The organism is Herbiconiux solani NBRC 106740, assembly GCF_001571005.1.
Lineage (GTDB): Bacteria > Actinomycetota > Actinomycetes > Actinomycetales > Microbacteriaceae > Herbiconiux > Herbiconiux solani.
In genome coordinates, this window is record NZ_BCST01000004.1 from 225,026 (window position 1) to 415,719 (window position 190,694).

Sequence of the window (190,694 nt, forward strand, 5' to 3'; positions counted from 1 at the left end):
GCGGGAGCCCTGCTCGGCATCGGCTTCCGGGTGTTCTGGATCCACGCGCCCCGCTGGCTCTACGTGCTCCTGTACCTCGCGCTCGGCTGGGCCGCGGTGATGTATCTGGTCGACATCTTCAACGCCAACCCGGCTTCGATGGTGCTCGTCGCTGTGGGCGGGCTCGCTTACACGCTCGGGGCGGTCGCGTACGGGCTGAAGCGGCCGAACCCGTTCCCGGGGAAGTTCGGGTTCCACGAGATCTTCCACACGCTGACGGTCGTGGCGTTCGTCTGCCACTGGACCGCGATCCTGCTGCTGGCGATCAACCCGCCGTTCAACGGCTGAGGGTGCCGGGAGGCGCCTGACGACGCCCGGCGCTACTCGGGCTTCTTCTCTGTGGTCCCGTTCGGACGCTCGGCATCCGAACCCGTCGCATCCTGAGCCGCCTGCGCCGCCAGCTCGGCCTCGAGCTCCTCGCGCACCTGCGCCCGGTAGTTCACCCGGCGCACGCGGCGCACCATGTCGATGATCAGGAACAGCGTGATCAGCGCGATGCCGAAGGTCGCCACGAAGCCGATGATGCCGGGAGTGACGGTGTCGGGATCAGGCGTGGTCACGTCGGCGAGCACGGTGACGACCGAGGTCGCCACGAGAGTGGGCAGAGCGATCATCGCTGGTCACCCGCGTCGTCGGAGACTCCGTCGAACAGATCGGTCTCCGGCGACAGCACCTCGATGCGCGCACGGGCGAGCTCGAAGTCCTCGTACGGCCAGGCGCGCTTCTGCAGATCGTTCGGCCAGAAGAAGAACGGGTGGTCGGGTGCGACCTGGCTCGCGTGCGCCCGGAGCGCCGCATCCCGCACGTCGAAGAAGTCGACCGCCGGGATGCTGACCAGCACCGGTACCGGAGCGGGGACGTCGGACGACGAACCGGCGGCCTCGGCGGCGCTCGCCTCGGCGGCAGCCCGCTCGTTCATCCGCTCACGGATCTCGCCGAGCTGCTTGAGCACCGGGCTCTCAGGCTCCTCGGCGGTGAGCAGTTCGAAGACGGCCTCGAACTTGGCAGGGTTCATGATGCGGTCGTAGTAGAGCTTCGACACCGCCCAGGCAGGCCCCGTCTCCGGGTAGGCCTCGGGGTCGGCGGCGGCCTCGTAGGCGAAGGCGGAGATCTCGTGGCAGCGGATGTGATCCGGATGCGGGTAGCCGCCCTGCTCGTCATAGGTCACCAGCACCTGCGGCTTGAACTCGCGGATGAGCTTGACCAGCGGAGCCGCTGAGGTCTCGACGGGGATGGCCCCGAAGGAGTTGACCGGCAGCGGGTCGCCCGAGCCGGGCTCGATCCAACCCGAGTCGGCGTAACCGAGCCACCGGTGCTCGAAGCCGACCGCGGCCTGCGCGGCCGCCATCTCGACCCGGCGGAGGCCTGCCATGTCACGCTCGGCCCAGATCTTCGGCTCGAGGGCCTCGTTGAGGATCGAACCGCGCTCGCCCCCGGTGCAGCTGACCACCATCACCTCGACGCCGCGGTCGAGGTAGTAGGCGTAGGTGGCCGCGCCCTTGCTGGACTCGTCGTCGGGATGGGCGTGCACGGCCATGAGGCGCAGGGTCAGCGGTCTCAACTCCTCGAGATTGCAATTAGCCTGGTAAGAGAACCAACCCCAAGACTAATCGTTCGAGCCCGGGAGGATGCCGCGTGACCAGCAGCGGAACGCTCGCCGCCCGGTACGGCCGAACACCGGGCCGTCGTGCCCGCGGACGGCTGATCGCCTGGGTCGCCGGTGCCGCCGTGGCCGTCGTGATCACGGCCTGGGTGGTCTGGGCGGGGCTCGACGGGGCCTCGGCCACGGTCAAGGCGCAGGACACCGCGCACACGGTCGTCGACGACCGCAGCGTCGAGGTCGAGTTCGACCTGACCGTGCCCCGCGGATCGGCGTCGAGCTGCATCGTGCAGGCCCTCAGCGAGAAGTTCGCGGTGGTGGGGTGGAAGGTGATCGACGTGCCCCCGTCTGACCAGGCGACCCGCTCGTTCTCGGAGGTCGTACGCACCAGCGAACTGGCCTCCACGGGTTTGGTGTACAACTGCTGGCTCACATAGACTTTTCCGATGGCTGAAGACACTCAGATCACCTGGCTCACCCAGGAGGCGTACGACCGTCTGTCGAACGAGCTCGAGGAGCTGAGCGGCCCGGCCCGGACCGAGATCGCCAAGCGCATCGAAGCCGCTCGCGAAGAGGGCGACCTCAAGGAGAACGGCGGCTACCACGCCGCGAAGGACGAGCAGGGCAAGATCGAGGCCCGCATCCGCCAGCTGACCCAGCTGCTGCGCACCGCCCAGGTCGGCGAGACGCCCGAGAGCCACGGTGTCGTGGAGCCCGGGGTCGTCGTAACCGCGCTGGTCGCCGGTGGCGAGGAGCGCTTCCTGCTCGGCAGCCGCGAGATCGCCGGCAACGCCGACCTCGACGTCTACAGCGAGCAGAGCCCGCTGGGGGCCGCGATCATCGGCCTCAAGATCGGCGAGAAGACGACGTACGCGGCCCCCAACGGCCGCGACATCACCGTCGAGGTCACGAACGTCGAGACCTTCCAGGGCTGACCCGCCGGCTGCCGGCGCCTACTGCTCGACGCGGACGGTGTAGCCGGCGTCGCGGAGCTTCGCGATGACGAGCTCGCGGTGCTCGGGGCCGCGCGTCTCGATGTGCAGCTCGAGCTCGACCTCGCTGATCTGCAGGCCCTTGCCGTGCCGGGTGTGCTGCACCTCGACCACGTTCGCGTTCGCCTCGGCGACGAGCTCGGCCGTGCGGGCGAGCTGGCCGGGACGGTCGGGCAGCATGATCCGGAGCTTGAGGTACCGGTCCGAGGCCGCGAGGCCGTGGCTGATCACGCGCTGCATGAGCAGCGGGTCGATGTTGCCGCCCGAGAGCACCACGACGGTGGTGCCGGTGTCGCGGATCTGGCCCGAGAGCATCGCCGCGACCCCCACCGCGCCGGCGGGCTCGACGACCTGCTTGGCCCGTTCGAGCAGCATCAGGATGGCGCGGGCCGTGTCGGCCTCGGAGACCGTGACGACCTCGTCGACCAACCGGGAGATGATCTCGAAGTTGAGCGCACCGGGTCGCGCGACCAGGATGCCGTCGGCGATCGTCGGCGAGGTCACGATGGTGGTCGGCTCCCCCGCCGCCAGGGAGGGCGGGTAGGCGGCAGCATTGGCGGCCTGCACGCCGATCACCGTGATCGGTCGGCCGAGGATGGCGGCACGCTGCTTGACGGCGCTCGCGATGCCCGAGATGAGCCCGCCGCCACCGATGGGCACGACGATGGTGTCGACATCCGGGACCTGGTCGAGGATCTCGAGGCCGAGCGTCGCCTGGCCCATCACGACGTCGACGTGGTCGAACGGCGGGATGACCACGGCGCCGGTCGACTGAGCGAACTCGGCGGCGGCCCGCAGGGCCTCCTCGACCGAGTGGCCGCGCAGGATGACGTCGGCGCCGTACCCGCGGGTGGCCTGGAGCTTCGGCAGGGGCACGCCGATGGGCATGAAGATCGTCGCCGGGATGCCGAGCTCGCGCGCGGCGAACGCCACGCCCTGGGCGTGGTTGCCGGCCGAGGCGGCGACCACGCCGGCCACCTTCTCCTCGTCCGACAGGCTCGAGATGCGGTTGTAGGCGCCGCGGATCTTGTACGAGCCCGTGCGCTGCAGGTTCTCGAGCTTCATCAGCACCGGCGACCCGACGAAGTCGGCGAGGAACCGGGAGGTCTCCATCGGGGTGACCTGCGCCACCTTCAAGACCCGGGTGCGCGCACTCTCGATGTCGGCGAGCGAGGGGCCGGGGAAGACGGTCGTGGCGGGGGCGGTGCCGCCCGAGGAGGGTGCGTGATCAGTCATCGGTCGAGGTGTCCTTCGCGGGCGAGGGGGTCGTGGCCGGAGGTTCGGGTGAGCCGGCCGGAGAAGAAGAGGGGGCGGGAGAAGCAGATGCGGGGGAAGCGGATGCAGCGGATGCGGCCGGCTCGGGGGTGTCCGGCGGCGGTGCATGTGCCGCCAGTGCCGCCAGTGCCGGCACCGGCGTATCGGCCCGCCACGCCCCTCCGGCGACGTAATTGACCATCACGTTCAGCGTCGCGACGAGGGGCACGGCGAAGAAGGCGCCCGGGATCCCGGCCACCATCGACCCTCCGGCCACGGCGAGCACGACGGCGAGCGGGTGGATGCGCACGGCCGAGCCCATCACGAGCGGCTGCAGCACGTGGCCCTCGACCTGCTGCACGAGCAGCACCACGCCGAGCATGATCAGGGCAATGACCCAGCCGTTGTAGACCAGGGCGATGAACACGGCCACGGCGCCCGTCAGCACCGCACCGATGATCGGGATGAAGGAACCCAGGAAGACCAGGACGCCGATCGGGATGGCGAGCGGCACCCCGAGGATGGCCGCTCCGATCGCGATGCCGAGCGCGTCGATCGACGCCACCAGGATCTGGACCTTCACGAAGTTCTGCAGCGTCTTCCAGCCCACGCGACCGGCGCCGTCCGTGGCGGCACGGGCCCGGCGCGGGAACAGGCGCACGATCCAGCCCCAGATCCGCTCGCCGTCGATCAGGATGAACAGGGTCGAGAACAGGGTGAGCAGCACGCCCGCGAGCACGTGCCCGATGCTGGACCCGACCGCTGCGGCGCCGGAGATGAGCGCCTGGCTGTCCTCCTGCACCGCATCCCAGATCTGCGAGACGTACCCGTTGAAGTCGCTCTCAGAGATCTGCAACGGCGACTGCGCCAGGAACGCCTTCAGGTCGTTGTACGAGGTGAGGGTGCGGTCGCGGAGGTCGCCGAAGCCCGACGAGACCTGGGTGGCGACGAGGAAGACCAGCGCCGCCACGACCACGATCGTGCCGAGCTCGGCGACGGCGACCGCGATCCCCTTGGGCCAGCGGTGCCGCACCAGGAAGTTCTTGAACGGCACCAGCAGGGCCGAGAGTACGACCGCGACGAGCACCGGGACGATCAGCAGCCGCAGTTGGATGATCAGGAAGACGAGCACCGCGAGCACGGCCAGCACCGCGAGGATGCGCCAGGCCCACGCGCCCGCGATCCGCATGCCGGGGGGCACCGTGTCATCACGCTCGCTCTGCGACATGCGCTCAGTCTAAGAGCGGACGTATGCGTCCGCTCGTATGCATTCGGGACTGGTGCGCTACTCCCAGCCCTCTACCCCGCTCGCTACTCCCAGGCCTTCACCGCGACCGGCGCTCCGTCAAAGCGGAGGCCGAGCCGTGCATCCACCTCGGGCACGAAACCGGGGGCGTGCTGGACGACCAGCACGGTGCCGTCGTCTAGCGCGACGGTGGTGCGCCGGAACGAGCCGAGGAAGCTGGTCGAGACGACCTCGACCGGGATGCCGTCGTCGGCGAACCGGAGGTCCTCCGGCCGCACGAACACGATCACCTCGCCATCGGGCGTGGTCTCGTCGATGAGCGGCAGCCGCACCTCGCACACCTCGGCCACTCCGCTGGAGACGCGGCCGCGCAACCGGTTGCTCGAGCCCACGAACTCGGCCACGAACGGGGTCGCCGCGCGGGAGTAGAGGGTCTCGGGCGCGCCGATCTGCTCGATGCCGCCGGCCCGCATCACCGCGACCCGGTCGGCGGCCGCGAGGGCCTCCTCCTGGTCGTGGGTGACGAAGACCGTCGTGATGCCGAAGTCCTGCTGGATGCGGCGGATCTCGTCGCGCAGCTGCACCCGGACCCGCGCATCCAGAGCCGACAGGGGCTCGTCGAGCAGCAGCACGCGCGGCTCGGTCACGAGCGCCCGAGCGAGGGCCACCCGCTGCTGCTGGCCGCCGGAGAGCTCGTGGGCGTAGCGGCCGCCGAAGGAGCCGAGGCCGACCATCTCGAGGGCCTCGCCCGCTCGGAGGCGCCGCTCGTCCTGCCCGACTCGGCGCATCCGGAGCCCGAACTCGACGTTCGCGAGCGCGGTCAGGTGCGGGAAGAGCGAGTACGACTGGAAGACCATGCCGATGTCGCGGCGGCGGGCCGGGAGACCCGAGACGTCGGTGTCGTCGATCAGAACGGTGCCGCTGGTGGCGAGCTCGAGGCCGGCGAGCACACGGAGGGCCGTCGTCTTTCCGCAGCCGGAGGGGCCGAGGAGCGCCACGAACTCGCCGGGCTCGATCACGAGGTCGACGCCGTCGAGGGCGCGGTGGCCACCGCCGAACTCCTTGACGATGCCGCGGAGCTCGACGCGGGAGCCGGGCTGGCGCGCCTCCGTCGCCGGTGCGGCGGCGGGGCGGCGGGTGAGGGAGAGGGACATCAGCGTGCTTTCTGGTCGGATGCCGCCGGCGCGAGCGGGCTTGCGGGAGCGAGCGGTCGTGAGAGTGTCGTCGACGACGCCCGCTTCGACGACCTCGACGACGTCGACGACTTCGGGGCCGATCCGATCCGCCCGATCGCGACGAGCAGGAGGAAGGCGAACAGCAGCGCCAGCAGCGCGAAGATCACCGCGACGAAGGGATCGGCCTTGCTGACCACGACGAGCGCGGTCTGCAGGTTCACCCGGTTGAGCAGTGCCGCGATCGTGTACTCGCCGAGCACCACGGCCACCGAGATGAACGAGGCGGCGAGGAGCCCGCGGCGGATGTTGGGCACCACCACCCGCACGAGGATCGTGAACCAGCCGGCGCCGAGCGACCGGGCCGCCTCGCTCAGGGTCACGACGTCGACTGCGGCGAGGTTCGCTTGGATCGCACGGTACGTGTACGGCAGCACGATGACGCCGTACGCGAAGGCGAGGGTCCAGACCCCGCTGCCGAACATCCGCGCGACCACCGAGTAGACCGGGGCGAGCCCGACCACGAGCACGATCGCCGGGATGGTGATCGGCAGCAGGCAGACGAACTCGAGCACGCGCTGCAGGCCGGGGAACCGGATGCGCACGAGCACCATCGTGGGTACGAGCAGCACGAGCATGACCGCGACCGTGACGACGGCCAGCAGCAGCGAGTTGCCCGCCCCCGTGAAGACGGCCTTGTACTCCCCCGTGGCCCCTGAGGTGAAGACGGCGGCCCAGCGGCTGAAGTCGTAACCGCCGCCGAGGCCCTTGCGCAGGGTGAACTCGATCATGGAGGCGATGGGCACGAGGAAGAGGATGCCGATCACCGAGACGATCACGATCCGGGTCGTGCGGGAGGGCCCGGGATGCACGCCGCGGCTCATCGCACCCACCTCGCCGTGCGTCGCATGAGCAGCGAGTAGAGCGTCATCACGACGACCATGACCACGATCATCCCGAGAGCGAGCGCGCCGGCGAGGTTCTCCTGGCCGAGCACCGTCTCGCTCGTGAGGGCGCCGCGGATCTGCAGCGGCACGATCTGCTGGCCCTGGCTGGTGAGAGCCGCGGCGGTGGCGAACGACGAGAACGCGTTGGCGAACAGCAGCAGCAGGCAGCCGAGGAACGACGGCAGCAGCACCGGGAGGCCGATGTGGCGCCAGTAGCCCAGCACTCCCCCGCCGAGCATCGCGTTCGCCTCGGCCCACTGCGGCTTGAGGCTCTCGAGCGCGGGCGAGAAGGTGATGATCATGAGCGGCACCTGGAAGTAGATGTACGGCAGGATCAGCCCCGGGGTGTCGTAGAGCCAGACGCCGTTCGCGAAGATGTCGATGCCGAGATTGTTCTTGAGGAACACCGTGACCATGCCCTGGATGCCGATGGTCGCCACGAACGCGAACGCGAGCATCACGCCGCCGAACTGCGCGAGCACCCCACTGGCCGCGTCGACCACGAAGCGCAGCGCGCCGGTCGGCTTCGCGCCGAGCAGGGCGTAGCAGAACAGCGCACCGATCAACGCACCGATCACCGCGGTCAGGGCCGAGAGCCAGAGCGAGTTGCCGAAGGTCGAGAGCACGACCGGATTGCCGAGCGCGGTCAGGTTCGACAGGGTGAAGTGTCCCTGCCCGTCGACCAGGCCGGTCGCCAGGGCGATAACCGTCGGTAGGGCGAGGAACAGGATGATGTAGGCCGTGAAGGGCACGAGCCCGAGCACGCTCCCCGAGAGGAGAGCGCGCATCGGGCTCGTGCCCCGCGGCCGGGCGATCGAGGTCACTGGACCGCCGCAGCCCACTTCTGGCCGAGCAGGGCCGAGGCGGCCGCGGCCTGGTCGGCATCCGGCACCACGGTCTCGCCGGGGACGGCGGGGAGGTCGGCGAACAGGTCCTTGTCGATGGTGCCGGCCGCATCCATCGCCTCGGCGCGCACGGGGCGGGCGCCGCCGCCGAGCCAGAGGTTCTGGGCCTCGTCGCTGTAGAGGAACTCCTGCCAGAGGCGCGCGGCCGCCGGGTGCGGGGCGTCGACGTTCACGGCCTGGTTGTAGTAGCCCGCGTAGCCGGTGCCCGGGAGGATCGTGACCTTCCAGTTGCGCTGACCCTCGAGGTCCTTGCCGTAGCCGACGTTGAGGTAGTCCCAGTCGAAGACGACGGGGGTCTCGCCCGACGCGATGGTCGCGGGGGTCGGGTCGATCTTGACGAAGTTTCCGGCTTTGTTCAGCTCGGCGAAGAAGTCGACGCCGGGCTGGAAGTCGTCGACCGATCCGCCGTTCTGCACCGAGGCGAGACCCACGGCGGCGAAGGCGGCGCCGGCCTGGGTCGGGTCGCCGTTGATGGCGACCTTGCCCTTGTAGGCGGGGCTGAGGAGGTCGTCGAGACTCTTCGGCTCGGCGACGGCGTCGGGGTCGTAGCCGACCGCCATGTATCCGCCGTAGTCGCCGACCCAGAGGCCGCTGGCCTCCTTGAGCGCATCCGGGATGTCGGACTAGGTGGCGACCTTGTAGGGCGCGAACTGGTCGGTGTTCGCGAGGGCGACTGCGGCGCCGACGTCGAAGACGTCCGGAGCCGTGTCCTGGCCGGAGAGGTTCTTCGCGGCCTGGATCTCCTCGGCGCTCGAGGCGTCGGGGGTGGCCTCGTTGATCGTGATCTCGGGGTACTTGGCGGTGAACGCGTCGAGCACGGCGCCGTAGTTCGCCCAGTCGCGGGGCAGCGCGATCACGTTGAGGGCGCCTTCGGCCTTCGCCGCGTCCTCGAGGCCCGAGAGACCGCCGAAGGCGTCGAGGCCGGTGGCGGTCGCGGCGTCGACTCCCGAGTTGCTGCCGGAGCCGGACGACGCCGAGGCGTCGGCCGAGCAGCCGGCGAGGCCGAGGGCGAGAGCGGCGGCGACGGCGGTGCCGGCGATCGCGATGCGCTTGGTGAACACTGATCCTCCTGGTGTCGGTGCCCGGCCGCCCGCGCTAGGTCGCGGGCCGTTGCTCCGCCGGGTGGGCCGACTCCTGCACGGTAGGGTCCGGGCAAGGCGGGGTGAGGTCGCCGCCGTGAATCGGGGATGAACGGGCGGTGACGGATGCACCGGGTCGCGCCGGGCGATGTCGGCGGGGGTCGCTAGGGTCGTTCTCGATGGTCGATTCGGTATCTCCCGCACTGGCGCGGCGCGTCGCGCTGGCCGCTCAGGGCTTCGGGGCGCGTGCCTCCGGAGTCGTGCCCGGCACCCGGCAGTTCAAACTGCTGCTGCGCCGGCTGGCCCTGCTGCAGATCGACTCGGTCAACGTCTACGAGCGCAGCCACTATCAGCCCGTGTTCGCGCGGCTCGGGGCCTTCGACAAGACGCTCCTCGACTCACTCACCTACGGGCGCACGGTCACCGAGTACTGGGCACACGAGGCCTCCTTCCTCCCACTGGAGACGCTGCCGCTGATGGGCTGGCGGAAAAACGACTACCGCGAGTGGTACCGCACGCATCCCGACTCCTGGGGCGCATCCAATCAGGGCACGATGGACTGGCTTCGCGCCGAGCTGGCCGCGAAGGGGCCGATGCGGGCGAGCGAGATCGAGCACGAGTCGAACCGTCGGCAGGGGCCGTGGTGGGGCTGGTCGGACGTCAAGCGGGGGCTCGAGACGATGTTCCGGCAGGGTGACGTCGTGTCGGCCGGGCGGGTGCGCTTCGAGCGGGTCTACGGCCTGCCCGACCAGGTGCTGCCGAGCGGGCTGCTCGATCAGGCGGTGCCGCGCGAGGAGGCGGTGCGGCAGCTGGTCTCGCAGTCGGCGCGGGCGCTCGGCATCGGCACCCTCGGCGAGCTGGCCGATTACTTCCGGTTGAAGACGGTGGATGCGAAGCCCGCGGTCGAGCAGCTGGTCGCGTCGGGCGAGCTCGTGCCGGTGACGGTGCCGGGTTGGCCCTCCTCCGGGCTCAGCCGCGACGTCTACCTGCACCGCGACGCGCGGCTGCCGAGGCGGATCGAGGCGGCGGCGCTGCTGTCACCGTTCGATCCGGTGGTCTGGGAGCGCGACCGGGCGCTCCGGATGTTCGACTTCCACTACCGCATCGAGATCTACACGCCGCAGCCCAAGCGGGTGTACGGCTACTACGTGCTGCCGGTGCTGATCGACGACCGCATCCCGGCGCGCATCGACCTGAAGAGCGACCGTCAGGCCGGCATCCTCCGCGTGCAGGCCGCGTGGGCCGAGCCCTCGCTCGTCCCCGACGACGTCCCCCGCATAGCGTCCCTCCTCCGCGAGGCCGCCGCCTGGCAGTCCCTCCCCAACGGCATAGAGGTAGCCCCTCGCGGCACCCTGGCGACCGCCTTGGCAGCCGAACTCTCTCGGAGCTAGAACGACCCACCCATATCGTGCAGGCGCTTGACCCGGTCGGGGATCGGGGGGTGGGTCGAGAACAGGCGGTCCATGATGCCGGGCTTCATGGGGTCGGCGATCCACATGTGCGACATCGACGACGACTGCTTCTGCATCGGGCGGCCGTAGGCGGCGAGCTTCTCGAGGGCGCTGGCCAGTGCATCCGGGTGGCGCGTCGTGATCGCACCCGTCGCATCCGCGAGGTACTCGCGCTGGCGGGAGACCGCGAGCTGCACGACCGTCGCGACGAGCGGCGCGATCAGGATCGCGACGAGGCCGAAGACCATGACGATCGGGTTGCCGTTGTTGTTGTTGCGGCCGAAGAACGCCATCCGCAGGAACATGTCGGCGATGAAGCCCACCGCGACAACCAGTCCGAAGACGATCATCGAGACCCGGATGTCGTAGTTGCGCACGTGGCCGAGCTCGTGGGCCATGACGCCCTCGAGCTCCGCGTCGTCCATCAGGTCGAGCAGGCCCGTGGTCGCGGCCACGATCGCGTGCTGCGGGTCGCGCCCGGTCGCGAAGGCGTTGGGGGCCGGGTCGTCGATGATGTAGACCTTCGGCATCGGTGTGCCGGTCGTGATCGACAGGTTCTCCACGACACGCCAGAGCCGCGGGTTGTCACGCTTCTGGATCTCGCGGGCGCCGCTCATCGCGAGCGCCTGCCCGCTGGCGGCGAAGTACTGGATCAGCGCGTAGCCGAGCGCCACCACGACCGTGATGATCACGATCGACAGGTTGCCGTAGATGTAGCTTGCCAGCCAGCCGAGCCCGCCGATGATCAGCAGGAACAGGGCGATGATGATGACGGTGTTGCGCTTGTTCTTCGCTATGGCGCTGTACATGGACCAGGACTACCGCTCGGGTTCGGGGTGTCGCAGAGGGATGCGCGCGCTCAGAACTGCACGCGCGGCGGCTCGGCGATGGCGGCGATGTCCGACACCTCGAAGAACTCGCGCTCGGTGAACCCGAGACGACGTGCGAACACGTTGTTCGGGAACTGCTGGATCTTGGTGTTGAGCTCGCGCACACCACCGTTGTAGAAGCGGCGCGAGGCCTGCACCTTGTCTTCGGTGTCGACGATCTCGGCCTGCAGCTGCAGGAAGTTCTGGCTCGCCTGGAGCTGCGGGTACGCCTCGGCGACCGCAAAGATGCTCTTCAGCGCGTTCTGCATGTGATTCTCGGCGACGGAGGCCTCGGCCGGCCCCTGGGCCGACAGCGTCTCGGCGCGGGCCTTCGTGACGTTCTCGAAGACCGCCTTCTCGTGCGCCGCGTAGCCCTTCACCGTCTCGATCAGGTTCGGCAGCAGATCCGCTCGACGCTTGAGTTGGACGGTGATGTCACTCCACGCCTCGTCGACGCGGATCTTCAGCGTCACGAGCGCGTTGTACGTCGCCCACAGATAGATGCCGACGATCAGGACCAGAACGACGACGATGATTACCGGGATCAGCCATGCCCACATGCCAGCAGTATAGCGAGAGGACGGGCCGCTCCCAGAGTCGTTGAGGCGTCCTCACAGCATTCAGGAGGACACTCAGCGCGACTCCGCGAGTAGGCGCAGCCACGCGAACGAGTCCTTCGGCTTCCGGGTGAACTCGTCGAAGTCGACGTGCACGATCCCCGACCGCCGGGTGAAGCCCGCTTCCCAGCCGAAGTCGTCGAGCAGCGACCGCACGAAGTACCCCCGGAGGTCGACGCCGGCCGAGGCGGCCGCCCCCACCGCCTCGTCGAGGTGCCGGGCGAGGTAGTCGATCCGCAGCCCGTCGTGCACCCGCGGTGTTCCCGTACCCTCCTCGAGCTCGACGGCATCCGGGAAGCTCACGCCGTTCGCCGTGACGAACACCGGAGGGAGCGCGCTGCCGTACCGCTCTGCGAGCTCACGCAGGGCGGTGCCGAGGAACTCGGGCGCGATCGGGTCGCCGCTCCCGCTCGCCGGGTACTCGGGCCAGTCGGCGAAGTGGAACGGGAGGGACGCCATCGCGGCCGACCCGCCGTCCGGCGTCGCGGCCACCCCGGATCCCGCCGCGATCTTGGTCGGGAAGCGGTAGTTCAGCCCGTAGAAGTCCAGCGGCTGGCCGATCAGCGCGAGGTCGACCGGGTCGGCCTCGGCGAGCGCCGTGAAGAGCGCTTCGAAGCCCTCGGGCGGCTGCGGATAACGGCCGAGGAGGACGGCGTCGGCGTAGACCCGGTTCTGCAGCACGTCGTACAGCTCGGCGAACGCGGTGTCCGCATCCGAGTCGGTCTCGGGCACGACGGGCGAGTGCGCGTTGACGATCCCGATGCCGCCCTGCACCCCCGCCGCCCGGAGCGCCTGGACGGCGAGCCCGTGGCCGAGCAGCTGGTGGTGCGCGACCGGCAGCGCGTTGAACAGCCGGGTCGCTCCCGGGGCGTGCACGCCGATCGCGTGGCCGGCGAAGGTGACGGTGGCCGGCTCCTCGATCGTGGCCCACCGCCCGATCCGGTCGCCGAACCGCTCCCCCAGCGCGAACGCGTAGTCGCCGAAGCGCAGCGCGGTGTCGCGCGAGAACCAGCCGGGCCCGAGGGCCGCCGGGGTGTCCCAGTGGAAGAGCGTCGCGAACGAGCGGATGCCGGCGGCATCGAGGCGGTCGAGCAGGCGCTCGTAGAAGTCGGTCCCGGATGAACGCAGGGCACCTCTGCCCTCGGCCTGCAGCCGGGGCCACGAGAACGAGAACCGGTAGGTGTCGATCCCCAGGCCCTGCATGAGGGCGACGTCCTCGGGCATCCGGTGGAAGTGGTCGGCCGCGCGGTCGGCCGTCGACCCGTCGGCGATCCGCCCGGCTTCCTGGCTGAAGGCGTCCCAGACCGATTCGCCGCGGCCGCCCTCGTGGGTGGCGCCCTCGATCTGGAAAGCGCTGGTCGTCACTCCGAGCTCGAAGCCCTCGGGCAGTCGTCCCCCGAGGTCGCGGGCGAACGCGCGGCGCTCGTCGGGGGAACCGGCTCCGCTGGTCGTGATCCGGGCCACCCTCAGGCCCCGAGCACGCGGTCGAGGTAGGCGTTGGTGAAGCGCCGCTCCGGGTCGAGCCGGTCGCGGAGCGCCGCGAAGTCGCCGTGGCGCGGGTAGAGCTGGGCGAGGGAGGCTGCGTCCTGGGTGTGCAGCTTCCCCCAGTGGGGGCGTCCGGCGTGCTGGTTCATGATCTCCTCGACCGCTTCGAAGTACTCCGTGTGATTCTCCCGGAAGTAGCGGTGCACCGCGATGTACCCGGTCGCCCGCCCCGTGGCGGTCGAGAGCCAGAGGTCGTCGGCGGCGGCGAAGCGCACCTCGACGGGGAAGGAGATCCGCCAGCCGCGTTCCTGGATGAGGTCGTCGATCGCGCGGAGCACCTCGGGCACGTCGGCGGCCGGGATCGCGTACTCCATCTCCCGGAAGCGCACGGTGCGCTTGGCGACGAAGACCTCGTGCGAGTGGTCGGAGAAGTCGCGGTTCGACCAGAGCCGCTCGGCGAGCCGGTTGACCGTCGGGACGACGGCGGGGATGACGGCGCCGACCGCGCAGGTGACCCGGTAGACACCGTTGGCCATCAGCGTGTCGTCGACGAACGATTGGGCGGCCGGCAGCGGGCGTCGCGCGACGGAGCCGTCGGCTCGGGTGTTGGTCTTGGTGACCGCGGTCCCCGTTCCCGGAAACCAGTAGAACTCGAAGTGGTCGCTGCCGTCGACGTGGTCGTCGATCGCCTCGAGCACCTCGTTCATCGGGATCGGGCGCTCGACGGCCTCGAGCACGAAGGCGGGCACGCACTGCAGGGTGACCTCGACGATCACGCCGAGGGCGCCGAGGCCGAGGGCGGCGGCGGGCAGCAGCTCGCTGTTCTCCTCCTCGTCGATCCGCAGCAGCTCGCCGTCGGCGGTCACCAGGGTGAGTCCGACGACCTGGGTCGCGATCCCCCCGAAGGCGGTCCCCGTTCCGTGCGTGCCGGTCGAGATCGCCCCGCTGATCGACTGGCGGTCGATGTCGCCCATGTTCGCCAGGGCCAGCCCGTGCGGCCGGAGGAGCTTCGGCAGCTGGAACAGGCGGGTGCCGGCCAGGAGGGTCACCCGCCCGCGGTCGCGGTCGACGCCGACGATGCCGGTGAGGTCGTCGAGATCGAGCAGCACCCCGGTCGCCACGGCGATCGCCGTGAAGCTGTGCCCGGCGCCGACGGCCTTCACCCGGAGCCCGGCGCGCGCGGCACCGACGACCGCCCGCTGCACGGCGCCGATGGTCGTGGGGCGCTCGACCCGCACGGGCGTGACGCTCTCGGTGCGGGCCCAGTTGCGCCAGGTGCCGTTGATCGCGGTCACAGGAAGGCCTTCCCCTCGCCGCGGTAGCTCGGCACGACCGCGGTCACCTCGCCGTCCTCCACCACGCAGAACTCGTCCACGTGCTCGGCGAGCTCGCCGGACTTGGTGTGCCGGAACCAGACCCGGTCGCCGACCCGGAGTGCTGCCGCACCGCGGCCGGAGAGCGGGGTCTGCACCTCGCCCGCCATCTCGCGGGCCTGCATCCGGGTGCCGCGCGGCCACACGATGCGGGGCAGCCTGTCCGGGGCGGGAGGGCCGGATGCGACCCAGCCGCCGCCGAGCACGGTCGCCATGTCGGGCCGCGGCTTCCGCACCACCGGCAGCGCGAAGGCGGCGGCCGGAGCGGGCGTGAACCGCGAGTAGGTGTCGAAGAGGTGCCCTCCGAACAGTCCGCTGCCCGCGGCGACCTCGGTCACCGAGCGGTCGGCACTCGTCGACTCGAGCGAGCCGGTGCCGCCGCCGTTCACGAACTCGAGATCGGCGAGCTCGCGCACCGCGCGGACGACGGCGCCGCGCCGTTCGGCCAGCTCACCGGCCGACTGCGACTGCATCCAGTCGATCACCCGGCCGAGCGCCAGCGCCTTCACCGGGTTGCCACCGGGGCGGTTGCCGACGCCGGCGATCTGCGACTCGTAGGCCATCATCCCGACCAGGGCGAAGCCGGGCCGGGCCAGGATGACGCGGGCCAGCGCGGTCGCCTGCTCGACCGTGGCGATGGGCGACCGCCAGACCCCCAGCCGGCCGAGCCCGGGGGCGGTGAACGAGGAGTCGAGCTCGATGGCGACCCGCACCGGCGGCCGGGCCGTCGGCGCCACGGCGCTGTCGATCAGGTCGAGGTGCTCGACCGAGTCGACCATCAGGGTGACCCGTCGGGCGAGCGTCTCGTCGGCGGCGAGCGCGCGAATGGCGGTGCGGTCGGCCGTCGGGTAGCCGACGACGACGTCCTCGACACCGGAGCCCGCAGACCCGGCGGACCCGCCGTTCTCCTCTGCCGCCAGCCACAGGGCCTCGGGGAGCGTGTAGGCGAGGATGCCGGCGTACCCGGGCAGCGCGAGCACCGCATCCTGCACCGCGCGCACCCGGATGGACTTGCTGGCGACCCGGATCGGCGTGCCGCCCGCGCGTTCGAGCATCGAGCGGGCGTTGTGCAGCAGGGCCTCGAGCCCGATGACGGCCACCGGCGGCTCGCGGTCGGCAGTCGCCGCCGTCATCCCGCGCCAGTAGCGCTGGTCGTCGCGCCAGAGCGCGGGGCCTTCGGGCTGGTCGAGGTCGAGCCGCAGGGCGGCGGGGGTGCTCTCGGTCATCGGACGCTCCTCACGCGCGAGACGGCTGCCGCGCCAGCGAGCCCGAAGACCGCCGACACGAGGAACAGGGCGGGGAAGCCGCCCATCATGCTGACGATCGCGGCCCCGAGGAGCGGCGCCATCGCCTGCGGCACGGCGGTCGCGATGTTCATGATCCCCAGGTCTTTGCCGCGGGAGGCCGGATCCGGCAGCACCTGGGTCGCGAGCGCCTGGTCGACCGAGAGGAAGCAGCCGTAGCCGAGGCCGAGGAGTCCCGCCGCCACCATGGTGACGGTGAGGTCGGGCACGAACGCAAGCAGCAGTGCTGCGAGCGCCTGCAGCACCGCGGCGACGAGCACGAACATCCGCCGTCGGGCCAGTTTGTCCGAGAGCGCGCCCGCGACGATCGAGGCGAGCACGACGAAGATCGTGTAGACGACGATCAGCACGAGCAGGTCGTCCTCGGCGTTCGGGTCGCGGAGGCCGAACATCAGGAAGTAGAGCAGCAGTGTCGTGCCGAGCGCGTTGCCGATGTTGACCAGGATGCGGCTGAGCAGGGTCCAGCCGAAATCCGGATGCGCGACGGGGCTGACCCACATCCCCTCGACCAGCGCCTTCAGCGTCAGGGGCGGCCGGTCTCGCCGGTCGAGCCGCGCATCCGGCATCAGGAGGCAGAACGGCACGACGAGCACGACCAGCAGCACGGCGACGGCCGTGTAGCCGAGGAACTGGCCCGTGAACAGGGTCGTCGCCAGCAGCACGCCGAGGATGAGGCCGATCGCCTGGGGCGCCGAGATCCAGCTCGAGACGAAGCCGCGCTGACCGACCGGCACCTGGTCGGAGATCGTGGCCGTCAGGGCGGCGGAGAGGATGCAGAAGCCGACGATCGCGAGGGTCCACCAGATCCCGACGCCGACGAGGCCGTCCTGGAGGCCGAGGAGGAAGAGGGAGACGGCGAACAGCAGCGCTCCCCCGGCGATCCAGGGGCGGCGGCGGCCGAAGCGCGAGGTCGTGCGGTCGGAGAGGGCACCGGTCACGGGGAAGGCGATCAGGGCGAAGACGCCGGCGATCGCGGAGATGACGCCGAAGGCGACGACGTTCTCGGTCCAGGAGGCGGCTTCGAGGTGCTGCTCGACCTGCAGCGGGAGGAGCAGCTGGATAGGAGTGAGCTGCGCCATCCAGATGCCGAGCCAGGCGGCCCCGAAGAGAGCGATCCACCCGCCCCCGACGCGCCGCACCGGTTCGGCGAGCGCCTCCGGCGCGCTAGTGGCGGCCGTGGCTTCTTTGGGAGCCTTGGCGTCCCTGGCGTCGCCGGGCGTCACGGCGCTCACGCCCGGCTCCCGGACGCGTCGGCGGCCCCTCTGGGGTCGACACCCCCCACGACTGCCCTCGACCCGTCAGTTGTTGTCACTATTCCGGCCGGATAGCGACCAGAAGTGACGGATCGAGGACCTTCGGTGGGGCGGGCCGGGGCGGGGTGGGCCTCGGCGGCGAGGGCCCGGGCGGCGAAGGCGATGGTGGCACGGGCACGGACGTCGTCGCCGTCGGCGAGCCAGGCGAGCACGATGCCGTCGGTGAGGGCGACCAGGTCGGCGGCGAGCTGTTCCTCGGGGCGGGCCCACGTGCATCCGGTGGCCGTCGACGCCTCACGGAGCGACGCCTCGGCGAGCGCACGGTACCGGGCGTACTGCCGGGCGGCGACCCCGGCCATACCGGGGGTGCGCATCGCGTACTGGGTCAGCTCGAACATCGCCCGCTCGCGCTGCGGGTCGGCGCGCACCTGGTCGAAGAAGCGGAGGAGCCCGAGTTCGATCAGCCCGGCGAGGTCGGCACCCGGCGCGGCGGCCGGCACGTCGAGCACGACCTCCTGGTTCTCGACCACGACGTCGACCAGTTGCGCCAGGAGCTCCTCCCGCGAGCGGAAGGCGTAATGGAAGCTGGCGAGCTTCATGCCCGCCTCGTCGACGACGGCCCGGGTCGTGGCCCCGGCGACCCCGGCGCGGGCGATCACGGCGAAGGCGGCGGCGAGCAGGCGTTCACGGCGCTCGGTGACCGGCATGTGCGGCATGCGGTTCCTCTCGGGCTGGGTCGGGCGGGAGCGGGCTGGTGCGGACTGGTGCTTGCGGGAGCGGACTGGAGTGGCCGGACCGAGTGGGTCGGGCGTCCCAGTCGCGCCAGTATGGCCCAGCGACGACTGTCGTGTACATGGTTCTCTCCGAATCTCATCCGAAAGGCCGGGCCCGGGTTGAGGCCTCGTCGGGGGTTCTGCCTCAATAGTCGGAGGTGTCGGCATCAGAGAACGTGAAGGATCGAGCGCCGTCGCGGCCCCGTGACGGCGCCGCCGGGCGACTCCCGGGGCGGCAGCGCGGGCTCCCGATGCACGGGCTCCGGATGCACGGAATCCGGCCCTCCGCGCGGCCCGCCGGTCGGCTCGCCGCCGCGCTGCTCGTCGCGGGACTCGCGGTCGCCGGCTGGGCGGTACCGAGCGCGGCGAGCGCCGCCGGGATGCCGAGCGAGGCGACGGCCACGACCGGCACCGGCACCGCACCTGCCGATACCGGCATGGCACCCGCAGAGACCGGGTCCGGATCCGGATCTGCGGCCAGCGGCACCGCGCCCGCAGACGCCGACACGGCACCCGCGCCCGCCCCGTCGTCGGCTCCCGCCCCTGACGAATCCGCACCGGCGCCTCCCCCGACGACCACGCCGCCCGCCGACCCGGCGCCCCCGCCTGCACCCGTCATCCTCTCGCCCGCCGCCGGCACGCTCGTCTCCGACTCGGTCCTGGTCAGCGGCACCGCCGCGCCGGGCTCCGAAGTGCAGATCCTGGTCGGCTCCGCCTCCGAGCCCGACTGCATCGTGGCCCCCGGCGCCGATGGTGCGTGGTCGTGCCAGGTCACGGGCCTCGCCTCCTCGCCCTCCACCCTCGTCCGTGCGGTCGCGCTCACCGCAGGCGCCGATCCCGTCAGCACCTCCGTGACGGTGAAGGTGCTCACCGCACCAATCGTCACGGGCGGCCCCCGCGGAACCCTCACCAACGCGGTCGTGCAGGGCAGCGCCTTCCCCGGCGCCACCGTCACCGCCACCGCGGCCGGCTATTCCTGCGCCGGCACCGCCGACGGCTCCGGCGCCTGGTCCTGCCCCCTCGGCGGAGGCATCACCGACGGCCCGTACCAGGTGACCGCGACGCAGTCCACGACCTGGAGCGGCGGCACAGCCTCCCCCGCCAGCAGCCCGCTCGCGATCGTGGTCGACGTGACCGTGCCGCCCGCCCCGGTGCTCCGGTCCCCCGCCTCGGGCACGGCGGTGAGCACATCCGGAGCCGTCTTCTCCGGAACGGGCGAGAACGGCGCGACCGTCTCGGTCTTCGCCGGGGCCCACGTGCTCTGCGACACCCCCGTCTCCGGTGGCACCTGGTCGTGCGTCTCGGCGGCGATCCCGGCCGGCAGCTACTCGCTGGCCGTGCTGCAACAGGATGCGGCGGGCAACGTGAGCGTGCAGAGCGGGCCGCTCACCCTGGTCTTCCAGGACCCGGGCTCGCCCGCGACACCCGCACCCGGACAGCCGGGGTCGACCCCGGTGCCCTCCTCGACGACGGGCCCCTCGACGACGACTCCCGGATCCGACGGTGCCGTGCCGCCCGGTGGCAGCGCGGGGTCGGGGTCGGGGTCGGGCGGTGGCTCCGGTGGCGGTAGTGGTGGTGGCAACGGGGGTGGCGACTCCGGCGGGGCGCCGGGCACCGCGCCGACGGCCCCCGGGCAGGATACGGTCATCCCGCCCGGCACACCCTTCCAGACCCCCGGCACCTGGACCGACGCGACCCGCTTCACCTCCGCGGTGCTGCCCATGCTCGGCGCCGGAGCGGGCGGGCTGCTCTGGGTGGCACTCCTCGTCGCGGTGCTCGCGCTCCTGCTCGTCGCGCTGCCCGCGCGGCTGCTCGGCCGCGCCGTGGCCTCGCTCGGCGTTCTCGGACGCGGTGCGGTGCACGGCGGAGCCCCGCACGGCGCTCGCCCGGGCAGCGCACGGCCGAACAGCGCACGGCCGAACAGCGCACGACCGGACGACAACCGACCCACCAGTGCACGACCGGACAGCGACCGGTCTCGGCCCGCCGCCGAAGACCCCGCAACCGGCCCGGTCGTCATCGCCGCCGCTGCGGCCGCCGTGACCGGCTGGACAGACCGCTGGTTCGGCCGCAACCGCTCCCGGCACGAGTACGACGCCGCTCCCGAGGTGACACTGAACCCGGTCGTCCGGGCCGGAGCCGCCGTCCTCGCTGCCGCCGCGATCATCACCCTCTCCGGGCCCGTGCTGGGGCAGCCGGCGTACCTGCGCCTGTTCCTCGCGGTCGTCGCGGCGGTCGTCGTGGTGAACCTGGCGGCCACGGCGCTGCCGGCGCTCCTCGCCCGCCGGTTCTTCGCCATCTCGTCGCGCGTGCGCATCCGCCCCTCCCTCCTCCTCGTCTCGATCGCCCTGGCCCTCGTGTCGCGGCTCGCCGACCTCGAACCGGCGCTCGTGTTCGGTCTGGTCGCCGGGATGCTCGTGGTGCCGCCGTCCGCCGACGAGCAGTCGCGCGCATCCCGAGCCGTACTCACCGCGGCGCGAGGGAAGCTCGCGGCGGTGCAGATCCTCTGCCTGATCGCCCTGGGGGCCGTGGCGTGGCTCGTCTCGACCGCCCTCGGCGGCGCCACCGGCTCACCCGAGCTGTGGATCGCGGCGGCGGCGGAGTTCAGCAACGTGATCGTGCTCGCCTCGTTCGGCTCGGCCTCGGTGCTGCTGGTGCCGGTCGCGCGCTCCAGTGGCCGGCGGCTGTTCGACTGGTCGCCGGTCACCTGGGCGCTGCTGGCACTCTGCGCGTTCGGCGGGCTCGCGCTGCTGTTCCTCTCCGGGCTCACGACGGTCGGGGCGGCGGGAGCGGTGCTGCCGCTGGTGCTGGCCGCCGGGTTCGCTGCTCTCAGCCTGTCGGTCTGGGCCTGGGTGCGTTTCATCGCTGTGCCGGACGAGGACGAGGACCAGGACTAGGAGGACGAAGTCTTTCGCGGTGTTACGCCGTCTCGGCTCCCTTCCCGCCAACCGTCTTAGGATCGGAACGTGACTGACGCACAGACCTCCGACCCGCGGCCCGACGCCCCCGAGCCCCCTCATGAGCGTGCTACCGAGGCGACCGGGGCCCGGCGTGACAACCTGTTCGCGCATCCGAGCTCGGAGAGCGTGGTGACGCCCGATGAGTTCAAGGCCGCGTTCCGCAACCATCCGGCCGGGGTCGCCGTGATCACGGCCGACGCCGGTGACGGGCCCGTCGCCCTCACCGCCACCTCGGTCTTCTCGGTCAGTGCCGAGCCGCCGCTCCTGGTCTTCTCCGTCTCCGATCTCTCCTCGAGCACGCCGACCATCCGCAAGGCCGACACCGTCGTGGTGCACCTGCTCGGCGCCGGTCAGCTCGACATCGCGAAACTCGGGGCCACGAGCGGCATCGACCGCTTCGCCGACACCTCGATCTGGACTCGGCTGCCCACGGGAGAGCCGTACTTCCCCGCCGCGCACGCGTGGATCCGGGGGCGCGTGGTGAACAAGATGGAGGCGGGCGGGTCGACGGTCGTCGCGGTGCAGGCGCTCGAGACCAAGGCTCCCCCGGCCGGAGACCCCTCCGCCGATGCCGCCGAGGCCGAACCGCTGGTGTACCACAACCGCACCTGGCACCGACTCGGGGCGCACTCGAAGATCGAGCTCTAGCGCGGCTCGAGCGTATCGGTCGTATTCGGCGTATCGGGCCCCAGCAGGGCGATCGCGTCGTCGAAGCTGCCGACCGGGGTCATCAACAGCCCCACGTCGGTCGCGAGCTCGTCGCCGTCGTTCTCGACCACGATCACCCGGGCATCGGCCAGGCGGCAGACGCGGATCTTGTAGTTGATCGACACCCGCTCCCCCGGCCGCTGCTGCACGATGACCACGTCGGTGGGGAAAGAGGGGTCGGTGAGGAGCTGGCCGAGCGAGCCCGCCGTGATCCGCAGGTCGACGTCGGGCAGGGCACGCAGCTGCGCGGCCTTGTTCTGGAGCACAGCGGCATCCGCGTCGAACACCCCGACCGTCAACGGACGGGTGGTCGTGCTCCCCGGTCTCGGGTCGGACATCTGCGTCTCCCAGGCGGGCGTCCCGGAGGTCGGGATCGCCCTCGTTCAGCGGCTTCGCCTCCGCTGAACTCCCACCGTACGTCTCCTGAGGATCGCGCGCACTACTGAAGACGGTGCACCCGAGGGTACGCAACCTGCGCATCAGCCCCCAGAGCGCGGCGGACCATGGACTTCTGTTCCGCCACCTGCCAAGATCCGAGCAGGACAGAGCGGCGTATTAGCTTCCGGACCACAGGTAAAGACGCCCCTCCTATTGGGTAGGGATGGGGCCATGCACACTACAGGTGTACGCAAAATTTTCTTGATCATCGCCGGAGGGCTGGCCGGATGCACGGGGCTGGTCGTCGCCGGCTCGACCACAGCGGCACCGGTGAGCGCCGCGGATGCGCCGACGCAGATCGATCTGCTCACAGCCGGTGACTACAGCGTCCTCGCCGCGAGCAGCGTGACGAACACCGGGCCGAGCGTGCTCAACGGCTGGCTCGGGCTCAGCCCGCAGACCTCCGTCACCGGGTTCCCGCCCGGTACCGTCAACGGCGAGACCAACGTGGCGAACGGCCCCGCCAGCCTCGCGAAAGACCATCTGTCGGCGGCCTATGGGGTCGCAGCCGGACTGAACCCCACGGTCAGCGGTCTCAGCGACCTCGGCGGCCTGTCACTGACCCCGGGTGTCTACTCCGGGGGCGAGCTCTCGCTGAACGGTCAGCTGACCCTGGCCGGCACGGCCGACTCGGTGTGGGTCTTCCAGGCCGACAGCACCTTCAAGACCGGCGCCGGGAGTTCCGTGATCCTGACCGGTGAGGCGTCGATCTGCAACGTCTACTGGCAGGTCGGCTCCGCGGCGACGCTCGGAGCATCCTCGACCCTCGTCGGCACGGTGATGGCCTCCGACGCGGTCACGGTGGGAAACGGCGTGACCGTCAGCGGACGCCTGATGGCGCTGACCGCCGAGGTGACGCTGATCAACGACCGGATCACCGCTCCGGAGGACTGCCCTCCGTCGGTCATCAGCCCCGTGTTCACGGGGACCACGACACCCGGCGGCACGGTCGGCACGTCGTACGAGTACGACGTCACCTCGACGGGTTCGCCCTCACCGACCTACACCGTGACCTCGGGCGCTCTGCCGGCCGGGCTCACGTTCGACGCCGACACCGGGAGCATCTCGGGCACGCCGACGGCGACCGGGAGCTCGACCTTCACGATCACCGCGACGAACGGCACGGGCCCGGATGCGGTGCGCGAGTTCACGATCGACGTGCAGGCGGCTCCCGTGACACCGCCGACCGGTGGTGGATCGGGCGGTGACACCGGGAACGGGGGAACCGGTGGATCGGGTTCCGGTACCGGCGGCTCCGGCTCGGGTTCGGGTTCCGGCACCGGCACCACCGGGTCTGGCACCGGAACCGGTGGCGGGAACGCGGCCGGTGGCTCGGGCAGCACGACCGTGGTCCGAGGATCGGGTTCGCTCGCGGCGACGGGCGCCGAGGCTCCCTCGCCCCTGCTGACGGCGGGCCCGCTCGCGGCGATGCTCGCCGGCGCGTCCCTGCTGATCGTCCTCCGCCGCCGGACTCTCCGCCGCCGGGGCTGACGCTCGCGGGTTCCCTGCTGACTCTCTTCGGGAATGACCCGAGACTGACCCGCTCGGGATCCGGGCGGGTCAGTCCTGGTCCAGTGCCGGGTCCATGCCCGGGCGCACCGCGGCGTCGTCGCGCACGTCGATGCGCCTGACGCCGTCGGCCTTCTCGGTGACGTCGATCCTCGGCGCCGCATCCTCCTCGGTCGATTTCGGGGCGGTCGTCAGTTGGTCGTGCCGCTTCTCGTCGTGATCTCGATCATCCATCCCCCCAGCCTGGCCCAGCGCGGCCGGTCCCGGGGGATGTCGGGCGGATGTCGGCGGCTCGGCCTACGCTCGGCATGCGCGGGCCGGCGCGCTCCCTCTCAGAAAGGAGCCCCCGAGTGCCCGAATGGCATCCCGTCCAGGCCGTCATGCCGATCGAGTTCTACTATCCGCGACCCGGCACGCCCGAGCCGTTCGCGATCATCCGCTGGGTCGACGTGCGTTTGCAGGGTGCGCCGGTGTCGCGGTGGCGCACCGTCACCTACGACGAGCCGCGGCGCCTGCTCGGCGACGGCTACTACGAAGAGCTCGCCGACGCCGCCCTGGCCTGTCACAAGCTCGCCATCGCGGCCGCCGTGCCGGCGGCGCTCAACGTCACCCGCCGCTAGCAGTCAGCTGCGGAACGTGACACTCTTACGACAGGTCCCCAGATCCCGGACCTTCGACGGGAGACCCCACCGTGGGCAAGCTCATCTACGACTCCACGATGACGATCGATTTCGACGACCGCATCCTGGCCCACCTGCACCTGGTCATCGGCGCGAAATTGAGACGGAACGAGTCGTTCTTCTTCGCGTGGAAGGACGACCCGCGAAACGGAGACGGGCGCAGCGTGATCTGGATCTATCCGATGGCGCCGCTGGTCTTCAAGTTCCACGGAGGTCGTGCGCCGCTGATCAATCGGCGCTGGGTCGACGAGCTCATGCTCACCGCGAACTCGTCGCAGGGGCTGCGCGTTGTCCCCGAACCGAGCGAGACCGGGTCGCGCGCGGTGGAGGACGGTTCATGAAGCGGATCGACATCCTCTACGACGGCGCGCACTACTCCGTCGGAGAGCAGGACTACCAGGCGATGAAGGCAGCCATCACGGCGGCCGCGTCGGGGCCGGCGGCCTGGGTCTCGGTCAACCACGGCGAGGGTCAACTCCAGCCGGCCGAGCTGCTCGTCGGGCCCGGCATCCCCATCGCGCTCCTGCCCATCGCCCCGGACGACGACCCCGACGCCGACCCGCCGGCCTGACCGGCCGACCCTGGGTTCACGGTCCTGTCGAGCTCGCCCGGGGCGGGGAATACCCGGCACCGTCCATGTAAGCACTAGCCTTCGAGCATGCCCTACGCTGGCTCGCCCATCCGAACACTCACGGTCGTGACGCTCGCCTGCACCTTGGCAGCCGGCCTCGCGTCCTGTTCTGAGCGGGCTGATAGTAGCCCTGTCCAGGACTCCGGCGTGACCCAGACCGATCAGGCCTCGGCACCCGAAGAACACGAGCCAGCCCCAGCCACAGCCGACGGGGGCGCCCCGGACGAAGGTGGTTCGGCCAGCACGGGCGACGGAGCGTGGACCGGGTCGGAGTACTTCGCCAGCGAGGACGACGCCGTGGAAGCCATGCTCGGCCCGCGCGTCTGCGAATTGTTCGACCAGCCGAGGGCGGAGGTGGTCGCACTGGCCCCACCCCTCGTGCTCGACGAGGGAGAGGTCACGACGTTTGCAAACGGTGCGGACTGCCGATTCGGGATCGATGATCCGACCGGCCCCGGCGGGTACGGACTCGTCACCATCCGCACCTTCGATGGAGAGAACCGGGAGATCGACGAGGCGGACAGCACGATCGCGGGCCACACCTGCATGGATGTCCCCGGTGACAACTTCGGTGTCAGTGGGGGCGAGCTCACGTTCGCAGAGCTGTGCGAAGTCGGTTCTCGGCAGATCTCAGTGAGTTTCAGCGAGGTCGTCCCGGTGTCCGAGCAGCGGGAAGAGGGAATGCGTGCTCCCGTCGAGTACATCCTCCAGCAGATCCTCACCCGTCTCGACCGCACCGAGAACAGCCTCTACTCCAACACCCCGCCGTGACCCCATGCAGGACGACAGAGGGCCGCGCACGTGGTACCCCCAGAGGGACTCGAACCCTCACTGAAACGATTTTAAGTCGTCTGCCTCTGCCGATTGGGCTATGGGGGCCCGCCTTCATCACCGTACGTTACGCGATGAACGGGAGAACGCCCCGAGCCTGAGGCTGCGGGGCGTTCTCCGGTGACGCGAAACGCGGCGCTACTTGGCCTTCGCCTTCGTCTTCGGCTCGACCTTGGGCGCCTCGGGGGCGCTGTCGGTCGCGGTGACGCCGTTGACCTCGGCCGTGGCCGAGGGCTCCGAGCTGTGCGAACCGGGGAGCTGGGGGTTCTGGGCGCCGGCTGCCGGAGCCGACTCCGCGGGCGCCGCCGCTGCAGCGGGAGCAGCCGCCGGGGCCGCGGCACGCGGACGCGCCGCGAACTCCTCGAACGCGGCACGCGGGTGCTCGCGCGCCGCGAGCGAGACGTTGTCGCGGCCGAGGAAGAAGTTGTTCACCCAGCCCCAGACCACGCGGATCTTGCGCTCCCACGACGGCATCGCCAGGCCGTGGTAGCCGCGGTGCGCGAACCAGGCCGGGAGGCCCTTGATCGCGAGCTTGCCGGACTGGAAGACGCCGACGCCGATGCCGAGGCCGGCGACCGCGCCCAAGTTCTTGTGGTAATAGTCCTTGACGCCCTCGCCGCGCAGGTCGGCGACGATGTTCTTCGCGAGCAGCTTGCCCTGACGCACGGCGTGCTGGGCGTTCGGCACGCAGTAGCCGCCGACGCCGCCACCGGTGAGGTCGGGCACGGCCGACACGTCGCCGGCGCCCCAGGCGCCCTCGACGATGCCGTCGTCGCCCTCGACCCGCAGGTCGGCGCGCACGCGGAGACGACCGCGCTCCTCGATCGGGAGGTCGGAGTTCTTGATGTCCGGCGTGGCCATGACGCCCGCGGTCCAGATGATCGTGTCCGACTCGAACGACTCGCCGGTGGAGAGCTCGATGACGCCGCCGACCGCGGACTTCAGCTGCGTGTCGAGGTGGATCTGCGCACCGCGCTCGGCCAGGTTCTTGATCACCCAGAGCGAGGTCGGCAGGCTGACCTCGGGCATGATGCGGCCCATCGCCTCGATCAGGTGGAAGTGCGTGTCCTCGAAGCCGATCTCGGGGTAGCTGTCCAGCAGTGCCGAGACGAAGGAGCGCAGCTCGGCGAAGACCTCGATGCCCGCGAAGCCACCGCCGACGACGACGACGGTCAGCAGACGGTCGCGCTCGGGGCAGGCCGGCAGGAGCGCCGCCTTGTCGAAGTTGGTGAGGATGCGGTCGCGGATCGCGGTCGCCTCCTCGATCGTCTTCAGGCCGATCGCCTCATCCGCGACACCCGGGATCGGGAAGGTGCGCGACACGGCGCCGGCGGTGACGACGATCTGGTCGTACGTCTCCTCCCACGGCTCGCCCGCACCCTCGACCGGCGTGATCGTCGCGGTCTTCGTGGCGTGGCTGATGTGCGTGACCTTCGCGGCGATGACGCGGGTCTTCTTGAGGTGGCGACGGATGCCGACGACCGCGTGACGCGGCTCGATCGATCCGGCGGCGACCTCGGGGAGGAAGGGCTGGTAGGTCATGTAGGGCAGCGGGTCGACGACCGTGACCTCGGCCTCGCCGGCACGAAGCCACTTCTCCAGCTTCCAAGCGGTGTAGAAACCGGCGTAACCGCCGCCGACGATCAAAATCTTGGGCACAGTGAAACGATCTCCTCAGTACAGGGGCCTGGTTACAGGCTACTACCTCCGCAGCAGCCCCTTGAAATGCGCGACCGCTCCGAGGGCGAATGTCGCGACCAGGATGAGGAACCCGAGCAGGAGCCCCAGCGGCACCGCCCAGTGGATGAGACTGTACACCCCCGGGCTCGGCTCCACAGCGACCGGCGCCGGATCCTGCGAGTCCGCGACCGGCTGCCCGGTAGCGGGATCGGTCGGGGCCGGGATGGTCAGCGTGTCGATCGAGTCGGTGCTCGAGGACGGCCGATAGGTCGCGATCCACGCCTTCAGATCGCCGATCGGGTTCGCCGTGACCGCGGGCACCTTCGCCGCGACCGCGCCGACCGCGTCGATCAGCCCGTAGCCGTAGATCGGCCCGGGGACGGGCGTGCCCTTCGTGGTCGCCGTGGCGACGATGCGGTTGATGACGTTCGCCGCGTCGAGCTCCGGATGCGCGGCCTTCACGAGCGCGGCCAGCCCGCTGACCAGCGGCGCGGCGCCCGACGTGCCGTCCCAGATGACATAGCCCCCACCGGGCACCACACCGACGAGCTGCTCGCTGGGCGCGGCGACCGCGATCGTGATGCCCTGCGAGGACGCGTCGAAGCTGGCGTCACCGGCCTTGTCGACGCCCGCGACGGCGACGACCCCCGGGATCGTGGCGGGAGCCCCGACCTCGGTCGTGCCGCTCCCCCGGTTGCCGGCGGCCGCCACGACGACGACGTCGTGGTCGAAGGCGTAGGAGAACGCCTCGTCCCAGCTCTCGGGCCAGTCGAGGCTGTTGCGGGTCAACGACATGTTGATCACGTCGGCACCGTGGTCGACCGCCCAGCGCACGGCTTTGGCGATCTGGTCGTCCGAGTCGACCGAGCCCTCGCCGAGCGCGACCGACACGGAGAGGAGGGATGCCTCGGGTGCCACGCCGAGCACGCCGTTGCCCGAACCCGTGCCGCGTCCCGCGATCAGCGAGGCGACCATGGTGCCGTGCTCCGAGCTGTCGCCCACAGGCTTCTGCCCGTCCGGCGAACCGATGCCGGACATGTCGGTGCCGTCGACGACCGCATCACGGAGCTCCCGCACGCTCCCGTCGACCCCGGTGTCGATCACTGCGACCGTCGCGCCCTTGCCGCGGGTGGTGTCCCACGCATCCATGAACCCGTAGCCCGCGAGCCAGTACTCGGCCGAACGCACCTGGTCGGCGTGCGCGGAGGGCACCGGCGCGACCGTGGCGGAGGCCCCGAGGGGCAGCACGACGACCGCGCCGACCACCGCGACCGCGAGGGCGGCGCGTCGGACGGCACGGGCGGGCATCAGAGCTCGATCGCGTAGTCGACGCACTCGCAGACGAGGGGCGACCAGTCGCCGCGCTCGAGGGCGAGATCGCCGATCGGGTTGACGCCGGGGCCGGCCGCGAGGGCGTGGGCCGCGAGGGCGTGCAGGCACTTGACGCGGGAGGGCATCCCGCCCGCCGAGATGCCGGCGATCTCGGGGACGTCGCCGAAGGTGGAGCGGTCGGCGAGGTAGGCCTGGTGGGCATCGGCGTACGCGGCGGCGAGCTCGTCGCCGGCCAGCGCATCCTGGAACTCGACCATCACGTGCTCGGCCTCGAGGTCGCTCATCGCCGCGGTCGCCGCCGGGTGCGACAGGTAGTAGAGGGTGGGGAACGGGGTTCCGTCGGCCAGCCGCGGAGCGGTGGCGACGACGGTCGGGTTGCCGCAGACGCAGCGCGCGGCGATGCCGAGCACGTTGCGGACGGGCCGGCCCAGCTGCGCCGAGGCGACCGCGAGGTCGCGCTCGCTCGCGGGTTCGAAGGGCGGGGTGGTCATGGAACTCCTGGGTCTCAGCCGGTGGGCGCGGCGGGCTGCTGGCCATCGGCGGGCTGCTGTCCATCCGTGGGCTGGCCACTCGAGGGCTGGCCGTCGGCGGGCAGCTGGCCGTCACCCTGCAGCTCGGCGGGGGTCTGGGTCGACAGGCCCGCCGTCATCCCGGAGGAGAACAGCGACGACAGCCAGTCGACGTCGGTGGTGCTGATCGTGTCGCTCACGCCGCTCGGCGCGTCGTCGGCCGCCGGGGGCAGGTCGTCGACGATCAGGAAGCTGGTCTCACCCGGCATCACGTAGTAGAGCCGGTCGCGCGCCTCGGCCTTGATGTAGGCCGGGTCGCTCCAGCGGGCGATCTCGTTCGTGAGGTCGTCGTTCGCGTTCGTCCGCGCATCCACCGCCGCGTGCAGCGCCGCGAGCTGCTGCCGCTGCTCGATGTAGACGCGGAGGCCCGGGGCGATGATGACGACGAACATCACGATCACCACGAACATCAGCACCGTGAAACCCGAGAAGCGGATGCTGCGCAACCAGTTCGCCGGAGTGGCCGGAGACGCCGAATGCGGCAGCGCCACCGGCACCCGCGCAGTGCTGCGGGATGTCGGGGGGCGCTGCCGCATCGGAAACCTCTGGCTCTGGCGCTCCTGGATGGAGCGGCTGTTACGCGGTGAACCGGGGGAACGCGCCGCGGCCGGCGTAGACCGCCGCCTCGGCGAGCTCCTCTTCGATCCTCAGCAACTGATTGTACTTGGCCACACGCTCGCTCCGGGCAGGCGCACCGGTCTTGATCTGGCCCGCGTCGGTCGCGACGGCGAGGTCGGCGATCGTCGTGTCCTCGGTCTCACCGGAGCGGTGCGAGAGGATCGCGGTCATGCCGGAGCGCTGCGCGAGGGAGACGGCGTCGAGCGTCTCGGTCAGCGTGCCGATCTGGTTGACCTTCACGAGGATCGAGTTGCCGGCGTGCCGGGCGATGCCGGTGGCGAGGCGCTCGGGGTTCGTGACGAACAGGTCGTCGCCGACCAGCTGCACCTTCGAGCCGACCTCGGAGGTCAGGTGGGCCCAGCCCTCCCAGTCGTCCTCGTTCAGCGGGTCTTCGATCGAGACCAGCGGGTAGTTGGCGACGAGGTCGGCGAAGTAGGCCGACATCTCTTCGGCCGAGCGCTTCTGGCCCTCGAAGGTGTACGCGCCGTTGTCGTAGAACTCGGATGCGGCCACGTCGAGCGCGAGCGCGATGTCCTTACCGGGCGTGAAGCCGGCCTGGGTGATCGCCTCGAGGATGAAGTCGAGCGCCTCGCGGTTGTTCGGCAGCTCGGGGGCGAAGCCGCCCTCGTCGCCGAGGCCGGTCGAGAGGCCCTTCGACTTCAGCAGCGACTTCAGCGAGTGGTAGGTCTCGACACCCCAGCGGAGGGCCTCGGAGAAGGTCTCGGCGCCCAGCGGGACGGCCATGAACTCCTGGATGTCGACCCCGGTGTCGGCGTGCGCGCCACCGTTGACGATGTTCATCAGCGGGACCGGCAGCACGTGCGCGTTAGGGCCGCCGACGTAGCGGAACAGGGGCAGGTCGGAGGAGTCGGCCGCGGCACGGGCGACGGCGAGCGAGACGCCGAGGATGGCGTTCGCGCCGAGGCGCTTCTTGTTGTCGGTGCCGTCGAGCGCGATCATCGCGCCGTCGACGAGGCGCTGGTCGGTGGCGTCGAAGCCCTCGATCGCCGGGCCGATCTCGTCGATGACGGCGTCGACGGCCTTCTCCACGCCCTTGCCGAGGTAACGGCCCTTGTCGCCGTCGCGCAGTTCGTAGGCCTCGAAGGCGCCGGTGGAGGCGCCGGAGGGAACGGCGGCCCGGGAGACCACGCCGTCATCGAGCAGGACCTCGACCTCGACGGTCGGGTTCCCTCGGGAGTCCAGAATTTCTCGAGCGCCAACGGCTTCGATGAGTGCCACGGGTGGTTTCTCCTCAGATATCAGGCAAAAGTCGGGCCGCGATTGCCGCGGGCCCGCCGCTGGCTAGTCTAACGAGTCGCGCCCGATGGCCTGCATGGCCGTGACCGTCTCGAACAACCACTCGGTGAATTCCTCGTCCGCATCGGTTTCCAGCGGGCGGTGCAGCGCGCAGTCGACCGCCGACATCACAAGGGTCACGGCGAGCTGGGCCCGGTGCGGCGAGGTGCGGCCTTCGGCGAGCTCGACCACGTCGGCCCGCAGCTCGGTGGCGAACTTGATGATGTCCGGGGCGACCTCCGGCCGGCGGGCCAGCAGGTCGCGGATGGCCGCACGGTCGACGCCCTCGCGGGCGGTGTCGTCCATGATGCCCCCGACGAGGGTGCAGAGGTCGCGGACCAGGCCCCGCTCGCCGTCGCGGCCCAGGAACGACGCGCGCTGCGCATCCGTCACCTTGAAGGACGACAGACCCAGGATGGCCGAGACCTTCGATGGGAAGTAGTTGAAGAAGGTGCGGGTGGAGACGCCCGCCTCGGAGCAGATCGCGTCGACCGAGGCCGCCGCCGCACCGTTGTCGGCGACCAGGCGGAGGGCGGCCTCGTGGATGGCGGTGCGGGTCTCCTCCTTCTTGCGTTCGCGGAGGCCGGGCTTGCAGTCGCGGAGGCCGGAGGAACTCGTTCCTGGAAGCGTCGTCATCGTCGCTCGATCCTGTCGTTGAAGGCGCCGAGGAGGCGGCCGAGCTGGGCGATGTCCTCATCGCTCCAGTCGTCGAACACCTCGGCGTACACGGTGTGGGTCTCGTCCCGGATCTCGGCCAGCCGGGCCAGGGTCTCCGGGGTGGGGGCGTAGAGGCTCGCCCTCCGGTCGTCGGGATCCGGGACGCTGGTGACGAACCCGAGATCCTTCAGGATGCGCAGCTGCCGGCTGACCGCGCTCTTGTCCATCCCCATCTGGGCGATGATCTCGCCCGGAGGGGCCGGGTGGCGCTTCGCGAGGAAGCCGAGCACGAGGTACCCCGAAGGCTGGAGCTCGGGCGAGAAGCGCTCCGCGTTCTGCTGCAGCGCCGCCCGCACGCCCCGGAGGACCCGCGTCATCTCGCTCTCCACGGAGAGCATGGCGTCGGATCGGTCGGGCTGGCTCACAGCCTCCAGGGTAGCCGTTGCACTCACTTCCGTCGGGGCTCGTCCTCGGCCAGCTCGAGCGCGATGCCCTCGGTGTCGGCCGCGACCTCGGCGCCCGAGACGGCGACCACGGTCGACGCCTCCTCCTCGGCCAGCTGCTCGACCGAGGTCTTCGTGCCGAGCGAGCGGTTGGGCAGCAGGGCGATCGCGATGATCGAGATAACGGCCAGCGGCACCGCGATCAGGAACACGTCGGCGACGGCCTCACCGTAGGCCGACTCGACCAGGATGCGGATCGGGTCGGGCAGCGTCGACAGGTTCGGGATGCCCCCATCGCCGAGTCCCCCGGTCTGCGACGGGTCGACGCCCATCTTCACCAGGCCGTCGGTGACCAGCGTCGTGATGCGGCTGCCGAGCACGGCGCCCATCACGCTCACGCCGATCGTGCCGCCGAGGCTGCGGAAGAACGCGACCGAGGCGCTGGCGACACCGATCTGCCGCGGGTCGACCGCGTTCTGCACGATCAGCACGAGGTTCTGCATGACCATGCCGACGCCGGCGCCCATCACGAACATGTAGAGGAAGACCAGGCCGAAGCTCGTGTCGTAGCGGATCGTGCTCATCAGGGCGAGGCCGATGGTGAGCAGGATCGAACCGGTCACCATGTACCGCTTCCACTTGCCGGTGCGGCTGATGACCTGACCGATCACGATCGAGGAGACCAGCACGCCGGCGATCATCGGGATCGTGAACAGACCCGACTCGGTCGGGGTCTTGCCGCGGGCCAGCTGCATGTACTGGCTGAGGAAGACGCTCGTGCCGAACATCGCGACACCCACCGAGATCGAGGCGACGACCGCGAGCCAGAACGTGCGGTTCTTGAACAGGGTCATCGGGATGATGGGCTCCTTGACCTTGAACTCGGTCAGGACGGCGAGGCCCAGGAGCACGACGGCTCCGGCGACCATCAGGATGCTCGGGGCCGAGCCCCACTCGAACTGGTTGCCCGCGAGGGTCACCCAGATCAGCAGCAGGGAGACGCCACCGGCGATGAGGGCGGCACCGAGGTAGTCGATCCGCACCTTGCGGCGGATGGTCGGGATGCGCAGGGTGCGCTGCAGCACGATGATCGCCGCGACGGCGAACGGCACCGCGATGTAGAAGTTCCAGCGCCAGCCGATCGAGTCGGTGATCACGCCGCCCAGGAGCGGCCCGCCGACGGTGGCGACGGCCATGACCGCGCCGAGCAGGCCCATGTACCGGCCACGTTCACGCGGCGGGATGATGTCGGCCATCGCGACCTGCACGAGGGCGGTGAGGCCACCCGCACCGAGGCCCTGCAGCACGCGGAAGAAGATGAGCATCTCGGTGGACTGGCTGAGGCCGGCGAGGCCGGAGCCCACGACGAAGATGACGAGCGAGATCTGGATGAGCAGCTTGCGGTTGGTGAGGTCGGCGAGCTTGCCCCAGATGGGCGTGGACACGGTCGTGGCCAGGAGCGTCGCGGTCACGACCCAGGTGTACCCGGACTGCGTTCCACCCAGGTCGCCGATGATCTTCGGCAGGGAGCTCGAGACGACCGTGCTCGCGAGCATCGCCACGAACAGGCCGAGCAGGAGCCCGGACAGCGGGACGAGGACACCGCGCCGGGAGGTCGCGTCGACGGTCTGCGCCGGCGCTTCAGAGGATTTCAGGGACACTTCTCTCCAAAAGTAAAAAGTTGATCTGCGTCAACTATAAACCAGTTGTTGACGCAAATCAACTAATTACTGCAGAAAGTGCAATCTTTCTCTTCGTGCACGTATCGGCGTGTGCGGACTCGTCAGAGCTGCTCCCCCGCGGTGATCGCCTCGGCCTCGGCGAGCTCGCCCTCGTCCTCGTGATCGATGTGCGCGATCGCGCGGTGACCGAAGACGATGATCAGCGAGGCGACGACCACCGATCCGGCGGCGACGTAGAACGGGGTCGCGGCGGTGAAGGCCGCGGCGATCAGCGACGCCACGGGCGGGGCGACCGCTCCGCCGAGGAAGCGGACCGCGGAGTACGCGGAGGAGGCGACCGGGCGCGGCAGGTCGGTGGCCGACATCACGGATTCGGTGAGCACCGTGTTCATGACACCGAGCAGGGCTCCGCCCACGACGACGCAGGTGATCAGGCCCGCGGTGTTCTCGACCAAGAGGCCCGCCCCGACCAGGTCGGCGCCGAGCAGGATGAGCACGGTCCAGAGCACCCGCGTGCGCGGGATCCGGCGGGTCAAGAGGGGCGCCACCCAGACCGAGGTGATCGCGACGGCCAGACCCCAGCCGAAGAAGGTCAGGCCGAGCCCGATCTCGTTCAGCCCCAGCGGGAAGGGCGTGTAAGCCAGCAGGATGAAGAACCCGATGTTGTAGAACAGCGCGGCGACGGCCAGGATGGCGAGCGCCGGGCGGGTGAGGGCCTTGAACGGCGCCGACAGGGGCGTCGGGACGGGCTTCTCCGTCGGCTTCTTCATCAGGGTGAAGATCGCGATGAAGCCGATCGCCATCAGCACGCTGGTGCCGAAGAACGGGCCGCGCCAGCTGATCGAGCCGAGGATCCCGCCGAGCAGCGGGCCGATCGCGATGCCGAGACCCAGGGCGGCCTCGTACAGGATGATGGCCGAGCTGGCACCGCCGGAGGCGGCACCCACGATCGTCGCGAGCGCCGTCGAGATGAACAGCGCGTTGCCGAGCCCCCAGCCGGCGCGGAAGCCGATGACCGACTCGACGTTGCCGGACAGGCCGGCCAGGAGGGCGAACACGACGATCAGCGCGAGCCCGATCAGCAGGGTGCGGCGGGCGCCGATCCTGGTCGAGATCCAGCTCGTGAAGAGCATCGCGAAGCCCGTGATCAGCAGGTAGCTCGTGAACAGGAGCGAGGTCTGGGTCTGCGTGGCGTCGAGGCTGTCGGCGATCGCCGGGAGGATGGGGTCGACCAGGCCGATCCCCATGAACGCGATGACGCAGGCGAAGGCCACGGCCCAGACGGCTTTGGGCTGGTGCAGGATCGAGTTCTTCCCGCCGGTGCCGGTCCGTTCTGCCGTGGCCGTCATCAGGCGGCCCGCACGACGTCGGAGGCGCGCACGTCGGTGCACTCGTGCAGGAGGTCCACGGCACGGCTGATCGTCTCGATCTGGTCGTGGTCGAGGTCGTCGAACAGCGGCGCCAGAGCCTGGCCGAGGCGGGCACGCCACTCGCCGAGGGCCTTCACGCCCTTGGGGGCGAGGGCGATCTGCCAGGCGCGGGCGTCGTCGACGTCGGCGATCCGGCGGATCCACTCGAGCTCGTTGAGGTTGGCGACGATCTTGGTCATCGTGGGCTGGGTCACACGACTCTGCTTGGCGAGTTCGCCGAGTCGCATGGGACCGAAGGTGCTGAGCACGCTCAGCGTGCGCCAGGTGGCGGGCGAGGTGGTCTCGCCGGTGGCGCGGGCCGCGATCCGGGTGAGGCGGTGGGTGACCGACACGAGGTCGGAGAGGAGGTCGGAGAGCTCCTGAGTCGGAGCGGATTCGTTATTCACAGTTAACTATCTTACATAGCTCAGCTATGTATCGGTCACTGCGGGCGAAATCCGTTCGTGACCCGCTCAGCTGCCGAGCGGACGCACCTCGAGCTGGTCGGCATCCGTCGTCTCGCGTCCCACGATCGCGAAGCTCGTGAACCCGGCCGCGGCCGCACGATCCAGCAGCGGGGCCAGGTTCTTCGTGCGCCGCTCGAGCCGCACGCGGGCGCCGCGGGCGACCAGCTGCGCCTTGAGCGTGAGCAGGCGGGTGGGGCCGGCCTGCTTGTCGTGCACGAGCACGATCGACTCCCCCGCCGCATCGGCCGGGTCGGCGATCAGGTCGATGATGCGCTCGAAGCCGATCGAGAACCCACAGGCCGGGACCTCCTCGCCGAGGAAGCGGCCGATCATGCCGTCGTACCGGCCACCGCCGCCGAGCGAGAAGCTGAAGTCCGGGTGCTCGATCTCGAAGATCGTGCCGGTGTAGTAGCCCATGCCGCGCACGAGGAACGGGTCGAAGACCAGCACCCCGTCGATGTCGGCCTCGCGGAGGGCGTCACCGATCGCGGCCAGCCCGGCCACCGCATCCGGAGCCACGCCCGCGGGCAGCACGGCCGCGATGGCCTCGCCCTCGAGCAGGGTCGACTCGACGGCCAGGGCGTCTCCCTCGGCCGTGCCGCCGCCGGCGATCGCGGGCGGGGTGGTCTCGAAGTAGGCGGCGAGGGCGTCGACGGCCGCGGCATCCGCACCTCTGTCTCGCAGCTCGGCGATCACGCCGGCGGTGCCGACCTTGTCGAGCTTGTCGATCGTGATCAGCACCTGTGCGTGCTCGGCCGCCTCGAAGCCGAAGGCCTCGAGCATCCCGATCAGGATGCGGCGGTCGTTGAGACGGATGCGGCAGCCGGTCAGCCCGAGGGTGTCGAGCGTGGCGAGGGTCGCGGTGAGCAGCTCGATCTCGGCCAGGATGCCGGGCTCGCCGATGATGTCGATGTCGCACTGCACGAACTGGCGGTAGCGGCCCTTCTGCGGGCGCTCGGCGCGCCAGACCGGGGCGATCTGCACGCTCCGGAAGACCTGCGGCAGGTCGGCGCGGTGCGAGGCGTAGAAGCGGGCGAGCGGCACGGTGAGGTCGAAGCGGAGACCGAGGTCGGCGAGCGTGTCGGGGTCGTCGGCCTCGGCCGCGCGGGTCAGCGCCTCGGCGTCGAGGCCGCGTTTCATGACGTTGAAGGCGAGCTTCTCGTTGTCGCCGCCGAGGCCGGAGTGCAGGCGGGCGAAGTCCTCGACCACGGGTGTCTCGATCTCGTCGAAGCCGTGGGCGGCGTAGGTCGCGCGGATGCGGCCGAGCACGCGCTCGCGCTTGGCCTTGTCGCCGGGCAGGAAGTCGCGCATGCCGCGCGGCGGGGAGACGGGGGAAGCCATGTCTTCCAGGTTACCGAAGGCGCCGGGTCGGTCTGGACGGATGCTCGGGGCGGGTGCCCGGGTGAGTGCTTGGAGCTCATGCTCCGGGCGGTTTCTGGAGGCCCGCGAAGCGACACCGGTAGGGTCGATGGGGACCGCCGCGATCGAACCGGAAGGCTCCATGAGCGACCCGCAGCCCGACTTCTCCTCGTACGCCCCGCCGCCCTCGGGGCCGGTGCCTCCGGGGCAGCCGTCCGTCTGGCAGGCGCCCACGCGCGGCCCGGCCGGGCCTGCAGAGCCGGTCGGTCTCGTCGTCGACGACGTGCGACGCTCCTTCGGAGACGTGCACGCCGTGCGCTCGGTCAGCTTCCACGCCGAGCCCGGGTCGATCACGGCGCTGATCGGACCGAACGGCTCGGGCAAGACCACTCTGATGCTCATGCTGGCGACGCTGCTCCGGCCGGACGCCGGCCGCATCCGTCTCCGTATCGGCGGCGCCGAGCTCGACCCGGTCGCCGAGCCGCTGCGCGCGCGCCCGCTGATCGGCTGGATGCCCGACAGCCTCGGTTCCTGGGCCAACCTGACCGTGCGCCAAGCGCTGGAATCCACGGTGCGGATGTACGGGCATCCGCGGGCCGTCGCCGCGCAGAGCGCCGCGGCGCTCATCGCCACCGTCGGGCTCGAGTCGCTCGCCACGCGGCCCACCCGCGTGCTCTCGCGCGGGCAGAAGCAGAAGCTGAGCCTCGCCCGGGCGCTCGCGAACGAGCCGCGCCTGCTGCTGCTCGACGAGCCTGCCTCGGGGCTCGACCCCGTGGCCCGCATCGAGCTGCGCGAACTGCTGCAGCGCCTGGCCGGCGAGGGGCGCACCGTGCTGATCTCGAGCCACGTGCTCTCCGAGCTCGACGAGGTCGCGACGGATGCGGTCTACCTCGACCACGGCGTGACCGCGTCTCAGGATGCGGTGGCCGCGGTGCGTGCCTCGGCCAGACTCTGGCGCATCAAGACCCTCGACGGGTTCGCGCTGGGGCCGGCGCTGGAGTCGATCGGGGTGGATCCGCTGCGGATCGGCACCGACGGCCAGGGCTTCACGGTCTCGATGACCGACGAGGCGGATGCGGCGGCCGTGCTCGCGGCGCTGGTCGCGGCCGGGGTGCGGGTCAGCTGGTTCGCGCCGGCGAGCGGGGAGCTGGAACGGACGATGCAGGCGCTGCAGGGCGGGGGGATGGCATGAGCCGGGGCGGTTTCGGCGGCGGCGTCGCGGGCGGTTCCGGCGGTGCTCGCGCAGGCGGGTTCGCGGGCTTCGGGGGTTTCTGGCGGGGCGTCGGCCTGATCGTCGGGCTCGAGCTGAGGCAGCGCGTGCGCGGGGTGGCCTGGTACGTCATCCTCGGCGTCTTCTTCGCCCTGATCGCGCTCGTCACGATCGGGGTCGCCGTGCTCGCGGGCGGGCTGGGATCCAGCGGCGGCACGCTGTTCTCGTCGATCGTCTTCTTCGTGCTGCTGCTCGCGAGCCTCATCTCGCCGGCGCTCTCCGGCAACGCGATCAACGGGGAACGCGAGGGCGGAACGCTCGCGACGATCCAGGTCACGAGCATCGCGACCGGCCAGATCGTGATCGGCAAGTGGCTGGCCGCGTGGATCGCGTCGTTGGCGCTCCTGGTCGTGACCGTCCCGTTCCTCCTCGTCGCGATCGGGATCGGCGACGTCTCGGCCGCCACCGTGCTCTCGTCGCTCGGCATCCTGCTGGCCGAGCTCGGGGTGCTGGCGGCGCTCGGGGTCGGCCTGTCCGGCCTCATCCGGAAGCCCCTGTTCTCGGTCGTCGTCGGCTATCTCACGGTGGCCGCGCTCTGCCTCGGCACCCTGATCGGCTTCGGCCTGGGCGGGGCGGTCACGCAGACGCCGTACACGCAGACCACCGTGACCTCGGTCTACAACGCCGACGGCACGTACACCTGCTCCGACGTCACGACGTCGACCTACTCGGCCCCGCGCTTCGACTACTACTGGGGCCTGCTGGTCATCAACCCGTACGTGATCGTGGCCGATGCCTCGGCCGGCGACTTCGACTCGTCGGGCAACCCGACGAACGTGTTCGGGTGGATCGCCTCGGGAGTCCGTTCGGCGCAGCAGGCGCCCGAGACCGACCGGTACGTCGACTACTGCACCGACGGCAACGGCTTCGGCGACGGATTCACCGACGACGGCCCCACCGCGGAGGAGCTGCTCCGCACCGGTGTGCCGAGCTGGTTCATCGGTCTGGCACTGCAGTCGGCGCTGGCTGCCCTGGCCCTCTTCGGCGCCTGGCACGCCACCCGCACCCCCGCCCGCCGCCTCGCCCGAGGCAGCCGCATCGCCTGACCCGGGCTCAGTCGCGCGTGGTGGACTCCGCCGATTCGGCGGGCGCGGACTCGGCGGCGGTGATGTCGGCGCGGAGGGTTCGGAGGGTGGTGCGGAGGGCGCGCTCGGCGTCGAGGCCCTGGGACTTCGCGGTGGCCACGAGGGAGAGGAGCTGGGCACCGAGCTCCTCCTCGGTGGCTGCCGCGGTGGAATTAATGGCAGTCGCCACCGCGGGGGCGACGTGCACACCGACCTTGGCCGCCTTGCCGAGGAGCTTGTCGGCGAGGGCGAGGGACGGCATCCCGAACGGGATGCCGTCGAGCACGCTCGTGCGGGCGGGCTTCTCGGCCGCCTTGAAGGTGTCCCAGGCGTTCTCGACATCGCCTGCGGTCGAGAGGTCGAGGTCGCCGAAGACGTGCGGATGACGCCCCACCATCTTCGCCGTCATGTGCGCGGCGACATCCTGGATGTCGAAGTCCTCACCCGCGGTCTGCGAGGCGATGTCGGCGTGGAAGATCACCTGGTAGAGCACGTCGCCCAGCTCCTCGAGAATCGCGTCCCGGTCGCCCGACTCGATCGCGTCGATCAGCTCGTGCGACTCCTCGACGAGGTACTGCACGAGCGACGCGTGGGTCTGCTCGGCGTCCCACGGGCACCCGCCCGGCGCCCGCAGCACCGCGGTCACCGCGACCAGCTTCTCGAGTTCGGTAGGAGCATCCGGGATCTCAATGGGCATGGGGAAAGTCTCCCCCACCACCCCGCCGAGAAGTCACTTTTACGTCTAAATCCCGGGATTCGGACGTGAAAGTGACTTCTCGGCGAGGAGGGGTCAGGTTTGGGGAGTGGGGGTCTTGGCCGGGGCGAAGATCGTGTCGAGGAGCTGCGTCACCCACGCGATGAGCTCGGCATCGCCCAGGGGCTTGCCGTCGACGACGGGCATCGGCACCGAGACGGCGTTGGTCTGGGCGAAGTACTTCGAGCCGGGGTACATCCGCTGCAGGCGCACCTGCAGCGAGTCGGGCAGGTCGGCCGGCGCGACACGGAGGTTCGAGCCCATCGTCACGACCTCGCCGAGCGACGCCTTCTGGGCCCGCCGACGCAGACGCGACACCGCGATCAGGCTCTGCACCTGGGGCGGCGGCGAGCCGTAGCGGTCGGTGAGCTCCTCGAGGACGCGATCGATCGCATCCTCGGACGCGGCCGGTGCCGACGCCGCCGAGAGCTTCTGGTAGGCCTCGAGCCGGAGCCGCTCGCTGTCGACGTAGTCGTCGGGGATGTGCGCATCCACCGGCAGCTCGAGCCGCAGCTCGGTCTGGCCCTCGGCGACGTCGCCGCGGAAGGCCGACACCGCCTCGCCGATCATCCGCAGGTAGAGGTCGAAGCCGACGCCCGCGATGTGCCCGGCCTGCTCGCCGCCGAGGAGGTTGCCAGCGCCGCGGATCTCGAGGTCCTTCAACGCCACCTGGATGCCCGAGCCGAGCTCGTTGTTGGCCGCCAGGGTGCTCAGCCGGTCGTTCGCGGTCTCGGAGAGCGGCTTGTGCTCGTCGAAGAGCAGGTACGCGTAGGCGCGCTCGCGCCCACGACCGACGCGCCCGCGCAGCTGATGCAGCTGCGAGAGTCCGTATTTGTCGGCCCGGTCGACGATCAGGGTGTTCGCGTTCGCGATGTCGATGCCGGTCTCGATGATCGTGGTCGAGACGAGCACGTCGAACTTGCGCTCCCAGAAGTCGACGATCACCTGCTCGAGCACGTGCTCGTTCATCTGCCCGTGCGCCACGGCGACCCGCGCCTCGGGCACCAGCTCGGCGATCTGCGCGGCCACCCGGTTGATCGACGAGACCCTGTTGTGCACGAAGAAGATCTGGCCCTCACGCAGCAGTTCGCGGCGGATGGCGGCGGCCACCTGCTTGTCCGAGTACGGCCCGACGAAGGTCAGGATCGGATGCCGGTCCTCGGGCGGGGTCGCGAGCGTCGACATCTCGCGGATGCCGGTCACCGCCATCTCGAGCGTGCGCGGGATCGGCGTCGCGCTCATCGCGAGGATGTCGACGTTGGTCTTCAGCTTCTTCAGCTGATCCTTGTGCTCGACGCCGAAGCGCTGCTCCTCGTCGATGATCAGCAGGCCCAGGTCTTTGAAGGCGATGTTGTCGCTCAGGATGCGGTGGGTCGCGATCACGACATCCACCGTGCCGTCCGCGAGCCCCGCGATGGTCTCCTTCACCTCTTTGTCGGTCTGGAACCGGCTGAGGGCCTTGAGGTGCACGGGGAACCCGGCGAATCGCTCCTGGAAGGTCTCGAGGTGCTGGCGCACGAGGAGGGTCGTGGGCACGAGCATCGCGACCTGCTTGCCGTCCTGCACCGCCTTGAACGCGGCGCGGATGGCGATCTCGGTCTTGCCGAAGCCGACGTCGCCGGAGAGCAGGCGGTCCATCGGGATCGGCCGCTCCATGTCGGCCTTGACCTCGTCGATGACGGTGAGCTGGTCGGGGGTCTCCTGGAACGGGAACGACTCCTCCAGCTCGTGCTGCCAGGGGGTGTCGGGGCCGAAGGCGTGGCCCTTCGAGGCCATCCGCGCCGAGTAGAGCTTGACGAGCTCGACGGCGATGTCGCGGACGGCCTTCCGGGCCTTGCCCTTCGCGGCCGACCAGTCGCTGCCGCCCATCTTGCTGAGGCTCGGGGCCTCGCCACCGACGTAGCGGCTGAGCAGGTCGAGCTGGTCGGTGGGCACGTAGAGCTTGTCGCCCGGGTAGCCGCGCTTGCTCGGCGCGTACTCGATCACGAGGTACTCGCGGGTCGTCTTGACGGCGTTGCGGCCGCCGCTGGAGACCTCGCGCTGGGTCAGCTCGAGGAACTTGCCGATGCCGTGCGTGGAGTGCACGACGAAGTCGCCCGTCTTCAGCTGCAGCGGGTCGACGACGTTCTTGCGGCGGCTCGCGAGCTTCTTGACCTGGCGGTTGTCGTAGCCGATCGTGCGGCCGTAGAACTCGGTCTCGCCGATCAGGGCGAGCTTGAGCTCGGGGATCTCGAAGCCGTGCTCGACCGGGGCCTTGATCAGGTAGGCGACCCCCGCATCCGGTTTCTCGGGGAAGAGCTCGACGATGCGGGCCGGGATCTCGCGCTCGGAGAGCACGTCGTTCGCGCGCTCGACCAGGCCCTGGCCCTTGGCGGCGACCGCGACCACCCAGCCGTCGGCGAGGCGGCGGCCGACGTGCTCGATGGCGCCCTCGGCGTTGCCCTGGAAGCTCGGCACGGCATCGGCCTGGATGCGCAGGGTGAGGTGCTCTTCGAGCTCGCGGTGCTCGGGCAGGATCTCGTCGTCGGCGGGGCCCTGCTGGAACTCGCTCAGGGTCCACCACGGGCGGTTAGTGCCGGCCGCGTGGCGGAGCTCGGTGAGACTGATGAACTCGCCCGAGGCCAGGTCGATCGGGGCCTCGGCTCCGGCGGTGGCGGCGGTCCAGGCGGCGGAGAGGAACTCGCGGTTCGTCTCGGAGAGGTTGACGGCGCGGGTGGCGACGCGCTCGGGGCTGACGACCGCGACGGCCGTGCCCTTCGGGAGGTAGTGGGCGACCGTGACGAGCTCGTCGAGCAGGGCGGGGGCGAGCGACTCCATGCCCTCGACGGGGATGCCGGCCGAGATCTTCTCGAGCATCCCGGCGAGGCTCGGGAACTCGTGCTGCATCTCGCGGGCGCGCTGGCGCACGGCGTCGGAGAGCAGGAGCTCGCGGCTCGGCGGGAGGCTCACCGTGTCGACCGTGAGCTCGAGCGAGCGCTGGTCGGCGACCGAGAAGGCGCGGATCTCCTCGACCTCGTCGCCGAAGAAGTCGACGCGGAAGGGGTGCTCGGCGATCGGCGGGAAGACGTCGAGGATGCCGCCGCGCACCGCGTACTCACCACGGCGCGTGACCATGTCGACGCGCGAGTAGGCGAGCTCGACCAGCTGGAGCGACAGGGCGGACAGGTCGAAGCCGCGGGCGCCGCGGGTCAGGGTGACGGGCTCGAGCTCGGTGAGGTTGGAGGCGATGGGCTGGAGGGCGGCGCGGACGGAGGCGACGACGATGACGGGGGGCGTGGCCTTCGTGCTCGTCGCGTCGCCGGTCGCCCGCTCCCACTCGACCAGGCGGCGGAGGGCGTCGATGCGCTTGCCGACGATCTCGGCGCTGGGGCTGAGGCGTTCGTGCGGGAGGGTTTCCCAGGCCGGGAACTCGATGATCTGCGCCTCGGGCAGGAAGCAGGCGAGGCTCTCGCGGAGCTTCTCGGATTCGCGACCGGTCGCGGTGACGACGAGCATCGCCGCCGGAAGATCGCGCTCGATCCGGCGCCGCATCATCGCGGCGAGGAAGGGCGCACGGATGCCCTCGGGGAGCGAGAAGTCGCTGTCACGACCCGCGTTCGCCAGGGCCTTTTCGACGGAGGAGGCGCGCGAGAGTTCGTCGATAAGGGCCTGGAGGGTCACTGGATTAGTTTACGCCGGTGCCCGCTGCCTTCGGCGGCGGGTACCGGCGCTCGCGCCGCCGCCTCTGCGGCGCGAGGCGACATGTTCGCGTGCGGTCGCTTCGCGGCCGCGCGCTCACCCTGGGTCGGCGAGTACGGCCGGCAGCTTTCCGCACCGTCGGTGGTTGTGGGAGGGGATAGTGTGATCTACAGGTGTTCGCGGGGGGCGCGGGCCGGGGATTAGGGGGACGTATGAGTTATTCGGGGTATGCGTATCCGGGGTACGGGCAGCCGATGTACGAGGCGCCGGTGCCGGTGGTGCGGAAGAAGACGGCCGGCGTGATCGCGTTCGTCGTGGCCCTGGTCGTTCTGGTGGCCGGACCGATTGTGAGCGCGTTCGTCGCCCAGGGCATTGCGCCGTTCATGGTGCCGGCGATGGACGGGACGCTCGACCCGTCCTCGATCACGTCCGCCGACGAACGGGACCTCACCGCGATCAACAGCGGAATCAGCGGGGTCTTCATCCTCGGCACGCTCCTCGGCCTCTGGGCGATCGTGCAGGGCATCGTCGCCACGGTGCGCAAGGCGGGCCGCGCCTTCGGCATCGCCGCGATGGCGATCGCCGTCGCCGCTCCCCTCGCCTGCGGCTTCCTCTTCTACGTCACCCTCTTCGCGGCCCTCCCCCCAGACGCCTACCTCCGCCCCTGACCCCGTAGAGGCTGACCAGTAACGTCCGAAATAACGGAGAGCGCTGCCCTATACGGCGTCACTCCTCGAAATTCCGGACGTTACTAGACACGGCCGGCACGGATGTGAAGGCTGCAGGCCGTACTCGCCGACCCAGGGTGAGCGCGTCGCCGGGGAGCGCGACCGCAGGCCGCGTTCTGCGACGGCACGCGAACATGTCGCCCGCGCCGGGCAGGGACCGGCGCGGCAACCAGCACAGCAAGACGTCCTGCCGCCCCCACCTGCCGGGACGGGCCGTTCGTCATGCCGCCCTCACCTGCCGGCACAGAACTACCCCGTATGAACTTTAAGCTGCGCCGCCGTCAGCCCCGCCCCCGCGATCAGCTCGACCGCGTCGGCCGCCTCGCCCACGAGGATCGGCAGCACCTCGCGCTCGGCGGCCGAGAAGTTCTGCAGCACGAAGTCAGCCGCCTGCTGGCGACCGGGGGGCCGGCCGATGCCGACGCGCACGCGGACGAAGTCGGCGCTGCCGGTCGCGGCGATGATGTCTCGCAGCCCGTTGTGGCCGCCGTGCCCGCCGCCCTGCTTGAGCTTGAGGGTGTCGAACGGGATGTCGAGCTCGTCGTGCACGACGATCAGATTCTCGGGCGCGATCCCGTAGAACTTCAGCAACCCGTTCACCGGCCCGCCCGACACGTTCATGTACGTGTTCGGCTTCGCGAGCACGAACCGCGGCCCGCCGGGCACGATGCGCCCCTCGGCGACCACGGCGTTGGCCTTGTGCGTCTTGAACGAGGAGCGCATGCGGTTCGCGAGCTCGTCGACCACCATCTGGCCGACGTTGTGCCTGTTCGCCGCGTAGCCGGGCCCGGGGTTGCCGAGCCCGACCACGAGGCGCAGATCGGAATCGCTCACGATCGTGACTCCGATGGTCAGACGGGGTGACTACTCGCTGGCGGGAGCCGGGCTGATCGACTCGGCAGCGCCTTCGCCCTCGGCGGGCTCGTCGGTGGGCTCCTCCTCGGGGATGCTGATGCCCACGATGACGGTCTCGCCGTCGGTGATGAGCTCGGCGCCCGCGGGCAGCTCGATGTCGGCGGCACGCACGACCGAGCCCTCTTCGAGGCCCTCGACCGAGACGGTGACGCTCTCGGGGATGCTGGTCGCGAGGACCTCGAGCAGAACGGTCTGCGAGTCCTGCGTGGCCATGGTGCCGGGGGCCGACTCGCCCTCGAGGTGAACGTTGACCTCGACCTGGACCTTCTCACCCTTGCGGATGACGATGAGGTCGATGTGCTCGATGATCTGGAGCACCGGGTCCTTCTGCACATCCTTCACCAGCGCGAGCGACTCGACGCCGTCGATGGTGAGCTCGAGCACCTGGTTCGACTTGCGCAGGATGAGCGCGGTCTGGTGACCGGGCAGGATGATGTGCTGCGGCTCGGTGCCGTGGCCGTAGATCACGGCGGGGATCTTCCCGGCGGCGCGGGTGCGGCGGGCGAAGCCCTTGCCGAACTGGGTGCGGGTCTCGGCTGTGACCTTGGTGTCGTCGGCCATGATGATGCTCCTTGAATTCATGAGCGAGCTCTGGGCCCGCCTCGTCTATGTGGTGTCAACTCGACCGCATGAAGCGAGAGGAAAGAGGTTCTAGGCCCAGTCCACCGCGTCGATAACGGATGCTCGCGGTTGCGTTCGCATCCCTCGCCGAAGTTCAGTCAGCCACTCTACCGCATCCGCTCTACTACGCTGGAGTTCCACGTCTACAAGGAGCATCGCGCATGTCAGAAGAGTCGGGAACCGCCAACATCGGAGTCGTCGGGATGGCGGTGATGGGCTCCAATCTGGCCCGCAACCTCGCCAGCCGTGAGGGCAACACGGTGGCCGTCTACAACCGCTCCCCCGAGCGCACGCGGAAGCTCGTCGCCGAGCATCCCGAAGCCGGGTTCGTGGCCTCGGAGTCGATCGACGACTTCGTCGCCTCGCTGCAGAAGCCCCGCACCGCGATCATCATGGTGCAGGCCGGGGCCGGTACGGATGCCGTGATCTCCGAGCTCGCCGAGCGCTTCGAGCCGGGCGACATCATCGTCGACGGCGGCAACGCGAATTTCCACGACACCATCCGCCGGGAGAAGGACATCTCGGCCACGGGCATCCACTTCGTCGGCACCGGCATCTCCGGCGGCGAGGAGGGCGCGCTGAACGGCCCCTCGATCATGCCGGGCGGAACGGCCGAGGCGTACAAGACCCTCGGCCCGATCCTCTCGTCGATCGCCGCCGTCGCCGAGGGCGAACCCTGCGTCACCCACATCGGCACCGACGGCGCCGGCCACTTCGTGAAGATGGTGCACAACGGCATCGAGTACGCCGACATGCAGCTGATCGCCGAGGCCTACGACCTGCTCCGCACGATCACCAAGCGCGAGCCGGCAGAACTCGCCGAGGTCTTCGAGACCTGGAACTCGGGCGACCTCGAGTCGTACCTGATCGAGATTACCGCCGAGGTGCTGAAGCAGGTGGATGCCGATACCGGCAAGCCGTTCATCGACGTCGTGCTCGACCAGGCCGGCGCGAAGGGCACCGGCGCCTGGACCGTACAGAACGCCCTCGACCTCGGCGTGCCCGTCGGCGGAATCGCGGAGGCCGTCTTCGCCCGCTCGGTCTCCTCGAAGCCCGCTCAGCGCGCCGCCGTGCAGGCGACGATCACCTCGCGACCCGACGTCGTCGAGGTGGATGTGGACTCGTTCGCGGACGACATCCGCGCCGCCCTCTACGCCTCGAAGGTCGTCGCCTACGCGCAGGGCTTCGACGAGATCATCGCCGGCGCCGCCCAGTACGGCTGGGACATCGACAAGGGTGCGGTCGCGAAGATCTGGCGGGCGGGCTGCATCATCCGGGCGCAGTTCCTGAACCGGATCGTCGAGGCCTACGAGAACAACCCGTCGCTCGCGACGCTGCTGGAGGACCCGTACTTCGCCTCGGCCGTCGCCGAGGGTGAGGCCGCCTGGCGCCGTGTGGTGTCGACTGCGGCCCTCTCCGGGGTGCCGGTGCCCGGCTTCGGGTCGGCGCTGTCGTACTACGACTCGCTCGCCTCGGTGCGGCTGCCGGCCGCGCTCGTGCAGGGCCAGCGCGACTTCTTCGGGGCGCACACCTACAAGCGCGTCGACCGCGACGGCACGTTCCACACCCTCTGGTCGGGCGACCGCACCGAGATCGAGACGGAGCCCTCGACGCACTAGTTGCCACGCCGCCGCCTCTGCGGCGCGGGCGACATGTTCGCGTGCCGTCGCGGAGCCCGGCCTACGGTCGTGCTCCGCGGCGGCGCGCTCACCCTGGGTCGTCGAGAAGGGCCCGCGGCTTGCGACTGGCGGGCTAGCTTTTCCCTACGCGCTGGCCCACGACAGCGCTGACGCCGTCCTGGCGCATGGAGACGCCGTAGAGGGCGTCGGCGATCTCCATGGTGCGCTTCTGGTGGGTGATGACGATGAGCTGGCTGGTCTCGCGGAGGTCCTCGAAGATCGTCAGGAGCCGGCCGAGGTTGGCGTCGTCGAGGGCGGCCTCGACCTCATCCATGATGTAGAACGGGCTGGGGCGCGCCTTGAAGATCGCGATCAGCAGCGCCACCGCCGCGAGCGACCGCTCGCCGCCCGAGAGCAGCGACAACCGCTCGATCTTCTTGCCGGCCGGCTTCGCACTGACCTCGATGCCGGTCGTGAGCAGGTTCGTGGGGTCGGTCAGCGAGATCGACCCGGTCCCGCCCGGGAACAGCACCGGGAACACCTCGGTGAACGCCTGCCGGGTGTCTTCGAAGGCGCTCTCGAAGATGGTCTGCATCCGCTCGTCGATCTCCTCGATGATCGTGAGGAGGTCCTTGCGGGTGTTCGTGAGGTCGGTCAGCTGCTCGCTGAGGAACTTGTGCCGCTGCTCGAGCGCGTCGAACTCCTCGAGGGCGAGCGGGTTCACGCGGCCGAGCTCGGCGAGCTTGCGCTCGGCCTTCGCGAGGCGCTGCTGCTGCTCGGTGCGCACGAACGGTTTGCCGGTGAGCGGGGGCGCCGGATGCACGGGGCCGGGTCGGCCGGACCGGTCGCGGTCGTCGGCGGTGCTGTCCGCATCCGCATCTGCATCTGCATCTGCATCTGCATCTGCATTGTCGTCGGATGCGCGCTCCTCGACATCCTCGTCCGCGTCCGCATCCTTCTTGTCGTCAGAACCCACCGCAGCCGCCGCCTTCGCCACGGCCGCCGCACTCGTGTCGACGAGGGCGACGGCGTCGTCGTCCGGGATGCGCTGGTCGGGCCCGTACTCGGCCACGAGCACGTCCTCGACGAGTCCGAGTTCGGATCCCGCCCGCTCGAGCAGGCTCGACAGGTGCAGCTTCTTCTCGTAGATCTGCAGCTCGAGGCCGTGCATGTTCTCGGTGATCGACTGCAGGCGCTCGCGCAGGGCGGCCTCGTCGCGGCGGAGGGCGAGGAGCTCCTCGTTCTGCTCGGCCCGCTCGGCCTCGCGGCGGGCGAGCTCGACGGCGGCCTCGCGCGCCGAGCGGTCGACCGAGGAGAGCACAGGAGGAAGAGCCTCGGCGACCGCGGTGGCCGCCGCGATCTGCCGGCGCCGGATCACGGCACGGCGCGCCGCCGCCTCGGCCGCGGCACGGTCGGCCTCGAGCTGTCGTTCGAGCGCGACGGTGCGGGCCTGCTCGGCGCGCACGCGCTCCCGGGCGGTCTCGACTCCGAGCCTGGTCTCGATCTCGCGTTCGCGGGCGGCCTCGAGTTCGGCGAGCAGGCCCTCCCGCGAACTGACGTCGAGGATCGGCCGAGGCCGCTCGCGCACCGTCTCGAGCTCGCCCCGAGCGCGGTCGGCTGCCGACTCTGCCTGCCCGACCGAGTCGGCGGCGAGGGCGAGCGCCCGCGTCAGACGATCGAGCTCGCCGACGCTCGCGTCGACCTGCGCGCGCAGCCGGCTGAGCTTCTCGGTGCGCGCGGCCAGCACCGAGTCGTGCTCGCGGAGCGCGGTCAGCGCGGCCTGCGACTGCTCCTTCGCGACCTGCACGATCCCGCGCTGCTCGGCGAGCGCGAAGCGGGCCCGTTCGATCAGCGAGGCGATCTCGTCGAGGGCCGCGGCGGCCGCGTCGCGCTCGGCGACCAGCTCGATGCGGGAGCGGGTGGCACCCGAGCCGCCGCGCAGCACGTAGCGCGTGAGCACCTCGCCCGCCTTGGTCACGACCGTGAGGCCGGGCAGAGCAGGCAGGCCGGGCAGCGCAGAACCGGCTGAATCGCCCTTCGCTTCCCCGTCCTCCAGCGACGCCCACAACTCCCGGGCGGTCGCGAGGTCGTCGGCCACGATCATCGAGCCGAGTACTCCGAGCACCCCGTCCGGTCCGGTGACGACGGATGCGGCCGGCACCACGCCCTCCCGCCCGTCCGTCAGCGACTGCACCGACGAAGACGACCCCGAAGCCCCTCCCGAGGCGCTCCCGGCCGGGTTCGCGATGACGAGCTCCACCCGCCCCATGTCGCCCTCCGCCGCCGCCGTCGCCGCAGCGACCGCCGACTCGACGTCGTCGGCGAGCACCGCATCCGCCAGCGTCCCGAGCGCCGCGGCGATCGCGGCCTCGTAGCCGGGATGCACCTTCACGTGCTCGGCGACCAGACCCCGGACACCTGCGATCCGGGCCTGCACGAGCTCGGCCGAGCCGTCCTTCTGGTCGAGCGCCATCGTGAGGGCGCTCGCGCGTGCGGCCAGGCCGTCGCGCTCACGTTCGTGGGTGTGCAGCTCCTCGCGCAGTCGCTCGATCTCGCCCTCGGCCTCGAAGACGCTCGACTGGGCGAACTCGTAGGCCTCGTCGAGATCCGTCTCGTCGATCTCGCCGGTGGCGGCCTCCGCCTCGGCGGCCTGCAGTTCAGCCTGGGCGCGGTCCCGGCGCCCCTCGGCGGCGTCGAGGGCGTTCTGCTGACGCAGCACCTCGCCGCGCACCGCGGCGAGCCGGGAGTTGGCCGACTCGAGCTGGCCGGTGAGCTTGGAGAGCTCGAGATCGTGCTTGGAGACGAGCGAGCTCTGATACGCGATCTGCTCGTCGAGGGCATCGAGCGAGGCGCGCGCCTTCGCGGTCCCCTGCTGCGCCGACTCCCACGCCTGCTGAGCGCCGGCCACCTCGCCCTGGAGCCGCACCACCTCGTCACGCGAGTCGGCGACCATGGTGGGGCTCACGCTCGGCGCCGCATCCGGGACCCCCTCCTCGCCGCCCAGCAGCGCGAGCCGCTGGTGAGCGAGGTTCGAGAGGTTGCGGAGTCGCTCCTGCACGGATTCGAGGCCGAAGGCGGTGCGACGGGCGAGGTCGACGGCGTCGCCGACCTGGGCCTGCTCGAGGCGGTTGATGCGCAGCTGGTTCTGCTCGAGGCGCTCCTGCAGCACGATGCGCTCGGTGTGCCGCTCGCTCTCGCTGCGGGCGGCGGCGTCGAGCGCGGTACGCAGCCCGACGACCTCGTCGGCCAGCAGCCGGGCCTTCGCGTCGCGCACGACGGCGGCGATCGACTGGGCCTCCTTCGCGATCTCGGCCTGGCGCCCGAGGGGCTTGAGCTGCCGCCGGATCTCGCCCGCGAGGTCGCTCAGCCGCGTGAGGTTCGCCTGCATGGCCTCGAGCTTTCGCTGCGTCTTCTCTTTGCGGCGACGGTGCTTCAGGATGCCCGCGGCCTCTTCGATGAAGCCGCGCCGGCCCTCGGGGGTCGCGTGCAGCACCGCATCCAGTTGGCCCTGACCGACGATGACGTGCATCTCGCGGCCGAGGCCGGAGTCGCTGAGGAGCTCCTGCACGTCGAGCAGCCGGCAGCTCTCGCCGTTGATGGCGTACTCGCTGCCGCCGTTGCGGAACAGCGTGCGACTGATCGTGACCTCGGAGTAGTCGATCGGCAGCGCACCGTCGGCGTTGTCGATCGTGAGCGTGACCTCGGCGCGGCCGAGCGGCCCCTTGGTGGAGGTGCCGGCGAAGATGACGTCCTCCATCTTGCCGCCGCGGAGGGTCTTGGCGCCCTGCTCGCCCATCACCCAGGCCAGCGCGTCCACCACGTTCGACTTGCCGGAACCGTTCGGGCCCACGACACAGGTCACCCCGGTCTCGAAGGCGAAGGTGGTGGGGTTGGCGAAGGACTTGAATCCCTTGAGGGTCAAGCTCTTCAGGTACACGGGCGCCTTTCGTGGGGTCAGGTGACCCTACGGTACCGAATCGGCGGGCGGATCCGCGTCAGGCGGGCGCTGGGGCGTGCTATCGGGGGCTGGCGCGTGCTGGTCCTGGCTGTCGCGGGCTGTTGCGGGCAGGTGCGTGCCGGTGCGTGCTATCGCGCGCTGAGCACGCAGAACTCGTTGCCCTCGGGGTCGGCGAGCACAACCCAGGTCACGTCCTTCTGTCCGACGTCGGCCCGGGTGGCGCCGTGGGCGAGCAGGCGGTCGACCTCGACGGCCTGATCGTCGGGCACGAAGTCGAAGTGCAGCCGGTTCTTCAGCGTCTTCGCCTCGGGCACCGGGACGAAGAGCAGGCTCGGGTGCGTCTCGCCGTCGGGCGCGATCTCGACCTCGATCTCCTCGGTCGGGGCATCCGCCGGCGACTCGTAGGTGGTCTGCCAGTCGAGCGCCTCGCGCCACCAGGCGGCCAGCGCGCGCGGGTCGATGCTGTCGATCACGATCTGTTCGAAACGGAGCGTCATGGGCGCGAGAGTACTCCTGGGCCGGGACGCGCACCATCCCGGCCGTCTGCGAACGCTCCTGGCGGGTGTGCGTGCACAAACGGGCTGAAGATCGCGTCCAGACGTGCCATATGCACGTAAGAGGGCGATCCTCAGCCCGTTCGTGCAGCGCCCTCACCCGCCGGGCAGACCGTACGCTGGAACCATGACCCTGCAGGCCCTCGTCTCCCCCGGCCCCGAGCTTACCCGGGCCGAACTGCTGCGGTACTCCCGCCAGATCGCGCTGCCGCAGATCGGCCTCGAGGGCCAGCGCCGGCTGAAGGACGCACGGGTGCTCGTGATCGGCGCCGGCGGCCTCGGCTCCCCCGTGCTTCAGTACCTCGCGGCGGCGGGAGTCGGCGTGATCGGCATCGCCGACCACGACACGGTCGAGACCTCGAACCTGCAGCGTCAGACCATCCACCCGGATGCCTCGGTGGGCCTCCGCAAGACCGCATCGGCCGCCGCCGCGGTGCGGGCCCAGAACCCGCTGGTCGAGGTGATCGAGCACGATGCGCTGGTTGATCCGTCGAACGTGCTCGAGCTCGTCTCGGAGTACGACGTCGTCGTCGACGGCACCGACGACTTCGGGGTGCAGTACGTGATCGACGCCGCCTGCACCCTCGTGGGCAAGCCGCTGGTGTGGGGCTCGGTGCTGCGTTTCGACGGACAGGTCACCGTGTTCTGGGCGACGGCGCCCGACGGACTCGACCGCACCCTCGACGACCTCTACCCCGAGCAGCCCGATGCCGATCCGGCCGCCACCTGCTCGGTCGCCGGCGTGCTCGGCCCGGTCTGCGCCGCCATCGGTGCGGTCATGGCCGCCGAGACGCTCAAGCTGATCGGCGGGTACGGCGAGCCGCTCCTCGGCCGGATGCTCGTGCTCGACGCCCTCGACGGCACCTGGCGCGACGTGCCGTTCGGCCCCGGGCCGTCCCGTGGGTCGACCATGGCCCGCTCGGGCAAGGGGGCCAAGAACGTGGGCGAGCCGTACAGCTTCGCCCAGCAGGGCGCCGGATCCGCCGGGCCCGCCACCAAGCTCTTCGAAAGGGAGACCATGAACGACTCGATTACCGGGGCTGCTGGCGCTGCTGGCGCCTCGTCCGACTCGATCTCGGTGACCGAGCTGCAGCAACTGCTCGCCGCCCGGGAGGCCGGGGAGGCCGACTTCGTGCTCGTGGATGTGCGCGAGCCGCACGAGCACGCGCTGGTCTCGATCGACGGCGCCGAACTGGTGCCGCTCGGGCAGATCCTGACGGATGCGGCCCGCGAGATCCTCCCCCCGCAGGAGAAGGTCATCGTGCACTGTCACCACGACGGACGCTCGCAGCACGCCGCCGCCACGCTGAAGCGGGCCGGCTGGGAGGACGTCGTCTTCGTGCGCGGCGGCATCGACGCCTGGGTGCAGGACGTGGAGCCGGACAAGCCGCGGTACTGAGCGGCCGCGCCGGGCCGCCGGCAGCCCGCGCTCTCCCGTGAAGCCGCTGCCTGCGGGTCAGCCGCCCGCGAAGGGCGGCAGCACGTCGAGCTCGTCGCCGTCGGTGAGCACGATCGAGCGGTCCGTCGTGGCCTGACGGTTCAGGATGAAGGAGCAACGGGCGATGACCGCCCCCGCACCCGACGCATCCTGAGCTGTCGTCGCACGGTCGTCGAGCACGTCGCCCACGGTGGAACCGGCGGCGTCGAGGGTCTCCTCGCCCACGCCGAGGGCGGCCTTCGCCGCGGCGAAATAGCGGATGCGTACGGTCACCTCAGCCGCCGATCGCGCTCATGGGGCGGTCGGGCTGGGCGAATCCGAGTTCGTTCATCTGGTGGCCGGCGGGCTTCGCCCACATCGCCGCACGCCAGAGGTCGGCGAGCTCGCGGTCGTCGGCACCCTCGCGGAGCGGACCGAGCAGGTCGGTCTCGGTGTGCGAGAACAGGCAGCTCCGCACTCCTCCTTCGGCGGTCAGGCGGGTGCGGCGGCAGTCGGCGCAGAAGGGTTCGCTGACCGACGCGATCACGCCGACGAGCCCGAGAACTGGGCCGTCGGGGCCATCCGAACGCTCGCGTACCTGGTACAGCTCGGCCGGGGCGCCGTCGCGCGGCGCTTCGTCGGGGCTCAGGAGGTAGCGCTCGGCGAGACGGGCGCGGATGCCGTCGGCGGTGATCATCTCGTCGCGGTTCCAGGTGTGGTCGGCGTCGAGGGCCATCTGTTCGATGAACCGCAGCTGGTGGCCGCCGGCGAGCGCCCACTCGAGCAGTTCGACGGCCTGGTCGTCGTTGATGCCGGGCATGAGCACGGCGTTGATCTTGGTCGAGACGAGGCCGGCGGCGCCGACGGCGTCGATCCCCGCGAGCACGCGCGCGAGGAAAGGGCGCCGGGTGATCTTCGCGAAGGTCTCGGGTTCGATCGAGTCGAGCGAGACGTTGATGCGGTCCAGGCCCGCCTCGGCGAGCGCCGTGGCACGGCTGGACAAGCCGATCGCGTTGGTGGTGAGCGAGATCTCGGGGCGCGGCTCGAGGCTCGCGACGTCGCGGATGATCTCGACGAGGTCTTTGCGGAGCAGCGGCTCTCCCCCGGTGAAGCGGATCTGCCGCACCCCGAAGTCCGTGACCGCGATGCGGGCCAGGCGCGTGATCTCCTCGCGGGACATCAGCGCCGGCGGCGGGAGGAAGGGCAGCCCCTCGGCGGGCATGCAGTAGGTGCAGCGGAGGTTGCAGCGGTCGGTGAGCGAGATGCGCAGGTCGGTGGCCTGCCGGGCGAAGCGGTCGAGCAGTCCGGCGGCTTCGGGGCGCTCGGGCGGGAGGACCACGGGCGGGCGGGGGGCGGTCGCCGTCACCATGGCGGCTCCCCTGTCGGCGCCGACGCCGTTCGTGTCAGCTGCGGGGTTGCCCGCGCGCGGGCGCGTCGCCACGATCCGTCCACCGGTGGGGGCGGGCGGGACGTCGGGCATACCGAGAGCAACGCTCATGCCATCAGCCTACGCGCGACGGAGACCGGCTCGGCAGGCCCCCGTGGGTGCACCCGGCTGAGAGATGGGTCGGCGGCGTAGGGCATGCGGCAGACTGGGGGTATGCGAACGATCGACGATCACCGCCGCGACGTCACGGCGCTGCTGTCCGATCTTCCTTCTCAGGGCGAACCCGAGACTCTCGAGGTCGTCGCCGCGGCGATCGCGGCCGATCCGGCCCGGTACGCCCGCCGCGTCCTCGCCGCCGACCTCATCTCCCCTTCGAGCCTGCCCTCCTTCGACAACTCGCAGATGGACGGCTACGCGGTCAGGGCGGACGATCTCGCGGAGGCCGACCCCGCGCATCCGGTGACCCTGCCCACCGCACGGCGGATCGCGGCCGGCGACCCCTTCGCCACCCACCTCCCCGGTACGGCGACACCCATCATGACCGGCGCACCCGTACCGGCCGGTGCGGATGCGGTGGTGCAGATCGAGCGCGCCGACCCGCCGGTCTTCTTCGACGATCGCGTGGCCGAAAGCGCGGCCGCCGCACCGGTCGTCGGGTTCACCTCGCCGATCGCGGTCGGGACGTTCGTGCGGGCGGCCGGCAGCGACGTGACCGCCGGACAGGTGCTGCTGACCGGCGGAACCGTGCTCGGCGCCTCCCAGTACGGCGTGATCGCGGGAACGGGAGCGACCTCGGTCGAGGTGCGCCGCCAGCCTCGCGTGCTCCTCGTCTCGACCGGGCACGAGATCCGCGAACCCGGCTCGCAGCTCGCCCCGGGCCAGATCTTCGACTCCAACAGCGTCGCCCTCACGGTCGCGCTGCAGCAGATCGGCTGCCAAGTCGATCCGCGCCCCTGCCGTTCTGACGACGCGGACGACCTGCTCGCGCTGCTGCTCGGCCACGCGTCCCACGCGGATGTGATCGTGACGGTCGGAGGGGTGAGCGCCGGAGCGCGCGAGGTCGTTCGCGACGCCCTCGAGCCCCGCGGAGTGCGGTTCGAGAAGGTCGCGATGCAGCCGGGCGGCCCGCAGGGTCACGGTCTCGCCGACCTCGACGGCATGAGCCGGCCGGTGGTGTCTCTGCCCGGAAACCCGGTGAGTGCTCTCGTCTCCTTCGAGGCGTTCCTGCGCCCGGCACTGCTCGCCGCCCAGGGCGCGGCGGCACCGGATCGCGAACTGCGCCGCGGGATCGCCGGAGAGTCGTTCGACTCCCCGCCTCACCATCACCAACTGCGGCGCGGAGTGGTCGACGCCGACGGGGTCCTGAGCCTCGTCGGGGGCCCCTCGAGCCATCTGCTTCACTCCTACGCCCAGTCGACCGCGCTCGTGCACGTGCCGGTCGGCGTCTCGGCCGTGGCGGCCGGCGACCCACTCGACTACTGGAGGATCGATGGCTGAGAGCGACTCCCTCACCCATGTCACCCCCGACGGCTCCGCCCACATGGTGGATGTCTCGGACAAAGCCGTCACCAAGCGGATCGCCTCGGCCCAGGCGGTGCTCCACACCCGGGCCGACGTCATCGCTTTGCTCGCGGCCGGGCAGCTCCCCAAGGGCGAGGCCCTCGCGGTGGCTCGGGTCGCGGGGATCATGGCGGCCAAGCAGACGTCGACCCTCATCCCGCTATGCCATCCCCTGCCGATCTCGGGCGTGACGATCGACTTCACCGTCGGCGAGACGACCGTGCGGATCACCGCCACCGTGAAGACGACCGGCGTCACCGGGGTCGAGATGGAGGCTCTCACCGCCGCCTCGGTGGCGGCGCTGACGGTGTACGACATGATCAAGGCCGTCGACCGCGCCGCACGGGTGACCGACATCGAAGTGCTCTCGAAATCCGGTGGCGCGAGCGGCGACTGGAGCCGCGAATGACCGGCCACACCGACGACGGCACGACGGCCGCCCGCGTGAACGAAGGCGCGGGCCACGACCTTGGCCATGACACCGCTGCTGACGCCGAGCGCGAGGCCGGCCAGGAGCGCAGCCACCACCACGGCATCCGTGACGCCCTCCATCACCGGGACCACGATGCACACGCTGACCACGACGCCCAGGCGCACCACCACCGCGACGCGGACCGAGCCCGGCTCGGCGAGGGCGTCCCGCGTACCGCGGTAGTCGTCGTCGCCTCGAACCGGGCCGCCGCCGGGATCTACGAGGACGAGACCGGCCCGGACATCCGCGACTGGCTCCACGCGCGCGGCTGGGCGGCGACGGTCGTCGTCGTCCCGGACGGCGACCCGGTGGGAGCGGCGTTGCGCGAGGCGATCGACGGAGGTGCGGACGCCGTGATCACCACGGGTGGTACCGGCGTCTCGCCCACCGACCGCACACCCGAGCAGACCCGGCCCCACCTCGACCTCGAACTGCCCGGCATCGCCGAGGAGATGCGCCGCGTCGGAGGCGACTCCACTCCGTTCGCCCTCGTCTCGCGAGGGATCGCGGGTGTGGCCGGCCAGACCCTGGTCGTCAATCTTCCCGGCTCGCGCGGGGGCGTGCAGGACGGGCTCTCGGTTCTCGGCCCGTTGCTCGGGCACCTGATGGATCAGATTCATGGAGGTGACCATGCCAGACCCCTCTGACATCGGAACTGAGGAGTCCTCAGTCGATCGGTCCGCGGTGCGCATCGCGCGGATCGCGGATACCGCGATCACGCTCGACGAGTGCACGGCGGCCGTCGAGGACGCCGCCGCCGGTGCGGTCGTGACCTTCGCCGGCGTCGTGCGCGACCACGACGAGGGGCGAGGCGTCGACGCCCTGTCGTACTCCGCGCATCCGGCGGCCGAGGAGGCGATCCGCGCGTCTGCCGAGAGGATCGTGGCCGCGCACCCCGAGGTCCTGGTTGCGATCGTGCACCGCACCGGCGACCTCGTCGTCGGAGACCTCGCGCTCGCCTGCGCCGTGTCGTCCGCTCACCGGGGGGCCGCGTTCGCCGCCTGCTCCGAGTTGGTTGACGACGTCAAGGCGACCGTGCCGATCTGGAAGGAGCAGCGGTTCGACGACGGCTCCACGGAGTGGGTCGCCGCGCTGGGCTGAGCACCCGAGAACCCCATCGCCTCCTCCACAGGCGGGCTGCCCGGACGAGTTGTGCCCAGAACGGGGCCGTCGTTACACAGCAGACACATTGTTACGGTCTACTGAGTGCACAGCACCGATCGGAGCACCACGTGGATCTCAACACCCTCACCACCCTCGTTCCGGCCCGCCATCGCGACGACCTGAGGGCGCTCGACGAGCGGGTCGTCCCTCTGGCCGGGGGTTCGTGGCTCTTCTCCGAGGTGCAAGACCACCTGACCGGGCTGGTCGACCTGATGACGCTGCACTGGCCGAGCCTCACCGTGACCGACGAGGGCCTCGAGGTCGCGGCCACGTGCACGCTCGCAGAGCTCGCCGCGCTGCCGGATGATCGGGGCTGGGCGGCGCATCCACTCTTCTTTCAGTGCTGCACGGCACTCCTCGGCTCGTTCAAGGTCTGGAACGTCGCGACCGTCGGCGGCAACATCTGCGCCTCGCTCCCGGCCGGCCCGATGACCTCGTTGTTCTCCTCACTCGACGCCGAGGCGCTCGTCTGGCGCGCCGACGGCACGGATGAACGGATGCCGGTGGCGCGGCTGGTGACCGGCAACGGCGAGAACGCGCTCAACCCGGGCGACGTACTGAGGTCGCTCCTCGTGCCGCAGTCGTCGCTGCTCGCCCGCACCGCCTATCGCAAGATCGCGCTCTCGCCGATCGGTCGCTCCGGCACGGTCGTGGTGGGCCGCGTCGACCCCGACGGGTCGTTCGTGCTGACGGTCTCGGGGTCGACGGTTCACCCCGAGCAACTCCGGTACGAATCGGTGGAAGCTGCGACGAGCCTCCGCGACGACGTTCTCGCCCTGACGACCTGGTTCACCGACCCGCACGGCGCGGCCGACTGGCGGAGGTCGGTGTCGGCTCTGCTGGCGGAGGAGATCCGCTCGGAGCTCGGCGATCGTGACGACGAAGGGGCGGTGGCGCGATGAGATTCGTGATGAACGGCGAGCAGATCGAGGCCGAGCCCGCGGTGGGGCAGTGCCTTCGCACCTTCATCCGCGACCAGGGGCACTTCGAGGTCAAGAAGGGCTGCGACTCCGGCGACTGCGGAGCCTGCTCGGTGATCGTCGACGGCCTGCCGGTGCACTCGTGCGTCTACCCGGCCTACCGGGTCGAAGACCGGATCGTGACGACCGTCGCCGGCCTCGGCGACCCCGACGACCTGAGCGCCGTGCAGCAGAGCTTCGTCGACAATGCCGGATTCCAGTGCGGGTTCTGCACCGCGGGCATGGTCGTCACGGCGACCACGCTGAAGCCCGAGCAGCTCGACGACCTCCCGCGGCTGCTCAAGGGCAACCTCTGCCGGTGCACGGGCTACCGGTCGGTCGACGCGGCCATCCGCCAGGGCGTGTGCGACCACCACGGGGTCGAGCTGCCTGAGGATGCGAGCACCAGTGTGGTCGAACCGGTGCGGGAGTCGTTCTCGACGCCGGTGCGGGCAACGGGTACCCGCGAAGGACGTGCACCGCGAACGATCGGCACCTCGGTGAAGGCACCGGCGGGCCCCCGGATCGTGTCCGGGCGGGAGCCGTACACGCTCGACGTCGCGGTTCCGGGCGTCGTCCACCTGAAGCTCCTGCAGAGCCCGCATGCCCACGCGCGCATCCTCTCGATGGACACGTCGGCTGCTGAGGCGCTTCCCGGCGTCCACGCCGTGCTGACCGCGGCCGACTCCCCCGCCCGCCTGTACTCCACGGCGCGGCACCAGTTCCGCACCGACGACCCCGACGACATGGCGCTCTTTGACACCGTCGTCCGGTATCGAGGTCAGCGCGTCGCCGCGGTCGTCGCCGACTCGATCCGGATCGCCGAGGCCGCGTGCCGACTGATCGAGGTGGAGTACGAGCTGCTGCCGGCGGTCTTCGATCCCGAGGAGGCGAGGAGCCCGGGTGCCCCGCGCATCCACGGCGACAAGGATCCCGTGGCGTCGCGAATCGGCGAACCCGACCGCAACGTGATCGCCTCGGTCCACACCGAGATCGGTTCGATGGCCGAGGCCGTCGCGGGCGCGGCGGCGCACGTCCAAGGAACCTGGCAGACGCACCGCGTCTCGCACGCGGCACTCGAAACCCACGGCACCGTGGGCTGGGTCGATGACGACGGGCGGATCGCGCTCCGCACTAGCACGCAGGTCCCGTTCCTCGTGCGCGACGAGCTCGCCCACATCTTCGCCCTCCCGCCCGAGCAGGTCCGGGTGTTCACGGCCCGCGTCGGCGGCGGGTTCGGCGGCAAGCAGGAGATCCTGACCGAAGACGTCGTGATGGCGGCCGTGCTCAAGACCGGGCGGCCGGTGCAGTTCGAGTTCACCCGGACGGATGAGTTCACGATCGCTCCGTGCCGGCACCCGATGCGGGTCTCGGTCGAGCTGGCGGCCGAGAGCGACGGCACCCTCCGCGGCCTCGCCGTCGACGTCCTGAGCGACACGGGGGCGTACGGCAACCACGGTCCGGGCACGATGTTCCACAGTGTCGGCGAGAGCGTCGCCCTCTACCGGGCCGAGGCCAAGAAGGTGGATGCGGAGGTCGTCTACACGAACAACATCCCGTCGGGTGCCTTCCGCGGCTATGGCCTGGGCCAGGTGGTGTTCGCGATCGAGTCGGCGATGGACCAGCTGGCGATCGACCTCGGCATCGATCCGTTCGAGCTGCGGCGCCGCAACGCGGTGCGGCCCGGGGATCCGCTGGTCGCCTCGCACGTCGAGGGCGATGATCTGATCTTCGGCAGCTACGGGCTCGACCAGTGCCTCGACCTCGTGCAGCAGGCCCTCGAGCAGGGCAACGGCGTCGAGGCGCCCGTCGGGCCGCAGTGGTCGGTGGGTGTCGGGATGGCGCCGGCGATGATCGCCACGATGCCGCCGCGCGGCCACTTCTCGACGGTCACGATGACCCTCGATGCCGAGGGCCGGTACATCGCGGGCGTCGGCACCTCGGAGTTCGGCAACGGTACGACGACCGTGCACCAGCAGATCGCGTCGACGGTGCTCGAGACGACCGCGGACCGGATCGTGATCCGGCAGTCGGACACGGATGCCGCACCCTTCGACACGGGCGCGTTCGGTTCGGCGGGCAGCGTGGTCGCGGGTAAGGCGCTCTACTCGGCGGCCCTCTCGCTGCGCGGCGCCATCCTTCGTCAGGCGTCGCAGCTCGCCGGCGCCTGGAGCGAGGGCGTACTCGAGCCCGAGGGCGTGCGGATCGGCGAGGTCTTCGTGCCGCTGGCCGAGATCGCGGCCTCGGCGGGCGGGTCGATCACGCTCGAAGGGAGCGAGGACGGAGCACTCCGGTCGCTCGCGTTCAATGTGCAGGCGTTCCGGGTGGCGGTCGACTCGACGACCGGGGAGGTGCGCATCCTGCAGTCGGTGCATGCGGCCGATCCCGGGTTCATCCTGAACCCCGAGCAGCTCCGAGGGCAGATCGAAGGCGGGGTCGCTCAGGCGATCGGGTCGGCGCTGTACGAGGAGATGATCATGGACCAGGGCGAAGTGACCACGCAGGTGTTCCGGAGCTACCACCTTCCGCAGCTGGCCGACATCCCGCCGACGGAGGTGCTGTTCGCCGCGACCGACGACTCGGTCGGGCCTTTCGGCGCGAAGTCGATGAGCGAGGCCCCCTACAACCCGATCGCGGCGGCTCTTGCGGCGGCCGTGACGGATGCGACGGGTGTGCGCCCCCACGAGCTCCCGCTCTCCCGCGACCGCGTCTGGAGGATGCTCAACCCGGCCTGAACGGGCACGTCTAGCTGCGAGGCATGGGTCTCAGAGCGGCATCCGCGGCGAGTCGGACCTGCTCGGCGACGCGCGCGAGCGTGGGAGTGTGGAGCTGCCACTGCTGCCAGTACAGCGGCACGTCGACTACATAGCCCGGGTCAATTCGCACAAGGGCTCGCTGGTCATCGGCCGCGGTCGTGGCCTCGGCTCGCGGGTGCTGCGGCTGTCGCTGGTCCTGCTGCTGCTCCGGGACCATGCCCCACCCGTACCCGAGGCGCACCGCCTCGGTGAAGTCGACCGACCCCGGGACGAAATGGCGGGGAGGATCAATCGGCCGTTCCTCGGCGCCACTGCCCAGGGCGGCGCGAGAGCGCAGGTAGACGTCCTGCAGCTGATCGCGGCGATCGAAGATGACCACGGGGGCCCGATCGAGCGCCTCGGCCGTGACACCATCCGGAAACCAGCGGGCCATGAACTCAAGGCTCGCCATCGGCTCGTACCGCATCACCCCGAGCGGCGTCGAGGAGCAGCCCTGAACGGGGTGGGCGGTGGCGGTGACGGCGGCCGTCACGGTTCCCTCGCGGAGGAGTGCGGTCGTGTGGCCCTCGTCCTCACGGAAGAACTCGAACGCCACCTCGGCGGCCAGCCCCGCGAGCCCGGGCAGCAGCCAGGTGGCGAGTGAGTCCGCGTTCACGGCGATCGGCATCCGCACAGGCACGAAACCGGGCGAACCTGGGCCGGCGCCCGAACCTGAATCCCCCGCCGATCCATCGCTCGAGCCTCCGGATTCTCCGAGACTCCGCGAGACGTCGTCAGCCAATGTTCCGATCTGCCGGGCCAGCCGGAGCAGCGCGACCCCCGATTCGGTGGGCCTGATCGGTTTGGTGCGGGTCAGGAGCACGCGTCCGACCGACGATTCAAGTGCCTTGATCCGCTGGCTCACTGCCGAGGGCGTCACCCGCAGCGCCCGTGCCGCCGCCTCGAACGTGCCCTCGTCGACGGCGCTGCGGAGCGCAGCGAGTTGCAGGAGATCGAAGTCCATGATCAGCCAGTCTAATGATTCGTAAGGAAGACAAGCTGGGCTATTGAGAGCATCCGCTCTACCGTCAGAGGGTGCCCTTCGACTTCCTCGCCATCCTCGCCGGTCTCGGCTTCGGCCTCTCGCTGATCGTCGCGATCGGCGCGCAGAATGCCTTCGTGCTCCGCCAGGGTCTCCTCCGAAGCCACGTGCTCGTCGTCGTGGCGATCTGCGCGCTCTCCGACGCCGTGCTGATCGGCCTCGGGATCAGCGGGGTGGGCCTGATCTTCCAGCAGGTGCCCTGGCTCATGGTCGTCACCCGTATCGGTGGGGCGGCGTTTCTGCTGGTCTACGGGTTCCTCGCCGCTCGGCGGGCTCTCCGGCCCGCGACGCTCGAGGCGTCCGAGCCGCGCTCGCTCCCTGGACTCGCCGCGACGATCACGACCTGCCTCGCCCTGACCTGGCTGAACCCGCACGTGTACCTCGACACGGTCGTACTCCTCGGCTCGGTCGCGAACACCCACGGCGACTCCCGATGGCTCTTCGGCGCGGGTGCCGTGGTCGGCAGCATCGTCTGGTTCACCGCACTCGGCTTCGGCGCGCGTCTGCTGCAGCCGGTGTTCGCGCGCCCGGTGGCCTGGCGCATCCTCGACGGCGTCATCGCGGTGGTCATGGTCGCCATCGCCGCGTCCCTCCTCGTCGGCCTCTGACTCCCAGCGCGCTGCCCCGCCCCCGAACCCCTACCGCCCGAGCAACTCCCCCACCGCCCGCTCGACGCCCGCCGCCACGGCCCGCTCGTCGGCGCGCACGAGCCGGCCGTCGCGCACGACCTCCTCGCCGTTCACGAGCAGCAGTGCGAGCGGCGGCTGCGACCCGAGGGTCAGCGCGGCCACGGGGTCGACGATCCCGGCGTGCGCGACCCCGTCGATCCGCCAGAGCGCCAGGTCGGCGAGCTTGCCCACCTCGATCGACCCGATCTCCGACGCCCGCCCGAGAACGCGCGCGCCGCCCATGGTCGCGACGCGCAGCGCATCCCGCCCGCTCATCGCGGCCGCGCCCCCGCGCAGCCTGTTCATGAGCACCGCCATCCGGATCTCCGTGCCGAGCTCCCCGGACTCGTTCGACGCCGATCCGTCGACGCCGAGCCCGACCGGCACGCCGGCGGCCAGCAGCTGCGGCACGGGCGCGATGCCGGCCGCGAGGCGCGCGTTCGAGCTCGGACAGTGCGCCACCCCGGTCCCGGTCGCCGCAAACCGGCCGATCGCCCTGTCGTCGAGGTGAACGCAGTGCGCCATCCAGACGTCGTCGCCGAGCCAACCCAGCTCCTCCAGGTACTCGGTCGGCGTGCGGCCGAACCGCTCGAGGCAGAACGCGTCCTCCTCGACGGTTTCCGAGCCGTGCGTGTGCAGGCGCACCGCCCCGGGGAGCGACCGCGCGAGCACCGCCGCCTCGCGGAGCAGGTCGGCCGTGACCGAGAACGGCGAGCACGGGGCGATTGCGATGCGGGTCATCGAAGCGCGCGACGGATCGTGGAACCGCGCCACCGCATCCGCACTCGCCTCCAGTGCCGCGTCGGTGGTCTCGACCGCGAAATCCGGCGGCAGACCGCCCTGCGAGGCGCCGAGATCCATCGAGCCGCGGGTGCCGTGCAGCCGAACACCGAGCGTCGCTGCGGCGTCGACGATCGAGCCGAGGATGTCGCCACCCCCGCGCGGGAACACGTAGTGGTGGTCGCCCATCGTGCTGCAGCCCGAGAGCGCGCCGACCGCGAGCCCGCCGAGGGCGCCGGGCCCGACGGTACCGGCGGTGATTCGCGACCAGGTCGGGTAGAGCGCGGTCAGCCAGTCGAACAGGATCGCATCCTGCGCGATCCCCCGCGTCAGCCACTGGTACAGGTGGTGGTGGGTGTTCACGAGCCCCGGCGTCAGCAGGTGCCCGCTGCCGTCGACCCGCCGAACGGATGCAAGGGGCCGGCCCGCGCCGACCACGTCACCGGATGCGCATGGCTGGTCCGCGAGCAGGTCACCGGATGCACCGGGCTGGTTCGCGAGCAGGTCACCGGATGCACCGGCCTGTTTCGGCACGGGCTCGCCGTCGAGAGCCCAGCGCGGTGCCGGGCCGGAGCCCACGGCGACGATCGTGTCGCCGTCGACCACGACGTGGCCGCGGTCGTGCTCGGTGCCGGCGGCGTCGACCGTGGCGACGTAGGCGTTCTCGATCACGGTGCGCATCCCGCTCACCGCGACTCCTCCCGCGTGGACGCGGCCGTCATGGGCACGGCCGTCGAGGCAGCCGCACTCGCGGGCGCAGTGTCGGTGGCAGCCGCCGTCGCGGACAACGTCGCCGAGGGCGCGGGGGGTGCAGCCGCCGCGGGTGTTGCTGCCGCAGCAGCCGCACGGGGGTGGATCGCGCCCGACGTCGCACGGAGGGGCGCGGCGGAGGCGGCGTTCCGCGCCATGAGCACCTCGGCGAGGATCGATACCGCGGTCTCCTCGGGCGTGGAAGCGCCGAGGTCGAGGCCGATCGGCGAGTGGAGCGACGCGAGGGCGGCCTCGTCGATCCCCCGTTCGCGGAGCGCCGCAAGCCGACGCTCGTGCGTGGTGCGCGAACCCATCGCGCCGACATACGCCACCGGCAGGGCCAGCGCCGTCTCGAGCAGCGGGATGTCGAACTTGTCGTCGTGGGTGAGGATGCAGACGACCGTGCGCTCGTCGACCTCGGTCTCGGCGAGGTAGTCGCTCGGCCATCGGTTGACGACCTCGGCGTCGGGGAAGCGATCGGCCGTCGCGAACACCGGCCGCGCGTCGCAGACCGTCACGCGGTAGCCGAGGACGGCTCCGGCGCGGGAGAGGGCGGCCGAGAAGTCGACGGCGCCGAACACGATCAGGCGCGGCGGCGGCGCCGACACCAGCATGACCGCCTCGACCACCCGGCCGTCGCAGTCGACGCGACGGTGCACCGAGCGGCCGGCATGGATGCTCGCGCGCAGCTCCTCCGAGACCCGCCGCCCCACGGCGTCCGGCTCACCCGTCGCGTCCCGCGCGTTCACCGCGTCCGGCCCGCCCGCGGCACCCTGCTCAACCGCAGTGTCGGGTTCACCGATGGCACCCTGCTCGCCCGCGGCATCCGCGTGAGCGGTGACCAGCCGGAGTCCGGCCGCGCCCCCCGCATCCGCCCCGAGCACCACCGCGATCCCGGCCGCGCGACCGTCGCGGGCACGGCGAAGTTCTTCGAGCACGCCCTGAGCGACCTCCGATCGCGCACCGGGGAGGCCGAGCTCCTGCACGAAGACCCGCAGGCGCCCGCCGCACGCGAGACCCACCTCGAAGGCGTCGGCATCCGTGAAACCGAACTCGCAGACCTCGCCCACCCCGGTGTCAAGAACCCGGGTGCAGGCGTCGTAGACCGCGCCCTCGACACAGCCGCCGGAGATGCTCCCGATCACGCGGCCCTGGTCGTCGACCGCCATCGACGTGCCGAGCGCCCGAGGGGCGCTGCCGTCGACGGCCACGACCGTGGCGACGGCCAGCCTCCGCCCGGACGCCAGCGAGCCGAGCAGCGCATCCGCGAGTTCGAGCATCGGGCCGGCTCCCTCCATCCGTGCAATCAGCCTGACACATGATCGTGTTAGAACTTCACCATGCTGATCATCCGCGACGCCTTCCGCACCGTGATCGACGCCGGAACCGAGTTGGGCGAGGGCACGCCCACCGGCCCGCGCGACCTCCGGCTCACCGACGTCGTCCTGCCCGACGGCGACGCCGCCACCGACAGCGCCGGCCGCCGAGACGCCGTCCGACGCGACGCCGCCGACGACGAACGAACCGACGACGAGCAAAGCGACGACGCCCCCACCACCCTCGACGCCTCCGGCTGCATCGTCACCCCCGGCCTCGTCAACGCCCACCACCACCTCCTGCAGAGCGCCTTCCGCACCCTCCCCGGTACCCGTGGCGTCGCGATGCACGAATGGCTCCCGCGCATGGCCGCCGAATATGCCGCGATCGGCATCGACCCCGAACTCGCCCGCGCCTCCGCCCTGGTCGGGGTCGCCGAGGGCCTGCTCGACGGTGTCACGACCGTCGCCGACCACCACCTGACCTGGCCCGCCGGAAGCGACGATGTCGGCATCGCCCGCGCGACCGCGGCCGCCGCCCGTGAGCTCGGAGGGCGGCTCGCCTTCGTGCGCGGCTCGGCCCGCGACGACCCCGAGCAGGCCGCCGCCTCGGCCGACGCGATCGCCGACGCGCTGGTTCCGGATGGTCCGAACGGCATCACCGCCGACGGCCTCCTCCAGCTCGCGGTCGGCCCCGCCGGCGTGCACAGCGACTCGGCCGAGACCTTCCGGCTGCTCGGCGAGGTGGCGTCCCGCCGCGGACTCCGCCGCCGCACCCAGGCCAACGAGCAGGTCGACGTCGCGATCGCCCTCGAGAAGTACGGCCGCCGCCCGATCGAGCTGCTCGACGAGTGGGGCTGGCTCGCCGACGACGTCACGCTCGCCCACCTCTGCGCCGTCACCGACGCCGAAATCGCGCTGCTCGCCGAGCGCGGCGTGACCGCGACCCACGCCCCCGGCTGCGACCTGCCGATGGGCTGGGGCATCGCGCCGGTCGCCGCGCTGCTCGCCGCCGGCGTGGTGGTCGGCCTCGGCACGAGCGGCGGCGGCAGCAACGACGCCGGTCACCTGCTCGCGGATGCGCGCCTCGCCATGCAGGTCGCCCCGCTCGTCGGGCCGCCCATCGAGGCCCGCCGCATCCTGTCGATGGCGACCGAAGGGTCGTCCCTCGGCCTCGGCCGGCCCGAGCTCGGCACGCTTCGGCCCGGGTCCGGGGCCGACCTCTGCGTCTGGGACGTGAGCGGCGTCGCGGATGCGGGGGTCGCCGACCCCGTCGCCGGCCTGCTCTGGGCGTCGCCGGGCCGGCGCCCGAAGCATGTGGTCGTTGGCGGCCGCGTGGTCGTGCGCGACTACCGCCTGGTCGACCACGACGAGCACGCCCTGGCCGCTGACCTCACGACCCTCCTGGCGTCCCGCCGAGCCGCCTGACCCGCTGACCGGCTGACGCAACCCGCTGTCCGCGGCCCGCTGTCCGCGACCCGTCACTCGTTGTCGCCATCCGAGCGATCGAGCGACAACAACTGACGGCTCGAGGACAGTCAGGGGCCGCCAGGAAGAGCTCAGAGCCCAGAGCTCAGAGCTCGAGCACCAACCGCGGGCACGCCGCGCGGGACACGCAGATCATCATGACCTCGTTCGACTCCTGCTCGGCCGGGGTCAGCACCGAGTCGCGGTGATCCACCTCGCCCGAGACGACCGGGGTCTCGCAGGTTCCGCAGGTGCCCTCGCGGCACGACGAGAGCACGAGCACACCCGCCTCCTCGACCACGTCGAGGATCGTCCTGTCCGGCGGCACCTCGAGGGTCATCCCCGAGAGCTCGAGCTCGACCTCGAACGACTCGTGCCGCACCGGCTCGGTCGCCTCGCGCGCCTCGAAGCGCTCCAGGTGCAGAGCGGATGCGGGCCAGCCCGCCGAGACCGCGACCGCTTCGAGCTCGGCCAGCATCCGCGCCGGCCCGCAGCAGTACACGAAGCCCGGCGCCGCCGAATCCGGCACCCCCGCCAGCTCCCGCCCGAACGCCCCCAGATCCAGCCGCCGCCCCGCATCCGCCGCGTACACCGACACCGCGTCGCCGTACCGCTCGACCAGCTCGTCGACGAACGGCATCCGCTCGAGCGACCGCCCGGCGTAGTGCAGCACGAACTCGGCGCCGGCCCGCGAGACCGCGTCGAGCATCGGCAGCAGCGGCGTGATCCCGATCCCTCCGGCCACGAACTCGTACCGCGCACCGGCGACCGGCGGCACCAGGGCGAAGTGGTTGAGCGGCCCGCGGGCGGTGAGCACCGTGCCCGCCGCCGCGTGGGCGTGCAGGTGCTCCGACCCGCCCCGGCCGTCGGGCTCCCGCAGCACCGCGATGCGGTAGTGCTCGCGGTCGGCCGGGTCGCCGCAGAGCGAGTACTGCCGCTCGACGCCGGGCTGCACGCGCACGTCGAGGTGCGCTCCCGGCAGCCACTCCGGCAGCGGCCCCGCCGAGGGGTCGGCGGCCCGCAGCGTCAGCATCAGCACGTCGACCGCGACCGATCGCGCCTCGGTGACGACGAGTTCGAACTCGGGAAGAGCTCCGCTCACGATCCCGCCCTCCGCTCTTTGACGATGAACAGGTGGTACTCGCCGCCGGCCGGGGTGTGCCAGCGGTGCAGCGTGCCCCCGGCGTAGTGGATGGAGTCGCCCGGCTCGAGCGCGTAACTGCCCTCGTCGGCCAGGTCGACGAGCACGCTGCCGTCGACCACGTGCAGGAACTCGTCCTCGTCGTGCCGGTAGAACTCGCCCGGGGTGCGGTTCGACCCGCGGAACTCCATCGGGATGAACGTCACGTCGCCGTGCACCAGGATGCGCGCCTCCCCTCCGCCGAACGGCCCCTGCGGCCCCTCGCGGCGGCGCACGAGCGAGACCCGGTCGCCCGTGCCGCTCGGCACGAGGTCGTCGGTCGCCGCGGCGATGAGCTCGATCTGGCTCGAGCCGAGTGCCCGGGCGATGCGCTCGAGCGAGACCATGCTCGGGCGGGCCTGGCCGCGTTCGAGCTGGCTGAGGAACGGATGCGACAGCTCCGCGAGCCGCGCCAGCTCGACGAGCGTCAGCCCGCGGGCCTGACGGACCGAGCGGATGCGCGCACCCAGGCGCACGGTCTGCTCGTCGAGGGCGACGCTTCCGGAGGTGATGGGGGATCCTTTCGCTGCGCAGCCGATCGAGGGATCGGCGGCGGGTCTAGGAGACAGTAACCACGAAACCCGGCCGCGGCGAAATCGCCCACGGCGGCAATTTACATTCGGAAATGCTCGCGTTACGTGACCGAAACGAGGCGTCCGTAGCGTGGCCCATGTTGAAGCCATCAACATCCGAGCCCGCTGTCGCGAGCCGGTTCGACGACCGAGAACAGAAGCGGGAGATCGCCCCGGTGCATGCTCTCCCCCAGACTCTCACCCGCCTCGTGAACGCCACGCTGGCGACCGGAGAGAAGGTGGATGTCGAACTCTCCGGCGACACCGTCATCGCGGTGACCCCGGCGGGGACGCGGCCCGCCACCGCCGCGACCGCCCCCGACCCCGACCCCGAGACCACCCTCGACCTCGACGGCTTCCTCCTGCTCACCGCCCCCGCCGAACCGCACGCGCACCTGGACAAGGCCCTCTCCTGGGACCTGATCGACCCGCCGATGGGCGACCTGGTGCTCGCGATCGAGTCGTGGAAGCGCTTCTCCGCCACCCAGACCGTCGAGAGCATCGCCGACCGCGCGAGGCGGCAGGCCCTGCTCATGCTGCAGAACGGCACGACCGCCATCCGCTGCCACGTCGACGTGCTGCACGGCGACGACCCGATGCGCGGGGTGCGGGCACTGGTGCAGGTGCGCGACGAACTCCGTGGTCTCGTCGACCTCCAGCTCGTCGCCCTCGCCGGGCCCAGCGTGCCCGACGCCCACGTGCACGAGGCGATCAAGCTCGGCGTCGACCTCGTCGGCGGCGCTCCGCATCTGGCCGACGACCCCGACGCCGACCTGCGCCGCCTGCTCGCGGTCGCGAGCATCCACGGCACCGGCGCCGACCTGCACACCGACGAGAGCCTGGCCGGCGCGATCACCCTCGGCACCCTCGCCGAGGAGGTGCGCGACTGGCCGGCCGACCGGCCCGTGACCGCGGGTCACTGCGTACGCCTCGGCACCCTCGAGCCCGGCGACCTCGACCCGCTCGTCGACGCCGTCGTGGCCAGCCGCATCGGGATCGTCGCCCTCCCGATCACGAACCTCTACCTGCAGGGCTGGGAGCATCCGGTCTCCACGCCCCGCGGCCTCACCGCGGTGCGAGCGCTCCTGGATGCGGGGGTCCGGCTGGGTGCGGGCGCCGACAACGTGCGCGACCCGTTCAACCCGGTCGGCCGGAGCGACGCGCTCGAGACCGCCTCCCTCCTGGTGACCGCCGGGCACCTCACGCTCGACGAGGCGTATCGCGCGGTCAGCGACGGCGCACGGGACGTGATGGGGCTGCCGGATGCCGGCGTCGTCGTCGGGGCGCAGGCCGAACTGCTCGCCGTGCGCGGTGTCAGCCTCTCGGACGTCGTCGCGAACGCCTCCGCCGACCGGTACGTCATCCACGCCGGACGCCTCGTAGCCCAGAGCGAGGTGCACAGCCGCATCGCCGCGCCGGCAGCCGCGGCCCCCGCCGCCGCCCGCGCAGCCGGCGCTACCTCCGCCGCCGCAGCGACCCCCGCCAACCCCGAATCCACCCAGCCGACGACCACGCCCACCCAGCCCATTCTCGAAACGAGGTGAGAAGCCCCATGTCCATCGCCCCACCCCCTGTCGCTTCAGCGACCACGACCGATCAGCTCCTCCACTTCGAAGACGTCGCGATGACCTTCCCCAACGGGACCACCGCGCTCTCCGGAGTCAACCTGACCGTCAACCGCGGCGAGTTCGTGACCGTCGTCGGCCCCTCGGGCTGCGGCAAGTCGACGCTCCTCCGCATCGCCTCGGGCCTCACCCCGGCGACCGAGGGCGTGACCGAGGTCGACACCAGCCGCATCGGCTACGTCTTCCAGGATGCGACGCTCCTCCCCTGGCGCGACGTGCAGGCGAACGTCGAGCTCCTCGCCGAGCTGAACGGCCGGCCCAAGAAGGAGCGGCAGCGCACCGCCGCCGAGGCGATCGAGCTCGTCGGCCTCTCGGGCTTCGAGAAGCACCTGCCGAAGACCCTCTCGGGCGGCATGAAGATGCGCACGAGCCTCGCTCGGAGCCTCACCCTCGACCCCGAGCTGTTCCTGTTCGACGAGCCTTTCGGCGCACTGGACGAGATCACCCGCGAGCGCCTGAACGACGAGCTGATCAAGCTCTTCACCGAGCAGCAGTTCGCGGGCCTGTTCATCACCCACTCCGTCTCGGAGGCGGTCTACCTCTCGACCAAGGTCGTCGTCATGTCGGGCCGCCCCGGCAAGATCGTCGACACCTTCGAGGTCGAGTTCCCGTTCCCCCGTGACCCCGAGATCCGCTTCACCGCCGAGTTCGCCGAGCTCTGCGGCAAGGTGTCGCACGCACTCCGAGAGGGCCACCACTGATGACGACCACCCCTCCGGCCCCGCCGAAGAACCGCACGCTGATGCGGCCGGCCACCGTCAAGAAGAGCCGCCGCGCCTCGACCACCTGGATCCCGCCGGTGCTCGTCGCCCTCGGCATCGTCGCGATCTGGTACGTCGTCAGCTACGTCGTGCTGGATGAGAAGCGCCGGTTCCTGCTGCCCCCTCCGCACGAGGTCTTCACCAAGGCCTTCTTCGACCCGACCGTGTTCGGCGACATCATGGTTGCCCTCGGCCGCACCGCGATCGTGGCGCTGGTCGGGCTCGCGATCGCGATCATCATCGGCGTCGCCTGGGCCGTCGCGATGAGCCAGGCGCGCTGGATCGAGCGTTCGACCTTCCCGTACGCCGTCATCCTCCAGTGCATCCCGATCCTCGCGCTCGTGCCGCTGATCGGCTTCTGGTTCGGCTTCGACTACCCGGCCCGCATCATCGTCTGCGTGATGATCGCGCTCTTCCCGATGGTCTCGAACACCCTCTTCGGCCTGCAATCGGTCGACAAGGGGCAGCGCGAGCTGTTCCAGCTGCAGAAGGCCTCGCGCTGGACCGTGCTGACCAAGCTCGAGTTCCCGGCCGCCCTCCCGGCGATCTTCGCGGGCATGCGGATCTCCGCGGGGCTCGCGGTGGTCGGCGCGATCGTCGGCGACTACTTCTTCCGTCGCGGCGAGCCGGGCCTGGGGTCGCTGATCTCGAACTACCAGTCCCGCGTGCAGTCGGCCGAGCTGTTCGCCGCGATCATCACCGCGTCGCTGTTCGGAGTCGTGATCTTCATCCTGTTCGGCTGGCTCGGCAAGCGCGTCGTCGGCAAGTGGTACGACTTCTCGGCCAACTAGCACCCACTCCCAGCTGCACCACCCGCACCATGCACCATCCGTCCTGTTCCACAGCCCAAGGAGATGTCATGCGCAGCACCCGAACCCGAACCCGAACCCGAACCCGAACCAGGCTCATCCTCGCCGTGGGCCTCGCCGCGACCACCGCGGCGGCGCTCTCGGCCTGCTCGAGCGGAGCATCCGCCGGCGACGCACCCCCCGCATCCGATGTCGCGATCGGCGCCACCGACCTCTCGGGCGTCTGCCCCGCGAACGTCGTGATCCAGACCGACTGGAACCCCGAGTCCGAGCACGGGCACCTCTACCAGCTGCTCGGCCCCGACCCCGTGATCGACTCCCAGAACAAGTCCGTCTCCGGGCCGCTCTACGCGTCCGGCGAGTACACGGGCGTGAACGTCGAGATCCGCTCGGGTGGGCCGGCGATCGGCTTCCAGACCGTGACCAGCCAGATGTACACCGACCCCGACATCATGCTCGGGTACGTCACGACCGACGAGGCCATCCAGCTCTCGGCCGACATGCCCACCACCGCGGTGTTCGCACCCCTGGACAAGAGCCCGCTGATGGTGATGTGGGATCCGGAGACCTACTCCAGCGCCAAGACCATCCAGGACGTCGTCGGAGCCGGTGCGGTCGTGCGCTACTTCGGCGGCTCGGCGTACATGGAGTACCTCACCTCGGCCGGCATCATCCCGCCGGCCCAGGCCGACGGCAGCTACGACGGCACGCCCGCGAGCTTCATCGCCTCGGGCGGCAAGGACGCGCAGCAGGGCTTCGCCTCGGCCGAGCCCTACATCTACGCCAACGAGGTCGCCGACTGGATGAAGCCGGTCGACTACGAGCTCATCCACGACACCGGGTACGAGCCCTACCAGTCGGCGATGGCGGTGCGCACCGGCGACCTCGCCGCCGACAGCGACTGCCTGAAGGCCCTCGTGCCCGTGCTGCAGCAGGCCGAGGTCGACTACTTCGCCGACCCCGCGCCGGTCAACACCCTGGTGCTCGACCTGGTCGACAAGTTCGACACCGGCTGGGTCTACTCGCAGGGCGTCGCCGACTACTCGGTGAAGACGATGATCGACGAGGGGATCGTCGGCAACGGTCCGAACTCCACCCTGGGTGACTTCGACGACGACCGGCTGTCGAGCTTCTTCGACACCGTCGTGCCGATCTTCGACGGCCTCGGCACCCCGCCCGCCGACGGCCTCGCCGTGTCGGACATCTACACGAACGAGTTCATCGACAGCTCCATCGGGCTGAAGTAACCCTCTCCCCCACCCGCACCGATCGAGGCCCCTCCCATGACGCTCCCCACCGTGACCGACCGCCCCACGATCTCCCGGCTCGTCGGCAAGCGCATCGTCGTCACGGGGGGAGCGCGTGGGATCGGGGCCGAGATCGCGCGGCGCTTCGCCTCGGAGGGCGCCGAGGTCGCCGTCCTCGACCTGCTCGCCGAGCAGGGCTCCGCCCTCGCCGGCGAACTCGGCTGCCACTTCGTGCCCGTCGACCTCACCGACACGGCGGGCACCACGGATGCGCTGGGTCGCGCGATCGAGACCCTCGGCGGCATCGACGTGCTCGTCAACAACGCCGGCATCCTCCGGTTCTCGCCCCTCCTCGAGATCACGGTCGACGAGTGGGAGCGGATGTTCGCGATCAACACCACCGCGATGCTCGTCACCACCCAGCTCGCCGCCCGCTCGATGATCGCCGCCGGCACCGGCGGCACGATCATCAACCTCGCGAGCATGGCCGGGAAGACCGGCGGAGCGGGCCAGGGGCATTACGCCGCCTCCAAGGCCGCCGTCATCGCCCTGACCCGGGTGACCGCGCTGGAACTCGGCGCATCCGGGATCACGGCCAACTGCATCTGCCCGGGCTACGTGCTCACCGAGATGGGGGCCGCCACCCGCACCGAGGCCGATGTCGCCGAGTGGTCGAGCTACTCGCCGCTCGGCCGGCTCGCCGAACCCGCCGACGTGGCGGGGGTGGCCGCGTTCCTCGCCTCGGCGGATGCGGCGTACCTCACCGGGCAGGCCCTCAACGTCACCGGCGGCATGATCATGCACTGAGCGGGCCGCACGCTGACCCCGCTCGCCTCCCTTCTTAACCCGACCCTCTTCCCCGACTCCCCCGATCGACCACGCACCAGAGGAACCACCATGACAGCGTCACCCGACCAGATCGCCGCCCTCGCCGAGGAGCTCACCGCCCTGCTGGGCGAGCGGGGCGTCACCACCGAGCTGCGGGGCCGCGAGAAGGCCTCCGTCGACGGCGCGAAGATGTCGCCCATCCTGTCGGAGCAGCTGCCGCTCGGCCTCGCCGACATCGTGGCCTTCCCCACGAGCGCCGAACAGATCGCCGAGATCGTGGCGGCGGCTGTGCGCCATGGCGTCTCAGTGACCCCGCGCGGCAAGGGCACGGGCAACTACGGCCAGGCCATCCCGCTCGAGGGCGGCCTCGTGCTCGACATGTCCAAGGCGCGCGCGGTCGTCGAGGTCGCCGACGGCCGGCTCACCGCCGAGGCCGGCGCCACGATGGTCGCGATCGAGCAGGCGGCCCGCGAGACGGGCCAGCAGATCCTGATGTACCCGTCGACCGCGCAGTCCTCGATCGGCGGCTTCCTCTCGGGTGGATCCGGCGGAACCGGGTCGATCAAGCACGGCTCGAACATGAGCGGCGACTACGTGCTCGCGCTCGACGTCGTCTACGCCGGACCGGAGGCCGCGCTCGTGCACGTCGAGGGCGAGGCCGCGCAGCCCTACGTGCACACCTACGGGACCGCCGGCATCATCGCCCGCGCAACGATCGCGCTCGAGCCGATGCAGGAGTGGGTCGGCTTCTACGCCAGCTTCCCCGCGTTCTCGGACGCCACCTCGGTGCTGCAGCAGATCGGCTGGCTCGAGCCGACGCCCCGGCTGGTCTCGGCCGACCTGCCCACGATCGCCGACGTCCTGCCGGACGACCCGGCGATCCCGAAGGGGCGCGCCTCGCTGCGCGCCATCCTCGACGCCTCGACCGTCGAGGGCGCCACCGCTCTCGTCGAGGGCGCAGGCGGCCGGGTCGAAGAGGTCCGCGAGGGGCCGCAGGCGACCGTCAAGATCTCGATGCTGAGCTACAACCACCCGATCGAGTGGTTGCAGAAGTCGTCCGACGAGAGCTACTTCCACGTCGAGGTCTCGGGTTCGGCCCTGGTCGACCGGCTCGACGAGGTGCACCAGGTCTACCCGGGCGCGATGCTGCACATCGAGGCCCAGCGCGACCACCCGATCGGCATGCTCGCCGCGCCCTACATCAGCCCCGAGGCGGTCTACGCGGGATACGACCGGCTCACCGCGCTGGGCGTGGGCTTCCACAGCCCGCACCAGTGGTTCGTCGACCACCAGGTCGAGCGCACCAAGGCTCTCGCGGCAGAGACCGACCCGGAGGGGCTGCTCAACCCGGGCAAGCTGCCGACGGGCGAGACGGTGCCGACGGGGACGAAATGGGCCGGGGCGAGCCGGGCCGGTGCCGCGGCGGATGAGGCGGTCGGCGAGGCGGCCCACGCTGCGGCCGACACGGCGGCCGGTGCTGCGGCCGACGAGGCGGTGCGCGCGTGAGCGGCCCCGCGAGCCGCAAGCTCGTCGAGCTCTCGGGCGACGGCCTCGCCCGCGCCCTGTCGGCCGACTCGGTCGTCGTGCTGCCGACCGGTGCGATCGAGTACCACGGGCCGCACCTCCCCCTCGTGACCGACTACCTGATCGCCGACAGCGTCGCCAACGCGTCGGTCGCCGCGGCCGCCGCGGCCGGGCAGGACGTCTGGATCCTCCCGACGCTCGCGTACACCAAGTCCGACGAGCACCACTGGGCCCCCGGCACGATGTGGATCAGCTGGGACACGCTCATGCAGACCGTGGTCGAGCTCGGCAACTCGATCGCGGCGACCCCGGCGAAGAAGCTCGTCTTCTTCAACGGCCACGGCGGAAACCTGGCGCTGCTGCAGGTGGCGAGCCGGGAGTTGCGACGCCGGTTCGGGCTGCAGACCTTCTTGATGGGCGCGACCGTGCCGCCCGGTGACCACGACGGCCCTGAGGAGCTGGGCCTCGGCATCCACGCCGGTCACTCCGAGACCTCGCTCGTGCTGCACCTGCGCCCCGACCTGGTCGACCTCTCGGTCGCCGAGCGGAGCGTGCCCGAGCATCTCGCCGACTTCGAGCACATCGGTTTCCGCAAGCGCGTGAGCTTCGGCTGGCTCTCGAACGACTTCGGCACCAACGGCACCCTCGGCGACCCGACGGGTGCGACGGCGGCCTACGGCGCCCGGCTCTTCGACCGCTCGGTCGAGGATGCGGTGGCCGCGTTCGCCGAGATCGCCCGCTTCGACGCGGCGGGCGGGGCGTCGGCGTGACGAGCGAGGTGCAGGCCGACGCCTCCCCCGAGCACTTCCCCGAGCACCTCCCCGAGGCGCCGGAGACCCTCCTCGCCGCCTGGCTCCCGGCCAACGACGACCCCGTGCGCCCGCTGATGACCCTCAGCACCCTGACGGCGAGCGGGTATCCGGATGCGCGCACGGTCCTGCTCTCCGAGTACGACGACAGCGGCTTCTATTTCCACACCGACTCGCGGTCGCGCAAGGTGGCCGACGTCACGCGCGACCCCCGGGTGGCGCTCACGCTGGTCTGGCCGGGCCGGCAGCTGACGGTGCAGGGCGAGGCACACCGGTCGTCGATGGATGAACGGGGCTGGGCCTACGAGCACCGCAGCCGCTACCTGCAGCAGCTCGCCTGGCTCAACACCCCCGACTTCGCCGAGCTCCCGCTCGCCGAGCGCCTGACGCGTTGGGCCGACTTCGACGCCGAGCATCCGGCCCTCACCCCGCCGGACACCTGGGACGGCTTCCTCGTCCGTCCCGTCCGCCTCACCTTCTGGCAGGGCCGCCCCGACACCGCCTCCCGCCGCACCGAGTACCGCCGCCCCACCCCCTCCACCCCCTGGACCCGCCACCACCTCCCCGGCTGATCGCGGGCAGGTTGAGGCGGACGGGCCCGGGCAGGAGGCTAGTGCTTGGCGGCCGCCGCCGCGATCGCCTCCGTCAGCACGGTCAACAGCCGCGGCGAATCCAGCGCCGGCAGCACGACCTCGATCAGCACCGCCTTCTCCGTCGTCGCCCGCGCCAGCTCGAGCGCTGCCGCAAGTTCATCCTCGGTCCGTGCCGTCGCCGTCACGACCTTGTCCGCCGCCCCGAACGCCGCCGGGATGAGCGTCCAGTCCCAGGGCGTGATGTCCTGGTACACCGCGGCCGGGCTCTGGATCTTGCGCTCGACCGTGTACCCGTCGTTGTTGAGCAGGAACACGACCGGCGTGTACCCCCGATGCAGGATGGTGGCGAGCTCCTGCACCGTCAGCTGAGCGGCCCCGTCGCCCACGAAGAGCACCGACCGGCGCCCCGGGGCAGCGACGCAGGCGCCGAGCGTGGCGGGGATCGTGTACCCGATGGCCGACCAGACCGGCTGGCCGAGGAGGTCGGACTCGTCGGGGAGCACGAGGTCGAGGGCGCCGTAGAAGCTGGTGCCCGCATCCGCGATCACGGTCGTGCCGGGCTGCAGCCAGTTCTGCACCGAGCCCCAGAAGTGCTCCTGGCTGAGCGGCCGGCCCGCGGCGGGAGCCGCGGCATCCGGAACCGCGGGGTGACCCACGGGCTGCACGGGCTCGCGCGCCGACTCGCCGAGCACGGAATGCAGCGCCCGCAGCGAATCCTCCAGGCGCACCCCGTAGAACGTGGTGTCGGCGATGCGGGCCGCCGTCAGCGCGAGCTCGACGGCCGCATCCTCGTCGAACTCCTGCGTGAAGAACCCGGTCAGGAAGTCGCTCATCACGGTGCCCGCCAGCACGAGCAGCGGCGACCGGTCGACCGCGGCGCGCGCCTCGGCCACGCGCGTGAAAGCGCCCATGTAGGTGCCGAGCGATGCGGGGTGCGACTCGTCGAGCACGGCCTTGGACATGTTCTGCGAGGCGACGTAGACGCCGTCGTGGTCGGCGATCTGGCGCACGAGCGGCTCGAGGCTGCGGCGGTGCACCTGGGGCCCGACGAGCAGGGTGACCTGCGGATGCGCCGACACCGCCTCGGCCAGCGCGGCCGTGAAGCGCGCGAGCTCGGAGGCGTCGCTCGAGGCGGCCAGCAGAGGGGTGCGGAGGTTCGCCGCGTGCACCGGAGCGATCGCCACGTCGGCGGGAATGCCGAGGTACACGGGCTTCGACTCCCGCAGCGCCGTCATGAGCGCGGCGTCGATGTCGCGGGTGGCGGTGGCGGTGCGCACGATGGTGGCCGAGGCGGTGACCTCGCGGTAGGCGCGGTAGAAGTGCTCGTAATCGCCGTCGATCAGGGTGTGGTGGAGGTGGAGGCCGGCCGCACGGGCGGAGGTCGAGGGCATGCCGGTGATCTGCACCACGGGCACGTCCTCGGAGAAGCTGCCGGCGACGCCGTTGATGGCCGAGAGCTCCCCGACTCCGAAGGTGGTGACGAGGGCGCCGATGCCGCGGCGGATGCGGGCGTAGCCGTCGGCCGCATAGGCGGCGTTCAGCTCGTTGGTCGAGCCCACCCAGTGGAAACCGGGAACGGTCACCATCTGGTCGAGCAGGCTGAGGTTGAAGTCTCCGGGGAGCCCGAAGACGTGGTCGGCGCCGAGCTGCACGAGGCGGGTGGCGAGGTACTGGCCGACGGTGACGGTGGTCACGCGGGGGGCCGGCGGGGCGGATGCGGAGGTTGTTCCGGATTGTGTCTGGTCACTCATGCAGACAGCTTCTCATCCGGTCGTGTCCGGCGGGTTTCCCGGGTCAGCTGTGTTGCAGCCGCTCCTCGATCGCGCCGATCCCCAGCGCCACCTCGGCGAACGAGGTCGACAGAGGCGAGAAGCCGAGGCGGATGCCGGTGGGCCGCCGGAAGTCGGGGATCACCCCCTGCTCCCACAGCTCGGGCACCATCGCAGGGAAGGCCGGATGGTCGATCGTCACGTGGCTGCCGCGGGCCGCGGGGTTGCGCGGAGAGGTCAGTTCGACGCCGAGCGGCACGAGCTGCTCGTCGATCCGCCGCACGGCGAAGGCAGTGAGCGCCTCCGACTTCGCGCGGATCGCCGGCATGCCCGCCTCCTCGATCAGCTCGAGCATCGCCTCGATCGCAATCATCCCGGTGATCGGCGGGGTGCCGCTGAGGAAGCGGCGGATGCCGTCGGCGGGCCGGTAGTCCTGGCCCATCTCGAACGGCGTGCGCTCCCCCATCCAGCCCTGGATGGGCTGCCGCAGCCCATCGAGGAGAGCCCGGTTCACGTAGACGAAGGCCGGGGAGCCGGGGCCGCCGTTGAGGTACTTGTAGGTGCAGCCCGTGGCGAGGTCGACCTCCCAGGCATCGAGCTCGATCGGCACGGCGCCGGCGGAGTGGCAGAGGTCCCAGAGCACGAGGGCGCCGTGCTCGTGCGCGAGCCGGGTGATGCCCGGCACATCGGCGAGGTGCCCGGACCGGTAGGCGACCTGGCTGAGCACCAGCACCGCGGTCTCGGGGCCGAGCACCGCGCGCACGTCGTCGGCGGTCACCCCGCCCGCAGCATCCGGTTCGAGCCAGCGCACGGTGGATCCGGTCTCGGCGGCCACACCCTCGACGACGTAGCGGTCGGTCGGGAAGTTGCTGCGGTCGATGACGATCTCGTGGCGACCGGGCCGGGCGTCCAACGCAGCCCGGAGGAGCTTGTAGAGCGAGACCGTCGTCGAGTCGGCGACGACGGTCTGGCCCGGCGCGGCACCGAGCGTGGCCGCGCCGATGCGGTCGCCGAGCGCGAAGGGCTTCCGGAGCCAGGTCTCGTCCCAGCCGCGGATGAGCCGGCCGCCCCACTCGTCGTCGACGAAGCGGCGGTAGCGTTCGGCGAGCGCCTTCACCGGACGGCCGAGGGAGTTGCCGTCGAGGTAGGCGGGGAGGGCGGGGTCGTCGGCGCCGACGAAGAGGTCGCGGTACCGGCGGAGCGGGTCGCGAGCGTCGAGGTCGGCGGCGGAGGGCTGCGCCTCCGGCCCGGGCGCGGGCTGCGTCTCGAGGTCTGTGGCGGTCGTCATCGCTTCGTCGGGCATGGGGTCACCCTAACCCGAGCGGGGCGGGTGGCGGCGGGGTCAGGGGCCTCCGCTACCCGGCTAGGCCGAGCCGATCCGCGACCAGCCCCATGGCTTCCGCGAAAGCGACCTCGGTGCCGGCCGATGCCCCGCCCGAGAGGTTGACGCCGACGACCCCGTCGAGGGCGAGCATCTCCTCGGCGAGCCGGGTCACCTCATCCAGCCCGGCCTGCCGTGGATCGGCCGCGTCGAGGATGCCGTCGAGAAAGCCCTCGGGCAGCACGAGCGTCGTGAACGACTTGAGCAGGGTCGCGCTGCCGCGGTCGATCACCATCGGCACGCACGGGATGAACCCGGGCGCCACCCCGGTCGCGTGCACCTCGGCGATGAACCGGCGCACGGGTCCGGCCCCGCCCGCGTGGTTGACGAAGCAGAGGTCGGCCCCCGCGAGCACCTTCTCGCGCAGGCGGCTCGCCCGCCGGGCGACGGGAGGGGTCGCGGGCGACTCCCCCACCGAGACCAGGTGCCCGGCCGCGCGGGCGAGGGCGGCCACGCGGGTGGAGTCGAGGTCGAAGACGGGCTGCGCATCCGGCCGGTCGCCGGTCAGCGTGTGGTCGCCGGTGACGCAGTGCACGCCGGCGACCCCCACCTCGGCGAGCGCCGCGATCTCGCCCTCGAGGGCCACGCGGTTGCGGTCACGGCAGTTGAGGCCCGTCCAGACCGGCAGGCCGGCCTCCTGGATGAGGTGGGCCCGGTAGGCGGGCGGGAACTGCACCCGGCTGGGTCCGGAATCGCCGGCCAGCGCGGCATCCACCCGCCCGGCGAGCGCCTCGGCGCAGTCGGCGAGGGAGCGGCGGTCGAGCGCGCGGGCGGGGAAGTCGGCGACGACGATCTGGCGGGTCAGGAGCTTCTGGCGCGCTGTGTGGCCGGGGGACCTGTCACGCTGTCGTCGCTCTCGCGGCGACGGCGCGACGCTGGGTGCTGTCGCGCCGTCCACCTCCTGATCGAGTCGGCCGGGTTCTTCTGCTGAAGACGCGGCTGGCGCCGCGTTGGGGTCCGCCCCCACCCGGTCGCGGTCGAAGGCCTCGAGGGGCTGGTCGCGGGGGGCGCCGTGCCAGCGGATGGTGGGGGTGTCGAGGAAGACGCAGCGGAAGTCCCCCACCTCGCACGAGCCGTCGAACTCGACCCCACCGCACGGCCCGTACTCCATGTGCTTCGGGCAGCCGGCGCGCTGTTCGGCGGTGGCGGTGGGCGTCGGGCCGGTCATCGGCTCATGCTAGCCACGGCGTGTGACGGGGGCGTTTCAGAACGACACCGCATCCGGTTCCAGTGTCGGGCGGTCCACCTAGGCTTGGCCCATGAGCAGCCCGTACGACCTCGTCATCCGCGCCGACTCCGTCTTCACCGGCGGAAAGTGGCGCCCCGCCGTCGTCGCCGTGCGCGACGGGGTCGTCGCCGCGATCGCCGAACTCGACGAAGAGGTGCCCGCGCACGAGGTCATCACGCTGCCGGAGGGGCAGGTGCTCGTTCCCGGCATCGTCGACACGCACGTGCACGTCAACGAACCGGGCCGCACCGAGTGGGAGGGCTTCACCACCGCCACGCTCGCGGCGGCGGCCGGGGGCGTGACGACGATCATCGACATGCCGCTCAACAGCATCCCGCCGACCACCACCGTCGAGGGCCTCGCGGTCAAGCGCGAGGCGGCCGCCCCCCAGGCGAGCGTCGACGTCGGCTTCTGGGGCGGGGCGATCCCCGCGAGCCTCGGCTCGCTGCGTTCGATGTGGAACGAGGGGGTCTTCGGCTTCAAGGCCTTCCTCTCCCCCTCGGGCGTCGACGAGTTCCCACACCTCTCCGGTGCCGAACTGCGGGCCGCGCTCGAAGAGGTCGCCGCCTTCGAGGGCCTGCTGATCGTGCACGCCGAAGACCCCGAGGTGCTCGACCGGGCGGCACTCGATCCGGCTGCGGTCGACGGTGGCCCCGACTACCGCGCCTTCGTGGCCTCGCGGCCCGAGCTGGCCGAGGAGGATGCGATCGCGAGCGTGATCGCCGGCGTCCGCGCCACCGGGGCACGCGCCCACATCCTGCACCTCTCCAGCGGTCGCGCCCTGAGGCTCATCCGCGGGGCGAAGGCCGAGGGGCTCCCGATCACGGTCGAGACCTGCCCGCACTACCTGAGCTTTGCCGCCGAGCACATCCCGGATGGCGCGACCCAGTTCAAGTGCTGCCCGCCGATCCGCGACGAGGCGAACCGCGACCTCCTGTGGGAGGCGCTGCTCGACGGCACGATCGACCTGATCGCCTCGGACCACTCGCCCTCGACCGCCGAGCTGAAGTTCGCCGGAGACGGCGACTTCCAGGAGGCCTGGGGCGGCATCTCGGGGCTGCAACTGTCGTTCCCGGCGGTCTGGACGGCGGCACGCGAGCGCGGCATCCCGCTCGAGCGCGTTCTCGGCTGGATGGCCGTGAACACGGCGGCCCTGGTCGGCCTCGACGGCCGGAAGGGCGGCATCGAGGTGGGTGCCGACGCCGACCTCGTCGCCTTCGCGCCCGAGGAGAGCTTCGCGGTGCAGGCCGCGGCTCTCGAGCACAAGAATCCCGTCTCGGCCTACGACGAACGCACCCTCCACGGCGTCGTGCACACGACCTGGCTCGCCGGCCGCGTCGTGCACCAGGCGGGCGACGAGCGGGGTGCGCCGGGGCGGGTGCCGTCCGGGCGGCTGCTCACGCGTTCCACGGAGTGACCCGCCACGTAAATTGGGCGTAAATTCCGGAGCCGCGGGCGCGCATCCGTTCACCGGCGCCGACGTCACCCGACAGACTGGAGGCGCGCGGACACGCGATCGACCCCGGCACCTCGTCGACCGGCAGCCGCCGCGCAGGGAGTAGGGAAACATGGCCATCGTCCTCGGCCCGCACCAGTACGGCAAGGCGGAGAACCGCATCGTCCGGGTGTATCGCGAGAGCCCGCGGCACGAGATCCACGACGTGAACGTCTCGACCGCCCTGCGCGGAGACTTCGACGCCGCCCACCTGGTCGGCGACCAGAGTGCGGTGCTCCCCACCGACACGCAGAAGCAGACCGCCTACTCCTACGCCAAGGAGAAGGGGCTGACCTCGATCGAGTCCTACGGCCTCACCCTCGGCACCCACTTCGTCGACGACGTCGAGCCGGTCTCGGGCGCCCGGATCGAGATCGAGGAGTACGCCTGGGAGCGCGCGGTCGTCGACGGCACCGAGCACGACTTCACCTTCGTGCGGAAGGGCCAGGAGGTGCGCACGGCCGCCATCACTGTCGAGGGCAAGGGCGCCTCGCAGTCGTTCTGGATCGTCGGCGGCTTGAAAGACCTGGTCCTGCTGAAGACGACCGGGTCGGAGTTCCACCACTTCCTCTCCGATTCGTACACCGTGCTCGAGCCGACCAGCGACCGCATCATGGCGACGTCGCTGGTGGCGAAGTGGCGCTTCATCAGCGAAGAGCTCGGCGACCCGCAGGCCTTCGACTGGGAGGGCGTCTACCTCGGCATCAAGCAGACCATGGTCGAGGTCTTCGCCACCCTGCACTCGCTCGCGCTGCAGCAGACGCTGTACGAGATGGGCAAGGCCGTGCTCGAACGCTACCCCTTCCTCGCCGAGATCAGGATGTCGGCACCCAACAAGCACCACTTCCTCTACGACCTCACGCCCTTCGGTGTCACGAACGACAACGAGGTCTTCAACGCCGCCGACCGCCCCTACGGCCTCATCCAGGCCTCGGTCCTCCGCGACGACGCTCCCGCCCCCGGCCCCGCCTGGACCCCCGCCGCCGGCTTCGCCTGATCCCCCGCCCCATCCCACCTCCGCCGAGAAGTCACTTTTACGTCCAAGACGCGAGGTTTTGACGTGAAAGTGACTTCTCGACGACGGTCAGCGGAGGATCGAAGGGAGAAGCAGCCCTGCCGAGGCGGCCGAGTACGCCACCCACATCAGCGGTGATGCGATCCACCCGACGACGATCCACCGCCAGGACCCCGTGCGCGTGGCCACCGCGTGCCGCTCGAGCGCCATGATCCGCCCGGAGTACAGCTGAGGCATGTTGACCGCGATCGTGACGATCGCGCCGGCGGTGATCGAGCCGGCGAGCACCCACACCGGGAATGCCGGGCCGCTCGAGACGATCAAGCTGGTCCCGATCGATCCGAGACCGACGAGCACCAGCAGGCCGAGGAGCACGACAGCCAGCACGAGCGATGCGCGTTGGGAGAAGAGCCCGAACGCCTGCACCTTCCGGTCGTACGCCGCTTGATCGGCGAGGGCGTCTCGGTCGGACTGCGCATCCGTAACGCCGTCAGCAGCGCCATCGGCAGCTTCATCCGCGGGCGCGAGCGGGGTGATGAGCGCACGTCGAAGCACCCAGAGCACCAAAGCGACAGCCGTGTACGGGATGCCGATGCACGCGATCCCGACACCGATCGGCAGGACGACGACGCCGGCGAAGACACTGGCGACCGCGCCGAGCACCATCGTCCCGGCGACCAGGAGCGCCGGCACTCTCAGAGTGGGACTCTCGAGGCGGGCCGAGATCGCCGTCACGGTCAGCTGCCTCGGTAGGTGGAGTAGGCGAAGGGGCTGAGGAGGAGGGGCACGTGGTAGTGCGCGTTCGCGTCGGCGAGCTCGAAGATGATCTGCACCTCGGGGTAGAAGGCCTTGACCTCCTGCTCGGCGAAGTAGACGCCGGTGTCGAAGCTCACGCGGTAGCGGCCGGGATGCAGCTGCGCCGGCCCGAGCGCGTTGACCCGCCCGTCGGCGTCGGTCTCGGCCGAGGCGATCATGACCCAGTTGCCCACCTCGTCACGCTCGAGGATGACGGGGACACCCGCCGCCGGCCGCCCGATCGTCGAGTCGAGGACGTGGGTGGTGACGTGACTGCGGTCGGTCATGCGAGCTCCTGTCGGTCGGGGTGGTGGATGCGGCGGGTCGGGGCGGTAGCGGCCGGCCCGGGCAGGTCAGGCGGGGTAGAGGGAGCGGAGGCGGAGCATCGTGATGTCGTGCAGCTCACTCGCGACCGTGGCGGCCTCGGCGGCGTCTGAGAGGGTGAGGCGGCGCTCCAGCTCGGCGAGGATCTCGGCCCGGCCCCGCCCGGCGGCCCGGATGAGGAAGACCCGATCGAACCGCTCCTCGTAGGCCTGATTGCCGCGGGTGATCGCGTCGGCGAGGGCCTCGTCGCTCGCCTCGGCGGCCGACTGCTCGGACGCACTGAACCGCTGGGCCTGACCGTCGCCCACCGCACGCTCGCCAATGCGGGGGTGGTGGGCGAGCGCGGCATCCACCTCGGCCGGGGTCAAGGTCGCCGCCACACGATCGGCGACCGCCAGCAGCTCGGCCGCCGACGCGAACGGCGCCGCCGCCGCGACCTCCTCGACGAACCGCTCGACCCCGAGGCACGAGTGCAACGCCTCGCGCAGCTCAGGCCCGTCCACGATCGTCTTCGCGCCCGGCCCGGCAACGACGGAATGGGCGACGGGGGCGGCGGGGGCGGATGAGCGACCCGAAACGGGCGAAGTCGGGCTGCCGGATGCACGGGGGTCGGCCATGACCCCAGCTTACGATGAGGGCCATGGACTCCCCCGCCCCGGCACCCCGCCTCACGGGCCTCCTCCTCGCCGCGGGCGCCGGTCGCCGGATGGGCGGTCCCAAGGCCTTGGTCGCGCCGGCCGGCGAGGATCCGTGGATCGTCCGCAGCGCCCGCCTGCTGCTGGCGGCCGGCTGCGACGAGGTGGTCGTCGTGCTCGGAGCCGAGGCCACAGCCGCCGAGGCCCTCCTGCGCCGCCAGGTCCCGGCCGGCAGCGCTGCACTCCGCACCGTCGTCGCCGAGGCCTGGTCCGACGGACTCGGCGCGTCCCTCCGTGCGGGCCTCACCGCCCTCCTCAACGATCCGCCGGCCGCCGTGCTGATCACCCTCGTCGACCTCCCGTGGCTGAGGGTCGAGGCCGCCCGCCGGGTGCTCGAGCACGGCGGTGCTCCGCACCCCCGCTCGCTGCGTCAGGCGATCTATGGGGGCCGCCCCGGGCATCCGGTGCTCGTCGGCGCCGACCACCTGGGCCCGCTGGCCGCCTCCCTCGAAGGAGACGTCGGAGCCCGGCCGTACCTCGCCGCGCACGGCGTCGAGCTCGTCGACTGCAGCGACCTCGGCGGCGGCGACGACGTCGATGAGCTCCCGCCGCGCAGCTGAGACGGCCCTGAGCCTTTCCGACGAATTATGGATGCACGGGAAGAGACCCGCCGCGACGCGCGTTGACCCCCGCATGACTGCAACAGGACTCACGACCATCGGTTTCATCGGCTCCGGCAACATCGGCAGCCAGCTCGCCCGCCTCGCCGTCGCGCACGGCTACCGGGTGGTGATGAGCAACTCACGCGGACCCGAGACGCTCTCCGACCTCGTCGCCGAGCTCGGACCGCAGGCCAGCGCCGGCACCGCCGCCGAGGCCGCTGCGGCCGGGGATCTCGTCGTCGTGACGGTGCCGCTGAAGAACTACCAGCAGGTGCCGGTCGAGCCGCTCGCCGGCAAGATCGTGATCGACACGAACAACTACTACTGGGAGCGCGACGGCCGCATCCCCGCTCTCGAAGAGGGCAAGACCACCGTGTCCGAGATGCTGCAGGAGCATCTCCCCACCTCGCGCGTCGTCAAGGCGTTCAACAACATCATGGCGGCCGACATCACCACCGACGGCAAGCCGGCCGACGACGCCGACCGCCGGGCGCTGCCGATCGCGGGTGACCAGGTCGAGGCGAAGGCGGTCGTCGCGACCCTCCTCGACGAGTTCGGCTTCGAGGCCTTCGACACCGGTTCGCTCGCCGACAGCTGGCGCTTCGAGCGCGACCAGCCCGCCTACGTCGTCCGCATGACCGCCGCCGACCTCCCCGGCAAACTGGCCGCCGCCACCCGCCCCTAGCCGACCCGACAAACGCAACGGGCCCTTCTCGACCACCCAAGGTGACGGCGTGGCCGTGGCTCGCGACCGCAGGCCGCGAGCCACGACCGCACCGGAACATGCCGCCCGCGCCGGGCAGGGACCGGCGCGGCACCAGCACAGCTACTCCAGCTCCCCGAGCTCCTCGTAGAGCGAGTTGATCGCCGCCACCCGCGTGCGACTCTCGCGGGGCCGCGCGCTCAGCACGTTGCTCGCCAGGAGGTTCACCAGGCTCATCGCGCTGGCGTAGCTGTCGAGGGCGCTGACCGAGTCGATGGGGCATTCGATCCACACGCTCGCGAACTCGGCGTAGCGGCGGGCCGAGGCGTCGCCGATCAGCACGACCGCGGTTCCGGTGGCGGCGATCGCGGCGATCATCGCCCCGAACCCAGCCGTGCGCCGACGGAACCCGAACACCACCGCGGCGTCCCGTGCATCCCGGTCGGCGAACTCCTCCGAGATCGTCTGACCGGGCTGCGGCGCCAGGTGCACCGCGCCCCGCGCCTGGGAGAGCTGCTCGCGCAGGTGCACCGCGAGCGGGTACCCGTTGCGGAGCCCGACGACCGTCACACTGCGGCTTCGCAGCAGCAGCTCGGTGGTCTGCTCGAGGCGCTCGGGCCCGAGCGCGTCGAAGCACCGCCGCAGGTTCTCGACCTCCCGCACCAGGTGCGCACCGAGATCGGCCGACGACCCGGGGGTCGCTCCCCCGACGGGAACGCCGGACGACCGCAGCGTCCGCGCATGCTCCCGCACCTCCTGCGCGTTCTCGAAGCCGAGCCGCCGGAACAGCCGCGACACCGTCGCCTTCGACACCCCGCTGCGCTGCGCCAGCTCGGTGCCCGAGTAGACTGCGAGGTCGCTCAGATGATCCAGGATGAAGTCGGCCGCCCGCTGCTCCTGCGGCGAGAGCTCGCCGTAGCTGCGGTCGATCCGCCGGTCGATCCGTTGGCCGTCGCGCACCGTCATCGCTCCGCCGCGCCCGCCGCATCCGCCAACGCAAGAACCGCCCGCTCGAACGCATCGATCGTCGCCGCCACGTCGGCCTCGGTCACCCGCTCCTCGGGATTGTGGCTGACCCCGCCCTCGCAGCGCACGAACAGCATGCCGATCTCGGTGATCTCGGCGACGGCCATGGCGTCGTGCCCGGCCTTCGAGAACAGCGACATCGGCCGACGGTCGCCGGTCGAACGGATGCCCTCGCCGATCACCTTCCGCATCCGCTCGCTGCACACCGCCGCGGGGGCCGAGTGCGTCTGCACGCTCGTCCACTTCAGGCGCCGCTGGCGGCAGACGTCGGTGAGCATCTCCTGGACGACCCCCCAGACCCGGTCGCGCTCGCTGTCGTACTCGCCGCGCAGGTCGAGACTGAACTCCACCTCGCCCGGGATGACGTTGACCGCATCCGGCCGCACCTCCAGGTGCCCCACGGTCGCGATGAGCTGCGCCGCGCGCGCGATCCGCTCGATCGCGACGATGGCCTCGGCGGCCCCGGCCAGCGCATCCCGTCGCCGCTCGTAGGGGGTGCCGGAGTGCCCTGCCTTGCCGGTGATCGTGATGAGGAAGCGGCGGGCGCCGGCGATCGAGGAGACGATGCCGAGCGCCTTGTCCTCGTCCTCGAGGTACGGGCCCTGCTCGATGTGGGCCTCGAGGTAGCCGACGAAGTCCGAGCCGGGGCGGGCCGCGTCGCCGACCCTCTCGGGGTCGAGCCCGAAGTCGAGGAAGGCCTGCCGGAGGCTCACGCCGTCTTCGTCCTGCAGCTCCCACCACGCCGGATCCCAGGTGCCGGCGAAGGCTCGGCTGCCGAGCAGCGCCCGGCCGAAGCGGGTGCCCTCCTCGTCGGCCCACGCGACGACCTCGATCGCGAACGGCAGCACGCGGCCCGAGTCGCGGATGCGCTCGACCACCGCGATCGCTGCGAGCACCCCGAGGATGCCGTCGTACTTCCCCGCGGCCGGCACCGTGTCCAGGTGCGAACCGAGCAGCAGCGCGGGCAGCCCGGGCGTCGCACCCTCGAGGCGGCCGCACTGGTTGCCGGCCGCATCCTGCCAGGTGGTCAGGCCGGCCTGCTGCATCCACTCGGCGGCGAGCGCGTTGACCGCGGCGTGCTCGGGCGAGAGGTTGACCCGCTCGATCAGCCCGTCGTCGCGCGAGGAGAAGGTGGCGAGCAGCTCGCAGCGCTCGAGGAGGGCGGCGGCCGTGGTGTCGGCCGGCAGGATGCGCGAGGGCTCGGTCACAGAGCGCCCGCCCCCTGGTCGGCGTAGAGGTCGTAGGCTGCACCGACGCCACCGCCGGCCGTGACCGGCGCGCCGTGCCGCCGGAGCACCTGCTCGAGCGAGGCCAGGGTCGTGAGCACCGCATCCTTCCGCGCGTTGTAACCCATCGTGCCGATGCGCCAGACCTTGCCGTGCAGCGGGCCGAACGAGGTGCCGATCTCGATGCCGAAGTCCTCGAGCATTTCACCCCGCACCGCGTCTCCGGTCACGCCCTCGGGGATACGGACCGCGACGACGTTGTTCATCTTCACGGCCGGGTCGCCGAACACCTCGAGCCCGAGCCCCTGCACGCCGGCGAGCATCGCGGCCCCGTGCAGGCGGTGGCGTTCGATCGCGGCGTCGAGGCCCTCCTCGACCAGGATGCGGGCGCACTCGCGCGCCCCGTAGAGCATCGTGGTGGCCTCGGTGTGGTGGTTGAGGCGCTTCTCGCCCCAGTAGTCGAAGATCATCGCGAGGTCGAGGTAGTTCGAGCGGATGCGGGTGGCGTGGATCTCGTCGGCGCTCCCTGCGATGCCGGCCTCGATGCTCTTGCGGCTCTTGATCACCTCGACCGCACGCGGCGAGAAGGTCGCGGGCGCCGAGCCCGAGGGCCCGCCGAGGCACTTCTGGAGGCCGGCGGTCACCGCGTCCAGACCCAGCGCATCCGTGTCGAAGGGGTTGCCGGCGAGGCTGGCGGTGACGTCGGTGTATAACAGCACGCCGTGCGTGGCGCAGAGCTCGCCGAGGCCCTCGAGCGGCTGGGCGACGGTCGTGCTGGTGTCGCCGTGCACGACCGCGAGCAGCTTCGGCTTGACGGTCTCCAGAGCGGTGGCGATCTCGGCCTCGGTGAAGACGGTGCCCCACTCGCGCTCGATCACGTGCACCTCGGCGCCGGCGCGCTCGGCGATCTCGCGCAGCAGGTGGCCGAACCGGCCGAAGATCGGTACGAGCACCCTGTCGCCCGGCGCGACCAGCGACACGATCGCGGCCTCGATGCCGGCGCGGGAGGTGCCGTCGATCAGCAAGGTCTGCTCGTTGGCCGTCTTGAAGACCTGGCGATACAGCGCCATGGTCTCGTTCATGTAGGCCGTCATCGCCGGGTCGTACTGGCCGACGAGCTGCGCCGACATCGCGCGGAGCACCCGCGGGTCGGCGTTGATCGGGCCGGGGCCCATCAGCAGGCGCGGCGGCGGGTTGATCGGCAGGCTGGAAATGACGGACCTCCTCGGAACGGACGTTTCTCAACACTCATCTTACGAAACGAACGTTTCAGCGGTGTTTCGCCGTCGGTCAGCTCCCGAGGCGCTCCGCCAACTCGGCGGCGACGTCGATCAGGGCGAGATCGGTGCCGCGCCCTCCCACCAGGCACAGACCCACCGGAGCCGATCCCCCGGCCGACGGCACCGTCATGAGGGGCGCCGAGACCGCCGGGTAGCCGCCCGTTCCGGCGACCGAGGTCATCCGCAGCGTGGCGGCCCGCACGGTCGCGATCGTCTCGGGCGGCGCATCCAGCCGCGGTGCGGCCGAGGATGCGGAGGGCAGCACCAGGATGCGCCCCGCCAGCACCGCGTCGAACCGCGCCCGCGCCTCGGCCAGCACGGCCCGCGCGGCCGACTCCTGCTCGGCTGTGATCGCCGAGGCGACCTCGAACCGCTCGGCGACGTCCGGGGCGAGCTCCCCGGGGTGTGCCGTGATCCACTCGCCGTCGGCCCGCCACGCCTCGGCGCCCTGCACCGTGCGGAACGCCGCGAACACCTCCTCGAGCCCCCCGAGCTCGACCTCGTCGACCGCCCCGTAGGCACCGGATGCACGGATCGCGTCGACCACCGCCGCGAACGCCTCCTGCACGTCGCCGTCGCACCCCGCCACCAGCTCGGACGCCACCACGAACCGCGTCCCACCGCTGCCCGCACCGCCGTCGGCGCCCGGGGTCACGGTCTCGGTCTCGGTCGCACTCTCGGTCTCGGTCTCGGTCGCACTCTCGGTATCGGCGGGCGCATCCGGCATGGCCTCCCACCCCTCGCCCGGGGCGCCCTCGAACGACGCCGTCGCGGCGGCCCGCAACACCACTGCCGAGCGCGCGATCCACCCCACCGTGTCGAACGAGACGGCCAGCGGATGCACGCCCCGCGCACTCACCGCCCCGTGCGTCGTCCTGATCCCCCACAGCCCCTGGTACGACGCCGGCACCCGGATCGAGCCCGCCGTGTCGGTGGCCAGCCCGATCGTGGCCTGCCCGAGCGCCACGGCGCTGGCCGGCCCGCTCGACGAGCCACCGGGGATCGCACCCGGTACGGCCGGGTTCGGCGGTGTCCCGTAGTGGATGTTCCGCCCGGCGATGCTGTAGGCGAACTCGTCGGTCTGGGCGATCCCCTGCACCGCTGCTCCGGCGGCCCGCAGCGCGCGGACGGCATCCGAGTCGGCGGTCGCGACGGATGCCCCGGCCAAGAACTCGGGGATCCCCGCCCCCACCGCGAACCCGCCTACGTCGAACAGGTCCTTGACGGCCACCGTCATCCCCTCGAGCGGTCGCCCCTCACCGGACACCCCGTCAACGGGCTCGGCGCCAGCGGCCGACGAAACGACCGGCTGCGGCGCGAGCGGCGGCACCAGCGGCGCACCCACGACCCGCCAGATCGTGGGGTTGATCGCCGGCGCCGGCGCGGCGACGTGCGCCGCCGAGATCACCCACACCCCGTCCCGCTGCTGCCAGAGCTGCGTCTGCAGCCCGCGCCCGCCCTTGACGGGCGCGCTCACGGACATGATCAGCGCCGTGCCCGGATCGACGACCCGGACGTGCACCTCGACGATCCGCCGGGGTGGGAGCCCGCCGCGGAGCCCACGGAACGCGCTGATCCGATCGTGTCCGACCAGAAGACCGGCGGCATCCCCGCGCATCGTGCCCGGCCCGGCCGCGAAGTACCGGTCGAGCGCATCGAGGTCGTTAGACATCAGCGCCGCCTCGTACCCCTCGAAGGCCTCGAGCAACCGCGTCAGCTCGGCGTCGGCGATCACCCCCTCGACCGTCGTGACGCCGGCCACCCCGGTCGCCCCGGCCGACCCACCCGCGGCATGCCGCCCGCGCCGGGATCCCGAATCAGACCGCACCTGCGAATCTCCCCCGGCCCCGAGCCCCGTCCCAGATCCCGCAGAAGCGCCGGCACCAGAACCGGTACCAGAACCGGCCCCCAGACCACCATTCACCCCACCGTGCTCAGACATCCCGTCCCCCCTCCGCAACCCGCCGCCGAGCTCGCCCCGCCGGCACCCCCGCGAAGTCGGCCACACGCACCTTCGCGTGCACCCCCTTCACGATGTCGACCACCTGCGAGATGTCGAAGTCGGTCGCCGCGGAGAGGTAGGCGTAGGCGAGCGCCCGATCCATCCCGAACCGCGCCTCCAGCAGCCCGAGCGCCGCCCGCACGCAGTTCTGCACGGCCACGTCGAGCGACTCGTCGAGCCCGGTCGGCACCAGGAACTCAGGCGTCTCGGCCATCGGCCCGGTCAGCCGGCCGAACTCGGCCTCCGCGTCGGCCTGCGACAGCAGCTCGAACCGCACGGTCACGCGCAGCGACGCCTCCATCGCGGTGAGAGCGACCTCGCCGTCGCCTTGCGCGAAGTGCGGGTCACCGACGTACGCGAGCGCACCCGGAACCTGCACCGGCAGATAGAGCGACGACCCCACGGTCAGCAGCTTGATGTCGATGTTGCCGCCGAACGCCCCCGGCGGCACCGAGTGGGGCCTCACGTCTCCGGCCGCCGCGACGCCCATGATGCCGAGGAACGGCGCCAGCGGGAACCGCACCGACCGCTCGCCGCCCGGAACCAGCGGCAGCGTGCCCACCTGGCCCCCGTCGAGGGTGTGCTGCAGCTCGGCGAACACGCTCACCGCATCCTGCCGTTCGGGCATCTCACCGGGCAGCGCACCCCGCCCGTGCCGGTTCGAGATGACCCCGTAGGGGACCCGCGGCGTGGTCTCGAGCACGGTCATCTTGAGCAGATCGCCCGGCATCGCCCCCCGCACGGCGATCGGGCCGGTGATCACGTGCGGCCCGTCGGATGCGGTGCGCGGGTAGTCGGAGGCGGCGAGCGCGATCGCATCCTGCAGCACGAAGTCGCGGTCGATGCCCTGGGCGGCGAAGAACGCCACCGGGTCGCGACCCTGATCCTCGAGGAGGCCCTCGTGGCTGATCGTGTCGATCGTGACGTCGGTGCCCGGTTCGATCTCGAGCACGGCACGGTCGGTGGCGCACGGCAGGCGCCCCCAGAGCACGTGGCCCGGCGTGGCCGCCAGGTAGTCGGTCGCCCGGATCTCGCCGGCCCCCGGTTGAAGAGCACTCGTCATCGACATGCGCAGCCTCGATCCTTCCGTCGTCGCTCGCATCCGGGCCCGTCCGAACCCGCCCGAGCCCGTGCAGGCCGCTCTCACGCTGCCGGTCCGAACCCCTCGGAGCCCTTCGAGGCTAGCGCCCGTTTGCACGCCCGATCACGCACGGACTACCGTTCAAGACATTGTTTGCACGGCCGAAACCGGATTTCACACCCGCGTAACGTGCACCCGCACTCCCGACCCCCCGACAGGACCCGCCGTGCTCACCAGACTCCGCGCGAACCGCGACTCCCTCCACCTCGCGCTCATGCTCGCCCTGACCTTCTCCACGGGCGTGGTGGATGCGGTGGGCTACCTGGGCCTGGACAAGGTCTTCGCCGGCAACATGACCGGCAACGTCGTGATCCTCGGCATGGCTCTCGCCGGCGCGGAGGACCTGCCCTGGCTCGGCCCGCTGCTGGCCCTGTTCGCCTTCATGGCCGGAGCCGTCGTCGGTGGCCGGGTGCTCCGCCCGGTCAAGGCCGGCTGGACGACCCGGACGACGACCCTCTTCGCGGTCGTCGGCATCGTGCTGGCCGGTCTCGCGATCGCCATGTTCGTGCTCGGCGGCCGCCCGCCGCAGCCGTGGGAACTCGTGATCACGGTGCTGCTCGCCGCCGCCATGGGCCTCCAGGCCGCGACCGCGCGTCACATCGCGGTGAAGGATGTCACGACGGTGGTCGTCACGTCGACCATCACCGGCTTCGCTGCCGACTCCCGCCTGGCGGGCGGCAAGGGCCAGCCCTGGTTCCGTCGCGCGGCGGCCATCGTCCTGATCGCGGCCGGAGCCGGCGTCGGGGCCCTCCTCCTCCACCTCCACATCGGCTGGGGTGTCACCCTCGCGGCCGCAGTCACCCTCATCGCAGCCCTCCTCGGCCACATCGCCGCCCACGTCAAGCACACCACCCCCACCCCCGCGGAATGAGCTTCAGCTAGCCTCTCGAGCGCGAGCGGTAAACCCTCTGGCACTGCGGGCAGAGATGCGACGAGCGGTTCATAAACTGCTCGCGCACGATCGGCGTACCGCAGCGCGGGCAGGGCTTCCCCTGCTGCCCGTAGGCGTTGAGGCTGTGCGAGAAGTAGCCCGAGGCGCCGTTGACGTTGACGTACTGCGCGTCGAAGCTCGTGCCGCCCTCGGCCAGGGCCTTCTGCAGCACCAGCCGCACCTCGGCGAGCAGTTCGCGCGCCCGCGCGCGGGGCAGTTTGTCGCTCGGGTGGTCGTAGTGCAGCCGGGCCGCCCAGAGCGACTCGTCGGCGTAGATGTTGCCGATGCCCGAGACGAGCGTCTGGTCGAGCAGGGCGCGCTTGATGCCCGTCCGCTTCTTGGCCAGGGCGGCGAAGAACGCCGCGTCGTCGAAGGCCGGGTCGAGCGGATCCCGCATGATGTGCGCCACCTGACTCGGCACCAGCACGCGCCAGCCCTCGGCCGCGACGACGGCATCCGGATGCGCGCCCCCGCCCGCGACACCCCCCGCGTCCCCGAGTCGCCCGGCATCGACCAGGTACCCCACCTCGCCGAAGTACCCCGCCACCCGCCCGTCGCCGGTCGGCACCAGGCGGTCGACCGCCATCGACCCGAAGATGCGCTGGTCGACGAAGTTGACCCAGAACTCCCCCTGCGACGGATGCTCGATGTGCAGCCGGATTCGGAGGAGCCCCTGCTCCTGCACCCCCGGCGTGCGCAGCAGCACCTGCCCGCTCATCCCCAGGTGCGCCACGAGCGCCTGCGCCGGTGCACTAGCAGACCGCTCAGCATCACCGGCGACGTCCCCACCCCCGCCGGACAACGGGAACCACAAGAACTTCCCCCGCCGCCCCGCCGCCAGGATCCGCCGTCCCTCGAGAAGCGCCTCGAACGGACCCTCGAGCGGGCTGTGCCGCTTCAGCGACCGCGGCTCGAAGACCTCGACCGCCGTGATGAGTGCCCCGCTGACCGCGGGAGCGAGACCGGCACGGACGACCTCGACCTCGGGGAGTTCGGGCACGTCAGGCGCCGAGCAGCGCGAAGGCCGCGGCCGCGGCGGCCGATTCGGCCTGCTTCTTGCTCGTGCCGGCACCGGTCGAGGAGACCGGGGCGACCGACGCGTCGGCCGAGGTCATCGTGACCGTGGCCACGAAGGTCTTCTGGTGGTCGGGCCCGCTCTCCTCGATCCGGTACACGGGCGCGTCGAAGCCGCGCTCCGCCGCCCGCTCCTGCAGGGAGGTCTTCGGGTCCATCGAGACACCGAACCGGGTCGGGTCGTTGGCGAGGGGATCGACCAGGCGCAGCACGAGCGCGGTCGCGACATCCGGACCCTGGTCGAGGTAGGTCGCCCCGATCACCGCCTCCATCGTGTCGGCGAGGATGGACGCCTTGTCGCGCCCCCCGGTCAGCTCTTCGCCGCGGCCGAGCTTGATGTAGGCGCCGAGCCCGATCGTGCGGGCGATCTCGGCCAACGCGACCGTCGACACGAGCGAGGCGCGGCGCTTGGCCAGTTCGCCCTCGTCGAGGTCGGTGAAGGTCGTGTAGAGCATGACCGTCACGGCCTGCCCGAGGATCGAGTCGCCGAGGAACTCGAGGCGCTCGTTCGTGGGTACACCGCCGTGCTCGTAGGAGTACGAGCGGTGCGTGAGTGCCAGATCGAACAGCTCGGGGTCGAGGTCGATCTGCAGGGTCGCCAAAAGGTGCGACCGGTTCTCCTCAGGTTCAGAAGACACTGGCCGCACCTTTCAGGAAGTCGTTATACGTCGGCGACCTTGCGGCCCTTGTACTCCATGAACAGCGGAGTGCCGGCCGAGTCCTCGACCACCTTGGCGCGGTGGGGAAGGCTGTACGTGGTCTTGCCGTTCTCGATGGTCTTGACCAGCGTGGGGAGTCCAGCCTTCCACTGCGAGCGACGCGCGTGGGTGTTGGAACGTGACATCTTCCGCTTCGGAACAGCCATTGTCTTCTCTCTTCTACTCTCGGTTCGGCCTCGTGCAAGCAGGCACAGGGGCCGGCGGCCAGAACAGCCGGGGCTTACTTGCCTTCGGTGTCCGTGTCTTCGGAAGCTGCCAGACCGGCGAGCGCCGACCATCTCGGGTCGATCGCAACAGGCGCAGGCGTTGCCGGGTGATCGGCCAGCCGCTCGCCCGTCACCGGGTCGAGGCCTGGGCAATCCGGCGTGCACACCGGCTGGAACGGCAGTGACAACACCACCGCATCCCTGATCAGAGGTTCGAGATCGACATGGTCGTCGTGAACCTCGTAATCGAAAGCTTCCCCAGAAGAATACGCGAAAAGCTCCTGGAATTCGACTTCGACAGGCTGGACGATGTCGCGGAGGCATCGGCTGCACTCTCCGGAGGCCTCTGCGGTGATGTCGGCGGAGACCAGAATGCCCTCGTGGACCGACTCGAGACGGACGTCGACGTGCAGCGGTTCACCCGCGGGGACGGACACCAGACCCTCGCCGAGCTTGTCGGGCGAGGGGATGTCGAAGTCGTGCTCGCGCATCTCGCCGGGCTTGTGCAGGAGATCGCGCACGTTGACCGTGAAGGGGGTCTTCTTGAATGTGCTCACCGCGAGATTCTACCCGCGGTTCAGGCCACCCCGGTCAGCGGTGCGCCCGCGTCCGCTGAGGGCGGATTGCGGTGCTCGTTGGCCGCCACGACCGCGGCCGCCTCGGCGCGCAGGGCGTCGATCACGGTGCGCACCGCGAGGCGCTCGGCCCGGTCGGGACGCATCAGGGCGAAGATGTGGCGCTCGGCCACGACCCCGCGCAGGTTCTTGAGCACGATCTCGCTGCGGTACGGCCCGCCCGCGGTGTAACAGGGCAGGATGGCGATGCCGAGCCCGGCTGCGACGAAAGCCTCGGTGACGCGGGTGTCGCCGAAGCGCTGCACCACGTTCATGGTGCTGCCGGCGGCCCGCGAGATGTCCTCGATCGTGCGCTCGAAGGGATAGCCCCAGGGCACGCCGATCCAGCGCTCCCCGATCAGGTCCTCCGGATCGAGCAGATCTTTCGCGGCGAGCGGATGCCCGGGCGGCAGCGCGATGTCCAGCGGCTCGGTCATCAGCTTCACGGCCGACATCTCCGAGGTCTGCCAGTTCGTCGCGGCCGAGGAGGCCGAGTGCGCCAGCACGATGTCGAAGTCGGCGGTGAGCGCCGGGAAGTCGTCCGACTCGGGATCCCGGTCCGAGCAGTGCAGGGTCAGCCCGCCGATCTCGTCGAGCCGCCGCACCACCCCGGGCAGCAGCATCTGGCCGCCGGTCGGGAAGGTCGCCAGCGACACCTCGCCGGTCGGGTCGTTGCGGAACTCGTCCCAGAGCGCATTCGCGTGCTCGATCGCCACGGCCACGTCCGTGGCGCTGCGGGCGAGCGCACGCCCCGCATCCGTCAGCACGATGCCGCGGCCGGCCTTCTCGGTCAGCGGCAAGCCGGCCTCACGCTCCAGGATGCGCAGCTGCTGCGACACGGCCGACGGGGTGCGGTGCGTGGCACGCGCGACCTCGGTGACGCTCCCCCGCTCGGCGAGTTCGCGCAGCAGTTCGAGCCGCCTGACGTCCATGAAGCAACACTACTTCTCCGGCAGGCGACCGAACCACTCCCCTAAAGCGTCGAGAAGGCCCCTACAGCGTCGAGAAGGCCTCATCGTAGATCGCCAGTGCCCGGGCCACCTCGTCGTCCGTGACGATGCACGGCGGCACCACGTGCAGCCGGTTGTCGGCGGCGAAGGGCAGCAGCCCCCGCGCGAGCAGGGCGCCCTTGAGCTGCCCGATGACCGAGGCGGGCACGGGTGTCCGCGACTCCCGGTCGGTGACGAGGTCGAGCGCCCAGAAGACTCCGAGCCCGCGCACGTCGCCGATGATCTCGTGTTTCTCGGCCAGCGCGGCGAGCCCGGGGGCCAGCAGCTCCCGGCCGACGCGCTCGGCGTTCGCGACGATGCCCTCGGACCCCATCGCATCCAGGGCGCCCACGATCGCCGCCATGGCGAGCGGATGCCCCGAGTAGGTCAGCCCGCCCGGGAAGACGGCGTCGTCGAAGGTTTCGGCGATCGACGGCGAGATGATCACGCCGCCGGCCGGAACATAGCCCGAGTTCACGCCCTTGGCGAAGGTGATCAGGTCGGGCTCGACGAGCCCGCCCTCCTGCTCGGCGAGCGACTGGAAGGCGAACCACCCGCCGGTGCGCCCGAACCCGGCCATCACCTCGTCGAAGATCAGCACGATGCCGAACTCGTCGGCCAGCGCCCTGACCCCGGTGAGGTAGCCGGGCGGCGGCACGAGCACGCCGGCCGTGCCGGGAATCGTCTCGAGCAGGATCGCGGCGATCGACTGCGGCCCCTCCGAGACGATGACGCGGCGCAGGTGGTGCAGGGCGCGCTCGCACTCCTCCTCGACCGAGGTCGACCAGAACTCGGAGCGGTAGGCGAAGGGCCCGAAGAAGTGGGCGTGGCCGCGGGCGTACTCGTTCGGGATCCGACGCCAGTCCCCCGTGGCGACGACGGCCGCCCCGGTGTTGCCGTGGTATGAGCGGTAGGTCGAGAGCACCTTGTCGCGGCCGGTGTACAGGCGCGCCATCCGGATCGCGTTCTCGTTCGCATCCGCACCGCCGTTGGTGAAGAAGACCTTGTTGTAGGACGAGCCGGCGCAGTCGAGGATGCGCTCAGCGGCCCGTCCGCGGGTGAGGTTGGCGTGGGCCGGCGCGACCGTGGTGAGCAGGTCGGCCTGCTCCTTGATGGCGGCGACGACGGCCGGATGCTGGTGGCCGATGTTCGTGTTGACCAGCTGCGAGGAGAAGTCGAGGTACTCGTGGCCGTCGAAGTCCCACACGGTCGAGCCGAGCCCGCCGGCGATGACCATCGGCTTCAGGGCCCCCTGCGCCGACCACGAGTGGAAGACGTGCTGGTCGAGTTCGAGGGCGAGTGCTCCGTCGGCGGGATCGAGGTTCATGGTGGTGCCTGTCTGTTCTGTCGTTCGTTCTGATTGTTCTGGTGAGTCGATCCGGGTGTGGTTTTCGATTCCGTCGCCTTTGAGCGTCGCTCAACCGAAGACGGAATCGGAAACCACACCCGGATCGACGGGGTGGCCGGGTTCCTACTGGCCGTTCTCCTTGAGGGTGACCGTGATGGGCTTGTAGTCGGCGCCCATGACGTCGACCCCTTCGTCCTTCAGCTCGGTCAGCGCCTTCTCGACGTACTCGTTCGAGTACGCGGTCTCCGGCGGGTCGGCGGTGATGATCGTGGCGCCCGTCTCGTTGGGCGTGCCCTTGGCGATCGAGACCGTCTGGTCCCACTGGTCCTGGTTGATCATGCCGACGCCCGAGGTGCTGGGCCAGATCAGCTTGTTGACCTCGTTGGTCATCCAGAGCTGGTGGCTCTCACCGAGCTGCGATCCCGCATCCGTCACGATCTTGGCCGCGTCCTCGGCGTTGTCCCGGGCGTAGGCCCAGCCCTTGACGGAGGCCTTGATGAACTTGACCGCGGTGTCGGCGTAGGCCGAGTCGCTCGCGAGCTTGTCGCTGTCGGCCCAGATCGCATCCTGCAGCATGGCCGTGCCCTGGTCGTTCCAGTCGATGACGTTGAGGTCCTCAGGCGTGTAGAGCGAACCCGTGGCCGGGTTCACCGTCTCCAGCACCTGCGCGTACTCGTTGTAGGTCATCGCCTGGGCGGCCTGGATGTCGCCGGCCAGGAAGCCGTTCATGTCGAACGCCTGCTGCACCAGCGAGATGTCGCCGAGCGGAACATCCGCCTTGTTCATGCCGGCGAACAGCTCCCACTCGTTGCCGTAGCCCCAGCTGCCGACGGTCTTGCCCTTGAGGTCGGCGGGCTTGGTGATCCCGGCGTCCTTCATCGAGATCTGGGTCGTGCCGGAGCGCTCGAAGATCTGCGCGATGTCGGTGACGGCAGCGCCCTGCTCGATCGAGCCGAGCACCTTCGGCACCCAGGAGATCGCGAAATCGGCGTCGCCCGAGGTGAGCACGTCGATCGGGACGATGTCGGCTGCGCCTTCGAGGATGGTGACGTCCAGCCCCTCGTCTTCGTAGTAGCCCTGCGAGGCGGCGGCGTAGTAGCCGGCGAACTGCGCCTGCGAGTACCACTGCAGCTGCAGGCTGACCGGCGTCAGGTCGCCGCCCGACGCGCTGTCGGTCGACGAGCCCGAGCCTCCGCTCGAGCAGCCTGCCAGCGCGAGCGCCGTGACGGCGAGGGCGCCGACGCCCGTGATGATGCGAGTGCTGTGTTTCATTGCTTCCTCCTCTGGTACGTGCGGGGTGGTGCGGGACTGTGGTGCGTCCGCCCGTGGGTGCGGGGGCGGGTCCGGTCAGCTCGTGGGCCGGTGGTGCCGGGTCACGAACATCTCGATGGCGAGGGTCACGCAGTAGAACACGAGACCGACGAGGATGGCGCCGAGCACGTAGGCCCAGGCGAGGTTGTAGTTCGACGACGAGGCCGCCGAGGTGATCGACTTGCCGAGCCCGCCGATCGGGCCGCCGAAGTACTCGGCGATCAGCGCCGAGATCACGGCGAGGCTGGATGCGATCCGGAGCCCGGTGAAGATGAACGGCAGGGCGCCCGGGATGGTGACCGTGCGGGTGGTCTGCCAGGCCGAGGCCGCGTAGGCGTGCATCAGGTCGCGGTGCACGGGGCGCACCTGCCGGAGCCCGCGGAGCGTGTTGACGTAGACCGGGATGAACACGGCGATCGCCGCGACCAGCTGCCGCGCCGTCTCGGCGTTCGCGCCGTACATCGCGTAGAGCACGGGCGCCAGGGCCACGATCGGCACCACCGCGACCGCCGAGACGACTCCGGCCGAGAGCCCGTCGACGGCCTTCACCAGCGCGGCGATCACGGCGAACAGGATGCCCCCGATACCGCCGATCACGAGCCCCACGAGGGCGTTGCCGCCGGTCACCAGGGCGCCCTGCACCACCGTGGAGAGGTTCGCCCCGAACTCCGAGCCGATGGCGATCGGGCCCGGCACGATGAACGGCTTGATGTCGAAGGCCACGACGAGCACCTGCCAGAGCGCGAGCGCGAACAGCCCGAGCAGCACGGGTGCGAGGACGGTGCGGGCCCTGGTCGCCTGACCCCTCATCGGTTCTCGACCCCGCGGATGCCGACCGGCGTCTCGCCGTGCAGCAGCTCGCGCACGATGCTGACGTTCTCGAAGAAGGCCTCGTCCTCACGCAGCTGCTCGGTGCGCTCGGCGGCACTGCCGAGCGAGACCGTGGTGATGTCACGGATACGCCCGGGCCGCGGCGACATGACGACGACGCGGTTCGAGAGGTACACGGCCTCGGGGATCGAGTGGGTGACGAAGACGACGGCGGCGCCGGTCTCGGCCGTGATCCGGACGAGCTCGGTCTGCATCCGTTCGCGGGTCATCTCGTCCAGGGCGCCGAACGGCTCGTCCATCAGCAGCAGCCGGGGGCTCTCGGCGAGCGAGCGGGCGATCGCGACCCGCTGCTGCATCCCGCCCGAGAGCTGGTCGGGATAGCTGTCGGCGAAGTCGGAGAGCCCGACGAGCGCCAGCAGCTCGGCCGAGCGGGCCGCGCGGGCCGCCTTGCCGACCCCGTGCAGCTCGAGCGGCAGCTCGATGTTGGCGCTGACGTCGCGCCAGGGAAGAAGGCCGGCCTGCTGGAAGGCGATGCCGTACTCCTGGTCGATGCGCGCCTGACGGGCGGTCTTGCCGAAGACCGTCAGCGATCCGGTCGTCGGGGTGTCGAGATCGGCGATCAGGCGGAGCAGGGTCGACTTGCCGCAGCCCGAGGGGCCGATGAGGGAGACGAACTCCCCCGGCGCGACCGTGAGGTCGATCTGCTCGAGCGCGGTGACCGTGCCCTTCTTCGTGTCGAAGACCTTGTCGACGCCCTCGACGAGCACCGCGGGCACGGCGGTGGGGACGTCTGCGGTGGTGTCGCTCATGCGGGCACCTCTCCTCTGCGATAACGGCGGAGCAGGACTCCGAGCAGTGCGATGAAGCCGGCGGCGACGAGGCCGACGGCGATGGCCCCGAAGATCGGGGCCCATGTGCGGGCGGGGTCGGAGGAGGCCTGCTGGGCGTACTCCAGGATCATCCGGCCGATGCCGCCCTTGAGGCCGATCGAGACCTCGGCGACGACCGTGCCGATCACGGCGTTCGCGGCGGCCAGCCGGAGGGCCGGGAGCAGATAGGGCACGCTCGCGGGGAGCCGGAGCGTCACCAGCGTGCGCCACCATCCGGCGCCGTAGCTCCGGAACAGCTCGACGTGGTTGGCGTCGGGCGAGTTGAGCCCCCGGAGCGCGCCGATCGAGACCGGGAAGAACGCGAGGTAGGAGGCGATGACCGCCACCGACATCCAGTTCTCCCAGCTGAAGTCGCCGACCGAGATCTGCGAGCCCCAGCGGCGTACCAGCGGGGCGATCGCGATCAGGGGCACGGTCTGGCTGAGGATGATCCACGGCAGCACGGCCGACTCCGCGGTGCGGAACCGCTGCATCAGCACGGCCAGCAGCATCCCGACCACGACGCCGACGATCCAGCCGACCGCGGCGACCCCCAGGGTGAACGCCGCGGCCTGCGCCACGACGAGCCAGACCGGGTCGCCCTTGCGGCCACCGGAAGCGGGTTCGAACAGGGTCGCGATCATGTCCCAGACGTGGGGCATGGCGATGTCCGTGGTGCGGGGCAGCACCGTGAGGTCGCCGATGACGACTCCGGATGCGGGACCGAGGGCCTTGTAGAGCTCCCAGATCACCACGAGCAGCACGACGCCCGCCGCGCCGAGCAGCACCCGGCCGGCGACCGGGTTGCCCCGCCGTCGCGGCAGCCGGGCCGGACTCGCGGTCACGCGCTCACGCCTTCGCCGTGATGTGGTCGCGCAGCCGCGGCATGACCGTCTCGCCGTACACGCGGAGGGTCTCCTCCTTGTTGTCGTGCTGGAGGTAGCCGGCGAACTGCGTGACGCCGATGGCCTTGAACTGCTCGAGCTTCTCGATGTGGTCCTCGGCGGTGCCGAGCACACAGAACCGGTCGACGATCTCGTCGGGCACGAAGCTCGTGTGCGTGTTTCCGGCGCGGCCGTGCTCGTTGTAGTCGTATCCCTCGCGGTCCTTGATGTAGTCCGTCAGCGCCTTCGGCACGGCTCCGTCGGTGCCGTACTTCGCCACGATGTCGGCGACGTGGTTGCCGACCATCCCGCCGAACCAGCGGCACTGGTCGCGCATGTGCTCCCAGTCGTCGCCGATGTACATCGGGGCGGCGACGCAGAACTCGATCGAATCGGGGTCACGGCCGACGTTCTCGGCGGCGGCACGGACGGTCGCGATCATCCACTTCGCGATGTCGATGTCGCCGCACTGCAGGATGAAGCCGTCGCCGACCTCGCCCGTGAGCTTCAGCGCGAGCGGGCCGTAGGCGGCCACCCACATCTCGAGCTCGGAGCCGTGGCTCCAGGGGAACTGCAGGGTGGCGCCGTTGTACTCGACCGCCCGCGAGTTCGCGAGCTCGCGGATGACGTGGATCGACTCCCGCAGCGCCTTCAGCGTGGTGGGGGCGCCGTTGGTGACCCGCACCGCCGAGTCGCCGCGGCCGATGCCGCACACGGTGCGGTTGCCGTACATCTCATTGAGGGTCGCGTACAGGCTCGCCGTGACCGTCCAGTCGCGGGTCGCCGGGTTCGTGACCATCGGGCCGACCTTGATCTTGTGGGTCTCGGCGAGGATCTGGCTGTAGATGACGTACGGCTCCTGCCACAGCAGGTGGGAGTCGAAGGTCCAGAAGTAATCGAAGCCGTACTGCTCGCTGAGTTTCGCGAGGCCGACGGTGCGGGCTGCGGGGGGATTGGTCTGGACGACCGCGCCGAATTCCATGTGCTGTCCTTCAGATCAGGTACTGGCTGAGGCCGCGCTTGAAGTAAGCGCCGTCGCCCTTTTTGCCGAGGTATTCGTTGGAGTCGACGATCTTGCGACCGCGGGAGAACACGGTGTCGACGTGGCCGTCGACCTCGAAGCCCTCCCAGGCCGAGTAGTCCATGTTCATGTGGTGGGTCTTGCCGACGCCGATGGAGGTGTGCCCGTTCGGGTCGTAGACGACCACGTCGCCGTCGGCACCGGGCTGGATGACGCCCTTCTTGCCGTAGACGCCGAACATCCGGGCCGGTGTCGTGCTGGTGAGCTCCACCCAGCGCGGCAGGGAGATCTCGCCCATCACGACGCCCTGGTAGATCAGGTCCATCCGGTGCTCGACCGAGCCGATGCCGTTCGGGATCTTCGAGAAGTTCCCGATCCCCATGTCTTTCTGGCCCTTCATGCAGAACGGGCAGTGGTCGGTCGAGATCACCTGCAAGTCGTTCGTGCGCAGGCCCTGCCACATGTGGTTCTGGTGGCCCTCGTGCTTGGAGCGTAGCGGCGTCGAGCAGACCCACTTGGCCCCCTCGAAGTCGCCCCACTCCTCGCTCGTGGCGCCCAGCTGATCCTCGAGCGAGAGGTACAGGTACTGCGGGCAGGTCTCGGCGAACACGTTCTGCCCGGTGTCCCGGGCCTGCGTGATCTGCGCGAGCGCCTCCTTCGCCGAGACGTGCACGATGTACAGCGGCGCACCGGTGAGGTTCGCGAGCATGATGGCGCGGTGGGTCGCCTCCTCCTCGGCCTGCCAGGGGCGCGAGACGCCGTGGTAGAACGGCGTCGTCTCGCCGCGCTCGAGGTGCTGCTGCACGAGCAGGTCGATGACCGAGCCGTTCTCGGCGTGCATCATCATGAGCGCGCCGTTCTGCGAGCCCTTCTGCATCGCCTTGACGATCTGGCCGTCGTCGGAGAGGAACACGCCCTTGTAGGCCATGAACAGCTTGAACGACGTGACGCCCTCGTTGATCAGCTCGTCCATCGCGGTCAGGCTCGAGTCCTGCACGTCGGAGAGGATCTGGTGGAACCCGTAGTCGACGGCGCACTGCCCCGCCGCCTTCTCCTGCCAGAGGGCGTACTGGTCGAGGATGTTCTCGCCGGCGTACTGCACCACGAAGTCGATGATCGACGTCGTGCCACCCCAGGCGGCCGCCCGGGTGCCGGTCTCGAAGGTGTCGCTGGCCTCGGTGCCGCCGAACGGCATCTGCATGTGGGTGTGGGCGTCGATGCCGCCGGGGATCACGTACTTCCCCGTCGCATCCACGACCTCGTCGACGTGGCCCTTGAGGTCGAAGCCGAGCAGGGTGCTGCCCGGGGCGAGCACCGCCTGGATCGTGTCGCCGTCGATCAGCACGTCGGCCTGGGCCGTTCCGGTCGCGTTGACGACCGTTCCCCCGGTGATGAGCGTCTTCATGACCGTCTCCCCCGGCCCTACGGCGCCACGATCTCGCCGTAGGCGTCCGGCCGGCGGTCGCGGTAGAACTGCCAGTCGTCGCGGGTGTCGCGGATGGCGTCGAGGTCGAGGTCGCGGATCAGGAGCTCCTCGTGCTCGGAGGAGCCGAGGTCGCCGACGTAGTTGCCGCGCGGGTCGACGACGTAGGAGGTGCCGTAGAAGTCCACGGCCAGGTCGCCGTACTCGTTGTCCTCCTTGCCGACCCGGTTGGGCACGAGCACGAAGTACTGGTTGGCGCCGGCGGCCGCGGGGCCCTCGAGCTCCCAGAGCCGGTTGGAGAGGCCGGGCTTGGAGGCGTTGGGGTTGAAGACGATCTGGGCGCCGTTCAGGCCCAGCTCCCGCCAGCCCTCGGGGAAGTGGCGGTCGTAGCAGATGTGCACGCCGACCTTGCCGACCGCGGTGTCGAACACCGGGTAGCCGAGGTTGCCGGGGCGGAAGTAGAACTTCTCGTAGAAGCTCTCCAGGTGCGGGATGTGGTGCTTGCGGTACTTGCCCACGATCGTGCCGTCGGCATCCACCACCACAGCGGTGTTGTAGTAGACGCCGGTCTGCTCCTCCTCGTAGATGGGGAGGATCGTGACCATGTTGAGCTCTTTCGCGAGCGCCGCGAAGCGCTGCACGATCGGGCCGTCGGCCGGTTCGGCGTAGCGGTAGTACTTCTTGTCCTGGGTGATGCCGAAGTAGGGGCCGTAGAACAGCTCTTGGAAGCAGATGACCTGGGCGCCCTCGGCCGCCGCATCGCGCATGAACTGCTCGTGCTTGTCGAGCATCGACTCCTTGTCCCCCGTCCAGGTGGTCTGGGAGATCGCCGCGCGGATCGTCGTCATTGGTGGTTCCTCTCGAACGGACTGCACTGTGTTCTGCCGGTTTTGTTATTATTCGGCTTGAACATTTCTCGTGTGTTTCAGCGTGTGACGCGAGAGTAAATATGTCAAGAGTCCCGAGCACCACCGCCCTCTGACCGAACCCCACAGGAACCGGATCCAGAATGCTCGAACAGATCGTCGACGCGGTCGAACACCGCACTCCGGAAGGCATCGCCGCGGCGGTCTCCCGGCTCATCCGGGCGGGCGCCCTCGGCGCCGGCGACCGGCTGCCCACCGTCCGTGACGTGGCTGCCGGCCTCGGGGTGAGCCCCGCGACCGTGAGCAACGCCTGGCAGGCGCTCTCCGGAGTCGGCCTGATCGTCTCGCGCGGGCGGGCCGGCAGCTACGTGCTGCAGGCCTCGACGAGGTGGATGCCGCCGCACTTCGGCGAGCTGGCGGGCTCTCACGTGCTGTCCCGCCTCGACCTCTCGACCGGCACGCCGGATCCGGAGCTGCTGCCGGATCTCACCGCCGCGCTCACCCGGCTGCCGACCCGCGCCGACACGGCCAGCTACCTGTCCTCGCCCGTGCTGCCCGAGCTCGAGCTGCATTTGCGCGCCTCCTGGCCCTACCCCGTTTCGGCGCTCACGATCGTCGACGGGGCGCTGGATGCGATCTCCCGATCGCTCGAGACCCTCGTGCGCTTCGGCGACCGGGTGGTGGTCGAGAACCCGACCTTCCCGCCGTTCCTCGACCTGCTCGACCACCTCGGCGCCGAGCGCGTGCCGGTCGACCTGGATGCGGAGGGGTTGCGACCCGACCTGCTCGCGACCGCGCTGCGCTCGAACCCGGTCGCGATCATCCTGCAGCCCCGGGCCCACAACCCCACGGGCGTGTCGATGACGAGCGAGCGGATGCGCGAGCTCGCGCGGGTACTGCGGGCCCACGAGCACCTCGGGGACCCCGTCGTGATCGAGGACGACCACTCGGGCGAGATCTCGAGCGCGGCCGCCCACAGCCTCGGCAGCTGGATCCCGCAGCGGGTGCTGCACATCCGGAGCTACGCCAAGTCGCACGGACCGGACCTCCGGATCGCGGCGCTCGGCGGCCCCGAGGCCCTGCTCGACCGGATCGTCGCCCGGCGCCTGCTCGGGCCGGGCTGGACCTCGCGGATGCTGCAGACGATCCTCTACGAACTGCTCACGGCGAGCTCGTCGGTGAACGCGGTGCACGACGCCCGGCGGATCTACCAGGCCAGGCAGCGCCTGTTCTCCGAGGCGCTGGTGGCCCGCGGCTTCGTGCATGCGCCGTCGGACGGGATCAACACCTGGATCCCGGTGGGTGACGAGAAGGCGGCCGTGCTGACGCTGGCGGCCAGCGGCATCCGGGCGGCGGCGGGGTCGTCGTTCGCCGCCCGGCCGGGGTCGGGTCAGTTCTTGCGGGTGACCGCGGGGCGGGTGACGGGCGACTTCGAGTCGGTGGCGGGGTCGCTCGCGGCGGCGGCCGAGGCGGGGTGAGCGGGGTGTGCGGCTCGTGCGGCTCGTGCCGCGACCAGCATGACGAGCACCGCGGCGGCCGTGATCGCGGCGCCCACACAGAGCGGTGAGGTGTAGCCGAGGCCGGCCGAGATCGCGAGGCCCGCGATCCAGGCGCCGAGGGCGTTCCCGACGTTGAACGAGGCGATGTTCGCGCTCGAGGCGAGCGTCGGGGCGTGTTCGGCGAAGCTCATCACGCGGGTCTGCAGCGCCGGGACGGTGCCGAAGCCGAAGGCGCCCATCAGCACCAGGGCGATCACGGTCGCGACCGGGTTGGCGGCGGTCAGAGCGAAGCCCGCGAGCACGAGGGTCAGCCCGAGCAGCAGCCAGATCAGGGTCTTGTCGACCGAGAGGGCGGCGAGCCGGCCGCCGAGGAGGTTGCCGGAGAACGTTCCGACGCCGAACACGACCAGGAGCCATGGCACCACCGCGCTGTCGAAGCCGGTGACGCCGGTGAGCGTGTACGCGATGTAGGTGAAGGCGCCGAACATCCCGCCGAAGCCGAGCACGGTGACGACGATGGAGAGCCAGACCTGGCCGGAGCGGAAGGCGCTGAGCTCGGTGCGGATGCTCGGGGCCGGCGCATCCGCATCGCCTCGCACGGGTGCGGGCACCAGCGTCGCGATGCCGATCAGGGCGATGACGCCGATCACCGTGATGGCCCAGAAGGTGGCGCGCCAGCCGTAGGCCTGGCCGACGAAGGTGCCGAAGGGCACGCCGAGCACGTTGGCCAGGGTGAGTCCCGTGAACATGACGGCGATCGCACTCGCGCGCTTCGCCGGCGGCACCATCCCTGCGGCGACGACCGAGCCGATGCCGAAGAAGGCGCCATGGCAGAGGGCGGCGATGACCCGGCCGAGCAGCATGGTGCCGTAGTCGGGGGCGAGGGCCGACACGAGGTTGCCGACGATGAACAGGCCGAGGAGCCCCATCAGCACCTGTTTGCGGGGCAGGCGGGTGACCGCGAGGGTCAGCACGATCGCCCCGAACGCGACGCTCAGCGCGTAGCCCGAGATGAGCCAGCCGGCGGCGGCCTCGTCGACGCCGAGGTCGCGGGCCACCTCGGGCAGCAGGCCCGCGATGACGAACTCGGTGAGGCCGATTCCGAACCCGCCGATGGCGAGGGCGATGAGACCGATGGGCATGGGACTCCTTCTGGGAGAGGGGTGCTGGTGGCGGGTGGCGCTAAGGTAGTTGCGGACGCGGGGTATTGCGTACGCCGAATAAAATAGTTGCACACGCGGGCTATCGGCGCAAGCATCCGTCGTTCGTCGTTGCTCAGTGCGCCGCGGTCGCGACGCAGGAAGGACCGGTCGCACCATGGGAATCGCCGACGACGCCGTCGAGATCAGGGCCCAGGGGTGGCGCACGCTCGCCGCACTGCACGGGCTCATCGAGGGGCGGCTCGAGCAGGCGCTCGGCGCCTCCGCGGGCCTCTCGGTCGTGGAGTACACGGTGCTCGACGCGCTCAACCGCCAGGACGGCTGGCACATGCGCATGCAGCAGCTGGCACGGGCGACGGCGCTCTCCAGCAGCGCCACCACCCGTCTGGTGAACCGGCTCGAGGAGCGGTCGCTGCTCACCCGGGTGCTCTGCGCCGACGACCGGCGCGGCATCTACACCGAGCTGACGGCATCCGGTCACAAGCTGCTCGAGAAGGCCCGGCCCGTGCACGACGAGGTGCTCGAGGCGGCCCTCGCCGAGGCGGCCTCCTCCCCCGAACTGGCCCCCCTCGTCGACGCCCTCCACCACGTCCCATCCCTCCCCTGACCCTCGGATGGAACCGATCCGGGGTGAGCGGACAGTAGGGGGTATGGAGACAGGGGAATTCGACGAGGCCGCGGTCTGGGCTTCGGCGATCGGGGGCGACGCGGTGGCGTTCGCGCGCGTGTTCGACGCGCATCGTGACCGGGTGTTCGGCCAGGCGCTGCGGTTGATCCGCTCGCCGCACGATGCGGAGGACGTGACGGCGCTGGTGTTCCTCGAGGCCTGGCGCCGACGGGCCGACGTGCGCGTCGTCGACGGGTCGATCATCGGCTGGTTGCTGGTCGCGACCAACTTCGTGGTGCGCAACCTGGTGCGCACGATGCGCCGGCACCGTGAGGCGCTCGCGAAGATCCCGCCACCCGAGCATCAGGGCGACCACTCGGACGCCGTCGGCGAGCGCCTCGACAGCCGCTCCCGCCACGAGCGCGTCCGGAGTGCGTTCGCGCAGCTCTCCAAGAACGATCAAGACGTGATCACGCTCTGCGTGCTCGAAGAACTGACCACCGCGCAGGCCGCGACCGCCCTCGGCGTTCCGGCCGGCACCGTGAAGTCCCGGCTCTCCCGCGCGAAGGCGCGCCTGGCCGCTCTCACCGGGAGCGACGATCCCCTGACCGAACCCTCGACCACCACGGGAGGTGCACGATGACCGAACCCATGTCGCCCGAACAGGCCGGCGCCGGCCGCCCGCGATTCGACCCCGCCCGCAGCGCCGCCATCCGCTCGATGTTGATCGAGACCGTCGAGGCCGAGGGCCGGGCGGGAACCGCTGCCGCTCCCGCTCCCCGTTCGCCCCATCGTCGCCGCCGCACCGCCGTGATCGTCACGCTGGCCGTGCTGGCCGGTGGCATCGCCTCGGGTACCGCCGCGATCGCCCTCACCGGAGGATCGCTGTTCGGCCCGCCCGAGCCGGTCGTCACGACGGTCACGCCGACTCCCACGCCGACACCGACGCCCACCCCCACGCCGACTCCCACCCCGACGCCGACAGTGCCGCCGAACCCGCCGGCCCCGGTCGTGCGCGTCCCGGCCACCTGCGACCAGCTGCTGCCGCAGTCGCTGGCGGAGCAGATGGCGGGTACGGCGCTCCAACCGTCCGTCGGTGGACATCCCGCGTTTCCGGTCGCGTATTCGAACCTCCGCGTCGGATCCCTCAGCTGCGGATGGTCGGCCGGCCCGGCACCCGAAAACGGCCCGGCCAGCCCATTCGTCAACCTGGTGATCGTTCCGAGCACCGATGCAGAGGATCTCCTCAACGAGGCCAACCGCGAGGGCATCTACATCGACGCCCCCCAGGTCGACATCGGCGAGGACGTGTACGCGTACTGCCCGATGCCCGGGAACTGGTGCAGCTATATCGGCCAGGTCGGCGGCTACAGCATCCAGCTGTCGGCCCTGAAGCCGGCAGACGGGGCAACCGGAGGCGACGCCGTGCGAGACCCGTTCATCGCCATCCGCGATGCGGTGGCCGCCTTCCCCGCCCCGGGACCGCTCTGGCAGCCCAGCGGCCCCACCCTCCGAGGCGCCAACACGTGTGACGAACTGATCGACGAGCCGAGCCTGTCGGCGATCCTCGGCGAACCGATGCGGGTCTTCCGTCAGTACGCTCACTGGGGCGAATTCGCCTTGTCGTCCTTCGGCGCCTCGCGGCAGGTGAGTGCCTTCGGCTGCGGGTGGACGTCCGACAGTGACGGCGGAACCACCAGCGTCAAGGTGAGCGTGCTCCCCGGGGGCGCCTCGTACTTCGCTCAGTCGAACGCCGAGCAACCCGAGATCGGCTACGCACCCGTCACCGGCTACCCCGGCCAGGCTTTCCTCTCGGCCGACGGCACGACGCTCAGCGTGCTCGTCGAAGACGGATGGGTCCAGGTCGAAGCACCTGGCGATGCGCTTCCCGCGATCACCGACCTGGTCCTGGCGAACGTGGGGCCCATCCCGGCCGTCGGCGGGTGAGCATCCGATGGGATTGAATGGGGGCGTGAAGATTACGGTGCTGGCGGGCGGGGTCGGAGGTGCGAGGTTCCTCCGGGGGCTGCGCACCCAGCTGCGGAAGGCGTACCCGAACGGCGACGGCGGGTCGTCCGCCGAGATCACGGCCGTCGTCAACACTGGCGACGACATGTGGCTCACCGGGCTGCGGGTCTGCCCCGACCTCGACTCGATCATGTACACGCTCGGTGGCGCGAACGACGACGAGCGCGGCTGGGGCCGGAAGGACGAGAGCGAGCGCGTGAGCGCCGAGCTCACCGCGTACGGCATCGGCTGGCCGTGGTTCACCCTCGGCGACCTCGACCTCGGCACGCACATCGCGCGTTCGAGCTTCCTCCGCGACGGTTTGACGCTCACCGAGGCCACCGCGCGCCTGGCCGAACGCTGGAACCCCGGCGTCCGCCTGCTTCCGATGAGCGACCAGCCGGTCGAGACCCACGTCGACATCCTCGTCGACGGCAAGCGCCGAATCGTGCACTTCGAGGAGTGGTGGGTGAAGTACCGGGCGACGGTCCCGGCCCAGCGCTTCATCCAGGTCGGCGTCGACGCGGCCAAGCCCACGCCCTCGGTGCTGCGCGCGATCGAGCAGGCCGACGTCATCCTCGTCGCCCCCTCGAACCCCGTGGTGTCGATCGGCACGATCCTCGGCGTCCCCGGGATGCGCCAGGCGCTGCACGGCGCACGCGCCCCGATCGTGGGTGTCTCACCGATCATCTCCGGAGCCGCCGTGCGCGGCATGGCCGACGCCTGCCTCACCGCGATCGGCGTCGAGACCACCGCCGCGGCCGTGGCGAAGCACTACGGCGCGCGCACCCGCGGAGGCCTCCTCGACGCGTGGCTCGTCGACGAGGCGGATGCGGCGGCCGCCCCCGTGCTCACCGCGGCCGGCATCCGCACCACGGTCGTGCCGCTCTGGATGAACGACGCCGACACGAGCGCGCAGCTGGCGGCCGACGCCTTGGCGGCGGCGAGGTTCTAGCTCCGCGGCCTGTCTTGGTTCCGCGCCGCCGCCTCTGCGGCGCGGGCGACATGTGAGGGTGCGGTCGAGCCTTGCGGCCTACGGTCGCAAGCCTCGGCCGCGCCCTCACCCTGGGTCGTCGGGTACGGCCCGCGGCCCCGGCCCGGCCCCCGGCCGCCGGGACGCGCGGCAACGACGAACTGGCGACCGCCGGGACGCGCGGCAACGACGGAGTTCCTATCGCTCCGCTGCATCCGACGGAGCGAGAGCCCGTCGGGAGCCGCGGGCTCCGTTGTTGCCGCCTCTTCAGGCGGGGGCGACGGAAGCTGCCGGGGGTCAGCGGAGGGCTAGGAGGGCGGCGTAGGCCGCCATCGAGAGGAGGTAGCAGGCCACGACGATCGCGTAGCCCGCTAGGTGCACGCGCAGCGGCTGATCGCGGCGCGCCCACCAGCCGAGCCTGCGGAACGCCCACGGCACCAGCAGCCAGCCGAGCAGCTGCGTCGAGACCACGTTGCCGATGAACAGCGACAGCCAGAACGGCAGCCCCGACAGCAGCGTGTCACCGATGAAGTAGCCCCAGAGGAAGACGACCGGGTAGAGCATGAGCAGCACGATCAGGTTGCTCTTGAACACCGGATCGGGCATCTTCGTGGCATTGCCGGTCCAGAAGCCGAAGCCGTAGCTCGCCTTCGTGATCGTGAGCTGGTCGTTGTAGGCGGCCCCGGCCTCCAGCAGCTCACGGCGTTCGGGCGACTCGATCCATTTCGTCAGGTTCTCGTCGGTGTCGAAGCTCAGCACGACGACCCAGTCGTCCTGCACCCCCGGCACCGGACGCTCGATCCTGTGGCCCAGGAAGCCGTCGAACCGAGACTCCACGGCCGAGATCTGCCGCTGCCAGTCGAGGAAGGCCCCCTCGTCCTCCGGCGCGACCCGGCTCGAGATCAGCGCCGAGGCCGCTTCGGCCCGGTGCGTGTTCTCCTCGGTGAACAGGTGCACGTCGTCGTTGCCGATGAACTCGCTGCGGATCTCGTCGGTCAGCGACATCCGCTCGGCGCTCTGCAGCCAGCCGCGCGCCGACTCGACGTCGCGGAAACGCTGCACGATCACCCAGTCGACCTGGAGCGGCGGATCGGGCCGGATGACCTGACGGTCGAGGAAACCGGGCCAGTTCGCGATCCGCTCCCCCACCTTCTGCTGCCACTGCTCGTACCGCTCGTAGCTCGACTCGGCCAGGCGCCGGTGCACCACCAGCGCGACGGTCACCCCCGTCACGCCTTCCGGTAGGCGAGCTCGCCCATCACCCAGGTCTGGTCGACCGCACGCTCGTCCGACACCATCATGATGCTGAACAGCAGGTCGGAGACCACGTCGAGCGTGAGCTCGCCGTCGGCCTTCTCCAGAGTGAGCGAGGCGTGCCACGGGGTGGCCGGAGGGCCCGCCGTGTAGTCGAGGGCGACGAAGTCGGCCTCCTTGCCGATGTCGAAGGTGCCGACCACGTCGTCGATGTAGAGCGACTCGGCCCCACCGCGGGTCAGCAGGTAGAACGCCCGGAAGGCCGAGAGCTTGTTGCGCTCGGACTCCGCCAGATCTTGCTCGCTCGGGATGATCGACCCGTCGAGGATGGTGTTGTTCAGCATCCCCACCTTGTAGCCGTCCTCGAGCGAGTTGAGCAGGCTGAACCGGTTGCCGCCACCCATGTCGGTGCCGACCGAGAGCAGAACGCGGTGCTCGGGGTCGAGCGCCTTGCCGAGCCGGAACAGCCCCGACCCGAGGTACAGGTTCGACGACGGGCAGAACGCCACGGCCGCGCCCTTGTCCGAGAAGCGCCGGAACTCGTCGTTCGAGAGCCACACCCCGTGCCCGCCGGTGAACTTCGGGCCCACCAGGTCGTACTTCTCGTACACGCCGAGGTAGTCGTGGCAGTCGTCGTGCAGTGCCAGCACTCCGTGGATCTCGGCCGGGTTCTCGGAGATGTGAGTGTTGATCCACAGCTCCGGGTACTCCTGCTTGAGCTTCTGGCACGCCGCCAGCAGTTCGTTCGAGGCGCCGAAGCCGAAGCGCGGGGTGATCGCGTAGAGGTTGCGGCCCGTGCCGTGCCACTTCTCGATCAGCGTCTTGCTGTCGTCGTAGAACTGCTCGGGGGTGTTGGCGAAGTAGTCGGGAACGTGGCGGTCGATGCCGGTGAGCCCCCCGATCATCCGCATGTTGCGCCGGCTGGCCTCTTCGAAGAAGACCTCGTTGCAGGTCAGGTTGCCGGTGGTGAAGGTCTGGGCCGTGGTCGTGCCCGAGGCCAGGAGGTTGTCGAAGAAGTGCTTCGTGCCCTCCTCGGCGTAGGCCCGGTCGGCGTAGCGGTGCTCCTCGGGGAAGACCCACTTCTGCAGCCACGGCAGCAGCTGCTCGCCGTAGGCGCCGAGCACGCGGGTCTGCGGGAGGTGGATGTGGCCGTCGATGAAGCCGGGGAGGATGATCCTGTCCGTGATCTCGGTGACCTCCACATCCGGATGCTTCGGTGCGATCTCGGCGTACGGCCCGAAGTCGACGATGATCCCGTCCTCCATGACCAGGAGCCCGTCTGCATGGAACCGTGTGGCGGCCGACTCGTCGCCGACGTGCTTCCACGGGTCGTCGACGAAGTCCAGAAAAGTGCCGCGGACAGCAGTGAGCGCCAAGAGAATCCCCATTCGTATCGGTCTGGTCATCGTGACACAGACCACCGACACGGCGCGCACTCCCGTTGGGGGCACAGAAACCACGACGACCCGTCAGTTCTGGTCGCTATTACGAGTGGATAGCGACCAGAAGTGACGGGTCGGGGGGTGTTGCGGTGTGTTGGAGGGTGCTACTCCTGGGTGTCGGCGTCGACCCAGTCGAGGGTCTTCGTGACGGCCTTCTTCCAGTTGCGGATCTGGCGGTCGCGCTCGGCCTCGTCCATCTGCGGCTCCCAGCGGGAGTCCTCCTGCCAGTTGGCGCGGAGCTCGTCGAGGTTCGCCCAGAAGCCGACGGCGAGGCCGGCGGCGTAAGCCGCGCCCAGGGCGGTGGTCTCGGCGACGACCGGACGGATGACGGGGACGCCGAGGATGTCGGCCTGGAACTGCATGAGCAGGTTGTTGGCGATCATTCCGCCGTCGACCTTGAGCTCGGTGAGGTCGACGCCGGAGTCGGCGTTGACCGCATCCAGCACCTCGCGGGTCTGGAAGGCGGTCGCCTCGAGCGCGGCGCGGGCGATGTGACCCTTGTTGACGTAGCGGGTGAGGCCCACGAGGGCACCACGTGCATCCGACCGCCAGTAGGGCGCGAAGAGGCCCGAGAACGCCGGCACGAAGTAAGCACCACCGTTGTCGTCGACCGTCTTCGCCAGGGTCTCGACCTCGGGTGCGGACGAGATGATGCCGAGGTTGTCACGAAGCCACTGGATGAGCGACCCGGTGACCGCGATCGAGCCCTCGAGCGCGTAGTGGGCCGGCTGGTCGCCCAGCTTGTAGCCCAGCGTGGTGAGCAGCCCGTTCTTCGAGTGCACGATCTCGGTGTCCGTGTTGAAGATCAGGAAGTTTCCGGTGCCGTAGGTGTTCTTCGACTCGCCGGCGTCGAACGCCGCCTGGCCGAACGTGGCGGCCTGCTGGTCACCGAGGATGCCCGCGACCGGGACCTCACGGAGCAGGTTCGACGACTCGACGTTTCCGTAGACCTCGGAGGAGGACTTGATCTCGGGGAGCATCGACTTCGGCACACCGAAGGCCTCGAGGATGTCGTCGCGCCACTCGAGCGTCTCGAGGTCCATGAAGAGGGTGCGCGAGGCGTTGGTCACGTCGGTGGCGTGGACGCCACCCTCGGTGCCGCCGGTGAGGTTCCACAGGACCCAGGAGTCGGTGGTGCCGAACAGCAGGTCGCCGGCTTCGGCCTTCTCGCGGGCGCCCTCGACGTTCTCGAGGATCCAGACGATCTTGGTGCCGGAGAAGTAGGTCGCGAGCGGGAGGCCCACGATCTGCTTGAAGCGCTCGACGCCGAGGTCGCTGTCGGCCGCGAGACGGTCGACGATCGACTGGGTGCGGGTGTCCTGCCAGACGATGGCGTTGTAGACGGGCTTGCCGGTGTTCTTGTCCCAGACCACCGCGGTCTCGCGCTGGTTGGTGATCCCGACCGCGGCGATGTCGTGACGGGTCAGGTCGGCCTTGGAGAGCGCCTGCCCGATGACCTCGCGGACGTTGGCCCAGATCTCCATCGGGTCGTGCTCGACCCAGCCCGCCTTCGGGAAGATCTGCTCGTGCTCCTTCTGACCGGTCGACACGATCGTGCCGGCGTGGTCGAAGATGATGGCGCGGGAGGACGTGGTCCCCTGATCGATCGCCAGAACGTACTTCTGTTCAGCCATTTCAAACTCCTTTGTCTTGCTGGATGTCTAGTGGGGTATTCACGGTGCCGGGATGCGCACACCAGACGTGCGCATCCCGGTACCGCACTCAGATCACGTGAGGATGGGGAGCAAGGGGATGGCCAGGAACCCTGCCAGGATGCCACCGATGATCGGGCCGACCACAGGTACCCAGGAGTACGACCAGTCGGACGTGCCCTTGCCCTTGATCGGCAGGATCGCGTGCGCGATGCGCGGCCCGAGGTCACGGGCCGGGTTGATCGCGTAGCCGGTCGGGCCACCGAGCGAGGCGCCGATCGCGATCACGAGGAGAGCCACCGGAAGTGCGCCGAGGGCCGCGAGGCCACCGTCGCCCTGACGACCGCCACCGAAGCCGATGACCACGAACACCAGCACGAAGGTGCCGATGATCTCGGTCACGAGGTTCCACCCGTAGGAGCGGATGGCCGGACCGGTCGAGAACACGCCGAGCTTGTTCGCCGCGTCGGGCTCCTCGTCGAAGTGCTGCTTGTAGGCCAGCCAGACGAACACCGCGCCGATGATCGCGCCGATCAGCTGAGCACCGATGTAGGCGATCACGCTGAGCGCGTTCACGTCGACCGGAGTCGCAGCGGAACCGAAGGTCTTGGCGCCGTTCGCGACGAGTCCCAGGGTCACGGCGGGGTTGAGGTGGGCGCCCGAGGCGTACGACACGATCACACCGGCGAAGACCGCGAGGCCCCAGCCGATGTTGACCATGAGCGTTCCGCCGTTGAAGCCCTTGGTGCGGATGAGCGCGACGTTCGCGACCACACCGCAGCCCAGGAGCACGAGGAGGGCGGTGCCCACCAGCTCCGATACGAAGTCGATTCCGAGATTGTCCACGTTGACCTTTCTTCAGGGGCGGCAGCTGTGCCGCCCTGCTCAGTTGACGGCGCCAGCCACCGTCGTGCTCGCCGCTTCCAGCACGATGCCGTGGAAGAAGCGGAGGTTCGAGACCGCCTGCTCGCGCTCGGAGGCGAGGCGTGCATCCGACCACCCCTGCGACCGGGCCGCCAGGGTGCTCAGCTCGTCGAAGACCTCCTGGGTGAGGCCGCCGACGAAGGCGATGATGCTGCGGCGCAGCACGAGGTCGCTGAGGTGGACGGTGTGTTCGCCCATCAGGTAGTCGATCTCGGCGGTGCTGTAGCCGGGCAGGGTGTCGAGGGGCTTGTCGGTCTCCTCGGCGGCCACGATGTGCGCGATGACCTTCACGGCGTTCGTGCCGTACCGGCCGAGGAGCACGCGGGTGCGGGCCTCGCCGAGGTCGGCCGCGTGGGCCTTGACCCAGGTGGTGGTCGCGGATGCGCCCTGCGGGAAGTCGACACCGCCACCGATCGCCAGGTCGGTCGTGCTCACCGTGCGGGTGCGGCCGAGGAGGGCGAGGGTGTCGTTGGCGAGGTGCTCGGACAGTGCGCGGAACGTGGTCCACTTGCCGCCGACCAGGCTGAGCTGCTTGACGCGGCTCGACTTCGCGAACGGGGTCTGCTCGATGCGGTAGTCGCGCGAGACGAAGCCGGGGGCGGTGTCGCCGTGGCCGGGCAGCGGGCGGATGCCCGAGTAGCGGTAGACGATCTGCGGCCGGTCGACCTTGATGGTCGGGAACACGTGGTCGACGAGCTCGAAGAAGTAGTCGACCTCCGCCTCGGTGCAGACGGCGGGCTCGGCCGGGTCGGCCTCGAGGTCGGTGGTACCGACGAGCACGCGGCCGTTGAGCGGGTAGATCAGCACGATACGGCCGTCGTTGTTCTCGAAGAACACCTCGCCGCCGGCGCAGGCGTCGTACAGCTCCTTGTTGTCGAGCACGATGTGCGAGCCCTTGGTGCCGCCCATGTAGTGGGTCTGCTCGCCGAGCGCGGCGTTGGTCAGGTCGGTCCACGGCCCGGTGGTGTTCACGACCACATCGGCGGTGACCTCGAAGGTCTCGCCGCTCAAGGTGTCGCGGAGCACGACGGCGTCGCCGTTCGAGCCGATGGCCTCGACGTAGTTGGCGGTGCGGGCGTGCGGGCCGGTGGCCAGCGCATCCTGAACCAGGTCGAGCGCGAGGCGCTCGGGGTTCTCGACGGCCGCGTCGTAGTAGGTCGCCGTGTACTTCACGTCGGGGCGGAGCTTAGGCAGCTTCTGCAGCGACTTCTTGCGGCCCACGAACTTGTGGCGCGGCACGTTGCCGCCGTCGCGCGAGAAGGAGTCGTAGCCCATCAGGCCGACCTTGATCAGCAGCGCGCCGCGCTCCTTGGCCTTGCCCTGCTTGTGGGTGAGGAAGCGCAGCGGCGCCGACAGGATGCCCGAGAACGTCGAGAAGATCGGGATCGTGGTGGGCAGCGGCTTCACGTAGTGGGGAGCGAGGCGGAGGAGGCGGTTGCGCTCCTGCACGCTCTCGCGGACGAGACGGAACTCGCCGTTCTCGAGGTAGCGGACGCCACCGTGGATCATGTGGCTGGAGGCGGCCGACGCCCCGCTGGCGTAGTCGCCGCGCTCGACCAGGATGACCTCGACGCCCTGCAGGGCGAGGTCGCGGAAGGTTCCGATGCCGTTGATGCCGCCACCCACGACGAGCACCTGTGCTCGGGGGTTCTGACGGATCGCGTCGACGTCGGGGCGGACCTCGGCGGAGATGCTGCCGGTACCGCTGTCGTTGGTTGAGGAACTCACTGTGTACTCGCCTTCGTGCTCTCGTGAGGGTTGCGTTTCGGCAATCCGGTCGAACGGGGATCGCCCTTGAGATGATCCGCCCGACGACTTACAGTTCTACGACGATCGTCACATATGATCAAGCGCAATGCACATATGTGCACGGCGTAGGATCGCGTCGACGACGACCACCCGAGAGGATGCGACGGAGCATGGCCGAGACCCCCGGCGGAGACAAGGTGCGCGATGCGCTCCGAGCCGCCCACCTGTACTACCTTCAGGACCTCACGATGGAGGCCATCGCGAGCGAGCTCCACACCTCGCGCTCGTCGGTGTCGCGATTGCTCGGATTCGCGCGGGACACCGGGCTCGTGGAGATCCAGGTGAAGTCCCCCGCCGACCGCGTCTCGTCGATCCAGGACCGGATCAAGGAGCGGTTCGGGATCACCGCGCACGTCGTCCCGGTGCCGGACTCGACCGCCGAGGTCGACCGCCTCGAACGCGTCGCGATGAGCGCTGCACGCATTCTCGGTCCGTTCTTCGACTCCAACATGACGATGGGGATCGCCTGGGGATCGACGCTTTCCGCCGTCTCCCGGCATCTTCAGGAGAAGGTCACGCACAACTCACAGATCGTGCAGCTGAACGGCGCATCGAACGCCCGCACGACGGGGATCGGCTACGCGAGCGAGATCATGAGCCGGTTCGGCACGGCCTTCGGCGCGTACGTGCAGCAGTTCCCGGTGCCGGCGTTCTTCGACGACCCGCGCACCAAGGAGGTGCTGTGGCGGGAGCGCAGCATCCGGCGGGTGCTCGAGATCCAGAAGCACATGGACATCGCGCTCTTCGGGCTGGGCTCGGCCTACGCCGACGTGCCCTCGCACGTCTACGTGGGCGGGTACCTCGACGACGACGACTTCCAGGCGCTCACCCACTCGGATGTGGTGGGCGACGTCGCCACCGTGTTCTACCGGGCCGACGGCTCGAGCGACGACATCCCGATGAACGCCCGCTCGTCCGGCCCGTCGCTGTCGTTGCTGTCGAAGGTGTCTCGGCGGGTCTGCGTGGTGTCGGGGCGGTCGAAGCTGCCGGCACTGCGGGGCGCGCTGGCGGCCGGGGTGATGACCGATCTGATCATCGACGAGGCGACGGCCCACTCGCTCGTCGAGGGCTGAGCGCGGCCAGCGCCGCATGGGTGTGCGCGCCGACGCCGAGCGCGACGGCTGCGTCGAGGTCGGCCGCGGTGTCGACGTCGCGACGGATGGGCGAGTCGGCCGGGAGCGCCAGGATGCGGTGGCCGGCCGCGGCGTGAGCGGCGGCCGAGCCGGCGCCGAAGCGCGGGACGGGCGGGGCCGCGGTGGTCGCCGTCAGGAGGGTCGTGCCGGCGCCGTCGGCGTCGGGGACCACGGCGAGCGGATGCGCCTCGGCCGCGCTCAGTGCGTCGTCGACCGCCTCGGGGGTGAGGGACGGGAGGTCTCCGAGGAGGACGGCGAGGGGGCGCGTTTCGCCGACGGCCCGGAGTCCTTCAGCGATCGCGCCGTTGAGGCCGAGACCGGGGTCGCTCACGATCAGGACGCCGCGGCTGCCGAGCTCTGCCGCGAGGGGTGTGGTCGGGTCGGTGACGACGATGATGCTCGCCACCCTGCGTGCGGCGGCGAGGGCCGCTAGCGCGTCGAGAGTGAAGGCCTCGGCCAGGCGCATCCGGTCGCCGTCGGCGATGTCGGGATGCAGGCGCGACTTGCTGTCGACCGTGCCTTTGACCGGCACGACGACGGTCCAGGGAAGGGAGGAGTCAGTCACCGCGCACGATTATCGCAGAAAGAACGATCGGTCTGTTTTTTTGGAATGATGCAGACGCATCCGTTGTTATCCCCCTCGTGAGCAGAACATTCCATGAGATCGAAGGCGAACGAGGGGTTGTGAAGTACCGCCGTCACCCCAACGGCAAGGGATACGTGGCTGTCGGCGCCGAAGTCGACGCGAGTGCGTTCATCGACCCGACGAGCTACGTCGAAGAGGGCGCGCGGGTCGGTCCGAACGCACGCATCGGCTCGGGGAGCTGGGTCGAGCAGTCGGCCGCCGTCGGAGCCGGCGTGGTCGTCGGAGCACACGTGCACATCGGTGCCGCCGCCATCATCGGCCGCGGTTCGAAGATCGGGAGCCACTCCCGCATCGGCGCCAAGGCCGTCGTGATCGACGGAGCCCACGTCGACAACGACGCCACCATCGCCCCCGGCGAGGTCGTGCGCCGCTCGGCCGGCGGGGACTACGCCAAGGCGGCTTAGGCCGCATCGCACCGCAGAGCTCCGGCGCAATAGCGCCGGAGACTTCGCGGTTGCGGGCTGCAGGGACGTCGACCGCTTCGCTGAGAGCGAGCGGGACTGCGGCCCGTTGCCGGCATCGCTAGAGTCGGGCGTATGACCCGACGATCCGGCACGGCCTCGACAGTGAGCGCGGTCGTCCGCCTCCTGTCGGTCGTGATGGGCCTCGGACTCGTGTGGTTCGTCTCGTCGTCCGTCTCGGGTCAGGCTGCGCCGGGACTCGTCCTCGCCGCCGCCGTGCTGACCGCCGGCGCCCTGGTCGCGGTGGTCGCCGCGCGCGGCGTTCTCGCAGCCATCGCCTGGATGCTGCGGGCCACCGAGCCCCGGCATCCCGCCGAGCGCATCGACCTGCCCGCCTCCATCGTGCAGAGCCGGCCCGACGCTCCGGGCCGCCCGCAGCCGAGGGCACCCGGCCACCTCCTGACGGTCGTCTAGGAGAGCCCTCACCGCACTCCTCGAACGACCGAAAACGGTTCCTCATCCGTTCTCGTCCTCGTCAGGAGTCCCATGAACATCTATGCCTTCGGCCCCGTTGCGGCCGCGCTCGACGGAGCGTATTCCGTCGTCCAGTTCCTCGCCGGCGCCCTCGCGCCCCTCGTCGGGGCGGGCGCGACCGCGTTGGCCATCGTGGCGATCACGATCCTCGTGCGCACCGTCCTCATCCCGGTCGGGCTCTCGCAGGCCCGGGCCCAGCGGATGCGGCGGAAGCTCGCCCCGCGGCTGACCGAGCTCCGCACCCGGCACGCCAAGAACCCCGAACGGCTGCAGCGCGAGACCATGGCGCTGTACGCCGAGGAGAACGCGTCGCCGTTCGCGGGGTGCCTGCCGCTCCTCATCCAGGCGCCGATCGTCTCGCTGATCTACGGGCTGTTCATCCAGCCCACGATCAACGGGCACCCGAACGGCCTGCTGTCGAGCACGGTGTTCGGGGCGCCGCTCGGCACGAGCTTCGTGACCGCGCTCGGCTCGGGCATCGACCCGCAAGGGCTCGTGGTGAGCGGGGTGATCCTGGTGCTGATCGCCGCGATCGCGCTCGTCTCGCGCCGCCAGAGCCTGCTCGTGGCGCAGCTCGCGGCACCCGCGCCCGCCGCGGGCGGCAACGGCGGCGGATCGCCACGCGCCAACGCGTCGGGCCCGGACCCGTCGAGCGCGATGCTCGCGGCGCTCGCGCCCGGCGGCTCCGCCGCTCGGGTGCTGAGCTGGCTGCCGCTTCTGACGGTGGTCTTCGCGGCCTTCGTGCCGCTCGCCGCGAGCCTCTACCTGCTCGTCACCACCGCCTGGACCCTCGTCGAGCGCGAGATCCTCCGCCGCACCGTCGTCTGAGGCGCAGGACGTGCACGAACGGGCTGTAGATCGTCTTCACGCATGCAATACGCACGTCTGAGTGCGATCTTCAGCCCATTCGTGCAGGGTGCCTTTCCGAACGGGCTGCTGAGAGTGCTCAGGCGTGCAATACGCACGCAAAGGCGCGCTCAGCAGCCCGTTCGTGCACGCCTCCGCGCCATGAGCCTTCCGAATCGAATGAGAATCGGGGGGCTCATCGACGTAGTGCACTCGAACCCCCCCGTTTTTCATTCCGTTCCACCGGCCTCGGCGCGCGCCGCGGCGAGTCCGGCCGCGTAACCGGCCTCGAACCCCTCGGCGTAGCCCGCCCCGTGCCCCTGCGCCAGCGCCTCATCCGTCCCGAGCCGGAACATGTCCGTCGGCCCCGTCCGCGAGAGCGCCCGCGCGGGCGTCTCGAGCGACTCGACCACCGCGTGCCCGAAGCCGCGTACCAGCGCGACCGGCATTCCGCTCGCCTTGCCCTTGACCAGGTCGCCCGCAGACGCGAGCTCGTCGCCCACCGCGGCCTGCGTCACGACGAGCTCGTGGCCGAAGCTGTCCCGGCTCCCCCGCAGGTCGTCGAGCACGAGCACACCGGCCGCTCCGATCGCCTGATCGATCTGCCCCTCGCGCCAGGCGCGCCCGAGCGTGTCCGACACGATCACGCCGAGACGCACACCGAAGCGGGCGCGGAGACCGGCGGCCAACGCCCGGGCCGACGCATCGGGATCCTCGGGCAGCAGCAACACCGTCCCGTCGGGCGTGTTGCTGGCGTCGACGCCGGCCGCCGCCTGCACGATGCCCTGGCGGTTCTCCACGATCCGGGTGACCCCGCCCGGGTGCACGCGCGAGGCGACGACCCGCACGGTCTCGGCGGTGATCGCGTCCTCACGGTCGGTCGCGGCGACGATCCGCCCCTCGGCCTTCGAGATGATCTTGCTCGTCACGACCAGCACGTCGCCCTCGAGCGGCGCGAGCCCCGCACCCACGAGCGCGTCGCCGATCGCGACGACGAGATCGTCGCCCGGCGCGATCTCCGGCAGCCCGCCGAACGCGACCACCCGCACCTCGCTGAGCGCACCGGCGACCGTGTCACCACCCGCGCGACCCACCGCATCCACCCCGCTCACCGGTGCAGCTTCGGCAGCACGTCGCGCCCGAACACGTCGATCCACTCCCGCTGGTTGCGGCCGACGTTGTGCAGGTAGATCTTGTCGAACCCGAGGTCGGCGTAGCGCTGGATGTAGGCACGGTGCTCATCCGGATCGCTCGAGATCATCAGCCGCCCGTCGAAGTCGGCCGGCCGCACCATCTTGGCGATCTGCTCGAACTCGAACGGGCTCCGGATGTCGGCCTTCGGAAAACGCATGCCGCCGTTCGGCCACTCGGTGACCGCGTTGGCCATCGCCTCCTCCTCGGTCGGCGCCCAGGAGAGGTGCAGCTGCAGCAACTTCGGCATCCGGTTCGGATCCTTACCCACCTCGCGCGCCCCGTCGGCGAAACGGGTGAACAGGCCGGCGATCTTCTCCAGCGGCGCACCCACCGTGATCAGCCCGTCGACCGTGCGGCCCGCCCGCTTCGCGGTCACCGGGCCTGCTGTCGCCACGAAGACCTGCGGGGGTTCCTCGGGCATGGTCCACAACCGGGTCGACTCCACCTTGAAGAAGGGGCCGGAGTGCTTCAGATCCTTCCCGGCGAGAGAGGCGGTGAAGAGCTTGGTGATGATGTCGACGGCCTCGAACATCCGGTTGATCCGCTCGGGCGCCTCGGGCCAGTAGCCGCCGACCACGTGCTCGTTGAGGGCCTCGCCCGAGCCGAGCCCGAGCCAGTGCCGGCCGGGGTACATCGCCGCGGTCGTCGCCGAGGCCTGCGCCACCATCGCCGGGTGCCAGCGGTAGCTCGGCGTCGTCACGCCCGGGCCGAAGTCGCCCGTGGTGCGTTCGCCGAGGGCGGTGAGCACGTTCCAGACGAACGACGACTGGCCCTGACGCGGAACCCAGGGCTGGAAGTGGTCGGAGGCCATGACCCCCGAGAATCCGCGGCTCTCGGCGTGCACTGCGAGGTCGACCGCCTCCCGGGGCGCGAACTGCTCGAGCATCGCCGCGTAGCCGATCGGGATCTGCGTCATGCGGTGGTGCCTCCGAAGGGGTCAGTCGGTGGTGTGCTTCAAGAAGTCTGCCACCACCGCCGGCACGTACGGAGCCACGTCTCCCCCGAGCGCCGACACCTGGCGCACCAGCGAGCTCGAGACGTGGGCATGTGCGGGGTCGGGAAGCAGGAAGATCGTCTCGACGCCTGCGAGGTTGCGGTTCACGATCGCCATCGGCGTCTCGTACGCCACGTCGATCTGCGAGCGGATGCCCTTGACGATCGCGGTCGCCCCCACGTCGGTGCAGTAGTCGACGAGGAGTCCGACGCTCCATGAGTTGATCACGATGCGGGCACCGTGGATCCCCCGCTCCTCGAGCGATTTCTCGATCAGCGCCACGCGGTGGGCGATCGGGATGAGGGCGTGCTTGTCGGGGTTGTGCACCACGACCACGTGCACCTCGTCGAAGATCTTCGCCGCGCGCTCGATGACGTCGATGTGCCCCAGGGTGATGGGGTCGAAGGATCCGGGAACCACGGCGACACTGCTCATGCCGACCAGGCTATCAACGCCGCATTAAGGGCACGTTACAGAAGTCGCACCATGTCACGAGCGGATGAACGGGGCTGGGTCGGCACGTCGGGTGCGTGCTGCGCCGCCGCGGCTTCCGTCGCATTCGTCGCGTCCGTCGCCTTCGTCTCTCTCGCCGCCTCGGCGGCCGCCACGAACCGCTCGGCGAGCGCGATCGTCTCGGCGAGCAGGTCGTAGAGCCGCTCGTCAGGGTGCGGCGCGCAGGCCGAGCGCACCCCGTCTACCGCGAGCGCGATCGTCGCGTGCGTCTGCCGGGTGGTGATCGTGCCCCGCTGCCAGCGACCGTTGCGCTCGAGGAACGCGTCGGCCCAGCGAGCGGCTTCCGGCGCATCGGCGAGAGCCTGCTCCAGGTCCGCCTCGACGTCGATCCCCAGGTCGGCGGTGCCGCCGGATTCGCGCAGGGCCTCACGGCAGACCAGGGCGCCGACCGCCAGAGCGTGCTGTCGATCGAGCGGCGCCGAGGGCAGGGCCGCGGACACGGCGGCGATCGCCACGACCATCTCGAGCCGCTCGTCGTCGGTGTTGAGTCCGATGACCGACGGGATGAGCGGCGCCAGACGCCCTCGGCCCTGGTCAGTCGTCATGTCGTTGACCGCCCGGGCGAGCTGGGCGACTCCGGCGTGCGTGCACGACGGGTGGTCGCTCCACTTCTCGCCCGCGAGGAACGACGCGAACTCCATGAAGCACGCCCCGGATCTCGGCGACCGGTGCCGGCCGGCCGACAGCACGGGCAGTGCGTCGTGCGTGAGGAACCGCGCGCTCTCGTCGGCGCCGTTCGACCTGCTGAGTCTGGATCTCGTGAACATACCCACCTCGTCTCCGCTGGATTCCACTGTGCGCCTGCCGGGCCGGAAACTCAATGGCCGGGCGGGATTCGGCGGTGGGGGTTGCGGATCGGACCGGAACGCGCTCAGGGCTGGGCTGGGGCGCACAGTTCTCGGCCAGGGAATCGCGCGCGCTCTCCTCGCGGAGCGGCTCAGTTCTTCGCGAGGAACTCGCGCTCGGACTCACGGAGCCGCCGCTCGAGCGCCTCGGCGAGGGCCGGATGCGCAGTGAGGGCGGGATCGTCGCGCACGATCTCGACGGCCACGCCCCGTGCATCCTGGATTACGTCGCCGTCTTTGACCACCCGCAGCAGCCGCAGCGAGGAGCGGCCGCCGGACTGCACGCTGCCCAGCACGTCGCCCTCGCGACGCAGCTCGAGGTCGATCTCGGCGAGGGCGAAGCCGTCGAGGGTCTCGGCGACCGCGTCGACGCGCTGGCGGGCGAGGGAGTCGGCCTCGGCGTTCGTGACGAGCAGGCAGATGCCGGGGACCCCGCCACGGCCGACGCGGCCACGGAGCTGGTGCAGCTGGCTGACTCCGAAGCGATCGGCGTCGAGGATGACCATGGTCGAGGCGTTCGGCACGTCGACCCCGACCTCGATCACGGTGGTCGCGACGAGCACGTCGATCTCGCGGGCGGCGAAGGCGCGCATCACCGCGTCTTTCTCGTCGCTCGGCATGCGGCCATGCAGCGCCTCGATGCGGCGGCCGGCGAGCACGGGCTCGGCGCGGAGGTGGCGGAGGGTGTCGACGACGTTGGCCTTCGCGGGAGCGGGCGGGCCGGACGGCGCGGCGGCAGCCGACCCGGCCGAGCCCGATGCGGCGGATGCAGACTTCTTCGCCCCGCCCTTCGCGGCAGGCGCCTCCTCCGCATCCGGGTCGTCGAGACCGTCGCCCGAATCGTCGGCGGGATCGATCGCGGGGCACACGACGAAGGCCTGCCGGCCCTTGGCGAGTTCTTCGGCGGTGCGCTGCCAGATGCGGCCGGCCCAGCCGGGCTTCTCGGCCAGGGGCACGCTGAAGCTCTCGATGCCCTTGCGACCCTCGGGCAGCTGGGTGATCGTCGAGACGTCGAGGTCGCCGAAGACGGTCATCGCCACTGTGCGCGGGATCGGGGTCGCCGTCATCACCAGGAGGTGCGGCGGGGTGGCGCCCTTCTGGCGCAGGGTGTCGCGCTGCTCGACCCCGAAGCGGTGCTGCTCGTCGACGACCACGAGGCCCAAGTCGTAGAACTGCACCGTGTCGGTGAGGAGGGCGTGCGTGCCGATCACGAGTTTCGCCTGGCCCGACACCATCCTGAGCAGCGCCTTCTTGCGCTCGGCGGTGGCGAGCTGGCCGGTGTGCAGCGTCGGCATCAGCTCGGCCGCGAGGTCGGGGCCGAGCACCTTGACGATCGAGCGCAGGTGCTGCACCGCGAGCACCTCGGTGGGGGCGAGCAGCGCCGACTGGCCGCCCGAATCGGCCACCGCGAGCATCGCCCGCACCGCGACGAGCGTCTTGCCCGAGCCGACCTCACCCTGCAGCAGCCGCATCATCGGCACCTCGGCGGCCAGGTCGCGCGCGATCTCGCCGCCCACGACGCTCTGGTCGGCGGTGAGCCGGAACGGCAGCGCCGCGTCGAATCGCTCGAGGTACCCGCCGGGCTTCGGGATGCGCGGGGTCGTCTTGATCGCGTGCGCGGCGCTCCGCTGCGAGACCAGCGCGGTCTGCAGGATGAGCGCCTCGTGGAAGCGGAGGGTCTCGCGGGCGCGCATGAAGTCCGCGTCCTTCTGCGGACGGTGGATCAGCTCGTAGGCGCGCTGGGCGGTGAGGAGCCGGCGCTCCTCGCGCACCTCGTCGGGGACCGGGTCGGGGATGGCGCCGTGCAGGCCGTCGAGGACGAGCTCGACCGAGTTCGCGATCTGCCAGCTGGCGAGGGTGGACGTGGCGGGGTAGATCGGGATCGGCATCTCGGCCCAGCGGCGGGCCTCGGAGTCGTCGAGGGCGGCGAGGCCTTCGGGGGTGTCCGGGCCGCCAGTGCCGCCGGCGCCATCGGTAGCGCTGCCGCCGCTGCCGGCGCCGACACCGCCGGGGCCGCCGATACCACCGGGGCCGCCGGCCGGATCGAAGAGCTGGTAGTCGGGGTGGGCGAGCTGGAGAGCGCCGCGGTAGTCGGAGACCTTGCCCGTGAACATGCCGCGCACGCCCGGACGGAGGTCGCGGGCCCGCCAGGCCTGGTTGAAGAAGGTGAGCGAGATGAAGCCCTTGCCGTCAGAGATCGACACCTCGAGGATGGTGCCGCGCCGGGCGCGCATCTGGCGCTCGCGCACGTCGCGCACCTCGGCCACGATCGTGACGGTCTCGTTGAGTGGGAGCATGTCGATCGCGGTGAGCTCCCCGCGCCGGGCGTAGCGGCGGGGGTAATGGCTCAGCAGGTCGGCGACCGTGCGGATGCCGAACGCCTTCTGGAACGCGCCGGCCGTGCGCCCGCCGAGGATGCCGTCGAGCTTGGCGTCGAGGGCGTCGGCGGGGCGCGCCGTGGCCGCCGTTCCGCTCATGCGTCAATCCTAAGCGCCGCCACCGACGCCGTCCCCGGGCGGGTGCCGGGGTCCAGCGGCCGCACGGCGCCGCCGACCCCGGGCGGGCGGCGGGCCGGAGCGCCCCGGGCGGCGCGCGGTAGGGTTTCGGGCGTGACTCGCATCATCGCCGGATTCGCCGGATCACTCACCCTGGCCGTCCCCCGCGCGGGCACCCGCCCGACGAGCGACCGCGTGCGCGAGGCGATCTTCTCGTCGCTCGAGTCGCGCGGCGGCCTCGAGGGGCTGCACGTGCTCGACCTCTACGCCGGTTCGGGGGCCCTGGCCCTCGAGGCGGTCAGCCGGGGGGCTGCCTCGGCGGTGCTGGTCGAGAAGAACCCCGCGGCGGCGAAGATCGCCCGGCAGAACGCCACGACCGTGACGGCGGCCACCCCGCGGGGCACCGCGCGGCCGCGCGTCGAGGTTGTGGTGCAGACGGTGCAGGCCTACCTGCGCAACGCCCCGGTGCACGCGGCGACCGGGTTCGACGTGGTGTTCATCGATCCGCCCTACGACCTGCCCGACGCCGAGCTCGCCGAGACGCTCACCGCCCTCGTGCCCCACCTCGCTCCGGATGCGACGGTGCTCGTCGAGCGCAGCACCCGCACGCCCGCTCCCGACTACCCGTCGGCGCTGGTGCCCGACCGCACCAAGTCCTACGGAGAGACCGCTCTGCACTGGTCCACCCGCGCCTGACCCGCGACCAGGCAGAACGCCGGCCGCCGCTGGTCAGCCGGCGTTGCCGTCCCAGTCGGCGTAAGGGTCCCAGCCGCCGCGGGAGTCGAAGGGTGTGTCGCCGACGAGCGCGTCGGGGCGGCTGTCCGGCGCATCCGTGAGCGCGATGACGGTGCCCAGCGGGCGGAATCCGACGGGCAGGGGCCGGTCGGGCGGGAAGGTCGCCAGCAGGGCGTGATCCTCTCCCCCGGCCAGCACGAACCGCGCGGCGCGGTCGCCGACGACCGGATCGACGGTTCGGAGCGCCTCGGCCTCACGCTCGATCATCACCGGGTCGAGGCGCAGCGCGACCTCGCTCGCCTCGGCGATCCGCCGGGCGTCGAGCACGAGTCCGTCCGACACGTCGAGCATGGCGGTCGCGCCGCCCTCTGCGGCGACGATCCCCGAGGCGATCGGCGACACCGGGGCGAGCTGGGCGTCGACGAGCTCCGGATGCGCACCCCGCGTCGCCGCCGCCCGCTCCTGATCTGGCTCACCGGGAATCACCTCGCCCGCGGTCACCCCGTCGCGGAAGAGCAGCCAGAGGCCCGCTCCCGCACGGCCCAGGTCGCCCGCGACCGCGAGCACGTCTCCGGGACGAGCGCCGGTGCGCGTGACGGGAGCACGGCTCTCGAGGTCACCGAACGCGGTGACCGCGAGGGTCAGCGTCGGCGAGACCGAGAGGTCGCCGCCGACGACCCCGCATCCCGGAGCCGCCACGTCACAGGCGTCACGGAAGCCGTCGGCGATCCCGAGCAGCGTGTCGACCGGGGTCTCGAGCGGCGCAGCGATCGCGACCACGAGCGCCGTCGGTCGCGCACCCATCGCGGCGACGTCGGCGAGGTTCGACATCGCGGCCTTCCAGCCGAGGTCGTGCGGGGTCGACCAGGCCGAGCGGAAATCCGGCCCGTGGATCATCATGTCCGTCGTCACCACGAACCGGCCGTCCGGAGCCCGCACGACCGCCGCGTCGTCGCCCGGCCCGAGCAGCTCGGCGTCGGCGTGCGGCAGCCGCGGAAAGATCTGGCGCAGGGTCGCGCCCTCGCCGACGCCCCCGAGCGTCGGGCTCAAGCCGAAGCCCGAAGCCGAACTCGAGTCCGTCCGCTCCCCCATCAGCCGGCCGGAGTCGGCGTCGGGGTGGCCGTGCCGAGCACGTCGTCCGCATCCAGGCAGGCCGAGGTCTGCGGGATCGCTCCGACCGCGCTGCCGAGATCCACCAGCGCCGAGGTGCCCGAGACCGCGTTCGAGTCGACGACGACCTGAACGGCCGGCACCCGCCCGTAGGTCGTGAAGGTGTAGGTGGGGGCGGCCGAGTCGTCGCGGATCCAGTCGATCCCGTTCACGTTGTCGCACGGCAGCGTGGTCGGTCCGTACGGCTGCACACCGCAGCGCAGCAGCACCGCAGCCGGGTCGCCCCAGGCGCCGGTGCCCTGCGCATCCGTCTCGCGCCGGTCGACGTCGGCGACGCTGTCGGGGAGTCGAACGACCACGTCGGCGCAGGAGGGATCCGTCGCCGCGGGCGCCGGGTCGAGGGTGACCGCGCCCGCGCATCCGCTCAGCAGGGTCGCAGCGGCTACCCCCACGAGAGCAAGCGCAGCGAACCGGGTACCTGCGCGAGCCATCAGCCCTCCAACGCCAGGGCGATGAGCTCGTCGATGATCTCGGGGTAGCTCACCCCCGACGCGATCCAGCACTTGGGGAACATCGAGATCGGCGTGAACCCCGGCATCGTATTGATCTCGTTGACCACGAACCCGTCCGCGGTCAAGAAGAAGTCGACCCGCGCGAGGCCGGCGCCGTCGATCGCGGTGAAGGCGAGCGCGGCGATGCGCTGCATCTCGGCCAGCTCCTCGTCCGACAGCGCGGCCGGGCAGACCAGGTCGACGCCCGGCGCATCCAGGTACTTCGCGTCGAAGTCGTAGAACTCCCGGCCCGTCATCACGATCTCACCGGCCACCGACACCCGCGGCGCCCCGCCGTCGTGGCCGCCGAGCACACCGCACTCGACCTCGCGGCCGGAGATGCCCTGCTCGATCAGCACCCGCGAGTCCTCGCGCAGTGCCACCTCGATGGCCTCGCCCAGCGACTCGAGCGACGTGACCTTGCTCACGCCGACCGACGATCCGGCGCGGGCCGGCTTCACGAACAGCGGAAGGGGCAGCGCCGACGCCGCATCCATCACGGCCGCCGGCGACGTCGCCCACTCGCGGGCGGTCACGGTCACCCAGGGCGCCACCGCGATACCGGATGCCGCGAGCACCGTCTTGGTGAAGTGCTTGTCCATCCCGAGCGCCGACGCGAGCACGCCCGAGCCGACGTAGGGCAGGCCGACGAGCTCGAGCAGCCCCTGCACCGTGCCGTCCTCTCCGAACGGGCCGTGCAGGATCGGGAACACCACGTCGACCTCGCCGAGCGAGCGGATCGCGCCGCCGTCGGCGGGCACCACCCGGAGCTCCCGCGAGGCGGTCGAGGAGGGCCAGAGCACGCGGGTGCCGTTGTCGGCGACCACCGGCAGCGCCGTCGGGTCGAGCCGGAACTTCGACGGATCGTCGTCCTCGAGCACGAAGGCGCCCTCCCGGGTGATGCCCACGGGGATCACGTCGAAGCGCGACCGGTCGATCGCCTCAAGCACCCCGCCGGCCGTGGCGCAGCTGATCGAATGCTCGCTGGAGCGACCTCCGAAAAGCACCACCACCGTGATCTTGCCTGGCATCGAGAGTCCTTTCGCCCTGAGGCCCCGACTCGTCGTCGGTGGTCAGGTGGGGTGCTATGTCTTTCGGATCGAGCGTACCGGCCAGCACTTCGGCGACCTGCCGGCAGATGGGCATGTCCACGCCCTTCGCACTCGCCAGCTCGAGGACGGGTGCGACCGAGGCAAGGCCCTCGGCGGTCTGCTGCATCGACTTCACCACGTCGGCGAAGCTGTAACCCTGGCCGAGCAGGCGCCCGGCCGTGTTGTTGCGCGACAGCGGCGAACCGCTCGTGGCGATCAGGTCGCCGAGCCCCGCGAGGCCCGAGAGGGTCTCCGGATGCCCGCCGTAGGCCACCGCGAAATCGGTCATCTCGGCGAGTCCGCGCGTGATGATCGAGGCCTTGGTGTTCTCGCCGTAGCCGACGCCGTCGACGATGCCGATGGCGACGGCGATGAGGTTCTTCAGCACGCCGCCGAACTCGGTGCCGATCACGTCGGTGTTGACGAACGAACGGAAGTAGCGGTTGCGCGCGATCATCGCCACGGCCTCGGCCGTCTCGAGGCTGGTCGAGGAGACCACGGCCGCGGTCGGCTGCTCCTTGGCGATCTCGAGCGCGAGGTTCGGGCCGGAGGCGACCGCGATGCGGTCCGGGTCGATGCCGAGCACCGACTCCAGCACCTGGCTCATCCGCAGCCCCGTGCTCTTCTCGACGCCCTTCATCAGGCTGATCACCGGCACACCGTCCGGGATGAGGGTCGTGAGCTGTTCGAGGTTGCCCCGCAGCGACTGGCTCGGGATGGAGACGAAGACGAACTGCGCGTCGGCCAGCGCCGCCCCCACATCCGGTGTCGCCGTCACCGCGAGCGGAAGGTTGACGCCCGGGAGGTAGTCGCTGTTGCGCTTGGCCTCGCTGATCTCGCGGGCGAGCTCGGGCCGGCGGGCCCACATCGTGACGTCGGAGCCGCCGTCGGCGAGCACCTTCGAGAACGTCGTGCCCCAGCTGCCGGCGCCGAGGACGGCGACGCGGGGGCGCGGGCGAGCGGATGCGGCGCGCGTCGAGGCGCGCGGGTTCGGCTTGGTCACAGGGTCTCGCCGCCCGGCTCGAGTCGGCCGAACTCGGTCTGGTTGTGCTGAGCGGGGTTCCACCGCTCGAGCGGGGCGGTCTCGCCGCGGAGCGTCTCCAGCAGGGCGGTGATCGCCGCCATCAGGCGCGCCGTCGCCTCGGTGAGCACCTGGTGATCCAGAGGAAGCCCGCGGAGGTCGTCGAGGTCGACCGGCTCACCGAAGACGATGTCGATCGTCTTGCGGGGGAAGACGCTGATCCGGTTCGAGTAGCGCGGGAGCAGCGCCTGGGTTCCCCAGTGCGCCGCCGGGATGAGCGGGATGCCGTTCTCGAGGGCGAGCCGCACCGCGCCCAGCTTGCCGCGCATCGGCCACAGGTCGGGGTCGCGGGTGAGCGTGCCCTCGGGGTACACGATGACGCCCCGCCCGTGCTCGACGAGCGAGTTCGCCGCGGTGAACGGCTGGTTGCCGCGCCCCGCGCCGCCGCGTTCGACCGGGATCTGACCGCTGCGGCGCAACGCGAACCCCACCACCGGCACCCGGAACAGCGACGCCTTGGCGAGGAACCGGGGCGCCCGCCCCAGCCTCCACACCGCCCAGCCCATGATCAGCGGATCGATGTTGCTGTAGTGGTTGGGGCTGAGGACGAACGGCCCGGTCTTCGGGAGGTGGCCGGTGTCGTGCAGCCTGAGCTTCACCATCAGAGTGAGCCACGGGATGGCGACGAAGGCCATCACCCGGAAGGCCAACGTCTTCTCCGAGCGCGGCACGACAGGCCGCGGCACCGTGTCTGCCGCCATCTCCCCGCGCGCTCCTACTCGGCGAAGTAGAAGTCGGCGCCCAGCTTCTCGAGCTTGCCGACGAAGTCGCCGTACCCGCGGGCGATGAGGCCCACGTTGCTCACCGAGGAACGGCCGTCGGCCACGAGCGCCGCGATCAGGTGGCTGAAGCCTCCGCGCAGGTCGGGGACCTCGAGCTCGGCGCCGTGAAGCTTGGTGGGGCCCGTGATGACGGCGGCCTGCTCGAGCGCGCGGCGCGGGACGCGGCGGTTCGGGTCGGCAAGTCCGTCTTTGTGGACCTCGATGTTCGCGCCCATCTTGATCAGCGCATCCGTGAAGCCGAAGCGGTTCTCGTAGACCGTCTCGTGCACGATCGAGGTGCCCTGCGCCTGGGTGAGGGCGACGATGAGCGGCTGCTGCCAGTCGGTCATGAAGCCGGGGTGCACGTCGGTCTCGATGACGACGGGCTTGAGGTCTCCACCGGGGTGGTAGAAGCGGATGCCCTCCTCCTCGATGTCGAACGCGCCGCCGATCTTGCGGAAGACGTTGAGGAAGGTCATCATCTCGGACTGCTTGGCGCCCGTGGTGAAGATCGAGCCGCCGGTCGCGAGCGCGGCCGAGGCCCAGGACGCGGCCTCGTTGCGGTCGAACAGCGCGCGGTGGTCGTAGCCCTTCAGGCTCTCGACGCCCTCGATGAAGATGGTGCGGTTCGGCTCGACCGAGATGATCGCGCCCATCTTCTGCAGCACGGCGATGAGATCCATGATCTCGGGCTCGATCGCCGCGTTCTTGAGCTCGGTGGTGCCGAGGGCACGGACGCCGGTGAGCAGAACCTGCTCGGTCGCGCCGACGCTCGGGTAGGGCAGCTCGATGTTCGCGCCGCGGAGGCCGTTGGGGGCGGTGATGTTGATGCCCGACGGGAGCTTGTCGACGACCGCGCCGAACGCACGGAGCGCGTCGAGGTGGAAGTCGATCGGGCGGTCGCCGATGCGGCAGCCGCCGAGATCCGGGATGAACGCGTGACCCAGGCGGTGCAGCAGCGGGCCGCAGAACAGGATCGGGATGCGGCTGGAGCCGGAAAGCGCGTCGATCTCGGCGCTCTTCGCGCTGGCCACGTCGGCCGGGTCGAGCTGCAGCACGCCGGTGGCGGCCGAGCCCGTGATCTTCACACCGTGGATCTCGAGGAGACTCGCCACCACGTGCACGTCGCTGATGTCGGGCACGTCGCGCAGCGTGCTCGTCGTGTCTCCGAGGAGGGAGGCGACCATCGCCTTGGTCACGAGGTTCTTGGCCCCGCGGACGTCGATCGTGCCCCGGAGCGGACGGCCGCCGTTGATGACGATCGTGTCGGACTTGAGTCCGACCCGCTCGGCTGCCTTCCGCGCATCCTGTACGAGACTGTTCACTAGTTCACCTGCACTGTCTGTTTGACGATTTCTCTCGCGTGACCGCCTGTTGTGGTGGCGGCCCCCGCTATTTGACGGGAAGAGTTCGAGGTCTCCAACTCTCCCGGCGGCTCTCGAATTCCGTGATCGCCGCTTCGTCGCGGAGCGTCAGCCCGATGTCGTCCAGACCCTCGAGCAGCCTCCACCGAGTGTAATCGTCGATCTGGAACGGAACCGTGAGGTCGCCGAGTACGGCGGTTCGCTCCACCAGGTCGACCGTGACGGCCACCCCGGGGTCGGCCTCGATCGCGGCCCAGAGCTTCTCGATCTCGTGCTCGGAGACCTGCCCGGTGAGCAGGCCCTGCTTGCCCGAGTTGCCCCGGAAGATGTCGCCGAATCGGGGTGCGAGCACGGCCTGGAAGCCGAAGTCGCGGAGCGCCCAGACGGCGTGCTCCCGGCTGGAGCCGGTGCCGAAGTCGGGCCCGGCGACCAGGACACGCGGGTTCTGGAAGGCGGGCTGGTTGAGCACGAAGTCGGGGTCGTTGCGCCAGCCGGCGAACAACGCGTCCTCGAAGCCGGTCTTCGTGACGCGCTTGAGGTAGACGGCCGGGATGATCTGGTCGGTGTCGACGTTGGCACGCTTCAGCGGCACGGCGACGCCGGAGATGATGTCGATCTTCTCCATGGTTCTCAGACCTCCACGGTTTCGGTCTCGGTGCGGGTCGCGGCATCCGTCGTCGCGGTTTCGGTCGTCGCGGTTTCGGTCGTCAGGTCGGACACGCTGGAGAGCGTGCCGCGGATGGCGGTGGCCGCGGCGACCAGCGGCGACACGAGGTGCGTGCGGCCTCCCTTGCCCTGGCGGCCCTCGAAGTTGCGGTTCGAGGTGCTGGCGCAGCGTTCGCCGGGCGCGAGCTGGTCGGGGTTCATCCCGAGGCACATCGAGCAGCCGGCGAACCGCCACTCGGCGCCGAACTCCTCGACGATCTTGTCGATTCCCTCGGCCTCGGCCTCGATGCGGACGCGCGCGCTGCCCGGCACGACCATGACGCGCACGTTGTCGGCCTTCTTCTGGCCCTTGATGACGCTCGCGAAGGCCCGGAGGTCTTCGATGCGGCTGTTGGTGCACGAGCCCATGAAGACCGCGTCGACGGGGATCTCCTTGAGCGGGGTGCCGGCCTTCAGGTCCATGTACTCGAGCGCCCGCTCGGCGCTCGCGCGCTCGTTCGGGTCGATGATCGTCGACGGGTCGGGCACGGTGTCGCTCAGCGACGCGCCCTGGCCCGGGTTCGTGCCCCAGGTGACGAAGGGCTCGAGCGTGTCGGCGTCGAGGAACACCTCGGCATCGAAGACCGCGTCGTCGTCGGTCTGCAGGGTCTTCCAGTACTCGACCGCGGCATCCCAGTCCTCGCCCGCGGGAGCGTGCGGGCGGCCCTCGAGGTAGTCGAAGGTGATCTGGTCGGGGGCGACCATGCCCGCGCGGGCGCCGGCCTCGATCGACATGTTGCAGATCGTCATCCGGCCCTCCATCGAGAGGCTGCGGATGGCGCTGCCGCGGTACTCGAGCACGTAGCCCTGGCCGCCGCCGGTGCCGATCTTGGCGATCACGGCGAGGATGATGTCCTTCGCGGTGACGCCGGGCCGGAGCGTGCCCTCGACCGTGATGGCCATGGTCTTGAAGGGCTTGAGCGGCAGGGTCTGCGTGGCGAGCACGTGCTCGACCTCGCTCGTGCCGATGCCGAAGGCCATCGCGCCGAACGCGCCGTGGGTGCTGGTGTGCGAGTCGCCGCAGACGACCGTGATGCCCGGCATCGTGAGGCCGAGCTGCGGGCCGACCACGTGCACGATGCCCTGCTCGACGTCGCCGAGCGAGTGCAGGCGCACGCCGAACTCCTTGGCGTTGTTGCGCAGGGTGTCGATCTGGGTGCGGCTGGTGAGGTCGGCGATCGGCTTGTCGATCGCGAGCGTCGGGGTGTTGTGGTCTTCGGTGGCGATCGTCAGGTCGAGGCGGCGCACCGGGCGGCCCTCGGCGCGCAGGCCGTCGAAGGCCTGGGGGCTCGTGACCTCGTGCACCAGGTGCAGGTCGATGTAGATCAGGTCGGGGCTGCCGTTCTCGCCCTTGACGACGAGATGGTCGTCCCAGACCTTCTCGGCCAGGGTGCGGGCGGGCGGGCGGGTGTCGCTCATGTCGGTGTGTCCTTCGGGGAGTAGGGGGTCAGCCAACGACAAACTCCGCGACGAGGGAGGCCTGGAACTAGGACTCGTCGCGGCACCGAAGAAGAAGCCGACCGAACAGCACCCGTCGATCGTACCACCGCCCCTCCGCCGCCCCTGGGAGCGCGCGCCCGCGTCCCCGCCCGCGCGCATACCGCCCCGCCCGCGTCCCCGCCCACCTCCGCCTCGCGCGCATCCACCCCACCCCCACTTCGCCGAGAAGTCACTTTCACGTCCAAATTCCCGATCTTGGACGTAGAAGTGACTTCTCGGCGGAGGTGGGAGAGGGCGCGAGGCGGGCCGGGCTAGGGCTTGGGCGCCGGGTCGGGGGTGCGGGCGGCGCGACGGCGCATCGCCACGAGCGACGCGATCGTCGCCACCGCCATCGACCCGATGATCACCGCGAGACTCGTCCAGGTGTCGATCTCCGGCGCCCATTCGATCGGGTGCCCGCCGTTGATGAACGGCAGCTCGTTGGCGTGCATCGCGTGCAGCACGAGCTTCACGCCGATGAACGCGAGGATGAACGCGATCCCGTAGTGCAGGTAGATCAGCCGGTCGAGCAGGCCGCCGAGCAGGAAGTAGAGCTGCCGCAGCCCCATCAGCGCGAACACGTTCGCCGTGAACACGATGAACGGCGACTGCGTGATGCCGAAGATGGCCGGGATGCTGTCCAGCGCGAAGAGCAGGTCGGTCGAACCGAGGGCGATGAACACGATGATCATCGGCGTCCAGAGCTTCTTGCCGCCGATCGTCGTGCGGATCTTCGCGCCGTCGTAGTCGTCCGAGATGTCGATCCGCTTGCGCAGGAACTTCACCAGCCGGTTGTCGTCCCCGCTCTCGTCCTCGTTGCCGAAAGCCTGCCGCCATGCCGTGAAGAGCAGGAACGCGCCGAAGATGTAGAAGATGAAGCTCAGCGACTCGATCAGCTGGGCGCCGATCACGATGAAGATCCCGCGGAGCACCAGGGCGATGATGATGCCCACCATCAGGGCTTCCTGCTGATATTTCCGGGGCACCTTGAAGCGCGCCATGATGATGACGAACACGAAGAGGTTGTCGATCGAGAGGCTGTACTCCGTCAGCCAGCCGGCCAGGAACTGGCCCGCGTGCTCCCCGTCGGCGATCAGCAGCATCACCAGTGCGAACACCAGGGCGAGCCCGACGTAGAAGACGACCCAGAGCGTGGCCTCCTTGATCGAAGGCACGTGCGGCCGCTTGAAGGCGAGGATCAGGTCGCCGGCCAGGATCAGCACGAGCACGACGAGCGAGATGATCTCGAAGGCCAGGGGCAGTTCGATGTTCACGAGAACCTTTCAGGACTGGTGTGCAGGCAGCACGGAACCCTGAAAGTCTCTCCCGCGATCGCCCGTGCCGCTTGGCTCGGATGATCGCCGCCGCCCCCGGGAGCCCGACGACGGACTCCGTGATGACGATGACAGCGAGGTGGGATACTCCCCTTCACCGGCAATGCTACAGCCGTGGGAGCACCCACCCGCGCGGGTCAGCGGCGGCCGAGCTCCTCCCGGAAGTCGGCACGCAACTCGTTCAACTGCTGCTTCAGCCGGGCGACGAGCTGGGGGTCGAGCCCCGTCGCGCCCGTCGAGGCCTTCCTCAGGTCGACGCGCAGCTGCTGGCGGAACTCCGACAGCGCGGCATCCGCATCCCGGAGCGCCGCGGCCGAGTCGGCGCGGCCTGTGGGCGCCCAGCCGGTTCCGGATGCACGGGGCCCGGTTCCGGATGCGCCGCCGGTCGACGCGCCCTCGGTTCCTGCAGCGCCGGATGCTCCCGAAGCGCCCGCAGAGCCCGAAGCGCCCGGCGCCCCGGCAGCCGCTGCAGCAGCCGCCGCCTTCGCGGCCTTGGCCGACGATTTCACCGTGCCCCGTGCATCCCGAGCAGCCGACGCCAAGTCGGCCTTTAGGCTCTTCATCGCCTGGTTGACGCCCGAGCGCACCTCGTCGGCGAGGCGGCGGACCGAGTCCGACAGCTCCTCCTCGATGTCGTCGAGCTCGCCGCGCCGGGACTCGAGTTCGGCGCGCCCGGCGTCCGTGATCGCGTAGACCGTCTTGCGGCCGTCGGCGGTCTTGGTGACCAGGCCCTCCTCCTCGAGCTTCGCCAGGCGGGGGTAGATCGTGCCGGCGCTCGGGCTGTAGGTGCCGCCGAAGCGTTCGGACAGCGCCTGGATCAGCTCGTACCCGTGCTTGGGCGACTCGTCGAGCAGGCTCAGGAGGTAGAGCCTCAGGTGGCCGTGGCCGAAGACCGGGGTCATGCCGGCGCCCCCTCGCCGGTGACACCGGTCTCGTCGAAGGACGGGCCGGTGGAGCCGGACGTGCCGGCCGAGCCGGACGTGCCGGCCGAGCCGGACGTGCCGGTGGCGCTGGAGCCGGTCGACCCGGCACCCTCGAACGACGGCCCGGGCGCCGCGGCCTCGGCCGGCTCGCGGAAGACGACCGTGATGTCGCCCGAGACCGAGTTCGCCCTGAACTCGGTCCACTGCCCGTCGAGCGGCCCGGTGGTGCCGTTGTAGCCGCCGCCACGGAGGCCCTTGATCGTCGAGGCGCCCAGCTGCAGCACGCCCGAGACCGAGTTGACGTTGTAGCGCGCCGAGACGTCGGACTCGAGGCGCACGGTGAAGTCGCCCGAGACGGTGTTGTTCTCGATGTCGCTCGGCACACCCGTGCTGTCGACGAAGACCTCGGCCGAGACGCCGTCGGCCGAGAAGCGGCGGATGGCGCCCGAGGCGGCGATGTCGCCCGAGACGGTGTGCGCGCTGACGAGCCCGGTGTGGTCGCGGATCGAGATCTCGCCGCTGACGCTGTTCACGTCGAGATCGCCGACGACCGAGTCGACGACGACGTCGCCCGTGACCGTGCTGATGCGCGCATCCGTCGTCAGGCCCGAGATGAGCGCTGACGCCGAGATCACGCCGAACTTCAGCGCCGCGTCCCGCGGGACCATGATGCTGATGTCGACCCGCGCGTTGCCGCGCCACGACTTGAAGACCTCGATGAAGTTGTCCCAGCGCAGCTGCGGGTGGTCGATCTCGAGACGGTCGCCGTCGATCGAGATCTTGAGGTCTTTCCCGGTCACCGAGTGCACCTCGATGCGGGCTCCGGGCTCGTCGTGCCCGATCACGTCGATCTGGCCGGCGATCAGCCCGATCTTGACCGAGCGGACGAGCTCGAGGTCGATCACCTTCGGACCGTCGACGATCCATTTCTCCATAACCACGATGCTCTCCTGCCTGAAACGCGTTATATCGCGTCTGCGATGAGAATCACGATATATCGCGTTCGCGACGGCGTCAAGATGAAGGGAGGTGAATGGATGCGCGGCCGATTGGATGCGCGGCTGAGCGCGCGAGCGGCCTCAGCCCGCGTGCGCGGTCATGAACGGCATCGGGTCGTACCGCACGCCGTCCGAGCCGTAGAGCTCGAAGTGCGTGTGCTCGGTCGTCGCGTTGCCCGTGCGGCCGGTGAGGCCGATGACCTGCCCGGCGGTGACCCCGTCGCCGACGCCGACCGTCAGCGAGTCGGTCTGGAAGTGCATGTACATGCTGCAGACGGCCTGGCCCTCGACCTTGTGCGCGATCGAGAGGTAGACGCCGCCCGTGCCGCCGTCGCCCGAAGCGGCGATGACCACGCCGTCGGCGATCGCGTGCACCGGCACGCCCGGCGCGTTCAGCATGTCGACGCCCTTGTGGAAGCCCTCGGCCCGCGGGCCGAAGCCGTCGCTCATCCGGAAGCCGTCGGGATAGGGCCAGGAGAAGGCGGTCGCCTCGGGCGCCGCGTCGGAGCCGGCCTGACACTGCGCCCCGCCGTATCCGCCCTGGCTCGCGGCGGTCACGGCCTTCGGGGTGGGCGTCGGCGTGGGAGTGGGCGTCGGGGTGTTGATCGTGTACGCATCCCGCGACACCGCGGGCCCCGCACCCTCGACCGCGTCGAAGGACTGCGCCCCGCCGGCGACGATCTGCACGTCGGCGTCGAAGTTGTCCGGAGTGGTGAGAGAGGCCGCGGGCACCGAGGTGGCCACGGCGACACCGAACACGAACGTCATGGCGACGACGCCGAGCACAGTGCCTTGGTACTTCATTCGGCCCATTCTCCCGTCGTTGCCGCGGCAGCACAACCGGGCGGCCGCGCACCACCGATTGCGCGGATGCGCTCTCGGCGACCTCCCAGCCCCGGTGACGGCTTCCGCTTCACGGCAGGGCAGAATCAGCACATGGCACTTCCCATCGAGGACTACGCGATCATCGGCGACTGTCACTCCGCGGCTCTCGTCGGGCGCACGGGGAGCATCGACTGGCTCTGCATGCCGCGGTTCGACTCGGCCTCGATGTTCGGCGCTCTGCTCGGCAACGAGGAGCACGGGCGGTGGCGCGTGGCGCCCGTGGATCAGGATGCGCGGCCGACACGGGCCTACCTCGACGACACGTTCATCCTCGTCACCCGCTGGGAGACGGCGACCGGGGTCGCCGAGGTGATCGACGTGATGCCGCACGGCGACCGGCGTGCGCAGGTGATCCGGCGCGTCCGCGGGGTCAGCGGCACGGTCGAGATGCGGCAGGAGCTCGCGGTGCGCTTCGGCTACGCCGACGCCCTGCCGTGGATGCGCCAGGCCCCCGAGCACGGCGGCAACGCGATCGTCGGCGTGGCCGGTCCGGACGCCGTGATCGTGCGCGGCCCCGCCCTCACCGCGACCAACCACCACCACGAGTCGGTCTTCACGGTGACCGAGGACGAGACGGTCGACATCGTGCTGACCTGGTTCCCCTCGCACCACCGGCCGCCGGAGCCGCTCGACGTCGACCGGCAGATCGAGGCCACGGCCGCCTGGTGGCGCGACTGGGCGCACGAGAGCGACGCCCCCGGGCCGTACCACGATGCCGTCAAGCGATCGCTGCTGGTGCTGCGCGCGTTGACACACGAGGACACGGGCGGCATCGTCGCGGCCGCGACCACGAGCCTTCCCGAGCAGTTCGGGGGGTCGCGCAACTGGGACTACCGCTACACCTGGATCCGCGACGCCTCCCTCACCCTCTCGGCCCTGATGATCTACGGCTACGAGGACGAGGCGGGGCACTGGCGGCGCTGGCTGCTGCGCGCGATCGCGGGCGACCCGGCCGACATCCAGATCATGTACGGGCTCTCCGGCGAGCGGTACCTCCCCGAGTACGAGGTGCTGAGCCTGCCGGGCTACAACGGCGCCTCGCCCGTGCGGGTCGGCAACGGGGCGGCGACGCAGTACCAGGGCGACATCTTCGGCGAGCTGATGATCTCGCTGCGCGAGGCCCGGCGGATCGGGGTCGACGAAGACGCCTACTCCTGGCCGCTGCAGCGCGCGCTGCTCGGGTTCCTCGAGGACAACTGGGACAGGCCGGACAACGGCATCTGGGAGATCCGCGGGCCGCAGCAGCACTTCACCCACTCGCGCGCGATGATCTGGGCCGCGTTCGCGTGCGGGGTCGAGGCGGTGCGCGAGTACGGACTCGACGGGCCGGCCGATCGTTGGGCCGAGCTCCGCGACCGCATCCGCGAGGAGATCGAGACCGAGGGCTTCGACGCCTCGCGCAACACCTTCGTGCAGTACTACGGCACCACCGAGGTCGACGCCTCGCTGCTGCTGCTCTCGCAGATCGGCTTCGTCGACGCCGACGACCCGCGGATGCTCGGCACGGTCGCCGCGATCGAGCACGACCTCCTGCAGGACGGGCTGCTGCTGCGCTACCGCACGTCGTCGGGGGTCGACGGGCTCGCCGGGGGCGAGCATCCGTTCCTGGCGTGCTCGTTCTGGCTGGTGCAGCAGTATGCGAAGTCGGGCCGGGTGCCGGATGCGACGGCGCTGATGGACCGGCTCGTCGGGTTCTCGAACGACGTGGGGCTGCTGTCGGAGGAGTACGACGTGGCCGGCGGGCGGCAGGCGGGCAACACGCCGCAGGCGTTCTCGCACCTGGCGCTCGTGCGGGCGGCCGACGCGCTGGCGCGCGCCCCCCGCGCCTAGCTCCCCATCCCCCACTTCGCCGAGAAGTCACCTTTACGTGCAAATCCCGGGTTTTAGACGTGAAAGTGACTTCTCGACGGTGTGGAGAGGGGGATTCATCCACAAGTTGGGGCGAGGGGGAACGTTCGGGCCGAGGAATGGTGAGCATGGGGGCATGCCTCGTGTCGTCAGCCTCCCGCCCCGGTTCTCGGGAGCGCCGTTTCTGGCATCCGAGGCGGTTGCCGCCGGGCTCGGACGGGAGCGGCTCCGTGGCCGGGATCTGAGCGCTCCGTTCCGCGGGGTGCGGGTCGCCGAGTCCGCGCGAGATGGTGAGGGGCTGGCTTTCCTCGAACGGTGCCGGGCACTCCAGCTACTCCTCGGGCCTGAGGATGCGTTCAGCCACGTCACGACGGCGCGACTGTGGGACGTCCCGCTCCCCCGGCGACTCGAGGGCGAGCATCCACTGCACGTCGCCACTCGGCGACCGGGGACGCGCACCCGTTTGACCGGCACCGTGGGACATACCTTGGCGGCCGATGCGGAGTTCGCCGAGCGCTTCGGGCTCTCCGTCACCGATCCCGCCGCGACGTGGATGGCGCTGGCCGCTTTCCTTCAGCCCATCGAACTCGTCATCGCGGCGGATCATCTCGTCCTGACGCCGCGCGTGCAGGATCCGGTCGACGAGCGTCCGTTCGTGCCGCTCCCGATGCTCGTGGATGCGGTGCGCCGGCACTCCGGACGGCATATCCGGGTGCTGCGGTCGGCGGTCGAGCTGGTGCGGGACGGGGCGGAGTCCGCACAGGAGACCCGGCTTCGGCTGGCGCTGGTGGATGCTGGGCTTCCCGAACCACTCCTGAACGTCGACGTCACGGATGCACGGGGCCGTTTCCTCGGCCGCGGGGACATGGTGTACCCGGAGTGGGGCGTGATCGTCGAGTACGACGGCGACCACCACCGAACGGATGCGCGCCAGTACGACAAGGACCTCACCCGTCACGAGGCTTTCACTCTCTCCGGTTGGCGCCACGTCCGCGTGCGCCGCTTCGGCATGGCCGAGGGACCCACCTCGGGAGTCGCCCGCACCGAGGCCGCCCTCCGCTCGGCCGGGTGGCGTCCGGGCCGCGTCGAGAAGTCACCTTTACGTCCAAATCCCGCGGGGTGGACGTAAAAGTGACTTCTCGACGGAACTGGGAGTATCGGGGGGCGGTGTTCAGCGGGTGTTCATGTGCGGGGACGCGCGGGCGGGACGGGAGGGTCGTAGGCAGGGGGCATGGAAGTTCTCGTCACCGTTCTGCTCGTGATCGTCGTCGCGCTCGTCTTCGACTTCACCAACGGCTTCCACGACACCGCGAACGCGATGGCCACCTCGGTGGCCACGGGTGCGTTGAAGCCGCGCGTCGCCGTCACCATCTCGGCGGTGCTCAACCTGGCCGGGGCGTTCCTCTCGACGGAGGTCGCCAAGACCATCTCGGGCGGCATCATCAACGAGGGCGAGAACGGGGTCGACATCACGCCGATCATGATCTTCGCCGGACTGGTGGGTGCCGTGCTGTGGAACCTCACCACCTGGTACCTGGGCCTGCCCTCGAGCTCCACCCACGCGCTCTTCGGCGGCCTGATCGGCGCCGCGATCATCGGTGCCGGGTTCAACGCCGTCAACTTCGGCGTGGTGCTGACGAACGTGCTCATCCCGGCGCTGCTCTCGCCGCTCGTGGCGGGCGCGGTGGCCCTCGTTGCGACATACGCCGCCTACCGGCTCACCCAGCAGGCCAAGGCGCGCGGTTCGGATGCCGGCTTCCGGCACGGTCAGACGGTGTCGGCGTCGCTCGTCTCCCTCGCCCACGGCACCAACGACGCCCAGAAGACTATGGGTGTGATCACGCTGACGCTGATCTCGGCGGGCTACCAGGACTCCGGCTCCGGCCCGCAGTTCTGGGTCATCCTCTCCTGCGGCTTCGCGATCGCACTCGGCACCTACCTCGGCGGCTGGCGGATCATGCGCACGGTCGGCAAGAAGATCACCGACATCCACGCTCCGCAGGGCTTCGCGGCCGAGACGAGCTCGGCGGCCACGATCCTCATCTCGTCGCACCTCGGCTTCGCGCTCTCGACCACGCAGGTCACCTCGGGCGCGGTCGTGGGGGCGGGCCTCGGCAAGAAGCTCGCGACCGTGCACTGGGGCATCGTCGGGCGGATCGCGACCGGGTGGCTGGTCACGCTCCCGGCCGCAGCGCTGGTCGGCGGGCTCGCGGCCTGGGCGGCATCCTCCAGCATCGCCGGGCTCGTGATCGTGATCGTGCTGGCGCTCGCGGCCGGGCTGGGACTGGTCCTGCTGGCACGCCGGCATCCGGTCACCCACGAGAACGTCAATGAAGAAGCAGAGAAGTCGGAGGATGCGGCGGGATCGGACGGCGATGACGACCACCTCGCCGCGCAGACCACTGCAGCGCAGACCGGTGCCGCGCGCACCACGGGAGAGGACGCGTGATGATCAGGGCGACGGCGGCCGAGGGGCAGTTCCTCGGGGTGGACTGGGGTTCGTTCGTGGTGGTGTTCGTGGTCGCCTTCGTGGCAGCCGTGGCGGTGGTGGGTTTCTACTCGCTGGGGCTCCGGCTGCTCTCGCTCGGCCCGAGCCCGAAGCAGCGCCCGATGCCGGCCACGCTCGGCGGCTGGGTCTGCATCGGGATCGGCGCTGCCGCGGTGCTCTACGGCATCTACCTCATCATCCCGCAGTTCCATTCCTGAGGCCCGGCAGCCCTCACCGGCGGTAAACTGGAAGGGATGCAGCCACTCAGCGAGTCCGAGATCCTCGGGTCCTTCACGAACATCAGCGACCACGACCTCGAGCGGATGACCCTGCCGGGCCTCCACGAGATCGTGTGGGAGGACAGGGAGTTCCTCGGCTGGCGCGACGCCCACGCCATCCAGCGCGGATACATCGTCTACTGGCGCGAGGGCCGTCCCGTGGGGATCATGCTGAAGGCCGCGGGCTCACGCACGAAGCCCGGGATCGCCGCGATGTGCACGCTCTGCCGCACTCCCCTGCCGGGCGGTCAGGTGACGCTGTTCACGGCCCCCAAGGCCGGGCAGGCGGGCCTGGACGGAAGCACGGTCGGCACCTACATCTGTGCCGATCTCTCGTGCTCGCTGCTGATCAGGATCGTGCCGCCGAAGTCGGAGCTGCAGCCCGACCCGAACGCGGTGATCGCCTCCCGCGCCGAGGGTCTGAGCTCGCGGCTGAACTCGTTCACCGACGGGGTCCTGCGCGCGAGCTGACGTCGCTTGCCGTTGCGCCTACCAGGATGCGAGTTCGGCGCCAGCGGGCAGCCGGGCCGAGCGCGGCGCTGGAGTGAGCTCGCGGGCGGCGTCGGCGATGACCGCAGTGCGCAGCGCCTCGAGGCTGGCTTCCGCGGCCTCGGCGCTGGACGCCGTCGAGCCGTACCAGCGGCCGCAGGTCACGACGACGACTCCGCCGAGGGTCATGTACCAACCTCGGCTCCCCGGCCGCGGCCCGACCACCGGCACGACGACGAGCTCGTCGAGGCGCTCCCGCAGCCGGAGCACGTGACCGCGCGCCCGCCCGAAGCTCGGGTAGACGTGGGCGGCGCGGCAGAGCTCCCGGTTGTTGGTCGCCAGGATGCGCCAGACCCCCGTGCTCCCCGCCGGTGTCGAGCGGCCGGCTGGACGCGTCTCCCGTGTCGGGTCGGCCCGTCGAACCTTCGCCGCAGCCGACGGGGCGGTTGACGGGGCCGCCAGCCCAGGTGCATTGACCCCAGGTGCGGCTGCCCCAGGCGCGGAGACTCCAGGTGCGACGGCCCCCGACTGTGCGAGCGCCGGCGCGAGGTCGGAGGCGACGGCCACGCTCTCGCGGAAGCGGTTCCACGCCAAGCTCATCGGATCGCTGGATGAGCGGAAGGCGAGGAAGACCACGCGCGCCGTGTCGGCCATCCGCTCCCCCGCATCGCAAGTGACGCAATGCCCCGGGCGGGCCGCATCGGGCTCACGATCGGGCGCTCGCGTGACGGGTTCGCCGCGGGGAGGTGAAGAGGGGGTGTACGGGGCGTGAGCAACAATCCGGTTAACGCACGGCAACGAACCGCTGGGAACTCCCCCAGGACGACGTGAGAATCGCCGATGACACGAGGATCACCAACGCCCCGAGAACCGCCCCGACGCGAGGATCACCCACGCCGTGAGAGCACCTGCTCAGGTCGCGGCTCAGCCGTCGTTCTCGACGATCGTCTCCTCGTCGGTGGAGACGGCCTCGGCCGCGTCTTCGGGCTCGTCGGCCACGGCCGGGTCGACACCGGAGGGCACTGCGTCGGTAGTAGGGCCGTTGCCGACCACGCCCTCGCCGTCGGGGTAGCCGGAGTAGTCCGGGTACTCGATGTCGCTGAGGTCGGGCTTGTCGTTGTCTGTCATGGGCCAAGTCAAGCACCGACCTCCGACAGCGGGTAGCACTCTGCGTCGAGAAGGCGGCGCCGAAGCCTCCGAAGCGGGAAGCCCCGGAGCGCGACATCCGATGCCCATTAACGCAGAAAGCCTCCGGAGAACCGGAGGCTTTCGCTGTTGTGACCCCAGCGGGATTCGAACCCGCGTTACCGCCGTGAGAGGGCGACGTCCTAGGCCGCTAAACGATGGGGCCGTTTTGACAACTCATCGAGTATGCCACACCCGGAAGGGCTTCTCAAATCAGCACGGAGAGGGCCCCGGGGACGACCTCGACGGTCAGCGGAAGCGGCCCGAAACGCTCGCCGTCGGCGTATCCGACGACGTCGTCGCACGCCACCGTCACACGCTTTCCACGCCGGAACTCGACCACGTCAAGCCCCGCGTGCGTGCCCGAGAACACCTTCGGGAAGAGTCGGATGAACCGCAGCCGCGAGACCGGCTTGACGATGAACACGTCCAGCAGCCCGTCGTCCAGCAGCGCGTCGGGGGCGATCTTCATCCCTCCCCCGATGGTGGTGTTGTTGGCCACCGAGAGCAGGCACGAGTCGACCTCGAACGGCTCGCCGTCGATCGTGAGGCGGTAGTGGCGGGAGCGCAGGTCGAGCAGCTCGGCGACCAGGGCGATGACGTAACGGGATGCGCCGCGCGGGCGCCGCATCAGGTTCGCGCGCTCGTTGACGGCGGCGTCGAAGCCGGCGGAGAGCACCCCGGCGAACCAGCGGTGGGGTTCGGCGGCGCTGCCGTCGGCACCATCGGCATCGGCGGCGAAATCGGCACCTCCGATGCCGGCGCCGGGGACGACGAGGCCCGCACCCGTGACGCGGGCGGCGTCGATCAGGCGCGGCTCGCGCTCGAGCGCGGCCAGGAGGAGCGCGGTGGCGGCCTCGGGATCTCCGGTCGGGATGCCGACTCCGGTCGCGAAGTCGTTTCCGGTGCCCGCCGGGATGATGCCGAGCGGGATGCCGGTGCCGGCGACCAGGTCGACGCCGAGGTTCACCATCCCGTCGCCGCCAACGACGACCAGGGCGTCGGTGGGTGTTTCGAGCGCCTGCCGCGCGACGCGCACGAGGCCGTCGAAGTCGGGGGCGCTGAGCGGCACGACGTCGTGTCCGAAGGACTTGAGGGCCGACACGACGGACGGACCGACCGGCCGCGACTTGCCGAAGGAGGCGTTCGGGTTGATCGCCACGACGATCCGCTTCACGGGAGGGGGCACGCGACCGATTATTCCCCACGTCGTATCCTCCACAGCGCATGAGACGGTCGCATCTCTCCACGGGTCTTCGAGTCGCGTTGCGCGCACGGTGCCGCCGGGTGTTGAGTCGAGGATCATGAGAATCAAGAAATTCGAGCACGCGGCCCTCCTCCTCGAACTCTCCGGCAAGAAGCTGTTCGTCGATCCCGGGTCGTTCACGACACCGATCACGGATGCGGCGAACGCGGTCGCCGTCGTGCTCACCCACGAGCATCCCGACCACTGGACGCCGGATCAGCTGAACCGCATCCTCGAGGCCTCGCCCGGAATCCCGATCTTCGGCCCGGCGGGAGTCGCGGCGGCCGCCGGCGACTTCGACGTCACGACGGTCGCACCCGGCGACACGGTCGAGGCGGGGCCGTTCACGCTGCGGTTCTTCGGAGGCCGGCACGCGGTGATCCACTCCTCGATCCCGGTGATCGACAACGTGGGCGTGCTCGTGAACGACTCGTTGTACTACCCGGGAGACTCGTTCTCCGTGCCCGAGGGGGTGGAGGTCGAGACACTCGCCGTGCCGGCGTCGGGGCCGTGGATGAAGGTGTCCGAGGCGATGGACTTCGTGCTCGACGTGAAGCCGAAGCGCGCGTTCCCGACGCACGAGATGGTGCTGTCGGTGATCGGCAAGGGGATGATCAACGACCGGCTCACCTGGGCCACTGAGCAGGGCGGGGGTGAGTTCGTGCCCCTGCAGCCGGGCGACTCGATCGACGTGTAGCCGGAGTCGGCCGCCGCCGAGGCCGGCACCGGGGCGGCCGCCGGGTCGCCGCTGGGCCGCCGCCGGGGACGACGAATGGTGCGGAGGGCTACAGGAGTTGTATACCTGATATCCATGAGCATCACCGACGACGTCCCGGTCGGCACGGCCGGCACAGCAGGCGCACCCGGCACGGCCGGCAACACCGACTACGACCCGAGCGCGTTCCGCCAGGTCTTCGAGCACAACTTCACCTGGGCCTCAGCCGTCGAGCGCAACATCCATCGTTACGCCCATCGCACGGCCCTGACCGACTCGGTGACGGGTGCCTCGTGGACTTATCGGCAGCTCGGCGAGGTCACCGGCGCCCTGGTCGCGGGGCTGGCCGCGCACGGCGTCGGGGTGGGCGACCTGGTCGGCTACCAGCTGATCAACCGGCCCGAGTTCGCGTTCCTCTACGTCGCCTCGCAGGGGCTGCGGGCGGTGTCGTCGCCGATGAACTTCCGGTTGGCGCCGGCGGAGACGGCGCACATCCTCAGCACCTCCCGGCCCGCGATCTTCTTCTACGAGGCGAGCCTCGCGAAGGATGTGGCCACGGCGCTGGAGTTGAGCAGCTTCCGCCCGCCGGTGCTCGTCGAAGTGGATGCGCCCGCGGGTGACGAAAGCGGGGCCGGCGCAGGTGCAGGCGACGAGGGTGAGCGCGCAGGCGGTCACCACTCCAGCACCCCCGACCCCGCCATCCCAGGTGCCCTCCGCTTCGCGGACCTGCTCGTCGACGGGGCCCCGAGCTTCCGTGCCCCGACGGACGGCACTGTCTGGGACGAGACCTCGCGGCTGTACACCTCGGGCACCACCGGCATGCCCAAGGCCGTGCCGCTGACGAGCCTGAACGAGACCCTCTCGGCCCACGACGCGATCATGCACTTCCCGCTCGGCCCGACCGACCGCACCATGAACATGTCGCCCTGGTTCCACCGCGGCGGCAACTACTGCGCCGGGCCCAACACGATGTTCTACGTGGGCGGCGAGGCCGTGACGCTCCCCCAGTTCGAGCCGGGTCTCGTGCTCGACCTGATCCAGAAGCACCGCCTGACCTACGTGATCGGCGCCCCCACGAACCTCGAGCGCCTCGCCGAGACGCAGGAGGCCGAGCCCCGCGACCTCTCGTCGCTCTCGGGCATCGTGACCATGGGCGCGCCCCTCGAGCGCGCCGCCGCCCTCCGCTACCAGGCCACGCTGACCAAGCGCATCGCCAACGGCTACGGCACGACCGAGGCGTTCTGGAACACCTACCTCCGCCCCGAAGACCTGCCCGACGCCGCGGGTGCCGCCGGCCGCGCCTGCCTCGACGACGACGTGGCCGTCGTGAAGGTCTACGACGACCGCTTCGCCGACCCCACCGACACCATCGCGAAGGACGGCAGCGAGGTCGGCGAGGTCATCATGCGCACCGTCAAGAGCGGCTACGCCTATGCCGGCAATCCCGAGGAACAGGCGAAGAAGTTCCGCGACGGCTGGATGTACCCGGGCGATCTCGCGACCTGGGACGAGGACGAGATCGTGACCATCGTCGGGCGCAAGGACGACATGATCATCACCGGCGGCGAGAACGTGCATCCCGTGCAGGTCGAAGAGGTGCTCGCCGGCCACCCCGGTGTCGCCGACAGCATCGTCACCGGTTTGCCCGACCCGGAGTGGGGCGAGATCGTGGTCGCGTACGTCGTGCGCCGCACGGGCCAGCTCCCGGATGAGGCCGCGGCCGCAGCCGAGCTCGACCGGTTCTGCCAGGACAGCGTCGCGCTGGCCCGGTTCAAGCGCCCGCGCCGGTACGCCTTCGTCGACGAGCTGCCCTACACGGCCACCGGCAAGAAGCAGCACTACCTGATGAAGCAGCAGTCCGCATCCGACGCGCAGGCGGGTCTGTTCGTCACGCCCTGAGAGACCGCATCCGCACACCTGTTGAACGTTCCGCCCCCCGCTACCGTTGTCCCAGACGGAGGTGCGATGTCCGACGACCAGGCCCAGCTGCTGCGGGCGATCCATGACGCCCATGGCCCGGCGCTGTTCCGCTACGCCCTCCGGCTGACGCGCGACCCCAACCTCTCGCAGGACGTCGTGCAGGAGGCGCTCCTCCGCGCCTGGAAGAAGCCGGCCATCCTCGAGCAGGACGACGAGGAGGTGCGCGCCTGGCTCTTCACCGTCACCCGCAACCTCGTGATCGACGACCGCCGCAGCGCCCGCCACGCCCACGAGTTCGCCACCGACGACGTGCCCGAACGGGCGACGGCCGACCACACCGACGCGGTGCTCGATCGCTGGCTGCTCTCGGATGCGCTGCTCTCGCTCTCGATCGAGCACCGCACGGCTATCGTCAGTTCGTACTATCTCGGCAACACCGCCGGCGAGATCGCCGAGCGGGAAGGCGTCCCGGTCGGCACCGTCCGGTCGCGGATGCACTACGCGCTCCGGGCGCTCCGGCTCGCCCTGCAGGAACGGGGGGTCACCCAGTGAACGACCATTCGCCGAACGACCCGTTCCAGGACTGGGACGCCGCCTACGTCATGGGCATGCTCGGTGCCGACGAGCGCCGCGCCTTCGAGCGCCACCTCGCCGAGTGCCCCCGCTGCACGGCCGAGATGGCCGAGCTCGCCGGCATCCCCGCGGTGCTCAGCCGGCTGACCCCGGACGAGGCGGTCACGCTGCTCGAGCCCGGCGCCACGCCCGTCGCTCCGGCTCGCGACCGCCACACCCCCGACCGAGTGCAGGAGCTCGCCCGAACGGTGCGCCGCCGCACCCAGACCCGCCGGCGCCGGTTCGCCGGAGCCCTGATCGGCACCGGCGCCCTCCTCGTGGCCGCCGGCGTCATCACGGTGGTGACCGTGACCGGAGCAGGCACCTCCCCCGTGCCGGCCGTGATCGAGGCCGAGCCGGTGTCGATGTCGCAGGTGCAGCCCGGGTGGATCGACGCGGACATCGCGGTCACGGAGGCGAGCTGGGGCACCCGTTTCGACTGGTCGTGCAGCTACCGCGAGACCTGGGACGCGACCGGGGACCCGGTCACCTACGACCTGGTCGTGACGGATGCGGACGGCGCGGAGACGACCGTCGCCACCTGGACCGCGCGCGGCGACGCGGCCGGCGACCTCTCGGCCTCGACCAGCATCCCGACCCCGCAGATCCGCGCGGTCGACATCCGGGTCGCCGGGAGCGACCAGGCGATCGTGCGCACGGTGCTCTGAGCACCACCACGGCCGGGTCGACTCACGCCTCGGTGGTCCTGTCAAGGCCAGGCTCGCGTCGGACGCGCCACGGGCCAGGTGGCAATATGGTCCCGGAAACCTTTTCGATGCCTGTGCGACTCCGCTCGTCCGGAGCCCCGGACGAGTTCCAGGAGGTCTGGTAGTGCAACTGTTCGTGAGCGGCTCCTCCGAGCCCCTGACCGGTGAACTGAACGTGCCGGTGTCGAAGTACCACGCGCATCGCGCGCTCGTGCTCGCCTCCCTCGCGCCCGGCCGGAGCGTCATCCGGGGGCTGTCCGAGACCCGCCAGGTGGTCTGGACCGTCGGGGTGCTGCGCGCTCTCGGCACCCGGATCGAGATCGAGGGCGAGAACTACATCGTGCACGGCGGCCCGTACTCGACCCGTGAGCGCGTCGTCGACCACGGGTCGATCTCGTCCGAGGGCCTGCTCAACGTCGGCTCCTCCGGCACGACCCTGTACTTCATGACCGGGCTCGCGGCCCTCGCCGACCGGCCGATCACGCTGACGGGGATGAAGTATTTCCGCCGTCGCCCGATCAAGGCGCTGCTCGACGCGCTCGGTCAGCTGGGGGTGCGCTACGAGGCGACCGCCGACCGCCCACCGATCACGGTGCAGCCGGGGCGGCCCGAGGGCGGTCACGTCACCATCCCGGGCACGCTGTCGCAGTGGCTCTCCGGGCTCCTGCTGCTGGCCCCGTTCGCGCGCCGGGAGACGACCATCGAGGTCGTGGGCGAGCTGAACGAGCAGCCCTACGTGGAGCTGACCGTGCGGATGATGGCCCTCTTCGGGCTCCGGGTCGAGCACTCGGACGACTGGCGCACCTTCACCGTGCAGCCGGGGCAGACCGCGACCCCGGCCGACTACACGATCCCGCCGGACATCGGTTCCGCTGCCTTCGGACTCGCCGCGACCGCCATCCACCCGTCGGACGTGCTCTTCCGCGGGCTCCGGGCGACCGCCTCGGCCGAGACCGACCACCCCGAGGCCGACTTCCTCGACCTCGCCGCCGCGATGGGCCTGCCGATGACGCACGACCCGGAGACCGGCTTCGTGCGGGTGACGCACCACGGCATCCGGCTGAAGCCGCTCGACCACGTGGACTGCCAGCACATCCCGGATCTGCTGCCGGTGCTCTCGGCCATGGCGACCTTCGCCGACGGGGTGTCGACGCTCTGCGAGGTGGCGCACATCCGCCTCAAGGAGTCGGACCGGGTGCGCGCGATGCTGCAGCTGAACAAGCTCGGCGGCCGGCTCGACGACCGCGGGCCCGAACTCGAGATCACGGGGGTCACCTCGCTCGAGGGCGCACCGATGTCCTCGTTCAACGACCACCGGGTGCTGATGTCGCTGGCGATCGCCGCGACACGCGCGCGAGGCGAGTCCCGCCTCACCTATCCGCGGGCCTACCGGATCTCGTATCCCACCTTCCTCGAGGAGATGACGCGGATCGGGCTCGACATGAGCATCCCGGCCGGATCGGCCCGCGCGGCCGGACGCCCGCGCGCCGAGGCCCTGGCCTCGTGAGGGGACTGACCGCCGAGGTCGACGACCTGGCCGCCGCGCGGCCCGACGAGGCCGCCGTGATCGAGGTCGGCGACCGCCCGCTGACGCTCAGCTGGGCCGAGCTCCGCGCCGAGGCCGACCGCGTCTCGGCCGTGCTGCTCGACCTGGGGGTGCAGCCCGGCGAATCCGTCGCCTTCCAGCTGCCGAACTGGGCCGAGTGCGTCAGCGTCACGCTCGGCGTGCTGCAGATCGGCGCGGTCGTCGCCCCGATCATGCCCGTCTTCGGCGAGCGCGAGGTCGCCATGGTGCTCTCGCGGTCGAAGGCCAGGGTGCTCGTCGTGCCCGAGGTGTTCCGCGGGCGCCGGCACGCCGACGAGCTGACCGGGGTTATGCGCGAGGCTGCGGCCCGAGACCTGCTGCTCGCGGTCGAGCACGTCCTCGTCGTCGGTGCAGTGGATGCCGCCGGGCGGGCGCGCACCGGCACCACCGGCGGGGTCGCGACCACAGACCCCACCCCCGGCACCGCGCCGGAAACCCTCATCCCGTGGCCGACCCTCGACTTCGACGCCGCCCTCGCCGCGGTCACCCTCGACCCGGCGCGGACCGCAGAGCTCCTCGGACGCCGCCCGGGCGCCGACGACGTGGCCCAGCTGCTCTTCACCTCCGGCACCACGGGCGAGCCCAAAGGCGTGCAGCACGCGCACCGCTCCCTCGCCCAGGCGACCGCGATGGAGGCCGCCCACCTCGGCCTCGGCGACCGCGACCGCGTCTACATCCCGTCGCCGCTCGCCCACCAGACCGGCTTCCTCTACGGGCTCCTGCTCAGCTGGCGGCTCGGCGTCGCGAGCATCGTGCAGCCGATCTGGAGCGCCTCCGTCGCCCTCGAGCAGGCCTTCGGGCAGGCGCAGGCGAGCTTCGTGCAAGCCGCGACCCCGTTCCTGATGGATCTCGTCGGAGCGGTCGAGGCCGGCGCCTCCCGCCCGGCGAGCCTCCGCATCTTCGTCGCCACGGGCGCCGCGGTCCCCCGCGAGCTCGCCGGGCGCGCCACCCGGGTGCTCGACACCGCCGTCTGCGGGGCCTTCGGCACGACCGAGACCTGCCTCGGCACGCTCTCGGCGCCCACCGACCCGCCGAGCTCGGCCTGGGGAACCGACGGGCGCCCGCTCGCGGGCATCCGCATCCGGATCGTCGACGACGAGGGCGTCGAGCTGCCCCGGGGCCGCGAGGGGCACTACGAGCTGCTGAGCCCCACGCTCTTCCTCGGCTACCTCGACCGGCCCGACCTGACCGCCGAGGTCTTCACGCCGGACGGCTGGTACCGCACGGGCGACCTGGGCATCGTCGACGCCGACGGCTTCCTGCACGTGACCGGCCGGGTGAAGGACGTGATCAACCGGGGCGGCGAGAAGATCCCCGTCGTCGAGATCGAGAACCTGCTGTTCACCCATCCCGCGGTGAAGGACGTCGCGGTGGTCGCGATGCCCGATCCGCGCCTCGGCGAACGGGCCTGCGCCTACGTCGTGACCGCCGACGGTGAGCCGCCGCTGGGCTTCGCCGCGATGCAGGATCACCTGCGGGCCGCGGGGGTCTCCAAGTACTACTGGCCGGAGCGGCTCGAGCTGATCGACGCGCTGCCGCGCAATCCGGTGGGCAAGATCCAGAAGAATGTCCTCAGGGAGCGGATCGCCGCCGCACTCGAAGACGATGACGAGAAAGCGAGTGCACCGGCATGAGCACCACGGACACGACGAGCACAGACACGACGAGCACCACGGACACGACGAACACCACCCCCGCCTTCGACGAGGCCGGCTTCCAGGCGGTCAAGGCCGACATCGAGGCCTGGGTGCGCGGCCCCGGCGAGGTCTGGGCCGAGCAGATCGAGGCCGAGGGCGACGTGCCGCGCGCCCTCTACGAGGAGCTCCGCGACCGCGGCTACATGAGCCTCGCCGCCCCCGTCGAACTGGGCGGCCGGGGCATCCCGTTCTCGCGCTATCTCGAGCTGATCGAGCTGTTCTCCCGCTCGCACGCCTCCATCCGGATGCTCGCCCACGTCAACAACGGCACCTGGCGGGCGATGCTACCCTTCGCGAACGAGGCGCAGCGCGAGATCATCAAGAAGTCGGTGGCGGGCGAGGTGCTGGTCGCGTTTACGCTGACCGAGGCGACCGCGGGAACCGGCGCCGACCTCCGCACGACCGTGCGCCGCGAGGGCGACACCTACTACCTCAACGGCGAGAAGCACCTGATCACCTTCGGCGTGAAGTGCGACTACTGGCTGCTGTTCGCCCGGCTCGAGGGCACGACGGGTCAGGACGGCACGGTCGCCCTGCTCGTGCCGAACACCGGTCTGCCGGGCGCCGAGGTCATCGACGACTCGGACACCATGGGCGTGCGCGGCACCGACCACGCGATCCTGCACTTCACCGACACACCCGTACCCGTCTCGGCCCGGCTGGGCGAGGAGGGCGACGGCCTCAAGGTCGCGCTCGGCGGCTTCCTGCTGCCGAGCCGCGTGTCGGTGGCGATGAGCTGCGTGGGCCTGGCCGAGCGGGCGCAGGAGCTCGCCGTGCAGTACGCGCTGAAGCGCGAGACCTTCGGCAAGAAGCTCGCCGAGCGCCCGGTCATCCAGGGCTACCTGGCCGAGAACTACGCCGACATCGCCGCGGCGCGGGCGCTCGTGCTCGAGGCGGCCCGCGCGTTCGAGAATGGTGCTCCGGATGCGGCGCCGCTGTCGAGCGCCTCCAAGATGATCGCCGTCGACATGCTCGCCCGGGTCACCGACAAGGCGCTTCAGATCCACGGCGGTCAGGGATACTGGCACCGCAACCCGATCGAGCGGGTGTACCGGGATGCGCGGGCCCAGCGCTTCGAGGAGGGGACGAACGAGATCCAGAAGACCGTGGTCGCGCGGGCCATCCTGAAGGAGGCCGCCGCCGCGGCCGAGAGCGCGGCCGAGACCGCCGCCGCCCTCGAGGCCGAGGCGGCCGCCTCCCTCGACACGGAAGCCCAAGCCGAGGCCGCAGCAGTGGCAGCCGACGCGAACGGAGCGCGCGCATGACCACCGAGACCCCCCGCGTCGTCGTCATCACCGGCGCCTCCCGCGGCATCGGCCGCCTGCTGGCCAAGAAGCTCGGCGCCCAGGGCGCGGCCGTCGTGATCAACTACAAGGTCAACGCCGACCTCGCCGAGGAGTCGCTCGCCGACGTCGTCGCGGCCGGCGGCTCGGGCATCACCGTGCAGGCCGACATCGAGCTGCCCGAGGACATCGACCGGCTCTTCGACAGCGTGCGCGACGAGTACGGCCGGCTCGACGCCTTCGTGGCCAACGCGGCCGCGAGCGCCTTCAAGCCGGTGTCGCAGCTCAAGGTGCACCACCTCGACCGCAGTTACGCCACCAACACCCGCTCCTTCGTGCTCGGCGCCATCCGCGCGGCCGAGCTGATGGACCGCGGCGGCCGCATCCTCGCCGTCACCAGCTACGGGTCGCAGCGCGCCTTCGCCACCTACGCCGCCCTCGGCTCGGCGAAGGCCGCGAACGAGAGTTACGTCAAGTACATGGCGAACGAGTTCGGCCCGCGCGGCATCACGGTCAACGCGGTGAACGGCGGCCTGATCGACACCGACTCGCTCGACTACTTCTACAACCGGGTGCCCGGGATGGCGCCGATGGAGAGCGTGCTGTCGAAGATCCCGCTGCAGCGTCCCGGTACGGCCGACGACATGGCCGACGCCGCCGACTTCCTGCTCTCGGATCGCGCCGGCTACATCACCGGCCAGGTGCTCACGGTCGACGGGGGGCTGACGGTGGTCGCTCCCCCGTACTGGTCGGACACGACAGGCGACCTCCGCGCCGCCGTGCTCGGCGAGAGCTGAACGCCGTGCCGGGCACGGCCGATCCGGTGCTCGCCCGCACCTTCACGCCCTGGCGGCTCGGCGGTCTCGAACTGCCGCACCGCGTGATCACGGGCAGCATGCACACCGGCCTCGAGACGCTCGACGACGGCGGGGCCGCGCTCGGCGCCTACTACGCCGAACGGATCCGCGGCGGCGCCGCCCTCGTGATCACCGGCGGTCTCGCGGTGAGCCCGGAAGGTTCCGGCGCCGACGACTTCAGCGTGCTCGGCGACCCGGCGAGCGACGCCCGGTTCGCCGCGGCGGTCGCCGCCGTGCACGCCGAGGGCGGGTTCATCGCGGCCCAGCTGTTCCACGCCGGCCGCTACGCCCTGCTCGACGGGGTGACGGATGCGGCGGGCCGCCCCGTGCATCCGGTCGCGCCCTCTCCCCTCCCGTGGCGCAGCAAGGGCGCGCAGACCCCGGTCGAGCTCGACGACGAGGGCATCCGCCGGGTGATCGGCGAGTTCGGTGCCGCTGCGGAGCGGGCCGTCGAGCTCGGTTTCGACGCGGTCGAGGTGATGGCCAGCGAGGGCTACCTGATCAACCAGTTCTGCTCACCCGTCACGAACCGGCGCGAGGACGGCTGGGGCGGAGACGCCGCCCGCCGCCGCCGGTTCGCGGTCGAGGTCGTGCGCGCGGTGCGCTCGGGCGCGGGCTGGGACGTGCCCGTGATCGTGCGGATGTCGGGTGCCGACCTGGTGCCCGGATCGACGACACCCGCGGAGACCGCCGAGCTCGCGCGCGCCCTGGTGCTCGCGGGTGCCGACGCGCTGAACGTCGGCATCGGCTGGCACGAGTCGGCCGTGCCGACCGTGCAGGCCGCGGTGCCGCACGGGGTGTGGCTGCGGTACGCCGAGGCGGTCGCGGAGGCCGTGATGCTGCCCGAGGGGCGCGCGGGGTCGGCTGGCGGGTCGACCGGGACCACCAGGTCGATCGGGAACACCGGGCCGATCGGGAACGCCGGGTCGATCAGGAACACCGGGTCGCCGAGAACGGCGGAGTCACCGGCGCCGGCCGACGCCGACGCGGACGCCGACCCCGGCTCGATCCCGCCGACCGCCGTGCCGGTGATCGCGAGCAACCGCCTCACCGACCTCCGTGACGCCGAGGACGTGCTCGCCGGCGGGCTGATCACCGCCGTCGCCCTCGCGCGGCCCTTCCTCGCCGACGCCGCGATCGTGAACCGGTCCCGCGAGGGACGGCTCGAGTCGGTCAACACCTGCATCGCCTGCAACCAGGCGTGCCTGGACCGCTCGTTCGTCAAGCAGCCCGTGTCGTGCCTGGTCAACCCGCGCGCGGGCAACGAGACGCGCTATCCGCTCACGCTCTCCCCCGCACCCGCGCGCTACGCCGTGGTCGGCGCCGGACCGGCCGGGCTGATCGCGGCCACCGACCTCGCCGAGCGCGGTCACGCCGTCACGCTGTTCGAGGCCTCGGCGACGCTCGGCGGCCAGTTCACGCTCGCCGCGCGCATCCCGACCAAGGAGGACTACGCGCTCACCGTCGCGCACTACGCCTCCCGGCTCGCCGCCCTCGGGGCCCGGATCGAGCTCGGTCACGCCCCCGAGGTCGCCGAGCTGGCCGGCTTCGACGGCGTCGTGCTCGCGACCGGCGTGCGACCGCGCACCGTCGACCTGCCCGGCGCCGACCTGCCGCACGTGCTCGACTACGAGCGGGCCGTGCTCGACGGGGTGCCGGAGGGACGCGTGGCGATCATCGGCGGTGGCGGGATCGGGGTCGACCTGGCGAAGTTCCTCGTGCTCTCGCACGATCCGGCGGTCCGTGCCCGCGAATTCGAGCGGCGCTTCGAGCTCGACGGGCCGAGCACCTTCCTCGAGTCGGACGCGCTGCCCCAGCGCACCCGGGTGCGGGCGTCGCAGGCGGCGGCCGGGGCCGGGCATCCGGTCTCGTTCGAACCGCGGCCGGGGCACGAGGTCACGATCCTCCGCCGCAGCGGCAAGTTCGGCGCCGGCATGGGGCTGACCTCGCGCTGGGTGGCGCTCGGCGAGCTGAAGGATGCGGGGGTGCGGATGATCTCCGGCCTCGCCTACGAGCGCATCACGCCCGAGGGGGTCGAGGTGCGGATCGTCGGCGGCGGTGAGGCCGACGGCGGCCGGCTCGAGCTGATCCCCGCGGACGTGGTCGTGGTGTGCGCGGGACAGGTCTCGCACGATCCGCTGAGCGCGGGGCTGGCGGCCGCGGGCATCCGCTTCGAGGTCGTGGGCGGCGCACTCGACGCCACGCACGTCGACGCCGTGCGGGCCACCCGCCAGGGTCTCGACGCGGCGCGGGCGCTCGCCCCCTGACCTGAACGGACCGACGCGAACGGGTGGACGCGGACGGGTGGACGCGGACGGGCTAGGCCGACCCGCTCGCCTCAGCGGGCCGAGAGGTCGTCCAGGGCCGCCGCCATCCGGGTCAGCATCTCCTCGAGGATCGGGCGCGGCGTCGCGAAGATCAACCGCGCGAAGCCCGCACCCGCCTCGCCGCAGTCGATCCCGTTCGTGAGCACCACGCCCGCGTTCTTGCGGAAGAACCGGGCCGGGTGCTCACCCAGCCCGAGCTCGCGGCAGTCGAGCCAGGCGATGTACGTGCCCTCGGGCTGCCTCATCCTGACCCCGGGCAGCAGCTCGGGCACACGCTCGGCGAGCAGCCGGCGGTTGCCGTCGAGGTACTCGACCACCTCGTCGAGCCACGGCCCGCCCCGCCGGTAGGCGACCGCGTTCGCCACGACCCCGAGCGTGCCGGCGCCGATGGTCGCCTCCTGCTTCAGCGGACGGAACCGCTTCACGTCGGCGGCGTTGCTCAGGATCAGCTGAGCGCACTTGAGGCCGGGGAGGTTCCAGGCCTTCGACGCCGAGGTGGCGGTGACCGTGTGCCCCGCCGTCACCTCGGAGATCGAGGCGTAGGGCACGTGCACCGCGCCGGGGTACACCATCGGCGCGTGGATCTCGTCGGCGAACACGCGAGCCCCGTGCCGCTCGACGACCTCGCTGACCGCCGACAGCTCCTCCCGGGTGAAGACGCGGCCGAGCGGGTTGTGCGGGTTGGTGAGCACGAGGAGCCCGCCGCCGTCGGCGAAGGCCGCGTCGAGGGCCTCGAGATCGAAGACCGAGCGCCCGTCGGCCTCGGTCGCGAAAGGCACCTCGACGATCTCGCGGCCGGCGAGCAGCGGCACCTCGAGGAACGGCATGTACGCCGGGGTCGGCACGACCACCTTCGAGCCGGGAGCCGAGAAGTGCGCGAGCGTCAACTCGAGGGCCGAGATGACGTCGCCGATCGGATGCACGTCGCCGGGATCGATCTCCCAGCCGAAGCGGAGGCGGTGGAAGTCGGCGCAGGCCTCGGCGAGCGCCGTCCGCTCCGCCGGCGGCAGGTAGCCCACCAGCCCCCGGTCGACGGCCGCGTGGAGGGCCACGGCGATCTCGGGATCGACACCGAAGTCGCTCTCGGCGACGAACGCGCCGATCGCATCCGGATAGGTCGTCCACTTCATGCTGCCCGAGGAGCGCAGGGCCTCGGCGGTGATGGCATCGAATCGGTGCATGAGGCGATCGTAGGCACGGGAGGCGGGAGTAGCGTGTCGGCATGGCCAACTTGCTGCATCTGGACTCCTCCGCCGATCCCGTGCGGTCCCGATCACGGGCGATCGGGCGCCGCTTCAGTGAGGCGTGGCTCGCCGCGCATCCGGGCAACTCGGTGACGCACCGCGACCTGCACCGCGATCCGCTGCCCCACCTCCCCGACGCCGCTCTGCACTGGCCGCCGCGCCTGCGGCCGGCCGACGCGAATCCGCCGGCCGACGCCGAGGCGTTGCAGGCGTCGCTCATCGCCGAGCTGCTCGCCGCCGACGTCGTGCTCGTGGGGGCGCCGCTCTACAACTACTCGATGCCCTCGAGCCTCAAGGCGTGGATCGACTACATCCATGTGCCGGCGGTGACGGCTCCCTTCGACGTCGACACGCAGCCGATGGCGGGCCGCCCCGCGGTGATCGCCTCGAGCCGGGGCGCGTCGTACGACGAGGGGTCTCCGACGGAGGGCTGGGATCACGGGGTCCCGCCGCTGAAGCTCATCCTGGGCAGCGCGCTCGGGATGGACGTGGCGGTGCTGCAGACGAGCCTCACGCTCGCGGAGGACGTTCCGGCGCTCGCCGAGCAGATCCCGCGCGGACAGGCCGAGCTCGAGGCGGCGCTCACCGAGGCCGCCGAGCTCGGCGCGCGCCTGGGCGGCGCCGCGCGCTGACCACACCGGGCAGGGCCGGTCACGTACTCCCCCGGGAGTACGCCGGTTCGCCCCGGTGGAGGCACGCGCCGCCGGACCGCGGACGGTTAGCATCGAGCCATGTCGTCCCGCTTCCGCGCTGCCCAGGCGGGCACCGACGACGGCGGTGACCGGGGTCGGGGTGCGCGCGGGCGCGGCGCACCCGGCCACGGGGGCTTCGGGGCCGCCGCGTGGGACGCGCTCGACGACGAGAGCCGCGGGCCGGGGCCGCGGTTCCGCGTGTCGGGGTGGGTCGCCCTGTGGCTGCCGGTGCTGGTGTCGTTCGTCGTGCAGGTGCCTGCCTCGCTGTTCGTCTGGCGCGCACGCCATCTCGGCGGCTGGATCGCCGGGCAGCCCGCCGACGACGTCGCCCGGATCGCCCTCGCCCTCGCCGGCCCGCTGCTGTTGATCGGGGCACGCCGCTTCCCCGGGCCCGTTGTCGCCCTGACCTCGGCGGCCGCCGGCGCCTACGTCATCGTCGTCGCCGGTGACTCCGCTCCCCCGTACATCGCTCTGGCCTTCGCCGTCGTGGGCGCCGTCGTCCGCGGGGCGCGGGTCTGGGCGTGGATCTCGCTCGCCGCCGCCTGGATCGCCACGATCACCGTCGGCCTCGTGCTCGGCGTCTCGTGGCCGGCCGCCCCGATCGTGGCCGTGACCCTCGCGCTCGTGCTGCTGCTCGCGATCGGCGAGAGCATCCGCACCCGCCGTCGCCGCTACGACGAGCTCCGGCGCCGGATCGCCCTGCGCCGGGCCGGCGAGGCGCAGGCCGAGCGGGTGCGCATCGCCCGCGAGCTGCACGACGTGCTCGCCCACTCGCTCAGCCAGATCAACGTGCAGGCCGGTGTGGGACTGCACCTGATCGACAGCGACCCCCAGGCCGCCGCGACGGCGCTGGCCAACATCAAGTCGAGCTCGAAGCAGGCGCTCGACGAGGTGCGCTCGGTACTCGGCATCCTGCGCTCGGGGCCCGGGATGGACGGCAGGGCGGGCGGAGGCGCAGACGGCGGGCCGGGCGGCGACGACGAAGCCCCGCTCGTGCCCGAGCCCGACCTCTCGCGCCTCCCGGCCCTCGTCGACACGGTTCGGGCCCAGGGCCTGGAGGTCGCGCTCGTCGACACGATCGACGCCGCGCAGACACCCCGGCCGGTGCAGCTCGCGCTGTACAGGATCGTGCAGGAGTCGCTGACCAACGTGCTGCGGCACTCCGGTGCGCACTCGGTCGAGGTCGTCCTGGAGCAGGGAACGGATGCGGTCACCGCCGCGGTCACGGATGACGGCCGGGGAGCGCCGCCGGCCGCCCGCGACGGGTCCGGCGGGCACGAGGGCCGCGGTCTGCTCGGAATGCGCGAGCGCGCCGAGCTGCTCGGCGGACGACTCGAGGCCGGGCCGGTCGCCGGCGGCGGCTTCCGCGTGCGCGCCGCCATCCCCGTGCCAGCCCGAGCCGAGCAGCAGGTTCCGCACCCGCTTCAGGAATCGCAGGAGCCGCAGCCACCTGAGGCGCCGCACGAGCCGCACGAGCCGGGAACCGGCCGGAGGGAGACCCCGTGATCCGCGTCGCGATCGCCGACGACCAGCAGCTCATCCGGGGCGGCTTCCGTGCCCTGCTCTCGGCAGAGCAGGGCATCGAGGTGATTGGCGAGGCCGGCACCGGCGCCGAAGCGGTCGCGCTCGTACGGGCCGAACATCCCGACGTGATCCTGATGGACATCCGGATGCCGGACGGCGACGGCCTCTGGGCCACCGAGCAGATCACCGCCGACCCGGGCCTGGCCGCCACCCGCATCGTGATCGTCACGACCTTCGAGCTCGACGAGTACGTGGGCCGGGCGATCCGGGCCGGGGCCTCGGGCTTCCTGGTGAAGGACACCGAGCCCGTCGAACTGATCCGGGCCGTCCGCGTGGTCGCCGGGGGCGACGCCCTGCTGAGCCCCGGGGTGACCCGGCGGCTGCTCGAACGCGTCTCGAACGACCTCACCGACGCCCCGGACACCCGGGCGCTCGACGTGCTCACCGTCCGCGAGCGCGAGGTGTTGGCCCTCGTCGGCGCCGGGCTCACGAACGACGAGATCGCGACCCGGCTGTTCCTCAGCCCGCTGACCTCGAAGACGCACGTGTCGCGCATCATGACGAAGCTCGGCGCCCGCGACCGGGTGCAGCTCGTGATCACGGCGTACCGCACCGGTCTCGTCGCGCCCGGCCGCTAGCACCCCCTCCTGCTCCCCCGGGTGTAGAGCGGATGCCGCCTGCCGGCGGATTCGCCCGGGGCCGCCGATCGCGAGGCTTGCTGCAGTGGTTCCGCCGGAGCCCGAGAGAGAAGGACAGATCGTGTTCGCAACCGCCGTCACCGCCATCAGCACCGCCGCCACCAGTGCCGCCGGCACCGCCGCCACCACCGTCGTCGCCCACCCGGGAGGCTGGGGCGGCGGGCCGGGCTTCGGCTGGCTGTTCCTGCTGATCCCGCTGTTCTGGATCGCGCTGTTCGCCATCCTGTTCGCCACCGTGGGCCGCCGCTGGCGCCGCGCGGCCTGGGCGCACCGGATGGGGGGCGACCAGGGCGGTCGCCGCGCCGAAGCCACCCTCGCCGAGCGCTTCGCCCAGGGCGACATCGACGAGGTGGAGTACCGGGCCCGCCTCGAGGTGCTGCGCGCCAACAACCCGACGCCCGAGTATCCGGGGCGCTGAGCGGAGGCGTCGGGCCGGGGCCGCCCTGCGTGGCAGCCCCGGGCACGTCGGGTTCCGGCCATTCCGCGACGAGAAACCGACGCATCCCCGGGCGGGCCGCCTCGAGCCGCGCACCGACCGCGATGATGGGCGGATGAGCACCGATCCCGCACTGCCCACCACCCCCGCCGCCCGAGCCGCCCTCGAGGTGGCCGCCCGCTACCACTCGCCCGCGATGCGCGACCACTGCATCCGCTCGTACCGGTGGGCCGCCGAGCTCGGGCGCCTGCGGGGATACGCGGTCGACGACGAGCTGCTCTTCGTCGCCGCCCTTCTGCACGACATCGGGCTCACCCCGGAGTTCGACAACGTGACGCTCCCCTTCGAGCACGCCGGCGGCCACGTCGCGCGGGTGTTCGCCGCGGGAGCGGGCTGGCCGGCCGAGCGCGGCGACCGGGCCGGCGAGATCATCGTGCACCACATGGGCGAGGTGCCAGACCCGGCGGTGGATCCGGAGGGCTACCTGCTCTCGGTCGCCACCGGGCTCGACATCTCCGGGCGCGATGCCGAGTGGTGGCCCGAGGAGCTCCGCCGCGAGGTCGTGGCGCGCTACCCCCGCGGCGACCTGGCGGCGGAGTTCATCGGGTGCCTCCGGGAGCAGGCCGAGCGCAAGCCCGACTCGACGGCCGCCGCCGCCGTCACGAGCGGTATCGCCGGTCGGATGGCGAGCAACCCTCTCGAAGCGCTTTAGCCTGGCCCGGGCCGTCAGCAGGGCGGCCCGGCCCGTCAGTCGGCTGCCCGGCCCGACAGCTGCTGCGGCCGCTCTAGCCGCGGCCGAACAGCCGCCGGAGCGCCCGCCCCAGCATCGAACCCGTGCGCGCCGCACCAGCCGTGTCGCGACGACCCGTGCGATCCGACCGCTCCAGGCGAGCCGACCGGCCCACGGCCGCACCCCGGGCCGGTGCCGGCACGCGACCCACCGCATCCGCCTTCCACCCGAACCGCTCGACCAGCCGGTCGGCCACGGCCTGGAAGCGGCGCGCGTCGAGAGCGACGGCCTCGCGGCGCATCCCCTCCGGATGCACGCGGAAGACGCGCTCGAGGCGCACCCAGCTCGGGCGGCCCGCCGCATCCCATCGCCCGCTGCCGATGCCCACGTCGTAGACGTCGTCGTGCGGCTTCGAGGTGAGCGCGACCGCGAGCACGGTGCCGGCCCCGGCTCGGCCACGGGTGCCGCGGGCGCCCCCGGTGCCGGTCTCCCGGGCGACGACGAGCACGGGCCTGTCCTTGCCGCGGCCGTCGGCCTCCTGGTACGGCACCCAGGTCCAGACGATCTCGCCGGGATCGGCGGAGCCGTCGGTGACCGGGTTGTAGCGGATGCGCACGGGCCCGACGCGTCGCGGGTCGACCTCGACGGTGGCCGACGGGCCGGAGCGCCCCGGGCTCGGCTGCTCAGCCCTCGTCGTCATGCGCCGACCCTAACAGCAGCGGGGCAATCGCGAATCACCGCCGCGTCCTCCGGGACCGGCGGCGGGGCGCGGTTAGATTCGGTGCGGGACTCGCGCCGCCCCGGCGCGATCCGAAGCACGAGGATCCATGAACCGTCCGTTCCGCGCCCCTACCGCCACCGCGCTCGAGAAGGCCCGCAGGAGCGCCCGCCGGGCCGCCCGCCGCCTTCCGGCGCGCCTCCGCGCCGCCTCGAGCACGCTGCTGGTCGTCTCCCTCACCGTCGGCGCGACCGTGCTCGGCGCGCCCGCCGCCCACGCGGCCGACTACCCCAGCTGGGACGACGTGCTCGCCGCCCGCTCGAGCGAGTCGGCGAAGCAGGACGAGGTGGCGAAGATCCAGAACCTGATCTCCGACCTCCAGGTCAAGGCCGACGAGGCGCAGGCCCTGGTCGCGCAACGCTCGGACGAGAACGACGCGGCCGAAGCCGCCCTCGCGGCCGGCCAGCAGAAGGCCGACACCCTCGCCACGCAGGCTGCGAACGCCGCGACCGAGGCGGAGACGTCGAAGAAGCGCGCAGCCCTCGTCGCCGCGCAGTTCGCCCGCAGTGGCGGCCAGGACCTCACCTCGCTGCTGCTCACCAGCTCGTCCGACAGGGCCGACGACCTGCTCGCCCAGCTCAGCTCGGCCGGCCAGCTGACCCAGGCGGTCAACGGGGTCTACGCCAAGGCCGACCAGGACAGCAACTCGGCCAAGTCGCTCGCCGAGCAGGCGGATGTCGCGAAGCAGGAGCTCTCCGGACTCGCCGACGCCGCCCAGGCCGCCCTCGAGCAGGCCGCGGCGGCGCAGCAGGCCATGATCGCCGCGCTGCAGGAGCAGAGTGCGCACCAGGCCGAGTTGCAGGCCCAGCTCACGAGCCTGCAGCAGAACCTCGCCACGACCGAGGAGCAGTACCAGGCGGGCGTCGCGGCAGCCGCTGCCGCTGCCGCTGCTGCTGCCGCAGCCGCTGCGGCCGCCGCCGCCGAGGCCGCAGCCGCCGCCGGGGGAGGTGGTCAGGTCGTCGGCCCGGTCTCCTCCGACAAGCAGGCCCTCGCGGAGGAGCTGATGGGTTACGTCGCCTCGGGCCAGTTCCACGGCTCGAGCCCGGACCACATCTTCGAGATCGCCTGGATCGCGCAGGGCAAGGAGGTCGCGAACTGCGGCATCGACACCGTGATCCTGCAGGCCATGGTCGCCGCCGTGCGCGCCTTCGGCAGCGCCGGGGTCAGCGACATCAGCCGCCGCTGCACGGGCCAGATCGAGGGCGCGGGCACGGCCTCGGCGCACTACCGGCAGGGCGGGGGCCACGCGGTGGACTTCACCTCGGTCGGCGGGGTGCGCACGACGGGCGCCAACGGCGCCTCGCTCGACCTGATCTCGGTGCTCGACCCGATGATGCCGAACGGATCGCGGGTCGGCCAGTCGCAGTGTCGTCGCGCCGCCGGCAACGAGCCCTCGTTCATCAACTTCGTCGACTTCGAAGACACCTGCAACCACCTGCACATCGACGATTTCTGATCGGGAATCCGATTTCGGCCCACCGCACCCCTTTTCACTCGCGTGACTCGTCGCTAGTGTCTCTAACTAGTTGACGCACTATCGACTCGCCGGACTACCGGATGTGCGGGCGTCACGGCGAGAGGGGGAATCGGATGTATCGCGCGTCGACTCCGTCGTTCGACCCGGCTCTCGCGGAGGTCGCCGTGGTGTCCCGGGAGGGGCGCGAGTGGTTCCTGCGGGTCCATCGCTTCACAGGTGAGCGGCTCCTCGTCGTCCCGCTGCACGTCGACGGCGACTTCGACTCCGTGCACCGTCTGGTCGAGCACGTCCTGGCCTCGCGATCGCTCTCCGCGGCACCGTTGGCGGACTGGACCCAGGCGGGCAACCACTGGTCCTCGGTCATCCGCTCCGACTCGCTCGCGAACGGGAGCCACGGCGTCCTGATCTGACCCCGTGGTCGTGCATAATGTGCATAGTCGACAGCTGATGACGTAACTCAGCCGCGACCGGATCTTGGGGGATTCATGCGCAGGCTGCTCGCTGCCGTCACCATGCTCGCACTCACGTCGGCCCTGGCCCTGGCGGCCCCGCTCGCCGCTCCGGCGGAGGCGGCACACGCCGATCCGATCATGACGCACCAGATGATCGGGTCGCTCGACTACGTGAACTTCGTGCCCGGCGAGGGCTTCATCGCGGTGGGCTGGGCGGTCAACACCCTCTCCCCGGCGTCGCCGGTCTACATGTCCATCAAGGGTCAATACCCCGACGGCCACTCGGGTGAGCTCGGTCAGGGCAATGCGGGCTTCGACCGCCCGGACGTCGCTGCCGCGGTCCCCGGGGCCGGCCCGAACCACGGCTTCCGCATCTCCCTGGGCTTCCCGCCGGCCGGCCTCTACTCGATCTGCGCCTTCGCTTGGTCCGAATCCGTCGGCTGTACCTTCGCCACCGTCCCGGCCGAGAACCTCACCGGCCAGCTGGAGTCCTTCGCCATCGACTCGTCGGGGGCTGGGCTCGCTCTGAGGCTGAAGGGCTGGACCTCGGACTCCTGGCTCCCGCCAGGTGGACATCCCTCGACAGTGACCTACAACGTATTGAAGACCGGAGGGAGTGGACCGACCACGGGCTCGGCCTTCTCGGTCTCAGGTCTGAGCAGCCTGGACCGACCGGACATCCGGGCCGCACACCCGGGACTGAAGGGCCTGGGCGGTTTCGACCAACTCATCCCCATCGGTGAAGTAGGCGACTATCGGGCCTGTGCCGTGGTCTCTCCCTGGGGACCGTCAACCGGTGCGGGGCCGGCCGTCCTGGGTTGCGCGGACCTCCACGTGTCCGCGGTCCAACCCAGTGCTCAGATCCGCGTCACCGGCGACAGTGTCGTCGGCGGCACCCTCACCGCCTCGACGATCACCTGGAACCCCGCGCCCAGCACTGTGACGGCTGCCTGGTACCGGAACGGCACCCAGCTCACTCCGAACGGGGTCCGCTCCTACTCACCGACCGTCGCGGATGTCGGCGAGGTCCTCCAGTTCGTCGAAACCGCGTCGGCAGCGGGCTACGTGGACGGACGAACCGGAGCAGCCTCGAACATCGTGACCATCCCGGGTGTCACCACATCCCGGATCGGCGGGGCCGACCGGTACGAGATGGCGGTCGCGAACTCGCAGAAGCAGTTCCCTGACGCGGTCACGGGGGCACCCGTGGTGTACGTCGCCTCCGGAGTGACCTTCCCCGACGCCCTCGCTGCGGGACCCGCCGCGGCGAAGGAAGGCGGCGCGCTACTCCTGACCTTCTCCGACCACCTGCCGGATTCCGTGCGGGCGGAGATCACCCGGCTCCACCCTGCCTCGATCGTCGTCGCGGGCGGGCCCGCCACCGTCGCGGATTCGGTGGTCGCGGATCTCGGAACGCTTGCTCCGACGACACGAGTAGGCGGAGCCGATCGATACGAGGTCTCCCGCAATCTCGTCGCGCGGGCCTTCCCGTCGGGTGCTCCGTCGGTGTATCTCGTCACCGGCCAGAACTATGCGGATGCGCTGTCGGCAGGAGCGGCTGCCGCGTCGATGGGCGCGCCCGTGCTGCTCGCCGACGGTTCGGCCGGCTCGGCTGACGACGCGACCCGAGCTGCACTGGCCGCCGAGAAGACGACGGCCGTGACCGTGGTCGGTGGTCCCGCATCCGTCAGCGAGGGGGTGGCATCGTCTCTCGGAGCGGGTGTGGCCGTGACCCGGCTGGCCGGGCCCGACAGGTACACGGGGACGGTCGTCCTCAACCGAGCGACCTTCTCGACGTCGGACACCGTCTACCTCGCGACAGGGGTGAACTTCCCCGATGGGCTCACCGGAGGGGTGCACGCAGGTGCCGACCATGCCCCCCTCTATCTCGTGGACTTCTACTGCGTACCTCAGGACGTCCTCGCCGATATCGCCTCCCTCCACGCCACGAAAGTGGTGCTGCTGGGAGGAGAGACGACCCTCAGTTCGAACATCAGGGACCTGTACGCCTGCTCGTAGGCGGACTCCGCAGCCCGAGGCAGTACCGTTGACGCATGGACTCCACCACCACCCCCTCCACCGACACCGCCGCCACGAGCGAGCCGGAGTCCGCACCGACCCTCACCTTCGCCGACCTCGGCCTCGGTGAGCGCGTGCTCAAGGCCCTGAAAGACGTCGGCTACGAGACCCCTTCGGCCATCCAGGCCGCCACCATCCCGCCGCTCCTCGAGGGCCGCGACGTGCTCGGCACCGCCCAGACCGGAACCGGCAAGACCGCGGCCTTCGCGCTGCCGATCCTCGATCGCCTCGACCTCGCCCAGAAGACCCCGCAGGCCCTCGTGCTCGCCCCGACCCGTGAGCTCGCGCTCCAGGTCTGCGAGGCGTTCGAGAAGTACGCCTCGCACCTCAAGGGCGTCCACGTGCTGCCCGTCTACGGCGGCCAGGGCTACGGCGTGCAGCTGTCGGCGCTCCGTCGCGGCGTGCACATCGTCGTCGGCACGCCGGGCCGCATCATGGACCACCTCGACAAGGGCACGCTCGACCTGACCCAGCTGAAGTACCTGGTGCTCGACGAGGCCGACGAGATGCTCAAGATGGGCTTCGCGGAGGACGTCGAGACGATCCTCGCCGACACCCCCAAGGAGAAGCAGGTCGCGCTGTTCTCGGCGACGATGCCGGCGCAGATCCGCCGCATCTCGCAGAAGTACCTGAACGACCCCGAAGAGATCACGGTCAAGACCAAGACCACGACCTCGGCGACGATCACCCAGCGCTACCTCGTCGTGTCGTACCCGCAGAAGGTCGACGCGCTCACCCGCATCCTCGAGGTCGAGAACTTCGAGGGCATGATCGTCTTCACCCGCACCAAGAACGAGACCGAGACGCTCGCCGAGAAGCTGCGTGCCCGCGGCTATGCGGCCGCCGCGATCAACGGCGACGTCGCCCAGGTGCAGCGCGAGCGCACGGTGAACCAGCTGAAGTCGGGCAAGCTCGACATCCTGGTCGCCACCGACGTCGCCGCCCGCGGCCTCGACGTCGAGCGGATCAGCCACGTCGTCAACTTCGACCTGCCGATCGACACCGAGTCGTACGTGCACCGCATCGGCCGCACCGGCCGTGCCGGCCGCACCGGCGACGCGATCAGCTTCGTGACGCCCCGTGAACGACGGATGCTCACCGCGATCGAGAAGGCCACCCGCCAGCCGCTCACCGAGATGCGGCTGCCGAGCGTCGACGACGTCAACGCCACCCGACTCACCCGCTTCGACGACGCGATCACCGAGGCGCTGAACCAGCCCGAGCAGATCCAGCAGTTCCGCGACATCATCGGGCACTTCGTCGAGCACCACGACGTGCCCGAGGCCGACGTGGCCGCGGCCCTCGCGGTCGTCGCCCAGGGCGACACCCCGCTGCTGCTCTCGGCCGAGGCCGAGTCGCGCGCGGCCCGCTTCGAGCGCGACCGCCCTGAGCGCGGCGACCGCCCCGACCGCGGAGATCGCGGCGATCGTGGCGAGCGCGGTGACCGGCCCGAGCGCCGCTCGCGTCCGTCCAGCGGCCCGATGACCACCTACCGCCTCGCGGTCGGCAAGCGTCAGCGCGTCGAGCCCCGCCAGATCGTCGGCGCCCTCGCGAACGAGGGCGGGCTCAGCCGCGAGGACTTCGGGGTCATCCAGATCCGCCCCGACTTCTCGCTGGTCGAGCTGCCCGCGAACCTCTCGGGCGAGACGCTGAACAAGCTGAAGGACACGCGGATCAGCGGCAAGCTGATCGAGCTGCGCCCCGACCGCGGCGGCTCCGCCCGCCCGCGCGAAGACCGCGACGAGCGCCCGCCCCGTACGTACCGCCGCGACTGAACCTCTCCCCTACACTGGACGAATAGTCCGTCCTGGGGGAGAACCATGAATCGTCGTCGTCTGATCTCGGCTGCCGCCGTGCTGCTGCTCACCGCGGGAGGGGTGGCCGCCGGGATCGCTCCGGCCAGCGCCGCGCCGACCCCCGGGGTGAACATCCACTTCTTCCCCGAGGTCGACGGCGGGTACTCGATGGGCTATCCCGACGGCGCCGACGTCGACCTGCTGGCGGGTTCGTACAACGCGAAGTGGGTCGCCCAGAACGCCAGCCTGACCGAGACGATCACGGTGCACCTCGAGGTCGCGAACGGCGGCACCTGCGACGCCGTGCTCGCCCCGGGTGCAGATCTCGACTGCCCCCTGTTCCCGATCTGGGTGCCCACGGGCTCGTCGGCCCCGAGCTCGGTCACCGGCACCGCGGTCACCTCGGCCGGCTCCCTGCCGATCGACGCCGCGGTCACCGTGGTCGGCATCGACAGCGGCCTGTCGTCGTGGGTCTCGTTCCTGCTGCCCGACGGCACCAACGCGGTCGTCGACGGCGGCGGCACGATCTCGCTGCCGGTGGGCTACCGCCCCTCGTACCAGATCGGCGTGCACGCGACGACCCCGACCGAGTCGCTCGGCACCCACTACATCTCCCCCGAGGCCTGCGCGGGCCTGACGCCCATCGACGTGGGCCAGGACGGCGCCCTCGTCTGCGACAGCCCGGGCCCCCTCGTCACTTCTCGGGTCAACCAGATGGGCGGGGGGATGTTCACGGTCGACGCCGCCGGCACCAATGCCGTCGACGGCTCGGCGATGACGACTCACGACCTCTACACGGTGCAGGCGGCCGGCGCGTGCCAGGTGGCGGCGACCACGCTCTCCGTCGGCGACACCCAGACCCTGACCTGCTCGGGGTTCCTCCCCGGGATGTCGATCGAGGCCCTCGAACTCGGCACCAAGTCCGCGCCGTTCCTGATCTTCCCCGCGACCGTGGGTGCGGACGGCACCTTCTCGGTGAGCTTCATCGCGATCGAGCCGACGATCTACGGCAACTCGCAACTGGTCATCCGGACCGGCTACGAGGTGCTCTGGACGAGCCAGGACTTCTTCGTGAACCCGGCGGCCGCGGTCGTTCCGGCCGGTGACGGCACCGGCACCGGCTCCGGTCGTGCCTCGCTGGCGGCCACCGGCGCCGCACCGACGGGCCCGGCCGCACCGCTCGGCGCGCTCGCTCTGCTCGCCGGAGTCGCAACCCTCGTGATCGCGCGCCGCCGCCGCACCGTCTGACCGGTTGCGGGGCCGAGGCACCCGGGACACGATCGGAGGATGGCGTGGATCGGGACCTCGGGCTGGAGCTACGACCACTGGAACGGGGTGCTCTACCCGCCCGGCACGAGCTCCGCGAAGCGCCTGGACGTCTACACCGCCCACTTCGACACGGTCGAGCTCAACGGCAGCTTCTACCACTGGCCGCGCGCCGCCGCCTTCGCCTCCTGGCACGAGCGGCTGCCCGCCGGGTTCCGGATGTCGGTGAAGGCGCCGCGCGGGCTCACCCACGCCCGGCGGCTGCGGGATCCGGACGTCTGGATCGAGCGGATCGCCGAGGCCTGGCGCGAGCTCGGCGAGAACCGGGCGGTGCTGCTCGTGCAGCTGCGCCCGGACGACCAGCGGCGTGACGAGCAGGACGACGCCCGGCTCGAGGACTTCCTCGCCCGCGTTCCCGCCGACATCCGGGTCACCGTCGAATTCCGCCACGACAGCTGGCTCGATGACCGCGTGTTCGAGATCCTCGAGCGCCACCGAGCGGCCTACTGCGTGATGAGCGGCGCCGGCCTGCCGTGCGTGCTCCGTGCCGCCACCGGCTTCGTGTACCTCAGGATGCACGGCCCGGACCACCAGCACCTGTACGCGGGCTCGTACAGCGACGACGACCTGCGCTGGTGGGCCGACCGCATCCGGGAGTGGGAGGGCCAGGGCCGGGAGGTCTACGTCTACTTCAACAACGACGGGGCGGGTCACGCGGTGCGGAACGCCGACACCCTCCGCGGCATCCTGGCCTGAGCCTTCGCCGGGCACCGGGCCCCGAGGGGTTGCGCGATCGCGGTTACGTCGTAGCGTCGGGCCCATGGCCATTCAAAGCGGAAACGACGACGAAACCGTGCGGAAAGACGTCTCCTACAGCCCCGGCAGCGGGCGGGAGACCGAGGAGGCGCAGGACGACCCGCGCAGTTCCACCCACCTCGACGACCCCGAGATCGACGCCTCGAAGGTGACCAGCCTGCCCGGTGAGGGTGGCCCGGACGACGTCGGCGAGATCGACGTCGACGAGGAGGCCATTCGCGAGGACATCGCGAAGCGCTCTCGGCACTGAGCTGACAGCAGCGATTCATCAGCACCGACTCGGGAGCACCGACCCGACAGCCGCGACTCGACAGCACCGACTCGCTACGGAATTATGCGAATGCATCGACGCGAACCGTAGAACCGGAGCCGTTCGACGCGTACGATCAGACCGAGCCGGACCGGCAGGCCCCACGCCTTCCGGTCCGGCTCGTCCCTGTGTCGAGGGGACGAGCAGATACGCCACGGTGAGGGATGTCGACCGGGGCGCACCTGCCCTCCCGCACGTCGCCCCCGCTCGCGTCACCGCGGACGGATGCGCCGTACACCCTCTGTTCGGGGCGGACGGCGCATCCGGTTTGGTCCCTGCGAGAAGTACCCCGCAGCTCAACCGATCGGCTCAGCCGATCAGCTCAGCCGGCGGCGGCGGATGACCAGCAGCGCGAGCCCACCGGCCAGCAGCAGCACGAGGCCCGACACACCGGCCACGAGGGGCGCGGCGCCGGTCTGGGCGAGTGCTCCCGTGCCCGACGAGGCGTTGCCGGCCGGAACGACCACGACCGGGTTGGTCCCGGTCGGAGCCGTCACCGGCGGGGTCGTGACGGGCGGGGTCACCGGCGGAACCACGGCGGGCTGCGCGACCGTGAAGGTCACGAGCGTGCTCGGGTCAGAGACGCTCGCCGGAACGGCGCCGCCCGCACTCGCCTCGCGCGAGGCCACCGCGACCGCACCGTGCAGGCCCGGCTCCAGAGCGGCCAGCACCGAGAAGGTGCCGTCGGCTCCGGCGACCACCTGGTAGGCGACGACGCCGTCGGCCACGACGACGGGGGTGGACGGAACGGCCTCGGCCTGCAGACGGGCCGCGTCGCCGGTGGCTTCGCCCGCGGCGAGCGCGTCGGCGTCACCGACGGCGATGGTCACGGTGTCGCCCGCGGTCGCCGTGCCCGAGATCGTCACGGGGCTGAGAACCGACTGGCTCTCGGTCGGCGTGGTGATGACCGGGGTGTCGGCGAGGCAGTTGACGACCTCGGTCTTCGAGGCCAGCGTCACCGGGTCACCGGCGGCGTCCACCGAGCGGATCGTGGCCACCAACGGCGTGTCCTCGTCCAGCGACCAGGCCCTGACGCGGGTGTCGCCGGCGGCGACGACACCGCTCTCGACCGAGGTGTCGCCCGCGATGAACTCGTAGTCGGCAGGGCCCGTGCCCTTGGAGTTGTCCAGGGTGAACGAGAAGCCGGGGCTGGGCGGGATGATCCCACCGGTCGGGAAGACACAGCTCGCGTCCGCGATCGTCGCGACCGCGGCCGGGCTGAAGTTCGGCACGCAGTCGACGCTCTGCAGCGAGCCGCCGATCAGGCCTCCCCCGGTCGAGGTGTCGAAGACCTGGATGGTGGTGTCCGAGTTCTCCGGCAGCGGGATGACCCGGCGCAGGCTGTCGCCCGCCTCGATCGTGCCGGACTCGTAGGTGGTGCTGAAGTTCAGCACGATGCTGTAGTCCAGATCCGTGTCGACGGTGTCGGCGTTGCTGATGGTCAGTTCGGCGCCGTCGACGACGAGCCCCAGCGTGCCGCCGGTCGGGATGTCGCAGTTCTGGGTGCCGAAGGTCACCGTGGCGGGCAGCGCCTGTGCGGCCCCCGCGGTGAAGGCGATGCCGGCGGATGCGAGTGCCGCGACCGCCAGAACCGAGAGTGAGCGAGTGAGCAGTTTTCTCATTGCGTGTCTGTCTCCTAGGGAATGCAGGAGGGCGCGCGACCGATCGATCCGACCGGATGGTGAGCCCCGTTGCGTCGTTTCCCTCCAGCTGAGACAGCTGCGACCCTCTGACGGTACCCTGTTCGACGCCTATCGCCTAGGGATTGCCGCTAGTGCCCTTCGGAGAGGTAGCAGAGGCGCCGGAGCGTCTCGACGTTGCGCACGTGCAACGGGATGTCCAGGATCGGCTCCGGCACGAACGAGCCCGGGCCCTTCACGGCGTACTCGTCGATCCGCACCACGCAGCCGTCGCCACGGGGCTTCACCCGGATGTCGACCTGGGCCTCACCGATCGGCCAGCCCGCCGGGCGCATGAGCATCCGGTGCGGCGGGTCCCAGACGAGCACGGTGGTGCTGTCGTCGATCAGCGCGGGCCAGACCCCGAAGGAATGGTGCAGCTCGCTGCCGACCGCGGGCCAGTCGTCGTCGACGGCGCGCATCCGTGACGCCCCGACCACCCAGGCCGGGAACAGCCAGCCGTCGGCCAGCACCTCGAAGACCTTCTCGGGTGGGCAGTTGAACTCACGGACGTTTGTCGACACGGCGGATCCGATCTAGGAGAGGGCGGATAGGAGGGACAGGGGCACGATCGATCACGACCTCGGGGACAGATCGGGCGGGTTGTCGATGCCGAACACGGCTTTGAGCGCGCGCCGGGCGGCGTACCAGCCGGCCAGCCCGTGCACGCCCGGGCCGGGCGGGGTGGAGGAGGAGCAGAGGTAGACACCTTCGGCCGGTGTGGCCCACGGGTTCAGCGACAGCGTCGGCCGCGCGGCGAGCTGCCAGAGGCTCGCGGCCCCCGCGGCGATGTCGCCGCCGATGTAGTTGGGGTCGTAGTTCTCGAGATCCTTCGCCGTGCGCGAGCTCGAGGCGAGCACGAGATCGCGGAACCCGGGGGCGAACCGTTCGAGCTGCCGGGTGATCGCCTCGGTCTGGTCGAGGTCGGAGTCCCGCGGCACGTGCGTGTAGGCCCAGAGCACCTGCGCTCCCCCGGGAGCGCGGCTGCCGTCGACGATCGAGGGCTGAGAGACCAGCACGTACGGGGCATCCGAGTGGCGGCCCTCGGCGACCGCCTTCTCGGCCGCGGCGATCTCGGCGCGCGTGCCCCCGACATGGATGGTGCCGGCGCTCCGGAGCAGCTCGTTCTGCCACGGCACCGGCCCGCTGAGCGCGAAATCAACCTTCGCGACCGCGTTTCCGTAGCGGAAGCGCTCGAGCGCGGCCCGGTAGCGGGCAGGCAGCCGGTCGCCCGCGATGCGCACGAGGTTCTTCGGCGCGACGTCGAGCAGCACCGCCCGGGCGGGCCGGACCTGCTCGAGGTCGGTGATCTCCGCATCCGTCTCGATCTCGCCGCCGTGGGCGATCAGGTCGGCGGCGAGGGCGTCGACGATGGCCTGGCTGCCGCCGATCGGCACCGGCCAGCCGCGGCCGTGCGCGTAGGCGCCGAGTGACAGTGCGGCGCCGGCGGTCGAGGGGCTCGGCATCGTGCGGATGCTGTGGGCGGCGACCCCGGTGAGCATCGCCGGGGCCACCTCGTCGCGGAACCGCAGGTTCCAGAGCGGCGAACCCTGCTCGAGCGACCGCAGCCCGAACCGGGCGGTGGTGACCGGATGCGCGGGGATGCGCAGGAGCGGCGAGCCGGCGAACTGCGCGACCTGGTCGGCCCGGCGGGCGAGCGGACCCATCAGGCTCCGCCACGCTCCCCCGTCGATCCCGAGGTGGTCGGCCGTGCGCTCGAGGTCGCGGAAGGCGATGCCCGCGCGCCCGCCGTCGAGCGGATGACCGTAGGAGATCTCCGGGACGACCAGCTCGATCCGCTCCGCCAGCCCGAACCGGCGGAAGAAGCCGGACGCGAGGGCCATCGGATGCACGGCCGAGCAGATGTCGTGATGGAACCCGGGCAGGGTCAGCTCGGCGGTCCGCGCGCCGCCGCCGACCGTGGAGTTGCGCTCGTAGACGCGCACGGAGAGCCCCGCGCGCGCCATCGTCACGGCGGCGGCGAGCCCGTTCGGGCCCGCGCCGACGACCGCGACGTCCACTGCCTGACCGGGCACCGGCTCAGGCCCCCTTCCGGCCCTTGACCAGGAGGCCCGCGGTGCCGATCAGCGCGGCACCCCCCGCGGCCGCGGCCGCGTTGAGCGGGCGGCGGTGCCGCAGGTACCAGGCCTGCAGCGAGTGCGTCTTGGCCGAGTCGCTAAAGATGCCGCGCGATCCCTGGTCTCCGGGAACCGGCTCGTAGAGGTTGTCGGGCAGCATCGGCTCGCTCTTGTCGGGCGCCTGCTGTCCGTCGTAGCCGGTGCGGGCGAGGTACCAGTCGAGGAAGCCGGCGACGAAGCGGTTGCCGATCACGGTCTTCGCGGTGGGGAGCCCGACCCAGGTGCGGCGGCGCGGATGCTCGGCCACGTAGGCGACGACCCGCGCGGCGACCTCGGGCTCGAAGATCACGTCCATCGGCCGGGGGTGATCCGGCAGCGCCGACTTCACCCAGTTGAACTGCACCGTGTTCATGGCGGGCATGTCGACGGTCGAGATGCGGACCGGGCTCTTCCGGTGGATGAGCTCGGTCGTGACCGACTCGGTGAAGCCCTGCACCGCGTGCTTCGCGCCGCAGTACGCGGCCTGCAGCGGGATTCCGCGGTGCGCCAGGGCCGAGCCGATCTGGATGACGTGCCCGCGCTCGCGGGGCACCATGCGGGACAGGGCGGCGCGGGTGCCGTTCACGAACCCGAAGTAGTTGACGGCGGTCGCGCGCTCGAAGTCGTGCGGATCGGTCTCGAGGAACTCGGCGAACGCGCCGACCATGGCGTCGTTGACCCAGAGGTCGATCGGGCCGAGCTCGTTCTCGATCCGGGTCGCGGCCTCCTCGACGGCGTCGCGGTCGGCGACGTCGGTCGAGATGCCGAGCCCACGGCGACGGTAGCCCTCGATCTCGGCGACGACGGCCTCGAGGCCGTCCTCCCCGCGTGCGAGGACCGCGACATCCCAGCCCCGCCCCGCCAGCGCCCGGGCGATCGCCCGGCCGAGCCCCGCGGTACCGCCGGTGACGACGGCCACTCCCCTCGACGCGCTCATCGGGCGGAGCCGCCCGTGCGACCGGCGCCGGAGCGCCGGGAGGTGTGGATGGAGGTCATGGGAGTCCTTTCAGGGTGGACTCTCGACCTTGCCCGGACTGCACCCCGCGCGCAACGGGTTGGGGGGTGCTGGTCAGGGTGCGGGGGGTGCGTTGCGGGCGAGTGGTGCGGGCGGGTGTGAGGATGCGGGTCCTCCGCCCGCCCGCACGTCCGTCAGGCCGCGTCGGCGACCGAGATGGTCCAGGTCACCCCGAAGCGGTCGGTCAGCATCCCGAAGCCGGCCGACCAGGCCGAGGCCGCGAGCGGCTCGACGACGGTCGCGCCGTCGGCCAGGGCGTTCCAGTACCGCTCGGCCTCGGCGAGGTCGGCAACGCCGAGGGCGAGGAAGAAGGGCTGATCCGTGACGGTCGTGCCGTTCTCCCTCCGGGTCGAGCCGATCTGGCGCGGAGTGCCCGCCGTTCCCGGCACGTCGTACGCCATCAGGGTGAAGCCGTCGGGGGCGACGACCTGGCCGAAGACGACCGAGGCGGTGTCAGGGAGCCCCTCGGGCATCCCGAAGTCGCCGTAGGTGCGGACGACGGCCTGGCCGCCGAAGGCCTCCGCGTAGAACGTGAGGGCCGCGCGGGCCTCGCCATGGAAGTTGAGATGGGGGACGGGGGTGGCGGACATGGTGTCTCCTTCTTCTCCCGAGACGCGTCTCGCCTCGGGGGTGGTCCGACTCTTGCAGCGAATGCGGACAGGGAACGTCCGGATTCTCTGCGAGGATCGGACCATGCCCGTCGCCTCCTCCCCCTCGACCTCGCGCCGCCTGCTCGCACTGCTCTCGCTGCTGCAGTCGCGGCGCGACTGGCCCGCTCCCGTGCTGGCCGAGCGGCTCGAGGTGAGCGAGCGCACGGTGCGGCGCGACATCGAGCGGCTCCGGGAGCTGGACTACACGATCGACGCGACCCGCGGCCCGGACGGCGGGTACCGGCTGGGCGCGGGCTCGACCGTGCCGCCGCTGCTCTTCGACGACGAGCAGGTGATCGCGCTGACCCTCGCGCTGCGCTCGGCCGGCGCGCTCGGGGCCGGGCTCGAGGATGCGGCGGAGCGGGCGCTGACAACGGTCACGCGCCTGCTGCCGTCGCGCCTGGCGCCCCGGGTGGAGGGGCTGGCGCAGGCGACCTCGGCAGTGGCGGCAGCGGCGGTCGGCCCGGTCGCGCAGGCCGACCCCGCGGTGCTGGCCCGGATCGGCGAGGCCATCCACGCCCGTGAGCAACTGCGCTTCGACTACACCGCCCCCGCGGAGAGCGGCTCGACGGGCGACCAGAGCGACCACGGCGGCACCGCACCGGTCCGGGTCGTCGAGCCGCACCACCTGCTGCTGAGCGGAGGGCGCTGGTACCTCGTCGGCTACTCCCCCGAGCGCGAGGACTGGCGGACCTACCGGGTCGATCGCATCGCCCCGCGCAGTCACACCGGGCGCCGGTTCGACGTCCGCCGGGTTCCAGGCGGTGATCCCTCCCGGTACCTGATCGGCCGCTTCCGCGGGTCGGACGACGGGAGCGCCGCCTGGCCCTGTGCGGGTGAGGCCGTGCTCGGGGTCGCGCTTGGAACGATCACGCCTTATCTGGAAGCCGGCACCGGAGAGGATCTGGGCGACGGTCGCTGCCGCATCCGTCTCGGGTCGTGGTCGTGGGACGGTCTCGCGGCAGTGTTCTGCCGATTCCCGGCACCCCTCTCCGAGGTGCACCCGGCCGAGCTCCGCTCCGCGTTCGCCGCGCTCTCCGAGCGTGCGGCCGCCGCCGCCGCCGCCGCGCGCGGCCCCCGTCAGGGCGCGGTCTGATCCGGTTCGTCGATGCCGACCAGCGAGATCCCGACCCCTTCGGTGATCAGGAGCCTGGCCTCCTGCATCCGGCCCTCACCGCGGTTGGCGACGAGCCAGGCCGGCTCGGCACCGGTCAACCCGGCCTGGATCTCAGCCTGCACGTCGTCGACGTCCCGGTCTCCGATCGTGTACTCCTCACCGTCGTAGACGATCTCGACTCGCTTCATGGCTGCTCCTCGCTGTGTCCGGGGTGGTGTTCCGCGCGTCACTCGATGGGTTCGGTGGCCGGCGGTGCGTCGGTCTCCGGAACGAGGTGGAGACCCTGCGGCGAGTTCGCCGTGAGCATCAGCGCCTCGACCCAGGCCCGGTTGAGCGCCGGCGGACGGCTGCCGTGGAACTTGAAGACCATCGGGATGTTCGGGTGGACCCAGAGCGTCGTGCGCCCGTCGCCGATCGCCGGGTCGTCCTTCCAGCTGAAGAAGAACGACTCGTTGCGCCGCAGCTTGGCCCCGATCACCTGTTGGAGATGTGCGAGGGTGCGGTCGTCGAAATCGACGACGAACGAGGAGTCGTAGGTGAGTTTGCCCATGGATCATCCCTCTTCCGTCGAGCCCGTCCGGGTGGCTCTGGCGTTCCGTACCTGGCTGAACGTACATCGCCGAGGCGGGCGGTGAGAGGGGCTTGACGGAAGCGGCGGAGACATCTGCTTGCCTGACACCGCGCCCGGGCGCAAGCCCATTGCTCCATTTCCCCGGATGGAGATCATGAGGACATGGAGCGAATTCACTACGCAGGAGACTCGATCTTGACGGGCACCGACATCGCCCGGGCGCTGCTCGACTACGCGCACGCGCTCGCACTCGCCGATCAGTCCGACACCGTCGACATCCCGGTGCGCCGGGAGGACGGCACGGTCGGCACGGCGAACATGCTGATCGGTCCGGCGAGCCAGCTGGTCTCCGAATCGGGGTCGGCCGACGATGAAGCGGATGAGGCCGGCGAGCTGCGGAACGACGAGGTCGTCGCCGACATGCGCCGGCGGATCGCGCTCCTCCACAACCCCCGCCCGATGACCGACGACGAGCCGCGGAGCCGCGACGACCTGGACGAGTACTGACCTCCTCGGACGGAAATCTCCTCAGACGGAAGACGTATCCCCGGCCGATGCGGCGGGGTCGGCGGGCACCCGGCCGCGGAGGACCTCCGCGAGCACGACGGCTTCGCTGTGCTCGACGTCCTTCGTCGCGGTGAGCAGCGTCACCGGGCCGACGGCGAGCAGGGCGCGCAGCTGACCGAGGAGGTCTTGCTGCACGGGACCTTCGAGCTCGGCCAGGTACCGGGTGGTGAACTCCGGGAAGCGCTCGGGCACGTGCTGGTACCACTCACGCAACTCGGTCGAGGGAGCCAGATCCCGCACCCACCGGTCGAGGTCGGCTCGATCCTTGCTCATACCGCGCGGCCAGAGCCGGTCGACCAGCACCCTGGCGCCTCCGTCGGGCTCGGGCGCCTCGTAGATCCGCCGCACGAGGACGGGGTTGGTTCCGGTCACGATGGGCCTCTTTCCGATTCCTCGAAGTCTCGCCGGGTTCGGCGGGCGGGACAAGGGCGGGTCCGCCTCCCGGAAGGATTATAGTTAGCTCACTACAACTAACTAAGTGAGTGCGGGCGCGGCGGGTGAGCCGGGGCGCGCATCCGGAACCGGAGCGATCATGGCGGAGAAGGTCCAGCGCGAGCGGGCGGGCGTGTTCAACCGCGACCACCCCCGGTACAAGTGGATCGCCCTCAGCAACACCACCCTCGGCGTGCTGATGGCCACGATCAACGGCTCCATCGTGCTGATCTCGCTCCCCGCGATCTTCACCGGCATCCACCTCGACCCGCTCGAGCCCGGCAACGTCAGCTACCTGCTCTGGATGCTGATGGGCTACATCCTCGTCACCGCTGTTCTGGTCATGACCTTCGGTCGGCTCGGCGACATGGTCGGCCGCGTCAAGATCTACAACCTCGGCTTCGTGATCTTCACGATCGCGGCCGTCGCGCTCGTCTTCGACCCGTTCACCTCCGGCGCGGGCGCCCTCTGGCTGATCGGCTGGCGCGTCGTGCAGGCCGTCGGCGGCTCGATGATCTTCGCCAACTCGACCGCGATCCTCACGGATGCCTTCCCCGCCAACAAGCGCGGGATGGCGATCGGCATCAACCAGATCGCCGCGATCGCCGGCACCTTCCTGGGACTGATCATCGGCGGGCTGCTCGCCGCGCTCGACTGGCGCGCGATCTTCCTGGTGAGCGTGCCCTTCGGCATCCTGGGCACGATCTGGTCGTACAAGTCGCTGCACGAGGTCGGCGCGAAGAGCGCGGGCCGCATCGACTGGTGGGGCAACATCCTCTTCGCCGTCGGGCTCGTGGCCGTCCTCGCCGGCATCACCTACGGCATCCAGCCCTACGGGGACAGCTCGACCGGCTGGCTGAATCCCTGGGTGCTCGGCGCGATCATCGGCGGGGTCGCCGTTCTGGTCGTCTTCGTGCTACTCGAACTGCGGATCGAGGACCCGCTGTTCAACGTGCGCCTGTTCGCCATCCGCACCTTCGCGTGGGGCAACGTGGCGGGCCTGCTCGCCTCGATCGGCCGCGGCGGGCTGCAGTTCATGCTGATCATCTGGCTGCAGGGCATCTGGTTGCCGCTGCACGGCTTCTCGTACGAGAGCACGCCGTTCTGGGCCGGCATCTACCTGCTGCCCCTGACCATCGGGTTCCTGATCTCGGGACCGATCTCGGGCACGCTCTCGGACCGCTTCGGCGCCCGCGCCCTCTCGTCGGCCGGTCTCGTGCTCGTGGCCGCCACCTTCGTCGCCCTGCTGCTCATCCCGGTGAACTTCGAGTACTGGATCTTCGCCGTCATCACCCTGCTCAACGGGATCGGCTCGGGGATGTTCGCCGCCCCGAACCGCACGGCGATCATGAACTCGGTGCCCGCGACCCAACGCGGCGCGGCCTCGGGCATGACGGGCACGTTCCAGAACGCCGGCAACTCGCTCTCGATCGGCATCTTCTTCTCGCTGATGATCGCTGGGCTCGCGACCACGCTGCCGGACGCCCTGTACTCAGGGCTCACCTCGAACGGGGTGGCGGCGCAGGTCGCCGGGCCGGTGGCCGCGACACCGCCGGTCGGCAGCCTGTTCGCGGCGTTCCTCGGCTACAACCCGATCGCGTCGATCCTCGGTCCGACGGGCGCCCTGGATGCTCTACCCGCCGCCGACTCGGCCACCCTGACCGGTCAGTCCTTCTTCCCGGAGCTGATCTCGGGGCCGTTCCACTCCGGGCTCGTGATCGTGTTCATCGCGGCGGCGGCCATGTCGCTGATCGGGGCGGTCGCGTCGTTCCTGGCGGGCGGGAAGTACATGCACACGGAGCCCTCGTCGCCGGACGCCGCCGGGACCACGGCGCCCACCGAGGCCGCGCTCAGCGACGTCTGAGGTCTTCTCCGCCAGGGGCCGGAGGGCGGCGGAGGCGGGGAGTATCCTCGACGACCTGGTGACCAACGCGCCGCCGAAGAATCGCGACCTCGAGGCGATCAAGGGGCGCGAGCGGCACGAGAAGCGGATGGAGCGCGAGGTGCGGATCCGCACCGCCGAGCCCGTCGGATAGGAGGCCCTCGGGCGCGATGTCGTGGGCTGGTGCGACGATCTCTTTCAGGACGACCGGGCCGGCGTTCGCATCGGTGACGGGCGGGAGGAGGACGGATGCGCGGCGAGGCCACGGTGCTGCACGCCGACCTCGACGCGTTCTACGCCTCGGTCGAGCAACGGGATGCGCCCGCGCTCCGGGGCCGGCCGGTGATCGTCGGCGGCGGCCTGGTGCTGGCGGCGAGCTACGAGGCCAAGGCGCGGGGCATCCGGACGGCGATGGGCGGCCGGCAGGCGCGGGAGCTCTGCCCGGAGGCGATCGTGGTGCCACCGCGGATGGAGGCGTACTCGGCCGCCAGCCGGGACGTGTTCGCGATCTTCCGCGACACCACCCCGCTCGTCGAGGGGCTCTCGATCGACGAGGCCTTCCTCGAGGTCGGCGGACTGCGGCGGATCGCCGGGACACCCGAGCAGGTCGCGGCCCGGCTGCGGGAACGGGTCAAGATCGAGGTGGGGCTGGCGATCTCGGTCGGGGTGGCGCGCACCAAGTTCCTGGCCAAGGTCGCGAGCGCGGTCAGCAAGCCCGACGGGTTGCTCGTGGTCGAGCCCGATCGCGAGCAGGAGTTCCTGCTGCCGCTGCCCGTCGAGCGCTTGTGGGGCGTCGGGCGCGTGACCGCCGAGAAGCTGCACCGGCTCGGCATCACGACCGTCGGGCAGCTCGCCGAACTCGAGTCGGCGACGGCCGAACGACTGCTCGGCAAGGCGACCGGCGCGCATCTGCACGCGCTCGCCCGGCTCCGGGACCAGCGGCCGGTCGACACCGCGCGGCGACGCTCCTCGATCGGTTCGCAGCGCGCACTCGGCAGCCGGCCGCGCCCACCCGAGGAGCTCGACCTCATCCTGACGCAGATCGTCGACCGGTTGGCCCGCCGGTTGCGCGACGGCGACCGGGTCTGCCGCACGGTCGTGCTGCGACTGCGCTACGGCGACTTCTCGAAGGCGACGCGGTCGCGCACGGTGGGGACCGCATCCGATCGCACCTCGGTGCTGCTCGGGGTCGCCCGGGAGCTCTTCGCCGCGGCGCAGCCCGAGATCTCCGGGCGCGGCCTCACCCTGATCGGGATCTCGCTCGGGCAGCTCGCGCGCGCCGACAGCCTCACCCCGGAGCTGCCGATCGACTGGAACGACAGCGCCCGGCTCGACACGGTACTCGACGCCGTGCGCGACCGCTTCGGCACCACCTCGGTCGCCCGGGCCGCGCACCTCGATCGCGACCCGGGCTGGTCGAGCCCGATCCTGCCCGAGCATGAGTAAGGCCGGGGCGCGGGTGGGAGCGGAATCGAGGGGGTGGCTCTCGACGGGTCGCCGGACTAGCGTGGGCGCATGATCGGCTCGCTCGACGTCATCGTCCTCGACTGCCCGGACACCCGGGCGCTCGCCCGCTTCTACGCCGAACTGATCGGCGGCGAGATCGTGCAGTTCGACACGCACTGGGCCGAGGTCGTGCCGCCGATCCCCGGCTCGCGGCCGCTCTTGGCGTTCCAGCGAGTCGACGACTACCGCGCGCCGGAGTGGCCGGGGCAGCAGGTGCCGCAGCAGCTGCACCTCGACGTCAAGGTCGACGACCTCGACGCGGGCGAGCAGGCCGTGCTCGCGATCGGCGCGACGCGGGTCGGCGGCGACGGGGCCCAGGACGCAGCCGGCGACAGCGACAGCGGTGACGACGGCGACGGCGAGGTCGAGACCTTCCGCGTCTTCCTCGACCCGGCCGGGCATCCGTTCTGCCTCGTGCGCCCGAACGACTGAGCGCGCACGCGGGGCGTTCAGCAGCCGGAGTCCAGCCGGAGTCCAGCCGGCCCCGCATCGAAGTCTGGCAACAGGCGTAGAAGAGTCCCCCATCCGGTGGCCTGTGCCGCATCCCGGACCTGGTTAGCGTGTAGCCACGACCAGGGGGAGATCATGACCGACAGAGAATTCCAGGGCCCGGCCCTCACCGGGATCCCGGCCAAGCCGGGCTCGACCGAGATCACTCCGCGGCGGAGGGTGCTGCGCCCGTTCGGCTACCTCGGCATCGCGATCGTCTGGCTGGCCCTCTCGGCGGTCGTCGCCGGGCTGCTGGCCGTCATCCCGTTCGTCATCGTCGACCAGGGCGACCTCGCCTCGTCACCCGGGATCGAGAACCTGGCCCACGACACCGAGTGGCTGGCCGCGTTGATCGCTCTGCCGATCGTGGCGCTGGTGTTCGGGGCCATCATCAGCCTGCTCTTCGTCGGCTCGTTCTCGCTGTTCGTACTGTCGCTGATCGCCTTCGGCCGGTCGCTCCTCCCTTCCTACGCCCACGAGCCGCTGACGACGACGCGCTGGACCAGTGACGCGATCGGGCCGGTGCGGGCCGGCGGGGTGCTCGCGCCGGCGATGAAGGGCGACGCGTCGCGCTACCGCGACGTGCTCGACAAGCAGTCGCTGTCGCTCATCCCCGTGCGCCGCACTCCGTTCGGCGCCTTCTGGACCCGGGTGATGTTCTTCGCCTGGGTGCCCTCGGGCGGCGTCATCCTCTCGAGCGTCTGGCTCGGGTTCGCCTATCTCGTCACCGTCGGCTGGGTGACCTGGCCGGTCACCGGCCCGCTCGCCTTCGTCTGGGCCGCCGTCTCGCTGGTGCTCGTCGGCCTCGGCATCCGGGGCAGCCTGCGGGCGGCGAAGAAGCAGATCGAGCGCCAGTTCGCCCAATCGACCGTCAGCTGACGGCGGACGGATCGGAACCGGCCGGATC

At 70.9% G+C, this 190,694-nt stretch carries 179 protein-coding genes, 2 tRNA genes and 2 pseudogenes (1 of these 183 cut by a window edge); 79 read left to right on the forward strand and 104 right to left on the reverse strand.

What is annotated here, in order from left to right; genetic code table 11:
• Positions 1-327, forward strand: partial view of a PAQR family membrane homeostasis protein TrhA gene (gene trhA, locus HSO01S_RS08720; protein WP_084361486.1) — the end only. It extends 483 nt beyond the left edge of the window; the window shows 327 of its 810 coding nt (coding positions 484-810); its start codon lies off the left edge, out of view; it ends in the stop codon at positions 325-327.
• A 32-nt stretch (positions 328-359) separates the two neighbouring features.
• On the opposite strand, the gene HSO01S_RS08725 is transcribed toward trhA, so the two are convergent.
• The gene (locus HSO01S_RS08725; RefSeq protein ID WP_066040439.1) at positions 360-653 is read right to left on the reverse strand and encodes a hypothetical protein; all 294 of its coding nucleotides are present in this window, start codon (positions 651-653) and stop codon (positions 360-362) included.
• On the reverse strand, positions 650-1,576 hold the full coding sequence (gene mca, locus HSO01S_RS08730) for a mycothiol conjugate amidase Mca (RefSeq protein WP_066040441.1): 927 nt from the start codon (positions 1,574-1,576) through the stop codon (positions 650-652). Before mca ends, HSO01S_RS08725 begins: the two co-directional genes overlap by 4 nt.
• Positions 1,577-1,674: 98 nt before the next feature.
• Between mca and HSO01S_RS08735 the strand changes: the two genes are divergently transcribed.
• Positions 1,675-2,076, forward strand: coding sequence for a DUF4307 domain-containing protein (locus HSO01S_RS08735; RefSeq protein WP_066040443.1), 402 nt, complete (start codon positions 1,675-1,677; stop codon positions 2,074-2,076).
• A 9-nt stretch (positions 2,077-2,085) separates the two neighbouring features.
• On the forward strand, positions 2,086-2,574 hold the full coding sequence (gene greA / locus HSO01S_RS08740) for a transcription elongation factor GreA (protein ID WP_066040444.1): 489 nt from the start codon (positions 2,086-2,088) through the stop codon (positions 2,572-2,574).
• 18 nt (positions 2,575-2,592) lie between these two features.
• On the opposite strand, the gene ilvA is transcribed toward greA, so the two are convergent.
• The 6 genes and pseudogenes from ilvA to HSO01S_RS08770 form a co-directional block, all read right to left on the reverse strand.
• A complete protein-coding gene (ilvA, locus tag HSO01S_RS08745; protein WP_066040445.1) occupies positions 2,593-3,867 on the reverse strand; it encodes a threonine ammonia-lyase in 1,275 nt (424 codons plus the stop codon).
• Positions 3,860-5,113: an AI-2E family transporter gene (locus tag HSO01S_RS08750; RefSeq protein WP_084361487.1), complete on the reverse strand. Its 1,254-nt coding sequence runs from the start codon at positions 5,111-5,113 to the stop codon at positions 3,860-3,862. The genes ilvA and HSO01S_RS08750 overlap by 8 nt, the downstream gene beginning before the upstream one ends.
• Positions 5,114-5,196: 83 nt before the next feature.
• Positions 5,197-6,285 carry an ABC transporter ATP-binding protein gene (locus HSO01S_RS08755; RefSeq protein ID WP_066040447.1) on the reverse strand — a complete coding sequence of 363 codons (1,089 nt, stop codon included), beginning with the start codon at positions 6,283-6,285 and terminating at the stop codon, positions 5,197-5,199.
• Positions 6,285-7,187 (reverse strand): ABC transporter permease, encoded by a 903-nt coding sequence (locus tag HSO01S_RS08760; RefSeq protein WP_084361520.1) that lies wholly within the window; start codon positions 7,185-7,187, stop codon positions 6,285-6,287. Before HSO01S_RS08760 ends, HSO01S_RS08755 begins: the two co-directional genes overlap by 1 nt.
• On the reverse strand, positions 7,184-8,038 hold the full coding sequence (locus tag HSO01S_RS08765; RefSeq protein ID WP_066040779.1) for an ABC transporter permease: 855 nt from the start codon (positions 8,036-8,038) through the stop codon (positions 7,184-7,186). Before HSO01S_RS08765 ends, HSO01S_RS08760 begins: the two co-directional genes overlap by 4 nt.
• Before the next feature lie 32 nt (positions 8,039-8,070).
• A pseudogene (locus HSO01S_RS08770) lies at positions 8,071-9,216 on the reverse strand (ABC transporter substrate-binding protein).
• A 197-nt stretch (positions 9,217-9,413) separates the two neighbouring features.
• On the opposite strand from HSO01S_RS08770, the gene HSO01S_RS08775 reads away from it, so the two are divergent.
• Complete coding sequence (locus HSO01S_RS08775; protein WP_066040450.1) at positions 9,414-10,625, forward strand: winged helix-turn-helix domain-containing protein; 1,212 nt, start codon at positions 9,414-9,416, stop codon at positions 10,623-10,625.
• On the opposite strand, the gene HSO01S_RS08780 is transcribed toward HSO01S_RS08775, so the two are convergent.
• The 7 genes from HSO01S_RS08780 to HSO01S_RS08810 all read right to left on the reverse strand — a co-directional run bounded on the left by HSO01S_RS08780 (position 10,622) and on the right by HSO01S_RS08810 (position 18,302).
• Positions 10,622-11,494: a M48 family metalloprotease gene (locus tag HSO01S_RS08780; protein ID WP_066040453.1), complete on the reverse strand. Its 873-nt coding sequence runs from the start codon at positions 11,492-11,494 to the stop codon at positions 10,622-10,624. The genes HSO01S_RS08775 and HSO01S_RS08780 overlap by 4 nt on opposite strands.
• Before the next feature lie 50 nt (positions 11,495-11,544).
• The gene (locus HSO01S_RS08785) at positions 11,545-12,114 is read right to left on the reverse strand and encodes a LemA family protein (RefSeq protein WP_066040455.1); all 570 of its coding nucleotides are present in this window, start codon (positions 12,112-12,114) and stop codon (positions 11,545-11,547) included.
• A 72-nt stretch (positions 12,115-12,186) separates the two neighbouring features.
• Complete coding sequence (locus tag HSO01S_RS08790) at positions 12,187-13,635, reverse strand: family 1 glycosylhydrolase (RefSeq protein WP_306306983.1); 1,449 nt, start codon at positions 13,633-13,635, stop codon at positions 12,187-12,189.
• A 2-nt stretch (positions 13,636-13,637) separates the two neighbouring features.
• Positions 13,638-14,951, reverse strand: coding sequence for a D-arabinono-1,4-lactone oxidase (locus HSO01S_RS08795; protein ID WP_066040457.1), 1,314 nt, complete (start codon positions 14,949-14,951; stop codon positions 13,638-13,640).
• Positions 14,948-16,255 carry an alanine racemase gene (locus HSO01S_RS08800; RefSeq protein ID WP_084361488.1) on the reverse strand — a complete coding sequence of 436 codons (1,308 nt, stop codon included), beginning with the start codon at positions 16,253-16,255 and terminating at the stop codon, positions 14,948-14,950. The genes HSO01S_RS08795 and HSO01S_RS08800 overlap by 4 nt, the downstream gene beginning before the upstream one ends.
• A complete protein-coding gene (locus HSO01S_RS08805) occupies positions 16,252-17,565 on the reverse strand; it encodes an MFS transporter (RefSeq protein WP_245635943.1) in 1,314 nt (437 codons plus the stop codon). Before HSO01S_RS08805 ends, HSO01S_RS08800 begins: the two co-directional genes overlap by 4 nt.
• On the reverse strand, positions 17,562-18,302 hold the full coding sequence (locus HSO01S_RS08810) for a TetR/AcrR family transcriptional regulator (RefSeq protein ID WP_066040459.1): 741 nt from the start codon (positions 18,300-18,302) through the stop codon (positions 17,562-17,564). The genes HSO01S_RS08805 and HSO01S_RS08810 overlap by 4 nt, the downstream gene beginning before the upstream one ends.
• A 323-nt stretch (positions 18,303-18,625) precedes the next feature.
• Between HSO01S_RS08810 and HSO01S_RS08815 the strand changes: the two genes are divergently transcribed.
• Together HSO01S_RS08815 and HSO01S_RS08820 are read left to right on the forward strand one after the other, a co-directional pair.
• Positions 18,626-21,256: an Ig-like domain-containing protein gene (locus HSO01S_RS08815; protein ID WP_066040460.1), complete on the forward strand. Its 2,631-nt coding sequence runs from the start codon at positions 18,626-18,628 to the stop codon at positions 21,254-21,256.
• 162 nt (positions 21,257-21,418) lie between these two features.
• Entirely contained in the window at positions 21,419-21,967 is a 549-nt protein-coding gene (locus HSO01S_RS08820; protein WP_066040788.1) for a flavin reductase family protein, read from the forward strand.
• Here HSO01S_RS08820 and HSO01S_RS08825 read toward each other — a convergent pair.
• Complete coding sequence (locus HSO01S_RS08825; RefSeq protein ID WP_157078974.1) at positions 21,964-22,365, reverse strand: hypothetical protein; 402 nt, start codon at positions 22,363-22,365, stop codon at positions 21,964-21,966. The two genes, HSO01S_RS08820 and HSO01S_RS08825, sit on opposite strands and share 4 nt — an antisense overlap.
• A gap of 301 nt (positions 22,366-22,666) precedes the next feature.
• Here HSO01S_RS08825 and HSO01S_RS08830 point away from each other — a divergent pair, with 301 nt between their 5' ends.
• Positions 22,667-23,956, forward strand: a complete 1,290-nt coding sequence (locus tag HSO01S_RS08830) for an ice-binding family protein (protein WP_066040465.1) — start codon at positions 22,667-22,669, stop codon at positions 23,954-23,956.
• A 69-nt stretch (positions 23,957-24,025) separates the two neighbouring features.
• Here HSO01S_RS08830 and HSO01S_RS08835 read toward each other — a convergent pair whose 3' ends face one another.
• On the reverse strand, positions 24,026-24,208 hold the full coding sequence (locus tag HSO01S_RS08835; protein ID WP_066040467.1) for a multidrug transporter: 183 nt from the start codon (positions 24,206-24,208) through the stop codon (positions 24,026-24,028).
• Between the two features lie 116 nt (positions 24,209-24,324).
• Here HSO01S_RS08835 and HSO01S_RS08840 point away from each other — a divergent pair, with 116 nt between their 5' ends.
• The 4 genes from HSO01S_RS08840 to HSO01S_RS08855 all read left to right on the forward strand — a co-directional run bounded on the left by HSO01S_RS08840 (position 24,325) and on the right by HSO01S_RS08855 (position 26,056).
• Positions 24,325-24,594 (forward strand): hypothetical protein, encoded by a 270-nt coding sequence (locus tag HSO01S_RS08840; RefSeq protein WP_066040469.1) that lies wholly within the window; start codon positions 24,325-24,327, stop codon positions 24,592-24,594.
• 71 nt (positions 24,595-24,665) lie between these two features.
• Positions 24,666-24,995, forward strand: a complete 330-nt coding sequence (locus HSO01S_RS08845) for a DUF7882 family protein (RefSeq protein WP_066040471.1) — start codon at positions 24,666-24,668, stop codon at positions 24,993-24,995.
• Complete coding sequence (locus HSO01S_RS08850; protein ID WP_066040473.1) at positions 24,992-25,225, forward strand: hypothetical protein; 234 nt, start codon at positions 24,992-24,994, stop codon at positions 25,223-25,225. Before HSO01S_RS08845 ends, HSO01S_RS08850 begins: the two co-directional genes overlap by 4 nt.
• 87 nt (positions 25,226-25,312) lie before the next feature.
• Positions 25,313-26,056 (forward strand): hypothetical protein, encoded by a 744-nt coding sequence (locus HSO01S_RS08855; protein WP_157078975.1) that lies wholly within the window; start codon positions 25,313-25,315, stop codon positions 26,054-26,056.
• A 31-nt stretch (positions 26,057-26,087) separates the two neighbouring features.
• On the opposite strand, the gene HSO01S_RS08860 is transcribed toward HSO01S_RS08855, so the two are convergent.
• The 12 genes from HSO01S_RS08860 to hisS form a co-directional block, all read right to left on the reverse strand.
• Positions 26,088-26,164, reverse strand: a tRNA-Leu gene (locus HSO01S_RS08860).
• 90 nt (positions 26,165-26,254) lie between these two features.
• A complete protein-coding gene (locus HSO01S_RS08865) occupies positions 26,255-27,775 on the reverse strand; it encodes an NAD(P)/FAD-dependent oxidoreductase (RefSeq protein WP_084361491.1) in 1,521 nt (506 codons plus the stop codon).
• A 42-nt stretch (positions 27,776-27,817) separates the two neighbouring features.
• Entirely contained in the window at positions 27,818-29,104 is a 1,287-nt protein-coding gene (locus HSO01S_RS08870; RefSeq protein WP_066040478.1) for a S8 family peptidase, read from the reverse strand.
• Positions 29,104-29,619, reverse strand: coding sequence for a DUF501 domain-containing protein (locus HSO01S_RS08875; RefSeq protein ID WP_066040479.1), 516 nt, complete (start codon positions 29,617-29,619; stop codon positions 29,104-29,106). Before HSO01S_RS08875 ends, HSO01S_RS08870 begins: the two co-directional genes overlap by 1 nt.
• Before the next feature lie 14 nt (positions 29,620-29,633).
• Positions 29,634-30,233 carry an FtsB family cell division protein gene (locus tag HSO01S_RS08880; RefSeq protein WP_084361492.1) on the reverse strand — a complete coding sequence of 200 codons (600 nt, stop codon included), beginning with the start codon at positions 30,231-30,233 and terminating at the stop codon, positions 29,634-29,636.
• Between the two features lie 40 nt (positions 30,234-30,273).
• On the reverse strand, positions 30,274-31,554 hold the full coding sequence (gene eno, locus HSO01S_RS08885) for a phosphopyruvate hydratase (RefSeq protein WP_066040481.1): 1,281 nt from the start codon (positions 31,552-31,554) through the stop codon (positions 30,274-30,276).
• A gap of 63 nt (positions 31,555-31,617) precedes the next feature.
• Positions 31,618-32,247 (reverse strand): TetR/AcrR family transcriptional regulator, encoded by a 630-nt coding sequence (locus tag HSO01S_RS08890; RefSeq protein ID WP_066040483.1) that lies wholly within the window; start codon positions 32,245-32,247, stop codon positions 31,618-31,620.
• Complete coding sequence (locus HSO01S_RS08895; RefSeq protein WP_066040485.1) at positions 32,244-32,693, reverse strand: MarR family winged helix-turn-helix transcriptional regulator; 450 nt, start codon at positions 32,691-32,693, stop codon at positions 32,244-32,246. Before HSO01S_RS08895 ends, HSO01S_RS08890 begins: the two co-directional genes overlap by 4 nt.
• A 23-nt stretch (positions 32,694-32,716) precedes the next feature.
• A complete protein-coding gene (locus HSO01S_RS08900) occupies positions 32,717-34,267 on the reverse strand; it encodes an MDR family MFS transporter (protein ID WP_245635959.1) in 1,551 nt (516 codons plus the stop codon).
• 227 nt (positions 34,268-34,494) lie between these two features.
• Positions 34,495-35,742 carry an MFS transporter gene (locus HSO01S_RS08905; protein ID WP_066040489.1) on the reverse strand — a complete coding sequence of 416 codons (1,248 nt, stop codon included), beginning with the start codon at positions 35,740-35,742 and terminating at the stop codon, positions 34,495-34,497.
• On the reverse strand, positions 35,742-36,209 hold the full coding sequence (locus tag HSO01S_RS08910) for a MarR family winged helix-turn-helix transcriptional regulator (protein WP_066040492.1): 468 nt from the start codon (positions 36,207-36,209) through the stop codon (positions 35,742-35,744). The genes HSO01S_RS08905 and HSO01S_RS08910 overlap by 1 nt, the downstream gene beginning before the upstream one ends.
• A gap of 66 nt (positions 36,210-36,275) precedes the next feature.
• A complete protein-coding gene (gene hisS, locus HSO01S_RS08915) occupies positions 36,276-37,610 on the reverse strand; it encodes a histidine--tRNA ligase (RefSeq protein ID WP_066040494.1) in 1,335 nt (444 codons plus the stop codon).
• 160 nt (positions 37,611-37,770) lie between these two features.
• On the opposite strand from hisS, the gene HSO01S_RS08920 reads away from it, so the two are divergent.
• Positions 37,771-38,820: an ABC transporter ATP-binding protein gene (locus HSO01S_RS08920; RefSeq protein ID WP_084361523.1), complete on the forward strand. Its 1,050-nt coding sequence runs from the start codon at positions 37,771-37,773 to the stop codon at positions 38,818-38,820.
• Positions 38,817-39,944, forward strand: a complete 1,128-nt coding sequence (locus HSO01S_RS08925; protein ID WP_066040496.1) for an ABC transporter permease — start codon at positions 38,817-38,819, stop codon at positions 39,942-39,944. The genes HSO01S_RS08920 and HSO01S_RS08925 overlap by 4 nt, the downstream gene beginning before the upstream one ends.
• A gap of 7 nt (positions 39,945-39,951) precedes the next feature.
• On the opposite strand, the gene HSO01S_RS08930 is transcribed toward HSO01S_RS08925, so the two are convergent.
• Together HSO01S_RS08930 and mfd are read right to left on the reverse strand one after the other, a co-directional pair.
• Positions 39,952-40,659, reverse strand: a complete 708-nt coding sequence (locus HSO01S_RS08930; RefSeq protein ID WP_066040498.1) for a nucleoside triphosphate pyrophosphohydrolase — start codon at positions 40,657-40,659, stop codon at positions 39,952-39,954.
• A 93-nt stretch (positions 40,660-40,752) separates the two neighbouring features.
• On the reverse strand, positions 40,753-44,376 hold the full coding sequence (gene mfd / locus HSO01S_RS08935; RefSeq protein WP_066040499.1) for a transcription-repair coupling factor: 3,624 nt from the start codon (positions 44,374-44,376) through the stop codon (positions 40,753-40,755).
• A gap of 230 nt (positions 44,377-44,606) precedes the next feature.
• Between mfd and HSO01S_RS08940 the strand changes: the two genes are divergently transcribed.
• Entirely contained in the window at positions 44,607-45,062 is a 456-nt protein-coding gene (locus HSO01S_RS08940) for a hypothetical protein (RefSeq protein WP_157078976.1), read from the forward strand.
• Between the two features lie 309 nt (positions 45,063-45,371).
• Here the strand turns inward: HSO01S_RS08940 and pth are convergent, their stop codons facing one another.
• Positions 45,372-45,956 carry an aminoacyl-tRNA hydrolase gene (gene pth, locus HSO01S_RS08945; protein ID WP_066040502.1) on the reverse strand — a complete coding sequence of 195 codons (585 nt, stop codon included), beginning with the start codon at positions 45,954-45,956 and terminating at the stop codon, positions 45,372-45,374.
• Positions 45,957-45,986: 30 nt separating this feature from the next.
• A complete protein-coding gene (locus HSO01S_RS08950) occupies positions 45,987-46,598 on the reverse strand; it encodes a 50S ribosomal protein L25/general stress protein Ctc (protein ID WP_084361494.1) in 612 nt (203 codons plus the stop codon).
• 221 nt (positions 46,599-46,819) lie between these two features.
• Between HSO01S_RS08950 and gnd the strand changes: the two genes are divergently transcribed.
• Positions 46,820-48,277, forward strand: coding sequence for an NADP-dependent phosphogluconate dehydrogenase (gnd, locus tag HSO01S_RS08955; protein ID WP_066040504.1), 1,458 nt, complete (start codon positions 46,820-46,822; stop codon positions 48,275-48,277).
• Positions 48,278-48,410: 133 nt separating this feature from the next.
• Here the strand turns inward: gnd and smc are convergent, their stop codons facing one another.
• Together smc and HSO01S_RS08965 are read right to left on the reverse strand one after the other, a co-directional pair.
• Positions 48,411-52,214, reverse strand: coding sequence for a chromosome segregation protein SMC (smc, locus tag HSO01S_RS08960; protein WP_066040506.1), 3,804 nt, complete (start codon positions 52,212-52,214; stop codon positions 48,411-48,413).
• Positions 52,215-52,363: 149 nt separating this feature from the next.
• A complete protein-coding gene (locus HSO01S_RS08965; RefSeq protein ID WP_066040508.1) occupies positions 52,364-52,732 on the reverse strand; it encodes a VOC family protein in 369 nt (122 codons plus the stop codon).
• A 184-nt stretch (positions 52,733-52,916) separates the two neighbouring features.
• Here HSO01S_RS08965 and HSO01S_RS08970 point away from each other — a divergent pair, with 184 nt between their 5' ends.
• Positions 52,917-54,188, forward strand: coding sequence for a ThiF family adenylyltransferase (locus tag HSO01S_RS08970; protein ID WP_066040510.1), 1,272 nt, complete (start codon positions 52,917-52,919; stop codon positions 54,186-54,188).
• A gap of 57 nt (positions 54,189-54,245) precedes the next feature.
• On the opposite strand, the gene HSO01S_RS08975 is transcribed toward HSO01S_RS08970, so the two are convergent.
• Together HSO01S_RS08975 and moaA are read right to left on the reverse strand one after the other, a co-directional pair.
• Positions 54,246-54,500, reverse strand: coding sequence for a MoaD/ThiS family protein (locus HSO01S_RS08975; RefSeq protein WP_066040512.1), 255 nt, complete (start codon positions 54,498-54,500; stop codon positions 54,246-54,248).
• 1 nt (position 54,501) lies between these two features.
• On the reverse strand, positions 54,502-55,575 hold the full coding sequence (gene moaA / locus HSO01S_RS08980) for a GTP 3',8-cyclase MoaA (protein ID WP_066040793.1): 1,074 nt from the start codon (positions 55,573-55,575) through the stop codon (positions 54,502-54,504).
• Between the two features lie 231 nt (positions 55,576-55,806).
• On the opposite strand from moaA, the gene HSO01S_RS08985 reads away from it, so the two are divergent.
• From HSO01S_RS08985 to HSO01S_RS09010, 6 genes are all read left to right on the forward strand, one after another.
• On the forward strand, positions 55,807-57,090 hold the full coding sequence (locus HSO01S_RS08985) for a molybdopterin molybdotransferase MoeA (RefSeq protein ID WP_245635944.1): 1,284 nt from the start codon (positions 55,807-55,809) through the stop codon (positions 57,088-57,090).
• Positions 57,083-57,562, forward strand: coding sequence for a cyclic pyranopterin monophosphate synthase MoaC (gene moaC / locus HSO01S_RS08990; protein ID WP_066040516.1), 480 nt, complete (start codon positions 57,083-57,085; stop codon positions 57,560-57,562). The genes HSO01S_RS08985 and moaC overlap by 8 nt, the downstream gene beginning before the upstream one ends.
• Complete coding sequence (locus HSO01S_RS08995; RefSeq protein ID WP_084361495.1) at positions 57,559-58,272, forward strand: MogA/MoaB family molybdenum cofactor biosynthesis protein; 714 nt, start codon at positions 57,559-57,561, stop codon at positions 58,270-58,272. Before moaC ends, HSO01S_RS08995 begins: the two co-directional genes overlap by 4 nt.
• Positions 58,256-58,726: a molybdenum cofactor biosynthesis protein MoaE gene (locus HSO01S_RS09000; protein ID WP_066040796.1), complete on the forward strand. Its 471-nt coding sequence runs from the start codon at positions 58,256-58,258 to the stop codon at positions 58,724-58,726. The genes HSO01S_RS08995 and HSO01S_RS09000 overlap by 17 nt, the downstream gene beginning before the upstream one ends.
• Positions 58,727-58,857: 131 nt before the next feature.
• Positions 58,858-59,691, forward strand: coding sequence for an FAD binding domain-containing protein (locus HSO01S_RS09005; protein ID WP_066040518.1), 834 nt, complete (start codon positions 58,858-58,860; stop codon positions 59,689-59,691).
• Positions 59,688-62,483, forward strand: a complete 2,796-nt coding sequence (locus HSO01S_RS09010) for a molybdopterin-dependent oxidoreductase (protein ID WP_066040520.1) — start codon at positions 59,688-59,690, stop codon at positions 62,481-62,483. Before HSO01S_RS09005 ends, HSO01S_RS09010 begins: the two co-directional genes overlap by 4 nt.
• A 10-nt stretch (positions 62,484-62,493) precedes the next feature.
• Here the strand turns inward: HSO01S_RS09010 and HSO01S_RS09015 are convergent, their stop codons facing one another.
• Positions 62,494-63,507, reverse strand: coding sequence for an ArgP/LysG family DNA-binding transcriptional regulator (locus HSO01S_RS09015; RefSeq protein WP_174522980.1), 1,014 nt, complete (start codon positions 63,505-63,507; stop codon positions 62,494-62,496).
• Positions 63,508-63,578: 71 nt separating this feature from the next.
• Between HSO01S_RS09015 and HSO01S_RS09020 the strand changes: the two genes are divergently transcribed.
• On the forward strand, positions 63,579-64,193 hold the full coding sequence (locus HSO01S_RS09020; RefSeq protein WP_066040523.1) for a LysE/ArgO family amino acid transporter: 615 nt from the start codon (positions 63,579-63,581) through the stop codon (positions 64,191-64,193).
• A gap of 30 nt (positions 64,194-64,223) precedes the next feature.
• Here HSO01S_RS09020 and HSO01S_RS09025 read toward each other — a convergent pair whose 3' ends face one another.
• Together HSO01S_RS09025 and HSO01S_RS09030 are read right to left on the reverse strand one after the other, a co-directional pair.
• Positions 64,224-65,714, reverse strand: a complete 1,491-nt coding sequence (locus HSO01S_RS09025) for an 8-oxoguanine deaminase (RefSeq protein WP_084361496.1) — start codon at positions 65,712-65,714, stop codon at positions 64,224-64,226.
• Positions 65,715-65,719: 5 nt separating this feature from the next.
• Complete coding sequence (locus HSO01S_RS09030) at positions 65,720-67,063, reverse strand: XdhC family protein (protein ID WP_084361525.1); 1,344 nt, start codon at positions 67,061-67,063, stop codon at positions 65,720-65,722.
• 60 nt (positions 67,064-67,123) lie between these two features.
• Between HSO01S_RS09030 and HSO01S_RS09035 the strand changes: the two genes are divergently transcribed.
• Positions 67,124-68,527, forward strand: coding sequence for an amidohydrolase family protein (locus HSO01S_RS09035; protein ID WP_084361497.1), 1,404 nt, complete (start codon positions 67,124-67,126; stop codon positions 68,525-68,527).
• Between the two features lie 145 nt (positions 68,528-68,672).
• On the opposite strand, the gene HSO01S_RS09040 is transcribed toward HSO01S_RS09035, so the two are convergent.
• Together HSO01S_RS09040 and HSO01S_RS09045 are read right to left on the reverse strand one after the other, a co-directional pair.
• Positions 68,673-69,668, reverse strand: a complete 996-nt coding sequence (locus HSO01S_RS09040; protein WP_245635945.1) for a PDR/VanB family oxidoreductase — start codon at positions 69,666-69,668, stop codon at positions 68,673-68,675.
• Complete coding sequence (locus tag HSO01S_RS09045; RefSeq protein WP_245635946.1) at positions 69,665-70,222, reverse strand: helix-turn-helix domain-containing protein; 558 nt, start codon at positions 70,220-70,222, stop codon at positions 69,665-69,667. Before HSO01S_RS09045 ends, HSO01S_RS09040 begins: the two co-directional genes overlap by 4 nt.
• 194 nt (positions 70,223-70,416) lie before the next feature.
• Here HSO01S_RS09045 and HSO01S_RS09050 point away from each other — a divergent pair, with 194 nt between their 5' ends.
• From HSO01S_RS09050 to HSO01S_RS09085, 8 genes are all read left to right on the forward strand, one after another.
• Entirely contained in the window at positions 70,417-71,862 is a 1,446-nt protein-coding gene (locus tag HSO01S_RS09050) for an amidohydrolase family protein (RefSeq protein WP_157078977.1), read from the forward strand.
• An 8-nt stretch (positions 71,863-71,870) separates the two neighbouring features.
• A complete protein-coding gene (locus HSO01S_RS09055; protein ID WP_066040530.1) occupies positions 71,871-72,644 on the forward strand; it encodes an ABC transporter ATP-binding protein in 774 nt (257 codons plus the stop codon).
• Positions 72,644-73,495: an ABC transporter permease gene (locus HSO01S_RS09060; protein WP_066040532.1), complete on the forward strand. Its 852-nt coding sequence runs from the start codon at positions 72,644-72,646 to the stop codon at positions 73,493-73,495. Before HSO01S_RS09055 ends, HSO01S_RS09060 begins: the two co-directional genes overlap by 1 nt.
• A 68-nt stretch (positions 73,496-73,563) precedes the next feature.
• Positions 73,564-74,760, forward strand: coding sequence for a nitrate ABC transporter substrate-binding protein (locus HSO01S_RS09065; protein ID WP_084361499.1), 1,197 nt, complete (start codon positions 73,564-73,566; stop codon positions 74,758-74,760).
• A gap of 36 nt (positions 74,761-74,796) precedes the next feature.
• The gene (locus HSO01S_RS09070; protein WP_066040534.1) at positions 74,797-75,567 is read left to right on the forward strand and encodes an SDR family NAD(P)-dependent oxidoreductase; all 771 of its coding nucleotides are present in this window, start codon (positions 74,797-74,799) and stop codon (positions 75,565-75,567) included.
• Between the two features lie 90 nt (positions 75,568-75,657).
• Entirely contained in the window at positions 75,658-77,094 is a 1,437-nt protein-coding gene (locus HSO01S_RS09075) for an FAD-binding oxidoreductase (protein ID WP_066040536.1), read from the forward strand.
• Positions 77,091-77,882 (forward strand): creatininase family protein, encoded by a 792-nt coding sequence (locus HSO01S_RS09080; protein WP_066040537.1) that lies wholly within the window; start codon positions 77,091-77,093, stop codon positions 77,880-77,882. Before HSO01S_RS09075 ends, HSO01S_RS09080 begins: the two co-directional genes overlap by 4 nt.
• A complete protein-coding gene (locus tag HSO01S_RS09085; RefSeq protein WP_066040538.1) occupies positions 77,879-78,493 on the forward strand; it encodes a pyridoxamine 5'-phosphate oxidase family protein in 615 nt (204 codons plus the stop codon). The genes HSO01S_RS09080 and HSO01S_RS09085 overlap by 4 nt, the downstream gene beginning before the upstream one ends.
• Before the next feature lie 38 nt (positions 78,494-78,531).
• On the opposite strand, the gene HSO01S_RS09090 is transcribed toward HSO01S_RS09085, so the two are convergent.
• The 3 genes from HSO01S_RS09090 to HSO01S_RS09100 all read right to left on the reverse strand — a co-directional run bounded on the left by HSO01S_RS09090 (position 78,532) and on the right by HSO01S_RS09100 (position 82,832).
• Positions 78,532-80,265, reverse strand: coding sequence for an alpha-keto acid decarboxylase family protein (locus HSO01S_RS09090; RefSeq protein WP_084361500.1), 1,734 nt, complete (start codon positions 80,263-80,265; stop codon positions 78,532-78,534).
• Positions 80,266-80,308: 43 nt separating this feature from the next.
• The gene (kynU, locus tag HSO01S_RS09095) at positions 80,309-81,571 is read right to left on the reverse strand and encodes a kynureninase (protein WP_066040805.1); all 1,263 of its coding nucleotides are present in this window, start codon (positions 81,569-81,571) and stop codon (positions 80,309-80,311) included.
• Between the two features lie 67 nt (positions 81,572-81,638).
• Positions 81,639-82,832, reverse strand: coding sequence for a methylenetetrahydrofolate reductase C-terminal domain-containing protein (locus HSO01S_RS09100; protein ID WP_066040542.1), 1,194 nt, complete (start codon positions 82,830-82,832; stop codon positions 81,639-81,641).
• A 91-nt stretch (positions 82,833-82,923) separates the two neighbouring features.
• Here HSO01S_RS09100 and allB point away from each other — a divergent pair, with 91 nt between their 5' ends.
• Together allB and pucL are read left to right on the forward strand one after the other, a co-directional pair.
• Positions 82,924-84,309 carry an allantoinase AllB gene (gene allB / locus HSO01S_RS09105; RefSeq protein ID WP_066040544.1) on the forward strand — a complete coding sequence of 462 codons (1,386 nt, stop codon included), beginning with the start codon at positions 82,924-82,926 and terminating at the stop codon, positions 84,307-84,309.
• Between the two features lie 151 nt (positions 84,310-84,460).
• Positions 84,461-85,384, forward strand: a complete 924-nt coding sequence (pucL, locus tag HSO01S_RS09110) for a factor-independent urate hydroxylase (protein WP_066040546.1) — start codon at positions 84,461-84,463, stop codon at positions 85,382-85,384.
• Positions 85,385-85,471: 87 nt separating this feature from the next.
• Here pucL and HSO01S_RS09115 read toward each other — a convergent pair whose 3' ends face one another.
• From HSO01S_RS09115 to HSO01S_RS09125, 3 genes are all read right to left on the reverse strand, one after another.
• The gene (locus tag HSO01S_RS09115) at positions 85,472-86,137 is read right to left on the reverse strand and encodes a hypothetical protein (RefSeq protein ID WP_066040547.1); all 666 of its coding nucleotides are present in this window, start codon (positions 86,135-86,137) and stop codon (positions 85,472-85,474) included.
• Between the two features lie 2 nt (positions 86,138-86,139).
• Positions 86,140-86,484, reverse strand: coding sequence for a hydroxyisourate hydrolase (gene uraH / locus HSO01S_RS09120; RefSeq protein ID WP_066040550.1), 345 nt, complete (start codon positions 86,482-86,484; stop codon positions 86,140-86,142).
• A 66-nt stretch (positions 86,485-86,550) separates the two neighbouring features.
• The gene (locus HSO01S_RS09125) at positions 86,551-87,138 is read right to left on the reverse strand and encodes a 2-oxo-4-hydroxy-4-carboxy-5-ureidoimidazoline decarboxylase (protein WP_084361501.1); all 588 of its coding nucleotides are present in this window, start codon (positions 87,136-87,138) and stop codon (positions 86,551-86,553) included.
• 23 nt (positions 87,139-87,161) lie between these two features.
• Here HSO01S_RS09125 and HSO01S_RS09130 point away from each other — a divergent pair, with 23 nt between their 5' ends.
• On the forward strand, positions 87,162-87,776 hold the full coding sequence (locus tag HSO01S_RS09130; RefSeq protein WP_066040551.1) for a nucleotidyltransferase family protein: 615 nt from the start codon (positions 87,162-87,164) through the stop codon (positions 87,774-87,776).
• The gene (locus HSO01S_RS09135; protein ID WP_373280208.1) at positions 87,754-88,503 is read left to right on the forward strand and encodes an NADPH-dependent F420 reductase; all 750 of its coding nucleotides are present in this window, start codon (positions 87,754-87,756) and stop codon (positions 88,501-88,503) included. Before HSO01S_RS09130 ends, HSO01S_RS09135 begins: the two co-directional genes overlap by 23 nt.
• Before the next feature lie 141 nt (positions 88,504-88,644).
• Here HSO01S_RS09135 and HSO01S_RS09140 read toward each other — a convergent pair whose 3' ends face one another.
• The 5 genes from HSO01S_RS09140 to HSO01S_RS09160 form a co-directional block, all read right to left on the reverse strand.
• Complete coding sequence (locus HSO01S_RS09140; protein ID WP_066040554.1) at positions 88,645-89,487, reverse strand: MurR/RpiR family transcriptional regulator; 843 nt, start codon at positions 89,485-89,487, stop codon at positions 88,645-88,647.
• A complete protein-coding gene (locus HSO01S_RS09145; RefSeq protein WP_066040557.1) occupies positions 89,484-90,755 on the reverse strand; it encodes an allantoate amidohydrolase in 1,272 nt (423 codons plus the stop codon). Before HSO01S_RS09145 ends, HSO01S_RS09140 begins: the two co-directional genes overlap by 4 nt.
• Positions 90,752-91,948 carry a pyridoxal-phosphate-dependent aminotransferase family protein gene (locus tag HSO01S_RS09150; protein ID WP_084361502.1) on the reverse strand — a complete coding sequence of 399 codons (1,197 nt, stop codon included), beginning with the start codon at positions 91,946-91,948 and terminating at the stop codon, positions 90,752-90,754. Before HSO01S_RS09150 ends, HSO01S_RS09145 begins: the two co-directional genes overlap by 4 nt.
• A gap of 115 nt (positions 91,949-92,063) precedes the next feature.
• The gene (locus HSO01S_RS09155) at positions 92,064-93,995 is read right to left on the reverse strand and encodes an AtzH-like domain-containing protein (RefSeq protein ID WP_084361503.1); all 1,932 of its coding nucleotides are present in this window, start codon (positions 93,993-93,995) and stop codon (positions 92,064-92,066) included.
• On the reverse strand, positions 93,988-95,124 hold the full coding sequence (locus HSO01S_RS09160; protein ID WP_066040566.1) for an acetamidase/formamidase family protein: 1,137 nt from the start codon (positions 95,122-95,124) through the stop codon (positions 93,988-93,990). The genes HSO01S_RS09155 and HSO01S_RS09160 overlap by 8 nt, the downstream gene beginning before the upstream one ends.
• Positions 95,125-95,362: 238 nt before the next feature.
• Between HSO01S_RS09160 and HSO01S_RS09165 the strand changes: the two genes are divergently transcribed.
• On the forward strand, positions 95,363-96,067 hold the full coding sequence (locus HSO01S_RS09165) for a YoaK family protein (protein WP_245635947.1): 705 nt from the start codon (positions 95,363-95,365) through the stop codon (positions 96,065-96,067).
• A gap of 7 nt (positions 96,068-96,074) precedes the next feature.
• Here the strand turns inward: HSO01S_RS09165 and HSO01S_RS09170 are convergent, their stop codons facing one another.
• From HSO01S_RS09170 to HSO01S_RS09230, 13 genes are all read right to left on the reverse strand, one after another.
• On the reverse strand, positions 96,075-97,127 hold the full coding sequence (locus HSO01S_RS09170; RefSeq protein WP_066040567.1) for an Fpg/Nei family DNA glycosylase: 1,053 nt from the start codon (positions 97,125-97,127) through the stop codon (positions 96,075-96,077).
• 1 nt (position 97,128) lies between these two features.
• Positions 97,129-97,839, reverse strand: a complete 711-nt coding sequence (rnc, locus tag HSO01S_RS09175; RefSeq protein WP_174522981.1) for a ribonuclease III — start codon at positions 97,837-97,839, stop codon at positions 97,129-97,131.
• A gap of 23 nt (positions 97,840-97,862) precedes the next feature.
• Positions 97,863-98,066 carry a 50S ribosomal protein L32 gene (gene rpmF / locus HSO01S_RS09180; protein WP_066040571.1) on the reverse strand — a complete coding sequence of 68 codons (204 nt, stop codon included), beginning with the start codon at positions 98,064-98,066 and terminating at the stop codon, positions 97,863-97,865.
• 74 nt (positions 98,067-98,140) lie between these two features.
• A complete protein-coding gene (locus HSO01S_RS09185) occupies positions 98,141-98,617 on the reverse strand; it encodes a YceD family protein (protein WP_066040810.1) in 477 nt (158 codons plus the stop codon).
• 86 nt (positions 98,618-98,703) lie between these two features.
• Positions 98,704-99,672, reverse strand: coding sequence for a LysR family transcriptional regulator (locus tag HSO01S_RS09190; protein ID WP_066040573.1), 969 nt, complete (start codon positions 99,670-99,672; stop codon positions 98,704-98,706).
• Positions 99,673-99,733: 61 nt separating this feature from the next.
• The gene (locus HSO01S_RS09195; RefSeq protein ID WP_066040575.1) at positions 99,734-101,056 is read right to left on the reverse strand and encodes an aspartate aminotransferase family protein; all 1,323 of its coding nucleotides are present in this window, start codon (positions 101,054-101,056) and stop codon (positions 99,734-99,736) included.
• A 144-nt stretch (positions 101,057-101,200) separates the two neighbouring features.
• Entirely contained in the window at positions 101,201-102,349 is a 1,149-nt protein-coding gene (locus HSO01S_RS09200) for an ABC transporter substrate-binding protein (RefSeq protein WP_066040577.1), read from the reverse strand.
• A 75-nt stretch (positions 102,350-102,424) separates the two neighbouring features.
• Positions 102,425-103,198, reverse strand: a complete 774-nt coding sequence (locus tag HSO01S_RS09205) for an ABC transporter permease (protein ID WP_066040579.1) — start codon at positions 103,196-103,198, stop codon at positions 102,425-102,427.
• The gene (locus HSO01S_RS09210) at positions 103,195-104,028 is read right to left on the reverse strand and encodes an ABC transporter ATP-binding protein (RefSeq protein ID WP_066040581.1); all 834 of its coding nucleotides are present in this window, start codon (positions 104,026-104,028) and stop codon (positions 103,195-103,197) included. Before HSO01S_RS09210 ends, HSO01S_RS09205 begins: the two co-directional genes overlap by 4 nt.
• A complete protein-coding gene (locus tag HSO01S_RS09215) occupies positions 104,025-104,933 on the reverse strand; it encodes an ABC transporter permease (protein WP_245635948.1) in 909 nt (302 codons plus the stop codon). The genes HSO01S_RS09210 and HSO01S_RS09215 overlap by 4 nt, the downstream gene beginning before the upstream one ends.
• 4 nt (positions 104,934-104,937) lie before the next feature.
• Positions 104,938-105,954 carry a TIGR03842 family LLM class F420-dependent oxidoreductase gene (locus tag HSO01S_RS09220; RefSeq protein WP_066040583.1) on the reverse strand — a complete coding sequence of 339 codons (1,017 nt, stop codon included), beginning with the start codon at positions 105,952-105,954 and terminating at the stop codon, positions 104,938-104,940.
• A gap of 10 nt (positions 105,955-105,964) precedes the next feature.
• The gene (gene hydA / locus HSO01S_RS09225; protein ID WP_066040585.1) at positions 105,965-107,398 is read right to left on the reverse strand and encodes a dihydropyrimidinase; all 1,434 of its coding nucleotides are present in this window, start codon (positions 107,396-107,398) and stop codon (positions 105,965-105,967) included.
• A gap of 17 nt (positions 107,399-107,415) precedes the next feature.
• On the reverse strand, positions 107,416-108,264 hold the full coding sequence (locus HSO01S_RS09230; protein WP_066040587.1) for a nitrilase-related carbon-nitrogen hydrolase: 849 nt from the start codon (positions 108,262-108,264) through the stop codon (positions 107,416-107,418).
• Positions 108,265-108,425: 161 nt separating this feature from the next.
• Between HSO01S_RS09230 and HSO01S_RS09235 the strand changes: the two genes are divergently transcribed.
• Positions 108,426-109,760 carry an aminotransferase class I/II-fold pyridoxal phosphate-dependent enzyme gene (locus tag HSO01S_RS09235; protein WP_066040588.1) on the forward strand — a complete coding sequence of 445 codons (1,335 nt, stop codon included), beginning with the start codon at positions 108,426-108,428 and terminating at the stop codon, positions 109,758-109,760.
• On the opposite strand, the gene HSO01S_RS09240 is transcribed toward HSO01S_RS09235, so the two are convergent.
• Positions 109,673-110,923: an MFS transporter gene (locus tag HSO01S_RS09240; protein ID WP_084361504.1), complete on the reverse strand. Its 1,251-nt coding sequence runs from the start codon at positions 110,921-110,923 to the stop codon at positions 109,673-109,675. The genes HSO01S_RS09235 and HSO01S_RS09240 overlap by 88 nt on opposite strands.
• 175 nt (positions 110,924-111,098) lie before the next feature.
• Here HSO01S_RS09240 and HSO01S_RS09245 point away from each other — a divergent pair, with 175 nt between their 5' ends.
• The 4 genes from HSO01S_RS09245 to cofD are packed head-to-tail and all read left to right on the forward strand — an operon-like array spanning position 111,099 to position 114,510.
• Positions 111,099-111,548, forward strand: a complete 450-nt coding sequence (locus HSO01S_RS09245; protein WP_066040589.1) for a MarR family winged helix-turn-helix transcriptional regulator — start codon at positions 111,099-111,101, stop codon at positions 111,546-111,548.
• A 43-nt stretch (positions 111,549-111,591) separates the two neighbouring features.
• Positions 111,592-112,191, forward strand: a complete 600-nt coding sequence (locus HSO01S_RS09250; protein ID WP_066040591.1) for an RNA polymerase sigma factor — start codon at positions 111,592-111,594, stop codon at positions 112,189-112,191.
• The gene (locus HSO01S_RS19210; protein WP_157078978.1) at positions 112,188-113,495 is read left to right on the forward strand and encodes a hypothetical protein; all 1,308 of its coding nucleotides are present in this window, start codon (positions 112,188-112,190) and stop codon (positions 113,493-113,495) included. The genes HSO01S_RS09250 and HSO01S_RS19210 overlap by 4 nt, the downstream gene beginning before the upstream one ends.
• Before the next feature lie 25 nt (positions 113,496-113,520).
• Complete coding sequence (gene cofD / locus HSO01S_RS09260) at positions 113,521-114,510, forward strand: 2-phospho-L-lactate transferase (protein WP_084361505.1); 990 nt, start codon at positions 113,521-113,523, stop codon at positions 114,508-114,510.
• A gap of 315 nt (positions 114,511-114,825) precedes the next feature.
• On the opposite strand, the gene HSO01S_RS09265 is transcribed toward cofD, so the two are convergent.
• From HSO01S_RS09265 to HSO01S_RS09285, 5 genes are all read right to left on the reverse strand, one after another.
• Positions 114,826-115,752 carry a putative antibiotic biosynthesis monooxygenase gene (locus HSO01S_RS09265; RefSeq protein WP_218003788.1) on the reverse strand — a complete coding sequence of 309 codons (927 nt, stop codon included), beginning with the start codon at positions 115,750-115,752 and terminating at the stop codon, positions 114,826-114,828.
• 5 nt (positions 115,753-115,757) lie between these two features.
• On the reverse strand, positions 115,758-117,170 hold the full coding sequence (gene guaD / locus HSO01S_RS09270) for a guanine deaminase (RefSeq protein ID WP_066040599.1): 1,413 nt from the start codon (positions 117,168-117,170) through the stop codon (positions 115,758-115,760).
• 158 nt (positions 117,171-117,328) lie between these two features.
• Positions 117,329-118,858, reverse strand: a complete 1,530-nt coding sequence (gene glpK, locus HSO01S_RS09275) for a glycerol kinase GlpK (RefSeq protein ID WP_066040601.1) — start codon at positions 118,856-118,858, stop codon at positions 117,329-117,331.
• 93 nt (positions 118,859-118,951) lie between these two features.
• A complete protein-coding gene (locus HSO01S_RS09280) occupies positions 118,952-119,722 on the reverse strand; it encodes an MIP/aquaporin family protein (RefSeq protein ID WP_066040603.1) in 771 nt (256 codons plus the stop codon).
• Between the two features lie 39 nt (positions 119,723-119,761).
• Positions 119,762-121,528: a glycerol-3-phosphate dehydrogenase/oxidase gene (locus HSO01S_RS09285; RefSeq protein ID WP_084361506.1), complete on the reverse strand. Its 1,767-nt coding sequence runs from the start codon at positions 121,526-121,528 to the stop codon at positions 119,762-119,764.
• A gap of 191 nt (positions 121,529-121,719) precedes the next feature.
• Between HSO01S_RS09285 and HSO01S_RS09290 the strand changes: the two genes are divergently transcribed.
• Positions 121,720-122,682: a sugar-binding transcriptional regulator gene (locus tag HSO01S_RS09290; RefSeq protein WP_066040604.1), complete on the forward strand. Its 963-nt coding sequence runs from the start codon at positions 121,720-121,722 to the stop codon at positions 122,680-122,682.
• On the opposite strand, the gene cofC is transcribed toward HSO01S_RS09290, so the two are convergent.
• Positions 122,642-123,307, reverse strand: a complete 666-nt coding sequence (gene cofC, locus HSO01S_RS09295) for a 2-phospho-L-lactate guanylyltransferase (RefSeq protein WP_066040606.1) — start codon at positions 123,305-123,307, stop codon at positions 122,642-122,644. The genes HSO01S_RS09290 and cofC overlap by 41 nt on opposite strands.
• A 119-nt stretch (positions 123,308-123,426) precedes the next feature.
• On the opposite strand from cofC, the gene HSO01S_RS09300 reads away from it, so the two are divergent.
• From HSO01S_RS09300 to HSO01S_RS09310, 3 genes are all read left to right on the forward strand, one after another.
• A complete protein-coding gene (locus tag HSO01S_RS09300; protein ID WP_157078979.1) occupies positions 123,427-123,792 on the forward strand; it encodes a DapH/DapD/GlmU-related protein in 366 nt (121 codons plus the stop codon).
• 132 nt (positions 123,793-123,924) lie between these two features.
• Positions 123,925-124,263, forward strand: coding sequence for a DUF6412 domain-containing protein (locus tag HSO01S_RS09305; RefSeq protein ID WP_157078980.1), 339 nt, complete (start codon positions 123,925-123,927; stop codon positions 124,261-124,263).
• Between the two features lie 72 nt (positions 124,264-124,335).
• Entirely contained in the window at positions 124,336-125,151 is an 816-nt protein-coding gene (locus tag HSO01S_RS09310; RefSeq protein WP_066040612.1) for a YidC/Oxa1 family membrane protein insertase, read from the forward strand.
• Between the two features lie 248 nt (positions 125,152-125,399).
• Here HSO01S_RS09310 and HSO01S_RS09315 read toward each other — a convergent pair whose 3' ends face one another.
• The 5 genes from HSO01S_RS09315 to HSO01S_RS09335 form a co-directional block, all read right to left on the reverse strand.
• A complete protein-coding gene (locus tag HSO01S_RS09315; RefSeq protein WP_084361507.1) occupies positions 125,400-126,281 on the reverse strand; it encodes a coenzyme F420-0:L-glutamate ligase in 882 nt (293 codons plus the stop codon).
• On the reverse strand, positions 126,278-127,279 hold the full coding sequence (locus tag HSO01S_RS09320) for a TIGR03557 family F420-dependent LLM class oxidoreductase (RefSeq protein ID WP_066040614.1): 1,002 nt from the start codon (positions 127,277-127,279) through the stop codon (positions 126,278-126,280). The genes HSO01S_RS09315 and HSO01S_RS09320 overlap by 4 nt, the downstream gene beginning before the upstream one ends.
• A gap of 21 nt (positions 127,280-127,300) precedes the next feature.
• Positions 127,301-127,792 (reverse strand): pantetheine-phosphate adenylyltransferase, encoded by a 492-nt coding sequence (coaD, locus tag HSO01S_RS09325; RefSeq protein ID WP_066040615.1) that lies wholly within the window; start codon positions 127,790-127,792, stop codon positions 127,301-127,303.
• A gap of 35 nt (positions 127,793-127,827) precedes the next feature.
• Positions 127,828-128,637, reverse strand: coding sequence for a hypothetical protein (locus HSO01S_RS09330; RefSeq protein WP_066040617.1), 810 nt, complete (start codon positions 128,635-128,637; stop codon positions 127,828-127,830).
• 170 nt (positions 128,638-128,807) lie between these two features.
• Positions 128,808-131,192 carry an ATP-dependent DNA helicase RecG gene (locus HSO01S_RS09335; protein ID WP_066040619.1) on the reverse strand — a complete coding sequence of 795 codons (2,385 nt, stop codon included), beginning with the start codon at positions 131,190-131,192 and terminating at the stop codon, positions 128,808-128,810.
• Positions 131,193-131,324: 132 nt separating this feature from the next.
• On the opposite strand from HSO01S_RS09335, the gene HSO01S_RS09340 reads away from it, so the two are divergent.
• Positions 131,325-131,906: an RsmD family RNA methyltransferase gene (locus HSO01S_RS09340; protein WP_066040621.1), complete on the forward strand. Its 582-nt coding sequence runs from the start codon at positions 131,325-131,327 to the stop codon at positions 131,904-131,906.
• Between the two features lie 33 nt (positions 131,907-131,939).
• Here HSO01S_RS09340 and HSO01S_RS09345 read toward each other — a convergent pair whose 3' ends face one another.
• From HSO01S_RS09345 to HSO01S_RS09400, 12 genes and pseudogenes are all read right to left on the reverse strand, one after another.
• Entirely contained in the window at positions 131,940-133,037 is a 1,098-nt protein-coding gene (locus HSO01S_RS09345) for a thiamine-phosphate kinase (RefSeq protein ID WP_066040624.1), read from the reverse strand.
• Entirely contained in the window at positions 133,037-133,546 is a 510-nt protein-coding gene (locus tag HSO01S_RS09350) for a DUF3515 family protein (protein ID WP_066040625.1), read from the reverse strand. Before HSO01S_RS09350 ends, HSO01S_RS09345 begins: the two co-directional genes overlap by 1 nt.
• Positions 133,546-134,637: a D-alanine--D-alanine ligase family protein gene (locus HSO01S_RS09355; protein WP_066040626.1), complete on the reverse strand. Its 1,092-nt coding sequence runs from the start codon at positions 134,635-134,637 to the stop codon at positions 133,546-133,548. Before HSO01S_RS09355 ends, HSO01S_RS09350 begins: the two co-directional genes overlap by 1 nt.
• On the reverse strand, positions 134,549-135,700 hold the full coding sequence (locus tag HSO01S_RS09360) for an NAD(P)H-dependent glycerol-3-phosphate dehydrogenase (protein ID WP_066040629.1): 1,152 nt from the start codon (positions 135,698-135,700) through the stop codon (positions 134,549-134,551). The genes HSO01S_RS09355 and HSO01S_RS09360 overlap by 89 nt, the downstream gene beginning before the upstream one ends.
• On the reverse strand, positions 135,697-136,479 hold the full coding sequence (locus HSO01S_RS09365; protein WP_066040632.1) for a lysophospholipid acyltransferase family protein: 783 nt from the start codon (positions 136,477-136,479) through the stop codon (positions 135,697-135,699). Before HSO01S_RS09365 ends, HSO01S_RS09360 begins: the two co-directional genes overlap by 4 nt.
• A 14-nt stretch (positions 136,480-136,493) precedes the next feature.
• Positions 136,494-137,864, reverse strand: coding sequence for a UDP-N-acetylglucosamine 1-carboxyvinyltransferase (gene murA / locus HSO01S_RS09370; protein ID WP_066040636.1), 1,371 nt, complete (start codon positions 137,862-137,864; stop codon positions 136,494-136,496).
• 67 nt (positions 137,865-137,931) lie between these two features.
• The gene (gene leuD / locus HSO01S_RS09375) at positions 137,932-138,528 is read right to left on the reverse strand and encodes a 3-isopropylmalate dehydratase small subunit (protein ID WP_066040638.1); all 597 of its coding nucleotides are present in this window, start codon (positions 138,526-138,528) and stop codon (positions 137,932-137,934) included.
• Positions 138,529-138,533: 5 nt separating this feature from the next.
• The gene (gene leuC / locus HSO01S_RS09380) at positions 138,534-140,027 is read right to left on the reverse strand and encodes a 3-isopropylmalate dehydratase large subunit (protein ID WP_066040640.1); all 1,494 of its coding nucleotides are present in this window, start codon (positions 140,025-140,027) and stop codon (positions 138,534-138,536) included.
• Positions 140,028-140,359: 332 nt separating this feature from the next.
• The gene (locus HSO01S_RS09385) at positions 140,360-141,361 is read right to left on the reverse strand and encodes a TerC family protein (protein ID WP_066040643.1); all 1,002 of its coding nucleotides are present in this window, start codon (positions 141,359-141,361) and stop codon (positions 140,360-140,362) included.
• Positions 141,362-141,894: 533 nt separating this feature from the next.
• A pseudogene (locus tag HSO01S_RS19760) lies at positions 141,895-142,323 on the reverse strand (PadR family transcriptional regulator); the annotation flags it as partial.
• Positions 142,320-143,279 (reverse strand): DUF4097 family beta strand repeat-containing protein, encoded by a 960-nt coding sequence (locus tag HSO01S_RS09395; protein ID WP_245635961.1) that lies wholly within the window; start codon positions 143,277-143,279, stop codon positions 142,320-142,322. The pseudogene HSO01S_RS19760 and the gene HSO01S_RS09395, both read right to left, overlap by 4 nt.
• A 144-nt stretch (positions 143,280-143,423) precedes the next feature.
• Positions 143,424-144,146 (reverse strand): M23 family metallopeptidase, encoded by a 723-nt coding sequence (locus HSO01S_RS09400; protein ID WP_066040647.1) that lies wholly within the window; start codon positions 144,144-144,146, stop codon positions 143,424-143,426.
• 132 nt (positions 144,147-144,278) lie between these two features.
• Between HSO01S_RS09400 and HSO01S_RS09405 the strand changes: the two genes are divergently transcribed.
• The 5 genes from HSO01S_RS09405 to HSO01S_RS09425 all read left to right on the forward strand — a co-directional run bounded on the left by HSO01S_RS09405 (position 144,279) and on the right by HSO01S_RS09425 (position 149,312).
• The gene (locus HSO01S_RS09405; protein WP_066040649.1) at positions 144,279-146,057 is read left to right on the forward strand and encodes a glycoside hydrolase family 15 protein; all 1,779 of its coding nucleotides are present in this window, start codon (positions 144,279-144,281) and stop codon (positions 146,055-146,057) included.
• A 493-nt stretch (positions 146,058-146,550) separates the two neighbouring features.
• On the forward strand, positions 146,551-147,204 hold the full coding sequence (locus HSO01S_RS09410; RefSeq protein WP_157078983.1) for a putative endonuclease domain-containing protein: 654 nt from the start codon (positions 146,551-146,553) through the stop codon (positions 147,202-147,204).
• 102 nt (positions 147,205-147,306) lie between these two features.
• Positions 147,307-148,524 (forward strand): inorganic phosphate transporter, encoded by a 1,218-nt coding sequence (locus HSO01S_RS09415; RefSeq protein WP_084361508.1) that lies wholly within the window; start codon positions 147,307-147,309, stop codon positions 148,522-148,524.
• A complete protein-coding gene (locus tag HSO01S_RS09420; protein ID WP_066040652.1) occupies positions 148,524-148,781 on the forward strand; it encodes a hypothetical protein in 258 nt (85 codons plus the stop codon). The genes HSO01S_RS09415 and HSO01S_RS09420 overlap by 1 nt, the downstream gene beginning before the upstream one ends.
• Positions 148,782-148,817: 36 nt before the next feature.
• Positions 148,818-149,312 (forward strand): FBP domain-containing protein, encoded by a 495-nt coding sequence (locus tag HSO01S_RS09425; protein WP_066040654.1) that lies wholly within the window; start codon positions 148,818-148,820, stop codon positions 149,310-149,312.
• An 18-nt stretch (positions 149,313-149,330) separates the two neighbouring features.
• Here HSO01S_RS09425 and HSO01S_RS09430 read toward each other — a convergent pair whose 3' ends face one another.
• The 4 genes from HSO01S_RS09430 to HSO01S_RS09445 all read right to left on the reverse strand — a co-directional run bounded on the left by HSO01S_RS09430 (position 149,331) and on the right by HSO01S_RS09445 (position 151,704).
• Positions 149,331-149,984 (reverse strand): hypothetical protein, encoded by a 654-nt coding sequence (locus HSO01S_RS09430; RefSeq protein WP_066040657.1) that lies wholly within the window; start codon positions 149,982-149,984, stop codon positions 149,331-149,333.
• Between the two features lie 270 nt (positions 149,985-150,254).
• Entirely contained in the window at positions 150,255-150,458 is a 204-nt protein-coding gene (locus tag HSO01S_RS09435) for a hypothetical protein (RefSeq protein ID WP_066040660.1), read from the reverse strand.
• A gap of 150 nt (positions 150,459-150,608) precedes the next feature.
• A tRNA-Glu gene (locus HSO01S_RS09440) sits at positions 150,609-150,681 on the reverse strand.
• A gap of 42 nt (positions 150,682-150,723) precedes the next feature.
• Positions 150,724-151,704 (reverse strand): diacylglycerol kinase family protein, encoded by a 981-nt coding sequence (locus HSO01S_RS09445; RefSeq protein WP_066040661.1) that lies wholly within the window; start codon positions 151,702-151,704, stop codon positions 150,724-150,726.
• A gap of 115 nt (positions 151,705-151,819) precedes the next feature.
• On the opposite strand from HSO01S_RS09445, the gene HSO01S_RS09450 reads away from it, so the two are divergent.
• The 9 genes from HSO01S_RS09450 (at position 151,820) to HSO01S_RS09485 (ending at position 163,404) form a co-directional block, all read left to right on the forward strand.
• Positions 151,820-152,458: an MBL fold metallo-hydrolase gene (locus HSO01S_RS09450; RefSeq protein WP_066040663.1), complete on the forward strand. Its 639-nt coding sequence runs from the start codon at positions 151,820-151,822 to the stop codon at positions 152,456-152,458.
• 114 nt (positions 152,459-152,572) lie between these two features.
• Positions 152,573-154,375, forward strand: a complete 1,803-nt coding sequence (locus HSO01S_RS09455) for a class I adenylate-forming enzyme family protein (RefSeq protein WP_066040665.1) — start codon at positions 152,573-152,575, stop codon at positions 154,373-154,375.
• A 66-nt stretch (positions 154,376-154,441) separates the two neighbouring features.
• A complete protein-coding gene (locus HSO01S_RS09460; RefSeq protein ID WP_066040667.1) occupies positions 154,442-154,948 on the forward strand; it encodes a sigma-70 family RNA polymerase sigma factor in 507 nt (168 codons plus the stop codon).
• Positions 154,945-155,676: an anti-sigma factor family protein gene (locus HSO01S_RS19315; RefSeq protein ID WP_066040669.1), complete on the forward strand. Its 732-nt coding sequence runs from the start codon at positions 154,945-154,947 to the stop codon at positions 155,674-155,676. The genes HSO01S_RS09460 and HSO01S_RS19315 overlap by 4 nt, the downstream gene beginning before the upstream one ends.
• A 163-nt stretch (positions 155,677-155,839) precedes the next feature.
• Entirely contained in the window at positions 155,840-157,222 is a 1,383-nt protein-coding gene (gene aroA, locus HSO01S_RS19320) for a 3-phosphoshikimate 1-carboxyvinyltransferase (RefSeq protein WP_218003789.1), read from the forward strand.
• Complete coding sequence (locus tag HSO01S_RS19325; RefSeq protein WP_218003790.1) at positions 157,219-158,934, forward strand: AMP-binding protein; 1,716 nt, start codon at positions 157,219-157,221, stop codon at positions 158,932-158,934. The genes aroA and HSO01S_RS19325 overlap by 4 nt, the downstream gene beginning before the upstream one ends.
• Positions 158,931-160,262, forward strand: coding sequence for an acyl-CoA dehydrogenase family protein (locus HSO01S_RS09475; protein ID WP_084361510.1), 1,332 nt, complete (start codon positions 158,931-158,933; stop codon positions 160,260-160,262). Before HSO01S_RS19325 ends, HSO01S_RS09475 begins: the two co-directional genes overlap by 4 nt.
• Positions 160,259-161,077 (forward strand): SDR family oxidoreductase, encoded by an 819-nt coding sequence (locus HSO01S_RS09480; protein WP_066040670.1) that lies wholly within the window; start codon positions 160,259-160,261, stop codon positions 161,075-161,077. The genes HSO01S_RS09475 and HSO01S_RS09480 overlap by 4 nt, the downstream gene beginning before the upstream one ends.
• A gap of 5 nt (positions 161,078-161,082) precedes the next feature.
• Positions 161,083-163,404 (forward strand): oxidoreductase, encoded by a 2,322-nt coding sequence (locus HSO01S_RS09485; protein ID WP_066040671.1) that lies wholly within the window; start codon positions 161,083-161,085, stop codon positions 163,402-163,404.
• A 71-nt stretch (positions 163,405-163,475) separates the two neighbouring features.
• Here the strand turns inward: HSO01S_RS09485 and HSO01S_RS09490 are convergent, their stop codons facing one another.
• Positions 163,476-164,645: a MalY/PatB family protein gene (locus HSO01S_RS09490; protein WP_066040673.1), complete on the reverse strand. Its 1,170-nt coding sequence runs from the start codon at positions 164,643-164,645 to the stop codon at positions 163,476-163,478.
• A gap of 41 nt (positions 164,646-164,686) precedes the next feature.
• Between HSO01S_RS09490 and HSO01S_RS09495 the strand changes: the two genes are divergently transcribed.
• From HSO01S_RS09495 to HSO01S_RS09515, 5 genes are all read left to right on the forward strand, one after another.
• Positions 164,687-165,340 carry an FMN-dependent NADH-azoreductase gene (locus tag HSO01S_RS09495; protein WP_066040675.1) on the forward strand — a complete coding sequence of 218 codons (654 nt, stop codon included), beginning with the start codon at positions 164,687-164,689 and terminating at the stop codon, positions 165,338-165,340.
• Positions 165,341-165,439: 99 nt separating this feature from the next.
• Complete coding sequence (locus HSO01S_RS09500; protein WP_084361511.1) at positions 165,440-166,906, forward strand: sensor histidine kinase; 1,467 nt, start codon at positions 165,440-165,442, stop codon at positions 166,904-166,906.
• The gene (locus HSO01S_RS09505) at positions 166,903-167,562 is read left to right on the forward strand and encodes a response regulator transcription factor (RefSeq protein ID WP_066040677.1); all 660 of its coding nucleotides are present in this window, start codon (positions 166,903-166,905) and stop codon (positions 167,560-167,562) included. The genes HSO01S_RS09500 and HSO01S_RS09505 overlap by 4 nt, the downstream gene beginning before the upstream one ends.
• A gap of 121 nt (positions 167,563-167,683) precedes the next feature.
• Positions 167,684-168,040, forward strand: a complete 357-nt coding sequence (locus HSO01S_RS09510; protein WP_245635950.1) for an SHOCT domain-containing protein — start codon at positions 167,684-167,686, stop codon at positions 168,038-168,040.
• A 133-nt stretch (positions 168,041-168,173) separates the two neighbouring features.
• The gene (locus tag HSO01S_RS09515) at positions 168,174-168,770 is read left to right on the forward strand and encodes an HD domain-containing protein (RefSeq protein WP_066040679.1); all 597 of its coding nucleotides are present in this window, start codon (positions 168,174-168,176) and stop codon (positions 168,768-168,770) included.
• 73 nt (positions 168,771-168,843) lie between these two features.
• On the opposite strand, the gene HSO01S_RS09520 is transcribed toward HSO01S_RS09515, so the two are convergent.
• Positions 168,844-169,488 carry a type II toxin-antitoxin system PemK/MazF family toxin gene (locus HSO01S_RS09520; protein WP_084361512.1) on the reverse strand — a complete coding sequence of 215 codons (645 nt, stop codon included), beginning with the start codon at positions 169,486-169,488 and terminating at the stop codon, positions 168,844-168,846.
• 127 nt (positions 169,489-169,615) lie between these two features.
• On the opposite strand from HSO01S_RS09520, the gene HSO01S_RS09525 reads away from it, so the two are divergent.
• The 7 genes from HSO01S_RS09525 to HSO01S_RS09555 all read left to right on the forward strand — a co-directional run bounded on the left by HSO01S_RS09525 (position 169,616) and on the right by HSO01S_RS09555 (position 177,702).
• On the forward strand, positions 169,616-171,022 hold the full coding sequence (locus HSO01S_RS09525) for a hypothetical protein (protein ID WP_066040680.1): 1,407 nt from the start codon (positions 169,616-169,618) through the stop codon (positions 171,020-171,022).
• A gap of 134 nt (positions 171,023-171,156) precedes the next feature.
• Positions 171,157-171,453 (forward strand): hypothetical protein, encoded by a 297-nt coding sequence (locus tag HSO01S_RS09530; RefSeq protein WP_066040683.1) that lies wholly within the window; start codon positions 171,157-171,159, stop codon positions 171,451-171,453.
• Between the two features lie 75 nt (positions 171,454-171,528).
• Positions 171,529-173,514, forward strand: coding sequence for a cell wall-binding repeat-containing protein (locus HSO01S_RS09535; RefSeq protein ID WP_066040684.1), 1,986 nt, complete (start codon positions 171,529-171,531; stop codon positions 173,512-173,514).
• 35 nt (positions 173,515-173,549) lie between these two features.
• A complete protein-coding gene (locus tag HSO01S_RS09540) occupies positions 173,550-175,349 on the forward strand; it encodes a DEAD/DEAH box helicase (RefSeq protein ID WP_066040686.1) in 1,800 nt (599 codons plus the stop codon).
• A 45-nt stretch (positions 175,350-175,394) separates the two neighbouring features.
• Complete coding sequence (locus tag HSO01S_RS09545) at positions 175,395-176,618, forward strand: hypothetical protein (protein WP_066040688.1); 1,224 nt, start codon at positions 175,395-175,397, stop codon at positions 176,616-176,618.
• A 39-nt stretch (positions 176,619-176,657) separates the two neighbouring features.
• Positions 176,658-177,392: a DUF72 domain-containing protein gene (locus tag HSO01S_RS09550; RefSeq protein WP_066040690.1), complete on the forward strand. Its 735-nt coding sequence runs from the start codon at positions 176,658-176,660 to the stop codon at positions 177,390-177,392.
• A 64-nt stretch (positions 177,393-177,456) separates the two neighbouring features.
• Positions 177,457-177,702 (forward strand): hypothetical protein, encoded by a 246-nt coding sequence (locus HSO01S_RS09555; RefSeq protein ID WP_157078984.1) that lies wholly within the window; start codon positions 177,457-177,459, stop codon positions 177,700-177,702.
• Between the two features lie 377 nt (positions 177,703-178,079).
• Here the strand turns inward: HSO01S_RS09555 and HSO01S_RS09560 are convergent, their stop codons facing one another.
• The 5 genes from HSO01S_RS09560 to HSO01S_RS09580 all read right to left on the reverse strand — a co-directional run bounded on the left by HSO01S_RS09560 (position 178,080) and on the right by HSO01S_RS09580 (position 183,163).
• Positions 178,080-179,384, reverse strand: coding sequence for a hypothetical protein (locus tag HSO01S_RS09560; protein ID WP_066040693.1), 1,305 nt, complete (start codon positions 179,382-179,384; stop codon positions 178,080-178,082).
• Between the two features lie 149 nt (positions 179,385-179,533).
• The gene (locus HSO01S_RS09565) at positions 179,534-179,965 is read right to left on the reverse strand and encodes an SRPBCC family protein (RefSeq protein WP_066040695.1); all 432 of its coding nucleotides are present in this window, start codon (positions 179,963-179,965) and stop codon (positions 179,534-179,536) included.
• A gap of 51 nt (positions 179,966-180,016) precedes the next feature.
• Entirely contained in the window at positions 180,017-181,477 is a 1,461-nt protein-coding gene (locus HSO01S_RS09570; RefSeq protein ID WP_157078985.1) for a phytoene desaturase family protein, read from the reverse strand.
• A 4-nt stretch (positions 181,478-181,481) separates the two neighbouring features.
• On the reverse strand, positions 181,482-182,495 hold the full coding sequence (locus tag HSO01S_RS09575) for an SDR family oxidoreductase (protein ID WP_066040699.1): 1,014 nt from the start codon (positions 182,493-182,495) through the stop codon (positions 181,482-181,484).
• A gap of 212 nt (positions 182,496-182,707) precedes the next feature.
• Positions 182,708-183,163, reverse strand: coding sequence for a VOC family protein (locus tag HSO01S_RS09580; protein WP_066040701.1), 456 nt, complete (start codon positions 183,161-183,163; stop codon positions 182,708-182,710).
• A 103-nt stretch (positions 183,164-183,266) separates the two neighbouring features.
• Here HSO01S_RS09580 and HSO01S_RS09585 point away from each other — a divergent pair, with 103 nt between their 5' ends.
• Positions 183,267-184,319, forward strand: a complete 1,053-nt coding sequence (locus HSO01S_RS09585; RefSeq protein WP_066040703.1) for a helix-turn-helix transcriptional regulator — start codon at positions 183,267-183,269, stop codon at positions 184,317-184,319.
• Here the strand turns inward: HSO01S_RS09585 and HSO01S_RS09590 are convergent.
• Together HSO01S_RS09590 and HSO01S_RS09595 are read right to left on the reverse strand one after the other, a co-directional pair.
• A complete protein-coding gene (locus HSO01S_RS09590) occupies positions 184,304-184,528 on the reverse strand; it encodes a hypothetical protein (RefSeq protein ID WP_066040705.1) in 225 nt (74 codons plus the stop codon). The two genes, HSO01S_RS09585 and HSO01S_RS09590, sit on opposite strands and share 16 nt — an antisense overlap.
• A 38-nt stretch (positions 184,529-184,566) precedes the next feature.
• Entirely contained in the window at positions 184,567-184,890 is a 324-nt protein-coding gene (locus HSO01S_RS09595; protein ID WP_066040706.1) for a DUF7882 family protein, read from the reverse strand.
• Positions 184,891-185,073: 183 nt separating this feature from the next.
• Here HSO01S_RS09595 and HSO01S_RS09600 point away from each other — a divergent pair, with 183 nt between their 5' ends.
• Positions 185,074-185,418: a hypothetical protein gene (locus HSO01S_RS09600; RefSeq protein WP_066040708.1), complete on the forward strand. Its 345-nt coding sequence runs from the start codon at positions 185,074-185,076 to the stop codon at positions 185,416-185,418.
• A 21-nt stretch (positions 185,419-185,439) separates the two neighbouring features.
• Here the strand turns inward: HSO01S_RS09600 and HSO01S_RS09605 are convergent, their stop codons facing one another.
• A complete protein-coding gene (locus HSO01S_RS09605; protein WP_066040711.1) occupies positions 185,440-185,850 on the reverse strand; it encodes a DUF488 domain-containing protein in 411 nt (136 codons plus the stop codon).
• A gap of 106 nt (positions 185,851-185,956) precedes the next feature.
• On the opposite strand from HSO01S_RS09605, the gene HSO01S_RS09610 reads away from it, so the two are divergent.
• The 4 genes from HSO01S_RS09610 to HSO01S_RS09625 all read left to right on the forward strand — a co-directional run bounded on the left by HSO01S_RS09610 (position 185,957) and on the right by HSO01S_RS09625 (position 190,666).
• On the forward strand, positions 185,957-187,774 hold the full coding sequence (locus HSO01S_RS09610; RefSeq protein WP_245635951.1) for an MFS transporter: 1,818 nt from the start codon (positions 185,957-185,959) through the stop codon (positions 187,772-187,774).
• A gap of 267 nt (positions 187,775-188,041) precedes the next feature.
• Complete coding sequence (gene dinB, locus HSO01S_RS09615) at positions 188,042-189,238, forward strand: DNA polymerase IV (RefSeq protein WP_066040716.1); 1,197 nt, start codon at positions 188,042-188,044, stop codon at positions 189,236-189,238.
• A gap of 69 nt (positions 189,239-189,307) precedes the next feature.
• On the forward strand, positions 189,308-189,730 hold the full coding sequence (locus HSO01S_RS09620) for a VOC family protein (protein ID WP_066040718.1): 423 nt from the start codon (positions 189,308-189,310) through the stop codon (positions 189,728-189,730).
• A 153-nt stretch (positions 189,731-189,883) separates the two neighbouring features.
• The gene (locus HSO01S_RS09625; RefSeq protein ID WP_066040720.1) at positions 189,884-190,666 is read left to right on the forward strand and encodes a hypothetical protein; all 783 of its coding nucleotides are present in this window, start codon (positions 189,884-189,886) and stop codon (positions 190,664-190,666) included.
• Positions 190,667-190,694: the final 28 nt, after the last annotated feature.

Bases quoted from the DNA above. Each gene is read 5' to 3' on its own strand.
- HSO01S_RS08725 (WP_066040439.1), bottom strand. From the start codon at position 653: ATGATCGCTCTGCCCACTCTCGTGGCGACCTCGGTCGTCACCGTGCTC.
- mca (WP_066040441.1), bottom strand. From the start codon at position 1,576: ATGGCCGTGCACGCCCATCCCGACGACGAGTCCAGCAAGGGCGCGGCC.
- greA (WP_066040444.1), top strand. From the start codon at position 2,086: ATGGCTGAAGACACTCAGATCACCTGGCTCACCCAGGAGGCGTACGAC.
- ilvA (WP_066040445.1), bottom strand. From the start codon at position 3,867: ATGACTGATCACGCACCCTCCTCGGGCGGCACCGCCCCCGCCACGACC.
- HSO01S_RS08750 (WP_084361487.1), bottom strand. From the start codon at position 5,113: ATGTCGCAGAGCGAGCGTGATGACACGGTGCCCCCCGGCATGCGGATC.
- HSO01S_RS08755 (WP_066040447.1), bottom strand. From the start codon at position 6,285: ATGTCCCTCTCCCTCACCCGCCGCCCCGCCGCCGCACCGGCGACGGAG.
- HSO01S_RS08760 (WP_084361520.1), bottom strand. From the start codon at position 7,187: ATGAGCCGCGGCGTGCATCCCGGGCCCTCCCGCACGACCCGGATCGTG.
- HSO01S_RS08765 (WP_066040779.1), bottom strand. From the start codon at position 8,038: ATGCGCGCTCTCCTCTCGGGGAGCGTGCTCGGGCTCGTGCCCTTCACG.
- HSO01S_RS08775 (WP_066040450.1), top strand. From the start codon at position 9,414: ATGGTCGATTCGGTATCTCCCGCACTGGCGCGGCGCGTCGCGCTGGCC.
- HSO01S_RS08780 (WP_066040453.1), bottom strand. From the start codon at position 11,494: ATGTACAGCGCCATAGCGAAGAACAAGCGCAACACCGTCATCATCATC.
- HSO01S_RS08785 (WP_066040455.1), bottom strand. From the start codon at position 12,114: ATGTGGGCATGGCTGATCCCGGTAATCATCGTCGTCGTTCTGGTCCTG.
- HSO01S_RS08800 (WP_084361488.1), bottom strand. From the start codon at position 16,255: ATGACCGAGAGCACCCCCGCCGCCCTGCGGCTCGACCTCGACCAGCCC.
- HSO01S_RS08810 (WP_066040459.1), bottom strand. From the start codon at position 18,302: ATGCCGCACATGCCGGTCACCGAGCGCCGTGAACGCCTGCTCGCCGCC.
- HSO01S_RS08815 (WP_066040460.1), top strand. From the start codon at position 18,626: ATGCACGGAATCCGGCCCTCCGCGCGGCCCGCCGGTCGGCTCGCCGCC.
- HSO01S_RS08825 (WP_157078974.1), bottom strand. From the start codon at position 22,365: ATGTCCGACCCGAGACCGGGGAGCACGACCACCCGTCCGTTGACGGTC.
- HSO01S_RS08835 (WP_066040467.1), bottom strand. From the start codon at position 24,208: ATGGATGATCGAGATCACGACGAGAAGCGGCACGACCAACTGACGACC.
- HSO01S_RS08850 (WP_066040473.1), top strand. From the start codon at position 24,992: ATGAAGCGGATCGACATCCTCTACGACGGCGCGCACTACTCCGTCGGA.
- HSO01S_RS08855 (WP_157078975.1), top strand. From the start codon at position 25,313: ATGCCCTACGCTGGCTCGCCCATCCGAACACTCACGGTCGTGACGCTC.
- HSO01S_RS08870 (WP_066040478.1), bottom strand. From the start codon at position 29,104: ATGCCCGCCCGTGCCGTCCGACGCGCCGCCCTCGCGGTCGCGGTGGTC.
- HSO01S_RS08875 (WP_066040479.1), bottom strand. From the start codon at position 29,619: ATGACCACCCCGCCCTTCGAACCCGCGAGCGAGCGCGACCTCGCGGTC.
- HSO01S_RS08880 (WP_084361492.1), bottom strand. From the start codon at position 30,233: ATGCGGCAGCGCCCCCCGACATCCCGCAGCACTGCGCGGGTGCCGGTG.
- HSO01S_RS08890 (WP_066040483.1), bottom strand. From the start codon at position 32,247: ATGACGACGCTTCCAGGAACGAGTTCCTCCGGCCTCCGCGACTGCAAG.
- HSO01S_RS08900 (WP_245635959.1), bottom strand. From the start codon at position 34,267: ATGCTCGCGAGCACGGTCGTCTCGAGCTCCCTGCCGAAGATCATCGGC.
- HSO01S_RS08905 (WP_066040489.1), bottom strand. From the start codon at position 35,742: ATGACGGCCACGGCAGAACGGACCGGCACCGGCGGGAAGAACTCGATC.
- hisS (WP_066040494.1), bottom strand. From the start codon at position 37,610: ATGGCTTCCCCCGTCTCCCCGCCGCGCGGCATGCGCGACTTCCTGCCC.
- HSO01S_RS08920 (WP_084361523.1), top strand. From the start codon at position 37,771: ATGAGCGACCCGCAGCCCGACTTCTCCTCGTACGCCCCGCCGCCCTCG.
- HSO01S_RS08925 (WP_066040496.1), top strand. From the start codon at position 38,817: ATGAGCCGGGGCGGTTTCGGCGGCGGCGTCGCGGGCGGTTCCGGCGGT.
- HSO01S_RS08930 (WP_066040498.1), bottom strand. From the start codon at position 40,659: ATGCCCATTGAGATCCCGGATGCTCCTACCGAACTCGAGAAGCTGGTC.
- HSO01S_RS08940 (WP_157078976.1), top strand. From the start codon at position 44,607: ATGAGTTATTCGGGGTATGCGTATCCGGGGTACGGGCAGCCGATGTAC.
- HSO01S_RS08950 (WP_084361494.1), bottom strand. From the start codon at position 46,598: ATGGCCGACGACACCAAGGTCACAGCCGAGACCCGCACCCAGTTCGGC.
- gnd (WP_066040504.1), top strand. From the start codon at position 46,820: ATGTCAGAAGAGTCGGGAACCGCCAACATCGGAGTCGTCGGGATGGCG.
- HSO01S_RS08965 (WP_066040508.1), bottom strand. From the start codon at position 52,732: ATGACGCTCCGTTTCGAACAGATCGTGATCGACAGCATCGACCCGCGC.
- HSO01S_RS08970 (WP_066040510.1), top strand. From the start codon at position 52,917: ATGACCCTGCAGGCCCTCGTCTCCCCCGGCCCCGAGCTTACCCGGGCC.
- moaA (WP_066040793.1), bottom strand. From the start codon at position 55,575: ATGGTGACGGCGACCGCCCCCCGCCCGCCCGTGGTCCTCCCGCCCGAG.
- HSO01S_RS08985 (WP_245635944.1), top strand. From the start codon at position 55,807: ATGCGAACGATCGACGATCACCGCCGCGACGTCACGGCGCTGCTGTCC.
- moaC (WP_066040516.1), top strand. From the start codon at position 57,083: ATGGCTGAGAGCGACTCCCTCACCCATGTCACCCCCGACGGCTCCGCC.
- HSO01S_RS08995 (WP_084361495.1), top strand. From the start codon at position 57,559: ATGACCGGCCACACCGACGACGGCACGACGGCCGCCCGCGTGAACGAA.
- HSO01S_RS09000 (WP_066040796.1), top strand. From the start codon at position 58,256: ATGCCAGACCCCTCTGACATCGGAACTGAGGAGTCCTCAGTCGATCGG.
- HSO01S_RS09010 (WP_066040520.1), top strand. From the start codon at position 59,688: ATGAGATTCGTGATGAACGGCGAGCAGATCGAGGCCGAGCCCGCGGTG.
- HSO01S_RS09015 (WP_174522980.1), bottom strand. From the start codon at position 63,507: ATGGACTTCGATCTCCTGCAACTCGCTGCGCTCCGCAGCGCCGTCGAC.
- HSO01S_RS09025 (WP_084361496.1), bottom strand. From the start codon at position 65,714: ATGCGCACCGTGATCGAGAACGCCTACGTCGCCACGGTCGACGCCGCC.
- HSO01S_RS09030 (WP_084361525.1), bottom strand. From the start codon at position 67,063: ATGCTCGAACTCGCGGATGCGCTGCTCGGCTCGCTGGCGTCCGGGCGG.
- HSO01S_RS09035 (WP_084361497.1), top strand. From the start codon at position 67,124: ATGCTGATCATCCGCGACGCCTTCCGCACCGTGATCGACGCCGGAACC.
- HSO01S_RS09050 (WP_157078977.1), top strand. From the start codon at position 70,417: ATGTTGAAGCCATCAACATCCGAGCCCGCTGTCGCGAGCCGGTTCGAC.
- HSO01S_RS09055 (WP_066040530.1), top strand. From the start codon at position 71,871: ATGTCCATCGCCCCACCCCCTGTCGCTTCAGCGACCACGACCGATCAG.
- HSO01S_RS09060 (WP_066040532.1), top strand. From the start codon at position 72,644: ATGACGACCACCCCTCCGGCCCCGCCGAAGAACCGCACGCTGATGCGG.
- HSO01S_RS09065 (WP_084361499.1), top strand. From the start codon at position 73,564: ATGCGCAGCACCCGAACCCGAACCCGAACCCGAACCCGAACCAGGCTC.
- HSO01S_RS09070 (WP_066040534.1), top strand. From the start codon at position 74,797: ATGACGCTCCCCACCGTGACCGACCGCCCCACGATCTCCCGGCTCGTC.
- HSO01S_RS09075 (WP_066040536.1), top strand. From the start codon at position 75,658: ATGACAGCGTCACCCGACCAGATCGCCGCCCTCGCCGAGGAGCTCACC.
- HSO01S_RS09090 (WP_084361500.1), bottom strand. From the start codon at position 80,265: ATGAGTGACCAGACACAATCCGGAACAACCTCCGCATCCGCCCCGCCG.
- kynU (WP_066040805.1), bottom strand. From the start codon at position 81,571: ATGACGACCGCCACAGACCTCGAGACGCAGCCCGCGCCCGGGCCGGAG.
- HSO01S_RS09100 (WP_066040542.1), bottom strand. From the start codon at position 82,832: ATGACCGGCCCGACGCCCACCGCCACCGCCGAACAGCGCGCCGGCTGC.
- allB (WP_066040544.1), top strand. From the start codon at position 82,924: ATGAGCAGCCCGTACGACCTCGTCATCCGCGCCGACTCCGTCTTCACC.
- pucL (WP_066040546.1), top strand. From the start codon at position 84,461: ATGGCCATCGTCCTCGGCCCGCACCAGTACGGCAAGGCGGAGAACCGC.
- uraH (WP_066040550.1), bottom strand. From the start codon at position 86,484: ATGACCGACCGCAGTCACGTCACCACCCACGTCCTCGACTCGACGATC.
- HSO01S_RS09125 (WP_084361501.1), bottom strand. From the start codon at position 87,138: ATGGCCGACCCCCGTGCATCCGGCAGCCCGACTTCGCCCGTTTCGGGT.
- HSO01S_RS09130 (WP_066040551.1), top strand. From the start codon at position 87,162: ATGGACTCCCCCGCCCCGGCACCCCGCCTCACGGGCCTCCTCCTCGCC.
- HSO01S_RS09135 (WP_373280208.1), top strand. From the start codon at position 87,754: ATGAGCTCCCGCCGCGCAGCTGAGACGGCCCTGAGCCTTTCCGACGAA.
- HSO01S_RS09140 (WP_066040554.1), bottom strand. From the start codon at position 89,487: ATGACGGTGCGCGACGGCCAACGGATCGACCGGCGGATCGACCGCAGC.
- HSO01S_RS09150 (WP_084361502.1), bottom strand. From the start codon at position 91,948: ATGGGCCCCGGCCCGATCAACGCCGACCCGCGGGTGCTCCGCGCGATG.
- HSO01S_RS09155 (WP_084361503.1), bottom strand. From the start codon at position 93,995: ATGTCTGAGCACGGTGGGGTGAATGGTGGTCTGGGGGCCGGTTCTGGT.
- HSO01S_RS09160 (WP_066040566.1), bottom strand. From the start codon at position 95,124: ATGTCGATGACGAGTGCTCTTCAACCGGGGGCCGGCGAGATCCGGGCG.
- rpmF (WP_066040571.1), bottom strand. From the start codon at position 98,066: ATGGCTGTTCCGAAGCGGAAGATGTCACGTTCCAACACCCACGCGCGT.
- HSO01S_RS09185 (WP_066040810.1), bottom strand. From the start codon at position 98,617: ATGCGCGAGCACGACTTCGACATCCCCTCGCCCGACAAGCTCGGCGAG.
- HSO01S_RS09190 (WP_066040573.1), bottom strand. From the start codon at position 99,672: ATGGACGTCAGGCGGCTCGAACTGCTGCGCGAACTCGCCGAGCGGGGG.
- HSO01S_RS09195 (WP_066040575.1), bottom strand. From the start codon at position 101,056: ATGAACCTCGATCCCGCCGACGGAGCACTCGCCCTCGAACTCGACCAG.
- HSO01S_RS09200 (WP_066040577.1), bottom strand. From the start codon at position 102,349: ATGAAACACAGCACTCGCATCATCACGGGCGTCGGCGCCCTCGCCGTC.
- HSO01S_RS09205 (WP_066040579.1), bottom strand. From the start codon at position 103,198: ATGAGGGGTCAGGCGACCAGGGCCCGCACCGTCCTCGCACCCGTGCTG.
- HSO01S_RS09210 (WP_066040581.1), bottom strand. From the start codon at position 104,028: ATGAGCGACACCACCGCAGACGTCCCCACCGCCGTGCCCGCGGTGCTC.
- HSO01S_RS09220 (WP_066040583.1), bottom strand. From the start codon at position 105,954: ATGGAATTCGGCGCGGTCGTCCAGACCAATCCCCCCGCAGCCCGCACC.
- hydA (WP_066040585.1), bottom strand. From the start codon at position 107,398: ATGAAGACGCTCATCACCGGGGGAACGGTCGTCAACGCGACCGGAACG.
- HSO01S_RS09230 (WP_066040587.1), bottom strand. From the start codon at position 108,264: ATGACGACGATCCGCGCGGCGATCTCCCAGACCACCTGGACGGGGGAC.
- HSO01S_RS09235 (WP_066040588.1), top strand. From the start codon at position 108,426: ATGCTCGAACAGATCGTCGACGCGGTCGAACACCGCACTCCGGAAGGC.
- HSO01S_RS09240 (WP_084361504.1), bottom strand. From the start codon at position 110,923: ATGCCCATCGGTCTCATCGCCCTCGCCATCGGCGGGTTCGGAATCGGC.
- HSO01S_RS09245 (WP_066040589.1), top strand. From the start codon at position 111,099: ATGGGAATCGCCGACGACGCCGTCGAGATCAGGGCCCAGGGGTGGCGC.
- HSO01S_RS09250 (WP_066040591.1), top strand. From the start codon at position 111,592: ATGGAGACAGGGGAATTCGACGAGGCCGCGGTCTGGGCTTCGGCGATC.
- HSO01S_RS19210 (WP_157078978.1), top strand. From the start codon at position 112,188: ATGACCGAACCCATGTCGCCCGAACAGGCCGGCGCCGGCCGCCCGCGA.
- guaD (WP_066040599.1), bottom strand. From the start codon at position 117,170: ATGGGGATTCTCTTGGCGCTCACTGCTGTCCGCGGCACTTTTCTGGAC.
- glpK (WP_066040601.1), bottom strand. From the start codon at position 118,858: ATGGCTGAACAGAAGTACGTTCTGGCGATCGATCAGGGGACCACGTCC.
- HSO01S_RS09290 (WP_066040604.1), top strand. From the start codon at position 121,720: ATGGCCGAGACCCCCGGCGGAGACAAGGTGCGCGATGCGCTCCGAGCC.
- HSO01S_RS09305 (WP_157078980.1), top strand. From the start codon at position 123,925: ATGACCCGACGATCCGGCACGGCCTCGACAGTGAGCGCGGTCGTCCGC.
- HSO01S_RS09310 (WP_066040612.1), top strand. From the start codon at position 124,336: ATGAACATCTATGCCTTCGGCCCCGTTGCGGCCGCGCTCGACGGAGCG.
- HSO01S_RS09320 (WP_066040614.1), bottom strand. From the start codon at position 127,279: ATGACGCAGATCCCGATCGGCTACGCGGCGATGCTCGAGCAGTTCGCG.
- coaD (WP_066040615.1), bottom strand. From the start codon at position 127,792: ATGAGCAGTGTCGCCGTGGTTCCCGGATCCTTCGACCCCATCACCCTG.
- HSO01S_RS09330 (WP_066040617.1), bottom strand. From the start codon at position 128,637: ATGTTCACGAGATCCAGACTCAGCAGGTCGAACGGCGCCGACGAGAGC.
- HSO01S_RS09335 (WP_066040619.1), bottom strand. From the start codon at position 131,192: ATGAGCGGAACGGCGGCCACGGCGCGCCCCGCCGACGCCCTCGACGCC.
- HSO01S_RS09345 (WP_066040624.1), bottom strand. From the start codon at position 133,037: ATGGGGGAGCGGACGGACTCGAGTTCGGCTTCGGGCTTCGGCTTGAGC.
- HSO01S_RS09350 (WP_066040625.1), bottom strand. From the start codon at position 133,546: ATGGCTCGCGCAGGTACCCGGTTCGCTGCGCTTGCTCTCGTGGGGGTA.
- HSO01S_RS09355 (WP_066040626.1), bottom strand. From the start codon at position 134,637: ATGCCAGGCAAGATCACGGTGGTGGTGCTTTTCGGAGGTCGCTCCAGC.
- HSO01S_RS09365 (WP_066040632.1), bottom strand. From the start codon at position 136,479: ATGGCGGCAGACACGGTGCCGCGGCCTGTCGTGCCGCGCTCGGAGAAG.
- leuD (WP_066040638.1), bottom strand. From the start codon at position 138,528: ATGGAGAAGATCGACATCATCTCCGGCGTCGCCGTGCCGCTGAAGCGT.
- leuC (WP_066040640.1), bottom strand. From the start codon at position 140,027: ATGAGCGACACCCGCCCGCCCGCCCGCACCCTGGCCGAGAAGGTCTGG.
- HSO01S_RS09395 (WP_245635961.1), bottom strand. From the start codon at position 143,279: ATGGAGAAATGGATCGTCGACGGTCCGAAGGTGATCGACCTCGAGCTC.
- HSO01S_RS09400 (WP_066040647.1), bottom strand. From the start codon at position 144,146: ATGAAGTACCAAGGCACTGTGCTCGGCGTCGTCGCCATGACGTTCGTG.
- HSO01S_RS09405 (WP_066040649.1), top strand. From the start codon at position 144,279: ATGGCACTTCCCATCGAGGACTACGCGATCATCGGCGACTGTCACTCC.
- HSO01S_RS09415 (WP_084361508.1), top strand. From the start codon at position 147,307: ATGGAAGTTCTCGTCACCGTTCTGCTCGTGATCGTCGTCGCGCTCGTC.
- HSO01S_RS09420 (WP_066040652.1), top strand. From the start codon at position 148,524: ATGATCAGGGCGACGGCGGCCGAGGGGCAGTTCCTCGGGGTGGACTGG.
- HSO01S_RS09425 (WP_066040654.1), top strand. From the start codon at position 148,818: ATGCAGCCACTCAGCGAGTCCGAGATCCTCGGGTCCTTCACGAACATC.
- HSO01S_RS09430 (WP_066040657.1), bottom strand. From the start codon at position 149,984: ATGGCCGACACGGCGCGCGTGGTCTTCCTCGCCTTCCGCTCATCCAGC.
- HSO01S_RS09435 (WP_066040660.1), bottom strand. From the start codon at position 150,458: ATGACAGACAACGACAAGCCCGACCTCAGCGACATCGAGTACCCGGAC.
- HSO01S_RS09450 (WP_066040663.1), top strand. From the start codon at position 151,820: ATGAGAATCAAGAAATTCGAGCACGCGGCCCTCCTCCTCGAACTCTCC.
- HSO01S_RS09455 (WP_066040665.1), top strand. From the start codon at position 152,573: ATGAGCATCACCGACGACGTCCCGGTCGGCACGGCCGGCACAGCAGGC.
- HSO01S_RS09460 (WP_066040667.1), top strand. From the start codon at position 154,442: ATGTCCGACGACCAGGCCCAGCTGCTGCGGGCGATCCATGACGCCCAT.
- HSO01S_RS09475 (WP_084361510.1), top strand. From the start codon at position 158,931: ATGAGCACCACGGACACGACGAGCACAGACACGACGAGCACCACGGAC.
- HSO01S_RS09480 (WP_066040670.1), top strand. From the start codon at position 160,259: ATGACCACCGAGACCCCCCGCGTCGTCGTCATCACCGGCGCCTCCCGC.
- HSO01S_RS09490 (WP_066040673.1), bottom strand. From the start codon at position 164,645: ATGCACCGATTCGATGCCATCACCGCCGAGGCCCTGCGCTCCTCGGGC.
- HSO01S_RS09495 (WP_066040675.1), top strand. From the start codon at position 164,687: ATGGCCAACTTGCTGCATCTGGACTCCTCCGCCGATCCCGTGCGGTCC.
- HSO01S_RS09500 (WP_084361511.1), top strand. From the start codon at position 165,440: ATGTCGTCCCGCTTCCGCGCTGCCCAGGCGGGCACCGACGACGGCGGT.
- HSO01S_RS09515 (WP_066040679.1), top strand. From the start codon at position 168,174: ATGAGCACCGATCCCGCACTGCCCACCACCCCCGCCGCCCGAGCCGCC.
- HSO01S_RS09520 (WP_084361512.1), bottom strand. From the start codon at position 169,488: ATGACGACGAGGGCTGAGCAGCCGAGCCCGGGGCGCTCCGGCCCGTCG.
- HSO01S_RS09525 (WP_066040680.1), top strand. From the start codon at position 169,616: ATGAACCGTCCGTTCCGCGCCCCTACCGCCACCGCGCTCGAGAAGGCC.
- HSO01S_RS09530 (WP_066040683.1), top strand. From the start codon at position 171,157: ATGTATCGCGCGTCGACTCCGTCGTTCGACCCGGCTCTCGCGGAGGTC.
- HSO01S_RS09535 (WP_066040684.1), top strand. From the start codon at position 171,529: ATGCGCAGGCTGCTCGCTGCCGTCACCATGCTCGCACTCACGTCGGCC.
- HSO01S_RS09540 (WP_066040686.1), top strand. From the start codon at position 173,550: ATGGACTCCACCACCACCCCCTCCACCGACACCGCCGCCACGAGCGAG.
- HSO01S_RS09545 (WP_066040688.1), top strand. From the start codon at position 175,395: ATGAATCGTCGTCGTCTGATCTCGGCTGCCGCCGTGCTGCTGCTCACC.
- HSO01S_RS09550 (WP_066040690.1), top strand. From the start codon at position 176,658: ATGGCGTGGATCGGGACCTCGGGCTGGAGCTACGACCACTGGAACGGG.
- HSO01S_RS09555 (WP_157078984.1), top strand. From the start codon at position 177,457: ATGGCCATTCAAAGCGGAAACGACGACGAAACCGTGCGGAAAGACGTC.
- HSO01S_RS09560 (WP_066040693.1), bottom strand. From the start codon at position 179,384: ATGAGAAAACTGCTCACTCGCTCACTCTCGGTTCTGGCGGTCGCGGCA.
- HSO01S_RS09575 (WP_066040699.1), bottom strand. From the start codon at position 182,495: ATGAGCGCGTCGAGGGGAGTGGCCGTCGTCACCGGCGGTACCGCGGGG.
- HSO01S_RS09580 (WP_066040701.1), bottom strand. From the start codon at position 183,163: ATGTCCGCCACCCCCGTCCCCCATCTCAACTTCCATGGCGAGGCCCGC.
- HSO01S_RS09585 (WP_066040703.1), top strand. From the start codon at position 183,267: ATGCCCGTCGCCTCCTCCCCCTCGACCTCGCGCCGCCTGCTCGCACTG.
- HSO01S_RS09590 (WP_066040705.1), bottom strand. From the start codon at position 184,528: ATGAAGCGAGTCGAGATCGTCTACGACGGTGAGGAGTACACGATCGGA.
- HSO01S_RS09595 (WP_066040706.1), bottom strand. From the start codon at position 184,890: ATGGGCAAACTCACCTACGACTCCTCGTTCGTCGTCGATTTCGACGAC.
- HSO01S_RS09600 (WP_066040708.1), top strand. From the start codon at position 185,074: ATGGAGCGAATTCACTACGCAGGAGACTCGATCTTGACGGGCACCGAC.
- dinB (WP_066040716.1), top strand. From the start codon at position 188,042: ATGCGCGGCGAGGCCACGGTGCTGCACGCCGACCTCGACGCGTTCTAC.
- HSO01S_RS09620 (WP_066040718.1), top strand. From the start codon at position 189,308: ATGATCGGCTCGCTCGACGTCATCGTCCTCGACTGCCCGGACACCCGG.
- HSO01S_RS09625 (WP_066040720.1), top strand. From the start codon at position 189,884: ATGACCGACAGAGAATTCCAGGGCCCGGCCCTCACCGGGATCCCGGCC.